Below are 191,621 nucleotides of genomic sequence, written 5' to 3' on the forward strand. Positions count from 1 at the left end.
ATGTGAGTGGTGCAGATTGCATTGTGGAACGCACTCTGGAACACATGCCCCTACTCCCCTACTCCCCTACTCCCCTACTCCCCTATAGGCCCGATCTACGCCGCTTGCTTCCGTGACGAGTTTCTCCACAAGGGCGGCGGCCAGCATTTCCCGGAGCTTCGCAACGCCCTGCCCGGCCCAAATGGGCAAGAAGTCAGCCCGCTTGCTTTCATCCTTTGCCATCGAAAGCGGCATGACCAGACTCGCCTGTAGCGGAAACGCCAGCGCAGCATCTTCCTCACCAGCCATTTCCATCACAAACCGGTTGCGCACCACGCGCGCTGGGCGGCCAGTGAAGCAGCGAGTCACCGACGTGCTCTCGTCGTTGGCCGAGCGCAATGCTACGCGATAGACTGGCTGCACATTGGCTTCAGGACAGGCCAGGAAAGCCGTGCCGATCTGCACACCAGATGCACCAAGTGCAAAGCTGGCAGCAATGCCGCGACCGTCGAAGATACCGCCGGCGGCAATTACAGGCACCCGCACGGCATCAACAATCTGCGGTACGAGCGCCATGGTGCCGGCAGTGCCGATAGCAGGGTCGCCAGTGAATGTGCCGCGATGCCCACCCGCCTCGTATCCCTGGGCGATAATGGCGTCCACCCCTCCTGCCTCAAGCTGGCGCGCTTCCGAGACAGTGGTGGCCGAACACAAGACAGTACAGCCGGCCGCCTTCAACTGCTGCACAATTGCGGTGTCCGGTAGGCCGAAGTGGAAGCTGACCACCTTGGGGCGCAGCTCGAGCACAATTTCGAGACGCTCACGATCGAAGGTGGGGAAGGGCTCGCCCGGCTCGGGTACCGGTCCGAGGCCGACCTCCTCATAGCAGCCGCGAAGGCGGTCTCGCATACTTTGGGCTGCCGCATCATCGCCTGCCGGCGCCGGGTGCGCAAAGAAGTTGACGTTGATCGGACGATTGGTGGCGTGCTGCGTCGCCATGAGCTGCTCGCGGATAGCCGCCGCAGGCAGAATGCCGCATCCGAGCGAGCCAAGCGCCCCGGCATTGCTGACTGCCGCCGCGAGTTCCGGCGTGGTGATGCCGCTCATCGGCGCCTGGATTATCGGGTGCTCAATGCCGAGGAGTTCCAGAAGATCAGTGCGCATCCACATTGGATCACCCTCCTCTTTCTCCCAGGAGAGATTACCTTAACTGACTTCCAGCTCAAGTCGGATAGGGCCTTCGAACCGCTTCACGGCCGGCCACACACCTGATGCAAGCTGGCGGAGTCCGGCGTCGATCCTAACCCAACCGCCGTCGATGCGCCGGGCTGGCGCCGTGTTTACGACGCGCCATGCCGCCGGCCTATCCGGCAGCCGCGGCCGACATTAGCGGCCGACTTCCGATCCGACATAGGCGATGCGCAGCATGTTGGTCGATCCCGGCGTCCTCAGCGGCACGCCGGCGGTGATGATGACGCGGTCGCCCGGCTTGCCGAAGCCCTCCTCGAAGGCGATGCGGCAGGCGCGGTCGACCATGTCGTCGAGGTCGCTGGCATCGGGGGAAACGACGCAATGCGTGCCCCACAACAGCGACAGCCGCCGCGCCGTGTTGAGGATCGGCGACAGCGCCACGATCGGCACTTGCGGCCGCTCGCGCGCGGCGCGCAAGCCGGTGGTGCCAGACGCGGTATAGGTGATGATCGCCGACAGCTTCAGCGTCTCGGCTATTTCGCGAGCGGCGAGCGAGATGGCGTCGGCTCCGGTCGCTTCCGGTTCCGAGCGCTGCGCGTTGATAATGCCGGCATAGGTCGGGTCGGTTTCGACCTTGGTGGCGATCCGGTTCATCATCGCCACCGCCTCGACCGGATAGGCCCCGGCGGCGGATTCCGCCGAAAGCATGATAGCGTCGGCGCCTTCAAACACCGCGATCGACACGTCCGACACCTCGGCGCGCGTCGGCACCGGCGCGGTGATCATCGATTCCAGCATCTGCGTGGCGACCACCACCGGCTTGCCGGCGCGGCGCGCGGCGCGGGTGATCTGCTTCTGGATGCCAGGCACGGCTTCGAGCGGCATCTCGACGCCGAGATCGCCGCGGGCAACCATCAGCGCATCCGAGAGCTCGATGATCTCGGCCAGCCGGGCGACGGCCTGCGGCTTTTCGATCTTGGCCATGATCAGCGCCCGGCCGCGTGCGATCTTGCGCGCTTCGGCCAGGTCCTCGGGCCGCTGCACGAAGGACAGCGCCACCCAGTCGACGCCTGTTGCCAGAACCGCGTCGAGATCCCGGCGGTCCTTTTCCGTCAGCGCGCCGACCGGCAGGTCGGTGTCGGGCAGACTGACGCCCTTTTTGTCGGAAATGGTCGTGCCGGCGACGACGGTGCAGACGATCGCCTTGCCGTTGCTGCTGACCGCCTTGAGCTCGAGCTTGCCGTCGTCGATCAGCAGGCGATGACCAGCCTCGACCGAACGCAGGATTTCGGGATGCGGCAGGTAGACCCTCGTCGAATTGCCGGGCTCGGGATTGTCGTCGAGCGTGAAGGTCTGGCCCACGGTCAGCACCTCTTTGCCGTTGGCGAACTTGCCGACGCGCAGCTTTGGCCCTTGCAGGTCGGCGAGAATGCCGATCGGCCGGCCGACTGCCTCCTCGACGGCACGAATGCGGCCGACAAGTGTGCGCATCAATTCATGGTCGGTGTGGCTCATATTGATGCGGAACACGTCGGCGCCGGCTTCGAACAGCTTCTTCAGCATCTCCTCGGACGAGGAGGCCGGACCGATGGTGGCGAGGATCTTGACCTTGCGGCTGCGTCTCATTGACTGTTTGTTCCCGGGGCGGCTGGAGCGCCATCCGTTGCGGGCTCGTCAGTCAGCTGGACCATCCAGCTTGCCTGCTCGCCCGTGTCATATTCCTGGAATCCGGCGCGCTGAAAGCCCCGGGCGACGCAATCGGTAACGCCGGCGATCTTGAACTCTTTTTCGGCCACGCACATGTTGATCGGGCCATCCCAGCGTCCGCCGCGCTCGGCGTCTTCTGCATAAAGATAGTAAAACCTTGATGACAACGGTCCCTCGATCAGCGTCTTGCAGCTCGATCCTTCGATGTGCCACCAGCCTTCGGTGATCCAGCCGGCTTTGGCGCGGTAGCCGATGCCGACACCAACCAGGTTCTGTGTGGCGTTGCAGACCCGGAAATCGGCCCGTGCCGGCGAGGCCGAAATCACCGCGAAAAGGCCCATGGCAGGTATCAGGAGCGGCATGGCCAAGGCATGGCGCACACGCAGCCTGCCAGCGAAACCCATCCCGAAACCCCTCAAGAACCACATTTGCATCTCTCAACGCCCCTTTTCGGAAAAGTCCGCACGCATGTCAACGCGCCGATCTGTCCAATTCCAATCGATTTAGAAGGCTCTGACGCGCTTGCTGTCGCCCCTGCTCAGTTTTTTGGCAGAAACCGTGGCCAAACAACGGCATTGCGCGAGCGTTCTCTTCGTGGAATGACGATACCACCCTCCCCGGAAGCCAGCGAACAGACCTTTCCCGCCAATGACCCGATCCACAGTTTTCGCGCCTTTCGATATCGTCGAACGCGATCGCAAGCGCGGCATGGTGCTTCTGGCCGATCACGCCCGCCGCGACCTGCCGGAGGAGTATGGCAGCCTTGGGCTGCCGGCGGCGGAGTTCGACCGCCACATCGCCTACGACATCGGCGTCGAGACTGTAACCCGCGAACTCGCAAGTCTGCTCGGCGTTCCGGCGGTGCTTGCCAATTTTTCGCGACTGCTGATCGACCCCAATCGCGGCGAAGACGATCCAACGCTGATCCGCCAGCTCTATGACGGCACCGTCATCCCGGGAAATTATCCCATGGCCACGGAGGAGCGCGAAAGACGGCTGGACCGTTTTTACCGCCCCTATCATGATGCCATCGGCGCCATGATCGCCTCTGTGGCGCAAGCATCCGCTCAGACACCCTTCATCTTTTCGGTGCATTCCTTCACGCCGACCATGCAAGGCTTCGTGCGGCCGTGGCACGTCGGCATACTATGGGATCTCGACGATCGCGTGGCGCAGCCGCTGATCGACATGCTCGCCGAGGACAAGAGCCTCATCGTCGGCGATAACGAACCCTATGACGGCGCATTGCGCGGCGATACCATGTTCAGGCACGCCATCGTCAACGGCTTTGCCCATGCGCTGCTCGAAATCCGCCAGGACCTGATCGCCGACCGCAAGGGTGCCCTCGCCTGGGCCGAACGGCTGGCGCCGATCGTTGACGCGATCGATCGACGTGCCGATATACACCAGGTGAAAATATTCGGCTCGCGCACCGGGCCGGTATGATGGAGGCCCAAGGGAGGCCAACAGGACATGACCGAACTCAGCGACGAACAAAGGCGCGATTTCGAAGCCGCTGCCTTCCGCCGGCTAGTCGCGCATCTGCGCGAGCGTTCCGACGTACAGAACATCGACCTGATGAACCTCGCCGGCTTCTGCCGCAACTGCCTGTCCAACTGGTACCGCGACGCGGCGCAAGCCGAGGGTGTCGAACTCGGCAAGGAACAGTCGCGCGAGATCATCTACGGCATGCCCTATGCCGAGTGGCAGGCACTGAACCAGGTCGAAGCCTCCGACGCCAAGAAGGCCGAGTTCGAGGCAAGACGCCCTACGGATCACTAGGGGAGGCCGCCGTGCCTAAGATTGACGTTGCCGACGTGCCCAGACGCAAGGGCTCATCCTATCCACCGCCGTTCGATGCACCCTGTGCCGAACGCGTGCGGCAGCGGCTGGGCAACGCCGGCGGGCTCACCGATTTCGGCATCAATCTCATGCGCCTGCCGCCGGGCAACTGGTCGAGCCAGCGCCACTGGCATTCGCACGAAGACGAATTCGTCTACGTGTTTGAAGGCGAGCTGACGCTCGTCGAAGATGCCGGCGAGATGGTGCCGCGCGCCCGGTGATTGCGCGGCCTTTCCGAAAGGATCAGGCAACGGCCATCACATGATCAATAAATCGGGCGCGATGGCGATCTATCTCGAAGTCGGTTCGCGCTGGCCCGACGATGTAACCACCTGCTCCGACATCGACATGATGAGCACCAACGCCGACGGCCGGTTTGTACACAAGGATGGCACGCCTTATCCCGAGCCCTAGGAATTTCGGAGTGGACCGTCGAGATGGTTGGCCGACGCGAGAGGACGTAGCGCCTGGTCCAAGCACTTTCGGCGAAGAGCGCTTGACTGTGAATTGAATCGATCTAATTTGCCGCGCAAAGCCATTTCCGGACCGGATTCTACCCGATGGACGCGCAGAAAATTACGCAGACCGCGATTCGTGGACGCTGGGCAGTGGCCGCCATCTTCCTCGCCAATGGCTTCCTGACCGGCAGCTGGGCGCCGCAGATCCCGGTGTTCCTGACCCGGCTGGACATCAGCAAGTTCACGCTCGGCCTGCTGATTCTGTTGTTCGGCGCCGGCGCCGTCACCGCCATGACCTGGTGCGGCCATCTGATCTCGAAGCATGGCTCCCGCATGGTGCTGCGCTGGTTCGGACTTGCCGGCAGCTTCGGCCTTTTGGTCGTGGCTCTGGCCCCCAACGTGCCGTTGGCGGCCGTCGCCATGTTCATTTTCGGCGGTTCGATCGGCGGCATGGACGTCGCCATGAATGCCAATGCAGTGGCAGTCGAACGGCGGCTGTCCCGTGCCATCATGTCGTCCTCGCACGGCTTCTGGAGCCTTGGCGGTTTCGCTGGCGGCGCTTTGGGCGGTTTCGCCATCCAGAACTACGGTCACCTCGCCCATGCGACGATGGTGACGGCTCTTGCCTTCGCCGTCATCGCCGTAGCGGTCCGCTACCTGATCGCCGAGGACAAGCACCCAATCGCCGAGCACCACAAATTCGCGCTGCCGGCCAACCCGCTGGTCTATCTAGTCGGACTTATGGCGCTGCTGACGATGATCTCCGAAGGCGCGGTGCTCGACTGGGCAGCGCTGTATCTCCGGCAGGAACTCGGCGCCGATCTTGCCATCGCAGGCCTGGCCTACGCCGCCTTTTCCGGCGTCATGGCCGTCATGCGCTTTCTTGGCGACGGCGTCCGCAACCGTTTCGGTGCCGTTACGACGTTGCGCGCCTCGGCCCTTGCCGCTGCTGCCGGCATGCTGGTGGCCGGGCTGGCTCCCTCGCCTTGGCTGGCCATTGCCGCCTTTGCCTTTTGCGGCCTCGGCATTGCCAACATGGTGCCGATCATTTTTTCGGCCGGCGGCAACCAGGAAGGCATGGCGTCCGGCACAGGCATGAGCGTCGTCACCACAATGGGTTACTCAGGCATTCTGGTGGCGCCGTCGGCGATCGGCTTCATCGCCGAGCACTCGAGCTTCGGCCCGATCTTCGTCGCTCTGTCCGGGCTGCTGGTCGTCGTGCTGTTGATGGCCGGCCTCGCTCACCGCGCCGAATTCGCTGCCGAGCCCGCACCGGCCGAATAGCGCTTGAACTCTTCGTAGAGGAAATCCGCGACGCGGCGGATGCGCACGCTGGTGCGCACGTCGCGATGCATGGCCAGCCACACCGGTAGCGTCGGCAGCGGGAGACCGGGCAGCACTGTTTCGACCAGCGCATCGCGCTCGGCCAGCGGCTGCTGGCCAAAGCCGATGCCGTTTCCCGCCCGCACCGCTTCCCAAAGCACGATCTGATTGTCGGTCCTGAAGCGGAAGGCACTGCGGGTGAGCGCGACGCCGAATTGGGCGAAGCCGCGAATGATCTCGTCGCTGCGGTCGAAGCCGACCAGATCGTGGCCGGCCAGATCGCGGGCCTCGCGCGGACGGCCGCGCCGGTCGAGATAGGATTTTGCCGCACAGGCGCGGAGCGGAATGTCGGTCACCTTGCGTGCGACCAGTTCATTCTGCGCCGGCTGGACCATGCGAATGGCGATATCGGCATCGCGGCGCAAGAGGTTTTCGACCTGGTTCGACGCGACGATCTCGACCTCGATGCCGGGCTCCTCGGTCCCAAGCCTCGCAGTCATTTCCGGCAGCACATAGGCCGCCACCACCTCGCTGGCGGCAATGCGCACCGTACCCTCTATCGCTTCGACCGATCCCAGCGCCAGCAACGAAAAGGCGCTCGCCTGCTCGCTCACCGCGCGGCCCCGTTCAAAAAGCGTGCTGCCCGCTTCCGTGAGCGCATAGCCGCGCCGCCCGCGCCGGAAGAGCGTGACGCCGAGCGCCTGTTCCAGCTCGGTGATGTGGCGACCGAGCGTCGGCTGGCTCGCGGCAAGTTTTCGCGCGGCGGCCGACAGGCTGCCGGTCTCCGCCACGGTGACGAAACTCTTGATCAGGTTCCAATCGATATCCATTCAAACTTGAATATCAGACCGCCAGCTTTAGTCAATTTTCATTCGTTTGCGAGGAGATCACATTGCGGTCGTAGCGCAAACACGGAGACGAACAATGACCAAGATCGCAATTCTCGGCGCCAATGGCCGGCTCGGCCGCACGGTGGCCAAGGCCTTCCTCGATGCCGGCTACGATGTCCGTGCCATCACCCGCAGCGGCAAGGTGCCGGCCGAGCTCAAAGGCGCCACGGCGATCGCCGGCGACGCGCTCGACCGTGCTGCGCTGATCCGCGCGACCGAAGGCGTCGATATCATTTTTAATGGCCTCAACCCGCTCTACACCGACTGGAGCAAATGCCTGCCGATGGCCGAGAATGTGATGGCTGCCTGCCGGGCGAATGGCGCGCTGCATCTCTTCCCAGGCACCGTCTACAATTACGGCTCGCCGATGCCGGCGGTGATCACTGAAGCCACGCCGTTTCGTCCGACGACGGAAAAGGGCCGCATCCGCGTCGCCATGGAGGACCTGTTTCGCCGCGAGGCCGACGCAGGTCGGGTGCGCACGATCCTGCTGCGCGCCGGTGATTTCTTCGGCGGCACCGGCAGCGGATCGTGGTTCGATCTGGTTGTTGCCGCCAAGATGACTAAGGGTATCTATACGGCACCGGGACCGGTCGATCTCGTGCATGAATGGGCCTATCTGCCCGACCTGGCCAAGGCTTTCGTCGGACTGGCTGACAATCTCGACAAGCTCGGCTTCTACGAGGCGCTGAACTTTCCCGGCCATGCGGTGGCCGATCTGGAGATCAAGGCGGCCGCGGAGAAGGCGCTCGGGCGCACGTTGAAACTGACGATGATGCCGTGGTGGGTGCTGCGCGCTGGCAGCCCGTTCGTGGCCATGTGGCGCGAGATCGTTTCGATGTCCTATCTCCGCTTCGAGCCGCACCGGCTCGTTTCAGGCAGACTGGAAAGCGTTATCGGTACGATCCCGCACACGCCGCTGGAAGATGCAGTGTCGGAAGCGCTCGAGGATATCGGCATCGCCACGCTCAAGACGATGCAAAAAGTTGCCTAACAACAAACCAAAAAAAGGCGGATGGCCAGATGGTCATCCGCCGCTGTTCGGGAGGGAGGTTGCGCTCAGATCCGGCCCATCAACAGCAGCACCAGGACAACGATCAGGATGACGCCGACGATGCCGGATGGGCCGTAACCCCAAGACCGGGAATGCGGCCACGCCGGAACCGCGCCGATCAGGATAAGAATAAGAATAATGACGAGAATGGTGCTGATCGTCATCAGAAAATCCTCGCTTTGAGGTTGCAATGACGGAACAATGCAGAAGGCCGCCCATTGTTCCAGGGCGGCCTTGCTTGATCAGGACGGCGATCCGGACTCTATTCGGCGGCCTTCGGGAAGGCGATCGCCGGTTCGGCGCCCAGATCGGCGTCCGGGCCTTTCGACGGGATGTCGGCCTTAGGACGCCCAAACAGACGACTGAACCAGCCACGACGCGCACCGGGTTTGAGCTTGGCGCGAGTGAACACCATCAGCATCGACGGCGTCACCACCAGCGTCAGCACGGTGGCGAAGGACAGCCCGAAGACGATCGCCGAGGACAGCGAAATCCACCATTGCGTCGACGGCGCGTTGATCGTCGTCTCGTGATGGAAGATTTCGAGGCCGAGGCCGAAGGCGATCGGCAGCACGCCGAGGATCGCCGACACCGCCGTCAGCACCACCGGGCGGGCACGTTCGCGGCAGGTCTGCAGAACGGCTTCGTATTTGTCCCAGCCCTCTTCGCGCAACCGGTCATAGGTGTCGATCAGCACGATGTTGTTGTTCACCACCACGCCGGCCAGCGCGATGACACCGATGCCCGACATGACGATGCCGAATGCCTCTCCCGTCAGCAGCAGCCCGAGGAACACGCCGATCGTCGCCATGACCACGCAGGACAGCACCAGCCAGACGCTGGTGAATTTGTTGAACTGCGCCAGAAGCACGATGAAGATCAGGAAGATCGCCGCACCGAAGGCTTTGCTGAGGAAGGCCCCGGCCTCCGCGCTGTCCTCATTCGAACCGGCAAGCTTCCAGCGAATGCCGCTGCCGAGGTTCATGTCTGCGACAGCTTTGGTGACCTCCTGCTGGACGGCAGCCACCTGGGCGCCGGCAGCGACGTTGGCCTGGACGACCACCGTTCGCGCACCGTCGATGCGGTTGAGGATACCGACCGTCGGCTCCGGCTTGCGCACGACGAAGTTCGAGATCGGCACCGAGCCTTGCGCTGTCTGCACCCTGAGTTCGTCGAGCGTCGACAGCGTGCGCCGATCCTCGGGCAGGCGCAGTCTGATGTCGACGGCATCATCGGCGCCGGCGGGCCGGTACTCGCTGAGTTTGAGCCCGTTGGTCACCAATTGCACCACCGTTCCGACCGCGGTCGGGCTGATGCCGTACTGCGCCGCCTTGGCGCGATCGACCTCGAGCGCCCAGTCGACGCCGGGCGGCGCCAGACCATCGGAAATATCGATGACGCCGGGCACCTTGGCAATGCGCGCGGCAACGGCGCGGGCCTTGTCGTCAAGGCCCTTCGGATCGACGGCCGAAAGCCTGATCTGGATCGGCTTGCCGGTGGGCGGGCCGGCTTCCGGCACGCGAACCTCCACGTCGACACCGGGAATGCCGGCCATCACGCCGCGCAGTTCGTCGAGGATTGAGTTCGCCGATTTACGCTCACGCCAGTCGACGAATTCGTACTGGATCACGCCGACCACGTCTTCCGGAACGTCCTGGCCGCCGCCCTGCGTCTTGCCGACACGGGTATAGACGGACTTAACGCCCGGCCAGCCGAGCAGCCGGTTTTCCGCCGTCTTGGTGGCCGCATCCATTTCGGCAAGCGAAAGATTGCCGCGGGCGTGGACATAGAGCAGGCCGTAGTCAGGCTCGACATTCGGGAAGAATTCGACGCCGGCGCCGAATTTCGAATAGGCGTAGCCGACGCCGAACAACAGCGCCACAGTGAGGACAAGCACGGTGATGGGATAATGCACCGCCTGCTTGACCACGGCCATGTACCAGCCGTCGCGATTGTCGTCGGGGTGATGGGCGGGCGCCTTGGCGAATATGGCGCCCAGCGTCGGTGCGAAGACCAGCGCATAGAGCATCGAGGCCGAGAGCGTCACGATCAGCGTGATCGGCATATATTTCATGAAGTCGCCGATGATGCCCGGCCAGAACAACAGCGGCGAGAAGGCGGCAATGCGCGTCATCGTCGCCGCGATGACCGGGCCAGCCATGCGCTTGGCGGCAAGCGCGAACGCTTGCTCCTTCGGCATGCCCTCGCTCATGCGTCGCTCGGCGAATTCGGTGACGATGATGGCGTCGTCGACCAGCATGCCGACCGCCAGGATGAGGCTGAACAGCACGATCATATTGATCGTGTAGCCCATCATTGCCAGCAACAGGATGCCCATCAGGAAGGATGAGGGGATGGCCAATCCGATCAGCAGCGAGGCACGGCCAGACAGCGCGTAGAGAATGACGATGAACACCAGGATGACGGCGATCATCACGTGGTTCTGCAGGTCGCCGAGCAACTGGTTCACGAAGACGGACTTGTCTTGCGTGTAGGTGACGTGCATGCCCTCCGGCATGGTCTTGATGAAGGCGTCGGAAACCTCTCTGACCTTGCCAATCGTATCGATCAGGTTGGAGCCGATGCGCTTCTTCACCTCGATGGCAATCGCCGGCTTGCCGTCGAGGCGGGTAACCGTCTCGGCGTCCTTGAAGGTCGAGCGGATGGTGGCGATATCCTTGGCCTGCACCACCGCATTGGGGCCGGCGACGACCGGAAGCGCCGCCACATCCTCTGGCGTCTCGATAAGCGAGGGCACCTTGACCGCGTATTTGCCCTCGGACCCTTCGATATTGCCGGCGGCGACAAGACTGTTGGAAGCGCCGACGGCACCAATCAACTGGTCGAGCTGCAGCCCGTAGGAAGACAGCTTCATCGGATCGATGACCACTTCGACGAGGTCGTCGCGCGCACCCTGCAGCGAGCCCTCAAGCACGCCAGGCACTTCCTCGATGCGGTCGCGCAGCTCGCGCGCCGCCGCCGTCAGCACGCGCTCGGGCACCTCGCCCGACAGCGTCACGACAAGGACGGGGAATTCGGAGATGTTGACCTCTGAGACCACGGGCTCCTCAGCCGCTTGCGGCAGGTCGGCCTTGCCGTCCTGCACCTTGCTGCGCGTGTCCTGCAGCGCGGTGGCGAGGTCCGTCTGCGGCTGGAATTCGACCAGCACATAACCGCCGCCCTGGAAGGCGGCCGAGCGCATCTCCTTGAGGCCCTTCAGGCTCTTCAGCTTGGCTTCCATCGGCCGCAGCAGGAGGCGCTCGGAGTCTTCCGGCGAGATGCCCTGGTAGATCAGGCTGACATACATCATCGGAATCGGAACGTCCGGTTCCGCCTCCTTTGGCGTCGACTGGTAGGCGACCGCACCGGCAAGGATGAGAAAGACCAGGACCGAAATGGTCAGCCGGGCATTGCTGATTGCAAGTTTGACGATGTCCATGATTACTGCGTCCCGGTCGTCGCTTCGCCCAACAGCTTTTGGATGGTCGCCTGGTCGGCTTCGACCGGCTTGATCACTTCGCCTTCCTTCACCAGCTCCTGGCCGGCGACGATGATGCGGGCGTCGGCCGGAATGCCGCCGAGCACCAGGCCGGTCGGCGTGTCGTCGACCAGGTCGATCGGGAAGAACACGACCTTGTCGTCCTTGTCGACGGCGCGAATGCCGAGATCCCCCTTGTCGCCGAGCGTCACCACCGATCGCGGCAGCATCACAGCGTCCGTCGGCTGGGCGCTGAGCGCGATTTCGGCCGTCATGCCGGCCGGTACGGAACCATCGGCGTTGGGGATGGCGACTTCAACCCGGAAGGTACGGGTTGCCGACGATGCATCCCGGCTGATGTAGCGGACGATGCCTTCGACATTCTGACCGCTGACCAGACGCACATTTGCCTTGTCGCCGATCTTCAGATAGCCGAGATCGCGTTCGCTGACCTCGCCGCGCGCAATCACCGGGTCGAGGCTGAGAATGGTAGCCACCTCGCCGCCCTGCATCACCGAACTGCCAAGCTCCACCGGCACCCGGTCGATAACGCCGTCGAAGGGCGCCTTTACCTCATTGCGGTCGAGCTCAGCTTGCGCGGCGTCCAGTTGCGACTTGGCCAGCGACAGGTTGGAGCGGGCCGTATCGAGCTGCAGCGTCGGCAGATTGCCGGTTTTCATCAACCGCAAGGCCGCAGCCAGTTCCGCTTCACGCTGCACGACAAGTTGTTTGGCGTTGTCGACCGCCGAGATTTTTTCCTCGGCGGCAAGCATCAGGATCAGGTCGCCGGTCTTGACGTGCTGACCCTGCTTGACCGGCAGCTTGTCGATGACGCCGGCGACGCGTGTCGCCAGGACGGCGCGCTTATCGGCTTCGGTCAGTCCGGAAATGCGGATAGCGCGTGCATAGGTGCGCCGCGGCGGGGTTATGACCGCGACCGTGCGCAACGGCGCCTTGGGCTGTTTCGCCTCGGCAGTCCCCCCCTTGGCTGCGTCGGCTGGCTTGGGCTGCCCGACCTCTCCTGTCTTGGGCTTGTTGTCGGCGGACGCGCTGCCGACGGACGAGAATTCGCCCGTCGCCATCCAGCCGGCGAACCCGATAAGCACAACAATGGCTGCAAGCTTGTGAAACCTGAATTTCGGCATCGTCATTTTTTCCAGTGCGCGGGGTTCGGCCAGGCCGCATCTTCTACTTGGGGCGCGTCGCCGATATGGGTGCGCGCGAGGCCGTATTCAAATTGCCGTGATCGGCGAAGCGCGCTTCTACCTCAAAGTTGCATCGCAATATAGTCAGAAAAGTTGATGGATTGTTGCTTTGTCCGCAAAGATGCGGCTGCAGCATCGGCTGTTGATCGCCAAAACAGCGGTATGGCAGCAAGTGTCAGGATGATTGGACGGATTGTGATGTCATCTGCTTTGCGGAGGAGCCGGAACAATTCCAGGAAAGGTGTGAAACGGTTTTCCGTCCGGAATTGCGTCAAAACAAAAAGATGGAGCGGTTCGGCGTTTCCGAAAGGATGAACCGTTCTAGGCCGGACGGCGGGCGGCCTCGGGCTGCTTGCGCGCCGCAAGAAACTCCTTGACCCGCCGGCCCGGCGCCGGCCCGCGCACCGGCTTCAAGCCGTCGTCGAGCTCGCCGGACAGATCGATCGTCGGCCGCTTGCCGACGGCGTCGTAATTTTCTTCCAGCCAGTCACTGGCTGCGGTGCGGCCGAGGTCGCGCAGATAGGCAAGAAACGCCCATTCGGCATTGACCTTGGACGATGCCGACAGATCCTTGAACGCTTCGTCGGCGTCGATGCGGTGCATGCGGATGTCGCGATATTCGCCATGCGGCAATCGGCCGGCGGCGATCAGTTCCTTGACGAAGGCGATCGAGCGGAATTCGCGCAACAGCCCGGCATTGAAGGTGATCTCGTCGATGCGGTTCTGGATTTCATTGGCGCTTTTCGGCGTCCCCTCGCGGACCACCGGATTAATCTGCACCAAGAGCACGTCCTCGGTGGCCGCGGTCTTGAAGAACGGGAACAGTGCCGGGTTGCCGCCATAGCCGCCATCCCAATAGGGCACGCCCTTGATCTCGACGGCACGGAACAATTGCGGCAGGCAGGCCGACGCCATCACCGTGTCGAGGTCGATCTCGCCGTCCGAGAAGACCCGCAACTGGCCGGTCTCGACATTGGTAGCGGAAATGAACAGTTCTATCGATTTGCAGGCGCGCACATTATCGAAATCGATCTCACGTTCGACCACGTCGCGCAGCGGATTGATGGCGAGCGGATTGGCGATATAGGGCGAAAATACCCGAGACATCGTATCGAACAGGAAATAGCCGGGCGTGTTCTCGATCGACCAATTGCCCCAGGCGACGTCCCAAGGCATGCGCTGCACCGGGCTGAAGCGCCCCTTTGCCGCCACCGCACGCCAGAAATCATCGAGCTTCCGCCGCGCGCCCTCGACGCCGCCGCGGACAAAGCCGTCGGCCAGCGCCACGGCATTCATGGCGCCGGCACTGGTGCCCGAAACCGCCGTTATGTCGAGGCGCCCGTCCTCGAGCAGCCGATCGAGCACGCCCCAGGAAAACGCCCCGTGCGAACCGCCGCCTTGCAGCGCGATGTTGATCTTCTTTGGCTCTTCCGCCTTGCCGTTTTTCGGCATGGCGTGGCCCTTGACCGCTGGATGGCTCACTGAGCGGTCCAGCCGCCATCGACAGAGATGTGCGTGCCGTTGATCTGCGCCGCCGCATCCGAGCACAGGAACACCGCGGCCGCCGCAACCTGTTTGATCGTGACGAACTCCTTGGTCGGTTGCCTTTCGAGCATGACCTCGCGGACCACCGTCTCGCGGTCCATCTTGTTGGCCTTCATCTGGTCGGGGATCTGCGCCTCGACCAGCGGCGTCAACACATAGCCCGGACAAATGGCATTGCAGGTGATCTTGTCGCGCGCCAGCTCAAGGGCGACAGTCTTGGTCAAGCCCATAATGCCATGCTTGGCTGAGACATAGGCCGACTTGAACGGCGACGCGACCAGGCCGTGGGCCGAGGCGACGTTGACGATCCGGCCGCCACCGGCCTGTTTCATCAACGGGATGGCGGCTGCGATCGTATGGAAGGCCGATGACAGGTTGATGGCGATGATCGCATCCCACTTCTCGATCGGGAAGCTTTCAACCGGCGCGACATGCTGGATGCCGGCATTGTTGACCAGGATGTCGACCGAGCCGAATGTCTCGGCCGCCTTCGCCACCAAAGCCCGGCACTCGGCCGGCTTCGACATGTCGGCCTTGATGTAGATGGTCTTCACCTTGTGGTGCTTGGCGATTGCGTCGACGATGGCGTGATCGTCGGCGGTGTCGGAAAAGGAATTGACGACGACGTTGCAGCCTTCAGCCGCGAGCGCGTGGGCAATTGCCAGGCCGATGCCCGAGGTGGAACCGGTGACGATGGCGGTTTTTCTGGCGGTCAAGGCGGCTTATTCCTTTCGAGGTGGGCTCCCGTGGAACCATGCTGCACTGCAGCATATAGGCTCTCTGCCACCCAAGAACAGCGGATGTGTGGAGCAATTACATGAAAATTTTGTCATGTAGACCTCTCTCATCTTTGACGAGAGAGGTGTCCGGCACCGGCTGTAGCGGGCCGGTTTCCGTAAAGCATTCGGGGAAAAATCCTCAGGCGACGAGGTCCGGCACCGGCCCGATATAGCGCGACTGCGGCCGGATCAGCCGTCCACTCGTCTGCTGCTCGCGCGCATGCGCGATCCAGCCGGCGACGCGCCCGGCAGCAAAGACATTGGTGAACGCCTCTGTTGGAAAGCCCGCCGCTTCCAGCAGAAGTGCTGTGAAGAACTCGACATTAGTCTGGAGCGAGCGCGACGGCTTGGCGATGCGAAGCACTTCGAGCGCCGCTTGCTCTACGCTTTCGGCAAACGCCAGCCGGTGGCCGGCTTCGCCCTTGGCGCCGAGTTGCCGCACCACCGCTTTCAGCACGTCGGCACGCGGGTCGCGCACGCGGTAGATGCGATGCCCGAAGCCCATGATGCGCTGGCCGCGCCCGATCTCGTCGCGCAGCCAGCCGGCGGCGTCGCCATGCGCCTCGATCGCATCCAGCATCTCGATTACCGGACCTGGCGCGCCGCCATGCAGCGGCCCCTTGAGCGCTCCGAGCCCGGCCAGCACCGCCGAAGCAAGCCCAGCCTGCGTCGAGGCGACCACGCGCGCGGCGAAGGTCGACGCGTTGAGGCCATGGTCGCAAACCGTCACCAGATAGGTATCGAGCGCCTTCGCCAATTTCGGCGAGGCCGCAATGCCGGTCAGCATCCGCAGAATGTCGGCGGCATGATCGGCCTTGCTGTCAGGCGCAATCGGGCTTTCGCCGCGCTGCAAGCGCAGCAAGGCCGGCGTCAGCACGGCAGGTGCCGCAACCAGCCGCAGCGCGTCCGGCAATTTGTCACCATCCGGCAGCAGGGCAATGCCGGCGCGCATCGCGCTGTAGATATCGAGGGATGCGAGAAACGGCAGCAAGGGTTCGGTCTGCTCGAACACTTCGCTGCGCGCCCGACCGATCGCGATCGCCAGCTCCCTGCCGTCGGGAAGATCGTCGAAAAAGCCGTCGAACAGCAGATGAACCACCTCGGCGTATTTCCAGCGGCCTGCCAGGTCGGGCAACGAATGGCCCCGGATGGTCAGGCGGCCACCAAGACCGTCAACATCGGAGAGCACCGTTTCCGCCGCCACCACATCATCGAGCCCATTCGCCATTGGTTTTCTCCTTGACCCTTTCCGTGCGGTAGATAAGGGTTGGCGACTGGCCCATCAATCTTGATCAATAGAATCAACATGACAAGGCTGACATGACGGAGTGGCTGACGCGGGACGAAGCCCTGGAGCGTCTCAGGGTGCGCGCCCAGACGCTCTATGCCTATGTCAGCCGCGGACGCATCGGCATGCGGCCGGATGGGGCCGATCCACGCCGCAGCCAGTATCGCGCCGACGACATCGCGGCGCTGGCGAGCCGCCGGCGCGCGGCCGAAACCCGCAGGCAATCGCCGAAAGCGCGATTGCCTGGGGTGAGCCGGCGATCGCCACCACGATCTCGACCGTTTTGCACGGCCGCCTCGTCTATCGCGGCCAGGATGCGGTCACGCTCTCCGAGACTGCCACGCTGGAGCAGACGGCAAACCTGCTTTGGGCGTCTGGCGCACCAGTGTCGTTCGGGTCGGCGAGCCGCCATAGTAACGGCGCGACTAACCGGCCGGCTGCCTTCGCGGAATTGGCCGCGTTGGCGGCCAACGGCCGGCCTTCGCTCGGCCGCCGATCGGCTTCGCTCAACCACGATGCGGCCGGCGCCATCGCCGCTCTGGCTCAGGCGCTCGGCGCGGTTCACGGAAGCGGTGCCGTGCATGAAAGGCTGGCGCGGGGATGGTCGCTCGATGCGGCCGGCGCAGACTTGATCCGCCGCTCACTGGTACTGTTGGCCGATCACGAATTGAACGCATCGACCTTCGCCGCACGGGTCGCCGCGTCCACCGGCGCACCTGTTTCGGCCTGCCTGCTTGCCGGCCTCGCCACCCTCTCCGGTCCGCGCCATGGCGGCGCCGCGGAGGCGGTCATGATGTTGGGCGAGGATGCACAGAGATTGAGGCCGGATGCGGCTGTCGGTCGCTGGCTCGGTCACGACAGGCCACTGCCCGGATTTGGCCATCCGCTTTATCCCGACGGCGATCCGCGTGCGGAACCGTTACTGGCCGCGATAGATGTCGATGATGGGCTGTCACGGCTTTGCGATGCGGCCTTTGCGGCAACGGGCATGCGCCCGAACGTCGATTTCGCCTTGGCTGCGCTCACGCGCAGTCTCCGTTTGCCGTCCGATGCCCCGTTCCGTCTGTTCGCGCTCGGCCGCAGCGTCGGCTGGGCCGCGCATGCCGTGGAGCAGGTGACAAGCAGCGGCCTGATCCGGCCGCGCGCCCGCTACCAGGGACCGCTGCCGGAGCAGCTCTAGCCGCGCTGTGTGCGAAAGTCTCAGCGGCACCTGAGGGAAGGTTCGACGCGGCGCCTCGCCCTGGCAGTCACGACATCGTGTCGAGCTTGCGCTGCATCGCGGCGATCTGCTCCTTCAGCTCCTGAAGGTCGTCGGGTTTTTCCGGTGTTTCTTTCTTGGCCGGTTCGGGTGGTGCTGCTGCCGGCGCAGAGCCCGCGGGCGGGAACGGCGTGAACAGCCGCATGGCGTTCTGGAACATTTCCATGTTGCGCCGCGTCTGCTCCTCCAGCACCTTGATCGGCGTGGCGATCTTCATCATGTCCATCGGCGACTTGCCAAGGGCATCTTTCATTTGCTCGCGAAAGCGTTCCTGCTCCTTCGAGAAGGCCAGCATCGACTGTTCGAGAAAGCTCGGCACGATCATCTGCATCTGATCGCCGTAATAGGCGATGAGCTGACGCAGGAACGGGATCGGCAACATGTTCTGCCCGTCCTTGTTCTCCAGCTCGAAGATGATCTGGGTCAGCACCGGATGCGTGATGTCGTCACCGGTCTTGGCGTCCTGGACAGTAAACTCCTCGCCTTTTTTGACCATTTCAGCGAGATCCTCGAGCGTCACATAGGTGCTGGTGCCCGTATTGTAGAGACGGCGATTGGCATATTTCTTGATAACAATAGTTTCGTCTTTTGCGGCCATCTGCATCCTCCCCGGACACCGGGCAGCTTAAGTAAGCCGCCGGTAACGATTGCGCCTTTTTAAAGGATATGCGCAAAAGCGTCATGAATCCAAGCAGTTTGTGCAGTGCGGGAACATTTTATGTTGCGCAGCACGGACGGGCCGCCGTTGCAGCGACGGGCGGCCTGCTTGCGGCAGTGGGGCGCCATGCCCATTTCGGGTTTGACTCGGGTTGTGGAAAGGGCAAGAAAAGTCCCCGACGGCACCCGAAATCGTTCCCCGAAAGCCTGGAGAAGAACATGTCCGCTTCCAACGCCATCGTTGTCGCCAGTGCAGCGCGCACGCCTGTCGGCTCCTTCAACGGCGCCTTCGCCAACACGCCAGCCCATGAATTGGGTGCGGTCGCCGTCAAGGAAGCGCTGGTCCGTGCCGGCGTCGACGGCAAGGAAGTGGACGAGGTCATTCTCGGCCAGATCCTGACCGCGGCTCAAGGGCAGAACCCAGCGCGGCAGGCGGCTATGGCCGCCGGCGTGCCGCAGGAGGCGACCTCCTGGGGCCTCAACCAGCTCTGCGGCTCCGGCTTGCGCGCCATCGCGCTCGGCATGCAACAGATCGCCCAGGGCGACGCAAGGATCATCGTTGCCGGCGGCCAGGAATCGATGTCGATGGCTCCGCATGCGCAGCATCTGCGCGGTGGCGTCAAGATGGGCGACTTCAAGCTGATCGACACCATGATCAAGGACGGCCTGACCGATGCCTTCTACGGCTATCATATGGGCAACACCGCCGAGAACGTCGCCCGCCAGTTCCAGATCACCCGCGACGACCAGGACCAGTTCGCACTGGCTTCCCAGAACAAGGCCGAGGCTGCGCAGAAAGCCGGAAAATTCAAGGACGAGATCGTTGCCTTCACAGTCAAGGGCAGGAAGGGCGACACGATAGTCGACCAGGATGAATACATCCGCCACGGCGCGACAATCGACGCCATGACCAAGCTCAAGCCGGCCTTCGACAAGGAAGGCACGGTGACAGCAGCCAATGCCTCCGGCATCAACGACGGCGCCGCAGCCGTGGTGCTGATGACCGAAGCGGAAGCCGCAAGGCGCGGCATCACACCTCTGGTGCGTATCGTTTCCTGGGCGACCGCCGGCGTCGACCCGCAGATCATGGGGACGGGACCGATCCCCTCCTCGCGCAAGGCGCTGGCCAAGGCCGGCTGGTCGGTCGGCGATCTCGATCTGGTCGAAGCCAACGAGGCCTTCGCCGCGCAGGCCTGCGCCGTCAACAAGGACATGGGCTGGGACCCGGCCATCGTCAACGTCAATGGCGGCGCCATCGCCATCGGCCATCCGGTCGGCGCCTCGGGCGCCCGCATCTTCAACACGCTGGTCTACGAGATGCGCCGCAGAAGTGCCAAGAAAGGCCTTGCCACGCTGTGCATCGGCGGCGGGATGGGTGTTGCCATGTGCGTGGAAGCATTGTGATGAGATAAGCGATACGAATAGGATGCTGGCGCAAAGCGAGTAGGGAGTAGAGGGCAAACCCCACCGCTTCAACGCTCAGTCATCTGCATTTCCCGGGAGGACACATGACAAAGGTTGCAATCGTCACAGGCGGGTCGCGCGGCATCGGCGCGGCGATATCGGTCGCCTTGAAAAGCGCCGGCTATTCGGTGGCCGCAAACTACGCCGGCAATGAGGAAGCGGCGGCAAAGTTCAAGGCCGCAACCGGCATCCCGGTCTATAAATGGTCCGTCGCCGACTACGAGGCCTGCGCCGCCGGCATCAAACAGATCGAGGCCGATCTCGGTCCCGTCTCGGTGCTGGTCAATAATGCCGGCATCACTCGCGACGCGATGTTCCACAAGATGACGCGCGAGCAATGGAAAGAGGTCCTCGACACCAACCTTTCTGGTGTCTTCAACATGACGCATCCGTTGTGGGGCGGCATGCGCGACCGCAAGTTCGGTCGCATCATCACCATCTCGTCGATCAACGGCCAGAAAGGCCAGGTAGGCCAGGTCAATTATTCGGCCTCGAAGGCCGGCGATATCGGCTTCACCAAGGCACTGGCCCAGGAAGGCGCGCGCGCCGGCATTACCGTCAACGTCATCTGCCCCGGCTATATCGCCACCGAGATGGTCAAGGCGATGGACGAGAAGGTGCTTAACGAGCGCGTCATCCCGCACATCCCGGTCGGCCGTCTCGGCGAGCCGGAGGAAATCGCGCGCTGCGTCGTCTTCCTCGCTTCCGACGATGCCGGTTTCATCACCGGCTCGACCATTTCAGCCAATGGCGGCCAGTACATTAGCTGAGGCTTGGGATGCCGCGGATGCCCCCCGTACCGGCCCGACGGCAGGTACGGGCAGATAACCGGGCTGTCACGCGGCAAGCTTCAGCACTGGGCTGGCTTCAGGCTGGGTTCGGGCAATTGCACCTGCCTCGCACGCGGGTGCCGGCAGACGGGCAAGCGGCGCCCGACTGAGGCCCGATAGCTTCAAGGCGATGCGGCGCTTCAGGAATGGTGTGAAGTTCAGCACCGATAGCATGAGGTTGCGGACGAACCGCTTCACCGGACTGCGGGTAAGCGCCATGCCGGTCATCATGCCAGCCAGGTCAAGCACCTCCTGGGCCGCCGGGCGTCGCAGTGTTTCATAGAGTTCGAGCTCCGCTTCCGGGCGCACGCCGTTCACCACGTCGCCAAGCAACTGACCAAGCACGATCGCGTCGACGATGCCGGTATTCATGCCTTGCCCTCCCGCCGGGCTGTGTACGTGCGCGGCATCGCCCATCAGGAACAACCGGTCCTTGCGGTATGACCCGACCAGGCGGTGATGCACGCGAAAACGCGAGCTCCATTTCAGGTCGAGCACCCGGCCTCGTTTGCCGGTCGGTCCGCGGCTGTCCAGCAGCGCCTGTATGTCTGCGACCGCGGGTTTTTCCGGCGCGTCGTCCATTGTCGCGACGACGCGGTACGATCCGTCTGGGAGCGGCGCCACCACCACCAGCCCGGCTGGCGCAAAGAACAGCGACACCTCGGTTGGCCCAACCGGCCAGTCGAGACGAACGTCGGCGAGAACGAACGACGCCTCGTAGGCCGCGCCGTCGAACTCGACGCTGGCCGAGCTGCGCACCAGGCTGTGCATACCGTCGCCGCCAACGACGTAGCGTGCCGATATGATCTTCTCGCAGCCGTTCTCGACCACCGTCACGCACGCACCGTCAGTGTCCTGAACCACGGCCTTGGCCTCGACCATGCGGTGGATCACGCCGCCCAGGACGGCAATCCGCTCGGCGAACACCTGCTCGGTGAGATTCTGAGGCAGCATCATCAGATAGGGATGCCTCGACGGAAGCCTTCCGAAATCGAGCTTGAGCAGTGCCCTGTTGCGGTCGCGGATGGCGAAATTCTGCAGCTTCGGGGCAAGCTCGCTCAGCCGCTGTGTGACGCCCAGCGGCTCCAGCGCTTCCAGCGTCTGTGCGTGGATGACGCCAGCCCGCGAGGTCTGAAGGCCCTCTCCAAGCCTGTCGATCAGAACATGGTCGACCCCGGCCTGGTGCAGCACGATGGACAGCGCCAAGCCGGTCGGGCCGGCGCCAATAATCAGGATTTCCGTTGTATCGGGCAACATTTTCTCTCTCCATTTGTCAACATATGTTGACTTTTTAGCCGAAGCCATTGCATTTGTCAACGACCGTTGGCATATGCATTTTCATGACCGAGAATCAGTCGAAGAAACCCAGCAAGTCGGATCGCACCCGGGCTCAGATACTTGAGGCCGCGAAGCTCCTGTTCGCCGAACGCGGCTATGACGGCGCCTCGATCCGTGACGTCGCGGCGCATGCTTCGATCGATCCGGCCATGGTGATCCGCTATTTCCGCAGCAAGGACGAGTTGTTTGCCAGGGCGGCGGTCGTCGATCTGAAATTGCCCGCACTACGGGTGATCGACCGGACCGACATCGGTAAGACACTGATCAGGCGATTTCTCGAAATCTGGGAAGATCCGGCCAACGGTACCGGCATGGTAATTCTGCTGCGTTCGGCGACGTCGAACGAATTTGCCGCCGAAAAGTTGCGCGATGTATTTGCCAACCAGGTGAGGCCACTGGTTGCGGCGGTCGCTGATCCCGCCGATGCGGGCCGGCGCGCCGGGCTCATTTCCAGCCAGTTGCTGGGACTGGCGATGTGCCGGTACCTGCTGCGGCTTCCGCCGGTCGTCGCCCTGTCTCAAGACGAAATCATCCAGAACGTTGGCCCCACATTGCAGCGATATGCCGTCGGAGCGGACGTATCCTGAACAAGCCATTCGGCATGGTTGGCCGAGTTCTGAGCCTCACGCACTAAGCGCGTCGACCCGATGGCCATGATGCCGCGTGTGCCGAACCAGTACACAAAGGTTAACGGCCGCTGCGCAGCCTGTGCAAAAACCGCCCAGCAGCCTGTGGATTCTCGGTGGAAAAGCTGTTCACAACACAACATGTTGCGGTGAACAAACCAAGAAACTTCGCCTATCTCTGATTCGTCGCCGATTCGTTCCGGCTTTGAGCGGAACGTTAACGGCGAGAGCTGAAAACACCCTCGAAATGATTAAAGCGCATTAGGAAACATCAATAATTTCATAATGTTGCGCGAAGCAGGTTGGCCGGCCACGATCATTCACCAGCAAAGGTTAACCGTGGTGCTGGCTTGGATGCCGCCTGCATGAATCGGGCCAGTTTCCGTGATTCAGCATGTGGTGAGATTCGCCGGCAGAAAGCCCAGATGTAGCCGTGAACAAAACCTGAATCAGCGCGAGTCAGTGATTCGTCGCTGATTCGTTCCAGACTCGTTCCAACTGTTAATCGGGAACAGATTTTTGGCTTTGAAGCGACCAATCGGCCCGCCCTCGGCACATTCCGCTTTCGCTTCGCGCCCGAAATCCCTATGTGTCGCCTGTCATACGCGGCCAATATGGGCGCGCTCCCGACAATGCGAGGCAGAGAGCCTTATTTCCAGGCCGATGAACATCCATCCGAAACACACTGAACCGCTGATCCTGTCGGGTCGAGACGTGACGGCCGTGCTCGGCCCGACCAACACCGGCAAGACCCATCTCGCCATCGAACGCATGGTGGCGCATGAAAGCGGCGTCATAGGCCTGCCGCTCAGGCTGCTTGCCCGCGAGGTCTATACGCGCGTCTGCGAGAAGGTCGGCGCCCATAAGGTTGCGCTCATCACCGGCGAGGAAAAGATCCAGCCGGCTGGCGCGAAATACTCGGTCTGCACCGTGGAAGCGATGCCGCGCGAGACCGACGCCGCCTTCGTGGCCATCGACGAGGTCCAGCTTGCCGGCGATCTCGAACGCGGCCACATCTTCACCGATCGCATCCTGCATCTGCGCGGCCGCCAGGAGACGCTGCTACTGGGCGCGGCCACCATGCACGGCATCCTGCAGCGCCTGCTGCGAGGCGTGTCGGTGGTGACCCGGCCGCGGCTATCGCATCTTGCCTATGCCGGCTCGAAGAAGCTGACCCGCCTGCCGCGGCGCACCGCGATCGTCGCCTTCTCCGCCGACGAGGTCTATGCCATCGCCGAGCTGATCCGCCGCCAGCAGGGCGGTGCCGCCGTCGTGCTCGGCGCACTCAGCCCGCGCACCCGCAACGCCCAGGTGGCGCTGTTCCAATCGGGCGACGTCGACTACCTCGTCGCGACCGACGCCATCGGCATGGGCCTCAACCTCGACCTCGACCACGTCGCCTTCGCCCAGAACCGTAAATTCGACGGCTACCAGTACCGCAACCTGACGGCGGCCGAGCTCGGCCAGATTGCCGGCCGCGCCGGCCGGCATCTGCGCGACGGCACCTTCGGCGTCACCGGCCAGGTCGATCCGCTGGATGAGGAACTCGTCAAGAAGATCGAGGCACATGATTTCGACCCGGTGAAAGTGTTGCAGTGGCGCACCGCGCATTTCGATTTCGCCAACCTCGATGCGCTGAAGCGCTCGATCGAGACCAACGCCCCGGTCGAAGGCCTGACGCGCGCACTGCCGGCAGTAGACGCGCAGGCGCTCGAGCATCTGTCGCGCGACGAGGATGTCCGGGCACTCACCACCGATGCCAGGCGCGTGGCGCTGCTGTGGGAAGCCTGCGCGCTGCCCGACTACAGGAAGATTGCGCCGGCCCAGCACGCCGACTTGATCGCCTCCATCTACATGGACCTTGCCAGGCACGGCCATGTCGACGAGAACTACATGGCCGAGCAGGTGCGCCGTGCCGACACCACCGAAGGCGACATCGACACGCTATCGCACAGGATTGCCCAGATCCGCACATGGACCTTCGTTTCCAACCGGCCCGGCTGGCTGGCCGATCGGGCACACTGGCAGGAAAAGACGCGCGAAATCGAAGACAGATTGTCGGATGCGCTGCATGAGCGGTTGACGAAACGTTTTGTAGACCGCAGGACTTCCGTCCTCATGCGGCGCCTTAGAGAAAACACGATGCCTGAAGCCGAAATCAGCCCAACCGGAACCGTCCTCGTCGAAGGCCATCACGTCGGCGAGTTGCAGGGTTTCCGCTTCACCGCCGACCAGAGCGCCGGCGGCGAGGATGCCAAGGCAGTGCGGGCGGCGGCGCAGAAGGCGCTTGCCGCCGAGTTCGAGGCGCGGGCCGAGCGCTTCGGCGCCTCTGCCAATGGCGACATTGCGCTGGGTTCGGATGGCACGCTGCGCTGGATCGGCGCCCCGATCGGCACGCTGGTTGCCGGCGAAGACGCTTTGAAGCCGCGTCTCGTTCTGCTCGCCGACGAGCAACTCACCGGCCCGGCCCGCGACAAGGTTGCGGCGCGCGCCGAGCGCTTCGTCAATTTCCAGATCGAATCCCTGCTGAAGCCGCTGGTTGATCTCAAGAATGCCGAGCAGATCACCGGCATCGGCCGCGGCATCGCTTTCCAGCTTGTCGAGCATTTCGGCCTCATCAACCGTCGCGACATTGCCGACGAGATGAAGTCGCTCGACCAGGAAGGCCGCGCGGCGCTTCGCCGTCTCGGCGTGCGCTTCGGCGCCTACCATGTCTTCGTGCCGGCGTTGATCAAACCGGCGCCGGCCGGGCTGATAACGCTGCTGTGGGCACTGAGGAACGACGGCAAGGACAAGCCCGGCTTCGGCGATGTCGTTCACGCACTGGCCTCCGGCCGCACCTCGGTGGTCATCGATCCCACATTCGACAAGACCTTCTACAAGCTTGCCGGCTACCGCAATCTTGGCCGGCGTGCCGTACGCGTCGATATTCTCGAACGACTGGCCGACCTGATCCGGCCGGCGACCAACTGGAAGCCGGGCCTCGGCCCTCGCCCCGACGGCGCCTATGACGGCCAATCCTTCATGGTGACGCCGCCGATGATGTCGATCCTCGGCGCCACCGCCGACGACATGGAAGAAATCCTGAAGGGACTCGGCTATCGCGCCGATGCCAAACCGGCAGCCGAGGTCAAGGCGCGGCTCGAAGCACAGGACAGTGCCGCGCGTGACGCTGCCACTGCAAAGCAGGCGGCGGAAGAGGCTGCGCGAGCCGAGCAGGCGAGGATGGCGGAAGCATCTGCCGCGGCAGAGCCGCCGGCGGAGGTTTCCGAGCCAGTGTCGGATGCGACCCCAGTTGCGGAGGCAGCAGCCGAAGCCGCGACCGAAGCGGCGGCAGAGCCTGTCGCGGAAGCTCCAGCCCCAGAAGCTGCGGCAGAAGTCACGCAAGAGGCCCGGCCCGCCGCCGAGGCGACTGCTGAAGCGCCTGCGGAACCAGCGGCTGAGCCAAGGGCGGAACTTGGGGCGGAAACTGAGGCTACGGCACCGGCAGAGCCGCCGGTTTTCGAAACTACGGAAGCATCGCCCCCCGAACCTGCAGCAACGGCGGAAGCCGTCGCCGGCGAAGCTGCTCCAGAAGCCGAGGAGCCAAAACCCATCCTGTTGTGGCGGCAGGCTCGTTTCGACCAGCGCCCACGTCATCGCCAGCATGACAACCGCCCCCGGGACAATCATCGGGACAATCGTGCGCGCAATGGTCAAGCTGCGCCGGGCGGCCGCAGCGATGCGCCGGTAGATGCCGGCGCGCAACCGACGCCGGGCGACGGGCCTGCCCGTCAGGGGCGCCACGACCAGCGCGACGGCGCCGGCAAGCCGCGCTTCGACCGCAGCAAGTTCAAGCCGAGGCCGCAAGGCGAGGCGGCAGAGCGCGCAAGCAAGCCGCAAGGCGAACGCCCCGACCGGCGCGAAAACCGGCCCGACTGGAAGGGTGGCCGACAGGACGGCAAAGGCGGCGCCCAAGGCGCAAAGCCCGCCTTCCAGCCAAAGCCGCGTGAGGAACGCCCGGTCCGCTTCGATCCGGACTCGCCCTTCGCCAAGCTCGCCGCGTTGCGCGACCAGCTGAAGAAGTAAGCTGCTCGTCCGATGGTCACTGATGCCCGCCAGCGCATCGACAAGTGGCTGTTCTTCTCGCGCGCGGTAAAGTCGCGCACGCTGGCAGCCAAGCTGGTCGTCGCCGGACGGGTCCGCATCAATCGCGACAAAGCAGCGCAGGCCTCCGATACGGTCCGGCCGGGCGACGTTTTGACCATCACGCTGGAGCGGCGGATCTTCGTCTGGAAAGTCCTTGGCACCGGCGTACGGCGTGGCCCGGCCGAAGAGGCCCGCCTGCTCTACGAGGACATGTCGCCGCCCCCCGCGCCCAAGGGCGAGGCGCTTCCCGATGCGGTGCCGCCGTTGCGCGAGGCCGGCAGCGGCCGCCCGACGAAGAAAGAACGCCGCCAGACCGACCACCTGCTCGGCGACGATTGAGCAAACTCGAACGTCCGCTTTGCCGGCCCTCTGGAATTCCATTCCGGAAACCGCGGCACCGCTGGCAAGGGCCGCCCTTGCCACCAGCGGACAAAGGCGTTACCTCACCAAAAAAGCCCAACAAAATGGGACGTCCCGGAGCCGACCAATGACCTATGTCGTGACCGACAATTGCATAAAATGCAAATACATGGACTGCATTGAGGTCTGTCCGGTCGACTGCTTCTACGAAGGTGAGAACATGCTCGTCATCCACCCGGACGAGTGCATCGATTGCGGCGTCTGCGAACCGGAATGCCCGGCCGATGCGATCAAGCCCGATACCGAGTCGGGCCTCGACAAATGGCTGCAGATCAACACCGAATATGCCGAGAAATGGCCTAACATCACCGCCAAGAAGGAGCCGCCGGCCGACGCTAAAAACTTCGATGGCGAAACTGGCAAGTTCGAGAAATATTTCTCCCCGGAGCCCGGCGAAGGCGATTGACGAGCCTGCCGGCTGCGGCGGCCTGACGCCGCGTAACAGACGTGATACATTAACTGCCTTGACAGGCGGCGACGGCGCATGGCCTTCGCGCGTGCAGCAAAACCTTGATTCTCCCGACTTTTTGTGTTATATCAAACCAAACATGCCGGTGACACAACGTCGATTTATGGCGCAAACGCCCCAAATCACTGAAAGGTGAATTTCTCAATCCGGACCAGAGCGATCTGGGGCAGGCGGTCGCAATGTTGCGATTTGCCGGTCCTGGCCTTTCCGGTGAGTTCATCGTTGTGTGGCTAAGGACCGGTCACCCCGGTCGCACGAGTTCGGGCCGGCACGATGCCGGTACCACAACAAGGAGTTCAGGGCGTAATGGCAACGATCACCCCGCAGAAGAAGTCCACCGCAGCGCGCCACGGTTTCAAGACCGGCGAGTACATCGTCTATCCGGCGCATGGTGTCGGCCAGATCGTCTCGATCGATGAGCAGGAAGTCGCGGGCCACAAGCTGGAGCTGTTCGTCATCGACTTCCAGAAGGACAAGATGCGCCTCAAGGTGCCGGTCGCCAAGGCGACCTCGATCGGCATGCGCAAGCTGTCGGAAGAGGATTATGTCGAGCGCGCGCTGAAGGTCGTGCAGGGCCGCGCCCGCGTCAAGCGCACCATGTGGTCGCGCCGCGCCCAGGAATATGATGCCAAGATCAACTCCGGCGATCTGATCTCCATCTCGGAAGTGGTGCGCGACCTCTATCGCGCCGACAACCAGCCGGAGCAGTCCTATTCCGAGCGCCAGCTCTACGAGGCGGCGCTTGACCGCATGGCCCGTGAGATCGCGGCCGTCAACCGCATGTCGGAGACCGAAGCGGTGCGCCTCATCGAGGTGAACCTCAATAAGGGTCCGAAGCGCGGCGCCAAGGCCGACAACGAGGAAGCCGAGCAGGAAGAAGCTGCCTGATTTTTTCTCGCCTTCGAATTCAGAAAGACCCGGCCTCGCGCCGGGTTTTTTGTTTTAGCTGACTTTTCTATTTGGCTGACTGGCGATGGCCGTTCTAGCTCTCGCGACCGCCCTCCCTTTCCGCCTCCTGCTTCAGCGTGGCGATAAACCGCTTGGTCCGCTGGCGTTCCGGGTTGCTGAACAGCACCGCGGCCGGGCCTTGTTCGACGATGTTGCCGGCATCGAGGAACACCACTTCCCGCGCGATCTTCGAGGCGAGCCGCAGATCATGCGTCGCCATCACCATGGTCGTGCCCTCGCTGGCGAGCTTGCCGAGCACGTCGACCACCTCCTGCGCCAGTTCCGGATCGAGCGCAGAGGTCGGCTCGTCGCAGAGCAGGACTTTCGGCGAAGGCGCCAGCGCCCGGGCAATCGCCACGCGCTGCTGCTGGCCGCCTGACAGGGTCGCCGGCCAGGCATCGGCCTTGTGCGCCATGCCGACCTTTTCGAGCAGGGCGAGCGCCCGTTGGCGCGCCCTTTCCTTGGGCCATTTCAGCACCGTCACCAGCCCCTCCATGATGTTCTCGATCGCAGTGCGATGCGGAAACAACTGGAAATTCTGGAACACCATGCCGGTCTGCAGCCGCAGCCGCTGAATATCCCTGGTCGAGACCCTGCCGCCAGGGTGGAATTCGAGTGCATCGTCGCCGATCCGCACCGTGCCTGAAGTCGGCAGCTCGAGCAGGTTGATGCAGCGCAAAAGCGTGCTTTTCCCGCCGCCCGATGGCCCGACGAGCGCCGTGACGCTGCCTTCCTCGATGGTGACGGTCACGCCCTTCAGCACGAGATTGTCGCCGAAGCGCTTTTCAATGTTGGTGAGGCCGATCATGCGCGCGCCTCCAGGAAGCCGCCATAACGGTTGAGCCGTTTTTCCAGCCGCGCCTGCAAGGCCGACAGCACGGAGCTCATGACCAGATAGAGGGCCGCTGCCTCGACATAGAGGATCAGCGGCTCATAGGTGGTAGCGACGATGCGCTGCGCTGCCTGGAACATCTCCGGCACGGTGATGGCGGCGGCGAGCGAAGTGTCCTTGACCAGCGAGATGAAGGTGTTGGACAGCGGCGGCACCGCGACGCGCCCCGCCTGTGGAAGAATGGTGCGCCGCATTGCCTGGGCCCAGGTCATGCCGATCGAATAGGCCGCTTCCCACTGGCCCTTGGGCACCGAACCGATGACGGCGCGGATGATTTCCGACGAATATGCACCGATGTTCAAGGTGAAGCCGATCAGTGCTGCCGGAAAGGCGTCGAGCAGGATGCCGGCCGATGGCAGGCCATAGAAGATAAGGAACAGTTGCACGAGAAGCGGCGTGCCGCGGAAGATCCAGACGTAGAAGCGGACCACGGCGACCAGGGGTTTGGGGCCGAACAGCCGGACAAGCGCCACGACCAGGCCGAGGACAAGACCGAACGCAAACGACAGCAGCGTCAACGGCACGGTGAAGATCAGTGCAGCCCACAGCAGCGTAGGCAGGGATTCCAGCATCAATTGCAGCCAGTGCGGCACTAAGCTCCTCCTTGCCAGATTGCCGTCGCTCATATCACGCGAAAGCGGCGGGCCGTCAAAGACAGCTCGCCGCGATACGAACGACGCGGGCCGGCGTTCGGCCCACACGAGAAAGCCGTTTTACTTCGAAACGTCCTGGCCGAAATAGGTGTCGGCGATTTTCTGGTAGGTGCCGTCGGCCTTGATGTCGGCCAGCGCCTTGTTGATGGCGGCCACCAGTTCCGGATCGCCCTTGCGCACGATGACGCCGGAATAGTCGGCGTTTTCCTCCTGCGCGGCAATCTTCACATTGGCGTCTGGCTTGTGCTTCTTGAAATCGAGGAAGGACAGGCTGTCGTTGATGGTGGCGTCGGCGCGGCCGGTGAGAAGCAGTTGGATCGACTGATCGAAGCCGTCGGTGCCGACGAGTTCGGCGCCGTTGGTTTCAGCCAGCTTGCCGAAATTCGAAGTCAGCGACTGCGCCGCCTTCTTGCCCTTGAGATCGGCGAAGCTCTTGATATCGGTGTTGTCGCCACGCACGATCAGCACTGCCTTGGAGGCGATGTAGGGATCCGAAAAGTCATATTTGGCCTTGCGCGCTTCGGTGATGCCGACCTCGTTGATGACGGCATCGTAGCGGTTGGCGTCGAGACCGGCGATCAGCCCGTCCCATTTGCCTTCGAGGAACTGGGCTTTGACGCCGAGGCGCTCGGCGATGGCCCGCGCGATCTCGACGTCGAAGCCAACCAGCGCGCCGGAAGCATCATGATAGGTGAAGGGCGCATAGGTTCCTTCCGTGCCGACCTTGAAGACGCCGGACTGCTTGATCTGGTCGAGATTGGCGCCGGCATGACCGGCGGCGATGGCCAGAACCTGCAGCGTCCCGGCGATAATGAGCGATTTGAGCCATTTCATTTTTCTGTGATCCCGTCCTTGGCCGATGTCCGGCGTCATTGCGAGTGCCGGAAAATGACATATGCGCGATGCCGGAATAAGAAACTAGATTTCAAAAATCTCGCGCCCTTGAAATCCCATTCTCAACCAGCATCTCCCGACGCCATCCGGCTGAGTCAGGGCCGGTGGCGAATCGCCTGGAACAGCGCAATCGACATGACAGTCCGGGGGAACATTCCCCCGCATGGCACGTTCTTCGCTGTTGTAGGGCGCGGCGCCGCCATTTCAACCATCGGCGCCAACTCACGATTCGATCGCACCGCAACGCCTGAAACAGGAGCGCGGCATGATGGAAGACAGTGCAGGACGGACCATGGTTCGCGCGGCGATGAAAGCCCCTTATCTGGAACGTGACGAAGAGCATCTCCTGGCGCTGCGCTGGAAGGAAAATAATGACCAGCAGGCGCTGCACCGCATCACCGTCGCGCATATGCGGCTGGTCATTTCCATGGCGTCGCGGTTTCGCCACTACGGCCTTCCGCTGGGCGACCTGATCCAGGAAGGCCATGTCGGACTGCTGGAGGCAGCGGCCCGTTTCGAGCCCGAGCGCGAGGTGCGGTTCTCGACCTATGCGACCTGGTGGATCCGGGCCTCGATGCAGGACTATATCCTGCGCAACTGGTCGATCGTGCGCGGCGGCACCAGCTCGGCGCAAAAGGCGCTGTTCTTCAACCTGCGGCGCCTGCGCGCCCGCCTGGCAAACGGCGCCGAGCAGACGTCGAATGCCACGCTCTACCGCGAAGTGTCGGCGGCTCTCGGGGTATCGGAGGCCGATGTGGCGATGATGGATTCCCGCCTTTCGGCACCCGACAGTTCGCTCAATACGCCGCTTGCCGACGACGCGGGCGCAACCGAGCGGATGGAGTTCCTGGTTTCGGATGACCCGCTGCCCGATGAGGTCGTCGGCGACACGATCGATGTCGAACGCCGCTCGGTGTGGCTGAGGACGGCACTCGGCGCGCTCAATGCGCGCGAGCTCAGGATTATCGAGGAGCGCCGGCTGAGCGACGAAGGCGCGACGCTCGAAGCACTCGGCGAAACACTCGGCATCTCCAAGGAACGCGTCCGCCAGATCGAGGCGCGCGCCATGGAAAAACTCAAGGCGGCGCTGGTAAAGCAGAATCCGGAATTTCTCGCAGCCTGAACCGCGTCGGCTGCTATTTGTCGGTGACGATCTTGACCTTGTCGCCGGCCGAAACGGCGGCACCCGGCGACAGCGCGTTGAGCACCCTGAACAGATCCAGCTTGCGGTCGACGCCGACCATCTGTGCGGCCAGCGAGCCCATCGTCTGGCCGGGCTGCACCGTGACGATGCGGATACGCAGCGGCTTCAGCGCTGCCTTCTCGGCAGCACTCAGGATGCGGAACGAGCCGCTGACCGAGCGCGCCACCGTGCTCAGCGAGGTGCTGGCCGACGGTGCAGCGGTCAGCAAGCGGTAGACCTGGCCGCCGGCGCGGATCACCGCAATGTCGAATTGCCAGCCATCGGCGCCGGCATGCGCGGTTGCGGCTTCGTTGCCGTTGATCGTCTCCTGGCGAACGCTGCTCTCGTCGAGGCCAGCGACCCAGCCGCTGCGGATGTAGTCGGTCAGCGAGCGGTCCTTGTCGATCGAAACACCGTCAAAGCGGATTGCCATGTCGCCCGGGCCTGTCGCCGTCACCGCCGCCGCCGAATTGTCGATGATAAAGCCGTTAGGCACCGAGAACGACACGCCGAGGCCAGGATGCAGGAAGGTTTCACCGCGCACATAGCCTTCCTCCGGCGTGTCGCCGTAAAGCAGCCCGTCTACGCCGGCAAGGAATGAATCGCGGTCGCGCGACCCGACACCGGGCGCGCCGAACTGGCGGGCGTGGCGCTGCGCGAGATCGATACGCTGCGGCGTGTTGGGGTGCGTCGCCAGGAAGTCGAGGCTGGCGTCGGTGGCGCCGCTGATCGAGCGGAAATCGGTATAGGCCGACATCGACTGCAGGAAGCGGCCGGCGGCGTAGGGGTCGAAACCGGCTTCGCCGATCGACTTGATGCCGATGGCGTCGGCCTCCAGCTCCTGATTACGCGAGAACTGGGCCAGCCTCAGCTTGCCGCGGATCAGCGCCGCCTTGGCCGTCGGGTTGTCGCCGAGCACGTCCGAAACGACCTTGGTCGCCAACCCCTCTTCCGCTTCCAGCTGCTGGCGCTGCAGGCCGTGGTTAGCCGTAACGTGGCCCATCTCATGCGCAATGACGGCGGCAAGCTCGGCCGAATCGTTGGCCAACGCCAGCAGGCCGCGGGTGATGTAGAGATAGCCGCCCGGCAGCGCGAAGGCATTGACGTTGGGCGAGTTGAGGATGGTGATGCGGTAGGTCTGGGTCGGGTTGGCCGACACCACGGTCAGTCTGCCCACGATCTTGGCCACCATGCGCTCGAGCTTGGGGTCAGAATACTCACCGCCATAGGTGGCAAGGATGCGCGGGTGCTGCGCCTTCGCCAGTTGGGCGAGCTTGCTGTTGGCGGCGACATTGTCGACCGTGATCGGCTTGTCGGAGGGCTGGAAGCCCGATTCCTGCACGTCGGGAGGCGTGAACATCTGGCAGCTTGCCAGCGCCAAGGCAAGACCGGCCAGCGCCAGAAAGCGAGCCAGCGGTTTCACCCTCCGATTGTCGATGCCGGTCGGCAGATCGGCTTCCTTTCAAGTCCTGGGACGTGACCGCGAAAATCGGGCGCGATTTCCGGAAAGCATCACGCGCAAAATCAAGTGCTACGGCGTCCTTCGTGCGTCCGACAGATACGAGGCAGCAAGGGCAAATCACGGTCTAAGCCGGACCAACTCCTGGCGGACCTAGCCACACTACCTCGACCATGGCAAGCAAGCGCCGCTTCGCCTTGCGCCGGTTTGACCATAAATTATGTCCGCTTCCGGGCAACATCTCGTGATCCAGCCGCAAACGGACCCGAGCCGATATAGCGTCGGAATGCCTCCGGTCCAGCCTCGACGAAAAAATCGGCGGCGGCGCCCGTCGCGGCAACCGTGCCACCATCCAGGAAAACCATGTTTTGGCCGATACGGCGCGCATCGTCCGGCTGGTGCGTGACGAACAGCACCGTCATGCGCTGCTCCGAATGGACGTCGGCCACCAGGTCGAGCATGTCGTCGCGCAGTGCCGGTCCCAGCGAAGCGAACGGCTCATCGAGCAACAGCACCGGCCGGTCGCGCACCAGGACCCGGGCGAGTGCGACCCGCTGCCGCTCGCCGCCGGAGAGTTCGCGCGGCAGCCGGCTTTCCTTGCCGGAAAGGCCGACGCGCTTCAGCGCTGCGGAGATTGCGGCGCGGTCAGCCTCGCTCAGCCTGAGCGAAGGCGAACGGCCGAGCCCGACATTCTGCTCGACGGATAGATGGGCAAACAGGTTGTTTTCCTGGAACACCATCGATACCGGCCGCGCTGAAGGCGGCGCAGTGCTGACGTCGGCGCCGCCGATCAGCACGCGGCCCGACCGCGGCGCCTCGAAACCGGCCACCAGATTGAGTAGCGTCGACTTTCCCGACCCGCTCGGCCCCATGATGGCGGTGATTTCCGACGGCGGGAAATCGACATCGAATGTAAGCGGCGTTTCACCATAGCTGAACGAGACCTTGTCGAGCCGCACGGCTGCGCCTTTTTCCACCGAAATGGACCGTTCCGGGCTGATCGGCATCATGATTTCTCCCTCCTTCCCAGCCAGTCCGCGGCCAGCACCAGCGCCAGGCAGACAAGGCCGAGCAGCAGCGCCAGCCCGGCCGCATCCTCGGTGCGGTAACTGCCCATGCGCGCCAGCAGCAGATAGGGCAAGGTCTGCACGGAATCGCTGCCGAACAGCGCAATGACGCCGAGATCGCCGAGCGACAGCGCCATGGCGAAAGCAAAGCCGGTGGCTAGCGGCCGCCGCAGCGACGGCCAGTCGACCAGCCGCAACCGGTTCCAGCCCGAGATACCAAACTGTGCACAGAGCCGTTCGTGGCGTTCGCTTGCCGCGTCATAGGCAGGGCGGATGGCGCGGATGGCGAACGGCATCGCCATCACCGCATTGACCGCAACGACCATGACGGGGGCGATCGCAAAGACATCGCTGACGGTGCGCAAGAGCAGGAACCAGCCGGCGCCGATGACAATGGGCGGCACCACCAGGACGAACCCCGCACCGGTGTCGGCCAGATGTTCGAGCAGTGTCCGCCGGCCTGTCCGCCGGGTGAGCGCCAGCGCCCGGCGCGCCATGACCAGCGACAGCGACAACGCCACAGAGAGCATCGCCGACAGGAGGGAGAGCACGCCACTGGTCGCCGTCGCTTGCCGCACCGCGCTCTCGCCGGCCAGGCGGCCGAGATCGGCGCCAAGCCCGGCTGCCAGCGTCGCCGCCATCGGCCCGGCGACAAACAGCAATGCCAGCCCGATCACCAGCGCGTTCAGCACGGTCTCGGCCGCACCGGCTGAAAAATACCGGCGCGGCGCCACCGGCAGATTGGCGTCGCCGGTCACATTGGCGCCGAGCCGCGTCAGTGCCAGCACGACCACGAAGGTCAGCGCAATTTGCAACAAGGTCAGCGTCACCGCCCGCGCCGGGTCGAAGTCGAAACGCAGCGCCTGGTAGATGGCAACCTCCAGCGTCGTCGCGCTGGGTCCGCCGCCGAGCGTAAGCACGATGGTGAAGGAGGTGATGCACAGCATGAAAACGAGCCCGGCGATGCCCGGCAGGGCCGCACGCAGCGGCGGCCATTCGATCAGCCGAAAGGCCGGCGCAGCGCCCATGCCAAGCTGGCTCGCCAGCCGCCATTGGTTGGCCGGCACGGTCTGCAATGCTTCCAGGAACAGCCGCGTTGCCAGCGGCAGGTTGAAGAAGACATGGGCAACGAGGATGCCCGACAGGCCGTAGATGCCGGGCCAGCTCTGGCCGCCTAGCGCGCCCAGCGTGCCGGCAAAATACCCGGCACGGCCGTAGAGCGCCAGGACACCGAGTGCGGCAACAATGGCCGGCAGCGCCAGCGGCAGAGCGAAAAGCTGCAGGATAAAGCCTCGCCCGAGAAACTGTGGATGCCGCGACAGGGCGCGCGCGACGAACAGCGCCGGTGCAACGGAGAGCAGGGTCGAAAGGACTGCCTGCCAGAGCGTGAAACGGGCGACGCGCAAGAGATAGGAATCGAAAGCGGAGGCGGCGCCGGACGGGTCGCGTGTGGCTTCGACGACCAGCCCGGCGAATGCCCCGCCGATCAGCAGCGCGATGGCGGCGAGCGCGACGACGCCGGCAGTGACGCGGGAGTCAGGACGGCGAGCCTGCATTTCGCGCTACCCAGCTTGACGATGGGTGCGGTTGAGGTCGGGAACGAACACCATATGGAATCCTACTTGCTCATCGCCGCAAGCCACTCATCGACCCAGGCCTTGCGGTTGGCCGCGACTTCCTCCGGGCTGAACAGCAAGGTCTTGGTCGGTTTGACAAGCTTGTCGAACGCCGGGTTGAGCGGCTTGTCGGTCTTGCCGGCCGGGAACATCCAGTTGGTTTCGGGAATGACATCCTGGAATTTCGGTCCGGTCATGAAGGCAATGAACTTTTCCGCCAGCGGGTTCTTCGCGCCCTTGGTGGTGATCCCCGCAACCTCGATCTGCAGATATTCGCCCTCCTCGAAGGACGCCGCCTGGTAGCGCTCGGTGTTTTCGGCGACCATGTGGTAGGCCGGCGAGGTGGTGTAGGACAGCACCATCGGCGCCTCACCCTTGGTGAACAGGCCGTAGGCCTCGCTCCAGCCTGGCGTCACCGTCAGCACCTTCGCCTTGAGCTTGGCCCAGGCTTCGGGCGCCTTGTCGCCATAGACCGACTTGACCCACAACAGCAGGCCAAGGCCCGGCGTCGAGGTGCGCGGATCCTGGATGACGATCTTGTCGCCGGCATCGCCCTCGACCAATTCCCTGAGGCTTTTCGGCGGGCTCTTCAGTTTTTCGGTATCGTAGACGACGGCGAAATAGCCATAGTCGAACGGCACGAAAATATCGTCGCTCCAGGCTCCCGGGACGCTGACGCCCGACACGGCGCCGTGCGGCGAAAACAGGCCGGTTGCCTTGGCGTCCGCCGTCAAATTCGTGTCGAGGCCAAGCACGATATCGGCCTTGGTCGCGGCGCCTTCCAGCTTCACACGGTTGAGCAGCGCGACGCCGTCGGCGACCGAGACGAATTCAACGACGCAGCTGCATTCGGCCTCGAAGGCCTTCTTCACAGCCGGTCCCGGACCCCAATCGGCGGTGAAGCTTTCATAGGTATAGACCGTCAGCTTATCCTGTGCCGATGCCTGCCCCGGCAGGGCGAGCGCGGATGCCGCAAACAGGACAATTGAGACAAGAGAGTGGAAAAAACTGCGCATCGGCGCCTCCTTCGTTCGCGTTGAAAGGAATTGAGGCGTCGGGCTGTCCGAAACGTCTAATCCCTCCGCCGGTACAAACCGGATCAGGTTCAGCGGGTTGGCAGTCTTGCCTCTCAGCCGGTCCGCGAAAATCGCGTCCGGCACCCCGTTAGAGCGTTGCGACACATAGGCCCGGCCGAAGTGCTGCGCAAGCGGAAGTTTGCCGGGCATCCAAAGCCCAGCCTTCCGTTTCGTCTGCCGTTTCATCTTCCGTTTCCGGGGCAGGGCTGGTAAGGGCCACGAGATATGAGCACATTCACCATCCTGCTTGGCGGCGATCTCATCCGCACGCCGCTGCTCGACCGCCAGGTCGAAGGCTCGCGCGTCATCGCTGCGGATGCCGGCATCGGCCATGCCCGCATGCTGGGCCTGAGGCCGGAACTCTGGGTCGGCGATTTCGATTCGGTGCCTGCCGATTTGCCGGAGGATCTGGCGGCCGTGCCACGGCAGGTGTTTCCCGCCGAAAAGGACAAGACCGACGGTGAACTCGCTATCGCCGCCGCACTCGAACGCGGTGCGACCAGCCTTGTGCTCGCAGGCGCCTTCGGCGGCAAACGCACCGATCACATCTTCCTGCATCTGGCGCTGAGCATCCGGCTGGCGGAAGGCGGGACGGAAGTGCTTTTGACCAGCGGCGCACAGGAAGGCATTCCGTTGCTGCCGGGAAAGGCTCGCTTCGACTATGCCGACGGCACACTGTTTTCGGTGCTCGGCTTCTCCGATCTCGCCGGCCTGAGCGTCACCGGTGCCAAATGGCCGCTCGACCATGTCGAGGTCGCGTTCGGCTCGTCGCTGACCATTTCCAACGAGGTCAGGGGCCGGCTGGAAATCGCGCTGGCCAGCGGCCGCGCGCTGCTGCTCGCGCATCCTTTTCCCCTACCTGAAAGCTGACATGGCGCCGCCGCTTCTCAATCTCGACGGGATAAAGCTGACCTTCGGCGGCACGCCGCTGCTCGACGGTGCCGCCCTGACGGCCTCTGCTGGCGACAAGATCGCCCTGGTCGGCCGCAACGGCTCGGGCAAGTCGACGCTCCTCAAGATCGCCGCCGGGCTGATCGAGCCGCAGGACGGCGAAGTCTTCCGCCAGCCTTCGGCGACCGTCCGCTACTTGCCGCAAATTCCCGACATGGAAGGTTTTGCGACCGTCCGCGCCTATGTCTCGGCAGGGCTCGGACCCGCCGACGATCCCTACCGCGCCACCTATCTGATGGAGCATCTCGGCCTGACCGGCGAGGAGCGGCCGAACGACCTCTCCGGCGGCGAGGCGCGGCGCGCCGCCCTCGCCCGCGTCATGGCGCCGGAGCCCGACATTCTCCTCCTCGATGAGCCGACCAATCATCTTGACCTTTCGGTTATCGAATGGCTGGAGGAGGAGCTTGCCCGCACCTCCTCGGCACTGGTCGTCATCTCGCATGACCGTCGTTTTCTCGAGCGCGTGTCGCGCGCCACAATCTGGCTCGACCGCGGCCAGACCCGCCGTCTCGACAAGGGCTTTGCCTTTTTCGAGGAATGGCGCGACACGGTGCTGGAGGAGGAAGAGCGCGAGCAGCACAAGCTCGGTCGCCAGATCGTGCGCGAGGAGCACTGGCTGCGCTATGGCGTGACAGCACGGCGCAAGCGCAACATGCGCCGGCTCGGTGAGTTGCAGACCATGCGCCAGCGCTTTCGTGGTCATCGCGGCGCCGAGGGTGCGGCGACGATGACAGCCAGCGACGCCGCCGAATCCGGCAAGCTGGTGATCGAAGCCAAGAACATCGAGAAGAGCTTTGGCGATCTGACTGTGGTCAAGGGATTCTCGACCCGCATCCAGCGCGGCGATCGCGTCGGCCTGGTCGGGCCGAACGGCGCCGGCAAGACGACGCTGTTGAAGATGCTGACCGGCGAATTGAAGCCGGACGCAGGCACGGTGCGGCTCGGAACCAATCTGGAGATCGCCACGCTCGACCAGAAGCGCGAGGCCGTCGATCCGCAGGAGACACTGGCGCAGTATCTCACCGACGGTCGCGGCGAGAACCTCGTCATCAATGGCGAGCAGCGCCACGTCGTCTCTTACATGAAGGACTTCCTGTTCAAGCCGGAACAGGCGCGCACGCCGGTGCGCGAGCTTTCGGGCGGCGAGCGGGCACGGCTGATCCTCGCCCGCGTCTTGGCGCGGCCGGCAAACCTGCTTGTGCTCGACGAGCCGACCAACGACCTCGACATGGAGACGCTGGAACTGCTGCAGGAATTGGTCGCCGGCTTTGCCGGCACGGTGATCCTGGTCAGCCACGATCGCGATTTCCTCGACCGCACCGTGACCAGCATCATCGCGCCGGATGGCGACGGCCGCTGGATCGAATATGCCGGCGGCTATTCCGACATGCTGGCGCAGCGCGGCGGCACCAGGCTGGATGACCGCAAGGCGCGGCCGAAGGTAGAGACCAGCGAGGCGATGGCTGCAAGCAGGACCAACGCGGCCGCTCCCAAGGGCCCGGCCAAGAAACTGTCGTTCAAGCAGAAATTCGCGCTGGAAACCTTACCCAAAAAGATCGAAGCGGTGTCGGCCTCGATCTCGCGGCTGGAGAACAACATCGCCGATCCGGCCTATTACGAGCGCGACCCGGCCTCGTTCCAGAAGACGATTGCCGCGCTCGACAAGGAGCGCGTCACACTGGCAGCGCTCGAGGAGGAATGGCTGGAACTCGAGATGCTAAGGGAAGAGATGGAGGGATGACAGGTTGCATGCACGCTGATATGCGCCTACATTATGCGCATAAATGGGAGCGGCTCCATGCTTCAATCGAATCCAAAAACCCAGAGAAAGTCGGTTAATACATCGATCGACTCCCGATTGATCGAGGATGCCAAGGCGTTGGGCATCAATATATCCCGCGCTGCTGAAGAGGGCATCGCCAAGGCGATTTCGGCCGAAAAAGGCCGCCGGTGGCAGGAGGAAAACAAGGGAGCGATCGACAGTTCCAATGACTATGTCAGGCGCAACGGCTTGCCTTTGGCCAAGCACCGGCTGTTTTGATGGCGCGTTATGATTTCTATCAGAGTGCCGAAGACGACGGTTACCTTCTCGATGTCCAATCCGACCTTCTGGGACGGCTCGACACCAAGGTCGTCGTCCCGCTGATGCCCGCCAACAAGGCGCCAGTGCCGGGCCGCCGCTTAAACCCTATCTTCACAATCAACGGTAAGGACCATGTCATGGTCACTCAATTCATGTCAGCCTTGATGAGCGCCGAATTGCCCGTTGCCGAAGGAAATCTTTCTCGCCATCACGACGAGATCGTGAGCGCGCTCGACATGCTGTTCCAAGGCTTCTGAGCCAAAGAGGCGTTGGGCTGGCGAGCCGGCCTCACCCCGCCGTCTTTGTCTGCCAGGCCTTCAGCGCCTCATCGAACACCTTCTCGCCGGGAATGCCCTTTTCCATGGTGAGCAGCGCCCGCCGCCCGGTCTTGTAGACGACCGGCACGTCGATCCAGTCCTGGCCCCTGAGCAAGGTCAGATTGGCGTCTTCATCCGCCTTGGTATCGTTGAGCGCAACCAGGAAGAACCCGTCGGCGATCTTGGCCGGGATGCCGATCAGCGGACTGCCGGCATCCTGCTCGGACCCCTTCATGGCGACACGCAGGATGTTGTCGACGCCGCCGCCCTCGAAGCCTTCAGGCGTCAGGAAGATCATCTCGATAATATGGCTGGCCGGCAGCGTCTGGTCGGTGTTGCGACGGATCGTCATGCGCAACTGGATATCCTTGCCCGGAATGGTCGCTTCGGCCCTGATCGCCGGCTCGGGTGGCAAGTCGCCGCCGGGCGATTCCTGCACCAGTGACCAGACGATGTTGCCGGGCTCGGCCGAGCCTTGAGCGGTGCTGGTGCGCTCCTCGTAGAAGATCGCCTTCTGGCCGACGGCCAACGCGGCTTGCGGCGGAACTGCCGTTGGTGCCGCTGCCGGCGCGGGCGGCGGGGCAGCCGCTGTCGGGGGCGCCGCAGCATCGGCCGGCGCTGCTGCCCCATTGGCGGGCGGCGTTGCGGGAGTTGGTGCAGCGGAGCCATCGACCGCTGGAGCATTGGCCGTGGCTTGCGTATCGGCAGGTGCGGCCGGTGTCGGCGCGGCGGGTGCCGGGGTGGTCGGCGCTTGGGCGGCCGACGGCGGCGTGGTCAGTGCGGCGACGGATTCGCCTTCGCCGATGCCCGCCTGCCCGGCCGCGGGGCCAGGATCGACTTCGTGGCCCTCGGGCGTCAGGCGCTGCGTGAACTTCGCGCCTTCGCCGGCTTCCGTCGGCGGCGCGGCGGCCGGTACGGCCGCATCGGCCACCGGCTTGGCCGGGGCTGGTTTTACCAGCGGTTCGGTGGCGACGGCTTTGGTCTCGTCGAGGCCGAGCATGCTGCCGAACGCATCCTTGTTCAGCCAGATGCCATAGCCGCCACCGGCAATGACCAGCAAGGCAATGGCGGCGACGATCACGCCGCCATAGCTGCGCCTGCGCTCGGCGGGATGGAGCCGCTGGAACCTGTCCTCCGCGGGGCCGCCGTCGTTGGAAAAGTCGTCGCCCCGAAAAACGCCGTCTTGGTCATCGGCCGTCGGAATATCCATATTGGGCGGCGGCGGACCAGCGCGCTCCTGAGAAAGAGCGACGGGCTGCGGCTTTTGCCAGTTCGGTGCCGCCTTGGCGGGCGTAGGCTGCCATGCTGGCCCAGCCTTTGCTGGCTCCGTCTTTGCCGGCTCAGTCCTTGCCGGCTGCCATGGCGGCTCGGTCTTTGCCGGCTGCCGGACATGGCTGGACTGGTTCTTGTTGCGGTCGATGGAGGAGAAGATGTCCTCCAGTTCCGCCAGCGGGTCGGGTGGCGGCGCAGGCTTGGCGAAGTCCCGCTCGACTTTGGCGATGGCGTCTTCCAGCACACGCATCTGCCGGTCGACATCGGAAGGCGTCATCGTGGCCTTCTCTGCGAGTTGTTTCGCGATTGACGAACGGGCCTTGTCATAGACCCTGGCGCGCACTTCCGCCGACGGCTCACCGAGTTTATCGAGTGCCTTTTTCAGAATAGGAACAAAATCTACCATACGTCAGTCGACCTGCATTTGTTTCTGGGCCGGCCCCCGCAAATCAGCCGCAATGCCCGGAAAGGCTGAGAAACTAGTCTTGAAACGGATCGGTCACAAGTATCGTGTCGTCCCGTTCAGGGCTGGTGGAAAGGAGTGCGACCGGCGCGCCGATCAGCTCTTCGATGTAGCGGACGTATTTCACCGCCTGGGCCGGCAGGTCGTTCCAGCTGCGCGCGCCGGCGGTGGTGCCTTTCCACCCTTCCAGCGTCTCGTAAACCGGTTCGACGCGCGCCTGCGCGCCTTGGCTGGCCGGCAGGTAATCGATCGCCTCGCCGTCGAGGCGGTAGCCGGTACAGACCTTGATCTCGTCCAGCCCATCGAGCACATCGAGCTTGGTCAGCGCAATGCCCTTGATGCCGTTGACGGCGACAGCCTGGCGGACCAGCACGGCATCGAACCAGCCGCAGCGGCGCTTACGGCCGGTGACGACGCCGAATTCATGGCCGCGCGTGCCCAGGAACTCGCCGATCTCGTTCTTCTGCTCGGTCGGAAACGGGCCTTCGCCAACACGCGTCGTATAGGCCTTGGTGATGCCGAGCACATAGCCGATGGCGCCCGGGCCGACACCGGACCCGGCAGCGGCCTGGCCGGCAACGGTGTTGGAGGAGGTGACGAACGGGTAGGTGCCATGGTCGATATCGAGCAGCGTGCCTTGCGCGCCCTCGAACAGGATTCGCTCGCCGGCGCGGCGCTTGTCGTCGAGGATTTTCCAGACGCGGTCCATATAGGGCAGGATCTCGTCGGCGACCGAGATCAGCTCGCTCATGATCGCCTCATGCGTGACCTCGGCATGGCCGAGCCCGCGCCGCAGCGCATTGTGGTGCGTCAGCAGCCTGTCGACTTTCAAGGGCAGTGTTTCCAAATCCGCCAAATCCATCACCCTGACCGCGCGCCGGCCCACCTTGTCTTCATAGGCGGGACCGATGCCGCGACGGGTCGTGCCGATCTTCGTTCCAGAATTGGAAGCGGCGTCCTCGCGGAATCCGTCCAGCTCCCGGTGCAAGGACAGGATAAGCGCGGTGTTTTCGGCTATTTTCAGGCGGTCCGGCGTCACCTCGACGCCCTGCGCTTTCAATTTCGCAACCTCCGCGACGAAAGCGTGCGGATCGAAGACAACGCCATTGCCGATGATGGACAGCTTGCCTTGCCGCACCACGCCGGACGGCAGCAGCGACAGCTTGTAGACCTTGCCGTCGACGACCAGCGTGTGGCCGGCATTGTGGCCGCCCTGGAAGCGCACGACAACATCGGCGCGCTCCGACAGCCAGTCTACGATCTTGCCTTTGCCTTCATCGCCCCATTGCGAGCCGACGACCACCACATTGGCCATATTTCTTTTCCCTTGAGACGCCGCACGAGCAGCTTGAAACAGTTCGAAACGATAGGCCTCTATCGCATCGGCCCCCAAAATCGGAATCGATTTTCGGAAAAGCACGACGCGAGGATTAGAGCCTTCCGACGCGTAGCGTCCAATTGCACGCACGTCGCTCTATAGCGTCAAGACCCGGCGAGCGCGACCATTCTTTGCCGCCGAAAACGCTCCGAGGCACAACAATTTTCGCCTTTGACATCATTTACTTGCGCGAGCTGCCGCAATAGGCCCGCAACGACCGCGCATTTCTCTCTGCCTGGCCGGAATGTCACGATGCATCGAGCCGCCTACCTATTCCTGCTGTTCACCACCTTGCTGTGGGGCGGCAACTCCGTGGCCGGAAAGCTGGCGGTCGGTCATATCTCGCCGATGACGCTCGTCTTCCTGCGTTGGCTGCTGGCGGTTCTGATCCTGCTACCGATCGGCTGGGGAACGCTACGCCAAGACTGGCCGGTGGTGCGCAGGCACTGGTTGCTGCTTGGCGGGCTCGGCGCTTGCGGCTTCGCCTTCTTCAACACGATCTTCTACACGGCGCTCAACTACACCACGGCGATCAACGTCTCGATCGAGCAGGCGGCGATCCCGATCGTCATCATCATCGCCAATTTTGTGTTCTTTCGCCTGCGCGTCAATGGCGTGCAGGTCATTGGCGTCGTGCTGACCATCGCCGGTGTCGCGGTGACGGCGAGCCATGGCGATCCACGCCAGCTTCTCAGGCTGGATCTCAATTTCGGCGACGCGATCATGCTGGTCGCCGTGCTTTGCTACTCCTTCTATTCGGTGGGGTTGCGGCTGAAGCCGGTCATCCGCTGGCAGAGCCTGATGCTGGCGCTGTCGGTTGCCGCACTCATCACATCGCTGCCTTTCTTCCTGTGGGAGATTGCCGCCGGCAAGGTCATCGTCCCCGATGCCGGCGGCTGGGCGGTCGCGTTCTATACCGCCATCGGTGCTTCGGTCATCTCGCAGATCTTCTATATCAGAGGCAACGAGCTGATCGGCGCCAACCGAGCCGGCCTGTTCATCAATCTGGTGCCGATCTTCGGTACGCTGCTGTCGGTGCTGATTGTCGGTGAGACATTCCAGCTCTATCAGGCGCTGGCTCTCGCGCTGGTGCTCGGTGGCATCAGCCTCGCCGAATACAGCGGGCGGAAGATGGCGACATCCGCTGCTGAATGAAGTCGCTCGCCGCGACGTTCCACTGCGGATCCATCAACGACCGTGGAAGCGCCCCGCGTGCTGCTGCACACGGGGCGACCGAGTTTCAGGCTACGCCGACATCGAAATGCAGCCGCTTGGCGGAGTCGATCGACTTGTGCGAGCGCACCTGCGCCAACACGTTTTCCGGGAACGGCGCATCGAGATAGAGCAATGCAATGGCATCGCCGCCCGGCCGGTTGCGGCCGAGCTGGAAGTTGGCGATGTTGACGCCGTTCTCGCCGCAGACCGTGCCGAGCAGACCGATGATGCCGGGCGCGTCGGCATTGGTCGTGTAGAGCATGTGCTGGCCAACCTCGGCGTCGAGATTAATGCCCTTGATCTGGATGAAGCGCGGCTTGCCATCCGAGAAGCAGGTGCCGGCGATCGAGCGCGTCCTGTGCTCGGTCTTGACCGTCAGCTTGATATAGCCGTCGAACACGCCCGACTTGTCGCGCTTGACCTCGGCGACGATGATGCCGCGCTCCTTCACCATGATCGGCGCCGACACCATGTTGACGTCGGAGACCTGCGGCCGGATCAGCCCGGCAAGGGTGGCGCTGATCAGCGCGCGCGTGTTCATCGTCGCGGTCGAGCCGTCGAACAGTATCTCGACCTCCTTGATCGGATCCTCGGTGACCTGTCCGACAAAGGCGCCGAGCACTTCGGCAAGCTTGACGAAAGGTTTCAGCCGCGGCGCCTCTTCGGCGGTGATCGACGGCATGTTGATGGCGTTGGAAACGGCGCCCTTGATCAGATAGTCGGACATCTGCTCGGCGACGTGCAGGGCGACATTCTCCTGCGCTTCGGTGGTCGACGCGCCGAGATGCGGCGTCGCCACGACATTTTCCATGCCGAACAGTTCATTATACTCCGCCGGTTCGACCTCGAACACGTCGATGCCGGCGCCTGCCACCTTGCCGCTTTTCAGTGCCGCGATCAGGTCGGCCTCGACGACCAGCCCGCCACGCGCGCAATTGATGATGCGCACACCGGTCTTCATTTTGGCGATCGCCGCGGCGTCGATGATGTTGCGCGTCTTGTCGGTCAGCGGTGTGTGCAGCGTGATGAAGTCGGCGCGGGCGAACAGCTCGTCGAGCTCGACCTTTTCGACACCAAGCTCCTCGGCGCGGCTGTCCGACAGGAATGGATCGAAGGCGATGACATGCATCTTCAGGCCGACGCCGCGCGTAGCGACGATCGAGCCGATATTGCCGCAGCCGATGATGCCGAGCGTCTTGCCGGTGATTTCGACACCCATGAAGCGGTTCTTTTCCCATTTGCCGGCATGGGTCGAGGCGTTGGCCTCCGGTATCTGGCGGGCCAGCGCGAAGATCATGGCGATCGCATGCTCGGCGGTGGTGATCGAATTGCCGAAGGGCGTGTTCATCACGATGATGCCCTTGCGGCTCGCCGCCGGGATGTCGATATTGTCGACGCCGATGCCGGCGCGGCCCACGACCTTCAGCCTGGTCGCGGCATTGATCAGCTTCTCCGTGACCTTGGTCGCCGAGCGGATGGCCAGCCCATCGTACTGGCCGATCACTTCGAGCAGTTTTTCCTTGTCCTTGCCGATATCCGGCAAATAGTCGACCTCGATGCCGCGATCCCTGAAGATCTGCACGGCGGTGGTGGAAAGTTTGTCTGAGACGAGAACGCGGGGCGCCATGGCGGCCTCCTTCAATTAGGATTTGATCCGTTTGGGGGTGGGCGGCCCGAGAGCCGCCACAGGAAAACTCAGGCGGCTGCCTTCAGCGACGCCTTTTGCGCGGCAAAGGCCCAGTCGAGCCAGGGCAGCAGCGCTTCGAGATCGGAGGTCTCGACTGTCGCGCCGCACCAGATGCGCAGCCCGGGCGGTGCATCGCGGTAGGCGCCGATGTCATAGGCGACGCCTTCCTTGTCGAGCGCCGAGACAATTGCCTTGGCGAACGCAGCCTGTCCGTCGGCGTCGAGTGCAGCGACTTGCCGGTCGGTAAAGGAAAGGCAGACCGATGTGTTCGAACGCGTCGCCGGATCGACGGCAAGATGGCCGAGCCAGGAAGATTTCCCGACAAAGCGATCGAGAACAGCGGCATTGGCATCCGCTCTGGTGACCAGCGCGTCGAGGCCGCCGATCGACTTCGCCCAACGCAGTGCGTCGAGATAGTCTTCGACGCACAGCATCGACGGCGTGTTGATGGTCTCGCCCTTGAAGATGCCTTCGATCAGCTTGCCGCCCGAGGTGAGGCGGAAGATCTTCGGCAGTGGCCAGGCCGGCTTGTAGCTTTCCAGACGCTCGACGGCGCGCGGGCTGAGGATCAGCATGCCGTGCGCGCCCTCACCGCCCAGCACCTTCTGCCAGGAGAAGGTGACGACGTCGAGTTTCTGAAAATCGAGCTTTTGCGCAAAGGCCGCCGAAGTGGCGTCGCAGATGGTCAGGCCCTTGCGGGCGGCCGGGATGAAATCGCCGTTCGGCACGCGCACGCCCGACGTCGTGCCGTTCCAGGTGAAGACCACGTCGCGATCAAAGTCGATTTTGGTCAGGTCGGGCAGTGCGCCGTAATCGGCCTCTAACCTGCGCACATCGGCGAGCCTCAGCTGCTTGACCACATCGGTGACCCAGCCGGAGCCGAAGCTCTCCCAGGCGACCATGTCGACGCCGCGTTCGCCGAGCAGCGACCACAGCGCCATTTCGACCGCGCCGGTATCCGAGGCCGGCACGATGCCGATGCGGTAATCCGCCGGAACCTGGAGTATTTCCCGCGTCAGCTCGATCGCTTGTTCGAGCTTGGTCTTGCCGATCTTGGCGCGGTGCGAGCGCCCGAGCGCGGCATTTTTGAGCGCCTCGACCGACCAGCCGGGGCGTTTTGCACAGGGACCTGAGGAAAAATTGGGATTTGCAGGACGGAATCCAGGCTTCGTATGCGTCGTCATCGTGGTCTATCCTTCCAGATAGTGGCCCCTCGTTGGGGAGGGGTGGCCCACGGACGGCGATATGCGTTCAGGCTTTCGGCGTCAAGGGGAAAGTTTTTGTCGCTGTCGGGATATTGCCAGCGCCCGGGGCGAAAATGCAAACGGCGGGCCTACGACCCGCCATTGTCAACGCCTCGGCTTCGATCGAGCCTACCAGAGGTCGTAGCGTAGTCCGACTTTGACTTGATGATTGTTGATTCCTTTGCGGATCGGAAAAGAAGTCAGGCTCTCGGCAGTCACATATTCGGCGTCTGGCGCGGAAAAATACTGATAGCCCAGATCGACTGAGACGTTCTTGGACACCTGGTAGGCAAGGCCGGCATTCAGCGTGTAGGCGAAGGAATATTGGGTCTTGTTGTCACGCAGGACGAAATCGTCGGCGGGGTTGGCGTTGTCGGTGAAGTAGCTCGCCGAGAGGCGACGCTTGCTCTGGACGACACCGACACCAGCGCCGAGATAAGGTGTGATTCCGACATAGGTGCCAAGGTCGACATAGCCATTGAGTATGCCTGAGAAGGCATAGTTCTTCAGGGTCGCCGATGCCACGGTCGTTCCGTCGTTATAGCCGACGTCGATCTTGTTGCCGGGAAGATAGCCGACATTGAGATCGGCGCGCAGATAGTCATTGAAATGATAGCCGAAGCCAATGCTGGCGAAGATGGGATCTTCCTTTTCGTCGAAGCTCGCGGGCGTGAAGGCGAAATGCTCATCCTTGAAGCTCTTCTGCACCAGATAGGAGACATCGCCGCGCAGATACCATCCCGAGCCAACCTCGACCGGTACATAGTCGGGCGCCTGGTCGACATAGACCGGCGGTTCGTAATCGGCGCCAAGCGCCGGCGTCAGCGGCATCAGGACGACTGCTGCAAGCGCCAGAGCTACAGGCGATTTGAATGTCATGGTCCTCGGCTCCCGAACTTGGCGCATTCGCGATCGCGCGCCGTTTCAAGGAGCATTGTTAACCATAGTGGTTAAGTGCGGGTTAAGGATAACAAGGCGTTAGCAATTGATTTGATCCGCTTTCGCCCCTCGAGCTGGACGGTGTTACAGAACAACGCAGCATCTTAGGCAGCCAAACGAAACCGCCCGGCATCAGCCGGGCGGTCGATAAATTCCTCGATTTCAGAAACAACTACTTCGTGTAGACGGGCTCGGGTTCCGGCACGTAAGGCTCCGGCGGCGCGCAGTCCGACCTGCCGAACTGGTAGCGCAGGCCGCCGCGCACTTCGTGCACATTGATGCCGCGGTCGTAGCCCGGGCCAACATTGCTATCCGAAGCGTAGTCGAACATCTTGCCGCCATTGATGTGGCTGAAGCGGTAGCCGACGTCGAGTTTGACGCGGTCGGTCAGGCAGTAGGAGGCGCCCGCCATGGCAGCATAGGCAAAACGCCAGCCTTTGCCGCCATGATGCTCGAACTCGCCGTCATCGTCGACGTTGTGGAGTGTATCCCACTTAACCCAGGCGCCGCCGATGCCGGCACCGACATAAGGCGTGACGCCATGCCAGGTGCCGATGTCGACATAGGCGTTGGCCAAGAGCAGCAGCGCTGAATAGGACGAGGTGTCGACGGATGTGCAAGGGGTTTGTAATACGCCGCAGAAGCCGTTGGTCGAGCCGCGGAATTTGGATTTGCTCATCCAGTCCAAGGTAAGATCGGTGCGGAAATGCTCGTCGATCTGGTAACCAACACCGCCGCCGGCCGAAAAAGCGCCATCCAGCTTGCCTGTATCGAACTTGCCGGGATTCTGGGGCGCTACACCGTAGGTGATGTAGTCGCCACCACGAAACTTCGACCAGTGATAGTCGATGTCGCCACGGATATACCAGCCGCCAAAGTCGGCCGGCTGCTCGTAGGCAACCGGTGGCGGCGCCTCCTCGACGACGGGCGGCTCGACGAAATCGGCGGCGAATGCCGGCCCGGCGCCGGCAAACAGCGCGGCCAGGAGAGCCATTCTTGCTGTGTTGAACATGCTTATCACCCCTGAGACCCCTCGAACGGCGAACGCGCCCGAAATGTGATTGACCTCAGTTGTGGATAATGAATCGGAAAGGTTAAAAGGCGTTTAACCGTATTGATTAACCACGAATCGCTAAAATTCGAGCATCTGGCGGCCGTTGCTGCAGGCGGTGCTGGCCGCGACCCAATCAAAAGCCCGCCGGCAAGGCGGGCTTTTGAACCGATGTTGGAGGGAGATCAGGCGGCGCTGCGCGTTTCCGAAATGACCTCGACGATGTCGTTGACCACGGACTCGACAAGCTGCGGGTCGTCGCCCTCCGCCATGACGCGGATGAGCGGCTCCGTGCCGGAAGGCCGGATGACCAGGCGTCCGGCCTTGCCGAGGCGATTGCGCGCATCTTCGATCGCCGCCTTGACCGGCGCCTCCTCCAGCGGCTTGCCGCCGGAAATATGCACATTCTTCAACAGCTGCGGCACCGGCTCGAACTTCTTCGACAGTTCGCTGACCGGCCGGTTATGCCGCTTGATGCAGGCGAGTACCTGGAGCGCCGAGACGAGGCCGTCGCCAGTGGTCGAGAAATCGGACAGCACGATGTGGCCCGACTGTTCGCCGCCGACATTGAGCCCATGGGCGCGCATGTGCTCGACGACATAGCGGTCGCCGACCTTGGTGCGATGCAACTGCAGGTTCATGTCGCCGAGGAAGCGTTCGAGGCCGAGATTGGACATCACCGTCGAGACGACGCCGCCGCCGGCCAGCCGTCCGCTCTGCTGCCAGGACTCGGCGATCAGCGCCATGATCTGGTCGCCATCGACGATCGCGCCGTTCTCGTCGACGATGACGACACGGTCGGCATCGCCGTCGAGCGCAATGCCGATATCGGCGCGCACCTCGTGCACCTTCTTTTGCAGGCCGGCCGGATGAGTCGAGCCGCATTCCTTGTTGATGTTGAAGCCGTTGGGCTCGACATTGATGGCAACGACCTCGGCGCCGAGTTCCCACAGCGCGTCGGGCGCCACCTTGTAGGCGGCGCCATTGGCGCAATCGACGACGATGCGCAGGCCCGACAGCGACATCGAGCGCGGCAGCGTGCGCTTGGCGAATTCGATATAGCGGTCATGCACGCCGTCGACGCGTTTGGCACGGCCGAGCCCATCGGAATCGGCGAGCGCCAATTCGATATCCTTGTCGAGCATCCCCTCGATACGCTCCTCGATCTCATCGGACAGCTTGTAGCCATCGGGGCCGAACAGCTTGATGCCGTTGTCGTAATAGGGGTTGTGCGAGGCAGAGATCATCACGCCGATATCGGCGCGCAGAGAGCGCACCAGCATGGCAACAGCCGGCGTCGGGATCGGGCCGAGCAGGAAGACATCCATGCCGGCGGCGCACAGGCCGGATACCATCGCGTTCTCGATCATGTAGCCGGAAAGCCTGGTATCCTTGCCGAGCACGACGCGGTGGCGGTGGCTGCCGCGCTGGAACGAGAGGCCGGCGGCCATGCCGACCCGCATGGCGACCTCCGCCGTCATTGGAAACTTGTTGGCTCGCCCACGAATGCCGTCCGTGCCGAAATAATGTCCTGCCATGTTCGCCAGCTTCCCGATGGTTCTTTCCGAGCATCTCATGCCATAAAATGGCCCAAGCCCCGTCATCACATTGTATGATTATGGACGACCAATCCTTAGAAAATTGTTGTTTTGTGTGTTTTGCGTCACGCTAGTGTGTTGATTTTCAAGTTCCGAGCCCTTGTTGCGGCAGCAGCATCAGAAACGTCAACTCAAACCTCATCTGGATCCTTTGGTCTGTGGCAGTGTGTGGCCTTGAACCCGAATCCGCATCGTGCTGCTCCAGAAAGCGGTAGGCTCAGGTTCGCCGCACCCGCCGATTTGACTGGCTGTCATGCGACGCAGTGCCCTCGCTGGGAACCAGCCATAGGCGCGCTTTCCTTGCAATGCACCCGGACGAACTTGGCTGGGAGGCAGTCCCGGCAACGAATTCATCACCTTAAAGAAAAGAATGCACTTCTAAATTTGTCTCTACGCTACTTAGCATCTGGCGCAACCAGCCGTTGAGCGCTATTGCTGCACTGGGACATATCATGAACCGCCGTAGGGAGAACAAGCATGCTCATCCATCGACTTGCCACTTTGACGGGTCTTGCCGTCGCGACCTTATTCCTGGCGGCGCCTGCCAATGCGCTGACCATGGCCGAGTGCAGCACCAAGTATAACGCGGCCAAGGATGCGGGAACGCTTGGCGGGCAGAACTGGAACCAGTTCCGCAAGGCCCAATGCGGCACCGATGCCACCGCCGCTACGACCGACACCGCGCCAGCCAAAGCCGCAGCCAAGGCCACTGACACGACCAAGGCAGCCGCCGGCGACGATGCGGCGCCGGGCCTGACGGCGAAGGAGTGCAGCACCAAGTACCAGGCGGCCAAGGCTGCCGGCACGCTCAACGGCATGAAGTGGAACGATTTCCGCAAGACCCAGTGCGCCGCCGGCGCGACGGCAGCCGCACAACCCGCCGCCACGACCAAAGCAGCGGCGGCCAGCAGCGATGACGCGGCGCCTGGGCTGACGGCCAAGGAATGCAGCACCAAGTACCAGGCCGCCAAGGCTGCCGGCACGCTCAACGGCATGAAATGGAACGACTTCCGCAAGAGTGAATGCGCCGCCGGCGCAACTGCAGCCGCACAGCCTGCCGCGGCACCTGCCAAGGCGACGACAGCCGCCGCGACCGATACCGGCAAAGGCCTCAGCATGGCGGATTGCAGCGCCAAATATCAGGCTGCCAAGGCCGGCAACACGCTGAACGGCATGAAGTGGAACGACTTCCGCAAGAGCCAATGCGGCGCCGGCGCAGCCGACGACGACACCCTGCCGGCTCCCGATGCCAAGTACACCGGCGATCCGCAACCGCCGACCATCACCGCCCCCCAGGGCGTGAAATTCCCGACGGCGATCTCCAAGAAGTATGCAACCGAGACCCCGGCCAAGGGCCGCATGCACACCTGCCTCGACCTCTATTACGCCAACAAGGACGCCAACACGCTGGGCGGCCTCAGGTGGATCCAGAAAGGCGGCGGCTTCTATAGCCTCTGCAACGCCAAGCTGAAGAGCTGACCGGCGCCACCATCCGACGACATGAGCCCGCGAGCCGCAAGGTTCGCGGGCTTTTTTGTTGCTGCCGACTCCAAGGAGAGGCCCTGCGTTGCAAAGTGGCATCGTCGATGACGCTGCCAATCTCCCCCTCGTGGGGGAGATGCCCGGCAGGGCAGAGGGGGGCGCGAAGGAAACCTTTAATTTGTTTTCTCTGATGGAGATCAGATCAGTTGTGGCGTGGCTGCGATACGTTGGCAGGTCGGCGGGACAGCGCCCCCCTCTGTCCTGCCGGACATCTCCCCCACAAGGAGGGAGATTAGCCATCATGTCGGCTTTCGCCAATCGCCAACGTTGGCGCAAGGTTGCGGACCTAATCGAAAGGTGCCTGAAACAAAAAACCCGCCTCGGCGGGCGGATCGTTGGAGCCATTTGGCACCATATCCAAATTAGTAGCATAGCTGCCGGCACAAAGCAAGAACAAAATGTGGCGCCGCCGGTAGAAACTGCGAATTTCCTTGACCGCCACGCCTCGTCGATCGTCCCGAAGTCGTCAACGATAGAAGGCCGCGTTCCTTCGCGCCCCTCTCTGTCCTGCCCTCTTTGCGACCACTTGGCATCTCCCCCAGGAGGGGAGATTGGCCGTCATCGTCACTTTCGCCAATTCAAGCGAAGGGTCGCATTCCCCCAAAAGAAAACGCCGCGGTTAGAGCCGCGGCGTTTCGAAGTCGACCTGTCCTGGGCCGGAGCCTAGCTTGACGGCTGGGGTTCCATGCCGCCTTCGGGCTCGGGGCCTTTCTTGCGGCGGCCGGACTTCGGCACGGCCGAGCCGCGGCTCGGCGGTGTGTCGTCGCCGAGGTCGCGTGCGGGCTTGTTGCCGGCGATCAGCTGCTTGATCTCCTCGCCGGACAGCGTCTCGTATTCGAGCAGGCCCTGCGCCAGCGCGATCCATTCCTTCTTTTTCTTGGTCAGGATGGACCTTGCCGTCGAATAGGCCTCGTCGATCAGCCGGCGCACTTCGGCGTCGATGATCTGCGCCGTCTCTTCCGAGATGTTCTGGGTGCGCGCCACCGAATGGCCGAGGAACACCTCCTCCTGGTTGTCGCCATAGGCGACATGGCCGAGCTTGTCGGAGAAGCCCCAGCGCGTCACCATGGCGCGCGCCAGTTTGGTCGCCTGCTCGATATCGGAGGAGGCCCCGGAGGTGATGTTCTCCTTGCCGAACTTGAACTCCTCGGCGACACGGCCGCCCATCATGATGGCGAGACGCGAGATCATGTATTTGTAGCTCATCGAATAGCGGTCGCCTTCCGGCAGCTGCATGACCATGCCGAGTGCCCGGCCGCGCGGGATGATGGTCGCCTTGTGCAGCGGATCGGCCGACGGCACGTTGAGCGCCAGGATGGCGTGGCCGGCCTCGTGATAGGCGGTCAGCTCCTTCTCGGCCTGCGTCATCGCCGACGAGCGGCGCTCGGCACCCATCATGATCTTGTCCTTGGCGTCCTCGAATTCGGCCATGGTGACGAGGCGCTTGTTGCGCCGCGCCGCCATCAGTGCGGATTCGTTGACCAGGTTCATCAGGTCGGCGCCGGAAAAGCCCGGCGTGCCGCGCGCGATCACCTTGAGGTCGACATTGGGCGCCAGCGGCACGTTGCGCACATGCACTTTCAGGATCTTCTCGCGGCCGACGATGTCGGGGTTCGGCACCACCACCTGGCGATCGAAGCGGCCCGGCCTCAGCAGCGCCGGATCGAGCACGTCGGGCCGGTTAGTAGCGGCGATCAGGATGATGCTTTCGTTGGATTCGAAGCCATCCATCTCGACCAGCAGCTGGTTCAGCGTCTGCTCGCGCTCGTCATTGCCGCCGCCGAGGCCGGCGCCGCGATGGCGGCCGACCGCGTCGATTTCGTCAATGAAGATGATGCAAGGCGCGTTCTTCTTGGCCTGGTCGAACATGTCGCGGACGCGGCTTGCGCCGACGCCGACGAACATCTCGACGAAGTCCGAGCCCGAAATGGTGAAGAACGGCACGTTGGCTTCACCGGCGACCGAGCGGGCGAGCAGCGTCTTGCCGGTTCCGGGAGGACCGACGAGCAGCACGCCGCGCGGGATCTTGCCGCCGAGCCGCTGGAATTTCTGCGGGTCGCGCAGGAACTCGACGATTTCTTCCAGATCTTCCTTGGCTTCGTCGACACCGGCGACGTCCTGGAAGGTGACGCGGCCGTGCGCTTCGGTCAAAAGCTTGGCCTTCGACTTGCCGAAGCCCATGGCGCGGCCGGAACCGGACTGCATCTGGCGCATGAAGAATATCCAGACGCCGAGGATGAGGATCATCGGCAGCCAGGAGATCAGGGTACCGAACAGCGAATTGGAGCCGTCGGATTCAGGACGCGCATTGATGGTGACGTTCTTGTCCTGCAGCCGCGAAACCAGCGACGGGTCCCCAGGCGAATAGGTCTGGAAGCCGTTGGAACTGTCCGTGTAATTGCCGGAGATACGGGCGCCGGCGATGGTCACCGACTTGATCCGTCCCGCCGCGACTTCCTGCAGGAACTGCGAATAGGGGACATCGCTCGAGGCTCCACGCGTCTGCGGCGTCTGGAAAAGGTTGAAGAGAGCGATGAGCAGGACCGCTATGATCCCCCAGAGCGCGAGGTTGCGATAATTCGGATTCATCAATTGTCCCGTTGGCGCCGCTGGGCGGACACGCGTCGTGAGAGGAAACTTGGCCCTAACATAGGGAGAGCGTCTCCCCTTGCCAAGCATAACAGCAGGTCTCGGTTAAGCTTTCGGCCGTGGTAGGTCGGCACTGTGGCCACCGAATGGCGAGGCTGGAACCGGCGCCGCGCCAAGCAAGGCGGCGACGGCATCGGCCGGCGCCAGATCGAAGGACGGCAGGAAACGGGCGAAGGGCGCGACTGCCGGATATGCGGCGACAGCCGCCGGCATCGGGCCTTCCCCGGGCAAACCCGCGCCTTCCCCAGGCAGACCAAGGCATTCGCCATCCCGCCATAGCGCCGGCTCGGCGGCCAAGGCGGCACGTACAAGGCTTGCCGGCGTGCCACGCCCTTCAATTGCCCGCTTTGCGGCAAGAGCCGTCCCGAGCGGTGCTACCAACAGCGGCGCGATCAACAATGCACCTGAACTGTCGCCCAATGTGATCCGTCTGCGGCCGTCCCAAAGGGCGTTGTCGGAAACCTCGATAGCGGGCGGCAGATCGCGCAATTCGCGATGCAGAAAGATACCGGTACGCCGGGCATCGACCACGGTCCGCGACAATGTGGCACAAAGCGGCCCGGTGCGGAGCCGGCCGAAAACGGCTTGGCTGCGGGCCTGGTCGGGAAGGAAGGCGGTGCCGCCGGTCGCCGCCAGCAGGATACGCAGCGCATAGATGGCCGCCCGGCTGTCGGCGGCCGTCGCAAAATCCCGATCGAGGCGGATGAGGCCGGCGGCCGGCCTGGAGGCCAAGCTGCGGATCAGCATGGCCGCGCGATGTCCCAGCTGCTCACGCTCGACCGCCGCCTTTGTGGCCAGCGCCATCGCTTCAGCCACGCGAGGCGCACCATCGCCTTCGGCAAGTGCTGCGCGGACGCGCGGCCGCTCGAAAGCGGTGTCGGCATTGGTCGGATCTTCGATCCAGGCAACCTGTTCACGCCGCAGGAATTCGCGCAGCTCAGCACGCCTTACGCCGAGCAGCGGCCGTACGATCCAGTGCCGCCAGTCGTAGAGCGTTGCCGGCGCCATGCCGGCAAGGCCCCGCCCTTCGTCGCGCGGCCCGTCGTCGCTCTGTCCTGCGTCACTTGGCGCCCGATCACTTGGCCACTCGTCACGCGCTTGCCGCATCAGCACGGTCTCGGCCTGGTCGTCGGCGGTGTGGCCGGTCAGGATCAGGCCAATGCCTGCCGCTTCGGCGGCCTCGGCGAGCAGCCGGTATCGCGCTTCGCGCGCGGCGGCGGGCAGGCCGGTCGATGGTTTGTGCCCCGACCAGGCGAGGATGCGATGGGCAATGCCGCGCGCCGCGCACAGCCTGGCCACGGCTTGCGCTTCCGCTGCCGCTTGCGGCCGCAATCGATGATCGATCGTCACCGCCAGCAATTTGGTTGCCGGGGCGTTGCGGTCGAGATGAGCTTTGAGGAGGAGGAGAAGGGCGGTCGAGTCGCTGCCGCCGGACACGGCCGCTACAGCGCCGTTGGAAAAGTCGATCCGCGAAAAATCCGAAAGGTCAGGTTCGGTGTCGAGCGTCATGCATGTCGCCCAAAAGTGGGCCCGGTTTTGCGGCAACGACATGCAGCGGAAAAACTAGCACGCCGCGAGTGCCCTTTCCTGCTTGACCCGCTCCTTGAGCGCGCCGGAAATATCGGGGTAGCGCTTGCCGATCTCGCTGAAAGTGGCACAGGCCACGTCGCGCTGCTTCAGCCCGACCAGTGAAACGCCGAGCTTCAGCAACATGTCGGGCGCCTTCTTGGCCTTGGGATAGTCCTTGCTGGCAGCGAGGAAAATCTCGGCCGCATCGCGGTATTTCTGCTGGCCGAGCAGCGATTCACCAAGCCAGTAATGCGCGTCCGCCGCCTTGGCGTCCCGGGGAAAACGGGCGATGTGGTCGCGGAAACCCTGTTCGGCGGTGCTGTAGTCGCCCGACAGGATGAACTGGTAGGAGTTGCGGTAAAGTTCCTCCGGGTCGTTGGTCGAGGGGAGTGCCGCGACCACCGTATCGTCGGACTTACCGGCCTTGTTGCCGGCTGCGCCGGCGCCGTTGGCTGGGGCCGTATTCTGCTCAGGCGCATTCGCCTGCGCATTGCCATCGGCTTCGACGACATTGCCGTTTTTGTCGACGGTGATGGTGCCGAACGTCTTGGGCGGTGCGCCGGGGATCAGCTTGCCGGGATCGCCGTTGGGCGATTCGATGATGACGTCCTCGACGCTTTTGCGGCCGTCTGCTGCCTTGCCCGCATCAGCCGGAGCCGGCGTCCCCGGCGCCTCCGCCACGTTATTGTCACCGTTGGGGGTGTCGTTGTTGGGGGCGGCCTCGGACTTCTTCTGCTCGGTTGGCTGCTGCGCGCCTTGACCGCCTTCCAATTGCTGGAAGCGGAATTCGTTGTCTTCCTGCTGCTTGCGGATCTGCTCCTGCATCTGCAGGACCTGGAAATTGAGTTCCTCGATCTTGCCGTTCATCTGCCGGAGCTGTTCCTCCAGCGCCGGAGTGCCGGTGCCATCCTGTTGCGCAAATTGAACCTGATCCGGCTTTTTCTTTTCGCCGAAAATGCCGGGCAGCTTGATCGTCGGCAGGTGGAAGGAAAAACCGCTTTCCGATGACTGCCCGGTGCCATTTGCCCCGTCAGCAAGTGCCGCGATACTTGATACGAGCAGCAGCGCAAGCGTGCCGCTCAAGACCGATCTGAAATGCATGTGCCTCTCGCCGTGAAAACCGTTGTTGCGCGCCTCTCAATCGAAGTAGACCAGCCAACTGGGACCAGCCAGACGCTCTCGGCTCTTAACAGGACGTGAGACTTCGGCCAAATTTTGTTTGGAGCGAGCAGATATGAAAAAGGCGGCCCTTTGGCCGCCTTTCGCACCAAGTGTTGCATTTATGCCGATCAGGAGCCGGCGCCGCCCAGCGTGGTGACGGCGCGGCGGTTCTGCGACCAGCAGGAGATGTCATCGCAAACCGCGACCGGACGCTCCTTGCCGTAGGAAATGGTCTTCAGGCGCTGCGCCGAAACGCCCTTGGCGACCAGGAAGTCGCGGGTGGCGGCAGCACGGCGGGCGCCGAGCGCCAGATTGTATTCGCGCGTGCCGCGCTCGTCGGCATGGCCTTCAATGACGATGGCATACTGCTTGTACTGGTTCAGCCACTGCGCCTGGCGCGACAGCGTCGTCTGCGCATCGGCGCGGATCGAGGATGAATCGGTGTCGAAGAAGATGCGGTCGCCGATGTTGACGGTGAAGTCCTGGGCCGACCCGGGCGTTGCCGCGCCGGCGCCGTTGAGGCCGAGATCGGCGGCGCTGTTCGGCGTCTTCTTCGAGGCGCAACCGGTAATCGCGAGCATCGCGACCAGCGCGATCATGACCGGGTTTGTGGTAAGTGCTGCGATACGGCCCATGCCGCCTCTCCTTCGCAATTCGAGTGATTTCATTGATCGTCCAGTAACCACGTTTGGGTTAACCGACGCTCAAGAAACACGGTTAAAATTTGGTTTCGGCTGCCGTCCGCAACCGTTCTGCCGAGGGCTACTCAAAGGCGACAATGAGCGCGGACCGTAGGCGGAAATGCGGCCAAAACGCGACCATCGGGTGAAAACAAGGCCGGAAACGGCGCTTTTCGGCCACCGTTGCCGGCATGCAACTGGGAGCAAAGGATGCTCGAGTTGAACATCCTCTTCCAGCCTATTCGAGCAACGGCGACCAGGCCGGATCCGAGGCGAAGTTCGCCGTCGGGATCGACTGTTCGTTGCGGCCGGTGAGATCGACCGAAACAAGTTTTGGTCCACCATTGGAATCGCGGAAGAACATCAGTACCCGGCCGTTGGGCGCCCAGGTCGGCCCTTCCTGCTGAAAGCCGGTGGACAGGATGCGCTCACCCGAACCGTCGGTGCGCATGACGCCGATCTGGAATTCGCCGCCGGTCTGCTTGGTGAAGGCGATGAGATCGCCGCGCGGCGACCACACCGGCGTCGAATAGACGCCGTCGCCGAACGAGATTCGGGTCTGGCCCGAGCCGTCGGCGCCCATCACATAGATCTGCGCGCGGCCGCCGCGGTCCGAGGTGAACACCACCTTGCTGCCGTCAGGCGAGTAGGACGGTGAGGTGTCGATGGCGGTCGAATTGGTAAGCCTGGTTGTCGAGCGGCTTCTCAGATCCATGGCGAAGATGTTGGAATTGCCGTCGTCGCGCAGCAGGCTCATGATCACCTTCTGGCCGTCCGGCGAAAAGCGCGGCGCAAACGTCATGCCGGGGAAATTGCCGACCAGCTCGCGCTGCCCCGTCTCGATCTGCAAAAGGTACACCCGCGGCTGACCGCTCTCATAGGACATGTAGGTGATTTCCTGCCGGTTCGGCGAGAAGCGCGGCGTCAGCACGATCGATTTGCCGTTCGAGAGATAGCGGACGTTGGCGCCGTCCTGGTCCATGATGGCAAGCCGTTTCTTGCGCGCATTCTTGGCGCCGGACTCGTCGATGAAGACGACGCGCGTGTCGAAATAGCCCTTCTCGCCGGTCAGCCGCTCATAGATAGCGTCGGCGATGATATGGGCGACGCGCCTGGTATTGGCGTCGTTGGCGAAGAACTGTTCGCCCGACATCTGCTGGCCGGCAAAGGTGTCCCACAGCCGGTACTGGGCGCGGACACGGCCGTCAGCCTCCTTGCCGACACTGCCGGTGACCAGCGCCTGCGCATTGATCACCTTCCAGTCTTCGAAGCGCGGTGTGGCATCCGGGTTCGAAATCTTTTCAATGAAAGCGCTTTTGTCGATCGGCGCGAACAGGCCGGAGCGTTTCAGGTCGGCACTGACGATGCCGGAAATCTCGGCACCGAGTGCATCGCCACCCTGGAAATCCGTGATAGCGATCGGCAATGGCTCGACATTGCCCTTGTTGACGTTGAGCTCAACGAGCGCCCGCGCCGGCAAGGTGGCGGCGGCAGTCATGCCCAGCGCCATCGCTACGATCATCAGGAGCGGCTTGAGGATGGATTTCATGTCTTCTCGCTTCTCTTCGCTGATTCTGTGGGCGCCGGTCCTAAAGGCCGAGCATCTCCCTGGGGTCGAAAGTGACCCGAACGTCGGACCAGATGTCTTGCTTGCCCGCCGGAACCTGCAGGCCGGCCACATCGCATTTCTGAACCGCGCGCACTGCACTTTCGTCAAACGGGCGGTTTCCGCTCGACTTTTCAACGCTCGGCCGGCCATCCAGCTTGCCGGAGGCGTCCAGATTAAACCGGACCACGACGACGAAATTCTCCGAACCCTCGAGCCCTGCCGGAAGCGTCCAACAACCGCCAAGCTGGGCCTCCAATGCCCCCTGCTCCGATTTCGAAAGCTTCTGGCCCTGATCCTTGTCGCCGCCGAGCGATGCCTGCTGGGTCGAGCGCTTGGCGCCGCCGCCGGATGGCTTGCGCTTGTCGAGCAAAGCCGAAATCTCGTCGGCGTTGAATTGCTTGTCGTCCGATTTCGGCTTGGATGAGGCCTCCTTGACCGGCTTGTCGGCGTCCTTGCGCTCCGGCGCCTTGGCGCTTTCGGCCTGGGCCGGCTGCGGCTTCGGCCGAGCCTCGGGCGCCGGGGCCGAGTCGGGAAGCTGCGCCTCCTCGGTTGGCGGTTGCTTGGCAATCGCTTCGGCGACGGCATCCGGCTTGACCTCGGGCTGCGGGTCGATCGCGGCGGTCTTGTCCTGCGGCGGCGTGGGCGTCGGCTCCTTGGCCGGCGTCGGCTTGGGTTCGGTCTGCTTGACAGGCTCGGGCTTGACCTCTTCCTTCGGCTGCGGCACCGGCGCTACCTCCGTAGCGGGAATAGGCTTCGGCTCTTCCTTCGGCTTCGGCACGTCCTCGGGCTTGGGCTTCTCGACCGGCGTCGGCGCGGGCGGCGGAGCCGCCGTCATATCGACTGGCTGGGGCTTGGGCTCCGGTGTCGGCGGCTTGTCGGTGTCGACGCTGTTATCGCCGATTTTCTGGGCGTCTGGAACGATGTCGGGACGCTGCGTCGGCAGCGGCGCCGGCTTGTCATGCATCACAGATTTCTTGTCGCCTTGCAGGACCTGCGCCGTCGCTTCCATCGGCACGATCTCGACCGACACTGATTCCGCATCGGACGCAGGCATCGCGGGCGGCGAGGACAACGTGAACAGCCCGAAGGCGATCGCCACCGTATGCAAGATCACCGATGTGGTGAGGCCGGTCCTCATCTTGCGTCTATTGATCCTGTTCCTGCAGTGAAACCAGGCCGATGTTCTTGTAGCCGGCAGCCGAGATGCGGGCCATCACGTTCATGGCCGTGCCGTAATCCGTCGCCTTGTCACCCCTGATGAAAATGCGCTCGTCATAGCCGGTCTTCGAGATCGCCTGCAGCTTTGCCACCAGCTCCTCGATCGGGATCTCGGTTTCCTGGAGGTAGATCTGACCGGCCGGGTTGATGGACACGGTTATAGGCTGCGTATCGGCGTTCATCGCTTTGGCTTGCGTATCGGGCAGGTCGATCGGCACGCCGACCGTCAGCAACGGCGCCGCGACCATGAAGATGATCAAAAGCACCAGCATCACGTCGACCATCGGCGTGACGTTGATCTCCGATATCAAGGCGTGATGGCGGCCGCGCCGCCTGTGGCCGCGCCCGCCGCGTCCTCCGCCACCTGCGCTTACGGACATTCCCATGATCGTTCCTCAGGCCTTCTGCGCGACTTTTTCATCGATTTGGCGCGAGAGTATGGCGGAGAACTCATCCGCGAAGCCTTCCATGCGCACCGCGATCTTGCTCGCGTCCGACGACAGCTTGTTGTAGGCGATAACCGCGGGGATGGCGGCGAGCAGGCCGATGGCCGTCGCCAGCAGCGCCTCGGCGATGCCGGGCGCGACCACCGACAGGCTGGTGTTCTTCGAGGCGGCGATCGCCTGGAACGAGGTCATGATGCCGATAACCGTGCCGAACAGGCCGATGAAGGGCGCCGCCGAGCCGGTGGTGGCGAGAAAGCCGAGCCGCCCTTCCAGCTTTTCCATCTCGCGGGTCAACGCCAGATCCATCGCCTTGTCGATGCGGGTCTGCAGGCCGAGCGGCGATTTCGCGCCCTTCTCGAAGCTCTTCTTCCATTCGCGCATGGCGGCGACGAAGATCGCGCTCATGCCGGTCGTCTTGCGGTCGGCGAGCGTGCGGTAAAGTTCTTCCAGCGACTGTCCCGACCAGAACACCTGTTCGAAGCGGTTGAGCGCCAGCCGCATGCGGGCATAGGCGACGAGCTTGTCGACGATGATCGCCCAGGTCCAGATCGAGGCGCAGAGCAAGCCGATCATGACCAGCTTGACCACCCAACCGGCCTGCATGAACAAGGCCCAAATCGATAAATGCGCGCCCGGGTCGGCGAGAGCGATGTTTTCCATGTTACGTCCTTAAAGATTTTCCGGGCGTGGCTGGCGGCTGGCCCATGGGCATCCCTTGTGGTCCGTTCGCGTTAAGCTTGCGGAATAACCCCAAATGCACCGTTGGCGGCCTTTTCAGGGCAAATATTGGTGAAAGGAAGGCGCTTGGATTCTTCCAATCTTAACCAATCCCTTCATGGACCGTTATGGTTAAGGATGGGTTAGGACGTACAGCGCGGCGCATTGCCGCGCCTATGTGGGTCGCCCCGGCGATCCTGGCCCGGACGGGGCTGCGGGATCGTCACCTCTGAACCCTTTATTTGCGCGTTCTGGGCATGAAGGCTGCCACCCAGTCCTTGGGAAAGCGCCGCGGCCGGCCGTTCTCGCCGATGATCGCCGCTTCGACCCGCGCCTCGACCAGCACTTCGCTACCGCGCTTCAACTGTTGCGCCATGACGATGCGGGCGCCGGAAATCTCATCGGTGCGCGTATCGATGGTCAGGATGTCGTCCATGCGGGCCGAACCGCGGAAGTCGATCTCCATGCGCCGCACCACCCAGACTATTTTCTCGCCATGCTTGCCGTCGGCAAGCTCGGTGTGGTGGACGCCGGCCAGCCGCAGATAGTCGGAACGGCCGCGCTCGAAGAATTCGAGATAGCGTGCGTGGTAGACGACGCCGGAAAAATCGGTGTCGGCATAATAGACCCGCGCCATCAATCGATGGCCGAATTCCGTCAGCGCGCCGGAAAGTCCGGCGGACAATGCCGATTCACCGTGATCGTCCATTGCGCTGTCCTTTTGGCCCGACGGGCCCTGTTTCAAGCAACACCTGTTTTGCGCATAGACCGGCGATGATCAAGACCTGGAGGGCGGGGCCGGCAACTGCCAGCACCGAAGCCGTAAGCAGCGGAACTTATGGCTCTTCCTGGAACAGGCTGATCTGCTGCTGCGCCAGGTCCTTCGGCGCGTCGAGGCCGAGATGCCGCCAGGCATTGGCCGCCAGCACGCGGCCGCGCGGGGTGCGCATGATGAAGCCTTGCTGGATCAGAAAGGGCTCGATGATGTCCTCAATGGCATCGCGTGGCTCCGAAAGCCCGGCCGCGATGGTTTCGATGCCGACCGGCCCGCCGCCGAAATTCCGGGCGATCATCTGGAGATAACGGCGGTCGAGCGCGTCGAGGCCGAGCCCGTCGACCTCCAGCCGCGTCAGCGCCTCATCGGCGATCTGGCGGTCGACATGGCCGTCGCCGGCAACGCTGGCGAAGTCGCGCACCCGGCGCAACAGCCGGCCGGCGATGCGCGGCGTGCCCCGCGCCCTCCGGGCGATCTCCAAAGCACCGTCGTCGCCGAGCGGCATGGCAAGGATGCGGGCGCCGCGCCGCACGATCTGCTCGAGTTCCTCGACGGAATAGAAATTGAGCCGCACCGGAATGCCGAAGCGGTCGCGCAGCGGGTTGGTCAACAGGCCGAGCCGGGTGGTGGCGGCGACAAGCGTGAAGCGGGCCAGGTCGATCTTGACCGAGCGCGCCGCCGGCCCCTCGCCGATGATCAGGTCGAGCTGGAAATCCTCCATCGCCGGATAGAGGATTTCCTCGACCGCCGGGTTGAGCCGATGGATCTCGTCGATGAACAGCACGTCGCGGTCTTCGAGGTTGGTGAGCAGCGCCGCCAGATCGCCGGCCTTGGCGATGACCGGACCCGAGGTCGAGCGGAAATTGACGCCGAGCTCGCGCGCCATGATCTGCGCCAGCGTCGTCTTGCCGAGGCCGGGCGGGCCGACGAACAGCACATGGTCGAGTGCTTCGCTGCGCCCCTTGGCGGCTTCGATGAACACTTTGAGATTGGCCCGCACCGCCGCCTGTCCGACGAAGTCGCCAAGCGTCTGCGGCCGCAAGGTCTGCTCGGCGTCCTCGCCGCGTTTATCGGGAGCAATGAGGCGTGGCGAAAGGCTCATTCGCATACCGCTCGAAGGAAAAAGTTCGTATCGACACGGATCAAGGTCACCCGGCACCCTCTCGTTCGGCGTCTTGCTGCTCGCCAACAACATGGCGGCCTACTGCATCTCTTACCACCGCGTCGATCTGTTCCAGCGTAACAGGCCCGTCAGGTGGATCACCTAGAAATCCAGCGAGGTCGGCAAATTTGAGATTGCGCGGCGTTCCTATCAGGAGACCATCCACGACCGTCCAGGCAACAGTATCGCCTGACTTGAGCGACAACTCGTTCCGGACTTTCTTTGGAATCGTAAGCTGCCCCCTGGAGGTCAAGCCCGCATATCCGACCATGCTCTTGTTCCTAGTCGGAATTTATTTGTCGGGCAACGTCTCACCGTGCCAGCTCCTTCAGCCCGAAGCGGATCAGCTTAGAGGCGTCCGCCTCCTCGCCTGCCGTCTTCAGCGCTGCCGCCACCGCATTGGCGGCGGTGTCGCGCGAATAGCCGAGATTGACCAGCGCCGAGACGGCGTCGGTGATCGGCGCCGGGGCAACGCCTTCGCCGAGCTCCTGCTTCAGGCCGATGGTGCCGGAGGCAGTGCCCGCATAGGCCGGCGCCTTGTTCTTCAATTCGGTGACGATGCGCTCGGCGACTTTCTTGCCGACGCCGGGCGCGCGGCTGACCATGGCGATGTCGCGCAACGCAATCGCATTGGCGAGGTCGGCCGGCGCCAGCGTCGACAGGATGGCCAGCGCCACCTTGGCGCCGACGCCCTGCACATTGTTCATCAACAGCCGGAACCACTCGCGTTCCAGCACCGACTGGAACCCATAGAGCCGCAGCATGTCCTCGCGCACATAGGTCTCGATGAACAGCACCACCGCCTCGCCGGGCGGCGGCAATGCGGCAAGCGTGCGCGCCGAGCAATAGGCGACATAGCCGACGCCATGCACGTCGACGATGCAGAAATCCTCGTCGATCTCGTCCAGCGTGCCTTTTAGCTTGCCGATCATTTGGGCTTGCCGATCATTTGAACTTTCCTGTCAAGCCTGGCCCTTCATGGGTTTCCGGCGAGATGATATTGAGGTCCGGGAAATAGCTACGATAGCGCGCGGCATCGCGCGTCAGTAGCCGATGTCCCGCAATGACGGCGTGGGCGCCGATGAAGAAATCCGGTAAGGTTCGTTCGCGAATGCCGCCGGCGCGGCGATAGCGGGAATGCGTGACACCGGCGAGGAAGGCCGCTTCCCAGGGCAGGAATTCACGCTCAATCTTGAGCATGTCGGCTGCTTGGCGAAGGGCCTGCTCCGTCGCAATCAGCGGCGCGAGTTCGGACCAGACGATTGTGTTGATGACAAGTGCACCGTCGCGCCCGCATGCGGTGATCGCCGACGCTGACCACTTCCTCTCCCGTCCGGCAGGGCCCCACACGTCGATCAGGACATTTGTGTCAATCAATGTCGAGATCTTCACGCGGCCCCCTCAGCCATTCCATATATTCGTCCGTCGTCATGCCCCCCAAATCCAGCGTACCGGCCATACGATCGAGCGTCTGGCTGAATCTGCGCGAGGCTTCCTCCTCCGACATGTTTTCGTCGACCGCAATGACAAGAGCGCCGTCCTCGGTGGGAACGAATTCCACCTCCGAGCCTGGGCCGATGCCCAGGTGATCCCGTATCTCCTTCGGGATGGTCACCTGGCCCTTAGTCGTAACGCGCATGGTAATACCTCGCCGGTATTACTTATTGCCATCCGGAGAACAAGTCAAGAACAACTTATCCGGCCAGCGCCGCCAGCCTGTAGGCGATGCTCTGCCGGTGATGCGCGTGACAGATGGCGATGGCCAGCGCATCGGCGGCATCGTCTGTGTCGAAAGTCGCCTTCGGCATCAGCACCTTGACCATCATGTGGATCTGCTTCTTGTCGCCATGGCCGACGCCGATCACCGCCTTTTTAACGGCGTTTGGCGCATATTCGGCAACGACAAGCCCGGCACGCGCCGGCACCAGCATGGCGATGCCGCGTGCCTGGCCGAGTTTCAGCGTCGCAGCGGCGTCCTTGTTGACGAAAGTCTGCTCGACCGCCGCCTCGTGCGGCATCGCGGCATGCAGGATCTCGGCGAGCCCGTCATGCAATTGGCAAAGACGCACCGCCAGCGCCGCCTTGTCGTCGGACCGCACCGTGCCGGAAGCAACGAAGCGCAGCGAATTGCCGAGGCTTTCGACGATGCCCCAACCGGTGCGCCTCAGCCCCGGATCGATGCCGATGATGCGAATCGCTTCCCCCATCCGCCAAGTTTACCTCCGACGGACAGCGATGCCAGCGAAATGTGAACAAACCAGAAACAGGCTCTGGCAGTGCCCCGAGCAACCTGTCAGCCGCGGGCGAAAGCCGTGTTCAGCAGCGTGATCTGGTCTGAGACCGGATTGACGCGACGGCTCGACAGCGGCACCTCGGCGAGGCCGCCATAGATCTCCTCGTCCATGCGGCGCACCAGCGCCTGAAGGCGCAGCGAGCGGTTGACGAGGTCGACGAAATCCGTCGGCAGCTCGGCCCAGCCGGGCGCCTCCTCGTGCGCGGAGGCGGTGTCGAGACGCACCTTGGATTTTTCGGAAGCCACCTGATCGCGGGTCATCTCGCCGGAATTCGCCGCCCGCTGCAAAAGCAGCCACGAGGCGACCTGCATCAGTCTGGTAGTCAGCCGCATCGATTCGGCCGCATAAAGCGTCGCTGTCAGCCTCGACAGCTTCTTGGCCTCGGCGCGGCCCTTGCCGTCGAGATATTCGGCCGCCTGCTCGACCAGGCCCATGCCTTCCTGATAGAGCGGCTTGAAGGATTGGGAGAAAACCCGGCGCTCCGCCAGCTTGATGGTTTTCGCGCTCGCCTTCGAAGGCTCGTTCATCGCTACGCCCCTGCACTTGCCTGACAGCCGGCCGATTCGGCTCTTGGCCGCCATATCCGGCAGCCTAAACGACTGAAGCTTGAAAATGCGCTTCGCTGCCAGCGAAGGCAAGCACATGTTTAACAAACGGTTAACGGCCGCATTTAGCCGGAAGGAAGCCCATGCCGGCGCACAAAAAAAGAGCCGCGGATAAGGCGGCTCTCAGGAGTTTAACAGGGAGGCGTCAAACAAAGTGGCTCCAACCACTCGGTAAGAATCCAGATCACTGGATGGACATAGTAAACGCCTGTAAAGCTTAACGAAGCCTTAACGCGGGGCATATTTTTCGATCAAGCGCCCAGCATCTGTGCCGTAACAGCACAGCTGACTGGCCACGGCGCCGTTCACACCACCGGCTGGACAGTGGGGCGACGCCCTTGCGCCCGGATTCCTCCAGATCGTGACCGACATACCGAAACAGATCCGCTCGCCGCGCGACATCGTTCCGAAACAGGCGCCGCGCTAAACGCCCGTTCCTCGCAACGAGGCGGAGCAAACCTTGCGCTCCGGCAATCATCAAAATCTCTCAAGGAGCGAACAATGGACTGGTACTCGGCCGTTAAATTTCTGCACATCGTCTCGGCGATCCTCTGGGTCGGCGGCGGCTTCACGCTGATGCTGCTCGCGGTACGCGCCGACCGCGCTGGAAACGTCGAAGGCATGCTGCAGGCGATGCGCGCCACCGGCGAGCTCGGCAACCGGTTCTTCGCGCCGATGTCGATGCTGACATTGCTCTTCGGCCTCATTATGTGCGGCTTCTGGGTCGGCTTTTCCGATCTGTGGGTGCTGATCGGCCTTGCCGGTTATGCGACGACCTTCTGTATCGGCATGTTCATCTTCAAGCCTACTGCCGACCGTATGGCAGGTATGATCGCCAAGGATGGCGTGACGCCGGCAGTGCTTGCCCAGGGCCAGCGCGTCCTCAATGCTGCGCGCTTCGACTATTCGGTGATGCTGGTGATCATCGCGGACATGGTGCTGAAGCCGACGCTGCACGACATCACCATTCTGGGCTGCATGGCGTTCGTGCTGGCAACCGGCGCTGCCCTGGCGCTTGGCAGGACGCGGCCGCTGCTGCCGAGTGCCGCCTGAGGTTTAAGGAATCCGGCGGCGGCCGACAGGGGCCGCCGTCTTACAGGAGGCCGGCGATGCCGTCCCACAGAAGCTTGACCGCGACGACCGCTACGGTCGCATAGGTGAAGGGGTAGAACAGCTCCGGCCGCATCCGCCGCACCAGCCAGGCGCCGGCGATTGTCGACAGCGGCGCCAGCGGCATCAGGACCGCAGACGCGGTCAAATTGGTGGTATCGAACTGGCCGAGCGCGAAATAAGGGATGAGCTTCAGCGCATTGGTGACCGCGAAAAAAATCGCCGCGGTGCCCGACAGCACCTTCGGATCAAGCCTGATCGGCAAGGCGTAGACCTGAAAAGGCGGGCCGCCGACATGGGCGACGAAGCTGGTGAACCCGGCAACGGTACCCCAGAAGCCGGCGGCGACGCGGTTGGGCTCCGCCGCGTGGCCGGCACCGTGGCGGAGTTGCAGATAGAGCCAGCGCAGCACGAAGATCAGGGCAACCGCGCCGACGATCAGCCGCACCATCTCTTCGGTTACCAGTGCCGCCGTCAGCCAACCAAGGGCGATGCCGATCACGGCGCCGGGCATCATGTCGGCCAGCATCTTGCGGTCGAAGATGCCCCACCATGTCCACACCGAGACAATGTCCATCAGGCACAGAATTGGCAGAAGGATTGCGGCAGCCTGAACCGGCGGCATGGTCAGCGCCATCAACGGCACGCCGACAAAGCCGACGGCGCCGCCGAAGCCGCCTTTCGACAGGCCGACGAGGATGACGGCCGGAATGGCCGCGGCATAGAACCAGGGATCGACGAGCAGGCCTGACATGGGGGAAGGGAAGCTGGAGAAAAAGTTGACCTCTGGAATAGACCAGAAATGACCGGACCGCGACCGCAAATATGTGGGCCACGCCACCGAACCCCGTCACATGTTTGGCATATCGAGCGGCGGCGGGCGTCTCCGGATCGGCTGCGCCTTGATGATGGCGGTGCTGGTTTCGGCCTTGTCGGCGATGCGGTCGAGAATCCCGTCGAGCTCGCCGATCGAGCGGACGAACAGCCGCGCAACGAAGCAGTCATCGCCCGTCACCTTGTCGCAATCGCCGAATTCGGGGATTTCCTCGATCAGCTTCTGGACGATGTGCAGTTTGCCCGGCAATGGCCGGATGCGAACGATCGCCTGCAAGGCGTAGCCGAGCGCCTGCGGATCGATGTCGATGGTGAACGCACGAATAACGCCGCGATCCTCAAGCCGCCGAAGCCGCTCTGAAACGCTTGGCGACGACAACCCGACCTGCAGCGCCAGTTCCTTTAGCGAAGTCCGTGAATCCTTGACCAGGATATCGAGAAGCTTTCTGTCGAGCTCGTCCAGCATTTTACAATTCCAAGAAAAAGCCGATGTTTACCTAATTAAATTAGGTTCATTCTGCATATCACCAGCTACAAGTCATGGAAAGGCCCGATCCGCCGTGGGATTATAAAATCTCAACGGGTTTCAGGAGCATCCATGGACAACACGGTACGCGGCACGATCGAAATGACGGCGGCGATGGCGATCCTCGGCACGATCGGCTGGTTCGTCGTCCTTTCCGGCCAACCCATCATGGACGTGGTGTTCTGGCGCTGCGCTTTCGGGGCGGTAACGCTGCTGATCATCTGCGCGGCCCTTGGGCTATTGCGCGGCAGGCTGTCGCTTCGCATCGTCGCGATCGCGGCTCTCGGCGGGGCTGCCATCGTCATCAACTGGCTGCTGCTGTTCAGCGCGTTTTCTCGCGCATCGATCTCGATCGCCACGGCTGTCTACAACACGCAGCCTTTCATGCTGGTGGGTTTTGGCGCGCTCTTCTTCTCCGAACGGCTGACGATGACCAAGCTGACCTGGCTCGGCATTGCCTTTGCCGGCATGCTGCTGATCGTGCAGGCCGCGCCCGATGCAGGCAACCATGGTACGGACTACTTTACGGGAATTGCGATGGCGCTGGCCGCGGCTTTCTTCTGGGCCGTTGCGGCTATCGTCACCAAGAAGCTCAAAGGCACGCCGCCGCACCTTATCGCCCTGATCCAGGTCTGCGTCGGCGTTCTCATGCTGGCACCCTTCGCCAATCTCACCCACCTTCCCGCCGATGCGCGGAGCTGGGTCATGCTGGCGACACTCGGCATCGTCCATACCGGCCTGATGTACATCCTCATGTACGGCGCCATCCAGAAACTGCCTACGCATCTGCAGGGATCGCTGTCTTTCATCTACCCCGTCGTCGCCATCCTCGTTGACGTCGTCGCTTTCGGCCATCGTCTGCAGCCGGCGCAGATCGTCGGCGCCGCCGCCATCCTGGTCGCCGCTGCCGGCATGAACCTCGGCTGGTCGCTTTGGAAATCGAAAGTGCCTGCGTAGAGCCCGCAAGCGGCCAGGCGAGGAGAATTTCGGCCAACGGCAGCCATGCTCCGAGCCCCATGGAATCGTTGACGGCAATCGTGATCCCCCTGCCGCCTGTTCAATCCCCGCACTTTGCTCTATGCCGCAATGCAACCATCTTCGCCCGGCATAGGCGATAACCCGGGATCGAACACCAATGAATAACGCAACGCCGCCCAACCGCTGCCGTATCGTGCTGATCGCGCCGCCGAACGTGCCGGCCGAGCGCATCGCCGCGGCCTTCGACGGCGGTGACGTCGCCTCGCTTATCCTGCCGGAAAACGGCATGGACGAGGCCGCCTTCCAGGCCTTTGCCGAACAGATCGTGCCGGTGGCGCAAGCGGCCGGCATTGCCGTCATCATTGCCGGCGACACCCGCATCGCCGGCCGCGTCCAGGCCGACGGCATTCATGTCGAGGTCGGCAAGGACGAGCTCGCCGAAACGATCGACCATTTCCAGGCCAGGATGATGGTCGGCACCGGCGGCGCCAAGACCCGCGACGATGCGCTGGAACTCGGCGAGGTCAGGCCTGACTACATTTTCTTCGGCCGCTTCGGCTACGACAACAAGCCTGAACCGCACCCGCGCAACCTGTCGCTCGGGCAGTGGTGGGCGGACGTGATCCAGATCCCTTGCATCGTCATGGCAGGATCCGATCTTGCCTCGGTGGAAGCGGTCGCCGCCACCGGCGCCGAATTCGTGGCGCTGTCCAGCGCCGTCTTCGCCGACGGCGTCGATCCGAAGGTGGCGGTCGCCGCCGCCAACGCGCTGCTCGACGAAACCGCGCCGCGCTTCGAGGACTGACGTGCGCTCGCGGAAAATCCTTTTCAGCGCCTTTCTTGCAACGGCCGTGACGCAGGCGATAGCGGCGGAGCCCGTTCCGCTGCCCCAGCCCAGGCCGGATTCCAGCGAACCTGCCGACAGGCCGATCGCCGCACAATTGCCGCAGCCCGCCACCACCGCCCCGCTGCCGTCGGCCGATACAATCAATCCCGACCGCTTCGGTGCAAAGCCGTCCGATGCTGCCTATGGCGCCTTTCAGCGCGGACTTTACAAGACGGCCTACAACCTTGCGCTTTCCCGTGCTCAAAACGGCGATCCGGCGGCACAGACGCTGGTGGCAGAGATACTGTCGCGCGGCCTCGGCGTGCCGGTCGACGCGGCAGGGGCGGCGAAGTGGTATGCGCTTGCCGCCGAGCAGGGCGTCCCGGAATCGCAATTCCAGTATGCGCTGATGCTGCTCGACGGCCGCTACGTCAAAAAGGACGAGAAGGAGGCCTATGCGCTGATGCAGGCCGCCGCCGAGGCCGGCAACCGCCTGGCGCAGTTCAATTTTGCACAGTTGATGGTCGAACAGGAGCCCGGCGATGCCGGTATTGCCAAAGCCGTATCCTATTACGAGCGCGCTGCCGCGACCGGGCTTGCCGACGCACAATATGCGATGGCACAGGTCTACGCCAATGGCGCCGGCGGCAAGCCGCGCGACGATGTCCGCGCCCGCGGCCTGCTGGCACAGGCCGCGCGGCAGAACTACGACACCGCACAGATCGATCTCGCCACCTGGATGATCGAGGGGCGCGGCGGCGTCCGCGACCTGAAATCCGGCTTCAACTGGATGAAACAGGCCGCAGAAGGCGGCAATGTCGCCGCCCAGAACCGTCTCGCCAAGCTCTATATGAACGGCATTGGCACCGATCCGGATCTGATCCTCGCCGGCGCCTGGTATGTTGTCGCCCGCCGCGCCGGGCTCATAGACCAGGAGATGGACGATTTCCTGCAGGGCCTGACCGACGAGCAGACGCAGCAGGCGCTGCAACGGGCCAACCGCCTGCCCTGACCGCGATCTCGCGGCCCATCGCACCCGGGCTCGTCAGGCGGGCTTATCGCGTATGATCGAGGACGACCTTGCCGAAGGGCGAGCCGTGTTCAAGGTACCGAAAGGCTTCAGCGGCCTGGCTCCACGGCACGACCCGGTCGATCACCGGTCTCAACCGGTTGACGACAATGGCGCGGTTCATCGCCTCGAAGGATTCGCGTGAGCCCACCGGGATGCCTCGGGCCCTGACCTGCCGGCGGAAGATGTCGAGCGGGTTGATGGCGCCGTCACTGCCGCCGAGATAGCCGATGACGTTGATCTGGGCGCCGCGCGCCGCTGCCCTCAGCGATTGTGCAAAACTCTGCGGTCCGCCAACCTCGATGATATGGTCGGCGCCGCGGCCATCCGTCAATCCGAGCACGGCCGATGCCCAGTCGGGGACGCTGCGATAGTTCACGCCATCCTGCGCGCCAAGTTGCTTTGCCCGCGCAAGCTTCTCGTCGCTGCTCGACGTCACGATGACGCGGGTCCCGGCAGCGGCGGCGAACTGCACCGCAAACAGTGAAACGCCGCCGGTGCCGAGGCAAAGCACGGTGTCGCCGGGTTTGACGCCGCCCTCCGTAAACAGCGCGTGCCATGCCATCACGCCGGCGCATGGCAGCGTCGCCGCCTCGAGGTCGCTCAGATTGGCTGGCGCCAGCACCGCCGCCTGTTCGTCAAGCCGGGCAAATTCGCTGAGCAGCCCGTCGATTGGGCCGCCGCGTTGATAGGAGGGCTCGGCCATGGCGAAACTGCCGCCGACCCAGCGTTGCCAGAACGTGCCGCAGACCCGGTCGCCGATCTTGAACCGGCTGACCTCGGCGCCGATGGCAACGACTTCGCCGACGCCGTCCGACAGCGGCACCAGCGGCAATGCAAACTTCGTGTGATAGCTGCCGCGGACGATCTCGGCATCGCGGTAGTTCAGCGCCGTCGCCTTCACCTTCACAATCATCTCCTGGCGCCCTGGCTCGGGCATCGGCCGCTCGACCATTCTGAGGTTCTCGAGGCCGCCCGGGCTCTGCAATTCGATCGCTTTCATCGTCGTTCCTTTCCGGCTGGGTCCTGCCGGAGGAAAATCGCTTGCCATCCATCGGATTTCAAATTCATAATGTTCAGGATAATTATGCTTCTATGACATGTTCGGGTGCGTCATGCTTGAAGAACTGAAAACACTGGCCCTCTTTGCCGAGGAGGGTTCGATTCAGAAGGTGGCGCAACGCCTGCCGTTGACGCAGCCGGCCGTCACCCGCCAGATCCAGCGGCTGGAGGAGATGCTCGGCACGGAATTGCTCGACCGCCGGCTAAAGCCGTCGCGACTGACCCCGGCCGGCTTAGAGGTGCTGGCACGCGGCAAGGACATTCTCGCCGCGGTCGACGCGCTGAGATCATTTGCCAAGGGCGACGAGCCGGAGGGCCTGCTGCGGCTCGGCCTCGCGCATGGACTTTGCGACAAAGCCGTGGCCGCCGCTATTGCTGATGCCGTGGCGCGGTTTCCGAAGGTCTCGCTGCGTCTGAAGAGCGGCTGGAGCCTTGAGCTGGCCGACCAGCACAAGCGCGGACAGCTCGACCTCGCCTTCATCCTGGATGGCGGCAATTCCAACACTGGCGACGGCGTTGTCGGAACCGAGCCCCTTGGCATCATCGCTGCGGAAAACACCGGCCGGCTGGCCGACGTTAAGACCATGCCCTGGGTCCTCAGCCCTGAACCTTGCGACGCGCGCCGGCGGCTGGCGGCTGCCCTTGCCGAGGGCGGCCACAAGTTGATAGTCGGCGCCGAGATTCAGGACAGCGCGCTGCAGATCGACTGGGTTCGTCGAGGCCAAGGCCTTGGCCTGCTGCCCAGGCGGCTGCTGCGGGAAAAGCCGCCGCAGGGCATTGCCCTGGTCGACGCTCCCGGCCTCGAGCTGTCGCTGCGAATTGTCGTGCTGCGTTCGCCGCACCTGCATCTTTTGAGAGAGGTCGCCGACGCGGTGACCGAGGCTGTCACCGCGACTGTCAGGACAGACTGAGGCCGCCACGCCGCGTTGCCGGGCCAGCCTCGCTCCCGCTTCATCGGAAGGCGCTCCTTGCCTCTGCTGGCGATTTGTGGTCTTGGAGGCGCCAAATCGCCCTTTGCGGCGATCATCTCATTTCCGGATCATCTCACCATGGCCAAGATCAATGGCAACGAAATCCGTCCCGGCAATGTCATCGAGCATGATGGCGGCCTTTGGGTGGCGGTCAGGACCAATACCGTGAAGCCCGGCAAGGGCGGCGCCTACAACCAGGTCGAGCTCAAGAACCTGATCAACGGCACCAAGCTCAACGAGCGCTTCCGTTCGGCCGAGACGGTCGAGCAGATCCGGCTCGATCTGAAGGATTTTTCCTTCCTCTACGAGCAGGGCGACGCGCTGGTATTCATGGACACCGAAAGCTACGAGCAGCTCGAATTGCAAAAGGAGTTCGTCGGCGATCGCGCGGCCTTCCTGCAGGACGGCATGATGGTGACGGTCCAGCTCTATGACGAAAGGCCGATCGGCATTTCGCTGCCCGACCAGGTGACGCTGACCATCACCGAGGCCGACCCGGTTGTGAAGGGCCAGACGGCAGCCTCGTCCTACAAGCCGGCGATACTCGAAAACGGCATTCGCGTGCTGGTGCCGCCGTTCATCGGCTCGGGCGAGCGCATCATCGTCGATACCAACGAAATCACTTACGTACGCCGCGCCGACTAGGGCGTTATCCCAAAGAGTTGCAGACTTTTTGGATAAGATCATGCGTCAAGGCAAATAGGCGCAGCGACAGGAAGAACAGCAATGGCGCGTTCCGCGATCCTCAATGTCATGGTCCAGGCCGCAATGAAGGCCGGCCGCTCGCTGTCGCGTGACTTCGGCGAAGTGCAGAACCTGCAGGTCTCGATGAAGGGGCCGGGCGACTATGTCAGCCAGGCCGACCGCAAGGCCGAAGACATCGTCTTTGCCGAACTGTCCAAGGCGCGGCCCGGCTACGCCTTCCTGATGGAGGAACGCGGCGTGATCGAGGGCGACGACGGCCAGCACCGCTGGATTGTCGACCCGCTCGACGGCACCACCAATTTCCTGCACGGAATTCCGCTCTTTGCCGTTTCGATCGCGCTGGAGCGCCAGGGCCAGATCGTCGCCGGCGTCGTCTACAATCCGGCGATGGATGAGCTCTATACCGCCGAGCGCGGCGGCGGCGCTTTCATGAACGACCGCCGGCTGCGCGTCGCCGGCCGCACCAAGCTGGTCGATGCGGTGATCGGCTGCGGCATGCCGCATCTCGGGCGTGGCCAGCACGGCAATTTCCTCATCGAATTGCGCAATGTCATGGCCGAGGTGTCCGGCGTCCGCCGTCTCGGCTCCGCCTCGCTCGATCTCGCCTACGTCGCCGCCGGCCGCATGGACGGGTTCTGGGAAACCGGCCTGTCGGCCTGGGATGTCGCCGCCGGCATTTTGCTGATCCGCGAGGCGGGCGGCTTCGTCTCCGATTTCGCCGGGGGACAGGATGTGCTGAACGCCGGTTCACTGGTTGCCGGCAACGAACTCATCCAGCGCGCGCTGTTGAAAACTATAAAAAGGCCACTCTCAGCCAGCTGATAGAGGCACGCCGCGCTGAAGCGCCGCAGTCGCAAAACCGCAACCAAAGCTTGAAATACTGTCCCGCGGCCGCCCAGATAAGGCGGCGCAGGATCATCGATGACGAACAGCCGACCCCAATCCCAGAGCGAACTCTCCCAGCTCGACATTCCCTTCATGGGGCGCTGGCATTACTCGCGCGCCGAGATCATCGCCGACGGCATCGTCCACGCCGTCGGCATCGTGCTGGCGATCGCTGCCGGCTCGATGCTGCTGGCACTGGCCGCCTATCGAACCGGCCCCGGCGAATATGTCGCCGCCGCCTTCTATGTAGTCTCGCTGCTCACCGTGCTGTCGGTTTCGCTGGCCTATAATGTCTGGCCGGTGTCGTCGCCGGCAAAATGGATATTGCGGCGCTTCGACCATGCGGCGATCTACCTGCTGATCGCTGCGACCTACACGCCGTTCCTGGCCCAGCTCGGCGGCTCGCCGCTGGCCGTTTCGATGATCGTCCTGGTCTGGACCGCCGCGGCGATCGGCATCGCCATCAAGGTCTTTCTTCCCGGCCGTTTCGACCGACTGGCGATCGTCTTCTATCTGGCTATCGGCTGGAGCGGCATCGTTCTGGTGGAGCCGCTCGTGCGGACGCTGCCGGCGACATCGATCGCGCTCATCGTTGCCGGCGGCATCGTCTACTCCTGCGGCGTGATCTTCTTCGCCTGGAAGGGCCTGCGCTTCCACAATGCGCTGTGGCATGGCTTTGTCGTCACCGGCGCCGGCCTGCATCTGGCCGCCATGGTCGACTGCCTGGTCATCAACCGGCTTTGACCTCTGGTTGCGGACAGTGGCAATATTGCCAAGCGCCATTCAATTTCGTCACAATTCCGTTTAGAGTCGCAAACACAAATTGATCGGCGGCGACGGCATCGGAAACGGGGCACGGATGACTCTTCTCAGATCCTTCGGCATGGGCAGGCGCTCCGACGTTCTGATCTACGATCCGCACAAATTGTCGAGCCCGCAGGTGTTTCTGCTGACCATGGTGATCTTTCTGTTCATCGTGGCCTTCATCGCCGCCATCCTGACCCGCCAGATCTCGACCGCCTTCGTCACCAATCCCGGCCTTAACGGCCTGATCATCGGCGTGCTGGCGGTCGGCATCCTGCTGGCCTTCGTCCAGGTCGGCCGGCTGTTCCGCGAGGTGCGCTGGGTCAACTCGTTCCGCGCCGGTTCCGAAACCACCGAACCGGTGCTGCTGGCGCCGATGAAGGCGATGATCGGCCGCTCGTCGACGATTGCCTTCTCGACCAGTTCGATGCGCACCATGCTGGATTCGATCGCCACCCGCCTCGACGAAAGCCGCGACACGTCGCGCTACCTTGTCGGACTGCTGGTGTTCCTCGGCCTGCTCGGCACCTTCTGGGGCCTGCTCAACACGATCGGCTCGATCCGCGAAACCATCGAGTCGCTCGATCCCGGCACCGGCGATGCCGCCGCCGTGCTCGAATCCCTGAAGCAGGGGCTTTCCGCTCCGTTGGCCGGCATGGGCACCGCCTTCTCGTCCTCGCTGTTCGGCCTCTCCGGCTCGCTGGTGCTCGGCTTCCTCGACCTGCAGGCCGGCCGCGCCCAGACGCGCTTCTATACCGAACTCGAGAACTGGCTGTCCTCGGTCACCGACCTCTCCTCCGACATCGTCGTTGCCGACGCAGTCAAGACCGAACCCTCCGAGGAAATCCGGCTGTTGTCGGAAAAGCTGCGCACGCTGCAGGAGAATGGCGGCAGCTCCAATCCGCGCGTCGCCACCGCCATGGCCAATCTCGCCGACGGCATTTCCGGCCTGGTCAAGAACATGCGCTCGGAACAGCAGATCATGCGCGACTGGGTCGAGGCCCAGTCGGACGAGCAGAAGGCGATGCGCAATACGCTGGAGAAGATCGCCGACGCCTTGAAGAAGCCTGGAGTGCATTGACGTGGCGTTGGCACGAGGCCGGCGCTCCGACCGCCGCATCGATTACTGGCCGGGCTTCGTCGATGCGCTGTCGACGCTGCTGTTGGCGATCATGTTCCTGCTCACGGTTTTCGTGCTGGCGCAGTTCCTGCTCGGCCGCGAGATCTCCGGCAAGGACACGGTGCTCAACCGCCTCAACTCGCAGATCAACGAGTTGACCCAGCTTCTGGCGCTGGAGCGCTCGACGACGCAGGACAAGGAAGACACCCTTGCCAATTTGCAGGCATCGCTGTCCGCATCGGAGGCGGAAAAGAGCCGGCTCGAGCAATTGCTGGCGCAAGGCGCCGGTGCCGGCGATGCCGCCAACCAGCGTGCCACCGCCCTTTCCGGCGAACTCGACAGCCAGCGCCAGATCAGCCAGCAGGCGCTGAGCCAGGTCGAGATCCTCAACCAGCAGATTTCGGCGCTGCGCAAGCAGATCGCAGCGCTCGAACAAGCGCTCGACGTGTCCGAAACGCGCGACCGCGAATCCAACACCAAGATCGCCGATCTCGGCCGCCGCCTCAACGTCGCACTGGCGCAACGCGTGCAGGAGCTGAACCGTTACCGCTCCGATTTCTTCGGCCGCTTGCGTGAAATTCTCGCCGACCGCGAGAACATCCGCATCGTCGGCGACCGCTTCGTCTTCCAGTCGGAAGTGCTTTTCCCGACCGGCTCCGAGGTGATCAACGATGCCGGCAAGGTCGAGATGAAGAAGCTCGCCGATGCCATCATCGAATTGCAAAAGGAGATCCCGGCGGAGATCAACTGGGTGCTGCGCGTCGACGGCCACACCGACAACAAGCCGCTCTCCGGCACCGGCCGCTATCGCGACAATTGGGAATTGTCGACGGCGCGCTCGACATCGGTGGTCAAGTTCCTGATCGAGAACGGCGTGCCGGCCAACCGGCTGGTCGCGGCCGGCTTCGGCGAATTCCAGCCGCTCGACCCCGCCGATACCGAAGAGGCGCGCAACAAGAACCGCCGCATCGAGTTGAAGCTGACCGAGCGGTGATCTGCAAGCCTTTGGCTTGCGCCATGCTCCGGATCGGGGCCGGCCGGAGCGGCGGGGCCATCTAGGGCACCGGCGCGGCGCCGGCAAGCCCCGAAGAAATTACCTTTTTTTGATTACAATTCGCCGCGACGCGTCACTAGCTTTTGGCAAGGGGCCGGGAACCGCCGGCGATGCCTCCCACATCGCGACGCGACGGAACCTGACGGCCCGCGGCCGGAAGGCAGGACCCTCCCAACCACCGCCTTCCCCAGTAAAGGAGACGCAATCATGCGCTTCTTCGCTCCCATGAATCTCAGGACTGCTACGCTCGCCACACTTCTCCTCGCCGTTCCGTTTGCTGGCGCTTACGCCGGCCCGCGTGCGACGGCCTTGATCAATCAGATCCAGAGCGTGGAGACGGGTATCCTGGGCGCCATCCGGGCGAACAAGCTCGAGCCGGGTGAGGCACGTGACCTGCGCACGCAGGTCGCTCAACTCGATCGGGCCGCCCAGAGGGCCGCGCGCGATGGAACGATGCCGAGCACGCAATATCAGCAGTTGCTGGCGCAGCTCGACGATGTCAGCCAAAAGCTGCGCGCTGCTACCGGCAGTGCCTTCCTCATCGGCAACGGCGCCGACGGCGGATACTATCCGAACGGCTATGGCCCAAACTATCCAGGCGGCTGAAATCGGCCGCCGTGCCCGGCGCTGTGGCTATTGATTTTGCGCATGATCCTTTCCAGCTCGGTTCAGGGATCATGCGCTAGCCCAACGCCAGCGCAATCAGCGCCAGCGCTGGCGGCAATGCATCGTTCGCGGACGGCTTTCGGGGTTGCCAACAGTTTTGCATTGGTATCTTTTCCCGCCGTCAAATCAGCGGAATCCACAATGTCCTTTCAAAAACTCGACGACCTCGGCCACAAGCTCGAAGCGCTGGAACACGCCCTCGCCATCCTCGGCGCCGACGAGGCGACCTATATGGCGGTCGGCGGCGGCGAGAAGCGCGCGGAGGCAATGTCGGCGCTTGCCGGCATGCACCATGCCCGGGCAACGGCGCCGGAGATTGCCGACTGGATCGCGGCGGCCGAGCAGGAGGCGCTGAACGAAGAGCAGCAGGCCGCGGTCAGGGAATTCCGCCGGCAATACACCAACCTGACCTGCCTGCCGGTCGAGTTCGTCGAGCGCCAGACGACCGCGCGCATGCGCTCCGAGCAGCTCTGGCGCGACCTGCGAGCCAAGAACGACTGGGCCGGCTTCCTGCCGGCGCTGGAAGGCGTCCTGGCACTGGTCCGCGAGGAGGCAGCCCTTCGCGCCGAGGTGCTCGGGCTCGAGCCTTACGACGCGCTGATGGAGCAATATGACCCGGGCAATCGCACCGCCGACATCACGCCTGTGTTTGCCGAGTTGAAGACCTTCCTGAAAGGCTTCGTACCGGAGGCACTGGCCGTGCAGGAAGAGCGGCTGGCGAAACATCCGCTGAAGCCGCTTTCCGGCAGCTACCCCCTGGACAAGCAGCGCGAGCTTGGCCTCGCCATGATGGCGGCAGTCGGGTTCGACCTCACCCACGGCTCGCTGTCGGTTTCGCACCATCCGTTCTGCGGCGGGGTGCCGAGCGACGTGCGCATCACCACGCGCTACAAGACTTCGGATTTCCTGTCGGCGCTGATGGGCGTGCTGCACGAGACCGGCCATGCGCTGTACGAGCAGAACCTGCCGAAGGCGTGGGCGCACTGGCCGCTCGGCAAAGCGCGCGGCATGGCGGTGCATGAAAGCCAGAGCCTGTTCGTCGAAAAGCAGATCGGCCGCAATCCAGAATTCTGGCGCTGGGCGCTGCCGGTGGTCGAAAGGCACCTCGGCGAGAGCTGGACAATCGACGACATCCTGCCGCATGTGCACCGGGTCGAGCGCGGCCTGATCCGCGTCGATGCCGACGAGGTCACCTATCCGCTGCATGTCATCCTGCGCTACGAGCTGGAGCAGGAGCTTGTCTCGGGTCGGCTGGAGGCAGCCGACCTGCCCGAGGCCTGGGATGCCAAGATGCGCGATTATCTCGGCCTGTCGACATCAGACAATCCGGCTGATGGTCCGATGCAGGACGTCCACTGGCCGGGTGCCGCCTTCGGCTATTTCCCCTCCTACACACTCGGCGCCATGATGGCGGCGCAGCAATGGGCGGCGCTGACCAGAGATCATCCTTCAGCCGACGAAGACCTCGCCAAGGGAGATTTCGCCGCGATCAACGACTGGCGCCGCAAAAGGATTTGGTCGCAAGGCTCGCGCTGGTCGACGCCGGAATTGCTCGAACGCGCCACCGGCGAAAAGCTCAATGCCGTGCATTTCACCGACCATCTGAAGAAGCGGTACGGGAACTGAGCCGCTTCATCTATTCCCGGTTCTTGCCGCGGTGACTGCAGAAATCCGCGAAACTGGCCTTTACTTTGGTGGGAAAGCCTCTGAAAAAGGAGTTCTTCCAAGTTGGGCGAGCGTAGATGTCTATCTGTTACAGTTTTCATAGGATGAAGTCTTTCTGGCCCCGCTTGGTATTTTTCATCTTATTGATCGGCCTGAGTTCTCCGGCCATGTCCGACGACATGGTTCTCAAGGGTCCGGCAGAAAGCTGGGTAGAGCAGCTTGATATTCCGGCTGCCGATCCCGCCCGATCGGATCAAATCAAGAATGGCGTTTCATGGCTGCTCTCGGACGACCAGATCAAGCATCGTGCCGGCGGCTACATCGAGTACTCGCGCACCGTCTATAAGATCGTCGACCGTCCCGGCCTGGATCGTGGCGCGAGCATCGATCTGCAGTTCGATCCGTCCCGGCACAAGGTCACGCTCAACCATCTTCACATCATCCGCGATGGTGCCGTTCTGGACCGGCTGGAAGGCGTCGAATTCGACATCTTCCGCAGGGAAAGAGACGCCGAGAAAGGCGTCTTCGACGGCTGGCTGACAGCACATGTCAACATCGATGACGTGCGCGCCGGCGACATCGTCGATTACGGGTCGACCTACGAAGTAACACCGCTGGTCGGCAAGGATCTTTTCTTCAAGAATTTCTCCACCGAATGGGAAGAACCGGTAGCGCTTATCCGTACAAGCATCATTTGGCCTTCGGGCCAGCCGCTCGAGATCAAGACCAGGGGGACCCGACTCAAGCCCTCAATCTCCTCGACTGGGCCAGACACCACCTATCTGTGGGAAATCTCAAACCCGAAACCGGTCAATGTCGAGGATAACCTGCCCGTGACCTATCCGGGCTGGGGCTCCATCGATGTCGCGTCTACCGCGAATTGGCAAAGTGTGGTCGATGCTGTTGCGCCCTATTACAAGCCAGCGACCGTTTTTCCCTCGGCTTTTGCCGCAAAGCTCGACGACATCGCTCTGCGGCATCCGGTGCCCGAAGACCGGATGGTCGAGGCAATGCGGTTGGTGCAGGACCAGATCCGCTATGTAAGCCTGTCGATGGGTGCCGGTTCCTACGTTCCGCGTGATCCCGCGACGGTCATCCTGAGCGGGTTCGGTGACTGCAAGGACAAGGCCCTGCTGCTGGTTTCGTCGCTTGTGCGGCTTGGCATTGCTGCCGAGGTCGCCTTGGCCGATCTCGACGAGGGACGGGCCCTGGACCAGCATCTGCCGGCGCTTCGCGATTTCGACCATGCCATCGTCAAGGCAAGGATCGGAGCAAAGACATATTGGCTGGACGCCACGAACTATCTTCAGGGTGGCAGGGCGCACAATCTCGCACAGCCGGACTACGGCTTCGCGCTGCCGCTTTCCAGCACCGGCGGGTTGGAGAAGATGCCGAGCCCTGTACTCACCAGCCCATCGATCCAGATCGCCGAGGAATTCGACTTTCCGCCGAAACCGGGCGATCCCCTCGTGCTGACCGTCTTCTCGACATATGAGGATGCCGATGCCGATTGGATGCGCGGCAATTTCGCCAGCCGGTCGCTGAGCGAGGTGTCGGACGCTTACCTGAAATATTACAACAAGCAATATCCGGGCATCCAAACCATCGCCAAGCCGGAAATCGTGGATCGCCGCGACGGCAACATAGTGAGCGTGAAGGAAAGTTATCGCTTGCCGGCGGAGGCGCTGGCGGCCAACGATCTGGCAAAGAATTTCCCGATCCGCGCGGCCGATCTCGGCAACAACTCTTTTCCAACCCCGACAATCGTCGACCGAACCGGGCCCGTCTCCCTCGGCCCCCAGCTCTACCGCCGCCACAAGGTGACCGTGCGCAACCTCAAGGCGAGATTTTCCGGCGAGTCGATGAAAAACGTCGTGACGCCCTATCTGTCTCTCAAGGCGTCCTGGTCCAACACGCCCACCGAATTTCAAGTTGAATGGAACTTTCAGACGCTGGCAACTGAAGTGCCGGCGAAGGCGATTGCCGATTATCTGAAAACCGTCGATGAGGTCGCAGACCAAATTCGCTGGCAGTACGATTTTACCTATGAAGAGCCGCCTGCCGATGTGCAGCTCAGCGATCCGGCAAGGGAGCAGCGACAGACCGTCGCCAGCATGCTTTTGTTGTCGTTGCTTGTCGGCGTTCCCCTGTTCATCGCCTATCGACGCGGCAAACGCCGAGCTTTCGGTAGCTGAAGAATCTCGGCGGCCGCGGGCAGATCATGCCGGTCTTCGGAAAAGATCACCGTCAAACAAGAAGATGAAGCCCAACCCCCGATGAGATCGGGATGGAACAGGCTTCGACTCCGTAGCGATGCTACTCCGCCGCGCCCCTGAAAGCATTCGCCCCGGTCTCAAATTGCAGCTTGGCCAGCCGCGCATAGATACCGCCCTTGGCGACCAGGCTCTGATGCGTGCCTTCCTCGACGATGCGGCCGCCATCCATGACCAGGATGCGATCGGCCTTCAGCACGGTTGCCAGCCGATGCGCGATGACGATCGTGGTGCGGCCCTTCATCAGCCGGTCCAGCGCCGTCTGCACCAGCGTCTCGCTTTCGGCATCTAGCGCCGAGGTCGCCTCATCGAGCAGCAGGATGGGCGCATCGCGCAAAATGGCGCGGGCGATCGCGACGCGCTGGCGCTGGCCGCCCGACAGCGTCACCCCGCGCTCACCGACCTGGCTATCATAGCCCTTTTCGAGTTTTAGGATGAACTCGTCGGCAAGCGCGTCCTTCGCCGCCGCCTCGATCTCGGCCTGGCTGGCGCCAGGCCGGCCAAAGCCGATATTGTCGCGCGCGCTTGCGGCAAAGATGGTGACGTCCTGCGGCACGATGGCGATGCGCGCGCGGATCGCGGCCGGATCGGCCTCGCGCAGATCGATCCCGTCGATGACGATCCTGCCGGCTTCAGGATCGTAGAAGCGTAGAAGCAGCGAAAACACGGTACTCTTGCCGGCGCCGGATGGCCCGACGATCGCCAGCGTCTCACCGGGTTTGACCTGAAAGCTCAGGCCATGGACGGCGGCGCGGTCGGGCCGGGCCGGATAGGAGAAGGAAACATCGTCGAAGCTGATCGCGCCTCTCGCCTTTGCCGGCAGCGGCTTCGGATCGGCCGGCGCCTGGATCGCGGGTTTCTCGGCCAGGATCTCGGTCAGCCGTTCGGCAGCGCCCGCTGCCTGGGACAGTTCGCCCCAGACCTCCGACAAGGCGCCGAGCGCGCCTGCGGCGAACACCGAATAGAGCAGGAATTGGCCAAGCGTGCCCGGCGACAGGGTGCCGTCGAGCACGTCGCGCGAACCGAACCACAGCACCGCCACGACCGACGAAAAGATCATGAAGATGGCGAAGAAGGTGAGAAAGGAGCGGGCAAAGATCGAGGCCCGCGCCGCTTCGAAGGCTGCTTCCACGGCGGATGAAAAATACCTGGTTACAAGCTTCTCGTTGGTGAAGGCCTGCAGCGTGCGCACCGCGCCGATCTGCTCGCTGGCATAGGCGGTGGCATTGGCCAGTGTATCCTGCGCCAGCCGTGACTTGCGCCGCACCGAGCGGCCGAAGGCGACCAGCGGCAGCACGATTAGCGGAATGGCCGCGATGACCAGGCCGGACAGTTTTGGGCTGGTGAAGACCATCATCGCCACAGCGCCGAGGCCGAGGATGACGTTGCGCAGCGCCACCGAGGCGGTGGCACCGACGGCGGATTTGACCTGTGTCGTGTCGGCAGCGAGCCGCGAGACGATCTCGCCCGACTGGGCCGTGTCGAAGAAGGAGGGCGACAGCGTGGTGACGTGGGCAAAGACATCGCGGCGGATATCGGCAACGACGCGCTCGCCGAGCGTGATGACGAAATAGTAGCGGCTGGCCGACGCCGCCGCCAGAACGGCCGCCATCACCACCAGCATGGCGAAATATTCGGCAATGAAGCTGGAATCGGAAGCGGAAAAGCCGTGGTCGATCATCCGCCGCACGGCCAGCGGCAGCGCCAGCGTCGTCGCCGCCGCGATGGCCAGCGAGACGACCGCGCCGATGACCATCTTGCGGTAATGGGTGATGTAGGGAAACAGGCGCTGCAGCGGCCTCAGCGAGCGCCTGCGCTCGTCTGCATCGCCGCTGATGTTCGCCATGACCGTTTCCTTTGGCCCTTTGAGGTTTGCGCCATCAATATGCGCTTGCCACGGCCTTGTGATTCAATTCCGGCTGATGTATAGGCTCGCCGACCGTTTTAGAAGCCGTGGCTCCTCAATAGCTGCGGCTTCGAGTTTTAAAAAGGGGCGCATCGACGCAGGCTTCAGCCCGTCGGCAGCGCCCGGCAAGCCAGGAACAGACCCATGAAGACCGACATCCATCCCGACTATCACACCATCAAGGTCGTCATGACCGACGGCACCGAATACATGACCCGTTCGACCTGGGGCAAGGAAGGCGATACGATGAACCTCGATATCGACCCGACCACCCACCCGGCCTGGACCGGCGGCCAGCAGACCCTGCTCGACCGCGGTGGCCGCCTGTCGAAGTTCAAGAAGCGCTTCGAAGGTTTCGGCCTCTAAGCCGCAGGCCTTTCGCATCAGAAAAAACCCGCCCTTGAGGCGGGTTTTTTCTTGACCTTAAATGCGCGGCGGAACGCATCCGCCAGGGAGGGCGACATGTCTATTCTCGAAGATAAGCGATGTTCCAACCTCATGGGCGGGTACAAGACCATTTATGATCCGCGACCGGCCTTGCGAGCGCTCGCCCTTCAGTACGGTAACAAGTCTATCTGGGATGAACTCTGGAATGAGTTGCATCACCAGGGAGATGTCGGAGACGCATCTTACGCAGCGGTTGTTGAAATCGCTCACATCTCCGAAGGCCACGCTCCCGCCTATTGGGGAGCCTACGGTCTGGCTGCCACCATCGAAGAGGCTCGCCTGGTCGACGGTCGAAACCCGTCAATTCCGGATTGGATCGAACCGCACTACAAAATTGCCTGGCAGACTCTTTTCCAGTTGGCTTTGCGGGATCTGGCACTTTCGGCGGATGACGAGACCATTAACTGCGCATTGGCTGTTGTCGCCCTTTATCGAGGCCTGCTCGACCTCGGCCGAATGGCGATGTGCACGGAGGATGAACGTGCGGAAATGCTGCGGGATTACTTCGGCCGCTAGCGTACAGCTTTACTCGGCCAGCAACTCCCTCAGCGCCATCCGCTTGTAGGCCGCAACCAGCCGGTCGCCTTCCTGCCGCCCGACCGAGATCGCCAGCCGCATTGCGGCCTCGCCCATCTGCCAGATGAGAAATGACGTCGTTTCCAGTGCTTCCGGATCGGCCGACGGCCGCAACCGCTTCAGCACCGCAGTAAGGAATTCGGCGTTGGCCCGGCTGTCGGCAAGCTCAAGTTCGCGCAACGCCTTGTCGGCCTGCGTGCCCGACCAGATGTCGCGCATCACCGGCTCCGCCAGGAACATTCCGTAGTAGATATCTACCAGTTCCGAAAATGCCCGGCGCAGGCCTTCGGCGTCATTGACCTCGGCCAGTGCTGCCGCAATGCAGGCCTGGCTTTCGGCGGTGTAGCGTTCGGCTAGCGCCCAGATGATCGCCCGCTTGTCCGGGAAGAACTGGTAGAGCGAGCCGATCGACACGCAGGCCCTCTCTGCAACCTCGCCCATGCGCATGGCATCGCTACCTTGCTCGGCGATCAGCGCCGAGGCGGCGGCCAACATGCGCTCGACCCGCTCGCGGCTGCGCTGCTGGCTCGGCGCCCGACGCGGCGATGCGATCTGGCCGTCCTGTGAATCCGATACGGCAGAGCCTTCCATCACTGTCTCCAGACGAACAATCAACAAATTGGCTTGACTCGCAAAATACGAGGGTTTATCACGTTTTGCAAATGTGAGGATTACTCACATTTGGAAAACGGAGGAAACCGAAATGACTGACACGACATCGAAACCAATTCTGATACTCGGCGGCACCGGAAAAACCGGCCGCCGCCTTGCCGAGCGGCTGACCGCGCATGGCACGCCGGTGCGGATCGGTTCGCGCTCCGGCAGCCCAAGCTTCGACTGGGAAATTCCGGCGACCTGGGGCCCGGCCTTGCAAGGAGTGAGTGCCGTCTACATCAGCTACTACCCCGACATTGCCGTGCCGGGCGCCGCCGAAGTCGTCGACGCCTTCGCCCGGCTCGCCTTGGCCAACGGTGTCACCCGGCTGGTGCTGCTGTCAGGCCGCGGCGAGACCGAAGCCCAGCGCGCCGAAGAGATGCTGAAAGCCTCGGGCGCTGACTGGACGATCCTGCGCTGCGCCTGGTTCTCGCAGAATTTCAGCGAAGGTTTTCTCGTCGAGTCCTTGCTGGAAGGCGAAGTGGCCTTGCCGGTCAGCAATGTCGGCGAGCCATTCGTCGATGCCGACGACATCGCCGATGCCGCCTTCGTCGCGCTGACCGAGCCAGGCCATGTCGGAGAGCTCTACGAGCTGACCGGGCCGCGGCTGCTGAGCTTCGCCGACGCGGTCGCCGAGATCGGCAGGGCCGCCGGCCGCGACATTCCCTTCAAGCAGATTTCACATGCCGAGTTCACCGTCGCCATCGCCGAGCACGGATTGCCGGCCGAGTTCGCCTGGCTGCTTAACGAGCTGTTCACCGAAGTGCTCGACGGCCGGAACGAGTCGCTGACCGACGGCGTCCAGCGCGTGCTCGGCCGCGCCCCAAAAGACTTTTCCGCCTACGCAACCGAAACTGCCGCCACGGGCATCTGGAGGAACTGACATGATCATGAAACTGCTTCCCACCCTCACCTTCGTCGCTGCCATTGGCTCAGGCGTTGTCGGCGGCGTTTTCTTCGCCTTCTCCAACTTTATCATGCCGGCGCTCGCCCGCTTGCCTGCCGGAGGCGGCATCGCCGCCATGAATTCGATCAACATCACCGTGATTACGCCGACATTCATGACCGCGCTTTTCGGCACCGGGCTGGTCTGTCTTGTCCTTGCAGCCGGCGCTCTTATCGGCTGGAGCCAACCGGGTGCATTCTGGCTCCTCGCCGGCGCCCTGATCTACCTCGTCGGCAACCCGATCGTGACGATGATGTTCAACGTACCGCTCAACAACGCCCTGGCCGCAGTCGATCCGGCAAGCGCCAACGGCGCCGCGGTATGGGCCACTTATCTCAGGGACTGGGTGATGTGGAACCATGTCCGCACCGTCACCGCTATCGTGGCGCTGGGCTGCTTCATCTTCGCATGGCGGTGAATGCAGGACGGAAGTGTAAAAGGCCGTCAGGCAGGGTCCTTCGACTTATGGCCCTTGCGGTCGGCATGGCCGAGATCGCGATCCGGATCGATGACATCGCGAACCAGTTGCTTGAGTTTTGCGGCGTCGGGAAAACCGCCGTCACGCTTGCGGTCCCAGACCAGCGTGTCATTGCAGGAAATGGTGAAGATGCCGCCGGTGCCGGGCACCAGCGTCACTTCGCCGAGATCGGTGCCGAAGGTGGACAACAGCTCCTGCGCCATCCAGCCGGCCCTGAGCAGCCATTGGCACTGGGTGCAATAGGTGATGCGGACGGTGGGCGCCTGTTCGTTCATGCCGCGCTGAGCTTCGCCAAGGTCTCCTCGTCGACCTCGAAATTGGCGTAGACGCTCTGCACGTCGTCGTCGTCTTCGAGCGTCGCGACCAGCTTCATCAGCGATTGTGCCCGCTCCTCGTCGACCGCGATATTGGTCTGCGGCTTCCAGATCGGTTTCACCGATTCAGCCTCGCCGAGTGCGCCTTCCAGCGCCTTCGACACTTCGCCGAGATTCTCGAAGGCGCAATAGATCGTGTGGCCTTCCTCGTCCGACTGGACATCGTCGGCGCCGGCCTCGATCGCTGCGTCCATCACCTTCTCGGCGCTGCCGGCCGATGCCGGATAGTAGATCTCGCCGACGCGGTCCCACATGAACGAAACCGAGCCGGTCTCGCCCATCGCCCCGCCGGCCTTGGTGAAGGCGGCACGCACATTCGACGCCGAGCGGTTGCGGTTGTCGGTCAGCGCCTCGACGATCAGCGCGACACCGCCTGGCCCGTAACCCTCGTAGCGCACGGCTTCGTAGGTCTCGGCATCGCCCATCGACGCCTTGTTGATGGCGCGTTGGATATTGTCCTTCGGCATCGACACCGCCTTGGCATTCTGCACCGCAAGGCGCAGGCGCGGGTTCATCGATGGATCGGGCGTGCCGCTCTTGGCGGCGACGGTGATTTCGCGCGCCAGCTTGGAAAACATTTTCGACCGCACCGCATCCTGGCGGCCCTTGCGGTGCATGATGTTCTTGAACTGTGAATGGCCAGCCATGGCACCCCTGTCGTCTTCTCGGCTAGAGCATCTGCCGCCTGGTGAACCACCCGGCATCTTGCAAAATGCTCGAATTCAAAATTTCAGAACGTCCTGCTGCGTCCTGACGGACGGACGGCGCTCTCTGTCGGAATGGCCGGCTTATAGATAAATCGGCTCACTTCGTCCAGCCGCGCCATTGCTGCCGGCACGCAAGGGTTTCAAGACCCGAAAATCGGCAGGCTTCGGCAACCTTTCACCCCTCAAGATCGGATTTCAGCCGGTCGAGGATGCTGATCGCGTGCGTGGCATATTGGCTGATCCAGCGGTCGTGGATGTGCTTGATCGGCAGCGCGTTGAGATGGTTCCAGCGTTCGCGGCCCTCGCGCCGCGCCACCACCAGGTCGGCCTCCTCCAGCACCTTCAGATGCAGCATGACCGTGCAGCGGTCCCTGTCTGGGAAGGCATCGCACAACATGCCGGTGGTCTGCGGCGCATCCTTCAGCTGGTCCAGCAACGCACGCCGGCGCGGATGCGCCAGCGCCTTGAAAACATTATCGTCCCGCGATTGGCTTGACATGTTATATTTCTATAACATATCGTTGACCCGTTCAAGAAAGGAGCTGTGGATATGTCTCTCGGATTCAGGGTTTCTGGCCGCATCGGCAAACCGGTCGCCGAAGTCTTCGATGCGGTCGTCAATCCGAAGAAGCTCAGCGGCTACTTCACCACGATCGGCGGCGCCAGCGCCCCTCTAGTGGCGGGCGCCGGCGTCGTCTGGTGGGGCAAGGTCCCGGTCGAGGTCGACGAGGTGAAGAAAGACAGCCGCATCGTGCTGCGCTGGGATGCCACCGGCGCCGACGGCAAGCCAGCCTACAAGACCCGCATCGAGATGAATTTCGAGCCGCTCGACGATGGCGGCACCTTCGTCACCATCGCCGAAACCGGCTGGCACGAGGACGCGGTCGGCCTGAAGAAGTCCTACCTCAATTGCGAGGGCTGGTCGCAGATGCTGGCCTGCATGAAGGCCTATGTCGAATACGGCATCAATTTGCGCGACGGCTATTACCGCAGCGAGATGAAGGGCGAGCCGGCCAACGAGAACAACATCTGAAAAGCCACCAAGATGACGGAGGCCTGCGATGAAGCAAGTGACGCCATTTCTGATGTTCGAGGGCAAGGCCGAAGAGGCAATGACCTTCTATTGCGAGACAATCCCCGACAGCAGCGTTCTTGACGTCACACGTTACGGCTCCGGCGAAGACGGCCCGGAAGGAACGGTCAAGCTGGCGCGCGTGTCCATAAGCGGTCTGGAAGTGATGGTCTACAACAGCCCCGTGCACCATGCCTTCACGTTCACGCCGTTGGTCTCGCTGTATGTGGATTGCTCCACGGAGGCAGAGCTGAACGGCATTGTCGAGGCGCTGGCCAAGGACGGCAAATTTCTGATGCCGCTGGACAATTATGGTTTCAGCCGCCGGTTTGCGTGGCTCAACGACAGGTTCGGAGTCTCCTGGCAGATCAATTTGGCATAGCAGGTTCTGGACCGAACCAGCCAATCGAACCTGAACACGGCAATGGAGCCAGCAAATGACCCCGAAGATCACCGGCGGCATTAACATCGCCATGAAAGTCCCGCCGCATCAATACCAGGCGACGATCGCCTTCTATCGCGACGTCGTCGGCCTGAAGCCATTCACGGCCAAGGCGCCGGCCGTCGGCTTCGAACTCGGTCCCAATCGGCTGTGGATCGACGAAGCACCGATGCTGAGCCAGGCCGAGATCTGGCTCGAGCTGTTCACCGATGATTTTCCGGCCGCTGCGGAGCATCTCGCCCAGGCCGGCGTCGTGCGTTGCGACGCCATCGAGGCACTGGGTGAAGGCTTCCGCGGCGGCTGGATCACCAACCCGGCCAACATCATTCACCTGGTGCGCGAGCCCGATGCCTGGTGAACAGGGCGGCGCCGTGGAAAGGAGGACGATATGGAAATCCGTGAAACACCGACCGCCGAAGCCGGCATGCTGATAAGGCGGCCGGTCGCCGACGTATTCGAAGCCTTCGTCGATCCGGCGATCACGACGAAGTTCTGGTTCACCCATGGCAGCGACAGGTTGGACAGCGGCAACGAAATCCGTTGGGAATGGCGCATGTACGGCGTCTCGACGACGGTCAATGTCAGTGAGATCGTCGAAAACAAGAAGATCGTCATGCAATGGAGCGATCCGCCGACCACGGTAGTGTGGACTTTCGCCGAAATGCCCGGCGGCATGACCTTTGTCGAGGTCCGCAATTTCGGCTTTGCCGGCAGCCCCGACGAGCAGGTCAAGCAGGCGATCGATTCGACCGGCGGTTTTGCGCTGGTGCTCGCCGGCGCCAAGGCGTGGCTGGAGCAAGGCCTGACGCTTGGCCTGATCGGCGACCGCCATCCGAAGGGCGTGCCGGCAAATTAGCTCTTCTACACGGGGAATTTGACTCCTTTGGCGAGCCTTCCAAGCGCTGCGCGGTGCCGAAGTTGTGAAATGTCGGCGGGACAGCGCCCCCTCTGCCCTACCGGGCATCTCCCCCACAAGGAGGGAGATTGGCCGTCACCTCTGCCTTCGAAGCTGCCGATCTCCCCCCTTGTGGGGGAGATGTCCGGCAGGACAGAGGGGGGCGCGAAGGATCGCCAGAGAGCGGAGCTTCCGGAATGTCGAAAGTATCGATTTCGCTGTCGGGCAATTCAGCCAGCTTGGCGAGCTGGTCGCGCTGATCCTGGCTGAGATCGTTCCTGCTCATCGAGTCATTCTATCATCAATGTGAACCATTCACATACCCTACTCAGTGCCCGCCGCCCTTTGCCTTCTTCCGCCGCCGCGCCAGCATGTTGAGCCCTTCGACCAGTGCCGAAAAGCCCATGGCGGCGTAGATGTAGCCTTTCGGCACATGGTAACCCATGCCGTCGGCGATCAGCGTCATGCCGATCATCAGCAGGAAGCCGAGGGCCAGCATGACGATGCTGGGATTCCTGGCGATGAAATCAGCCAGCGGCCCGGCCGCCAGCATCATCACGCTCACCGCCACGATCACCGCGATGTACATGATCGCGATTTCGTCGGTCATGCCGACCGCGGTGATGATCGAGTCGATCGAGAAGACGAGGTCGAGCAGCAATATCTGAAAAATGGCGCCGGCCAGCGACAGCTGCAATGTCTCGCCCATCATAGTGTCCTGGTGATCATCGAGATCGACCGTGTGGTGGATCTCCTTGGTCGCCTTCCAGACGAGGAACAGGCCGCCGGCGATCAGGATCAGGTCGCGCCATGAAAAGCCATGGCCGAAGGCGGTGAATATCGGCGTCGTCAGCTGGACGATGATCGAGATGGTGGCCAGCAGGATCAGCCGCATCACCAGCGCGGCGGAGATGCCGAGCCGCCGGGCGCGGGCTCGCTGCGCTACCGGCAATTTGTTGGTCAGGATCGAGATGAAGATCAGATTGTCGATGCCGAGCACGACCTCCAGCACGATCAGCGTCAGCAGCGCGACCCATGCCGTCGGGTCGGAGACAAAGGCGAAATGCGGCGCCAGGAATTCGACTAGCTGCATGGAGGTCGTCCCCTCTACGATCTAGAGCAGTTTCGCCGGCAATTGGGTATTGCAAGCGTCCATATCAATGTCACGACCAGAAGGATGGGGCCGTTTCCTCCAGCCGCGGGCCGCGGCGAAACGGCGCGATCCGTTCGGTCAGGCCGCTACGGTCGGAAATGTCGACGCCAACGCCGCACAATGTCGCCGGTCCGGTCGACGCCTCGAAGCGGCCTTTCGGCACCTTGGACAAGAACCGGTTGAGCGGCTCCTCCTTGTCCATGCCGAGCGAGGAATCGTAATCGCCGCACATGCCGGCATCGGAAATATAACCGGTGCCGCCATTGAGGATCTGGTGATCGCCGGTCGGTTGATGCGTATGGGTACCGACAACAAGGCTGGCACGGCCATCGACGAAATGGGCGAAGCACATTTTTTCCGAGGTCGCCTCGGCATGGAAATCGATGACGATCGCATCGGCCTGCTCGCCAAGCGGACAAGCGGCAAGTTCGCGCTCGCCGGCCTGGAACGGATCGTCGAGTTCGGGATGCATGAACACCCGGCCCATGATGTTGGCGACCAGCACGCGCGCGCCGTTCCTGGCGATGTAAACGCCTGAGCCGCGCCCCGGCGTACCCTTGGGGAAATTGGACGGACGCAGGAAGCGCTCTTCGCGCGGTGCGAAAATCAGCGCATCGCGCTGGTCCCAGACATGGTTGCCGGTGGTGACGACATCGGCGCCGGCCGAGATCGTCTCGCGAAAAATCTCCTCGGTGATGCCGAAGCCGCCGGCGGCGTTCTCGCCATTGACGATGACGAAGTCGAGTTTGAAATCCGAGATCAGGCCGGGCAGTTGTTCCCACACCGCCGTACGTCCTGTCTTGCCGACCATGTCGCCGAGGAAGAGAAGTCTCATATAAGCGTGATCCCGAACCGAAGGTCAGCGAAGCAAAAAGCTGCATGACTTTCGGAAAAGATCATGCGTCCAGGAACTTATCTACAATTTCGGCGCGAACCGGCGCAACCCGCTCTCGGTGAGTATTTCCGGAATGATCATGTCATGCGGCTCGTCCGGCACCAGGGCCACCTCCTGGCAGTCGAAGGCAATGCCGATCAGCCGCGGCTGTTGCCCCTTGTCGGCCAGCCGCGCGATCGCCCGGTCGTAATAGCCGGCGCCGTACCCGATGCGGTGGCCGCGCGAATCGAAGGCGGCAAGCGGCACCAGCATCGTTTGGGGATCGAGCACCTCGGCTTCCTCATGCGGCCCGACGGTGCCGAAGCCCATGTCGATCATCGGCGCGCCGCGTACCAGCTCGCGAAAAACGATGGTGGTCTTGTCCAGGATGGCCGGCAGGCAGAGCCTTGCCCCCTTTTCGCGCAAGGCAAACATCAGCGGCCGGACGTCGACTTCCGAGCGCATCGGCCAGAAGCCTGAGACGATCTGGCCCGGCTCGACCGTGATCCGGTCGCGCGCCGTCTCAGCCATTTCGAGTGCTGCCTCCACCCGCCAGAACGGATCGAGCGCGTCGCGGCGCCCGAGGGCTTGGTTGCGGAGATTTTTTTTCCGGTCTTTTGGGGATGTCATGCGCCGACGATAGAAAAGGTCAGATTTGGATGGAGTTTTACGAGCGACGTTTTGGAGGAGCGGCGCGAACCGCACAAAGCGGCGCGACGACAAGATCCGCCAGACATGGCCTTCAGATATGGCCTTTTCGATAGGTGACGATCCACACAACCGGTGGAGAGAGCGATCCCGGGAACCTACAAAGTAGGTGGGCGCCGTATGAGAAAACCCACGGGTCTTCCCAGGGACAGCTCCCTAGGGATCATTAAGGCCCCGGGGAAAATGTTCTCCTGCCGGGAAGCGCAGACCGTCCCCGCCAATATAGGCAGACGGCAGACCAAGCGCCAGAGAGACGACATGTTTCGGCGCTTAATTCGACGCAGAACCCCTCGACGAGGTCAGCGCCCGCAAGATCCCCGCTTCGCCAGCGGCGCCTTGCACAGCGAAGGCCGCGTCCTTAGGGTCGCGCGATGAACCCGGGAGCAAAAATGCGTTTCGAAGGCACGGCAGCCTATGTTGCCGACAAGGATCTGATGGTGGCAGTCAACGCGGCGATCGCGCTGGAGCGGCCGTTGCTGGTCAAGGGCGAGCCCGGCACCGGCAAGACCGAACTTGCCCGCCAGGTGGCGGCAGCTCTCGGCCTGGATCTGATCGAATGGCACGTCAAATCGACGACACGGGCGCAGCAGGGTCTCTATGAATATGACGCCGTCTCGCGGCTGCGCGACAGCCAGCTCGGCGATGAGCGCTTCAACGACATCCGCAATTACATCAAGCGCGGCAAATTATGGGATGCCTTTGCCGCCGGCAAGAAAGTCGTGCTTCTGATCGACGAGATCGACAAGGCCGACATCGAATTCCCCAACGATCTGTTGCAGGAACTGGATCGGATGGAGTTCTTCGTCTACGAGACCGGCGAGACCATCCGCGCCATCGTCAGGCCGATCGTCATCATCACCTCCAACAACGAGAAGGAATTGCCGGACGCCTTCCTGCGCCGCTGCTTCTTCCACTACATCCGCTTTCCCGACGTCAAGACGCTGCACAAAATCGTCGACGTGCACTATCCCGGCATTAAGCAGAATCTCGTGCGAGCAGCACTGACCCAGTTCTACGAGATCCGTGACGTGCCGGGCCTCAAGAAGAAGCCGTCGACCTCCGAGGCACTCGACTGGATCCGCCTGCTCGTCGCCGACGACATCGCGCCGGAAGACCTGCGCGCCGACCCGAAGAATGCGCTGCCGAAATTGCATGGCGCGTTGCTGAAGAACGAACAGGACGTGCATCTGTTCGAGCGCCTGGCCTTCATGGCGAGACGGCAGGGGTGAGGGGCGGGTCGGCCGGAAGCCGACCAAAGCTACCGGACAGCGCTTTCCCCGTGCTGGACCGTTGCCCTTGGCCAGGCACGGAGGCAGCTTCGGGTGGCCGAGTTCAGAGGGAAACGAAATGACCGAGATCACCGTCCGCCCGCTTGCGCAATCCGACCATGCCGACTGGCGGCGTCTGTGGACCGCCTATCTCACCTTCTACGAAACCAAGCTGCCGGAAACGGTTTACGCCGTCACCTGGAAGCGGCTGTTCACGGCGGGCGAGTTCGAGCCAAAAGGTTTCATCGCCACCCTCGACGGCAAGGCCGTCGGCCTGACGCACTATCTCTACCATCGCTCCTGCTGGTCGGAGATAAACAACTGCTACCTGCAGGACCTGTTCGCCGATCCCGATGTGCGCGGCAAGGGCGTCGGCGCCGCCCTGATCGAAGCGGTCAAGCAGGAAGCCGGCAAGATCGGCGTCAAGAACGTCTACTGGATGACGCACGAGACCAACACCACCGCGCGCAAGCTCTACGACCACGTGGCGCGGCGCACGGGCTTCATCGAATATGATTTGATGTGATGGCTGCCGACGATTGAAATAGCTACTGTTGCGCAATATATTGCGCATGATCAGGACTGCCCGTGCCGCTGATCGAGACCAACACGCGCAAGATCGTCACGAGGCTTTTACGTGACGGCTGGGTGAACGTAGGCGGCGGCAAGCATGAGAAGTATGAGCATCCGGAGAGGCCGGAGACCATGATCATCGTGCCGCGGCATCGCGAACAATCTCTGGGTGTCGCGCGGTCGATCGCCCGGCTTGCTGGATGGATTTAAGGACGATCATGACGCACTATGTCGGAATTCTCGACGGCGCAAATGACGTCTGGGGAGTGCGGGTGCCCGATCTTCCCGGATGTCACGGTGGCGGCGCAAGTCCCGAGGAGGCGATCGCTGACGCCACGTCCGCCGTGCGCGAATGGGTCGAAGCACGCACGGCGAAACGCTTGCCCTTGCCGGTCCCCCATACGGTGGCGGAGTTGCTCCAACAGGGCGAACTCGACAGTGCCGCTGGTGAATCCGCGGTGATGATCCCTGTGTTGATCGATTCCGGACGACCAGTCCGGGCCAATCTGTCGCTCGACGCAGGCCTTCTAGCGGCGATCGACGAGGAGGCTAGCCGGCGTGGGCTGACGCGTTCCGCCTTCATCGCCAGCGCCGCACGGGAGAAGATCGAAGGTCACAGATAAAGTCGTACGATGTTCATCCCCTTCTTCCTCGAATTGAAGGCAGCGCGGGTTCCAGTCTCGCTCCGCGAATATCTGTCGCTGCTGGAGGGGCTGGAAGCCGGGCTGGTCGACTATGATGTCGAGGGCTTTTACTATCTCGCCCGCGCCGCTCTGGTGAAGGACGAGCGCCACATCGACCGCTTCGACCAGGTCTTTTCGCACATCTTTAAAGGTGTCGAGGCGCTGGCCGGCGAAGACCCGGTCGATGTCGCAAACATCCCGGAGGAATGGCTGCGGAGGCTCGCCGAAAAGCACCTGACCGACGAGGAGAAGAAACTGGTCGAGGCGCTGGGCGGCTTCGAAAAGCTGATGGAGACGCTGAAGAAGCGGTTGGAGGAGCAAAAGGGCCGGCATCAGGGCGGTTCGAAATGGATCGGCACCGGCGGCACCTCGCCCTTCGGCGCCTATGGCTACAATCCCGAAGGCGTGCGCATCGGCCAGCACGAAAGCCGCAACCGCCGCGCGGTAAAAGTCTGGGACAGGCGCGAGTTCAGGAATTTCGATGACGCCGTCGAACTCGGCACCCGCAACATCAAGGTCGCGCTGAAGCGCCTGCGCCGCTGGGTGCGCGAAGGCGCCGAAGAGGAATTCGACCTGCCCGGCACCATCCACGCCACCGCCGAGCACGGTTATCTTGACGTTAAGACACAACCCGAACGTCGCAATGCCGTCAAGCTGCTGATTTTCTTCGATGTCGGCGGCTCGATGGACGACCATATCAGGAGTGTCGAAGAGCTGTTCTCGGCCGCCCGCGCCGAGTTCCGCCAGCTCGAATATTTCTACTTCCACAACTGCCTCTACGAAGGGGTGTGGAAGGACAATCGCCGCCGCCATGCCGAGGTGATTCCGACCTTCGATCTCCTCCATAAATATGGCCCCGACTACAAGGTGATCGTCGTCGGCGACGCCTCGATGAGCCCCTATGAGATTGCCCAACCCGGCGGCTCGGTCGAGCACTGGAACAAGGAGGCCGGCGCCGTCTGGCTCGGCCGGCTGCTGCAGCAATGGCCGAACGCCATTTGGCTCAACCCCGAAGCCGAGAAGAACTGGGGCTATACCCATTCGATTGCCATGATCCGCGATATCTTTGGCGGCCGCATGTTTCCGCTGACGCTCGCCGGCCTCGAAGCCGCGACGAAGCAACTTTCAAGGAAGCACTGAATGGATCCACGCAAAACAGGACGGTCGACCTGTTTCCTTTGCCTGCAATGCGGTGTCCAGTTCGCGGCGACAGCGACGTCGCCGCGACATTGCCCGATCTGCGAGGACGAGCGGCAATATGTGCGCTGGGAGGGCCAGGCCTGGACCACGCCGGAAGAGCTCGCCGCCGGGTATCGGGTCGTGATCAAGGATGATGCCGGCGCGCTCGCTTTCGGCATCGAGCCGCGCTTCGCCATCGGCCAGCGGGCGTTGCTGGCGCAAACGCCGCACGGCAATGTGCTGTGGGACTGCATCTCGATGGTCAGCGACGAGGCGGTGGCGGAGATCAACCGCCGGGGCGGCCTGGCCGCCATCGCCATTTCGCATTGCCACTATTATTCGGCAATGGTCGAATGGAGCGAGGCGTTTGGCGGCGTGCCGATTTATCTGCACGCCGATGATCGTCAATGGATCATGCGGCCGCATCCGGCGATCATCAGCTGGGAAGGCGAGACGCGCGCCATAAACCCGTCGCTGACGCTCATCCGCTGCGGCGGCCACTTTGCCGGTGGCCAGGTGCTGCACTGGAAGCGCGATACCGGCAATGCCATCCTGGCCGGCGACATACTGCAGGTGACGCCGACGCGCCGTCATGTCAGCTTCATGTACAGCTATCCGAACTATATCCCGCTCAACGCGACGAAAGTGCTCGGCATCAAGGCTGCGCTGGAGCCTTTCGCATTCGACCATATCTACGGCGCATGGTGGAACCAGAACGTCATCGGAGGTGCAAAGGCGGCATTTTCATCATCGGTTGCGCGCTATCTCGCGGCCATCGCCTGAGGAATTTTTCGCAGCAGGACTTGGAAATACGGGCAAACGCCGTAACAAATGCCTATTTCAGGCGAAGTTGGGAAGGCAACCCAAATAGCGACATAAGCTAAGAGGAAAAAATGGACAGCCACACCTACCCCGTTACCCGCACCGACGCCGAATGGCGCGCCCGGCTGACGCCCGAGCAATATGCGGTGATGCGCAACCACGGCACCGAGCGGCCGGGAAGCTGCGCGCTGCTGTACGAGAAGCGCGCCGGCACCTTCTCCTGCGTCGGCTGCGACCAGCCCTTGTTTGAATCCAAGCTGAAATTCGAGAGCGGCACCGGTTGGCCGAGCTTCAACGATCCCGTGCCGGGCTCGGTCGAGACCACCGTCGACCGCAGCTACGGCATGGTCCGCACCGAGTGCCATTGTGCCCGCTGCGGCAGCCATCTCGGCCATGTCTTCGAGGACGGCCCGCCGCCGACCGGTCTGCGCTATTGCATCAACGGCGTGGCGCTCAAATTCGAGCCGGCCGCCTGATCGTCAGGCCACGACCACCAGGATCAGCCACAATGTGGCGCCAAGCGTCATCAGCGAGGCCTTGACGCCACTCGATGTTCCGGCAGTTCGCCAAACGGCAAAGGTCAGGAAGATATTGTAGGGTACCGGCGCGAAATGCACCGCCAGGACCAGCGCAAGCGGCAGCTTCAGCCCGAGCAGAATGAGTGCCGCCACCGACGACGCAACGTTGATCGCTGTGCCGACAATGACCAGGTCGCGCCAGAACAGCCGATCGAGCGGCACGCCGCCCAGCCAGCGTGAGCGGAAGAAAGCGGCAACGCGCGACATGATCGTCATCGATCCACCGGCTCCCTCGCCCTGCTCACCAGAGCAACCCTTCCACAAGGATTGCGTCTGGAACCCTGCTTTATTCCTGACCCAGAACTTCGGCAATCGCGCGCTCGAAACGCGAGGCTTCCGTCACCAGCCAATCGGTCATCGCCGGCCAATTGTCCTCGGCAAAACAATTCACCCGCCACATCGAATTGATGCCGAGGCCGTCGCAACTTTGTTCTGGCCTGAGCTTCAGCCGGTCTTCGATGGCCGGCTGGAACGGCTTCAGCCGCGACCAGGCTTGCGTGGCACCGAATTTCTCGTTGCGGCCGAAGAAGACGCCGACATGATTGTGCGCAGGCGCGACATACATTGAAATGACCAATGCGAAATCGGGCAGCCCACGCTGCCAGAACCACGGTCCGCGCCTCGCCAGCAGAGCCCTTTCATCCGGATGCCGTTCCGCGAACAGCGTCCAGAAGCTGCGTTGGCGGAATTCAGAGGCGCGGCGGGCGCCAAAATCGAATTCGCTCATGGTTCCAACCGTCGAGGGGCGCCGCAACCGGCGCCCAAGGCTGTTACCGGCTTACACCATTCCAAGCGCGGCCTTGTACAGATCGAGAATGGATTCCTCTTCCTGCCGCTCGGCCTGGTCCTTCTTGCGCAGCCGGATAATCGACCGCATCGCCTTGGTGTCGAAGCCGGTGCCCTTGGCCTCTGCGAACACTTCCTTGATGTCGTCGGCAATCGTCTTCTTCTCTTCCTCGAGCCGCTCGATGCGTTCGATGAAGGCGCGCAGCTGGCCGGCGGCAACAGTCTGGCTGGTCTCGGTGATGTCGTCGGCCATATTCTTCTCTCCGCGTCGTTTTCTCGCCGCGACTCGGGGGGGGACCCGAGCGGCGAATTGCAGCGGTTCGATGCCCGACCGGGCGCGGCGGGTCAAGGTGCTATCGATGCGGCATGAAGGGGTTGGGCACGCCTTAAGGTGTGTAGAGATTCAGGTCAGGCCGAGCCGAAAACGATGGCTGCCGAGAACCGGAGCGGAGCGTACCTGAGTACGTGAGCACCGGAAGCGCAGGAAGCCGGCGTTTGCAGGCCGGCATCACCTGAATATCAGCACACCTTACCCGAATGCGATCAGCAGATCCTTGGCATCGATCTGGTCGCCGGCCTTGACCAGCACTTCGGCTATGGTGCCGTCGCGTTCGGCATGCAACGCCGTTTCCATCTTCATCGCTTCGATCGACAGCAGCACGTCGCCGGCCTTCACCGCCTGACCGGCAGCGACCGCAAGCGCCGAGACGACGCCAGGCATCGGCGCGCCGACATGCGCCTCGTTGCCCGGCTCCGCCTTGCGCCGCGCCTTGGCAGCGGACGCGCCATGCGCCCGGTCCGGCACCTTCACGCGGCGCGGCTGGCCGTTGAGCTCGAAGAACACGGTGACCATGCCCTTTTCGTCGACATCGCCCAGGGCAAGGCAGCGCACCACCAGCGTCTTGCCTTTTTCGATATCGACGAAAATCTCGTCTTCCGGCTTCATGCCGTAGAAATAGGTCGGCGTCGGCAGCACGCTGACCGGCCCGTAGGTCTCCTGCGCGGCGGCAAAATCCGAAAACACCTTCGGATACATCAGCCACGACGCGAACTCGAACTCGCTGAGCTTGCGCTCGAGCTTTTCCTCGACCTCCGTGCGACTGGCCTTGAGGTCCGCCGGTTTGAGCAGCGAGCCCGGCCGCACCGTGATCGGCTTTTCGCCCTTCAGCACCTTCTTCTGCAATGGCTTTGGCCAGCCGCCCGGCGACTGGCCGAGATCGCCGCGCAACATCGACACCACCGAATCCGGGAAGGCGATGTCCCTCGCCGGATTCTCGACATCGGCGACGGTCAGGTCCTGGCTCACCATCATCAGCGCCATGTCGCCGACGACCTTGGACGACGGCGTCACCTTGACGATATCGCCGAACATCAGATTGACGTCGTGATACGTCTGCGCCACTTCGTGCCAGCGTGTCTCCAACCCGAGCGAGCGCGCCTGTTCCTTGAGGTTGGTGAACTGCCCGCCCGGCATTTCGTGCAGATAGACCTCCGATGCCGGCCCCTTCAGGTCGCTTTCAAAGGCGGCGTATTGATTGCGCACCGCCTCCCAATAGAACGAGATGTTCCTGATCCATTGCGGGTCGAGGCCCGGATCGCGCTCGGTGCCTTTCAGCGCCTCGACGATCGAACCCAGGCACGGCTGCGAGGTGTTGCCCGATAGCGAATCCATCGCCGCGTCGATGGCGTCGACGCCGCTCTCCACCGCCGCCAGCACGGTTGCCGCCGACAGGCCGGATGTGTCGTGGGTGTGGAAGTGGATCGGCAGGTCCGTCGCCTCGCGCAGTGCCTTGAACAGCACGCGGGCCGCCGCCGGTTTCAAAAGCCCGGCCATATCCTTGACGGCGATGATATGGGCGCCTGCCGCCTGCAATTCCCTGGCCAGGCCGACATAGTATTTCAGATCGTATTTGGCCCGCGCCGGATCGAGTATGTCGCCGGTATAACAGATAGCCGCTTCGATCAGTCTGCCCTCGGCGCCGACCGCATCCATGGCGACGCGCATGTTGTCGACCCAATTCAGGCAATCGAAGACCCGGAACAGGTCGATGCCGCCGGCAGCGGCCTGGCGGACGAAATGCTGGACGACATTGTCGGGATAGTTGGTATAGCCAACGCCGTTGGCGCCGCGCAGGAGCATCTGCAGCAGAAGGTTGGGTGCTGCCTCGCGCACCAGCGACAGCCGCTCCCACGGGTCTTCGGTGAGAAAGCGCATGGCGACGTCGAATGTGGCGCCGCCCCAGCATTCGAGCGACAAAAGCTGCGGCAGAGCACGCGCATAGGTGCCGGCAATTCCGGCGATGTCATAGGTGCGCACACGCGTCGCGAGCAAGGATTGATGCCCGTCGCGCATTGTCGTGTCGGTGACCAGCACCTCTTTTTGTTCGCGCATCCACGCGGCGAATTTCTCCGGCCCGAGCACGTCGAGCTTCTGCTTGCTGCCGTGCGGCACATTGCCGTTGAGATATGGCACCACCGGCGGCGCCGCATCGGCCTTTGGCTGCGGCCGGCCGCGCGTCTCGGGATGACCATTGACCGAAACGTCGGCAAGATAGTTGAGCAGCTTGGTCGCGCGGTCCTGCCGTTTCACGCTGGCGAACAGTTCCGGCGTCGTGTCGATGAACTTGGTGGTGTAGGAATTGTCGGCGAAGCTCGGGTGATTGATGATCGCCTCGAGAAAGGTGAGGTTGGTCGCCACGCCGCGGATGCGGAATTCGCGCAGCGCCCGGTTCATGCGGGCGATGGTTTCGGCCGGCGTCGGCGCCCAAGCCGTTACCTTTTCCAGCAGCGGATCGTAGAAGCGGGTGATGACCGCCCCCGAATAGGCGGTGCCGCCATCAAGGCGGATACCGAAGCCGGTGGCGCCGCGATAGGCGGTGATGCGGCCGTAGTCGGGGATGAAATTATGCTCGGGATCTTCCGTGGTGATGCGGCACTGCAGGGCGTGACCGTTGAGCCTGATGTCCTTCTGCGCCGGAACGCCCGATTCCGCCGTGCCGATGGCAAAGCCGTCGAGGATATGGATCTGCGCCTTGACGATGTCGATGCCGGTCACCTGTTCGGTGACGGTGTGCTCGACCTGGATACGCGGATTGACCTCGATGAAGTAGAATTTTCCGGTGTCGGCATCCTGGAGGAACTCGACCGTGCCGGCGCCGATATAGCTGGTTTCGCGCGCGATCCTCAGCGCATAGCCGCAAAGCTCCTCGCGCTGCGGCATTTCAAGATACGGCGCCGGCGCCCGCTCGACCACTTTCTGGTTGCGGCGCTGGATCGAACAATCGCGCTCGAACAGGTGCACGGCGTTGCCATGCGTGTCGCCCAGTACCTGCACCTCGACATGGCGGGCGCGCTCGATCAGCTTTTCGAGATAGACCTCGTCCTTGCCGAAAGCCGCCTTTGCCTCACGCTTGCCTTCCATCACCTCGCGGGGGAGATCGGCCTCGGAGCGGACGGCGCGCATGCCGCGGCCGCCGCCGCCCCAGGATGCCTTGAGCATCACCGGGTAGCCGATCGTCTTGGCAAGTTCCTTTACCGCCGCCATGTCGTCCGGCAAGGGATCGGTCGCGGGAATTACCGGCACGCCGACTTCGATCGCGAGATTGCGGGCGGCGACCTTGTTGCCCAGCCGGCGCATCGTATCGGGCTTTGGTCCGATGAAGATGATGCCGGCCTTGGCACAGGCCTCGGCGAATTCCGGGCTCTCCGACAGCAGCCCGTAACCCGGATGGATGGCATCGGCGCCCGAAAGCCTGGCGACGCGGATAACCTCCTCGATCGACAGATAGCTTTCGATCGGCCCCATATCCCTGGTCAAATGCGGCCCGCGCCCGACCTGGTAGCTTTCGTCGGCCTTGAAGCGATGCAGGGAGTATTTGTCCTCCTCTGCCCAGATCGCCACGGTTTTGAGGCCGAGTTCATTGGCCGCGCGGAAGACGCGGATGGCTATTTCGGAGCGGTTGGCGACAAGGATCTTCGAGATTGCCAAGGACAGGGCTCCGGACGGGGAAGGGAACTGCCGGACATGATTAGCGCGAAAATGCTGCAGTGCAAACAAAATCGAAAAGAGGGATTAAACCGATTTAGTTCGATCGGTCACGCTGACACATTGCGTGTCGGTCCGGAGAACGCCTGGGCAGTTCCGATCCAGGCTTTCGGGAAACTCCTATAAAAAATGCCCGGCGCGAGGCGCCGGGCATTTTCATGTAGCAACGTCCGGTTATTTGCCGGGTGCGTTCTCGACATAGGTGTATTTGCCGTCGTCACCCTTCTTCCAGGTGTACATGACGTAGTCCGGACGGGTGATATCGCCCTTCGCGTCGTAGCCGATCTCGCCGATCGCGGTCTTCCAGGGGCCGGCCGACTTGATGGTCTCGGCTACCTTCTGAGCGTCATCGGCTGAACCGGTCTTGGTAATGGCGGCCGCGATGATTTCCATCGCTGCGTAGGAGTAGAGGGTGTAGGCCTCGGGCTCGAAGCCGGCCGCACGGAACTTCTCGACGAGTTCCTTGGCGTTCGGATTCTTGCGCGGATCCGGAGCGAACGTCATCAGCGTGCCCTCGACGGCGTCGCCCGCGATGGAGGCCAATTCGTTCGACACGATGCCGTCGCCGGACATGAAGGTTGCCTTGAGGCCCTGGTCGGCGAGCTGGCGTATGATCAGGCCGGCTTCGGTGTGCAGGCCGCCATAGTAGACGACCGTGACGCCCGCGTCCTTCATCTTGGCGATGAGGGCCGAGAAATCCTTGTCGCCGACATTGATGCCTTCATACATGGCCTCAGTCACGCCGTTGGCTGCGAGCGCCTTCTTGGTTTCGTCGGCGAGGCCCTGGCCATAAGGCGTCTTGTCATGGATGACAGCGATCTTGGCATCCTTGAAGTTCGCGGCGAGATAGTCGCCGGCGACCTTGCCCTGCTGATCGTCACGTCCGCAGGTGCGGAAGGTGTTCCACATGCCACGTTCGGTCAACTTCGGATTGGTCGCGGCCGGGGTGATCTCAAGGATGCCGTTCTCGGCGTAGACTTCCGAGGCCGGGATCGAGACGCCGGAGTTGAAGTGGCCATCGACGTACTTGACGCCGTCGGCGACGAACTTGTTGGCGACCGAGATGCCTTGCTTGGGATCGGAGACGTCGTCGCCGACTTCAAGCTTGAGCTGCTGGCCAAGAACGCCGCCCGCCGCATTGATATCGGCGACTGCCTGTTCGGCACCCTTCTGAAGTTGGGCACCGAACGCCGCGTTCGGACCGGTGATCGGACCGGCAACGCCGATCAGGATGTCAGCCCACGCGTTGCCGCTGAACGCGACAAGCGCGGTCAGGGCGACGGCGGACAAAAGTGACTTTTTCATTGAAACGCTCCCATTTACCGAGTGGGCGTGGATGTTGCTTTCATGCGATGCCCACTCTTGCTCGCAGAAAGAGTACTTTGCCGATTTTCAGGCACTTGTCACGCCGATTCATCCCTGAAACGCCGTTAATGATAAATGTCAACCTTTTGGTTTCCAGCTCAAAAGAGAGGCTCTTTCGTAAAGCCAATTATACTGCGTTACCATCTGGTTGGTGCGCGTGTATTGGTAGCCAATGAAGCCCAATATCATCAGCACGATGGTATCGACCACGTAGTAATGCAGCGAAAACATCGTTCCGCCGAACAGCGCATGATGGATGAATCTTACGCCGATGCCGAGCCCCAGCATATAGGCGAATAGCTGGGCGAAGCTGCGCCATGTTTGGGCACACGCCTTGCCCGTCATCCAGGCCGCCCAGCCACCGAGCAGGCAGGTGACGAAAAAGAACTGCCAGATCGAGGGTTCCTCATAGAGAATGCCCTGCATAATGCCCTGCATGATGAAGACTCCTGAAACTCAGTGATGGCCGCCCTCGAGATAGGCGGCGCGCACTTCCGGATTGGCGAGCAGTTCCTTGCCGGTGCCGCTCATCGTCACATTGCCGTTGACCATGACATAGCCGCGCGTGGCGAGCTTCAGTGCGCCGAAGGCGTTCTGCTCGACCAGGAACACGGTCAGTCCCTGCGTGCGGTTTAGCTCGCGAATGGCGTCGAAGATCTGCTTGACGATCAGCGGCGCCAGGCCTAGCGACGGCTCATCCAGCAAGAGCAGCTTCGGCCTTGCCATCAGCGCGCGGCCGATCGACAGCATCTGCTGCTCGCCGCCCGAAAGTGTGCCGCCTCGTTGGCCGACGCGTTCCTTGAGCCGCGGGAACAGCGTGAAGACCCTTTCGACGTCCTCGTCGTAATGCTTGAGACCGTCGAGGCTGGCGCCCATCTGCAGGTTTTCCATCACCGTCATGCGCGGAAAGATGCGCCGGCCCTCCGGCGACTGCGCGATACGCATGCGCGCGATCTCGTGGGTCGGCATCTGGGTGATATCGGTGCCGGCGAAAGTGATGGTGCCGGCACGAGCGCGCGGAGCACCGAAGATGGTCATCATCAGTGTCGACTTGCCGGCGCCGTTGGCGCCGATCAGCGCCACGATCTCGCCCTGTTTGACGGTGACGTCGACGCCGTTCAGCGCCCTGATGTTGCCGTAGTAGGTCTGGACGCCCTTGATATCGAGCAGCGTTGTGCCGGCCATTATTTCCGCCCTCCGCGCCGATTAGAGGTGCCGGGAGTTTTCGGCTTCGCCGGAGCCTTGCCCGGCTTTGCCGTGGAAGATTTCGTGGCCGATTTGGCTTTGGCCGATCCGGACTTTGCAGCAGCGCTCGACCTTGCATCGATCTGCCCGGCTTTCGAAGCGCCCTTTGACACGGTGACGCGTTCGCCCTCGCTATGGCCGACCGTATCGGCCACCGGTCCGGCGAGATAGGAAGACGATGTGCCCGGGCCGTGTGCATAATCCGGACCGGTATCCAGTTGCTCGATGACGTCTTCGTCACCGACCTCGGTCAGCACCGTCTCGACTTCCTCGTCTTCGACACCGAGATAGGCGGCGATGACGCGCGGGTCGGTGCGTACCGATTGCGGGTTGCCGTCGGAGATCTTGCGCCCGTATTCGAGCACGACGACATGGTCTGAAATCTGCATGACCACCGCCATGTCGTGCTCGATCAAAAGGATCGACGTGCCGGTGTTGTCCTTGATGTCCATCAGCAGCGCATTGAGTGCCGCCGATTCCTTCGGATTAAGGCCGGCAGCCGGCTCGTCGAGGCACAGAAGCTCAGGGCCGGTGCACATGGCGCGAGCAATTTCGAGCCGTCGCTGCGCGCCATATGGCAGATCGCCGGCAGGATCGTCGGCGCGGTCGACGAGATCGGCCTTCTCCAGCCAGTGCTCGGCCAGTTCAACCGATTCCGCCGAAGCCTGTCTGTATCCGCTATAGCCGAACAGGCCGAGAATAGTATAGCCGGACGCCTTCATCAGCTTGTTGTGCTGGGCGACCAGAAGGTTCTCCAGCAGCGTCATGCCCGAGAACAGGCGGATGTTCTGGAAGGTGCGCGCCACCTTGGCACGCGCCGGGATCTCATGGTTCGGCAAGCGTTCGAGCAGGAAGGTCGAGCCGTCGCGCCGGTTGAGCGTGATCATGCCTTCCGACGGCTTGTAGAAACCGGTGATGCAATTGAACACGGTGGTCTTGCCGGCGCCGTTGGGACCGATCAGCGCGGTGATCTCGCCACGTTTGGCCTGGAACGACAAATCGCCGATGGCGATGAGACCGCCGAACTTCATCGACAGATGCTCGACCTGCAGGATGGCATCGTTCACGGAGGGGCTCGCATTCATCAGCCGTGTCCCTCCTTGGTGAAGGACCCGGACACCGCCCTGCGCACCTTGAGGAAGGCTGTCGGCTCGCGGCTGCCGACGAAGCCACGCGGCTTCCACAGCATGACGATGACCATGGCCATGCCGAACAACAGCATGCGATAAAGCTCCGGCGTAAAGTCGGGGCCGAACCCGGGTATGACCTTGATGTTGCCCCAACTCAGGCCGGTCTTGAGGAAATCCAGTTCGCGCAGGATTTCGGTGCCGCCGATCATCACCATGGCGGCGACGGCAATGCCGACCAGCGAGCCCATGCCGCCAAGCACGACGATGGCAAGGATGATCGCCGATTCCAGGAAGACGAAGGATTCCGGGCTGACGAAGCCTTGCCGCGCGGCGAAGAACGAGCCGGCGAAGCCGCCGAACATCGCGCCCGTGGCAAAGGCCGTGAGCTTGGTGGTGGTGGTGTTGATGCCGAGCGAGCGGCAGGCGATCTCGTCCTCGCGCAGCGCTTCCCAGGCGCGGCCGACCGGCAGGCGCCTGAGCCTCACCGTGACGAAGGCGGTCAGCAGGCAGAGTCCAAGGATCAGGTAGTAGAGGAAGATCTTGTAGTAGGCGCCGGACTGCGCGATGCCGAGCACCTTGGCGATGTAGTTCGGGTCGGAGACGTTGAACGACATCAGGCCGAAGAAAGAGACCTTCGGGATGCCGGAAATCCCGGCCGAGCCGTTGGTCACTTCGCGCCAGTTGATGATCACCAGCCTTATGATCTCGCCGAAAGCGAGCGTCACGATCGCCAGATAGTCACCGCGCAGGCGCAGCACAGGGAAGCCCAGCATCACGCCCCAGAATGCGGCCATCAGGCCGGCGGCGGGCAGCAGGATCCAGAAGGAAAGGCCGAAATGCGTGCCGAGCAGCGCATAAGCATAGGCACCGACGGCGTAGAAGGCGACATAGCCGAGGTCGAGCAGGCCGGCCAAACCAATAACGATATTCAACCCCCAGGCCAGCATCACGTAGATCAGGATCTGGATGCCGAAATTGTCGACATACTTCAGCGAACCCTGGAAACCGACCGCCATGGACCCGGCATATAGCGCCAGCACCAACACCACGACGATCGGGTAGAGCGCCAGTGCGGTTATGCCCAATGCCGAGAAATGAGCATGAATGAAGGCCCGGAAACGATAAATCAGCCACGCCAGCGCATAGATGATTGCGAGCGCCCGCAGGAACCGCACAAAATCGGAAATTTCCGGCCCTAAGGCCTCGGTCAGGAAGCCACTGAGCGCGAGCAGAATGACGGCGACGGCGAGCGCCACGATGAACGCGGGAAGGCGGAAGAATCGCGAAGCCAGGCTGACCGGCAGCAGGCCGGTGGCGACGTCGACGATCTTCTGGTTCGCCAGGAAGGGTTGGCCATAGGCGACGTAAAGGAAGCGTCCGGCCATGGTGGCGATCACGACGCCGGCGAGCAAGCCCCAGCGCTGCACGAGGATCAGTTCGTTGGAAATGTTCTGGTCGGTCTTCAGGCCGATGAACAGGACGAACAGGCCGAGCGCGATGGCGCCGGCATAGAGCGCTTCGCGAAAAGCGCGCTGGACCGGGGTGGCGACGACGGTGCTTTCCGGAGATACGGTAACCGCCATGATCTCAGACCTTTTCGACTTCTGGCCGGCCGAGAATGCCGGAAGGCAGGAAGATCAGTACGATCGCCAGGATGGAGAAGGCGGCGACGTCCTTGTAATCGATCGAGAAATAAGCCGACCACATGCTTTCGATGAAGCCAATCATCAGCCCGCCGAGCACGGCGCCGGGCAGTGAGCCGATGCCGCCGAGCACCGCGGCAGTAAATGCCTTCACACCGGGCGTAAAGCCGTCGGAAAACACCACCACACCGTAGTACATCAGGAACAAAGTGCCGGCGACGGCGGCAAGGGCGGCGCCCATGATGAAGGTGATCGAGATGGTGCGGTCGACGTCGATGCCAAGCAGTGCGGCCATCTTGCGGTCCTGCTCGCAGGCGCGCTGCGCCCGGCCGAGCGAAGTCTTGTTGACCAGGTACCAGAACAACGCCAGCAGGACTATGGTGACCAGGACGATGATGATCTGCTTCAGCGAGACGCTGATGCCTTCGATGTTGTAGACCTTGGACACCATTGGCGGGACCGGCTTGTTGCGCGGCCCTTGCGTCACCTGGACGAAATTGGACAGCGCAATCGACATGCCGATCGCGGTGATCAGCGGCGCCAGCCGGAATGAACCGCGCAAAGGCCGGTAGGCCACCTTCTCGATCGTCCAGTTATACAGGCTGGTCAGCAGCATCGCGACGATCATCATGATCAGCAGCGCAATGACGATCGGCAGCGAATAGAACAATGCACCGAGGATAAGGAAAACGATGAGCGCGGTGAAAGCGCCGATCATAAAAATGTCGCCATGGGCGAAATTGATCATGCCGATGATGCCGTAGACCATCGTATAGCCGATCGCTATCAGCCCATAGATCGATCCCAGCGTCAGCCCATTGATAAGCTGCTGGACAAAGTACTGCATGCTGTCGTGGCTCCCCTGGAATGTCGCCCATGCAGACGCATTCCTTTTCGTATTTCCCCTAGTCGTAAAGTTTCGAGCCCGGATTGCAACGTGATTTTTCGATCATTATGCGTGTTTTCGCCGCACGCCGTCCGATTGCCCGTTTTGTTCCCGTCCGACCCCTGGACCATCGCGAACCCTACCATTGGCCTAACGCAATGTCTTTGACGATTCAATCGCAGCATGCGCTCTATTTCGAAGAAATCGGCGTCAAAATAAGTTGATGAGCGGGATCGTTGCGTGATCGATCGCAATTCGTTTGCGCTCTCTTTCTTTCCCTTGCGTCAGTAATTTCCCTATTTGACGACGAAGCCGTGCGCGAACGGGTCGCGGTCGTCGATGAAGATCGTGTTCAATCCGGTCATCCGCGCCCAGCCGCCGATCGACGGAATGATTGCCGGGTTGCCGGCGACGGTGACCTCTTTCTCCACCCTGCCCTTGAACAGCGACCCGATGATCGATTCATGGACGAAGTCCTCGCCAACCCCAAGCTTGCCCTTGGCGTGAAGCTGCGCCATGCGCGCCGAGGTGCCGGTGCCGCAGGGCGACCGGTCGATTGCCTTGTCGCCATAGAAGACGGCGTTCCGGGCATCGGCTTGCGGGTTGGTCGGCGCGCCGGTCCACAATATGTGCGACAGCTTGTTGATGCCGGGATTCTCCGGATGCACGAAGGTATATTTTTCGTTGAGCCGTTGCCGCACCACCGGGCTCCAGGCGATCAGGTCGCCGGCCGAATGCTCGGCCATGTCGCGATAGTTCTTTTGCGGTTCGACGATGGCGTAGAAATTGCCGCCATAGGCGACATCGACGCTGATTTCGCCGAGCCCGGGGCACTCGACCGTCAGTCCCTCGGCGTAGAGGAAGGACGGCACATTGGTAATGCGAACCTCCTCGACATAGTCGCCGACTTGGCTGTACTCGGCTACGACCACGCCCGCCGGCGTATCCAGCCTGAGCACGCCCGGTGTCTTCGGCTTGATCAGCCCATGCTCGACCGCAAAAGTTACCGTGCCGATGGTGCCATGGCCGCACATCGGCAGGCAGCCCGAGGTTTCGATGAACAGGATGGCGATGTCGCAATCCTCGCGCGTCGGTGGATAGAGGATCGAGCCGGACATCACGTCATGGCCGCGCGGCTCGAACATCAGGCCGGTGAGAATCCAGTCATATTCGGCCAGGAAATGCGCTCGCCGCTCCATCATCGTCGAGCCCTTGAGCAAAGGCCCACCGCCGGCGACCAGCCGCACCGGATTGCCGCAGGTGTGGCCGTCTATGCAGAAGAAGGAATTCTTGGCCATGCCGGCTCCCAACTGAATGTCTTCGAACTCAAAACCGTTGCGGGCTGAACGGGCCGAGATCGAGCGATGGACTCTGCCCGAGAACAAGTTCGCGGATCAAGCGCCCGGTCGCCGCGGCCTGGGTCAGGCCGAGGTGACCATGGCCGAAACCATACACAACCGACGGCGTTTGTTGCGACCGCCCGATCACCGGCAGCGAATCCGGCAGCGACGGTCGGAAGCCCATCCATTCGCGGCCATTGGCCGGATCCAGCCCCGGCAGGAATTTCTGCGCCTTTTCGAGCAGCGCTTTCGAGCGCGCATAATTGGGCGGCCTCTCTAGGCCGCCGAGCTCGACAGCGCCGCCAACGCGCAAGCCCGTCTCGAGCGGCGTGATGACGAAGCCATGCCCGGAAAAGATCAATTGCCGCCTTACGTCGAAGGCAGTCTTCGGCAACGTCGTGTTGTAGCCACGCTCGGTCTCCAGCGGGATGCCGTCGCCGAGATGTCTCGCCAGCAGATGCGACCAGGCCCCGGCAGCAATGACGACGTGCTTCGCCCGTCGCCTCGTGCCGTCGGCCGCGGTCAGGATCGCGCCGTCCTGTCCCGCCTCGACACGCTCGATCCGGGCCTTTTCGAACCCGGCGCCCAACCCCTCGGCATAGGCCCACAAGGCCTTTCCAAGCAGCTTGGGATCGGCGACGGTTTTCCACCCCGGCACGAACGTTCCCTTGACGAAGCGCGGCGACAGGCCGGGCTGCAGGGCTGTGAGAGCCCTACCCTCGACATGGCTGAAGCCGATGCCGAAGCGCTGCCGTGCCGCCCAGCCGGGCAGCGAAGCCTTGAACTCGGCCTCGCTTTCGTAGAGTTCGAGCGAGCCGTCCTCGTGCAGCATCGGCCGTGTGCCGGAACGGTCGAGCAAGCCCATCCATTCCGCCTCGGCGAGCTTCATCATCCCGGCCTGCGCGGCAAGGCCGGCTTCATAGCGGTCGCTTCGGCCGGCACGCCAGAAGCGGACCAGCCAGGGCAGCAGCTTCGGCAGATAGGCGGGCGGAATGCTGAGCGGGCCGAGCGGGTCGGCGAGCCATTTCGGCAACTGCCTGATCATGCCCTTGTGGGCCAGCGGCAGCACGTCGGAGAAGGCAAAGGCGGCGGCATTGCCGGAACTGGTCTCCTCGCATATCCCTGTCCGATCGAAGATCGTGACGTTTCGGCCCGCCTCGGCCAGAAAGGCGGCGGCACAGATGCCGATAATGCCGCCACCAATGATGGCGACATCGAGCGTAGCATTGTCATTCATTGCCATGCGCCGCGCTGCACATCTGCAAATGCCATCAAAGCGACTGGATCAGAATGCCGGCAGCTCTGGCCGCACCGCCAGCGCATCCCTGACGATCTTTTCGACTGTCTTGCGCCGCTCGCCCGACAATGGCTGGCGCGGCATGCGCACGCGGTCGTTGGTGTTGATCGCCAAGACTTCGGCGAGCTTGATGTTCTGCACCAGATAGGTCGAGACGTCGAGGTCGAGCAGCGGCCGGAACCAGCGGTAGATCTTCAATGCCTCCTCGCGGCGGCCCTGCCTCATCAGCTGGTAGATCGCGACGGTCTCGCGCGGGAACGCGGTGACCAGGCCCGCCACCCAGCCGATGGCGCCGACCGACAGCGCCTCGAAGGCAAGATTATCGACGCCGGTGAACAGGTCGTAGCGATCGCCGAGACGGTTGATGATCTCGGTCGAGCGGCGGATGTCGTCGGAGGACTCCTTGATGGCAACGAAGCGCTGGTCTTTCGCCAACTCCTCCATCTGGTCGACAGTGACGTCGGCGCGATAAGCAAGCCGGTTGGAGTAGATCATCACCGGCAGATCACCGGCCGCGGCGACGGCGCTGAGTGCCGCGACCGTCTCCTCGGCATTGGTATGGTAGATCGGGCTCGGCACCACCATCAAACCATTGGCGCCTTCCTTGGCGGCGCGGCGCGCGATCGCCGCCGCCTCGCGTGTACCGGCCTCGTTGACCGTCAACAGCACCGGCTTCTTGCCGGCGACCTTCTGCGCGGTCTTCAGCACCGCGATCTTCTCGTCATGCGACAGCATCGGGCCTTCGCCAAGCGAGCCGCAGACGATGATGCCGTCACAGCCGGCCTCCATCTGCAGCGCAAAGCAGCGCTCCATCTCGGCGTGGTCGAGGCTGTCGTCCTCGGTGAATTTGGTCGTAACGGCGGGGAAGACTCCGGCCCACATGTCGATCGCTCCATCTGATATATCAGTCGTATATTTCTTAAGAAGCCGGCTGTCAACATTGAATCCGCTATGATATATCAACAATATATCAGGAGATGCCGCATTGGTATATGACAGCCCGGGCTCCGAGCCGGCAACTGCGAAGGCCTACCGCAGGCTCGAGCACATGATCGTAACGCTCGAACTGGCGCCGGCGAGCTTCATCACCGAGGGGGCGCTGATCGACAGGCTCGGCCTCGGCCGCACCCCGGTTCGCGAAGCGATCCAGCGGCTGGCCTGGGAGGGGCTGCTTGAGGTCCGGCCGCGCGCCGGCATCGCCATCGCGCCGCTTCACCCCGGCGACTGGCTGCGTGTCCTCGACGCCCGCCGTGGCGTCGAGGTGGTGCTTGCCCGCTCGGCCGCCCGCTTCGTCACCCGCGAGGCCGCCGACCTGTTTCATGACGCTGCCCTTGCCATGCAAAAGGCGGTGATTTCGGAAAATGTGTTTTACTTCATCCAGGCCGACAAGGCGCTCGACGAAGCGCTGGCGCTGGCTGCCGACAACCCGTTCGCCGCGCGCCTGGCGGCGCCCTTGCAAACCCACAGCCGCCGCTTCTGGTTTCGCTACAAGGCCGACACCGGCTTGGCCGAATCCGCCGAGCACCACGTCGCGCTGATCCGCTCGATCCTCGCCGGCGACGAAGAGGCCGCGGCCAAGGACGCCAAGCGGCTGATGGCGCTGCTGCGCGGCCACGCTGAGGCAGCGGCTACGCGCTGACGCCGCCCGCTCCCTCATGAGTTTTGGCCGGGCAGGGCCTCTACGCTTTCCCAATTTTCGCCGGCTGCGACAATGCAGCTTCTGCCGGCGACGTCGGTCACGATGACCGTCCAGCTTCCGCTATCGGCGACAAAAACTTCCATGACCGCCTCCTGACCGATCAGTCCGAGAGCAAACTGTTTTTCCTGGAAATTCTCAGTCAGGTGGGCGACGAGGGCGCCATGTTCAACGCAGTATTGATATTGGGCGCTTGCGGCATTCGTACCCACCGCGAATAAGCCAGCAAAAGCTACGGTCTTCACCCATCCTAACAGCGATTTGCGTGCCATAGGGCACCTCCTTTGCCATCACGATCCGGCAAAGGGAGGTGATTGACGGCCTCATTTTGCCGGAGCGATCCAGGCCGGTTCCGGCGTCATCATCGCGTCGCTCCTTTCCGTGTTCCGGTCTGCCGTCAGCGGGAACGATTCTGGATGTTCTCGCTATGTTCGATATATGGTATCGCTAACGAAAAATAGCAAGCGATGCGCGCCTTAAGCGGGCGCGGGGAGATCCGTTTCAAGGTCGCCGAGAATAAGGCCGCTGCCCGGCTACCGTGCCGAGGCTGCGGCCAGGTGAATAGGAAAGGCCTACTTCAGGTGCCTGGCAGCGCCGCTATCGTCATCGCGCTCTCCCAGCCTTCGCCGACTGAAATCACGCAGCTTTGACCTTTTGTGTCGCTGGCGAGGATGGTCCATGTGCCTTTGTCGGAAACGAAGACTTCAAGCACCACATTCGGATTGACGACGCCGACCGCGCTAGGGTTTTCATGAAACTTCTCGCCGAGCGCCTTGACCATATCGGCGCGTGCCGCACATTGCTCGGCAGCCATTGCCGGGACGGCGGAAAGCGCCATCGCAGCGCAAGCTATAGTCGCCATGAGACGTGTCATCTGACACCTCCTTTGCGCCGGACGATATCCCCCGGAGCCGTCACCAGCGCCGTTGGTTGATCTGCCAGCGTGTCCTTCGCGGCAGGACTGCAACCTAAGAAGATTGCTGCCTTCTTGGTTCCATCACATTAGTGTTCATGCCGATGAAGACCGCGACAAAAAGGCCCGAGCTTGGTGCCCGGGCCTTGTCTGCTTTCCGCGATTTGGATCAGTTCATCGTCGGGATGACGAACTCGGCACCATCCTTCACGCCGCCCGCGCGCCCGAAGCCGAAGGCAAGGACGCACAGACAGAGAACCGTCCGGCTAATTCATCGTCGGGATGACGAACTCGGCACCATCCTTCACGCCGCCCGCGCGCCCGAAGCCGAAGGCGAGGACGCACAGACAGAGAACCGTCCGGCTAATTCATCGTCGGGATGACGAACTCGGCGCCATCCTTCACGCCGGACGGCCAGCGCGACGTTACCGTCTTTGTCTTGGTGTAGAAGCGGAACGCGTCCGGCCCGTGCTGGTTGAGGTCACCGAAGGAGGACGCCTTCCAGCCGCCAAAGGTGTAGTAGGCGATCGGCACCGGGATCGGCACATTGATGCCGACCATGCCGACCTGGACCCGTGAGGCGAAGTCGCGCGCCGCATCGCCGTCGCGGGTGAAGATGGCGACGCCATTGCCCATTTCGTGCTCGTTGGCGAGCTTGATGGCGTTCTCGTAGGTTGGCGCGCGCACCACCGACAGCACCGGCCCGAAGATCTCTTCCTTGTAGATGCGCATGTCGGCGGTCACGTTGTCGAACAGGCAGCCGCCCATGTAGTAGCCGTTCTCGTAGCCCTGCATGGAAAAGCCGCGGCCGTCGACGACCAGCTTGGCACCTTCCTTGACTCCGATATCGACATAACCCTTGACCCGCTCCAGCGCCTGCGCCGTGACCAGCGGGCCGAAATCGGCGGAAGAATCCGTCGACGGACCGACCTTCAGGCTCTCGACGCGCGGCACCAGTCTTTCCATCAGCCGGTTGGCGGTGTCGTTGCCGACCGGGACGGCCACCGAGATCGCCATGCAGCGCTCGCCGGCCGAGCCGTAGCCGGCGCCGATCAGCGCGTCGACGGTCTGGTCCATGTCGGCATCCGGCATGATGATCATGTGATTCTTGGCGCCGCCGAAGCACTGCACGCGCTTGCCGGCCGCGCAGCCGCGCGAATAGATGTACTGGGCGATCGGTGTCGAGCCGACGAATCCGATAGCCTTGATGTCGGGATCGTCGAGGATGGCGTCGACCACTTCCTTGTCGCCGTTGACGACGTTAAGGATGCCGGCAGGCAGGCCGGCCTCGATGAACAGTTCGGCAATCCGCATCGGCACGCCCGGATCGCGCTCGGACGGCTTGAGAATGAAGGCATTGCCGCAGGCGATGGCCGGCGCGATCTTCCACAGCGGGATCATCGCCGGAAAATTGAACGGCGTGATGCCGGCGACGACGCCGAGCGGCTGGCGCATCGAATAGACGTCGATGCCGGGGCCGGCGCCATCGGTGAACTCGCCCTTCATCATATGCGGCGCACCGATGCAGACCTCGACCACTTCGAGGCCGCGCTGGATGTCGCCCTTGGCGTCGGCGATGGTCTTGCCGTGTTCGCGCGCCAATATCTCGGCTAGCGCGTCATACTCCTTGGCGACCAGCTCGAGAAACCGCATCAGGACGCGTACGCGCCGCTGCGGATTGGTCGCCGTCCAGCCAGGCTGTGCCGCCTTGGCGTTTTCGACCGCCGCGCGCAATTCCGCCTGCGACGCCAACGCCACCGTGCCGCGCACTGTGCCATCCATCGGCTGCATGACGTCCTGCTTGCGGCCGCTGGTTCCGGCGACGCGCTTGCCGCCGATGAAATGACCGTATTCGATCATGATCTCTCTCCCTGGTTCGTGATGAGGCATTGTCCGCCTTTGCGGGAGCGATGGCAACGCGAGCGAAAACGCAACCGTTGTGCAGAAAATAGAGTGCGAGCGGTGCCTGTGCATTAAATCGCGCAAATGGTAGAGATGTGCGGTGTACGCCATGGGATTGAGAAATTGAGTTTCTTCGCGCCCCCCTCTGTCCTGCCGGACATCTCCCCCACTTGGGGGGAGATCGGCTGTCATATCCGCTTTCGCCAACCAGCAACGTTGCAAGAAAGTCGCCGCCGGAGCGGCCGGCCGATCTCCCCCCAAGTGGGGGAGATGCCCGGCAGGACAGAGGGGGGCGCCGTAGAGCGCTGCTGTAATCGTTATCATCCGGACCATCCCGATGAACTGGGATGATGCCCGCATCTTCCTTGCCGTGGCGCGGGCCGGCCAGATCCTGGGCGCTGCCAGGCGGCTGGAGCTTAATCACGCGACCGTCTCGCGCCGCATTGCCGCCCTCGAGGATGCGCTCAGGACAAAACTGTTTCGCCGGCTTACCACCGGCAGCGAGCTGACGCCGGCGGGCGAGCGTTTCCTCGAGATCGCCGAACGCATGGAGGGCGACATGATCGCCGCGCGCTCGACTGTTTCAGGCGAAGGCGACGACGTCTCGGGCACCGTGCGCATCGGCGCGCCGGACGGTTTTGGCGTCGCCTTCTTGGCCAGGCGCCTCGGCGCGCTGACCGCTCTACACCGTGAGCTCACCATCCAGCTCGTGCCGGTGCCACGCTCCTTCTCTTTGTCCCGGCGCGAGGCCGACATTGCCATCACCGTCGAACGGCCGACGGAAGGCCGCCTGGTGGCGGGAAAGCTGGTCGACTACACGCTCGGCCTGTTCGCGTCGCGGGCCTATGCCGACACGCATGGCCTGCCCGGAACCGCCGCCGAGCTAGGCCAGCATACGCTGATCGGCTACGTGCCGGACCTGATCGTCAGTCCCTCGCTCGACTACGCGGCCGAATTCAGCGCCGACTGGCGCACCAGCTTCGCCATTTCCTCAGCGCTCGGCCAGGCCGAAGCGGTGCGTTCCGGTGCCGGCATCGGCATACTGCACACCTTCGTTGCCCGCTCGATGCCGGAGCTGGTGCCCCTCGATATCGTCGCACCCATCCGCCGCGCCTACTGGCTGGTCTATCATGAATCGGTCAGGCCGCTGCGCCGCGTCCAGATCGTCTCGAGCTTCATCACCAAGGCCGTCGAACGGGACAGGGGTTTGTTCGCGTGAAGCCTATCGGCCGCTGGCGTCTTAGGCTGCTGGGGTCTTACTTGGCGTATCGTCCCGGCCCGAGATCGCCGACGTCGATGTCTGGCACCCGGCTGGAGATGATGTCGGCCAGAACCTTGGCCGAGCCGCAGGCCATGGTCCAGCCGAGTGTGCCATGGCCGGTATTGAGATAGAGATTGGAGAAATCTGTGCGGCCGATCAGCGGCGGCCCGTCCGGTGTCATCGGCCGCAGCCCGCACCAGAAGGTCGCCGACCGCATGTCGCCGCTGCCCGGAAACAGGTCGCCGACCGAATGTTCGAGCGTGCGCCGCCGCGATTCGTGCAGCCGCAGGTCGAAGCCGGAAATCTCCGCTGTGCCGCCGACCCGGATACGGTCGCCGAGCCGGGTGATCGCTACCTTGTAGCTCTCGTCCATCACGGTCGAGACGGGTGCGGCGGCGGCGTCCTTGATCGGCAGGGTGATCGAATAGCCCTTGACCGGATAGACCGGGATGGGCCGCTTCAGCATGCGCATGAACCACGCCGAATAGCTGCCCATCGCCATCACATAGGCATCAGCGACCATCCAGCCCTTGCTGGTGCTGATATTGGTGATGCGATCGCGCTTCTTGACGACGCGCCGTATCTCCGTGTCGTATTCGAAGGTGACGCCGCGTGCCGCGCAAAGCTCGGCAAGCCTGTCGGTGAACATCTTGCAGTCGCCGGTTTCGTCGCCCGGCAACCGCAGGCCACCGACGAATTTTTCGCGCACGCCGGCCAGCCCAGGCTCGGCCGCAATGCAGCCGTCGGGGTCGAGGACCTCGTAGGGGACGCCATAGGTCTTCAGCACCTCGACATCGCCGCCGACGCCGTCGAGCTGCTTTTGCGTTCGGAAGAGCTGCAGCGTGCCCTTGGCGCGCTCGTCGTAGGCGATGCCGGTCGCCTCGCGCAGCGCCTTCAGCGTGTCGCGACTGTACTCGGCCAGCGGCACCATGCGCGCCTTGTTCAGCGCGTAGCGTTCAGCCGTGCAATTGCGCAGCATCTTGACCAGCCATATCCACATATGCGGATCGAGGGCCGGTCGCACCACCAGTGGACCGTGCTTCATCAAAAGCCATTTGATGGCCTTCAGCGGAACGCCGGGCCCGGCCCAGGGCGAGGCATAGCCGGGCGAGATCTCGCCGGCATTGGCAAAGCTGGTTTCCAGCGCCGGGCCTTTCTGGCGATCGATCACCGTCACCTGATGGCCGGCCTCGGCAAGAAAATAGGCGGTGGTGACCCCGACCACGCCGCCGCCCAGCACGAAGATCTTCATCGTTTGGTTCTCCGCGGCGGCACCTCGTCGGGATTCGAGAGCGGGATCATCGCCGCCTTCTGTCTGCCGGATTCTGTGGCGTCAGCCAAGTGCCGATGCTTAGGGAAAAGACATGCGTGAGGACAACAAGCTTGCGTCCTAGCCATTCACATAGCGCCGGTGGGAACGGTGGCCGAGGCTGGTCAAGACCTCATAGCCGATGGTGCCGGCCTGGCCGGCTACTTGGTCCACCGTCTGCGACGACGGCCCGATGAGTTCGACGAGGTCGCCGGCCTGCAGCCTGCCGGGCGGCAGTGCGGAAATGTCGAGGATGATCGTATCCATCGAAATCCGGCCGACGAAGGGCAGCCGCACATTTTCGAACCAGGCGACAGAAGCGGCGCGTCGATGCCAGCCATCGCCATAGCCGAGCGAAATGGTCGCCGCGGCAAGCGGGGTCTTAGCATGGAAAGTGTGGCCGTAGCCGACACCGGCGCCGGCCTCCAATATCCGCGTCTGGATGACCTTGGCTTGCAATCGCACCACCGGCAGCATCGGATTGTCCTTCGCCGGCGTCGGATTGATGCCATAGAGAGCGGCACCCGGACGGACGAGGTCGTAGTGATAGCGCTGCCCGAGAAAAATGCCCGATGAATTGGCAAGCGAAGCCGGCGCCTCCGGCAGCATCCGGCGCAGCCGTTCGAATTCCAGCCGCTGCCGCTCGTTGGCCGGTTGCTCGGGTTCGTCGGCGCAGGCGAGATGGCTCATCATGAATGTCAGTTCGACACCGTCGAAGGCCTGCGGATCGTGCGCCACGGCTTTCACCTCGGACGGCGTCATGCCGAGCCGCGACATGCCGCTGTCGACCTGGACGGCGGCCGGCAACTTACGGCCCACCCGCCCGGCCATCTCGCGCCATGCCGCGAGTTGGCTGGCGCTGTTGACGACGGTGCAAAGCCCTGCCGCAACCGCTTCCGTTTCCGCACCCGGCGGAATGCCGTTCAGCACATAAATGGCCGGGTCTGAGCCGAGCGCCTTGCGCAGCAAGATGCCGCCGGCCAAATGCGCAACAAAGAAAGTATTACAGCCCTCAGCCATCAGTGCGGCGGCTACCGGCGCCGCGCCAATCCCGTAACCGTCGGCCTTGACCACTCCAGCACAGCCGACGCCGTCCAGCCGCGCCTTCAGCCGCCGGTAGTTCTCACGGACGGCGCCGAGATCGATGGTCAGGATCGCCCCCGCCGCGGCTTCGCTGATCGGTTCGCCCAGGGTGACGGTCAGCGGAAGAGATTTGCTGGAGATATCGTTCATGCCGACCTGTTTTAGCGGAAGGCCGGCGGCTACGCCACCAGGTGCCGGAACGCTGCCACCACGTCCTCGTAGACCTTGCGCTTGAACGGCACGATCAGACCCGGCAATTCCAGCATCGGCCGCCACGCCCACCGGTCGAACTCCGCATTGTGGCCACCCGGCGGCGGATTGATCTCGATCTCGCTTTCGTCGCCGTGGAAACGGAAGGCAAACCATTTCTGCGTCTGGCCGCGATATCGTCCCTTGAAGGCGACGCCGACCAGATGCGCCGGCAGATCGTAGTTGATCCAGTGCGGCGCCTCGGCCAGCAGCGACACCGAGCGCATGCCGGTCTCTTCGTAGAGCTCGCGCTCCGCCGCGGGCAGCGGCTCCTCGCCATTGTCGATGCCGCCCTGCGGCATCTGCCAGAGCTGCGTCGTTCCAGCGAATTCGCTGTCCGGCTCGGCAATGCGACGGCCGACCCAGACCAGGCCGTCGCCATTGAGGACCATCACCCCTACGCAGGGCCGGTAGGGTAGCGTCTCGGGGTCAACGAGCTTGTTCTTTGCCATCTCAGCCTTTTTCCGGATCTATCGCCACCGCCGAAACCGGCACGATCTCGATGCCGCGCTTCTTGGCCTCGGTCACCCAGGAAGACACGGTATCCACCGTCAGGTCGAAGGCCGAGCCGATGCCTACGGCAAACCCTTTCGCACGCGCTGTCGCTTCCAGCCCATCCAGTTTCTTCAATATGGCGCCACGGTCCTGCACCGCGTCGATCGCCGTATCGCCGCCGACGAACGGTACGCCGTCCTTCAGCGCCAGTTCGGGTGCCAGGCTGCGCGCCGACGAACCGTCGTCGACATAGGCCAGGCCACGCTTGCCAAGCTCGGCCATCAGCGGCCCCATCGCCGTCGCGTCGGCCGAAAAGCGGGCGCCCATATAGTTCATGACGCCGGTGTAGTTGGTCGTTCGCGACAGCGCCCAGCGTAAATTCTTCAAATTCTCGTCCGGCGTCGCAGCCACGGTCAGCGTGTTGCGGCCGGAGTCGACGTTCGGATAGTCGAACGGCTCGAGCGGCACCTGCATGATGACCTCATGGCCGCTCTGCCGCGCCACCTGCATCCAGCGGCCGATGCTGTTGCCTTGCGGCGCGAAGGCCAGCGTCACTTCCGCCGGCAGCTTGGCGATGGCTGCCTGCGTGCCGGTCTGCGACACGGCAAGACCGCCGATGACGAGCGCCACGCGTGCGCCGCGAGCCCCGGACCACGGCCGCGCATAGACATCGAATGGGCGCCGGCCGTCGGCGGCGCGGATCGGCAGCGGACCGGTCTCGCTGGCCTCGATCAGGGCCTTGTCGGGAATGTGCGCGATCCTGAGGTTCTGGCCGATCGTCGAAGGGTCGCGAATGACGATGGCCGCCTCGGGTGGACCGTCGCCCTCTTTGGTCTGGACATGGATGATCTGCGGACCGCCCGTCTTCGGCTCGCTTATATTGGCCCCACTTGCGTTGCTTGGCGCTGCCACGTCGGGCGTCGCCTTGGCCGGCGCCACGGCGGTATCCGCCGCCGCCGGCGTCTTTGGCGCCGAAACGGCTACTTCTTGCAGCCTCCGGAACGGCTTGTCGCGCAAGGCGATCGCGCTGGAAACGCCGACCACGGACAGCACGACAAGTGCGGCCGCGACCGCACCGGCGCTGATCCCGCTGCCTGAGCGCGACGGCCGGATCGCCTGTCCGAGCGGTCGTTCTATGTCCTTGCCGATATCAGCCAAGCCCGCACCCCCGGCGTGCATCCCCGAAGTAAAACCTTCTCCGGAGGCGCAAAATCCAAAATGTCGGCGCGTCCCCTTGCTTCACTGGACGCGCAACATGCCGGCCGCAGCCCCGAATCAAACTGCCGGAGCCTCGCGGCCCCGGCAGCATCGCATCGCTTCGCTCAGGCAGCCAGACCTGTTTGGCCCGGCTTGCCCGTCCTTACTGGTTCAACACGGCCTTTTGCGGATTCGGCGGGAACGCCGGATCGGTCTTCTGGCCGCGCAGCAGCTGCTCGGCAAAGATGAGCTGCAAATCGTCCTTCGGTTCCGGCGGCACATAGGCTGCCGAACCCGAACCGGTCGTGCCTTCGTCGGCGCCCTTGATGTGGCCCTTGAGGTCGGATTCGCCGCGCGTTAGGTCCCTGCCCTGCAGTTCCGCCGGCAGCGGCTGGTCGACCTTGATGTCGGGCGTGATACCCTTGCCCTGGATCGACTTGCCGGACGGCGTGTAATAGAGCGCCGTCGTCAGCCGCAGCGCCCCGTTCTCGCCAAGCGGGATGATGGTCTGCACCGAACCCTTGCCGAAGGACTGCGTGCCGACCACTGTGGCGCGGCGCAGATCCTGCAGCGCGCCGGCGACGATTTCCGAGGCACTGGCCGAGCCGCCGTTGACGAGCACGATCAGCGGCTTGCCGCCGATGTCGTCGCCGGCCCGCGCGTCGAAGCGGGTGACGTCCTTCGGATCGCGGCCGCGCGTCGAGACGATCTCGCCACGGTCGAGGAAGGCATCCGACACGCTCACCGCCTGGTCGAGCAAACCGCCCGGATTGAGGCGCAGGTCGAGCACGTAGCCCTTGAGCTTGTCGTTCGGCACCTGCTTCTTGATGGTGTCGATGGCATTCTCGAGGTCGTCATAGGTTTTTTCGGTAAAGGAGGTGATCTTCATGTAACCGATGTCGTTTTCGACCCGGAACTTGACCGCCTTGACCTTGATGATATCGCGCACGACGGTCAGTTCGATCGGCTTGTCGGCGCCCTGGCGCAGGATGGTGAGCTTGATCGGCGTATTGACCAGCCCGCGCATCTTCTCGACGGCGTCGTTGAGGGTCAGGCCGCGAACCTCCTCGCCGTCGATCTTGGCGATATAGTCGCCGGCGAGCACGCCTGCCTTGGCGGCCGGCGTATCGTCGATCGGCGTGATTACCTTGACCAGATCGTTCTCCATGGTGACCTCGATGCCGAGGCCGCCGAACTCGCCCTTGGTCTGCACGCGCATGTCCTGCGCTTCTTCGGCGTTCATGTAGGAGGAGTGCGGGTCGAGCGAGGACAGCATGCCGTTGATGGCATTTTCAACCAGCGACTTGTCGTCGGGCGGTGTCACATAATTCGCCCGCACCCGTTCGAAGATGTCGCCGAAGATCGCCAGTTGCTTATAGGTCTCGGAGCCCGCAGCCTTCGCCGTCGAGCCGGGCGCGCCATAGACCAGGCTCATCGCCGATGCACCCATTAGCGCACCGGCAAACAGAAGCGACAGTTTCCGCATCATTCACGTCCTTCCAGAAAAACGGTCCGCCCACCATGGGGCCGGATCGACGGGTTTTCCATCCTTGCGGAACTCGACATAGAGCTCCGGCGTGGCATTTCCATTCTTCGATGCCGAGGTGCTCGCCACCCGGGCCTCTCCCATCGCGCCGACCGGCTCACCTGCGAGCACCGACTGGCCAGACGCGACGCTGATTCTGCTCATCCCCGCCAGGACGACATGATAGCCGTCACCCGCATTCAGGATCAAGAGTTGACCGTAAGAGCGGAAAGGCCCCGCATAAAGCACATTTCCATCCGCCGGCGCTGTGACGATGGCTCCCGATTGTGTCGCAACCATGTCACCGAGCATCACCGCGCCGTTACCGTCGTTGGCCCCGAAGCGCCGCTTGATCCTGCCGGTGACCGGCAGCGCGATCTGCCCTTGAAGCGCGGAAAACGGCGCGGCAGCGGTGAGCCTGTTGCTCTCCGGCACCGGCAGCGAGGCCAATTCCGTCGGCGCCGCAGCCGATGCCGGGCCCTTGTCGGCGTCCGCGGTCTTTTGCTCGGCTGCCTTGGCCGCATCCGCCGCCTTGCGGGCCCTGTCGGCCTCGAGCGATGCGATCAGTTCTTTCAGGCTGCCGGCCTTGGCCGCCAGCGTCGCGGATCGCTGCTTTTCGGCGGCCAGCGCGGTTTGCGTATCGGCGGCGAGCTTCTGCTTGGCTTCGAGCAGCATGCCGAGCCGCTTTTTTTCCGCCGCCTGCTCGCCGACCGCTGCCGTCAGCCGCGCCCGCTCGGCCTCGATCGAGGCCGTCACCCGCGACTGCTCCTTGAGATCGGCCAGCAACATGTCGGTCTGCTGGCGCAGTTCCGGCACCACGGCACCGAGCAGGATGGCGCTGCGCACCGACGACAATGCGTCCTCCGGCTTGACCAGGATCGCCGGCGGCGGATTGAGCCCCATGCGCTGCAGCGCGCCGAGCACTTCGGCCAGAACGTCGCGTCTGGCGGCCAGTGAGGCGCGGATCTTCTGCTCCTGCGCCTTCAGCCCTTCCAGCTTGCCGCCAATGTCCTCGATGTCCTGGCCGAGCTTCTGCTCGGTCATCGCCGACTGGATCAGCGCCGCGGTGATCGAGGCGTGGTCCTTCTTGACCGCTGCTATGTCGGCGGCGAGCTTGGCCAGCCGCTCGGACGACAGCGTGATCTCTTTCGATACTTTTTCGTATTCGGCGCGGCTCTGGTCCGGGTCGGGCGCCAGGTCGAGCGTGTTCTCGGCCCGCGCGACGCCGAGCGAAAGCGCGATCGTCGCCACGGCGATGCCGTAGCGTACGCGCCAGGAGCCCGTTCGTGATTTCCAGTCTTCAGACATTGAAGCCTAACTCTATGCGCGGCTTCGTTAACGAACCATCAACCATGTTCGAGCCCCGGCCGCCATCCGCAAACCCCATGCGCCCAAACTGTCGATGAGCATTGGGGCAAAAATCCGGGCGGCTGGCATCAATTCGCCGACCAAGCCGACTTCATGAACGATGGTAGGGGTGGCCGGAAAGGATCGTGGCCGCCCTGTAAAGCTGCTCGCCCAGCATCACGCGGACCAGCTGATGCGGCCAGGTCAGCGCGCCGAGCGACACCGTCAGATCAGCCAGGTCGCGCAGCGACTGGTCATGGCCGTCGGCGCCGCCAATGGCAATCACCAGCGCCTTGCGCCCGCCATCGCGCAGCGAACCTATGCGGCCGGCGAAATCCTCGGAGGAAAGGTTCTTGCCGCGCTCATCCAGCAGCATCAGCGCCGTGCCCGGCTGCAAGTGCGTCTGCAGCTTCAGGCCTTCCTCGCGCCGGCGCTCATTGGCCGTCTGCGCGCGGCCTTCGGCAATCTCGACGATCCCGGCGAATTCGAGGCCTACGGCAGGACCGCTCTTGGCAAAACGCTCGAAATAGCGATCGGCCAACTGCTTCTCGGGGCCGGCTTTCATTCGGCCCACGGCATGAACGGTAATCTTCATCCTTGCCTCGAAGAGCCGCTGATGCATGTCGGACAACGACATGCATCAAGACGAATACGGCTCAGTGGAGGGTCTCCTCCTCGAGATCAGGCGCCTGCCACATCTTTTCGAGATTGTAGAAGTCGCGGACCTCGGGACGGAAGACATGGACGATGATGTCGCCCGAATCGATCAGGACCCAGTCGGCGCCAGCCAGCCCCTCGACGCGCGCCGTGCCGAGCCCGGCATCCTTGAGCGCCTTGAGGAGATGATCGGCAACAGCCGAGACATGACGGTGCGATCGACCCGATGCGACGACCATGTAGTCGCCGAGGCTCGATTTCCCCTGAATGTCGATTGAGACGATGTTTTCGGCCTTGGAGTCTTCCAGACTGGCAAGGACTGTCTTGATGGCGCGGGACACGGCGTCGTTTACGCTGATCCCGGCCGGCGAAGGCACGATGTCGGCCTTCTTCCGAAGTGCTGTTCTCAGTGTATTTCCTTTCGCAGCAAGAACAACCAAATCACCTATGAAATCAGGTGACACTGCTTAGATAGGCAGAGTTAGGTTGCAGTTTCAAGACACCGCTCGCAAGCAGGCGCCCGGCAGCGGCCGAATATCGGGCTTTCCGGGCGAGAAATTCGGAACCGCCTCGCCCCGCAGCGGTTATCGGCTCATCCACGAACCGGAATCCCGACATGCCGATCGATCCCCAGAACGCTCTCCTCACTGTTCAATCCGGCCTTGCGCAACTCAGTACGCTGATCGTCTCCTACTCGCTTTCGGCGGTCGGCGCCGTCATCCTGCTGGTCATCGGCTACATCGTCGCCGGCCTCGCCGAGCGTTCGATCTACGCCGGCCTCGGCCACGTTCACGGTTTCGACGAAACGCTCCGCCATTTCTTCTCGCAGGTCGTCCGCTACGCCATCCTGGGACTGGTCGTGATCATGGTTCTCGGCCAGTTCGGCGTGCAGACGGCTTCGATCATTGCCGCTATCGGTGCTGCCGGCCTGGCCATCGGCCTGGCGCTGCAAGGCACGCTGCAGAACATTGCCGCCGGTATCATGCTCCTGGCGCTGCGGCCGTTCCGCATCGGGGAATATGTCGAAGTCGGCGCCATATCCGGTACTGTCGAGGAGATCGGGCTGTTTGCCACTACGCTGAGAACGGTCGAGGGCGTCTACGTGCTTGCACCCAACTCGACCCTGTGGAACCAGCCGGTCCGCAATTTCACCCGCAACGGCGTGCGCCGCGGCGACATCACGCTCAGCATCGGCTCGTGGAACGACATCGATTTCGCGCAAAAGACCATGCTTGGCGTTGCCGCCGCCGACCGGCGTGTCAGGCGGCAGCCGGCGCCGATCGCCTTTGTCGCAACCGTCGGCGATAGCACCGTCACCATCACCTTGCGCTACTGGACGGCAGCCGCCGACTTCTTCGCCGCCCAGATCGACCTCACCAAGAATGTCAAGCAGGCGTTCGATGCCGAGGGCCTTTCGGTCCCGGCGCCGGCGCCGAAAGCGCCGCAGCCCGATGCCTCAGCCACACGGCAATAAAGCATTTGAAACCAGCTGGAGGGCGTTCAAAGCTCTCCGCGCCCGCGCTGACCTTCGGGCGCGAAGGCGAGATCGACGGGCAACGGCGCCTGCGCCGTCATCGGCGCGAAACTGCCGGTCTCGGTGGCGGGCACCGGCCGCACCATGACGACCCGCCAAAGAACGAACAGGCAATAGGCGGCGGCAATGATGATTGCCACATAGATGAAGGCCTGCGTGCCGTAGATGGCGGAAAGCCCGGTCACAATGCCGGGCACGACGAAGCCGGACAGCGACCAGGCAAACAAGAGCGAGCTCGACAGCGCCACCATATCGTCCTTGCCGGCGCGGTCGCCGGCATGGGCGCTGGCCAGAGAGTAGATCGATTCCGAGGCGCCGTCCCAGACGACGTAGATGACGAGCAGCGCCGCCAGCGCGCCACCGTCGAAACCGAGGGCAAACAGGCCCGCCGCGGCGGCAAGCGCCGACGCCGCGATCAGCACAAAGCGCCGGTCGGTGCGGTCGGAAATCCAGCCGAGCGGAATCTGCAGGATCAGCGTGCCGACCGGCATTGCCGAAAGCAGCAAGGCGACGTCGGCCTGGCTGTAGCCCTTGGCGGTGGCATGGATTGGCGCAAAACCCGAAATGGTCATCGACAGGCCGCCGACGGCAAGCATGCCGGCAACGCCGACCGGTGAGATCCGCCAGGCCCTGCCGAGCGCCACGGAGGCCGCTTGCGGCGCCGGCGGCTGCGCGAGCCGCGTCAGCCCGACGGGAAGGATCGACAGCGCGGTGAAGGCAATGCCGATCAGCGGCGCGTCGGCCGCGCGGATATCGATCAACGCCAGTGTCGAATAGCCGACGCCGAGCCCGGCGACATAGGCAACGTAGAAGATAGCCATGACCCGGCCGCGGATGGCGTTGGCGACGACATCGTTCAGCCAGCTTTGCGCGACGATGAACAGGCCGCATATGGCAAAGCCGTAGAGCGCCCGTGCCGCGATCCATGGCAATGGGTGGGGCCCGGCGCCCACCGCGGCATTGGACAGCACTATCAGTGCCGACAGCACCATGAACACGCGAGCATGGCCGACACGCCGCACCAGCGGCCCGGTCAGGATACAGCCGGCGAGGCCGCCAGCCGAAAGGCCGGTGACGATCAGTCCCGCCCATGTCGGATCGAAGCCCTCGGCGCCGAGCCGGACCGGGATATAAGCGAACATCAGCCCGTTGCCGACGGCGATCAGCGCCATCGACAAGAGGATGCTGGCAATGGCGATCGCCGGCGCCGGCTGCCCTAGACCGTTCTTGTCCTGGTCGCGCTCGAGAATCGTCATGACCGAGGATCGCCCATCAAGCTGGTCGAGGCAGCGGCAAAAGCGACATCAGCGGTCTTGCCCTCCGTGTTGGCTCAGCCCTTTGCCACCTTGCGGATCGCGCTGGACGACAGCGACGAACGCGGCCCGTGGATGAAGGTCCAGGCCGGCGCGTCCATGCGGGCGAGCAGTGGTGCGTCGCCCTCGTCGACGCGGGCATAGTCGAACGTCTTGGCGACCACCGACGACAGGAACGACAGCGTCGCGCCTGGCCGGTCAACCACCGCTATCGGGAACGTCATGACGATGCGGCGCCAGCGCTGCCAGCGATGGAAGTCGCGAAGCGAGTCGGCGCCCATGATCCAGACGAAATCGACGCCCGGATTTCGCGCCTTGACCAGCGCCAGCGTGTCCGCTGTGAAGCGGACGCGGTGGGCCGCCTCGAATGCGGTGACCTTGATCTTTGGGTTCTTCGCGATCTTTTCGGATAGCTGCAGCCGCTCGGCCAGCGGCGCCAGGTCTCCGGCATTCTTGAGCGGATTGCCGGGTGTCACCATCCACCACAGCTGATCGAGCGCAAGGCGTCTGAGTGCGATCTCGGCGACCAGCGCATGGCCAGCGTGCGGCGGGTTGAACGAGCCGCCGAAAAGCCCGACCGCCACGCCTTTCCCGGCATGCGGCATCTTGAGGTAGCGGGAGGATATGGCATGTTCGGACAAGGCAAGCATGCGTCAGGCACCCCCCTCTGCCCTGCCGGGCATCTCGCCCGCAAGGGGGGAGATTGTCAGCTTCATCCCCGGCGCCCTTAGTTCGACATCGAAAATTGGCGAAAGTATATGCGACATCCGATCTCCCCCCTTGCGGGGGAGATGTCCGGCAGGACAGAGGGGGGTGGCTGGGCGCACGCCTCTCAGGCTCTGACTGCGAACGGACTCAAGGCCTCACCTGTCCCGACCCGCGTACGCGGTATTTGAACGAGGTCAGTTGCTCGACGCCGACCGGCCCGCGTGCATGCATCTTGCCGGTGGCGATGCCGATCTCGGCGCCCATGCCGAACTCGCCGCCATCGGCAAACTGCGTCGAGGCGTTGTGCAGAAGGATCGCCGAATCGATCTCGTTGAGGAACCGTTCGACGGCGTTTGCATCCTCGGCGATGATCGCCTCGGTGTGATGCGAGGAAAAATTCTCGATATGCTCGATGGCGCCGCCAATGCCGTCGACCAGCTTCACAGCAATGATGGCGTCGAGGTATTCGGTCACCCAGTCTGCATCGCTCGCCGGCTGGGCATCGGCATAAAGCTTCAGCACCTCGGTATCGGCATGGATCTCGCAGCCTGCCGCCTGTAGGGCCTCGAGGATCGGCACCAGGTGCGTGGCGGCGACGGCACGGTCGACCAGCAGCGTCTCGGCAGCACCACACACCCCGGTGCGCCGCATCTTGGCATTGACCGCGATCTTGACCGCCATGTCGAGATCGGCCGATCGGTCGATATAGAGATGGCAGATGCCCTCGAGATGGGCGAACACCGGCACCCGCGCCTCGTTCTGCACACGCTCGACCAGGCTGCGGCCGCCGCGCGGAATGATGACTTCGAGATTGCCGGAAAGCCCTTTCAGCATTTCGCCGACGGCGGCGCGATCGGTGGTCGGCACCAATTGTATGGCATCCTCCGGCAGCCCGGCTGCCTTCAGCCCCTCGACCAGGCAGGCATGGATCGCGGCGGAAGAATTCGCCGAATCCGAACCGCCGCGCAGGATCACCGGATTGCCCGCCTTGAGGCAGAGCGCGCCGGCATCGGCGGTCACGTTAGGCCGGCTCTCATAGATGACGCCGACGACGCCGAGCGGCGTGCGCACCCGTTCGATATGCAACCCGTTCGGCCGGTCCCATGCCGCAATGACGTCGCCGACTGGATCGCGCAACTCGGCGATTTCATGGATACCGTCTGCCATGGCGCGGATGCGGGCCGGATCGAGCTTCAGCCGGTCCATGAAGGAGGCGGAAAGCCCGGATTCGTGACCATTCGAAACATCGATGGCGTTAGCATCGAGAATGTCCTGCTCACGGGCGATGATGGCGTCGGCCATGGCGAGGAGCGCGGCATTCTTGGCGGCAGTGTTCGCAATGGCCAGCGGTCGGGCGGCAGCGCGCGCCTTGCGGCCTATCCGTGCCATCAAACTGGCTACATCATCGCCTTGGTGTTTGTTCAGCATTTGACCGATCCAGTGACGCTGGTGGATTTACACGCGGCCAGCCTTCCCGGCAATGGCCGCAAATTTGAGGAAGCAGAATGAAGAGAGTTATAATCCTCGTTGCTCTCGGCGCGATCCTCGTACCGACAGGCCTCCGTGCCGCCGACTACTGCGACGACAAGTTTGAACCCGGAGAGAGCCCCGACGGCAAGGCCATGCTTATGGTAAGCTCGATGATGTCCCTCGCACTCGCTGAGCGCTATTGCGGCGCGCCACCGACACCGCTTTCCCAGATCGACGTCGTTGTTGAAGAGTTGCATGGATGTGGGCCGCGCGCTCGGCTTGAGGCGGAATTCAAAAAAAGGATGGAAGAGGAAAAAGGGGCAGAAGCAATGACGACTGACGCGCTCATCCGCGATCTCGTCGTCGAAGACGACAAGGATGTTCCCCAAGCCGAAGTGGATCGACGTGCCAAGGCCGGCATCGAAGCGGAGTTGGGAGGTTGCAGCGAACTTCTGAAGATATACCAGGACTTTCAGGATCGATATCGCAACCCACCCAAATGGCCGCATGAGCCTGACCAGTAGCGCGCCGTCAAAGGCGGGCTGCATCTCCGTCGGCCGCGCCGCTCACCACGAGGTCGTCGCGGTGGATCATCGCCGAACGCGCCTCGTAGCCGAGCACGGTCTCGATCTCGGTCGTCTTCAGGCCCGCGATCCTTACGGCATCGGCGGCATCATAGGCAACCAGCCCGCGCGCTATCTCGCGGCCCTCGGGCGACAGGATCGCCACCGTGTCGCCACGCGCAAAATTGCCGCTGACAAGTTTGACACCGGCCGGCAGCAGCGACTTGCCGGAGAGCAGCGCGCCGATGGCGCCGGCATCGACGGTCAGCCGTCCTGCCGGTTCGAGCTGCCCGGCGATCCAGGTCTTGTAGCCTTTGACCGGATTGGCGCTCGGCCGGAAGAACGTGGCGCGCTCGCCGCGCTCGATTGCCAGCAGCGGCGACAGCCGCGTGCCCGATGTGATGATCATGGCGGTACCGGCTGCGGTGGCGATCTTGCCGGCGTCGAGCTTGGTGCGCATGCCACCGCGCGACAATTCCGAAGCGGCGGCGCCCGCCATCGCCTCGATGTCGGGGGTGATGCGGTCGACGATCGGAATGAACCGGGCTTGCAGATCGCGCCCCGGCGGTGCCGTGTAGAGCCCGTCAATGTCGGAAAGCAGCACCAGTAGATCGGCGCCCATCATGGTGGCGACGCGCGCCGCCAGCCGGTCGTTATCGCCATAACGGATTTCGGAGGTGGCCACCGTGTCGTTCTCGTTGATGACCGGCACCGCCTTCATCTTGAGCAGCGTCGAGATCGTCGCCCGCGCGTTGAGATAACGGCGGCGCTCTTCGGTGTCGCCGAGCGTCAACAGGATCTGGCCCGATTTCAAGCCATTCTTGCCGAGCGCATCCGACCAGGCGCCGGCCAAAGCGATCTGCCCGACGGCAGCAGCGGCCTGGCTCTCCTCGAGCTTCAGCGCTCGCTTGCCGAGGTCGAGGATGGTGCGGCCAAGTGCAATCGCCCCGGAAGACACGACGAGAATTTCGGCGCCGCCATTGGCCAGCACGGCGATGTCGTTGGCAAGCGAGGCCAGCCAGTCGCGCTTCAGGCCCGCCGTGCGGTCGACAAGCAGCGCCGAGCCGATCTTGACGGCAATGCGCCGATAATTTTTCAGCGATTGCGCGGCCATGGCTATGTGTTCCAGCGCGTCTCGACCGGCGCAGCGACAGCCTCGCGCGCATCGGCCACCACAGCCATCAGCGCGCGCAACACCGCCTCGACGCCTTCGCCGGTGACCGCCGAAAGCAGCATCGGCGCGCGGCCGGCGGCGCGTTTCAGCGAGGCGGCTTTCGTCTTGCGCGCGGCGGCGTCGAGTATGTCGACTTGGGAAAGCGCGACGATCTCGACTTTGTCGGTCAGTCCGTTGCCGTAGGCGTCGAGTTCGGCGCGCACGGTCTTGTAGGCCTTGGCGGGATTTTCTTCCTGCGCCGAGACAAGATGCAGAAGGACACGCGTGCGTTCGACATGGCCGAGGAAGCGGTCGCCGATGCCGACACCTTCATGCGCGCCTTCGATCAGGCCGGGAATGTCGGCGATGACGAATTCACGCCCGTCGATGCGGGCCACGCCAAGGCCCGGATGCAGCGTGGTGAAGGGATAGTCGGCGATCTTCGGCTTGGCCGCGGTGACCGCCGCCAGGAAGGTCGACTTGCCGGCGTTGGGCAGCCCGACAAGGCCGGCATCGGCGATCAGCTTCAGCCTGAGCCAGATATTAAGCTCTTCGCCAGGCAGTCCAGGGTTGGCGCGGCGCGGCGCCTGGTTGGTCGAGGTCTTGAAATGCTGGTTGCCGAAGCCGCCATTGCCGCCCTTGGCCAAAAGAAAGCGCTGGCCGACGACCGTCAGATCGCAGATCAGTGTCTCATTGTCCTCGGCAAAGACCTGTGTTCCGGCTGGCACTTTCAGCGTCACGTCGGCACCCTTGGCGCCGGTCATGTTGCGGCCCATGCCGTGCGTCCCGGTCTTGGCCTTGAAATGCTGCTGGTAGCGATAGTCGATCAGCGTGTTCAGCCCATCGACCGCCTCGACCCAGACATCGCCGCCGCGGCCGCCATCGCCGCCGTCCGGGCCGCCGAACTCGATGAACTTTTCGCGCCGAAACGACACCGAACCGGCGCCGCCGTCGCCGGAGCGGATGTAGACCTTGGCTTGATCGAGAAATTTCATCGGATTGTATGGTTTCTGCTATTGGCTTTGCGGGATTGCTCTAAACCAAGGCGGGTCGAAGGGCGAGGGCCGTTTTTGCTACTGTAGCGTCGCGCGTAGCTCTGGACGCGTGCCATTTGGTTGACCCTTGCCGAAAATCGATCCTCGGCTTTCTAAGCGCGAGATGTCGGAATGAAGCTGGTAACTTACAATATCCACTACGGCGTCGGCCTCGATGGCCGCTATGATGTCGGCCGTATCGCCGATGCCGTGCGCGGCGCCGACTGATCGCGCTGCAGGAGGTCACCCGCGCCAACCCGAAGAATGGCGGCCGCGACATGGTGGCCGAGCTCGGCGAGGCGCTGCCCGACTATTTTGCCGTCTACGGCAGCAATTTCGAGGCCGACGCCGGCTCGCGACTGGAGAACGGCCGCGCCATCACGACCACCTTCCAGCTCGGCAACATGGTGCTGTCGAGGACGCCGATCCATCTGTCGCGCAATCTCCTTTTGCCGCGCAGCCGCAGTTTTGAGGCGATGAACTTCCAGCGCGGCGCGCTGGAGGCGCTGATCGAAACGCCGCTTGGTTCGATCCGCTTCTATTCCACCCATCTCGACCACCGCAGCCCGGTTGAACGCCTGAGCCAGATCCGCTTTCTGCGCCAGCGCCTGTTGAACTACCCGCTCGATGGCGGTGGGCTCTCCGGCGTCGCCGAGATCGGCTTGCCGGATCTGCCTTGTCCCGAAGCCTTCGTCGTTATGGGCGACTTCAACATGCTGGCCGGATCGCCGGAACACGTCGAACTCGCCGGCCAGCCTGACCATGAATTTGGCATGCCGGTGACCGCCGACCTCGCCATCGATGCCGCCACACGCCTCGGCGCTGCCTGCGCCGATCTCGTCACCTGGGTCGACCCCAAGCGGCCGGGCGATACCAGCCGCTACAAGCGCATCGACTACATCTTCACCAGCGCTTCGCTTGCCAAATCGCTGAGGCGCCTGTAGGTCGACCGGCAAGTGGCCGGTTCGGATCACTTGCCGGTCTGGCTCGAGATGGCCTGAGCCGCATCCATCAAAAATGCACCCAGTTCCGCAGGCTGGTCCAGGTCTTGCGGTCGAGGCGGTAGCGCTCGACCGGCACCTGGCCGGCAACGATCGAATTCAGCATGCCCTGGCCGGCATACTGGAAGCCGCATTTGTGGATGACCCGGCGCGAGGCCGGATTGATAACCCGCGTCGAGGCGTGCAGCACCTGGATCGTGGTTCTCTGGAAGGCAAGGTCGACCAGTGCGTGCGCCGCTTCCGTCGCGTAGCCGCGTTTCCAGTACGGCTCGCCAATCCAGTAGCCGAGCTCCAGCCCACGATCCGTAGTGTTGAGCCCGGCACAGCCGACGAAGGTCTCGGTGCCGGCCAGCGTCAACGCATAGGCGATTCCGGCCCGGCGCGACGCCGTCATGGCCAGGAAAGCGCGTGCCTCCGCCTCGCCATAGGGATGCGGCATGCGAGCCAGCATTTCCGCGACATGGCGGTTGTCGGCGAGCGCCACCAATTGCTCGATGTCGCCTTCACGCGGGGCACGCATGACCAGCCGCTCGGTCGCGAGCACCGGGCAATCTATCGTGTAACTTTCGTCGTCTGAGTCTTCCGCTTCGGCAACCATGTCAAAGTCCTCCAGGCAAGAAAAAGGGAGATGGAAACCCATCTCCCCTGATCCTTTTCCTGGCTTGGCCAGACACCGGTCCCGAGATGGGTGCCGGTGTTCTCGTGCGGAACCGGCTACTCCGCTGCCTTCGTCATCGGGTTCACCGATACGTAGGTTCGGCCATTGGCTTTTTTGTTGAAGGTGACTGCGCCAGCTTCCAGCGCAAACAGCGTGTGGTCCGTGCCAATGCCGACATTGGTGCCGGGATGCCACGTCGTGCCACGCTGACGAATGATGATGTTGCCCGGAATCACGGCTTCGCCGCCGAACTTCTTCACGCCGAGCCGCTTGGAATGGGAGTCGCGACCATTGCGCGACGATCCGCCAGCTTTCTTGTGTGCCATCTAACTACTCCGATGCGCCGCGAGGCGCCTAAACGATCTTATGAACGCGTTCGCGTTCCGTTTCAAGTCCGATCCGGCGACGATTGCGCCGTTCGTTTTACTTCTTCGCCAATTCCTTGGCCTGCTCGCGCCAGTCCTTGATCTGGTCGGCGCTGAACGGCATGTGCTCGTCGATCTTGGCGACATCCTTGTCGGACAGCTTGGCGATCTGGGCGAAGGTGGTGATGCCCTGTTCGTTGAGCTGGCCGGCGGCAACCGGGCCGATGCCCTTGATCACCGTCAGGTCATCCGGCTCGCCCTTCGGCGCCTTAAACAACGGCGCGGCGGCTTCACTTGCCTCGGCCTTGGCTTCTTTCTTCGGCGCAGCCTCTGCCTTCGCTTCGGCCTTCGGCGCGGCTTCAGCCTTCGCCTCGGTCTTGGCTGCAACCTCGGCCTTCGCTTCGGTCTTGGCGGCGGCCTTCTTCGCTGGCTTGGCGCCGCCCAGCAGGATCTCGGCGATCCTGACGGTGGTCAAAAGCTGGCGATGGCCGATCTTGCGGCGCGAATTCTGCCGACGGCGCTTCTTGAAGGCGATGACGGTGCGGTTCTTGCCCTGCTCGACGACTTCGGCGGTGACCATCGCACCATCGACGAACGGCGCGCCGAACGTGACGTTCTCGCCCTCGCCATGCGCGAGCACATTGCCGATTTCGACGATATCGCCGACATTGGCTTCGAGTTTTTCGATCTTCAGGAGATCGTTGGCGGCAACGCGATACTGCTTGCCGCCCGTTTTGATGACTGCGAACATTTTTTGCCTTTCGCTGTTCGGTCGGCCTTGATGAACCGCTTCAGGCGGTTCGGCCGTCTTTTTGTCAGTCTGCGGGTTCAAAAAACAAGCGGCGCGGAAGATTCCTCCACGCCGATTGCGCGCTGTCCCTAACCGAAGGTTCGGCTTGAGTCAAGGCAAGCGCCGCGGGCAAGAGGCGGATGAGTTGAGCCCAGTCCGCCAAATATCGAACAGCGGCTACCGGAGCCTTGAAGAAAGCACGAACGGGAACCTGCGGCGCCGGGGCAGATTGGCCCTTGTAACCTGCCTGTCCAGCCGTTATCTAGTGCGCCGCGCCGGCAACGGCGGACCATGACCGCGGAGAGGTGGCAGAGTGGTCGAATGCACCGCACTCGAAATGCGGCATGGGTGCAAGCCCATCGGGGGTTCGAATCCCTCCCTCTCCGCCAGTGATCCTAATTTCTTGATACTGCCTGCCGAACGCAGCCATAAATGCTTGTGAAGTCGCGGAGCTCAATCGCAGCCGGCGTTAGCATTAGCCCGCTACGTCGTTGTGACCAGGCAACCGAGCGGTGTTGCGGAAGGTTGTCAGTCCGCAGCGTGGTCAAGCGAGCATCAGCCGGATTGTGTATTTGGTGACCCGTCGCGAACCTACCCACGACCTCATCGATCACATGGAACGGAGCAAGAAAACCACTTCCGTGGTCGCACTGGATGGCGGCTGGGTTCTGTTGCGCGCAGTTGCGGATCAAGACGGCTATGACTTGTGTCTGCGGCGGCAAGGCCGCCAAAATCGGCGAGCGATGCACTAACTGCTGGAGTGCGCACCGCCTTCGAGGTATAAATGGCTCTATATTCCGGGAGGAAGAGCCATGAATGCAGTGCCTCAATGGCGGCTCGCAGGCGACTGGTTCGACATCTGCAGCTGCGATATCCCTTGCCCTTGCGAGTTCGCCCAGCGGCCGACCGGCAATCATTGCCAGGGTGTGCTCGCCTGGCATGTGCGCGAGGGTCAGTATGGCGACGTGAAGCTCGACGGCCTGTCGCTGGTGGCGCTCGGAGAGTTCGAAGGCAATCTATGGGCCGGCGAGGCAAAGGCCGTGATGGGCATGTACCTCGACGAGAAGGCGAACGAACGGCAACGTGAAGCCCTGCAGGCGATCTTCGGCGGGCAGGCTGGCGGCTGGCCGGCGGGTTTTGCCGCCAACATCGGCGAGATGCGTGGCATGGAGTTCGTGCCGATCACTTTCGAGGTGGCGGGGGATCTTGCCAACTGGCGGGTCGAGATTCCTGGCCTCGTCGTCGGGCATGCGGAAGCGCTTTCAGGTCCCACGACACCACCCGGCAAGCGGGTGCAGACGATCAACCCGCCGGGCTCGGAGGTCGGCCCGGGCCAGGTTGCCACCTGGGGGCGTTCGGTCGAGGTGAGCACCAAAGGCTTCGGGCTCGACTGGACGGGCACGGCGCGCTCGAGCAAACACATTCCGTTCGACTGGACCGGCCCGAACTAGGGACGTGCCGATGCCTGACGCGTTCCCCGGGAAATCGTGGCGGCTCCGGAATTTGCGTGGCATGCCGCTCGGCCTTCTCGCATCGCTTGTCGTGCTAACAGCGGCGGCGTGGGCGCTGACCCTCAGCATGGATATGCCTATGGGCATTGCGGTGCGCGGCGGGATGGAGGGCATGGAAGGCATGGCCGGCATGGCGACGGCCGGAATTGCCGCCGACGGCTGGTCGCTTGCCGGCGCCGCCGCCTTTCTTGCTGTATGGACGGTGATGATGGCTGCTATGATGCTGCCGGCGGCCGCGCCCATGATCTTTATGTTCGCAGCGGCGCAGGCCAGGCGCGAACAGCACGTCGCTATCCCGGCGTGGATATTCGTCGCGGGCTACATGCTCGTCTGGGCGGCGGCGGGCCTTCTTGTGTATGTCCTGGTCCAGCTCGGAAGCGCGTTTGCGACGAGCCTCGATCCGCCTCAGCGTTCGAAATGGGCGCCGCTCGCGCTCGGTATGACGCTTGGCGTCGCCGGACTCTACCAATTCACGACCCTCAAGCACATTTGCCTCAGCCATTGCCGTTCGCCGCTCGCTTTCGTTGCGCAGCATTGGCGCGACGGCCGGGTTGGCGCACTCGAGATGGGGCTGCGGCACGGACTCTATTGCTTTGGTTGCTGCTGGGCTCTGTTTGCCTTGCTGGTCGCGGTGGGCATCATGAGCGTCGCCTGGATGCTGCTGTTGACGCTGGTCGTCTTCGTCGAGAAGCTGCTGCAGCGCGGCCGCCGCTTCGAAGTTGCTTTGGGCATTGCGCTGATGGCCCTCGGGATCGCTGTATCGTTCGGCGCGATCGAGATGCCTTGGATGAGCGGCTAGCCCCAGCCGGTTGGTGAAATTCCGAACACATCGGTCTCATTTTCAGTCCTTAGGGGTAAGGGCGGGTCGTTCTGTTTGACGAACCGATGCTAGCAGCTGACAGTCGGGTCGGTGCTGGCTCAAGATGGCGCGCTATACAACTTTCCGCCGCAATTGGCTCACGCTCAGCCACACCGCCGAAACCAGGAAGTAGAGGGCGCCTACTGCGGCATAGCCGGCCACGTTGGCGATGGATGGCGGCATCGGCATCCGCGCCTGCGCGATGAAAAACGTGCCTGCCAGTGCTGATTGCCCTCCGCTCAGGATCATCGCCCACTGCGCACCTGAGCTCTTCCAACGGCGGACAGCGGTGCCGAGTTGAAGCAGGCCGGACAGGATCGCCCATAGGCCAAACACCCCGAGCACCCAATTCATGCTCATCTTCAGCGCAACAACGACCGCGAGCGTTGTCGCCACACTGACCACGACGTTGATGGTCTGGGTGCGATTCTGTCCCAATCCTCCGCTGCGCGATGCGTCGACAAAATTGGCCAAGGCATCCCATGCAGGATAAGCCACGAGTAAAACCGCCGCGACCACCCCGGAATGCTGTCCCACTGTAAAGGCAGCCGCCACCCAGACAGCCGAGAACGCCGTCCGAGCGAAGTAATAGAGCTTGAGCCATTGTTCCTGGCTGGCGCGGGAAAGATCGCCATCGTGAATCGTCATTGGATCATCCTTTCGACTAGTAGGTAGGTCTCTCGACGAACGTCGCAGAGCCATTACGGCTATGGTTCGTTGAGGTCTTAGGGTCGTATCTGGAGGGAACGCGGAGCGAGCCGCTCCAGGAGCGGGCCTGTCACGACGCCGAATACCTTCGGGTCGCCATAGGCCCGTGCGGAAAGCATCGCGCCGTGGACAGTCGCCATGAACGCTTCAGCCTCGGCACGAGGGGTACTCACCAGTTGAAATCGGCCGCGTCGCGCGCCGCGCTCCAGCACGGATGTAAGCCAAGCCGACAGGGAGCGGAAATGCGCCCGGACCTCAAGGCCAACTTCCTCGGGCAGAACGGGGAGCTCGCTTGCCAACAGCGCGCAGATGCAAAACGGGGCGCTGACGTCCGCAATGCAGGCTTCCCAATACCGGGCATAGATCCCCAACTGTTCGAGCGGATCGGATTCGTGAAGTTCGACATTTGCCAGCCCCGCTTCAGCTTCCTCCCGATACCGCGCAACCAGCGTTCGGACCAGATCGACCTTGCTTGGGAAATGGTGATGGATGCTCGCCTTACGGATCCCGACCACATCAGCGATGTCGGCATAACTGAAACCGTTGTAGCCGCCAGCGACGATCAGTGAACGTGCACAAGCCAGGATGTCATCAGAGGTGGTAGACAAGTTGCTCATGCCCTCTACCTACCTTCTGGTAGGATGGCAGTCAAGCCTCGTTGCGATGCGGCGAACCAAGGAGAGAGTAGCGTGAAATCGGGTGGCTATGGCGTAGACGTCATTCGATCTTCATTGTTTCTCGGCCCCCATCCATTCAAAAGCGGGGTGTTTGTCGATCGAGGTAGCCGTCCCACTTCGCAGGCGGCGACACCCTCCGGCCGACCGGATCATCGCAATCGCCGCGCGGCTCTAGGCGTTTGCACCGACTGCGCTATCTCCCCATCGTTAGCCTTGTTCTATCGCTGGTTGAGATCGGGAGGTTTCCATGGATCGGCGACTATTTTTGACAGGAATGTTTGGCATTGCGGGGGCTGCGGCCCTTGCAAGCACAGTTCGGCCAATCAACGCAGTGGCCGGCGTTCCAACTGCCAGAAGCGGCATTCTCGATGAACTCGAGGCGCCGGATGTCGAGACCTTCGACGACGACGAAACTCAAGCAGAGTTGCAACCAATCTATCATCGCCGGTGGCACCGGCCGCGTCGCCGCCGCCGGCGCGCTTGGAGAAGGGTCTGTCGCGTTTACTGGCGAAATGGCTATCGGCGTAGGCGGTGCTTCCGCAGGCGCGTCTGGGTCTGGTTTCGATTCTAGCAACTGGCCGGCATGAACCCTGGCCATCGCGGCCGGGGTTTTCGCCTCAGGCGGCCGTTTGCGCCCTTAGGGAGCTTTCCTAAGGGCGCGGAGGAGGCTGACGGTGTTTGCAGGTTTCAGAGCCACCAGCTTGGAACTAGACGATACGACCATCTTCGCAAGGGTCGGTGGCACCGGTCCGCCGCTACTGCTTCTTCACGGTTTTCCAGAGACGCATCTGATGTGGAGGGATATCGCCGAAGCCTTGGCGCCCCGCTTCACTGTGGTCGCCGCCGACCTGCGAGGCTATGGACGAAGCGGATGTCCGGTTTCCTCTGCCGATCATAGCCTATACGCCAAACGCGCCATGGCCGGCGACATGGTTCAAGTCATGAAGCAGCTGGGGTTTGAGCGGTTCATGGTTGCCGGGCATGATCGTGGCGGACGGGTTGCCCATCGCCTGCGCTCGACCATCCCGACAAAGTACTCAAGATCGCCGTCCTCGACATCATCCCCACCGCCGCAACATGGGATCGGGCGGATGCCAGACTGGCGCTCGGCTTCTGGCCATGGAGCCTTCTTGCCCAGCCGGAGCCCCTGCCGGAACGTCTGATCGGCGCGGCTCCCGATGCCGTCGTCGACGATGCGATAACGCAGTGGGGATCGTCGGCAAAAATGGTCTCCAAAGAGGTCAGGGACGCCTATGTTGATGCGCTTCGTGATCCCGCGCATATTCATGCAATCTGCGAAGAGTATCGCGCCGCTGCGACGATCGATCGTGAACATGACGCGCTGAACCAGGCAAACGGTCGTCGCATCGAGTGTCCGCTACTGGCGCTATGGAGTAGCGAAGGCGCTCTGGAGAACTGGTATGCGCAAGAAGGCGGGCCGCTGGTCATCTGGAGGAAATGGGCCGACAGAGTGGAAGGACGGGCCGTCCAAGGCGGGCACTTTTTCCCGGAAGAGCACCCCGACAAGACGGCAGCGGCTCTCTCGGAATTCTTCGAAGAAAAACAGGACGGTCAGCACGGAGTGTTGTAGAGGTCACATGCTTCAGTTACGCGGAACCTCGGGAGCCCTTCGCCGCCCGAGATCGAGAACCCTCCGAAATCCGCCCGTCCGGCATCAACGTGCTTGATAAGGGAATGAAGGCGATCTCCACGGCCACGCCTGTAATATGCAGCCTGATGTTTGTCGCAAGTTGCGCATCGCCTTTGCCGGCATCCTTTGATGCTGCGAAATACGACAAGATGAGTTGCGTCGAGCTCAACGTGGCGATAGGCGCGGTCGCCGACGAAATATCGGCAACGGCCATTGCTCGCGGCAAAGTCGTCCACACCAACATTCCGAGCTGGCTGTTGGGAGGACAGCGTGTCGCCGCGACCGTGGCTGCCCGCCAGAGTGCGAAGATCGAGCGCTTGCGGCAGCAGGAGGCAGCGATTGCAGCGGCGAGACGAAGCCGGTGCTGATTGCGCCGCTGGAGTGGGTCTTCAACCCGACAGACCGGATTGATGCGCAGCGATCGCGCCGAGGAATATCTCGCCGAAATCCTTGAGCTTGGCGGCGCCGACGCCGTTGACCGCGGCGAAGGCGTCCAGATCACGCGGGCAGCGTTCGGCCATATCGATCAGTGTACGATCCGAAAAGACCACGAAGGCCGGCACCTGGCGTTCGCGGGCAAGACGCAGCCGTACCGCCTTGAGCGCGGCCAGCAGCGCCGAATCCAGACCTTCCGTGCCTGCTGCGGTATCCTGTACGGTCCGTATCTTGCCTCGCGATAACTGGCGCGCGTCCACGCGATACCGGAACGAGGCCTCGCCCCGAGCCAGCGCACGGCCCTTCTCGGCAATGGCGAGGCCGCCATGGCCGGCTGGGTCCAATGTCAGGAACCCTCCCGCGACGAGCTGGCGGACCAGCGACAGCCACACGTTTTTCTTGTGCGCCACACCGGTGCCGAAGCTGGCAAGCCTATGGTGGTTCCTGTCCAGGACCTTCTCGGTCTCATGGCCGAGCAGAACATCGACGACATGGGCGGCGCCAAAGCGCTCGCCGGTCTGTGTGATCGCCGCCAGGATGATCCGCGCCTCCGCCTCGCCATCCGCATGCGGCGCCTGGTCGAGGCAGTTGTCGCAATTGCCGCAATGCGAAGCATTTTCGCCGAAATAGCCAAGCAGGATCTGGCGGCGGCACTGCGTCGTCTCGCAATAGCCGATCAGCGTATCGAGCCGGCCATGCGCGCGCCTTTTGTGCTCAGCCGGTGCGTCCTCGTCTTCGATGAAAAGCCGGCGCATGCGGATATCGCCGAGACCGAAGAGCATATGTGCCTCGGCCGCTCGCCCGTCGCGGCCCGCCCGCCCGATTTCCTGATAATAGGCCTCAAGACTGCCCGGCAGGTCGGTGTGGAAGACATAGGCGACATCCGGCTTGTCGATCCCCATGCCGAAGGCGATGGTCGCTACCATCACCACGCCGGACAAGGTCATGAAAGCGTTTTGATTCGCTTCGCGCGCGTCCTTGCTCATGCCGGCATGATAGGCGAGCGCGCGTACGCCGTTCCGCTCGAGGAACGCCGCCATCTCCTCGGTCTTTTTGCGTGACAGGCAATAGACGATCCCGCTGCGGCCCGCATGGCGCTGCACGAAGCCTAGCAGTTGGCGCTTGCTGTCCTGCTTGGGCTCGATGCTTAGCTTGATGTTCGGCCGGTCGAAGCCGAGCACCACGGTATCGACGCGCCCATCGAACAGTTGCGCGGCAATGTCGGTGCGCGTCGCCTCGTCCGCCGTCGCCGTCAACGCAATGATCGGCACTTTCGGGAAGACATCACGTAGTCTCGACAACTCTTCGTATTCGCGCCGGAACGCCGGTCCCCATTGCGAGATGCAATGCGCCTCGTCGATGGCCATCAGCCGGACATCGAGCTTGGTCAACGCCTCGAGCATTCGCACCGTCATTAGCCGCTCCGGTGCAAGATAGAGCAGGCGTGTCTGGCCTGCCGCGACGCGGCGCCATGCAGCGACATTGGCGTCGCGGTCGAGCGAGGAATTGATCGTATCGGCCGCCACGCCGGCAAGGCGCAATGCGGCGACCTGATCCTGCATCAGCGCCACCAGCGGCGAAACGACAATGGTGAGCCCGCCCAGCACCAGCGCCGGGACCTGGTAGCAGAGCGATTTGCCGGCGCCGGTCGGCATGACAGCCAGCACATGGCGCCCGGCCAGCAGCGCCTCCATAACGGGCGCCTGGCCGAGACGAAAGTCATCGAAGCCGAAGACATCCTTCAGGACGCGCCGCTTGGAATCCTCCGCCGGGATGCTCGCTGCTGCCTGCATTACAGAACTTTCGGAGGCACGACCTGCCGAAATTTCCCGGCGAATCGCCAAGTGATTGCCTGGACAGCAGATTCGAACATTTATCGACCCCTCCGGTCCTCCTCGGCACCGCCTGAAGCGAACCTCTCTCTCATTGGCCGATATCAGACCGTCGTTCCAGCCCCTATTCGCTTTGGCTGTGAATATCGCGCCGCCTCGGAGCGGTTAATCCTATCTTCACCATCATTCGGCAGGTTCAGGTTCTGCGGTGATGTTTTGAGTACCGCGGCGCCACAAGCGCCCAGGCAACACGCCCGCGTCTCTCCGGAGGCGCGGGTTTTTCGTTCCGAGAACCGGCTGCCTGATCTTCGCGCCAGCGGCTCAGTCGAGGAAATCGGCGCGGTGCGGCGTGAAGCTGTCGACCAGTCGTCCCGCCTCCAGCGCCTTGACGCCATGGACAAGGTTGGACCGGACGATGAAGCTGCTTCCGGTCTCCAGGATCTCGGTCCTGCCGTCGATGGTGACTTCGAAGCGGCCTTCGGCGACGTAGCTCGCCTGGACGTGCGGGTGCGAATGCAGCGCGCCGACGCCGCCCTTGTCGAATCCGAACTCAACCATCATCAGCTCATCGGTGTGCAGGAGCACGCGCCGGCAGTTGCCGTCGGGCGTCGGCGTCCACGCACCCTCGCCGGCATGCGAGAAGATTTTGATTCCGGTCATCGTCAAACTCTCATTGTCGCTGTTCATCGCGCCAGCCAGCCGCCGTCCACCGGCACCACCGCGCCATGCATATAGTTCGACGCCGGCGCCAGCAGGAAGACGGCTGCGTCGCCGATGTCCTCCGCCGCGCCCCAGCGCCCGGCCGGAATGCGCGCCAGGATCGACGCGCTGCGGTCGGGATCGGCGCGCAGCGCCTCGGTGTTGTTGGTCTCGATATAGCCGGGCGCAATGCCGTTGACGTTGATGCCCTTTGCCGCCCATTCGCACGCCAGCAGCCGTGTAATGCCGAGTACGCCATGTTTGGAGGCGGTGTAGGAGGCGACGCGGATGCCGCCCTGAAAACTCAGCACCGAAGCGATGTTGACGATCTTGCCGCGCCGCGCCGGATCGGCGAGCACGCGCCTGGCAAAGCGCTGGCTGAGGAAGAATACCGTCTTCAGATTGACACCGATGACGTCGTCCCAGTCGGCTTCGGTCAGTTCGACCGCATCGGCACGCCGGATAATGCCGGCATTGTTGACCAGGCCGTCGAGCGGCCCGGTGTCGTCCCAGACGCGGTCAAGCATCGCCTGGGCGGCTGCATCATCGCCAAGATCGCAGCGGACAGCCTCGAAGCGGCCGCCGGCTGCTGCAATCTTCTCCGCGGTCTCGTCCATCGCCGAGCGGCCGACGCCGACGACCGCGCCGCCGGCACGCGCGACCGACACGGCGATGCCCTGGCCGATGCCGGTATTGGCGCCGGTGACGAGAATGCGCTTACCGGCAAGGCTGAAGGCCGAGAGGTCGCTCACTTGAGCTCTTCCATCGTTACCAGGTCGACATCGGTATAGTCGGCATTGTCGCCGGCCATCGCCCAGATGAAGGCGTAGTTCGAGGTGCCGGCGCCCGAATGGATCGACCATCCCGGCGACAGCACCGCCTCCTCGTTACGCATGACGAGATGGCGCGTTTCGTCCGGCTCGCCCATGAAGTGAAACACCCGGGCTGCCTCCGGCAGGTCGAAATAGAGATAGGCCTCCATGCGCCGGTCATGCACATGGCATGGCATGGTGTTCCAGACCGAACCGGAGGCAAGCTGCGTCATGCCGACGACAAGCTGACAGGTCTTTACGCCATCGGCATGGATGAACTGGAAGATCGAGCGCTCGTTGGAGGTTGCCTGGCTGCCTAGATCGAGCCGCTTGGCATCGCCGATGCGGATCAGCCGGTTGGGATGGCTCTGATGCGCCGGCGCGCTGAGCAGGTAGAATTTTGCCGGCTCAGCCGGGTTGGTCGCAGCGAACGATACCTCATTCGTGCCCATGCCGAGATAAAGCATGTCGCGCGCCTGCAACTCGAAGGATTGACCGCCGGCTTTCACGATGCCCGCGCCGGCGACGTTGACAATGATCATCTCACGGCGGTCGAGAAAATTCTTGGTCCCGGTCGGCTTGATTGCCTGCAGCGTCAGGGGTGTACCGGCGGGCATGGCGCCGCCGACGATCATACGGTCGTAATGGGTGTACGTCAGGCTGATGCGGCCGGGCTGAAACAAGTCCTCGATCAGGAAATTGTGTCGCAGCTCGTCCGTTCCCATGGCTGCGGCAGAAACAGGATCGATGGCGAAGCGGGAGGTGAAATCGGTATGATTGTCGGTGTGATTCATTGCTGTCCCATGGGGCTGCCTCAATTGCTTATTCGGTTGCCGCGGCCTTGACCGAGTCGGCATAAAAAACCTGGCGCGCGTGCAGGCGCTCGCGATAGCGCTGCTGGCTGGCACCGAGATGCGCGCGCATCGCCTCCCGGGCCCCCTCGGCATCGCCTGCCGAGATGGCATTGAGGATCACCAGATGCTCTCGTTGCAGGCCGCGCTGATAGGCGTCCGATTGGGCGATCTCGGTCGACCAGGGCGAGGTCACGTCGCAAGGAATGGCGCGGCGGCCGAGCACGTCGAGCATCTCGACATAGAACGGATTGTTGGTGGCGCTGGCGATAGCGCGGTGGAAGGCAAGGTCGGCCGGTCCCGTCGGCTCGCTGTTGAGGAGCAGCCGTTCGAATTCGAAAAAAGCTTCCTGGATCGCCGCTTCCTGCGCGGCGTTGCGGCGGATGGCAGCGAGCCCGGCGGATTCGATCTCGATCGCCAACCTGACTTCGAGCACGTTGAGGGCGATCGAGTCCTTGCTGCCCATCTCCGCTGCCAGCGCACCGAACGCAGTCGAGATATGCTCGGTGACGAAGACGCCGGCGCCTTGGCGCGGCTCGACCAGGCCGTCTGCGGCAAGCTTGGCCAGCGCCTCGCGTATCACGGTGCGGCTGACCCCGAAGGTTTCAGTCAACTGACCCTCGGTCGGCAGCTTTTGCCCGGGCTGGATCTCACCCGCCTGCAGCTGTTTGCGGATCGCCGCGACGACGGTTTCCGAAAGCTTCGGTCTTCGTTCGACGCGGAGATCGACTGCGGTATCCGAGGCCATGTCGCACCCCCTATTTGAAGACACTCGGCAGCCATAGCGAAATGGCCGGAATGTAAGTGACGAGCGCAAGCACCACGAGGCCTGCCGCATAGAACGGCCAGATCGAGCGCATCGATTCCCAGACGGATATCTTGCCCACGGCACACGCCACGAACTGCACTGCGCCCACCGGCGGCGTGTTCAGTCCGATGCCGAAATTGAGGATCATGATGACGCCGAAATGCACCGGATCGACGCCGTAGGCCTGCGCCACGGGCAGGAAGATCGGCGTGCAAATGATGATCGTCGGCCCCATGTCCATGAACGTGCCGAGGAACAGCATCAAGAGGTTGAGCAGGAGAAGCACGACCAGCGGATCGTCCGAGATCGCGTTCATGGAGGCTATCAACGCTGCCGGCACTTTCAGGAAGGCCATCAGCCACGAGAACGCCGCCGCCATGCCGATGATGAGCAGCACCATGGCCGTGGTGCGCACGGCGCCATGGGTGGCATGAACGAACCCTTCCCAGGTCATCTGCCGGTAAACGAAGACGGTCACGAGCAGCGCATAGATGACGGCGATACAGGAACTCTCGGTGGCGGTGAAGACGCCCGATCGCACGCCGCCGAAGATGATCGCGATCAGCAGCAGGCCGGGCACCGCAACGGCGAAAAGATGCGCGACGGCGGTGAAGCCCGGAAACGCCTCGGTCGGATAGCCGCGCGAGCGCGCCACGATATAGGCGGTGACCATCAGCGACAGGGCCAGTAGCAGGCCCGGGATGATACCGGCCGTGAACAGATCGGCGATGGAGATCTTTCCGCCTGCCGAGATCGAGTAGATGATCATGTTGTGCGACGGCGGCAGCAGCAGCGCAATCAGCGCCGCCATCGACGTGACGTTGACGGCGTAGTCCGCCCCATATCCACGCGCTTTCATCTGCGGGATCATCAGGCCGCCTACCGCCGCTGCCTCCGCAACCGCCGAGCCGGAAATGCCGCCGAAGAGTGTGGCGGTGGCGATGTTGACCTGGCCGAGGCCGCCGCGCAAATGGCCGACGAGCGAGCCGGCGAAGGCAACGATCTTGCTGGCGATGCCGCCGCGCACCATCAAGTCGCCGGCGTAGATGAAAAACGGAATGGCCAGCAGCGAAAAGACGCTCATGCCGGAATTCAGGCGCTGGAACACGATGAGCGGCGGCAGGCCCATATAAAGGACGGTGGCAAGGCTTGCGACGCCCAGGCAAAAAGCGATCGGCGTGCCGATGAGCATCAGCAGAGTGAAGACGCCGAAGAGAATCCACAGTTCCATGGCGTCAGACCTTCACCTTGGCGGTATCGAGTTCGGCCGCGACTTCAGCCGGCGGCAGTTCATCGAGGGCATCGTCGATCGGTGCGCCGGAGAGACGAAGCACGATGCGCTCCAGCGTGAAAAGCACGATGAGCGCGCCTCCCGCGACAAGCGGGACATAGTCCCAGCCTCCCGATATGCCGAGTGACGGCAAGACGGAGCCCCAGGTCAATGCGACCAGCTGGCTGCCATACCAGATCATGCCGATGCCGAAGGCGAGCGCGACAATATCCGAAATCATCCGCAGCCAGCGCTTGCCGCCTTTCGGCAGCACGTAGAGCAGGACGTCGAAGCCAAGATGATAGTTCTCGCGCACACCGACGGCAGCGCCGAGGAAAATGAACCAGCTCATCAGCATCACCGAGCCGGGCTCGGTCCAGCTCGGCGAGCGGTTCAGGACGTAGCGGCCGAACACCTGCCAGGCGACGAACGCGGTCATCAGCACCAGCCCGATGCCGGCGATCGACAGCGCCGCCGTGCTGACGCGCGACATCACTTGCGCGACGCCCGACAGGAGCGGTGTTGGTTTTGGGCTGGAAGTCACCGGTTTTCTCCCCAGGAGGATGGCGGCGCGGAATGTCCGCGCCGCCGCTTGATCACTGCACGGCCTTGATGGCTTCGACCATGGCCTTCAGCTTGTCGTCCTTGACATGCTTCTCATAGACCGGCCCCATCGCGTCGATGAAGGGCTGCTTGTCCGGCGTCGTGATCTGCGAACCGGCCGCCTCGACCTTGGCGCGCGATTCCTTGACCTTGGCAGTCCACAGCTCGCGCTGCTTGGCGACGCTTTCCTTGGCGGCCGCCTTGAAGATCGCCTGGTCTTCCGGCGTCAGCTTGTCCCAGCTCGACTTCGCCATGACGAAGGCTTCCGGCACCATCGTGTGCTCGTCGAGCGAATAGTACTTGGCGACTTCCGCATGCTTGGCAGTGTCGTAGCTCGGAAAATTGTTTTCCGCGCCGTCGATGACCCCGGTCTCGATCGCCGAATATACTTCGCCATACGGCATCGGCGTCGCGTTGGCGCCGAGTGCCGCCACCATGTCGACGAAGATGTCGGACTGGATGACGCGGAACTTCATCCCGGCCATATCGGCGACGGTGTTGATCGGCTTCTTCGAATTGTAGAAGGAGCGCGAGCCGCCGTCGTAAAAGGCAAGCAGCACCAGCCCGACCTGGTCGAACGCCGCCGCGATCTGGTCGCCGATCGCCCCGTCCATGACCTTGTGCATGTGCTCTTCCGAACGGAAGATGTAGGGCAGCGAGGGCACGGTGGTCTCCGGGATGAGCCCGTTGAACGGCGCCATCGAGACGCGGTTGAGATCGATCACGCCGGTGCGCACCTGCTCGATCGTGTCCTTTTCCTCGCCGAGTTGCGCGGAAGGATAGATCTCGACCACGTAGCGGCCGGCCGTGCGCTCTTTCACGAGCTCGCCGAAATATTTGACCGCCTCGACCGTCGGATAACCGTCCGGGTGCGTGTCGGAGGAGCGCAGGACCGTCTGGGCGCTTGCCGTTCCGGCCAGCAGTGCGGCGGCAAGTAGCGTAGCTCCCGCCAATCTCGAAAAATGCAGCATTGGTTTCCTCCCGTTTTGAACGATGGCGGCAAGCGCCGTTAGAGCCGGTACGCCTTTTTCGCGAGCGTATAGGCAAGTTCCTGCGCCAGCTCGTGCGCCTCGTCTTCGCCGAGCCGATGCTCGGCGACGAGACGCGCCAGATATGCGCAATCGACCCGGCGCGCCACATCATGGCGGGCCGGTATGGATGGAAAGGCGCGGGTGTCGTCGTTGAAACCGACGGTGTTGTAGAAACCGGCCGTTTCGGTGGTCATCTCACGGAACCGGCGCATGCCTTCGGGGCTGTCGTGGAACCACCAGGCCGGCCCGAGCTTCAATGCCGGGTAGACGCCGGCGAGCGGCGCCAGCTCGCGCGCATAGCTCGTCTCGTCGAGGGTGAAGAGGATGATGGTGAGGTCGCGCTCCAGCCCGACACAGTCGAGCAACGGCTTCAGCGCCGTCACATAATCGGTGCGGGTCGGGATATCGAAGCCTTTGTCCCTGCCGAACTTGTGAAAAATAGCCGGCGAATGATTGCGCCAGGAGCCGGGATGGATCTGCAGCACCAGCCCGTCGTCGCGGCTCATCTTGGCCATCTCGGTCAGCATCTGGGCGCGAAACAGTTTTCGCTCCCGCTCGTCGTCCGAGCCCCGGCGGATGCGGTTGAACAACTCCTGCGCGGCGGCATCCGAGAGATTGGCGGTTTCGGCCGTTGGATGGCCGTGATCGGAGGAAGTCGCACCGAAACTTTTGAAGAAGGCCCGCCGCTGGCGATGTGCATCGAGATAGCCGGCCCAGTTGCCGGTATCGCACCCGGTGATCTCGCCAAGCCGGTCGAGATTGGCCGAGAACCCTTCGAAATCGGGATCGACGACCGCGTCCGGCCGATAGGCGGTGACGACGCGGCCCTCCCAGCCGCTGTCGCGGATCATCTGGTGCCATCTGAGATCGTCGAGCGCGCCTTCGGTCGTCGCGATGACCTCAATGTTGAAGCGCTCGAACAGCGCTCGGGGGCGAAAATTCTCCCACTGCAGCAGCATCGCGATCGTGTCGTAATGGCGGTCGGCCGTCTTGGCATTCAGCGGCTCGTCGATGCCGAACAGGTGGGCAAGAACATGGTCGAACCACAGCCGGGTCGGCGTGCCGCGGAACAGGTAGTAATGCTCGGCGAAGCGCCGCCAGATCGTCCTGCCGTCGGTCTCCACCGGCGAGCCGTCAAGAGTCGGCACGCCAAGCTCCTCAAGGCGAACGCCCTGGCTGAACAGCATACGGAAAATGTAGTGGTCCGGCACGATCAGCAATTGCGCCGGATCCGGAAACGCCTCGTTGAGCGCATACCAGCGCGGGTCGGTGTGGCCGTGCGGGCTGACGATCGGCAGGTCCTTGACCGCAGCATAGAGATCGCGGGCCAGCGAAAGCGGGCGCGCCTCGGCGGGAAACAGCAAATCCGGATCCGTCAATGCGGCCACGTAATCCTCCCAATCTGGACATCGGTAGGGTTGGAAAGAAATAATGTCAACATACAAAAACTGGGTTGTTGTATGATGACTTTTCGTCGGTCATCGCCCATTGTGCGTGACGGCATCGGGTGTTACGCCGCCTGCCAGCAGTGACCCAACAATCTCGATCAGACACGTGGCGCAATGACCAATAGACGCCTTTCCAACAGCACCCTGAAGGCACTGCCGGCTTCGGTCGCGGTTCCGCGCTACGACCGCGGCGGCATCGCACCGGGCATCGTCCATCTCGGCGTCGGCGCGTTCCACCGCGCCCACCAGGCGGCCTCTGTCGACGACTGCATGGCGTCGGGAGAGACGGACTGGGGCATTGTCGGCGTGTCCTTGCGCAGTCCAGACACGCGCGACGCACTGGCGCCGCAGGATGGCCTCTACACGCTGGCGATCAGAAGCAGCATCGGCGAAGAGCTGCGCGTCATCGGTTCGATCCTGTCGCTGCTGGTCGCGCCGGAAGATCCGGTTGCGGTGCTCGCCGCTCTGACCGATCAGCGCACCCGCATCGTCACGCTGACGATCACCGAAAAGGCCTATCTGAGAGCAGCCGGCGGCGGACTGGACAATACCCACCCCGACATCGTCCATGATCTGGCTAACCCGCAAATGCCACGGACGGCGCATGGTTTCCTCACCGAAGCGCTGTCGCGCCGCCGTGCCGCCGGCATCCAGCCTTTCACCGTGCTCTGCTGCGACAACCTTCCGGCGAATGGCGCCACGCTGCACCGCCTGCTCGTCGAATTCGCCGCACTGCGCGATTCCAGGCTCGCCACTTCAGGCGATGCCAGGCTCGCCGCACACATCGCTGACGGCGTCGCGTTTCCGTCGAGCATGGTCGACCGTATCGTGCCGGCGACCACCGACGCCGACCGGGCGCGTATCGCCGTCGAGCTCGGCGTCGAGGATGCCTGGCCGGTGATGACCGAGCCGTTCTGCCAATGGGTGGTCGAGGACGATTTCCCGGCGGGCAGGCCGGCCTGGGAAAAGTTCGGCGTCACCATGGTCGGCGACGTCGGGCCGTTCGAGGACATGAAGCTGCGGTTGCTCAACGGCTCGCATTCGGCAATTGCCTATCTCGGCCTGCTCAGCGGCTACGACACGGTCGACCGCGCCTTTGCCGATCCGGCGATCCGGCAATTCGTCGACGGACTATGGGCCGAGGCCATCCCGACGCTGCCGCAGGACGCCGGACTCGATACGGCCGGCTACACGGCCCAGCTCGCCGAACGCTATTCGAACACCGCGCTCGCCCATCGCACGGCGCAGATCGCCAATGACGGCAGCCAGAAGCTGCCGCAGCGCATCGTCGCCTCTGCCCTCGATCGGCTGGGTGCCGGTGACCCGCCCGCGCATCTCATGCTGGTGGTGGCCGCCTGGATCGCCGCTTGCGAGGCGCGCGGCAAAACCTTGCCGGAAGCCCATTTTACCGACCCGATCGACACTCGGCTTACGCTCGGCAGCCGGCCGGCTGTCGAAACGGTGACAGCAATGTTCGATCTCGCCGGCTTCGCCAAGGACCATTCCCACCGCATGACACTGATCGATCTGACGGCAGCCCATCTTGAGCGCCTGCGGCGGGGCGGACCTGCCGCTGCCTTCGCGGCGCTTGGCATAGGGAGTGAGAAGCCATGAGACAAACCTGGCGCTGGTTCGGGCCAGACGATCCGGTGACGCTTGCCCATGTCCGTCAAGCCGGCGCCGTCGGCATCGTCAGCGCGCTGCACCATCTCAATGACGGCCGCGCCTGGCCGGCGGACGAGATCGCCAGGCGCAAGGCCGAGATCGAGGCAGCAGGCCTGACCTGGGATGTGGTCGAGAGCATCGTCGTCCACGAGGACATCAAGACCCGCAACGGCAACTGGCGCAGCCTGATCGACAATTACAAGGCCTCGATCCGCGCCGTCGCCGCCGCCGGGATCAATACCGTCTGCTATAATTTCATGGCGATCACCGACTGGACGCGCACCGACCTCGATTATCCCATGCCGCATGGCGGCACGGCGCTGCGCTTCGATGTCGTTGAGCTCTGCGCCTATGACGTCTTCATCCTCGAGCGAGAAGGGGCGGAGGCCGATCACCCACCGGCCCGTATCGAGGCCGCGCGTGCGCGGCTGCAAGGGATGAGCGACAGCGACAAGGCAAGGCTGGAGCGCAACCTGATCGGCTGGGTGCCGGCGCGCGAATTCATCTTCGATCGGGCAAGCTTCCGCCGCGCCCTCGACCTCTACAAGGACGTCTCCACCGAAGGCCTGCGCGAAAACCTGTTTGCCTTCCTGCGCGAGATCGTGCCGGTGGCCGAAGAGGCCGGCGTCAAGATGGCGATCCACCCCGACGATCCACCTTTTTCGCTGTTCGGCCTGCCGCGCATCGTTTCCAACGCCAATGATGCCCGCGCGCTGCTCGACGCCGTCGCTTCGCCGGCTAACGGGCTGACACTGTGCACCGGCTCCTACGGCGCGGGCGCGCAGAACGACCTGCCGGCAATGGCCAGGGCCTTCGCCGAAAACATCCATTTCGCCCATCTGCGCAATGTCACCAAGGAGTCCGACGGCTCCTTCCACGAAGCCGAGCACCTCGACGGCGACACCGACATGGTGGCGGTCGTGTCGGCGCTGATTGGCGAAGAGCGGCGGCGCAAGGCGGCAGGCCGCGCGGACTGGCAGATCCCGATGCGCCCCGATCATGGCCATGCCATCGTCGACGACATCGGCAAGAAGGTGAACCCCGGCTATTCCTGCATCGGCCGGCTGAAGGGCCTCGCCGAACTGCGCGGCGTCATGCGCGCAGTGGAGGCACTGACGACCTGAGGCTACTTGCTGGCCTGGCCGTTCAGCGTCTGTCGCGATGAATAATCGGTGCCCTTGGAATTCCAGAACAACCGCACAGCCTTGCCGACCAGATTTTCGTAGGGAACAAAGCCGACAGTGAATCGGCTGTCGGAGGCATTGTCGCGGTTGTCGCCAAGGACGAAATAATGGCCTTCGGGCACCTCAAACACGCGCGTATTGTCACCAATCGAGTTGTCGGTGAGGTCGAGGACGGAATGGGTGACGCCCCCCGGCAGAGTTTCGCGTTGAAGTTTGGCTTTCGAGAACTCTTCAGACGAAAAAGTGCCGATATCGTCGAGTCCCACCGCGACATCGTTGATGTGAAGCACCCCATCGATGATCTGGATCCTTTCGCCCGGAAAGCCGACGATCCGCTGGATGTAGTCCACGCTCGGATCGGGCGGGAACTTGAAGACAACCACATCTCCCCGTTTGGGCTCCGCGCCGAACAGCCGCCCGTCAAATGAAAGAACGTTGAAGGGCACGCTGTAGCGACTGTAACCGTACGCGGATTTGGAAACGAAGAGATAGTCGCCCTCCTGCAACGTCGGCACCATGCTGCCGGAGGGAATCGAAAACGGCTGGAATAGGAACGCGCGTATTGCAAATGCGGCCGGATACGTGGTCAGAAAGACGAGCACCAGCACCCAGAGCCCGTGCGCATACCATCTGTCCGGCTTGAATCGGCGCGCGAACGGCACGACAAGCGCTGCCCACAGGATCATCAAGCCGATACTTGAAAGATCGGCCGGCCAGGCAAGATCGACGCCAGGCAATACCGGAAATCCGATATAGACAAGCGCGAAAACGAGGGCGCCGATCACTAGCATGCTGGCAACCGCCAGTCTGCCGCTGCCGATCCAGAGGAACCCGCCGAACGGTCCGCCAAAGGCTGACACCAGGGCCGTCGACCACAGGGATCGCGAGGCAGTTTCTCGTTGCGCTGTTTCTTCCGTCACGGCCACCCCTCAATGCCCAGGCAGCCAGACTGTCCACCAAACAAAAAAGCGGGGCAACCCGCTTTTTCAGTCGATCATTTGAGCGAACCTCAAGCCGGCAGGATGGCACCTTCTAGCGTGGTGAGTTGGCTAAGGAACTGCTCGGCCTTGCTGCGGGTCTGGTCGTCCTTGGCGTCGGCGGCGTCTTCCCTCGCTTCCTGGATGCGGCGGGCAAGGTCGGCGCGGTCGATGTCGCCGACGGCCACAGCCGATTCCGCCAGCAGCGTGCAGCCGGCCGGAACGATGTCGGCAAAGCCGCCGAACACCACATAGCGCTCTTCCTTGCCTTGCGCGGTCCTCAGTGTGACGACGCCCGGCTTGATTGTGGTCATGACCGGCGCGTGATGCGCCATGACGGTCATCTCGCCTTCGGCGCCCGGGATGACGACGGATTCGACCTGCTCGGAAACCAAGAGGCGCTCCGGCGAGACCAGTTCGAATTTGAAAGCTTCAGGCATGATCAGTTTAGCGACTGGTGAATGGTGAATGGTGAATGGTCAAAAAGAATGACCTTCACTCAGCCCCGATTTCCTATCCGCTACTCCCCATTCACAATTCGCTATTGACCATTCACCATCAGGCCGCTTCAGCGGCCAGGCGCTGCGCCTTCTCGACCGCTTCCTCGATGCCGCCGACCATGTAGAAGGCGGCCTCCGGCAGATGGTCGTAGTCGCCGTTGCAAAGGCCCTTGAAGCCCTTGATGGTATCGGCGAGGTCGACCAGCTTGCCCGGCGCGCCGGTGAACACTTCGGCGACGAAGAAGGGCTGCGACAGGAAGCGCTCGATCTTGCGGGCGCGGGCAACCGTCTGCTTATCCTCTTCCGACAGCTCGTCCATGCCCAGGATGGCGATGATATCCTGCAGCGACTTGTAGCGCTGAAGGATCGACTGCACCTGGCGGGCGACCTGGTAGTGCTCTTCGCCGACGACCATCGGGTCGAGCATGCGCGAAGTCGAATCGAGCGGATCGACGGCCGGATAGATGCCCTTCTCCGAAATCGCGCGGTTGAGCACGGTCGTCGCGTCGAGGTGGGCGAACGAGGTCGCCGGTGCCGGGTCGGTCAGATCGTCGGCCGGCACGTAGATCGCCTGCACCGAGGTGATCGAGCCCTTGGTCGTCGTGGTGATACGCTCCTGCAGCGCGCCCATGTCGGTGGCCAGCGTCGGCTGGTAGCCGACGGCCGAAGGAATGCGGCCGAGCAGCGCCGACACTTCCGAACCCGCCTGCGTGAAGCGGAAGATGTTGTCGACGAAGAACAACACGTCCTGGCCCTGGTCGCGGAAATATTCGGCAACCGTCAAGCCGGTCAGGCCGACGCGGGCGCGCGCGCCCGGCGGTTCGTTCATCTGGCCATAGACGAGCGCGGCCTTGGAGCCTTCGCCGCCGCCCTTCTTGTTGACGCCGGACTCGATGAACTCGTGATAGAGGTCGTTGCCTTCGCGGGTGCGCTCGCCGACGCCGGCGAACACCGAGAAGCCGCCATGCGCCTTGGCGACGTTGTTGATCAGTTCCTGGATCAGCACCGTCTTGCCGACGCCGGCGCCGCCGAACAGGCCGATCTTGCCGCCGCGGGCATAGGGTGCCAGCAGGTCGAGCACCTTGATGCCGGTGACCAGGATCTGCGCTTCCGTCGACTGCTCGACATAGGTCGGTGCCGGTTGATGGATCGAGCGCATCTCGATGCCGTCGACCGGGCCTGCCTCGTCGACCGGCTCACCGATGACGTTGATGATGCGGCCGAGCATGCCCGGGCCGACCGGCACGGTAATCGGTGCACCGGTGTCATAGACGTCCTGGCCGCGGACCAGACCTTCGGTCGAGTCCATAGCGATGCAGCGCACGGTGTTTTCGCCCAGATGCTGGGCCACCTCTAGCACCAGGCGATTGCCGACGTTGATCGTCTCGAGCGCGTTCAGGATCGCCGGCAGATGTTCGCCGAACTGGACGTCGACAACGGCGCCGATGACCTGGCGAACCTTGCCTGCCAGGCCGGTTTTCTTGATGGTGGCGGCCGGCGTATTCACAGCGGCGGCCCTGGTTGGTGCCGCCTTCTTGGCCGGAGCGGCCTTTGCAGCTGCCGGAGCCTTTGCTGGTGCCGCGGCCTTAGGGGCTGCCGTCTTCGGGGTCGCTGCTTTCGCCATCGTCTTTACCCTTTTCGTCTCTTTGTTTCTCACACGCCTGAGGTCGATGACCTCCTTGTGAGCGTGCCTAGAGCGCCTCGGCGCCCGAAATGATTTCGATCAATTCCTTGGTGATCTGCGCCTGCCGCTGGCGGTTGTAGGTGATCGACAATTTGTTGATCATGTCGCCGGCGTTGCGCGTCGCATTGTCCATGGCGCTCATCTTGGCGCCCATCTCGCCGGCAGCATTCTCGAGCAGCGCGCGAAAAACCTGCACGGAAATGTTGCGCGGGATGAGATCGGAGAGGATTTCGCCCGGCTCCGGCTCGTATTCGTAGACGGCGCTGCCGCCATCCTTCACTTCCGCGGCAGCCGAAGCGACGCCCGCCGGGATAATTTGCTGCGCTGTCGGGATCTGGCTGATCACCGACTTGAACTGCGAATAGAACAGCGTGCAGATGTCGAAGCCGCCTTCGTTGAACAGGTGGATCACCTTCTTGGCGATGGCATCGGCATTGACGAAGCCCAGCGTCTTGACCTCGCGCAGGTCGACACGCTCGATGATCAGCGCCCCGTAGTCGCGGCGCAATATGTCGAATCCCTTCTTGCCGACGCAGATGATCTTGACCTGCTTGCCGTCGGCCAGAAGCTTGCGGATGTGGTCGCGGGCAAAGCGGGCGATCTGCGAATTGAAACCGCCGCACAGACCGCGTTCGGCCGTGCAGACGACAAGCAGATGTACGTCGTCCTTGCCGGTGCCGGTCATCAGCGCCGGGGCATCCCCGCCGCCACCGATCGCCTGGGTGATGTTGGCCAGCACCGCGCCCATGCGCTCCGAATAGGGACGTGCCGCTTCCGCCGCTTCCTGCGCACGACGCAGCTTCGCCGCGGCGACCATCTGCATCGCCTTGGTGATCTTCTGCGTCGCCTTGACCGAGGCGATACGGTTACGAAGGTCTTTTAACGAAGGCATGCTTCAAACCTGATCCCGTCCGTCCTGCTCAAGCAAAGGTCTTGGCGAAGGCGTCGATTTCTGCCTTCAGCCTGGCGCGCAGATCGTCGGACAGCGCCTTCTCCTTGCGGATGCCGTCGAGCACGTCCTTGCCGGCCGAGCGCATATGCGACAACAGACCATGCTCGAACTTGCCGACCTGGTTGATCGCCAGCTTGTCGAGATAGCCGTTGACGCCGGCGAAGATCACCGCGACCTGCTCCTCGACCTTAAGCGGCGAGAATTGCGGCTGCTTCAAAAGCTCGGTCAGGCGCGAGCCGCGGTTGAGCAGGCGTTGCGTGGCGGCGTCGAGATCGGAGCCGAACTGCGCGAAAGCAGCCATTTCGCGGTACTGCGCGAGCTCGCCCTTGATCGACCCGGCAACCTGCTTCATCGCCTTGATCTGCGCCGAGGAGCCGACGCGCGACACCGACAGGCCGACATTGACCGCCGGACGGACGCCCTGGAAGAACAGATTGGTCTCAAGGAAGATCTGGCCGTCGGTGATCGAGATGACGTTGGTCGGGATGTAGGCCGAAACGTCGTTGGCCTGCGTCTCGATGATCGGCAGCGCCGTCAGAGACCCGCCGCCGTTTTCGTCATTGAGCTTGGCGGCGCGCTCGAGCAGGCGCGAGTGGAGGTAGAAAACGTCGCCGGGATAGGCTTCGCGGCCCGGCGGGCGGCGCAGCAGCAGCGACATCTGGCGGTAAGCGACGGCCTGCTTCGATAGATCGTCGTAGCTGATCAGCGCGTGCATGCCGTTGTCGCGGAAATATTCGCCCATGGTGCAGGCGGTGAACGGCGCCAGGAACTGCATTGGCGCCGGATCGGAGGCGGTCGCGGCGATGATGATCGAATAGTCGAGCGCGCCGCGCTCTTCCAGGACCTTGACGAACTGCGCCACGGTCGAGCGCTTCTGGCCGACGGCGACATAGACGCAGTACAGCTTTTCCTTCTCAGGGCCGTTGTCGTGCACCGATTTCTGGTTGAGCATGGTGTCGAGGATGATCGCGGTCTTGCCGGTCTGGCGGTCGCCGATGACCAGCTCGCGCTGGCCGCGGCCGACCGGGATCAGCGCGTCGATGGCCTTGAGGCCGGTCGACATCGGCTCGTTCACCGATTTGCGCGGAATGATACCAGGCGCCTTGACGTCGACGCGCTTGCGTTCGGTGGCCTGGATCGGGCCTTTGCCGTCGATCGGGTTGCCGAGCGCGTCGACGACGCGGCCGAGCAAGCCCATGCCGACGGGCGCGTCGACGATGGCGCCGGTGCGCTTGACGGTGTCGCCTTCCTTGATGTCGCGGTCGGCGCCGAAGATGACGACGCCGACATTGTCGGCTTCCAGGTTGAGCGCCATGCCGCGGATGCCGCCGGGGAACTCGACCATCTCGCCGGCCTGGACATTGTCGAGGCCGTAGACGCGGGCGATACCGTCACCGACGGACAGCACCTGGCCGACTTCGGAGACCTCGGCCTCCTTGCCGAAATTCTTGATCTGGTCTTTCAGAATTGCGGAAATTTCCGCGGCGCGGATGTCCATCAGCCGACCTCTTTCAGTGCAAGCTTGAGCGAATTGAGTTTGGTTTTGAGCGACGTATCGATCTGGCGCGAGCCGATCTTGACCACCAGTCCGCCGAGCAGCGACGGATCGACGGTGACCGTGATCGCCACATCCTTGCCGGCGACGCTTTTCAGCGCTGCTTTCAGCTCGGTTTCCTGGGCAGGCGTCAGCGCATGCGCCGAGGTGACCTCGGCAGCGGTCTCGCCGCGGTGTTCGGCTGCGATCTGGCGGAAGGCCTTGATCATGCCGGGCACGGCGAACAGCCGGCGATTCTGGGCAACGACGCGCAGGAAATTGCCGGTGAGGCCGGTAATCCCTGCTTTGTCGGCGATCGCGGCGATCGCCTTGGCCTGGTCCTCGCTGGAGAAGACAGGGCTCCTGATCAGCCGCGAAAGGTCAGCGCTACCTTCGAGCATGGCGTCGAAACTATTGAGGTCGGCCTCGACGCTGGCGACCGAATTGGCCTGCAGCGCGAGCTCGAACAGCGAACCCGCATAGCGTTCTGCGACACCTGAGATTGGCGATGACGATTGGGCCACGGACCGTCTTTTCTCTTGTCTGACAGGCCGCAGATTGTTGGCGCGAGCAAAAACTCTGGCTAAATCTTTGACCTTACTGCATTTTTCCAAGCACGGAGGCGCGGCTTCCGCTATCCCCGGTCGAAAGTCGATTGCCGTCTAGCACAGGCATTTTCAGACCGCAATGCGTCGTCCGGCATGGTTTTCAGGCACTATTGTCGCATCCGCTGGCCGAGTTCAGCAACCAACCCCGGATTGATCCCTGATTCAGGGCAAAAAGCCAAAGGCGAAGGCAAGCGGCAGCGCCGCCAGCACCAGCTCGACGACGATCGATGCCCAGTTGAACGGCGTGTTGGCGCCGTCCGACATCATCGAGAGCAGCCGGCCGAAGGCGGTGAACAGCCAGGAGAAGCCGAGCGCCATGTAGAGCAGCGGCTGCGCCAGGAGGATGCAGCACAGGCTGACGCCGAGATAGAACCCCGACATCCGGCCGCGCCCCTCGGCGATCGCCGCCGCCTTCTCGGGCTTGACCTGCAGCCTGAGAATCCGGAAGGCCAGCCCTGGCGCGAGGAACAGCAGCAGGCCGAACAGCAGGGTCACCACGGCGCTCGACCATGCCAGCCACTCGCCCTGGCTCATCGGCCACGGAAACGCAAATTCCATCTTGTCCCCTCGTAAATGGATATTCAAAATTTCGGGCATTCTAGCGAAGCAAGAGACATACGCCAGATGGGCCGTCGGCAATTTGCAGGGCGCGTCAGCCCAACGCGGGCGCGACCGTTTTCTCGACCGGGCTAACAGGACGTTACACAACGGGCTGTTTTTTTCTGCACAATTCCTATATTGTGACTACATGAGACCACAAGGGGTTCCGCGCATGAAGACGATGCAACTACGAGAGGCAAAGGCCAGCCTTTCCGCGCTCGTGGAGGCTGCTGAGAACGGTGAGCCCACGGTTATCACCAAGCACGGCAAGCCCGCAGTCATGGTGGTGCCGATCGGTGAGGGACGGAAACTTTATCCGCAGAACAGCCAAAAAGACTTCGTGGATTTCCTGCTTCAGTATCCAGGCGGCATCGAGCTTGAGCGAAACGAATCGCCGTCGCGGGAAGTGGAGTTTTGACCGGTTATCTGCTTGATACGTCTTTTCTCTCGGCATTTGCACCTGGTCGGCCTCTGCTTCCGTCACACGTGCAGACCTGGGTTGCCGAACAAGGAGAACGCGGCTCTTGGCAGCTCTCGTCGATCGTCATCTTGGAGATGGAACGAGGAATCGCGAAACTGAAGCGGGCGGGCGGGCATATGAAGGCAGAGCGCATCAATGAGTGGTTCGAAAGGTTGCTTCTAGAGTTCAACCAGCGCATCCTTCCCATCGATTTAGCAATCGCACGAGAAGCCGGAAAACTGGAAGACGCCACTATCGCCAGAGGCGCCAATCCGGGTCTGGCGGACGTCCTGATCGCAGCTACTGCCCGTTTACACGGCCTGTCAGTTTTGACGGCCAACACCCGGCATTTTGCGATTCTCGACGTGCCTTACCTGAACCCATTCGCCGAACGCGTCACGAAAGGGTAATTCGACACCTTACAAAAAGCTCTGCGGGTCGATGTCGACCTGGACTCGCACCGAGCCCCTTATCTTCGGCCCCTCGGCCAGCATGGTGCGAATGAACCCTTGCATGTCGGCGCGCCGTTCGCCCTGGATCAGCAGGCGAAAGCGATGGCGGCCGCCGATCAATGACAGCGGCGCCTCGGCCGGGCCGAGCACGAACAGATCGGTGGCTTGCGGCGCGGCGCGACGCAGGCCACGGGCGTGCCCTTCGGCTTCGGCCCGTGTCGCCGCGCTGACGATGACGCCGGCGAGCCTGCCGAAGGGCGGCAGCCCCGCCCGCTCACGCTCGGCGATCTCGCGCTCGTAGAAGGCCTCGGCATCGCCGGAGACGATCGCGCGCATCACCGGGTGGTCTGGCTGGAAGGTCTGCAGCAGGCCGAGGCTCTTCTTGCCGGTGCGGCCGGCGCGGCCGGTCACCTGGCTGAGCAGTTGGAAGGTGCGCTCGGCGGCCCGCGGGTCGCCATTGGCAAGGCCGAGATCGGCATCGACCACACCGACCAGCGTCATGTTAGGGAAATTATGGCCCTTGGCGACGAGTTGCGTGCCGATGACGATGTCGGCCTCGCCATTGGCGATGGCTTCAAGCTCGAGCCGCAGCCGCCGCACGCCGCCCATCAGGTCCGACGACAGCACGATGGTGCGGGCATCGGGGAAATGCGCGACGACCTCCTCGGCGATGCGCTCGACACCCGGCCCGCAGGCGACGAGATGATCGAGCGTGCCGCATTCCGGACAGGCCTCTGGCCGGCGTTCATTGTGCCCGCAATGATGGCAGACGAGTTGGCCGCGAAAGCGATGCTCGACCAGCCAGGCCGAGCAGACCGGACAGCCAAAGCGGTGGCCGCAGACCCGGCAGAGCGTCAGCGGCGCATAGCCGCGCCTGTTGAGGAACAGCAGCGACTGTTCCTTTCTTTCCAGCGTCTGCCCCATATGGCCGAGCAGCACCGGCGACAGGAAGCCGCCGCGTGCCGGCGGCGCGCGGCGCATGTCGACCGTCTTGAGATCGGGAAGTGCCGCCTCGGCAAAGCGCGCCGAAAGCACCGCCCTGCTGTAGCGGCCCTGGCTGGCATTGACCCGGCTTTCGACCGACGGTGTGGCCGAAGCGAGCACGACCGGAAAACCGCCGATATGGCCGCGCACCACGGCCATGTCGCGGGCATTGTAAAAGACGCGATCCTCCTGCTTGTAGGCGGGATCGTGCTCTTCGTCGACGACGATCAATCCAAGCTCCCTGAACGGCAGGAACAGCGCCGAGCGTGCGCCTGCGACGACCCGCACGCCGCCTTCCGCTACTTGCCGCCAGACCTTTTCGCGCATCCTTGGCGGCAGGTCCGAGTGCCACTCCGCCGGCTTGGCGCCGAACCGCTCCTGGAAGCGTTCGAGGAAGGCCTGGGTCAGCGCAATTTCCGGCAGCAGGATCAGCACCTGCTTGCCACGATCGAGCGCGGCCGCGACCGCCTCGAAATAGACCTCCGTCTTGCCGGATCCGGTTACACCGTCGAGCAGGGTGACGCCGAATGTACCGGTCGTGACATTGGCGCGCAGCGTCTCGGCGGCATCGCTCTGGTCGGGCATCAGTGTCGGCACGGCGTAGCCGGGATCGGGTGCTGCGACCACCGGCCGCGGCGGGATCATCACCGTCTCGAATACGCCCTGCGCCCGGAGCCCGTCCACCACCGTCGACGACACGCCTGCCGCATGCGCCAGGCCCGATCGCGTCCAGGCCAGTCCGCCTTCGGCCGTCTCCAGCACGCGCGTCCTCGCCTCCGTCATCCGGTCGGGCTTGGCGAAGGTGCGCTGTAGTCCTTCGATCCACGGCTCCGGATCGAACGCCTCCGGCGCCCTGAGCAGCATGCGCGCCACCATGCCGGGCGGCGACAGCGTGTACTGCGCTACCCAATCGACAAAACGCCGCATCGCGCGGTCGATCGGCGGGCAGTCGAAAACCTGCTCGATCGGCCGCAATTTCTTCGCGTCGACCTTTTCGACGGCGCCGTCCCAGACGATGCCGGCGACCTGGCGGGGCCCAAGCGGAACGCGCACGATCGAGCCCGGCACCACGTGCATGCCAGCCGGCACGGCATAGGTGTAGGGGCGCTCGGCGGGCATCGGCACCAGCACCGGTGCGGCCGCGACAAAGGGCGAATCTTCGATCATGAGGCGTGACCTTGCCCCGACTTTGGTCTAGATCAAAGTCCGACCCCGAATGTGCATGACGTGCACATGAAAAATCTTCAGGAGACCGCCATGAAATTTTTTGTCGACACCGCCGATGTCAAGGAAATCCGCGAGCTGAACGATTTGGGGCTGCTCGACGGCGTAACCACCAATCCGTCGCTGATCCTGAAATCCGGCGGCAAGATCGCCGACGTCACAAGAGAGATCTGCGAGATCGTCAAGGGCCCAGTCTCGGCCGAAGTCGTCGCCACCGAATACAAGGACATGATGGCGGAGGCCAAGATCCTGGCCAGGATCGCCGACAATGTCTGCATCAAGGTGCCGCTGACGCTCGACGGCCTGAGAGCCTGCAAGGACATCCGGTCGGACGGCCGCATGGTCAACGTCACGCTTTGCTTCTCGGCCACCCAGGCGCTGCTTGCCGCCAAGGCCGGCGCCTCGTTCATCTCGCCCTTCGTCGGCCGCATCGACGACAGCGGCTGGGACGGCATGGAGCTGATTGCCGATATCCGCACCATCTACGACAATTATGACTTCCAGACCGAAATCCTGACCGCTTCTGTGCGCACCGTGAACCATGTCAAGCAGGCGGCACTGATCGGCGCCGACGTCATCACCGCGCCGCCGGCGACACTCAAGGCACTGGTCAAGCACCCGCTGACCGACAAGGGCCTGGAGCTGTTCCTCGCCGACTGGGCAAAGACCGGGCAGAAGATCGGCTGAAGCGACTATCCTGCGAACAAAAAAGGCCGAGCAATCGGCCTTTTTTGCAGATTGCGCACTCTGGAAAGACCTAGCTTGCCGCCGGCTTGCCGTGCTTGATCAGATCCTGGGCGATCGACAGCCGCAGCACATCTGCCAGCTCGCGCGCCGCACGGTTCTCGGCGTCGATCTGCGCCCGGTATGACGCGAATTCCTGGCGCGGCCTGTCGTATGACGACGGAATCGAGCGCTTGCCCCTCGCTATGACCGTGCCCGTCTTGGCATCGCTGAGCACATAGTTAGCGGTCAGCGTCACAGTGCCGGCGGTCGGCTCGTCCTCGTCGGTCGTGACCTGCTCGATTGCCGCCGATTCGACGAGTTCGGAGACGCCGAGATCAAGCGAATAGACCGGCGAAGCCGGCTCGCCGGCGCCCTGGCCGAGCGCGAAGATCAAATTGTTGCGGACCTGCTGGGCGTAGCGGGTCTTGACCGGCTTGACCGAGATCGATGCCAGCTCGGCAGCAGCGCCGACCTGCGAGCCGGCGACCAGCGGCGCGCTCGAATAGAGCGGCCGCACCGTGCAGGCGGAAACCAGCGCCACCGACGCGAGCAGCCCGCAAAGCACGACACGGCGCAGCGTCAGCTCTGTCTTTCGCGGCTCAGGCAACGACATTGACGATCCTCTGTGGCACGATGATCACCTTGCGCGGCGCCTTACCTTCGAGCGCTCTCTGCACGAAGTCGAGAGCCAGAACCGCTTTTTCGACCGCACCTTGGTCCGCGTCGCGGGCAATTGTCAAATCGCCGCGCTTCTTGCCGTTGACCTGCACCGGAAGCACGATCTCGGCGTCGACGACAAGCGAGGGATCGTAGTTCGGCCAGGGCCGTTCGGCGACAAGATCGGTGCCGCCGAGCGTCTGCCAGCACTCTTCGGCCAGATGCGGCATGACCGGCGCGATCAGGTGCACCAGGATCTCAACGGCCTCGCGGCACGCCGCTTGCAGCGCCGGACCGGCCTTGCCCTCTGCCGCCTCGTTGAGCGGCACGGTCAAGGCATTGGCGAGCTCGTAGATGCGGGCGATGGCGCGGTTGAAGGCGAGCTTTTCGATATCCTCACCGACCGACTTCAGTATCTTGTGCGCGGCCTTGGATACTGTCCCGGCCTCGCCGTCCTTCGCCGCAGCTGGCCGGACTCCGGCGAGCGATTCGGCAGCCGTCGACACCAGCCGCCAGATGCGCTGGATGAAGCGATGCGCGCCGGCCGCACCCTCGTCGGTCCATTCGACATCGCGCTCGGGCGGCGAGTCCGACAGCATGAACCAGCGCGCCGTATCGGCGCCGTAGCCGTCGGTGATCTCTTCCGGACTCACCGTATTCTTCTTCGACTTCGACATTTTTTCGAGCGGACCGATCCCCGCCTCTTCGCCAGTGGCGATTTCGAAGGCGCGGCGCTTGCCGTCGGCGTCTTCCAGCCTGACCTCGCTTGGCGCAAGCCAGCGGCCGTTCGAGGCGCCGCCAACCCGATAGGTCTCGTGCACCACCATGCCTTGCGTGAACAGGCCCCTGAACGGCTCGGCGAGATCGACATGGCCGGTCTCGCGCATGGCGCGGGTGAAAAAGCGCGAATAGAGCAAATGCAGGATCGCATGCTCAATGCCGCCAATATACTGGTCGACCGGCAGCCATTCAGTCGCGGCCTTGGGATCGGTCGGATCGTTTGCCCAGGGCGCGGTGAAGCGCGCGAAATACCACGAAGAATCGACAAATGTGTCCATCGTGTCGGTTTCGCGCCGCGCATCCTTGCCGCAGCGCGGGCATTTGACGTGCCGCCATGTCGGATGGCGGTCGAGCGGATTGCCCGGCCGGTCGAACTCGATATCGTCCGGCAGCTTGACCGGCAGGTCGGCTTTCGGCACCGGCACCACGCCGCAATCCTCGCAATGGATCATCGGGATCGGGCAGCCCCAATAGCGCTGGCGCGAAATGCCCCAGTCGCGCAGGCGGAAGTTCACCTTGCGCTCGGCCATCGGCCGGTTGCCGATGGTCCTTTGTTCCAGCAGCTTCGCCACCTCGTCGAATGCCTGATCCGGCTTCATGCCGTCGAGGAAGCGCGAATTGATCATCGCGCCATCATCGACATAAGCCTCGTCGATGACCTGGAAGCTTCCTTGATTCTCGCCTTCCGGCATCACCACCGGAATGACCGGAAGGCCGTATCTGTTGGCGAAGTCGAGGTCGCGCTGGTCATGTGCCGGACAGCCGAAGATGGCGCCTGTGCCATAGTCCATCAGCACGAAATTGGCGACGTAGACAGGCAGCGTCCACCTCTCGTCGAACGGATGGACGACGCGAATGCCGGTATCGAAACCCTTCTTCTCGGCCGTCTCCAAGGCCGCCGCCGAAGTGCCCATATGGCGGACCTCGTCGATGAACTTTGCCAGCGCCGGATTGTCTTCGGCGGCCTTTTTGGCCAGCGGATGATCGGCCGCAATCGCCATGAAGGAGGCGCCGAAGATGGTGTCGGGCCTGGTCGTGTAGACTTCAAGTTCATGCTCGCCGGCGACTGGCTCGGCCAGCGGCCAGCGGATCAGCAGCCCTTCTGAACGGCCGATCCAGTTCGCCTGCATCAGCTTCACTTTTTCCGGCCAGTCGTCGAGTTGATCGAGCGAATCCAGCAGGTCCTGCGCGTAGTCGGTGATCTTGAAGAACCACTGCGTCAGCTCGCGCTGTTCCACCAGCGCGCCCGAGCGCCAGCCGCGTCCGTCGATGACCTGCTCGTTGGCAAGCACCGTCATGTCCTCCGGATCCCAGTTGACCTTGGAGGATTTGCGCGTCACCAGCCCCTTCTCGACGAAATCGAGGAACAGCATCTGCTGGCGGTGATAGTAGTCGACATCGCAGGTGGCGAACTCGCGCGCCCAATCGAGCGACAGGCCCATGACCTTGAGCTGCTCGCGCATGGCGGCAATGTTCTGATAGGTCCAGTCCTTGGGATGAACCTTGTTCTGCATCGCCGCGTTTTCGGCTGGCATGCCAAAGGCATCCCAGCCCATCGGGTGCAGCACGTTGAACCCCTTGGCCCGCTTGTAGCGTGCCACCACGTCGCCCATCGTATAGTTGCGGGTATGGCCTATATGGATGCGCCCCGACGGATAGGGGAACATCTCCAGCACGTAGTATTTCGGGCGCGGGTCGTCATTGTCGGCTTCGAACAGCTTCTTGGCGTCCCAGGCCTTCTGCCATTTGGGCTCTGACGCGCGCGGATTGTATCGTTCGGTTGCCATCGGGTGTTTTTCACTTAAAAGCATGCACGAGCCGCCGGACAATGCCCGGGCGGCTCAGGAAATGTCGTCGCGGTGTTCACCATGGATTGCCGGACCCGTCAACTGCGGCGATCCGGCGAAAAGCCAAACACAGGCAGGATATAGGCATGGCGAGCGCCGTCGAACAGCTTTTCACGGTCAAGGCAAGGATCGCTGCCGCCGAACGCGAGGCAGGACGCGAGGCCGGAGCGGTGACGCTGGTCGCGGTCTCGAAGACCTTCGATACAACCGATATCCGCCCCGTCATCGAGGTCGGCCAGCGCGTCTTCGGCGAAAACCGCGTCCAGGAAGCACAAGCCAAATGGCCGGTGCTGAAGGAGGCGTTTCCCGACATCGAGCTGCATCTGATCGGTCCGCTGCAATCGAACAAGGCAAGGGAGGCGGTGGCGCTGTTCGACGTCATCGAAACCGTCGATCGCGAAAAGATTGCCGCAGAGCTGGCCAAGGAGATCGCCAGGCAAGGCCGGTCACCAAGGTTGTATGTCCAGGTCAACACGGGCTCCGAGCCGCAAAAGGCCGGCATCGAGCCGCGCGAGGCTGTCGCCTTCGTCGCCCGCTGCCGCGATGTCCATGGCCTCGCCGTCGAGGGGCTGATGTGCATTCCGCCGGCCGACGAGAACCCCGGGCCGCATTTCGCGCTGCTGGAAAAGCTTGGGCTTGAGGCCGGCGTCGACAAGCTCTCCATGGGCATGTCCAGCGACTACGAAACCGCGATCGCCTTCGGCGCGACCAGTGTCAGGGTTGGATCGGCGATTTTCGGCGCCAGATGAGGCGCAGCCGGCCTTAGGCCACAGACTGACATTGACTAAGCCAACTTATAGAAACGGAACGTTTCGTTCCTATATGGGTCGAGTTATTCTCAACCCGTCTGGAGCCACCATGCGTTACAATCAACTTGGAAATACGGGGATGTTCGTCTCCGAACTTTGCCTCGGCACGATGACGTTCGGCGCGGGCGGCGAGAATGCCCAATGGGGCCTGATCGCCAGCCTCGACCAGAAGGGCGTCGACGAGATCGTTGCCCGCTCGCTCGTCGCCGGTGTCAATTTCTTCGACACGGCGGATGTTTATTCATTCGGCGCCTCGGAACGGCTTCTCGGCCAGTCGCTCAGGAACCTTGGCGTCAACCGGCAGGACGTGATCATCGCCACCAAGGTTCATGGCACCATGGGCGGCGGCCCGAACCAGCGCAGTTCCTCGCGCGGCCACATCATGGATTCGGTCGAAGGCAGCCTCGAACGGCTGCAGCTGGACCATATCGATCTTTACCAGCTGCACGGCACCGACACGGTGACGCCGATCGACGAGACGCTGCGGGCGCTCGACGACCTGGTTGCCGCCGGCAAGGTCCGCTATGTCGGCGTCTCGAACTGGCAGGCCTGGCGCATCGCCAAGGCGCTGGGTATTGCCGAGCGCAGAGGCTTTGCCCGCTTCGAGACCGTGCAGTCGTATTATTCGATCGCCGGCCGCGATCTCGAGCGCGAGATCGTGCCGCTGCTCAACGAGGAGAAGCTCGGGCTGATGGTCTGGTCGCCGATGGCAGGCGGCTTGCTCTCCGGCAAATACGGACCGGGTGCCCCCGGCAATGGCGAGGGCCGCCGCGCCAGCTTCAATTTCCCGCCGGTCAATGAGGACCGTGCCTGGGCAGCGGTCGCCGTCATGCGCGAGATCGCCGCCAAGCACGGCGTCAGCGTCGCCACGGTGGCGCTCGGCTATGTCCTGGCCAAGCCATTCATGATGAGCGTGATTATCGGCGCCAGCCGCATGGAGCAGCTTGAACAGAACCTTTCAGCCACCGAGTTGCAGCTCGATGCCGATGATCTTGTTCGCCTCGACGAAGTCAGTGCCCTGCCCGCCGAATACCCCGGCTGGATGCTGGAACGTCAGGCGGCCGGCCGGCGTCCGGCGCCCTTTGTGCCGAAAACGTAACTCAATCTCACCTTCGATTCGATGCTTCGGGAGCCGGCAGGCTCCCGATTTTTTTGGGCTCAGGTCAGCCGGACAGTCTCGACCAAAAAGTCCAAAAACGCCCGCACCCGCGCCGGCAGATGCTTGCCTTGGCCGACATAGACCGCGTGGGTGAGTTCCTCGTCGCCGGGGTTGAACTCTTCCAGCAGCGGCAACAGCCGGCCGGCGGCAATGTCGGCCTCCACGTGCCAGCGTGCCAGCCGGGCGATGCCCACCCCTGAGAGCGCCATCAGCCGCATCGCCTCGCCGTCGCTGACCAGCGTATTTCCGATGATCGACAGGGTGATCGGCTTGCCGGCCGCGTCGATAAAAGGCCAGCCCTCGAGGTGACGTACGAAACGGAAGCCCATCCGGTTGTGACGATCGAGATCGGCGGGCTCCTTGGGCGTGCCACGCGCTTCGAGATACGATGGCGCTGCAACGACGACCACCCGGCTCTGCCCGAGCTTGCGCGCCACCAGCCGTGATTCACCGAGCGGCCCGGCGCGGATGGCGACGTCAGCGCGCTCCTCCATCAGGTCGATGACATCGTCGGTCAACACCAGATCGACCGAGATTTCGGGGTAGCGCTCTAGGAAACGCGGCAAAAGCGGGATCAGCCGATGTTGCCCGAAAGGCACGTAGCTGTTGATCCGCAGCCGGCCACGCGGCGCGGCACCCGCCGCTGCCTCGCGCTCGGCCGCTGCCATGTCGGCCAGGATGCGCACGCCGCTGTCGAAGAACGCCGCGCCCTCTGGCGTCAGTTGCAGCTTACGCGTCGAACGGCTGACCAGCCGCGCGCCAAGCCGCGCCTCCAGCCGCGCGATCAGCTTGCTCACCGCCGACGGCGTCATCCGCAACGCACGGGCAGCGGCTGAAAAGCTGCCCGCCTCGACGACGCGGACGAACACTTCGATCTCGCCGGAGCGATTGATGTCGGGCCTAGCCATTGGTGAATCTATTTCACAGACGATGTGCCCGATGCAAGGCTGGTTCACAGCACATCGCGGCACGATCTTCGGCATCGGCGCGTGGGAGGACACGGCGCCCGTCGTCAAAATTGGTCGTCATCGAAGTGGGAACCGCCATGCCCCTTGCTCTTTACGCTCTTGCCGCCGGTGCCTTCGGTATCGGCGTCACCGAATTCGTCATCATGGGCCTGCTGCTCGACGTCAGCACCGATCTCGGCGTCTCGATCTCAGCTGCCGGCCAGCTGATTTCCGGCTATGCGCTCGGCGTTGTCATCGGCGCGCCGCTGCTGACGATCGCAACCGGCCGCTGGCCGCGCAAAATCGTGCTTCTGGCGCTGATGGCAATCTTCACGCTTGGCAATCTCGCCTGTGCGCTTGCCCCAGACTACTGGACGCTGATGGGTGCGCGCGTGCTGACCGCCTTCGCCCACGGCACCTTCTTCGGCGTTGGTTCGGTCGTGGCGACCGGGCTGGTGGCGCCCAACAAGAAAGCTTCGGCGATCGCCCTGATGTTCACCGGCCTGACCATCGCCAACATCCTCGGCGTGCCCTTCGGCACATGGCTCGGCCAGGCCTTCGGCTGGCGCGCGACCTTCTGGGCGGTGACCCTGGTCGGCATCGCCGCCTTCGCCATCATTCTCCTGCTGGTGCCGCGCAGTCGAACAGAGCCTGAGAAGAGCAATTTGCGCGCCGATCTCGCCGTGCTCGGCCGCACGCCCGTCCTGCTTGGCTTCGCCACCACCGTGCTTGGCTATGCCGGCGTCTTTGCCGTCTTCACCTACATCGCCCCGTTGCTGACCGAGATCACCGGTTTTGACGAAGCAGCGGTGTCGCCGATCCTGCTGGTCTTCGGCGGCGGCCTCATCGCCGGCAACCTCGCCGGCGGCAAGTTCGCCGACCGCTGGCTGGTACCTTCCGTTCTCGGCAGTCTCGTCGTGCTGGCGCTGGTGCTCGGCACCATGACCTTCGCCCTGCACAGCCAGGTCATGGCCGTCATCTATGTCGGTCTGCTCGGCGCTGCCGCGTTCGCCACCGTGGCGCCGCTGCAGATGTGGGTACTGGAAAAGGCACAAGGCGCCGGCCAGAGCCTAGCTTCATCCTTCAACATCGCCGCCTTCAACCTCGCCAATGCGGCCGGCGCCTGGCTCGGCGGCTTGGTCATCGCCCATGGTCCCGGCCTCGGTGCCGTCACCTGGGTCGCGGCCCTGTTGCCGCTTTCAGCGCTTGCCGTGGCAGCGTTTGCGCTACGCCTCGACCGAGATCCCGTCCTCGCCACACCGGAAATCGCGCGGTCATAGAACGGCAACCTCAACCAATCTTTGAAACAGCCATCCTTCCACAAGGAGCAAACCCATGGATTATCGAAATCTTGGCGCATCGGGCCTGAAGGTCCCGGCGCTCTCGTTCGGCGCTGGAACCTTCGGCGGTTCGGGCCCGCTGTTCGGCGCCTGGGGCAACAGCGATGCGACCGAAGCGCGGCGGCTGGTCGACATCTGTCTTGAGGCCGGCGTCAACCTGTTCGACACTGCCGATGTCTATTCGAATGGCGCTTCCGAACAAGTGCTCGGCGCTGCCATCAAGGGCCGCCGCGACGCCGTGCTGATCTCGACCAAGACCTCGCTGCCGATGGGCGACGGTCCCAACGATGCCGGCTCTTCGCGTTCACGCCTGATCAAGGCCGTCGAAGACGCGCTGAGGCGTCTTGGCACCGACTACATCGACCTGCTGCAACTGCACGCTTTCGACGCCGCAACACCGATCGAGGAGGCGCTGTCGACGCTGGACAGTCTCGTGCGCGCCGGCAAGCTGCGTTATGTCGGCGTCTCCAATTTTTCCGGCTGGCAAGTGATGAAGTCGCTCGGCCTGGCGGACAGATACGGCTATCCCCGATACGTCGCCCATCAGGTCTATTACTCGCTGGTCGGACGCGATTATGAATGGGAGTTGATGCCGCTCGGCCTCGACCAGGGTGTCGGTGCGCTGGTGTGGAGCCCGCTCGGCTGGGGCCGCCTGACCGGCAAGATCCGCCGTGGCCAGAAGCTGCCTGAGAAAAGCCGGCTGCATGACACCGCAAGCTTCGGACCGCCCGTCGAGGATGAGCATCTCTATCGGGTGATCGACGCGCTTGATGTTGTCGCCGAGGAAACCGGCAAGACCATACCGCAGATCGCCATCAATTGGCTGCTGCAGCGGCCGACCGTCGCCTCCGTCATCATCGGCGCGCGCAACGAGGAGCAGTTGCGCCAGAATCTCGGCGCCGTCGGCTGGTCCTTGACAGCCGGGCAGATGAAGAAGCTCGACACGGCAAGTGAGGTCACCGCACCCTACCCGTATTTTCCCTACCGCCGGCAGGAGGGGTTTGCCCGGCTGAGCCCGCCTGCAGTCTGACGCTCCAAAAGCTGGGGCGGCGGCTCCCAGCCTGCCACCCGCCCGGCTAATGCAGCACGAACTCGCCGTCGACCTTGCGCCATTCGTTCGGCGCGATCAGCTTCTGGTGCGTGTAGCTGACCGAATGCAGCGGGCCTTCGAGCTTGGCCTGCCAGAACTCGATGAAGCGGATCAGCACCGGAAATTTCGGGGCGATGTCGTAATCCTGCCAGATGAAGCTCTGCAGCAGATGCGGATGATCGGGAAAGTGATAAAGAATCTTGGCCGTGGTCAAGCCATAGCCCTTGAGCATCAGGTCCATTTCGGAATGGTCGCGCATTGCGGTCCCCTGGTTGATTCTCCTTCCTCCCAGCCTGAAATTGTGCACCCCATTTGCTTAATCGTCTATTGGTATTTCTGCGATCGAATCAGATTCCTCCCGCAAAAACATGTGCTTAGCAGCCACCTCACGAGAGTGCTGACACCGCCTGGCAAGGCACCTGCGGCATCCCGCCGCGCGAATCCAACGTCTAATGTTGCCGTCGCGGCCGAACTGTTAATAATGCGCGCGAATTCGCGGCCGCATCGCTGCGATCCTGCCGGCGGTCAAGCCGGCGGTTTGGTTTTGGGGAGGAAGGCGAAGAATGTCCGATGTTCATGTCCATCGCGTCCAGCCGGCGTGGAAGAAGAACGCGCTGATTGACAATGACACCTACCTGAAATGGTACGCCGACAGCGTCAAGAGCCCGGACAGGTTCTGGGGCAAGCACGGCAAGCGCATCGACTGGTTCAAGCCGTACAGCAAGGTCAAGAACACGTCCTTCGACGGCAAGGTCTCGATCAAATGGTTCGAGGATGGCCAGACCAACGTTTCCTGGAACTGCATCGACCGGCATCTGAAGAAGCGCGGCGAACAGACCGCTATCATCTGGGAAGGCGACAATCCCTACGACGATAGGAAGATCACCTATAACGAACTTCACGCGCATGTCTGCCGCCTCGCTAATGTGATGAAGAAGCACGGCGTCAAGAAGGGCGACCGCGTCACCATCTACATGCCGATGATCCCGGAGGCCGCTTATGCGATGCTCGCCTGCACGCGCATCGGCGCCATTCATTCGGTCGTCTTCGGCGGCTTTTCGCCGGACGCGCTGGCCGGACGCATCGACGACTGCAAGTCGACCTTCGTCATCACCGCCGACGAAGGCCTGCGCGGCGGCAAGTCGATCCCGTTGAAGGACAACACCGACAAGGCGATCGAGATCGCCGCCAAGGCTGGAACGAAAGTCGAAAAGGTCTTGGTAGTACGCCGCACCGGCGGCAAGACCGGCTGGGCCGCCGGGCGCGACGTCTGGTACCATGACGAGGTCGCGACGGTTAAGGCCGAATGCAAGCCCGAGAAGATGAACGCCGAGGACCCGCTGTTCATCCTCTACACATCCGGCTCGACCGGCAAGCCGAAGGGCGTGCTGCACACCACGGCCGGCTATCTCGTTTATGTCTCGATGACCCACCAATATGTCTTCGACTATCATGACGGCGATATCTACTGGTGCACCGCCGATGTCGGCTGGGTCACCGGCCACAGCTACATCGTCTACGGGCCGCTGGCCAACGGCGCAACCACGCTGATGTTCGAAGGCGTGCCGAACTACCCCTCGCAGTCGCGGTTCTGGGACGTGATCGACAAGCACAAGGTCAACATCTTCTACACCGCGCCGACGGCGCTGCGCGCGCTGATGGGTGCCGGCGATGCCCATGTCACCAAAACGTCGCGCAAGTCGCTGCGCGTGCTCGGCACCGTCGGCGAGCCGATCAATCCGGAAGCCTGGGAGTGGTATTTCAACGTCGTCGGCAACGGCAAGGTGCCGATCGTCGACACCTGGTGGCAGACCGAGACCGGCGGCATCATGATCACGCCGGTTCCGGGCGCCACCCACCTCAAGGCGGGTTCGGCGACGCGGCCCTTCTTTGGCGTCAAGCCGCAGCTGGTCGATGCCGACGGCAAGGTGCTGGAAGGCGAAGCCAGCGGCAATCTTTGTATTGCCGACTCATGGCCGGGCCAGATGCGCACCGTCTATGGCGATCACGACCGCTTCGTGCAGACCTATTTCTCGACCTACAGGGGCAGGTACTTCACCGGCGACGGCTGCCGCCGCGATGCTGACGGCTACTACTGGATCACCGGCCGCGTCGACGACGTCATCAACGTCTCCGGCCACCGCATGGGCACCGCCGAGGTCGAATCGGCGCTGGTTTCGCATGAGAAGGTCTCGGAGGCCGCCGTCGTCGGCTACCCGCACGATATCAAGGGCCAGGGCATTTACTGCTATGTCACGCTGATGGCCGGCGAGACGCCAAGCGAGGAACTGCGCCAGGAGCTCGTCGCCCATGTCCGCAAGGAGATCGGCGCCATCGCTTCGCCCGACAAGATCCAGTTCGCGGCCGGCCTGCCGAAGACGCGTTCCGGCAAGATCATGCGGCGCATCCTGCGCAAGATCGCCGAGGACGATTTTGCCACGCTCGGCGACACCTCGACGCTGGCCGATCCGGCGGTCGTCGACGACCTGATCGCCAACCGGCAGAACAAGAAGGGCTGATGCAACCCGCATTGGGCGCCGTCACCGCGCTTTGCCGCTATCCCGCGAGCTCGCTCGCCGGCGAGTTTCAGGAGGCGATCTCCGTGGACTGGCATACCGTCGAAGGCGACCGGCTGTTTGGCCTTGTCGATACCTTGACCGACGAAATCGCACGGCCCGACCGCGAAGCGAAATGGCACAAAGTGCCCCGCATCCGCACCCGGCTGTCGCAGGCCGGCAGACTGGAGGTCGCCATCCCGGACGGACGCTGGCTTTCGGCACCTGGCGCGCAAAGTGATCGCGCCATTTCCGCCTATCTCGGCTTTGCGGCTTCCATCCGGCCGTTCCGCCGGGAAAATGCGGCTCCGGATTACGCCGGCCCCCTGCTGATGGAACGCTACGTCAAAGCCCCTATTCATCTACTGACCACCGCCTCACTGGCGCGTTTGAAAGTGCTGCATCCAAAGGGCACGGCCGACCCGCGCCGCTTCCGCCCCAACATCGTCGTCGACATGGCGGCGGTCGAGGGATCGTTCCCGGAAACGGAATGGATCGGCCGCAAGCTGGCGATCGGCGATCTGCTGCTGACCATCTCCGAACCATGCCGCCGCTGCGGTTTCACCATCATCGCCCAGGACGGCTTCGACCACGATCCGGCAATCCTGCGCAGCCTGGTCCGCCACAATGCGCATAATATGGGCGTCTACTGCACCGTCGACCGACCGGCCCGCGTCGAGATCGGCGCCGCGATGCGCCTCCTGTAGCTATCGGTACAAATCCGCCCGCGTCGGCGGCAGGCCGCTCGGCCCACGCGCGCGCCTGGTGGCGACGGTCTGGAAAACCTGTGCCGATGCACGTTCGAAGGTAATCGAGCAGCCGGTGAGATAAAGTAGCCAGAGCCGCGCCTTGGCTTCGCCGACCTCGGCGATGGCTTCGTCAAAGCGTGCGTGGAGGCGCTCGGCCCACAGCCTGCAAGTGCGCGCATAGTGCTCGCGCAAGTTTTCGACGTCGTAGACGAGGAAGCCGTGCGCCTCGAGATTGCCGAGCGTCATGCCGATCGTATCGAGTTCGCCGCCCGGAAAAATGTATTTGATCAGCGCCTTGAATTCCGGCCCCTTGCGCAGCGTCTTCTTTATGTTGCCCTTGTCGCGCCGGGTGATGGCGTGGTGCAGATAGATGCCGCCGGGCTTGAGCAGGCGATGGATCCTCGAGAAATAGGCCGCATGGTTGGCAAGCCCCAGATGCTCGAACATGCCGATCGACGAGATCTTGTCGAAGGAGCCGGACAGCTCGGCATAGGACTTGATCTCGATGGTGATGCGGTCCTCCAGCCCCTCTGCGCGGATGCGCTCGCGGGCGAGCTCGGTCTGTGCCTCCGACAGCGAAACGCCGTGGCCGACGACGCCATAATTCTTCACCGCGTGGATGAGCATCGCTCCCCAGCCGCAGCCGATGTCGAGCAATCTGTCGCCGGGCTTCAGCCGAAGCTTGCGGCAGATATGGTCGAGCTTGTCTCTCTGCGCCTGATCGATATCGTTGGCAAAATCCTTGAAGTAGCCGCAGCTATAGACCATGCGCTCGTCGAGGAAGAGCCGGTAGAATGCGTTGGAAATGTCGTAGTGATGCTGGATCGCCTCCTTGCTCGAACCGCTGACGTAAGGATTGCGGCCGGAAAGATCGGTTCGCGCGGTCATCTGTTTTCGCGAAAACAGCACCGCCGGCAGGTCGCGCAGGATCGCCAGCTTCGGCAATGTCTTGAGCTTTGTCCTGAGCTTGCCGTGCGTGGGCAAGGCGTAGAAATCGAACAGCGATCCGTCTTCGACGTCGACCGCCTTGGCAATCCACATCTCGATCAGCGTCGATAAAGAAGGGCGGCGTACGATCTGCCAGACGATGTCCTGGTCATTGATAGTCAGCACCGGGCCGGTAGCCGGGCCGATCCGCTCGCCTGTCCACAGCCTCACCGCAAAACCCGGCTTAAGCGTCTCGATGACCGTCCGAACAATCCGGGCCGCTCTCTCGGCTGCCTCCATCCCCGTCCTCCCTTACCCGGCAAAATAGTGACCCGGAACAATAGCGGCTCGATCTTGCCTGCCCGATCGGCCGGCCGCAAGCTGCCTGAGTGCGCAAGCACGCTTGTTCAGGATTTTCGAGTGCCGCGCCTTGCCATTTGCCGGGTGACACCCCATCATGAGCGAGTGTTCAACAAATCGAAAGGAGGTGATCCGATGTCGAGTGATTTCGTTTTCCAGAACGTGGCCTCAGCGGATCGCACTTTCGGGAAGCAGTCTTCCCGTTAAGGCGCGAGATGCGCGGCTGGCGACCAGGGTCGCCGCCAGGAGCCGCGCCATGGACGGAAACACGGAAGGCCGCCGGCTTCGCGAGAAGCGGCGGCCTTTTCCTTTTTGGGCTGTTTGTCCTCTATTTGGTTACGGTCAACATCTCGACGTTGCGCACTATATCCTGGAAAGCCTGGTTGAGTTCCGTTCCATTGGCCGCCTGATAAAAGTGCTTGATCTTGGCGGTGTCCGGGCTCGCGCAATCCTGGAGCGTCGCCTTGGCATTCGTTTCGTTTAGGTCAAACCCAATGGTGAAGACCTCGATGCCCTTGTCGCGCATGGCAGCGCAAAGTGTCTTGGCTGCCGTGCGAGTCGGCTCCTTGCCGGCGTCATTGTAGACGTCGCTCACCGTGCTCGCATCGAAGTAGGACAGGTTGAATTCGCCATCGGTCATCAGGATCGCGATCTTGGCAACCTTCTTTGGATCCATCTTGGCCGGCCGTTCCGAGGCTTTCATCACACTGCCCCAGTTCTCCGAAAGCATGTACCAGCTCCACTGCACGCCGATATGGCCGGCAGTGCCGCCCGATGCGACAAAGGTCTTGATGACGTTCTTGAGCGCCGTGGCGTCCGCCGTCAGCGGTTTCAACGCGGCGGCAGGGCAGGCAGCCGTGCCGGTCTGCCAGGCGAAGGATGACAGCAGGTAGTCGCGATTGATCATGCTGACGTCGGGGCCCGCATCCGAATACTGATAGGTCCCCTTGCGCTCGGTGGCACAATTGTCCGGACGCACAAAGCCGGAGACATACTGCACGGCGCCATTGCCGGGCGCCTGTTTGCGTTGACTGGCGGTGGTTTCCACATAGACGCTGCTGGCGGCAATTGTACCGGCATTCACCGAATTGGCATAAGGCACGATAGCAACCCGCACACGTGGCTTGGAGGGGTCCTGGCCGCCCAGGAAGCTGTCGACAGCATTCGCTGCGGCCGTCCGCAGATCGATGATTTTCTGGCCGGCCATCGACCCGGTCACGTCGAGCATCATCGCGACTTCGACCTGCTTGTCCGAATAGAGCGCCGTCGTCGATGCGGGGACGCGTTGCATGCCACTCGTGCCGAAAAGCGGGAAATAGTAGTTGACATTGACATGGACGTCCGCCTGGACCGTGTTGGCGGTTCGGTCGACGGTCAATTTGTCGAGGACGATCTGGTCGTCCTGCAGGATACCCGCCGTGCTGTTGGCATCGAGAAAGGCCTGCACCGATTTGCTGGCGTCGGCCTCGCTGATGACGCCGGTTGTCAGGTCGCGGGCCGTCGAGGTGACCGCTGCATCGACGACGCCCTGCAAGCTCGACTTTACATTGTAGAGTTGGGACATGTTGACGGCAAAGCCGACACTCAGTGCCAGCACTGAGCCGATTATCCCAAACAGCACCGCGAAATTTCCGCTGCGATCCCCGGCAAAGTCGCCGATCGCTTGAACAAGCCTCCCGAAACGCCGCATTCCTACCGCCTCCATTCGCTACAGCCTGCAGCTGTCCGAACGCGCATTGCAGGAATCCGGCCGGATAGCGCCGCCAGGCGAGGGAAGGTAGGCGGCTACCTCTCAGGCCATTGTTTCCAAACGGTTTCGAGCGGTGACAAGGTAAACAGCTGGTAAACGAAAGCCGCGTCGGCGCGGCTTTGTTCACAAAGCGCTTACCAAGATTCGGGCTCGCAATTCGAGACGGCTGGACTGCGTCCCAATCCGGTACAGACGAGATGTATCGAACAGGATCAGTGCTACCGCGGTGGCGGCAGGTGGAAATCCGGACTTCGAATGTGTCCGAAGATCAGGCCAGCATCCGTGCGCTGACGGTCTTGTCGACGCCACGATAAGGCGGCTTGAACAGATTGCCTTCCTGCTCGTGCGTCCAGACCTTGAACAGGCTGAGCCGATGCGGGCCGAAACTGTGGAGCAGCGGCACGTCGGTGGCGTCGCGGCCGCGCGCGATGACGACGCGGCCGATCCTCGGCACATTGTGGCGAGGATCGAAAGTGTACCATCTGCCGTCGAGGAACACTTCCACCCACGCCGAGAAATCCATCGGCGCCGGATCGGCGGGCACGCCGATATCGCCGAGATAGCCGTTGACGTAGCGGGCGGGGATATTCATGCAGCGGCAGAGCGTGATCGCCAGATGGGCAAAGTCGCGGCAGACGCCGACGCGCTCCTCATGCGCTTGCGCCGCCGTGCGGGTCGAGCGCGCATAGCCGTAGCCGAAGGACAGCCGGTTATGGACATAGTCGACGATCGCCTGCACCCGCGCCCAGCCGGGCGGAAGCTGGCCGAAAAGTTGCCAGGCCAGGTCGCCGAGATGGTCGGTCTCGCAGTAACGGCTGCCGAGCAGATAGCCGAGCACATCGTCCGGCAATTCGGCGACCGGGACTTCCCTGGCCAGCGTGTTGACCTCGTCCGGCTCGCCGCTGTCCTCGACCACCGCGTCATAGAGGATGCGAAAGCTTCCGGCTGGCGCCGTGAAGCGGCGGCAGCTATTGCCGAAAAGATCGTGGTAGACCCTGGTCGGGACCGACGGCGACGTCAGTACGCGCGTCTGCCGCTTGATATCGGCCTGGCGATCCCGATGGATCTCGAGCAGCGAAACAATCGGCGTGGCTGCAGCGCATTCAATGGCAATTTCATAGCCGAGCCTGATCAGCATCGCCGTCCCCCTACGATCGTCATGGAAGATAGTGCTGGTCAACGCAGGAGAGTGTGCGGCGGTTCCTTGCGAACGTCGAAAACGACGCCTCGCGGCTTCCCATACGGACGCGGCAACGTTACGCTCGATCGACACGCGTCTTCGAAATAATCCCTCCAAGATGACCCCGGGAAAACCGATGTTTGCAGGCAGAAAATTCGCCGCCTTCCTGTTCGATATGGACGGCACGATTCTCAATTCGATTGCCGCGGCGGAAAGGGTCTGGGCAGCTTGGGCGCATCGGCAAGGTCTTGACGTCGCCGCATTCCTGCCGACCATCCACGGCGTGCGGGCGATCGAGACCATCGGCCGGCTGGCGCTCCCGGGCGTCGATCCTGCGCGTGAAGCCGAATCGCTTTTGCAGGCCGAGGCGGCCGATGTCGAGGGCATTCGCCCGATTGCCGGCGCCGCGGCCTTCCTGGCGTCGCTGCCGCCCGGAAGCTGGGCGATCGCCACTTCGGCACCGCGCGAGCTGGCCCTGCTGCGCCTGCAGGCCGCCGGTATTCCGGCTCCCGCCGTGATCGTTGCGGCGGAGGACGTATCGCGCGGCAAGCCGGCGCCCGACTGCTTCCGGCTGGCGGCCGAGCGGCTCGGCGTCGATGTGCGCGACTGCCTCGTCTTCGAGGACGCACCGGCCGGCATAGCGGCAGCCGAAGCCGCGGGCGCTGCGGTCGTGGTGATCAGCGCCACGCACCGGCATACGTTGGAGACGCCGCATGCCGCCATCACCGGCTATGACGCGATCGGCATCGCCGTCGATGCCAGCGGCTGGATAGCCATCGAAGCGGAACGGACCGCACAGCCTGCGTAGTTTGGCACCCTGCCTGGGCTAAAAGTCGCTGGTCAGGCCCTTGACCTCCCAGTCGCCGTAGCGGCCGGGCTCCTTGCCGCCGCGCCCGCCGATCTCCCTCGGCAGCGTGGCTTCCTGCTCGCGATATTTGTCCCGCCGGGCCTCGGCCTCGGCCAAGGCGCGCCTGGCTGCCGGGGTCAGCAGCTTTTGCGGCGAGCCGTTAGCATGCGTTTGGCTGGTTTTGTCGATCATGCGATCTTCCGCTAGATTGAAACAGGCCCCGATTGAAACGGGAACCGCTGTTTCCCATCATATAGCGATGGGCCCACAAGGATCGACCCCTTTGTTGGGCCAGAACGGAGCAGACGATGAACACCCTTCGCACCGCCATGCTATTGGCCGCAATGACGGCCCTGTTCATGGGTGTCGGCTATCTGGTCGGCGGATCCGGCGGCATGATAATTGCCTTGCTGATCGCCGCCGGCACCAATTTGTTCAGCTATTGGAACGCCGACAAGATGGTGCTGTCGATGCACCGTGCGATCGAGGTCGACGAACGCAACGCGCCTGAATATTACGCCATCGTGAAGGGTCTGGCGCAACGCGCCGGCCTGCCGATGCCAAGAACCTATCTCATCGACAATCCGCAGCCCAATGCCTTCGCCACCGGCCGCAATCCGCAAAATGCCGCTGTCGCCGCCAGCACCGGCCTGCTCGAGCGGCTGTCGCATGAAGAAGTCGCGGCGGTGATGGCGCACGAGCTCGCTCATGTGCAGCACCGCGATACGCTGACCATGACGATCGTCGCCACCTTCGCGGGCGCAATTTCGATGCTCGGCAATTTCGCCTTCTTTTTCGGCGGCAACCGCGAAAACAACAATTCCTTTGGCATCGTCGGCGTGCTGGTGGCGATGATCGTCGCGCCGCTGGCCGCCATGATCGTGCAGATGGCGGTGAGCCGCACCCGCGAATACGAGGCCGACCGGCGCGGTGCCGAAATCTGTGGACACCCGCTGTGGCTCGCCTCGGCACTTGACAAGATCGCGCGGGGCGCCGAACGCATCCGCAACCCCGATGCCGAGCGCAATCCGGCAACCGCCCATCTCTTCATCATCAATCCTCTTTCCGGCGAGCGCATGGACAGTTTGTTTTCCACTCACCCGAGCACAGAAAACCGCATTGCCGCATTGCAGAGGATGGCGAGCGAGATGGCCGGCGCACCCGAAGCGGCCGAGGCACCAAGGCCGGCGCCGGAAGGGACCGGGCAGCAGCCGTCGGGCCCGTGGGACAGGGCCGCGCGGCCCGAGAGGCCGGCTGAGCCGGCCAAGCCGAGGCCCAATCCCTGGGGACGCAATCCGACCGGACCCAAGGGTCCTTGGTCGTGAGCGGAGCCATGGACAGCAATTGCGAGATCTCGCTGGCGGAAATCCGCGATCTCTGTGCGAGGCACTGGAACCCCATCGGCATACCGATGGCGAACCTGGCACCATCGAGCGAGCCGCGATTCCGCCGCCCGCTGCCTGCCGACGAATATGATACCTATCTTCTCCATGTCATCCGACTTGTCGGCGATGGTGCATCTCCGAGCCAAGTCGCGGATTACCTCAGCACTGTGGAGAACGAGTACATCCAACTGACTTCTCCCCGAGGAAGCAAAGACGATTTTGTCAGCGCCGTCTTTGGACTGGCCAAACGAACATCGACACTGTGAAGCCGCTTCCAAGCCAAGTTTCAGAGGTTGTCGGCCTCCCCGCGCGCAAGGCAGCCGCGCGCCTGCTTACCGCCGTCATTGACGCGAAAACGCCGCTCGATGGGCTGACCGACCACGAGAACGGCCATCCGCAATACAAGGCGCTCGACCTGCGCGACCGCGCCCTGGTGCGCGCCATTCTGGTCACCGCCCTGCGCTACCGCATGACCATATCAGGCCTTTTGGCCCGCCGCCTGGAAAAGCCGCTGCCGCCCAATGCCACGGCGCTTTCGCATATCTTGCATGTGGCGGCAGCGCAGATCCTGTTCCTCGATGTTCCCGACAGCGCTGCCGTCGACCTCGCCGTCACGCACGCCAAGTCCGATCCGCGGACGGCGCGCTTTTCCGGCCTCGTCAACGGCGTGCTGCGCACGCTGGCGCGGGCCAAGCAGGACGAGCTCGCGGCCGCACTTGCCGCAACCGACGAGGCGCCAAAATGGTTTTCCGACCGTTTGAAAATGGTCTACGGCCTCGACAAAGCCAGGCAGATACAGCTCGCCCATCGCCATGAGGCGCCGGTCGATTTCTCGGTCAAGTCGGACCCGGCGCTGTGGGCCGAACGGCTCGGCGGCTTTGTCTTGCCGACCGGCACGGTGCGGGTGGAAAAGCTCAGCGCTTCCGTGACCGAACTGCCCGGTTTCGCGGAAGGCGCCTGGTGGGTTCAGGACGCGGCGGCCAGCCTGCCGGCCCGGCTGTTCGGCGACATCAATGGTTTGCGAATCGCCGACCTCTGTGCCGCGCCGGGCGGCAAGACCGCCCAGCTGATCCTCGCCGGCGCCCATGTCACCGCGCTCGACATGTCCAAAACGCGGCTGGCACGGTTGACGCAGAACCTTGAACGGCTCGGTCTGGCCGCCGAGATCGTCCAGGCCGATCTGCTCAAATACGAGCCGAAAGACCGCTTCGACGCCGTCCTCCTCGACGCACCTTGCTCTTCGACCGGCACGGTGCGGCGGCATCCCGACGTCCCCTGGACGAAGACGGCGGCCGACGTCGAAAAACTGGCCGACCTGCAACGCCGGCTGCTTGCCCGCGCCGTCACCCTGGTCAAGCCTGGCGGTCGCATCGTCTTTTCCAACTGTTCGCTCGATCCGCTGGAAGGCGAAGAGCTCCATCGCGACTTTCTCGCCGGCAATGCGGAGATTGTCGACGACCCACTTCGGCCGGGTGAGATCGCCGGCATCGACCCGTTCCTGACGCCGCAAGGCACGTTGCGCACCACGCCTGCCGATCTGGAGTTAGGCTCGCCGGGCCGCTCCGGGCTGGACGGCTTCTTTGCCGCCCGCATGCGCAGAGCCGGCTAAGGGCCGATCTTGAAGCGCCGTCCGGCTTCTTGGGGCGAGGAGGCATGGAAAACCGGCTGAACGGCCCCACTGCCGCGGAATTCGCCTTCGCACAAGTTCTTGAATCATATAAACTTGTGCTTGGGTGAGGACGATCAGGAGGGGTTTTGGCAATCGCTGCCGGTAACACGACGCGTCTGTGGACGCTTGTCGCGAGGGAGTTCTGGCGCAAGACGCGCCGGCGCTTGCGCGCCGGGCCACTCTATCGCTGGCGTTACTCCGGCCGCACGCCGGAGCGCGTCCTGATTGCCCCGCCGGACCTGCGCCTCGCCGATCCTCAGATCGCGCTCGAGATCTATTACGGCCGCTATCCGCTTTCGGGGCATCTGGTCGAGACCGGTGGCAAATCGCCCTTCCAGATCGACGTGCCCAATCCCGGCTGGCAAAAAACGCTGCATGGCTTTCGCTGGCTGCGCCATATGCGTGCCGCGGGTACCGAGCTCGCCGCCGCCAACGCGCGGGCGTTGGTTTCCGACTGGATTGCAATCCATGGCAGCTATATTTCCGGCGTCGCCTGGGAGCCGGGCACGACGGCCAAGCGTGTCATTGCCTGGCTGCAGCATTCCTCGATCGTGTTGCAGGGCGCCGAATTTCCGTTCTACCGCGGGTTCCTGAAGTCGCTCGCCGTCCAGATCCGCTATCTGCGCGCCATGGTGCGCGAGATGCCGGATGGCAAGGACAGGCTGCGCGCGCGCATTGCGCTGGCCTTTGCCGCTTTGTCGCTGCCGGCGCCGGCCTCGGCACTGCGCGGTGCCACACGCAATCTCGCCGAGGAGCTCGACCGCCAGATCCTGCCTGACGGCGGCCATATCTCGCGCAATCCGATGACCGTGCTTGAAATCCTCGCCGACCTTCTGCCGTTGCGCCAGACCTACGCCAATCAGGCCGAGACGCCGCCGGCCGCCCTGATCGGCGCCATCGACCGGATGCTGCCGGCACTGCGCTTCTTTCGCCATCAGGATGGCAGCCTTGCCCGCTTCAACGGCATGGGCGCCACTATTCACGACCGTATCGCCAGCATCCTGCATCACGACGACACCGCCGGCGCACCGTTGCTGCACGCGCCGCATTCGGGTTACGAGCGCCTGTCGATGGGCGGTGCCACTGTGATCGCCGATACCGGCCCGCCGCCGCCCGTCGACGTGTCCAATGCCGCTCACGCCGGATGCCTCGCCTTCGAATTGTCGTCGGGCCGCCAGCACTATATCGTCAACGCCGGAATAGACACTTACGGCGCCGCCGAGTTCCGGCCGCTTGCCCGCGCCACCGCCGCCCACTCGACCGCCACCATCAACGACACCTCATCGGCGCGCTTCAACCATTCCTTGCGCGTCAACGACCTGCTCGGCACGCCTTTGATCGGCGGGCCGCAACATGTGCCTTGCAAGCGTACCGACCAGAAGGGCAGCCAGGGCTTCATCGCCCGCCATGACGGCTATGTGGCGCGCTTCGGCTTTCTGCATGAGCGCGAGCTGAAATTATCGACCGAAGGCAATGTGCTTGCCGGCAGGGACCGCTTCCTGCGCCCGGGCGGCGCTTCTATCCGCAACAATGGCCGTGATTTCGTCACGGTGCGTTTCCATGTCCATCCCGATATTAACCTGCTCCAGGATGAGCATGACCGTCTGGTGCTGGCCGCCGACCATGCCGACACTTGGGTGTTTACCTCTACCGAAGTGGCGCCCGAGGTCGAGGAATCGATCTATTTCGCCGGACTCGGCGGCCCACGCCGCAGCCGCCAGATCGTGCTTGCCTTCAAGGCCTCGGAAATTTCCGAGGTCCACTGGCAATTGACGCGCACCATCATCGCCGGCCGTCCGGAAAAAGCTGAAGCCGGTGGCAACGGCAGACACTGGTCAAGCCTTGCGGCTTGATTTCCGGGCCTCATATGCTACGGCCCGCGGACGCTCTCCAACCAGAACTGGAAAGGCCGCCAGCCCATGGCCGTCGCCGCCAAGAACATTCCCGCGCCCGACCTTGTTCCCATCCGTCGCGCGCTGCTCTCCGTCTTCGACAAGACCGGCCTGATCGATTTCGCCAGGGCGCTGGCTTCGGCCGGCGTCGAGCTGGTTTCGACCGGCGGCACCGCAAGGGCCCTTGCCGAGGCAGGCATGGCGGTGCGCGACGTGTCCGAGCTCACCGGCTTTCCCGAGATCATGGACGGCCGCGTCAAGACGCTGCACCCGTCGGTGCACGGCGCACTACTTGGCGTGCGCGACGATCCCGAGCACGCCGCGGCGATGCGCGACCATGGCATCGAGCCGATCGATCTCGTCATTTCCAATCTTTATCCGTTCGAAGAGGTGCGTCGCTCCCGCGCCGACTACGCGGCGATCGTCGAGAACATCGACATCGGCGGCCCGGCGATGATCCGTGCCTCGGCCAAGAACCACGCCTATGTCGGCATCGTCACCGACCCCGATGACTATGCCTCGGTGCTCAACGCGCTGGAGATGAATTTCGGGTCGTTGTCGCTGGATTTCCGCAAGAAGCTGGCAGCCAAGGCCTTTGCCCGCACCGCCACCTACGATGCGGCGATCTCGGGATGGTTTGCCGAGGCGCTTGAGATCGAGCATCCGACATGGCGCGCCTTCGGCGGCAAGCTGCAATCGGTGATGCGCTACGGCGAAAACCCGCATCAGGGCGCCGGCTTCTATGTCAATGGCGACAGGCGGCCGGGCGTCGCCACGGCGCGCCAGCTTCAGGGCAAGCAGCTTTCCTACAACAACATCAACGATACCGACGCTGCCTTCGAGCTGGTCGGCGAATTCGATCCGGCCCGCTCCGCAGCAGTTGCCATCATCAAGCACGCCAACCCGTGCGGCGTCGCCGAGGACGCTTCGCTGCAGGCGGCTTATGCCAAGGCGCTGGCCTGCGACCCGGTCTCGGCCTTCGGCGGAATCGTCGCCATGAACCGCATCCTCGATGCCGGAACCGCCGAAGAGATCGTCAAAACCTTTACCGAAGTGATCATCGCACCGGAGGCGTCCGAAGAAGCAGTCCGCATCATTGCCGCCAAGAAGAATCTACGCCTGCTGGTCACCGGCGGCCTGCCCGACCCGCGCGCCGCGGGCCTCGGCTTGAAATCGGTTGCTGGCGGCTTGCTGGTCCAGGGCCGCGACAATGGGGTGGTAGATGACCTCGACCTGAAAGTGGTGACCAGGCGCGCTCCGACGCCGGCCGAATTGGCCGATCTGAAATTCGCCTTTCGCGTAGCAAAGCACGTCAAGTCGAACGCCATCGTCTATGCCAGGGACGGCGCCACGGTCGGCATCGGCGCCGGCCAGATGAGCCGGGTCGATTCCTCGCGCATCGCCGCGCGCAAGGCGCTCGACGCCGCCGAGGCTGCCGGTCTGACGGAGCCTTTGACCAAGGGATCGGTCGTCGCCTCGGATGCCTTCTTCCCGTTCGCGGATGGGCTTTTGTCGGCAATCGAAGCCGGCGCTACCGCCGTCATCCAGCCCGGCGGCTCGATGCGCGACGACGATGTCATCGCCGCCGCCGACGCTCACGGCATTGCCATGGTCTTCACCGGAGTGAGGCACTTCCGGCATTGAACTCCCTCCCTTCCCCTTGCTATCGGATTCACACATTTTGCAGATTGAGTTTGGTTCCGTACTTGATGGCGTGGAATTCGGCGAGGCCGATGCGCATGACCTTG

Annotated in this window: 181 protein-coding genes, 1 tRNA gene, 1 other RNA gene, 5 pseudogenes and 1 riboswitch; of the genes and pseudogenes, 75 read left to right on the top strand and 113 right to left on the bottom strand. The window is 63.2% G+C overall.

The features are described 5' to 3' along the window. Positions 1-66 precede the first annotated feature (66 nt). From NKG60_RS18955 to NKG60_RS18965, 3 genes are all read right to left on the bottom strand, one after another. The gene (locus tag NKG60_RS18955) at positions 67-1,149 is read right to left on the bottom strand and encodes an NAD(P)H-dependent flavin oxidoreductase (protein WP_352666236.1); all 1,083 of its coding nucleotides are present in this window, start codon (positions 1,147-1,149) and stop codon (positions 67-69) included. Between the two features lie 216 nt (positions 1,150-1,365). After that, positions 1,366-2,796, bottom strand: a complete 1,431-nt coding sequence (pyk, locus tag NKG60_RS18960) for a pyruvate kinase (protein WP_352666234.1) — start codon at positions 2,794-2,796, stop codon at positions 1,366-1,368. Then, the gene (locus tag NKG60_RS18965) at positions 2,793-3,239 is read right to left on the bottom strand and encodes a DUF1036 domain-containing protein (RefSeq protein ID WP_473505739.1); all 447 of its coding nucleotides are present in this window, start codon (positions 3,237-3,239) and stop codon (positions 2,793-2,795) included. The genes pyk and NKG60_RS18965 overlap by 4 nt, the downstream gene beginning before the upstream one ends. A gap of 286 nt (positions 3,240-3,525) precedes the next feature. Here NKG60_RS18965 and NKG60_RS18970 point away from each other — a divergent pair, with 286 nt between their 5' ends. From NKG60_RS18970 to NKG60_RS18985, 4 genes and pseudogenes are all read left to right on the top strand, one after another. Then, positions 3,526-4,323 (top strand): N-formylglutamate amidohydrolase, encoded by a 798-nt coding sequence (locus NKG60_RS18970; RefSeq protein ID WP_352975341.1) that lies wholly within the window; start codon positions 3,526-3,528, stop codon positions 4,321-4,323. Positions 4,324-4,350: 27 nt separating this feature from the next. Next, positions 4,351-4,659 carry a DUF1244 domain-containing protein gene (locus NKG60_RS18975; protein ID WP_352666230.1) on the top strand — a complete coding sequence of 103 codons (309 nt, stop codon included), beginning with the start codon at positions 4,351-4,353 and terminating at the stop codon, positions 4,657-4,659. Between the two features lie 11 nt (positions 4,660-4,670). Further along, a pseudogene (locus NKG60_RS18980) lies at positions 4,671-5,133 on the top strand (cupin domain-containing protein). Between the two features lie 146 nt (positions 5,134-5,279). After that, positions 5,280-6,461: an MFS transporter gene (locus NKG60_RS18985; RefSeq protein ID WP_352666228.1), complete on the top strand. Its 1,182-nt coding sequence runs from the start codon at positions 5,280-5,282 to the stop codon at positions 6,459-6,461. On the opposite strand, the gene NKG60_RS18990 is transcribed toward NKG60_RS18985, so the two are convergent. After that, positions 6,419-7,330: a LysR family transcriptional regulator gene (locus NKG60_RS18990; protein WP_352666226.1), complete on the bottom strand. Its 912-nt coding sequence runs from the start codon at positions 7,328-7,330 to the stop codon at positions 6,419-6,421. The two genes, NKG60_RS18985 and NKG60_RS18990, sit on opposite strands and share 43 nt — an antisense overlap. A 94-nt stretch (positions 7,331-7,424) precedes the next feature. Between NKG60_RS18990 and NKG60_RS18995 the strand changes: the two genes are divergently transcribed. Beyond that, positions 7,425-8,384 carry an SDR family oxidoreductase gene (locus NKG60_RS18995; protein ID WP_352666224.1) on the top strand — a complete coding sequence of 320 codons (960 nt, stop codon included), beginning with the start codon at positions 7,425-7,427 and terminating at the stop codon, positions 8,382-8,384. Between the two features lie 65 nt (positions 8,385-8,449). On the opposite strand, the gene NKG60_RS19000 is transcribed toward NKG60_RS18995, so the two are convergent. From NKG60_RS19000 to NKG60_RS19025, 6 genes are all read right to left on the bottom strand, one after another. Then, entirely contained in the window at positions 8,450-8,608 is a 159-nt protein-coding gene (locus NKG60_RS19000) for a DUF3309 family protein (protein ID WP_352564626.1), read from the bottom strand. Between the two features lie 98 nt (positions 8,609-8,706). Further along, entirely contained in the window at positions 8,707-11,883 is a 3,177-nt protein-coding gene (locus NKG60_RS19005) for an efflux RND transporter permease subunit (RefSeq protein ID WP_352666222.1), read from the bottom strand. 2 nt (positions 11,884-11,885) lie between these two features. Continuing rightward, entirely contained in the window at positions 11,886-13,067 is a 1,182-nt protein-coding gene (locus NKG60_RS19010; protein ID WP_352975342.1) for an efflux RND transporter periplasmic adaptor subunit, read from the bottom strand. Between the two features lie 381 nt (positions 13,068-13,448). Further along, positions 13,449-14,579 (bottom strand): patatin-like phospholipase family protein, encoded by a 1,131-nt coding sequence (locus NKG60_RS19015; RefSeq protein ID WP_352666240.1) that lies wholly within the window; start codon positions 14,577-14,579, stop codon positions 13,449-13,451. A 26-nt stretch (positions 14,580-14,605) separates the two neighbouring features. Beyond that, positions 14,606-15,388 (bottom strand): 3-hydroxybutyrate dehydrogenase, encoded by a 783-nt coding sequence (locus NKG60_RS19020; protein ID WP_352666218.1) that lies wholly within the window; start codon positions 15,386-15,388, stop codon positions 14,606-14,608. Between the two features lie 202 nt (positions 15,389-15,590). Next, the gene (locus tag NKG60_RS19025) at positions 15,591-16,679 is read right to left on the bottom strand and encodes a citrate synthase/methylcitrate synthase (RefSeq protein ID WP_352865496.1); all 1,089 of its coding nucleotides are present in this window, start codon (positions 16,677-16,679) and stop codon (positions 15,591-15,593) included. Positions 16,680-16,771: 92 nt separating this feature from the next. Here NKG60_RS19025 and NKG60_RS19030 point away from each other — a divergent pair. Then, positions 16,772-17,919: pseudogene (locus NKG60_RS19030) on the top strand (citrate/2-methylcitrate synthase). A gap of 67 nt (positions 17,920-17,986) precedes the next feature. Here NKG60_RS19030 and phaR read toward each other — a convergent pair. Then, on the bottom strand, positions 17,987-18,595 hold the full coding sequence (gene phaR / locus NKG60_RS19035; protein WP_352666214.1) for a polyhydroxyalkanoate synthesis repressor PhaR: 609 nt from the start codon (positions 18,593-18,595) through the stop codon (positions 17,987-17,989). A 278-nt stretch (positions 18,596-18,873) separates the two neighbouring features. Between phaR and NKG60_RS19040 the strand changes: the two genes are divergently transcribed. Together NKG60_RS19040 and phbB are read left to right on the top strand one after the other, a co-directional pair. Next, a complete protein-coding gene (locus NKG60_RS19040) occupies positions 18,874-20,058 on the top strand; it encodes an acetyl-CoA C-acetyltransferase (RefSeq protein WP_352666212.1) in 1,185 nt (394 codons plus the stop codon). A 104-nt stretch (positions 20,059-20,162) separates the two neighbouring features. Beyond that, positions 20,163-20,888 (top strand): acetoacetyl-CoA reductase, encoded by a 726-nt coding sequence (phbB, locus tag NKG60_RS19045; protein ID WP_352666211.1) that lies wholly within the window; start codon positions 20,163-20,165, stop codon positions 20,886-20,888. A gap of 66 nt (positions 20,889-20,954) precedes the next feature. Here the strand turns inward: phbB and NKG60_RS19050 are convergent, their stop codons facing one another. Further along, the gene (locus NKG60_RS19050) at positions 20,955-22,205 is read right to left on the bottom strand and encodes an FAD-dependent monooxygenase (RefSeq protein WP_352975345.1); all 1,251 of its coding nucleotides are present in this window, start codon (positions 22,203-22,205) and stop codon (positions 20,955-20,957) included. Positions 22,206-22,288: 83 nt separating this feature from the next. On the opposite strand from NKG60_RS19050, the gene NKG60_RS19055 reads away from it, so the two are divergent. The 5 genes from NKG60_RS19055 to NKG60_RS19075 all read left to right on the top strand — a co-directional run bounded on the left by NKG60_RS19055 (position 22,289) and on the right by NKG60_RS19075 (position 28,817). Next, positions 22,289-22,873 (top strand): TetR/AcrR family transcriptional regulator, encoded by a 585-nt coding sequence (locus NKG60_RS19055; protein WP_352666208.1) that lies wholly within the window; start codon positions 22,289-22,291, stop codon positions 22,871-22,873. Between the two features lie 702 nt (positions 22,874-23,575). After that, entirely contained in the window at positions 23,576-26,980 is a 3,405-nt protein-coding gene (locus tag NKG60_RS19060; RefSeq protein ID WP_352666207.1) for a helicase-related protein, read from the top strand. A gap of 12 nt (positions 26,981-26,992) precedes the next feature. Further along, positions 26,993-27,379: an RNA-binding S4 domain-containing protein gene (locus NKG60_RS19065; RefSeq protein WP_023680553.1), complete on the top strand. Its 387-nt coding sequence runs from the start codon at positions 26,993-26,995 to the stop codon at positions 27,377-27,379. Positions 27,380-27,527: 148 nt separating this feature from the next. Beyond that, positions 27,528-27,866 (top strand): ferredoxin FdxA, encoded by a 339-nt coding sequence (gene fdxA, locus NKG60_RS19070; RefSeq protein WP_292664799.1) that lies wholly within the window; start codon positions 27,528-27,530, stop codon positions 27,864-27,866. A 369-nt stretch (positions 27,867-28,235) separates the two neighbouring features. Further along, a complete protein-coding gene (locus NKG60_RS19075; RefSeq protein WP_006327799.1) occupies positions 28,236-28,817 on the top strand; it encodes a CarD family transcriptional regulator in 582 nt (193 codons plus the stop codon). A 94-nt stretch (positions 28,818-28,911) separates the two neighbouring features. Here the strand turns inward: NKG60_RS19075 and NKG60_RS19080 are convergent, their stop codons facing one another. The 3 genes from NKG60_RS19080 to NKG60_RS19090 all read right to left on the bottom strand — a co-directional run bounded on the left by NKG60_RS19080 (position 28,912) and on the right by NKG60_RS19090 (position 31,256). After that, positions 28,912-29,685 carry an amino acid ABC transporter ATP-binding protein gene (locus tag NKG60_RS19080; RefSeq protein ID WP_352666205.1) on the bottom strand — a complete coding sequence of 258 codons (774 nt, stop codon included), beginning with the start codon at positions 29,683-29,685 and terminating at the stop codon, positions 28,912-28,914. Then, positions 29,682-30,362, bottom strand: a complete 681-nt coding sequence (locus tag NKG60_RS19085; RefSeq protein WP_352666203.1) for an ABC transporter permease subunit — start codon at positions 30,360-30,362, stop codon at positions 29,682-29,684. Before NKG60_RS19085 ends, NKG60_RS19080 begins: the two co-directional genes overlap by 4 nt. 120 nt (positions 30,363-30,482) lie before the next feature. Next, positions 30,483-31,256 carry an amino acid ABC transporter substrate-binding protein gene (locus NKG60_RS19090; RefSeq protein ID WP_352666201.1) on the bottom strand — a complete coding sequence of 258 codons (774 nt, stop codon included), beginning with the start codon at positions 31,254-31,256 and terminating at the stop codon, positions 30,483-30,485. A gap of 325 nt (positions 31,257-31,581) precedes the next feature. On the opposite strand from NKG60_RS19090, the gene NKG60_RS19095 reads away from it, so the two are divergent. Further along, positions 31,582-32,439 carry an RNA polymerase factor sigma-32 gene (locus NKG60_RS19095; RefSeq protein WP_352666200.1) on the top strand — a complete coding sequence of 286 codons (858 nt, stop codon included), beginning with the start codon at positions 31,582-31,584 and terminating at the stop codon, positions 32,437-32,439. A 13-nt stretch (positions 32,440-32,452) separates the two neighbouring features. On the opposite strand, the gene NKG60_RS19100 is transcribed toward NKG60_RS19095, so the two are convergent. The 4 genes from NKG60_RS19100 to thiB all read right to left on the bottom strand — a co-directional run bounded on the left by NKG60_RS19100 (position 32,453) and on the right by thiB (position 37,657). After that, on the bottom strand, positions 32,453-33,922 hold the full coding sequence (locus NKG60_RS19100; RefSeq protein ID WP_352666198.1) for a M48 family metalloprotease: 1,470 nt from the start codon (positions 33,920-33,922) through the stop codon (positions 32,453-32,455). 254 nt (positions 33,923-34,176) lie between these two features. Continuing rightward, positions 34,177-34,968 carry a thiamine ABC transporter ATP-binding protein gene (gene thiQ / locus NKG60_RS19105; RefSeq protein ID WP_352666196.1) on the bottom strand — a complete coding sequence of 264 codons (792 nt, stop codon included), beginning with the start codon at positions 34,966-34,968 and terminating at the stop codon, positions 34,177-34,179. Further along, a complete protein-coding gene (gene thiP, locus NKG60_RS19110) occupies positions 34,965-36,581 on the bottom strand; it encodes a thiamine/thiamine pyrophosphate ABC transporter permease (protein WP_352865507.1) in 1,617 nt (538 codons plus the stop codon). The genes thiQ and thiP overlap by 4 nt, the downstream gene beginning before the upstream one ends. Positions 36,582-36,643: 62 nt before the next feature. Further along, positions 36,644-37,657, bottom strand: a complete 1,014-nt coding sequence (gene thiB, locus NKG60_RS19115; RefSeq protein ID WP_352865509.1) for a thiamine ABC transporter substrate binding subunit — start codon at positions 37,655-37,657, stop codon at positions 36,644-36,646. Between the two features lie 43 nt (positions 37,658-37,700). After that, positions 37,701-37,815, bottom strand: a riboswitch (TPP riboswitch). 127 nt (positions 37,816-37,942) lie between these two features. Here thiB and NKG60_RS19120 point away from each other — a divergent pair. From NKG60_RS19120 to NKG60_RS19135, 4 genes are read left to right on the top strand one after another with little or no spacing between them, the layout of a single operon-like run. After that, the gene (locus NKG60_RS19120; RefSeq protein WP_352666190.1) at positions 37,943-38,587 is read left to right on the top strand and encodes a thiamine diphosphokinase; all 645 of its coding nucleotides are present in this window, start codon (positions 37,943-37,945) and stop codon (positions 38,585-38,587) included. Position 38,588: 1 nt separating this feature from the next. Continuing rightward, positions 38,589-40,409, top strand: coding sequence for an ABC-F family ATP-binding cassette domain-containing protein (locus NKG60_RS19125; RefSeq protein WP_352666188.1), 1,821 nt, complete (start codon positions 38,589-38,591; stop codon positions 40,407-40,409). A 57-nt stretch (positions 40,410-40,466) separates the two neighbouring features. Further along, the gene (locus tag NKG60_RS19130) at positions 40,467-40,709 is read left to right on the top strand and encodes a type II toxin-antitoxin system CcdA family antitoxin (protein ID WP_352666186.1); all 243 of its coding nucleotides are present in this window, start codon (positions 40,467-40,469) and stop codon (positions 40,707-40,709) included. Then, on the top strand, positions 40,709-41,008 hold the full coding sequence (locus NKG60_RS19135; RefSeq protein ID WP_352666184.1) for a CcdB family protein: 300 nt from the start codon (positions 40,709-40,711) through the stop codon (positions 41,006-41,008). Before NKG60_RS19130 ends, NKG60_RS19135 begins: the two co-directional genes overlap by 1 nt. 31 nt (positions 41,009-41,039) lie before the next feature. Here the strand turns inward: NKG60_RS19135 and NKG60_RS19140 are convergent, their stop codons facing one another. Together NKG60_RS19140 and NKG60_RS19145 are read right to left on the bottom strand one after the other, a co-directional pair. Further along, positions 41,040-42,746, bottom strand: coding sequence for a hypothetical protein (locus tag NKG60_RS19140; RefSeq protein ID WP_352865513.1), 1,707 nt, complete (start codon positions 42,744-42,746; stop codon positions 41,040-41,042). 73 nt (positions 42,747-42,819) lie between these two features. Continuing rightward, entirely contained in the window at positions 42,820-44,118 is a 1,299-nt protein-coding gene (locus tag NKG60_RS19145; RefSeq protein ID WP_023680654.1) for an adenylosuccinate synthase, read from the bottom strand. A gap of 315 nt (positions 44,119-44,433) precedes the next feature. On the opposite strand from NKG60_RS19145, the gene NKG60_RS19150 reads away from it, so the two are divergent. Beyond that, positions 44,434-45,336 carry a DMT family transporter gene (locus tag NKG60_RS19150; protein ID WP_352666181.1) on the top strand — a complete coding sequence of 301 codons (903 nt, stop codon included), beginning with the start codon at positions 44,434-44,436 and terminating at the stop codon, positions 45,334-45,336. 85 nt (positions 45,337-45,421) lie between these two features. On the opposite strand, the gene serA is transcribed toward NKG60_RS19150, so the two are convergent. The 5 genes from serA to glmM all read right to left on the bottom strand — a co-directional run bounded on the left by serA (position 45,422) and on the right by glmM (position 51,855). Then, positions 45,422-47,023, bottom strand: coding sequence for a phosphoglycerate dehydrogenase (gene serA / locus NKG60_RS19155; protein WP_352666179.1), 1,602 nt, complete (start codon positions 47,021-47,023; stop codon positions 45,422-45,424). A gap of 68 nt (positions 47,024-47,091) precedes the next feature. Next, complete coding sequence (locus NKG60_RS19160) at positions 47,092-48,267, bottom strand: phosphoserine transaminase (RefSeq protein ID WP_352865520.1); 1,176 nt, start codon at positions 48,265-48,267, stop codon at positions 47,092-47,094. Positions 48,268-48,456: 189 nt separating this feature from the next. Then, positions 48,457-49,206 (bottom strand): outer membrane protein, encoded by a 750-nt coding sequence (locus NKG60_RS19165; protein ID WP_352975348.1) that lies wholly within the window; start codon positions 49,204-49,206, stop codon positions 48,457-48,459. Positions 49,207-49,438: 232 nt separating this feature from the next. Further along, positions 49,439-50,278 carry an outer membrane protein gene (locus NKG60_RS19170; RefSeq protein ID WP_352666173.1) on the bottom strand — a complete coding sequence of 280 codons (840 nt, stop codon included), beginning with the start codon at positions 50,276-50,278 and terminating at the stop codon, positions 49,439-49,441. 224 nt (positions 50,279-50,502) lie between these two features. After that, positions 50,503-51,855, bottom strand: a complete 1,353-nt coding sequence (gene glmM, locus NKG60_RS19175; RefSeq protein ID WP_352471193.1) for a phosphoglucosamine mutase — start codon at positions 51,853-51,855, stop codon at positions 50,503-50,505. Positions 51,856-52,392: 537 nt separating this feature from the next. On the opposite strand from glmM, the gene NKG60_RS19180 reads away from it, so the two are divergent. Beyond that, complete coding sequence (locus NKG60_RS19180; protein ID WP_352666171.1) at positions 52,393-53,394, top strand: hypothetical protein; 1,002 nt, start codon at positions 52,393-52,395, stop codon at positions 53,392-53,394. A 726-nt stretch (positions 53,395-54,120) separates the two neighbouring features. Here NKG60_RS19180 and ftsH read toward each other — a convergent pair. The 16 genes from ftsH to rcdA all read right to left on the bottom strand — a co-directional run bounded on the left by ftsH (position 54,121) and on the right by rcdA (position 68,264). Next, positions 54,121-56,046, bottom strand: a complete 1,926-nt coding sequence (ftsH, locus tag NKG60_RS19185) for an ATP-dependent zinc metalloprotease FtsH (protein WP_352975349.1) — start codon at positions 56,044-56,046, stop codon at positions 54,121-54,123. A 105-nt stretch (positions 56,047-56,151) separates the two neighbouring features. Continuing rightward, positions 56,152-57,615, bottom strand: coding sequence for a tRNA lysidine(34) synthetase TilS (tilS, locus tag NKG60_RS19190; RefSeq protein ID WP_352865526.1), 1,464 nt, complete (start codon positions 57,613-57,615; stop codon positions 56,152-56,154). A 54-nt stretch (positions 57,616-57,669) separates the two neighbouring features. Then, positions 57,670-58,776 carry a tol-pal system protein YbgF gene (ybgF, locus tag NKG60_RS19195; protein WP_352666167.1) on the bottom strand — a complete coding sequence of 369 codons (1,107 nt, stop codon included), beginning with the start codon at positions 58,774-58,776 and terminating at the stop codon, positions 57,670-57,672. A 188-nt stretch (positions 58,777-58,964) separates the two neighbouring features. Continuing rightward, positions 58,965-59,471 carry a peptidoglycan-associated lipoprotein Pal gene (gene pal / locus NKG60_RS19200; protein WP_023677992.1) on the bottom strand — a complete coding sequence of 169 codons (507 nt, stop codon included), beginning with the start codon at positions 59,469-59,471 and terminating at the stop codon, positions 58,965-58,967. Between the two features lie 283 nt (positions 59,472-59,754). Beyond that, positions 59,755-61,038 carry a Tol-Pal system beta propeller repeat protein TolB gene (gene tolB, locus NKG60_RS19205; RefSeq protein ID WP_502895839.1) on the bottom strand — a complete coding sequence of 428 codons (1,284 nt, stop codon included), beginning with the start codon at positions 61,036-61,038 and terminating at the stop codon, positions 59,755-59,757. A 67-nt stretch (positions 61,039-61,105) separates the two neighbouring features. Beyond that, entirely contained in the window at positions 61,106-62,263 is a 1,158-nt protein-coding gene (gene tolA, locus NKG60_RS19210) for a cell envelope integrity protein TolA (RefSeq protein ID WP_352666165.1), read from the bottom strand. A 7-nt stretch (positions 62,264-62,270) separates the two neighbouring features. Continuing rightward, on the bottom strand, positions 62,271-62,729 hold the full coding sequence (tolR, locus tag NKG60_RS19215) for a protein TolR (protein ID WP_352975350.1): 459 nt from the start codon (positions 62,727-62,729) through the stop codon (positions 62,271-62,273). A 9-nt stretch (positions 62,730-62,738) separates the two neighbouring features. Next, positions 62,739-63,449, bottom strand: a complete 711-nt coding sequence (gene tolQ, locus NKG60_RS19220) for a protein TolQ (protein WP_352489260.1) — start codon at positions 63,447-63,449, stop codon at positions 62,739-62,741. A gap of 295 nt (positions 63,450-63,744) precedes the next feature. Next, on the bottom strand, positions 63,745-64,215 hold the full coding sequence (ybgC, locus tag NKG60_RS19225) for a tol-pal system-associated acyl-CoA thioesterase (protein WP_352666164.1): 471 nt from the start codon (positions 64,213-64,215) through the stop codon (positions 63,745-63,747). Between the two features lie 127 nt (positions 64,216-64,342). Further along, on the bottom strand, positions 64,343-65,383 hold the full coding sequence (ruvB, locus tag NKG60_RS19230) for a Holliday junction branch migration DNA helicase RuvB (protein ID WP_352666163.1): 1,041 nt from the start codon (positions 65,381-65,383) through the stop codon (positions 64,343-64,345). A 46-nt stretch (positions 65,384-65,429) separates the two neighbouring features. Further along, on the bottom strand, positions 65,430-65,714 hold the full coding sequence (locus tag NKG60_RS19235; RefSeq protein ID WP_352666162.1) for an AbrB/MazE/SpoVT family DNA-binding domain-containing protein: 285 nt from the start codon (positions 65,712-65,714) through the stop codon (positions 65,430-65,432). Between the two features lie 40 nt (positions 65,715-65,754). After that, positions 65,755-66,375: a Holliday junction branch migration protein RuvA gene (gene ruvA, locus NKG60_RS19240; protein WP_352666160.1), complete on the bottom strand. Its 621-nt coding sequence runs from the start codon at positions 66,373-66,375 to the stop codon at positions 65,755-65,757. 13 nt (positions 66,376-66,388) lie between these two features. Continuing rightward, on the bottom strand, positions 66,389-66,835 hold the full coding sequence (locus tag NKG60_RS19245) for a type II toxin-antitoxin system VapC family toxin (protein ID WP_352666158.1): 447 nt from the start codon (positions 66,833-66,835) through the stop codon (positions 66,389-66,391). Then, positions 66,813-67,082, bottom strand: coding sequence for an AbrB/MazE/SpoVT family DNA-binding domain-containing protein (locus NKG60_RS19250; RefSeq protein WP_292664915.1), 270 nt, complete (start codon positions 67,080-67,082; stop codon positions 66,813-66,815). Before NKG60_RS19250 ends, NKG60_RS19245 begins: the two co-directional genes overlap by 23 nt. Positions 67,083-67,137: 55 nt before the next feature. Next, positions 67,138-67,650, bottom strand: coding sequence for a crossover junction endodeoxyribonuclease RuvC (gene ruvC / locus NKG60_RS19255; RefSeq protein WP_352666156.1), 513 nt, complete (start codon positions 67,648-67,650; stop codon positions 67,138-67,140). Between the two features lie 86 nt (positions 67,651-67,736). Next, a complete protein-coding gene (gene rcdA / locus NKG60_RS19260) occupies positions 67,737-68,264 on the bottom strand; it encodes a protease adaptor protein RcdA (protein WP_352465697.1) in 528 nt (175 codons plus the stop codon). Between the two features lie 579 nt (positions 68,265-68,843). Between rcdA and NKG60_RS19265 the strand changes: the two genes are divergently transcribed. Next, positions 68,844-69,395: a DUF2269 family protein gene (locus NKG60_RS19265; protein ID WP_352666154.1), complete on the top strand. Its 552-nt coding sequence runs from the start codon at positions 68,844-68,846 to the stop codon at positions 69,393-69,395. Positions 69,396-69,435: 40 nt separating this feature from the next. Here the strand turns inward: NKG60_RS19265 and NKG60_RS19270 are convergent, their stop codons facing one another. Next, complete coding sequence (locus tag NKG60_RS19270) at positions 69,436-70,206, bottom strand: sulfite exporter TauE/SafE family protein (protein WP_352450835.1); 771 nt, start codon at positions 70,204-70,206, stop codon at positions 69,436-69,438. 96 nt (positions 70,207-70,302) lie between these two features. Beyond that, the gene (locus tag NKG60_RS19275) at positions 70,303-70,752 is read right to left on the bottom strand and encodes an Lrp/AsnC family transcriptional regulator (RefSeq protein ID WP_352975351.1); all 450 of its coding nucleotides are present in this window, start codon (positions 70,750-70,752) and stop codon (positions 70,303-70,305) included. 132 nt (positions 70,753-70,884) lie between these two features. Between NKG60_RS19275 and NKG60_RS19280 the strand changes: the two genes are divergently transcribed. From NKG60_RS19280 to NKG60_RS19290, 3 genes are all read left to right on the top strand, one after another. Continuing rightward, positions 70,885-71,769, top strand: a complete 885-nt coding sequence (locus tag NKG60_RS19280) for a DMT family transporter (RefSeq protein WP_352666153.1) — start codon at positions 70,885-70,887, stop codon at positions 71,767-71,769. 178 nt (positions 71,770-71,947) lie between these two features. Then, positions 71,948-72,595 carry a thiamine phosphate synthase gene (locus NKG60_RS19285; protein WP_352666152.1) on the top strand — a complete coding sequence of 216 codons (648 nt, stop codon included), beginning with the start codon at positions 71,948-71,950 and terminating at the stop codon, positions 72,593-72,595. A gap of 1 nt (position 72,596) precedes the next feature. Then, entirely contained in the window at positions 72,597-73,628 is a 1,032-nt protein-coding gene (locus NKG60_RS19290) for a tetratricopeptide repeat protein (protein ID WP_352666150.1), read from the top strand. A gap of 43 nt (positions 73,629-73,671) precedes the next feature. Here the strand turns inward: NKG60_RS19290 and NKG60_RS19295 are convergent, their stop codons facing one another. Continuing rightward, positions 73,672-74,688, bottom strand: a complete 1,017-nt coding sequence (locus tag NKG60_RS19295; RefSeq protein WP_352975353.1) for a zinc-dependent alcohol dehydrogenase family protein — start codon at positions 74,686-74,688, stop codon at positions 73,672-73,674. Between the two features lie 112 nt (positions 74,689-74,800). Here NKG60_RS19295 and NKG60_RS19300 point away from each other — a divergent pair, with 112 nt between their 5' ends. From NKG60_RS19300 to NKG60_RS19340, 9 genes are all read left to right on the top strand, one after another. Further along, positions 74,801-75,658, top strand: a complete 858-nt coding sequence (locus tag NKG60_RS19300; RefSeq protein WP_352666147.1) for a LysR family transcriptional regulator — start codon at positions 74,801-74,803, stop codon at positions 75,656-75,658. Positions 75,659-75,796: 138 nt separating this feature from the next. Next, the gene (gene efp, locus NKG60_RS19305) at positions 75,797-76,363 is read left to right on the top strand and encodes an elongation factor P (protein ID WP_292664037.1); all 567 of its coding nucleotides are present in this window, start codon (positions 75,797-75,799) and stop codon (positions 76,361-76,363) included. Between the two features lie 81 nt (positions 76,364-76,444). After that, positions 76,445-77,245 (top strand): inositol monophosphatase family protein, encoded by an 801-nt coding sequence (locus NKG60_RS19310; RefSeq protein ID WP_352504937.1) that lies wholly within the window; start codon positions 76,445-76,447, stop codon positions 77,243-77,245. 99 nt (positions 77,246-77,344) lie between these two features. Continuing rightward, a complete protein-coding gene (trhA, locus tag NKG60_RS19315; protein WP_352666145.1) occupies positions 77,345-78,052 on the top strand; it encodes a PAQR family membrane homeostasis protein TrhA in 708 nt (235 codons plus the stop codon). 115 nt (positions 78,053-78,167) lie between these two features. Then, positions 78,168-79,193, top strand: coding sequence for a MotA/TolQ/ExbB proton channel family protein (locus NKG60_RS19320; protein WP_352489246.1), 1,026 nt, complete (start codon positions 78,168-78,170; stop codon positions 79,191-79,193). A 1-nt stretch (position 79,194) separates the two neighbouring features. Further along, a complete protein-coding gene (locus NKG60_RS19325; RefSeq protein WP_352865540.1) occupies positions 79,195-80,226 on the top strand; it encodes a peptidoglycan -binding protein in 1,032 nt (343 codons plus the stop codon). Positions 80,227-80,493: 267 nt separating this feature from the next. After that, positions 80,494-80,892 (top strand): hypothetical protein, encoded by a 399-nt coding sequence (locus NKG60_RS19330; protein WP_352666143.1) that lies wholly within the window; start codon positions 80,494-80,496, stop codon positions 80,890-80,892. Between the two features lie 201 nt (positions 80,893-81,093). After that, complete coding sequence (locus NKG60_RS19335; RefSeq protein WP_352975356.1) at positions 81,094-82,578, top strand: carboxypeptidase M32; 1,485 nt, start codon at positions 81,094-81,096, stop codon at positions 82,576-82,578. A gap of 206 nt (positions 82,579-82,784) precedes the next feature. Continuing rightward, the gene (locus tag NKG60_RS19340) at positions 82,785-84,812 is read left to right on the top strand and encodes a DUF3857 domain-containing protein (RefSeq protein WP_352666141.1); all 2,028 of its coding nucleotides are present in this window, start codon (positions 82,785-82,787) and stop codon (positions 84,810-84,812) included. Between the two features lie 121 nt (positions 84,813-84,933). Here NKG60_RS19340 and NKG60_RS19345 read toward each other — a convergent pair whose 3' ends face one another. Beyond that, complete coding sequence (locus tag NKG60_RS19345) at positions 84,934-86,736, bottom strand: ABC transporter transmembrane domain-containing protein (protein WP_352666139.1); 1,803 nt, start codon at positions 86,734-86,736, stop codon at positions 84,934-84,936. A gap of 204 nt (positions 86,737-86,940) precedes the next feature. Between NKG60_RS19345 and rpmE the strand changes: the two genes are divergently transcribed. After that, the gene (gene rpmE / locus NKG60_RS19350) at positions 86,941-87,162 is read left to right on the top strand and encodes a 50S ribosomal protein L31 (protein WP_006327661.1); all 222 of its coding nucleotides are present in this window, start codon (positions 86,941-86,943) and stop codon (positions 87,160-87,162) included. A 96-nt stretch (positions 87,163-87,258) separates the two neighbouring features. Beyond that, a complete protein-coding gene (locus NKG60_RS19355) occupies positions 87,259-87,759 on the top strand; it encodes a hypothetical protein (protein ID WP_352666137.1) in 501 nt (166 codons plus the stop codon). A gap of 9 nt (positions 87,760-87,768) precedes the next feature. Here the strand turns inward: NKG60_RS19355 and NKG60_RS19360 are convergent, their stop codons facing one another. Continuing rightward, a complete protein-coding gene (locus NKG60_RS19360; protein WP_352865546.1) occupies positions 87,769-88,410 on the bottom strand; it encodes a TetR/AcrR family transcriptional regulator in 642 nt (213 codons plus the stop codon). A 112-nt stretch (positions 88,411-88,522) separates the two neighbouring features. On the opposite strand from NKG60_RS19360, the gene NKG60_RS19365 reads away from it, so the two are divergent. Together NKG60_RS19365 and NKG60_RS19370 are read left to right on the top strand one after the other, a co-directional pair. Next, on the top strand, positions 88,523-89,356 hold the full coding sequence (locus tag NKG60_RS19365; RefSeq protein ID WP_352865549.1) for an NAD(P)H-binding protein: 834 nt from the start codon (positions 88,523-88,525) through the stop codon (positions 89,354-89,356). A 1-nt stretch (position 89,357) separates the two neighbouring features. Further along, complete coding sequence (locus NKG60_RS19370) at positions 89,358-89,837, top strand: anthrone oxygenase family protein (RefSeq protein WP_352666133.1); 480 nt, start codon at positions 89,358-89,360, stop codon at positions 89,835-89,837. Between the two features lie 26 nt (positions 89,838-89,863). On the opposite strand, the gene NKG60_RS19375 is transcribed toward NKG60_RS19370, so the two are convergent. The 3 genes from NKG60_RS19375 to NKG60_RS19385 all read right to left on the bottom strand — a co-directional run bounded on the left by NKG60_RS19375 (position 89,864) and on the right by NKG60_RS19385 (position 91,477). Next, complete coding sequence (locus NKG60_RS19375) at positions 89,864-90,172, bottom strand: Rdx family protein (protein ID WP_352666131.1); 309 nt, start codon at positions 90,170-90,172, stop codon at positions 89,864-89,866. Beyond that, positions 90,169-90,918 (bottom strand): YebC/PmpR family DNA-binding transcriptional regulator, encoded by a 750-nt coding sequence (locus tag NKG60_RS19380; RefSeq protein WP_023678028.1) that lies wholly within the window; start codon positions 90,916-90,918, stop codon positions 90,169-90,171. Before NKG60_RS19380 ends, NKG60_RS19375 begins: the two co-directional genes overlap by 4 nt. A gap of 235 nt (positions 90,919-91,153) precedes the next feature. Further along, positions 91,154-91,477: an ArsR/SmtB family transcription factor gene (locus NKG60_RS19385; RefSeq protein WP_352975357.1), complete on the bottom strand. Its 324-nt coding sequence runs from the start codon at positions 91,475-91,477 to the stop codon at positions 91,154-91,156. A 51-nt stretch (positions 91,478-91,528) separates the two neighbouring features. On the opposite strand from NKG60_RS19385, the gene NKG60_RS19390 reads away from it, so the two are divergent. Genes NKG60_RS19390 through NKG60_RS19405 form a run of 4 tightly spaced genes read left to right on the top strand, consistent with a single transcriptional unit; the run spans position 91,529 to position 93,348 of the window. Next, entirely contained in the window at positions 91,529-92,011 is a 483-nt protein-coding gene (locus NKG60_RS19390) for an SRPBCC domain-containing protein (RefSeq protein WP_352714480.1), read from the top strand. Between the two features lie 28 nt (positions 92,012-92,039). After that, a complete protein-coding gene (locus NKG60_RS19395; RefSeq protein WP_352666126.1) occupies positions 92,040-92,432 on the top strand; it encodes a VOC family protein in 393 nt (130 codons plus the stop codon). Positions 92,433-92,487: 55 nt separating this feature from the next. Then, positions 92,488-92,850 carry a VOC family protein gene (locus NKG60_RS19400; protein ID WP_352666125.1) on the top strand — a complete coding sequence of 121 codons (363 nt, stop codon included), beginning with the start codon at positions 92,488-92,490 and terminating at the stop codon, positions 92,848-92,850. Positions 92,851-92,880: 30 nt separating this feature from the next. Beyond that, positions 92,881-93,348: an SRPBCC family protein gene (locus tag NKG60_RS19405; protein ID WP_352666123.1), complete on the top strand. Its 468-nt coding sequence runs from the start codon at positions 92,881-92,883 to the stop codon at positions 93,346-93,348. 367 nt (positions 93,349-93,715) lie between these two features. On the opposite strand, the gene NKG60_RS19410 is transcribed toward NKG60_RS19405, so the two are convergent. From NKG60_RS19410 to ssrS, 4 genes are all read right to left on the bottom strand, one after another. Continuing rightward, the gene (locus tag NKG60_RS19410; protein ID WP_023678035.1) at positions 93,716-94,480 is read right to left on the bottom strand and encodes a TerC family protein; all 765 of its coding nucleotides are present in this window, start codon (positions 94,478-94,480) and stop codon (positions 93,716-93,718) included. Positions 94,481-94,550: 70 nt separating this feature from the next. After that, positions 94,551-95,375, bottom strand: a complete 825-nt coding sequence (locus NKG60_RS19415) for a TIGR00282 family metallophosphoesterase (RefSeq protein WP_023678036.1) — start codon at positions 95,373-95,375, stop codon at positions 94,551-94,553. 81 nt (positions 95,376-95,456) lie between these two features. After that, positions 95,457-96,044: a 5-formyltetrahydrofolate cyclo-ligase gene (locus NKG60_RS19420; RefSeq protein ID WP_352666122.1), complete on the bottom strand. Its 588-nt coding sequence runs from the start codon at positions 96,042-96,044 to the stop codon at positions 95,457-95,459. A 135-nt stretch (positions 96,045-96,179) separates the two neighbouring features. Further along, a non-coding RNA gene (gene ssrS / locus NKG60_RS19425) (6S RNA) lies at positions 96,180-96,335 on the bottom strand. Positions 96,336-96,511: 176 nt separating this feature from the next. On the opposite strand from ssrS, the gene NKG60_RS19430 reads away from it, so the two are divergent. From NKG60_RS19430 to msrB, 7 genes are all read left to right on the top strand, one after another. Then, positions 96,512-97,351, top strand: coding sequence for an AAA family ATPase (locus NKG60_RS19430; RefSeq protein WP_352666121.1), 840 nt, complete (start codon positions 96,512-96,514; stop codon positions 97,349-97,351). 118 nt (positions 97,352-97,469) lie between these two features. After that, positions 97,470-97,916, top strand: coding sequence for a GNAT family N-acetyltransferase (locus tag NKG60_RS19435; protein ID WP_352666120.1), 447 nt, complete (start codon positions 97,470-97,472; stop codon positions 97,914-97,916). Between the two features lie 62 nt (positions 97,917-97,978). Then, positions 97,979-98,173, top strand: a complete 195-nt coding sequence (locus NKG60_RS19440; RefSeq protein ID WP_352666118.1) for a type II toxin-antitoxin system HicA family toxin — start codon at positions 97,979-97,981, stop codon at positions 98,171-98,173. Between the two features lie 8 nt (positions 98,174-98,181). Further along, positions 98,182-98,586, top strand: coding sequence for a type II toxin-antitoxin system HicB family antitoxin (locus NKG60_RS19445; RefSeq protein ID WP_352666116.1), 405 nt, complete (start codon positions 98,182-98,184; stop codon positions 98,584-98,586). A 9-nt stretch (positions 98,587-98,595) separates the two neighbouring features. Further along, positions 98,596-99,786, top strand: coding sequence for a vWA domain-containing protein (locus NKG60_RS19450; RefSeq protein WP_352666114.1), 1,191 nt, complete (start codon positions 98,596-98,598; stop codon positions 99,784-99,786). After that, positions 99,787-100,608, top strand: a complete 822-nt coding sequence (locus tag NKG60_RS19455; RefSeq protein WP_352666112.1) for an MBL fold metallo-hydrolase — start codon at positions 99,787-99,789, stop codon at positions 100,606-100,608. Between the two features lie 110 nt (positions 100,609-100,718). Beyond that, on the top strand, positions 100,719-101,123 hold the full coding sequence (msrB, locus tag NKG60_RS19460; protein WP_287151808.1) for a peptide-methionine (R)-S-oxide reductase MsrB: 405 nt from the start codon (positions 100,719-100,721) through the stop codon (positions 101,121-101,123). A 3-nt stretch (positions 101,124-101,126) separates the two neighbouring features. Here msrB and NKG60_RS19465 read toward each other — a convergent pair whose 3' ends face one another. The 13 genes and pseudogenes from NKG60_RS19465 to NKG60_RS19525 all read right to left on the bottom strand — a co-directional run bounded on the left by NKG60_RS19465 (position 101,127) and on the right by NKG60_RS19525 (position 115,844). Further along, complete coding sequence (locus NKG60_RS19465; RefSeq protein ID WP_352666110.1) at positions 101,127-101,441, bottom strand: hypothetical protein; 315 nt, start codon at positions 101,439-101,441, stop codon at positions 101,127-101,129. A 70-nt stretch (positions 101,442-101,511) separates the two neighbouring features. Then, entirely contained in the window at positions 101,512-101,952 is a 441-nt protein-coding gene (locus NKG60_RS19470) for a hypothetical protein (RefSeq protein WP_352666109.1), read from the bottom strand. Positions 101,953-102,003: 51 nt separating this feature from the next. Next, a complete protein-coding gene (locus tag NKG60_RS19475; protein ID WP_023719653.1) occupies positions 102,004-102,264 on the bottom strand; it encodes a DUF2312 domain-containing protein in 261 nt (86 codons plus the stop codon). Between the two features lie 276 nt (positions 102,265-102,540). After that, entirely contained in the window at positions 102,541-105,999 is a 3,459-nt protein-coding gene (gene pyc, locus NKG60_RS19480; RefSeq protein ID WP_352666108.1) for a pyruvate carboxylase, read from the bottom strand. 231 nt (positions 106,000-106,230) lie between these two features. Next, a complete protein-coding gene (locus NKG60_RS19485; protein WP_352666107.1) occupies positions 106,231-107,361 on the bottom strand; it encodes a branched-chain amino acid ABC transporter substrate-binding protein in 1,131 nt (376 codons plus the stop codon). Positions 107,362-107,499: 138 nt separating this feature from the next. Next, positions 107,500-107,847 (bottom strand): DUF6867 family protein, encoded by a 348-nt coding sequence (locus NKG60_RS19490; RefSeq protein WP_254816421.1) that lies wholly within the window; start codon positions 107,845-107,847, stop codon positions 107,500-107,502. A 30-nt stretch (positions 107,848-107,877) separates the two neighbouring features. Continuing rightward, a complete protein-coding gene (locus NKG60_RS19495; RefSeq protein ID WP_254816420.1) occupies positions 107,878-108,606 on the bottom strand; it encodes an ABC transporter ATP-binding protein in 729 nt (242 codons plus the stop codon). An 8-nt stretch (positions 108,607-108,614) separates the two neighbouring features. Continuing rightward, a pseudogene (locus NKG60_RS19500) lies at positions 108,615-109,751 on the bottom strand (ABC transporter ATP-binding protein); the annotation flags it as partial. After that, positions 109,751-111,379 (bottom strand): high-affinity branched-chain amino acid ABC transporter permease LivM, encoded by a 1,629-nt coding sequence (gene livM / locus NKG60_RS19505; RefSeq protein WP_352666106.1) that lies wholly within the window; start codon positions 111,377-111,379, stop codon positions 109,751-109,753. The gene livM and the pseudogene NKG60_RS19500, both read right to left, overlap by 1 nt. A 4-nt stretch (positions 111,380-111,383) precedes the next feature. Next, entirely contained in the window at positions 111,384-112,286 is a 903-nt protein-coding gene (locus NKG60_RS19510) for a branched-chain amino acid ABC transporter permease (protein ID WP_352666105.1), read from the bottom strand. A gap of 335 nt (positions 112,287-112,621) precedes the next feature. Further along, the gene (locus tag NKG60_RS19515) at positions 112,622-113,623 is read right to left on the bottom strand and encodes a 4-hydroxyproline epimerase (protein ID WP_352865565.1); all 1,002 of its coding nucleotides are present in this window, start codon (positions 113,621-113,623) and stop codon (positions 112,622-112,624) included. 28 nt (positions 113,624-113,651) lie between these two features. Then, positions 113,652-114,902 carry an NAD(P)/FAD-dependent oxidoreductase gene (locus tag NKG60_RS19520; RefSeq protein ID WP_352666103.1) on the bottom strand — a complete coding sequence of 417 codons (1,251 nt, stop codon included), beginning with the start codon at positions 114,900-114,902 and terminating at the stop codon, positions 113,652-113,654. Positions 114,903-114,950: 48 nt separating this feature from the next. Next, entirely contained in the window at positions 114,951-115,844 is an 894-nt protein-coding gene (locus NKG60_RS19525; RefSeq protein ID WP_352975359.1) for a dihydrodipicolinate synthase family protein, read from the bottom strand. A gap of 166 nt (positions 115,845-116,010) precedes the next feature. On the opposite strand from NKG60_RS19525, the gene NKG60_RS19530 reads away from it, so the two are divergent. Then, positions 116,011-116,601, top strand: a complete 591-nt coding sequence (locus NKG60_RS19530) for a GntR family transcriptional regulator (RefSeq protein WP_502895519.1) — start codon at positions 116,011-116,013, stop codon at positions 116,599-116,601. A gap of 14 nt (positions 116,602-116,615) precedes the next feature. On the opposite strand, the gene NKG60_RS19535 is transcribed toward NKG60_RS19530, so the two are convergent. The 3 genes from NKG60_RS19535 to NKG60_RS19545 all read right to left on the bottom strand — a co-directional run bounded on the left by NKG60_RS19535 (position 116,616) and on the right by NKG60_RS19545 (position 119,431). Then, complete coding sequence (locus NKG60_RS19535) at positions 116,616-116,930, bottom strand: hypothetical protein (RefSeq protein WP_352465658.1); 315 nt, start codon at positions 116,928-116,930, stop codon at positions 116,616-116,618. A gap of 305 nt (positions 116,931-117,235) precedes the next feature. Next, positions 117,236-117,532, bottom strand: coding sequence for a hypothetical protein (locus NKG60_RS19540; protein ID WP_352450871.1), 297 nt, complete (start codon positions 117,530-117,532; stop codon positions 117,236-117,238). A gap of 402 nt (positions 117,533-117,934) precedes the next feature. Next, positions 117,935-119,431: a CoA-acylating methylmalonate-semialdehyde dehydrogenase gene (locus NKG60_RS19545; RefSeq protein ID WP_352666101.1), complete on the bottom strand. Its 1,497-nt coding sequence runs from the start codon at positions 119,429-119,431 to the stop codon at positions 117,935-117,937. 379 nt (positions 119,432-119,810) lie between these two features. Between NKG60_RS19545 and NKG60_RS19550 the strand changes: the two genes are divergently transcribed. After that, the gene (locus NKG60_RS19550) at positions 119,811-120,692 is read left to right on the top strand and encodes a LysR family transcriptional regulator (RefSeq protein WP_352666100.1); all 882 of its coding nucleotides are present in this window, start codon (positions 119,811-119,813) and stop codon (positions 120,690-120,692) included. Between the two features lie 37 nt (positions 120,693-120,729). Here the strand turns inward: NKG60_RS19550 and NKG60_RS19555 are convergent, their stop codons facing one another. From NKG60_RS19555 to rsfS, 8 genes are all read right to left on the bottom strand, one after another. After that, positions 120,730-122,058, bottom strand: coding sequence for a D-amino acid dehydrogenase (locus tag NKG60_RS19555; RefSeq protein ID WP_352666238.1), 1,329 nt, complete (start codon positions 122,056-122,058; stop codon positions 120,730-120,732). Between the two features lie 66 nt (positions 122,059-122,124). After that, positions 122,125-123,276, bottom strand: coding sequence for an alanine racemase (gene alr / locus NKG60_RS19560; protein WP_352975360.1), 1,152 nt, complete (start codon positions 123,274-123,276; stop codon positions 122,125-122,127). A 29-nt stretch (positions 123,277-123,305) separates the two neighbouring features. Beyond that, positions 123,306-123,827, bottom strand: a complete 522-nt coding sequence (locus NKG60_RS19565) for an RNA pyrophosphohydrolase (protein ID WP_352666098.1) — start codon at positions 123,825-123,827, stop codon at positions 123,306-123,308. Position 123,828: 1 nt separating this feature from the next. Continuing rightward, positions 123,829-125,028 (bottom strand): divergent polysaccharide deacetylase family protein, encoded by a 1,200-nt coding sequence (locus NKG60_RS19570; RefSeq protein WP_352975362.1) that lies wholly within the window; start codon positions 125,026-125,028, stop codon positions 123,829-123,831. Between the two features lie 202 nt (positions 125,029-125,230). Further along, positions 125,231-126,556, bottom strand: coding sequence for a S41 family peptidase (locus tag NKG60_RS19575; RefSeq protein WP_352489210.1), 1,326 nt, complete (start codon positions 126,554-126,556; stop codon positions 125,231-125,233). Then, positions 126,557-127,900 (bottom strand): murein hydrolase activator EnvC family protein, encoded by a 1,344-nt coding sequence (locus NKG60_RS19580; protein WP_352450875.1) that lies wholly within the window; start codon positions 127,898-127,900, stop codon positions 126,557-126,559. It lies immediately after the preceding gene. Between the two features lie 151 nt (positions 127,901-128,051). Continuing rightward, a complete protein-coding gene (gene rlmH / locus NKG60_RS19585; RefSeq protein ID WP_352666096.1) occupies positions 128,052-128,534 on the bottom strand; it encodes a 23S rRNA (pseudouridine(1915)-N(3))-methyltransferase RlmH in 483 nt (160 codons plus the stop codon). A 61-nt stretch (positions 128,535-128,595) separates the two neighbouring features. Then, on the bottom strand, positions 128,596-128,973 hold the full coding sequence (gene rsfS / locus NKG60_RS19590; RefSeq protein ID WP_023678068.1) for a ribosome silencing factor: 378 nt from the start codon (positions 128,971-128,973) through the stop codon (positions 128,596-128,598). A 239-nt stretch (positions 128,974-129,212) separates the two neighbouring features. On the opposite strand from rsfS, the gene NKG60_RS19595 reads away from it, so the two are divergent. After that, positions 129,213-130,070, top strand: coding sequence for a mechanosensitive ion channel family protein (locus NKG60_RS19595; protein WP_352666095.1), 858 nt, complete (start codon positions 129,213-129,215; stop codon positions 130,068-130,070). 26 nt (positions 130,071-130,096) lie between these two features. Here NKG60_RS19595 and NKG60_RS19600 read toward each other — a convergent pair whose 3' ends face one another. From NKG60_RS19600 to NKG60_RS19610, 3 genes are all read right to left on the bottom strand, one after another. Next, positions 130,097-131,386: an MFS transporter gene (locus NKG60_RS19600; RefSeq protein WP_352666094.1), complete on the bottom strand. Its 1,290-nt coding sequence runs from the start codon at positions 131,384-131,386 to the stop codon at positions 130,097-130,099. Positions 131,387-131,460: 74 nt separating this feature from the next. After that, positions 131,461-132,048 (bottom strand): nicotinate-nucleotide adenylyltransferase, encoded by a 588-nt coding sequence (locus NKG60_RS19605; RefSeq protein WP_352666237.1) that lies wholly within the window; start codon positions 132,046-132,048, stop codon positions 131,461-131,463. 250 nt (positions 132,049-132,298) lie between these two features. Then, positions 132,299-133,579, bottom strand: a complete 1,281-nt coding sequence (locus NKG60_RS19610; protein WP_352666093.1) for a glutamate-5-semialdehyde dehydrogenase — start codon at positions 133,577-133,579, stop codon at positions 132,299-132,301. Positions 133,580-133,791: 212 nt separating this feature from the next. Between NKG60_RS19610 and NKG60_RS19615 the strand changes: the two genes are divergently transcribed. Next, on the top strand, positions 133,792-134,145 hold the full coding sequence (locus NKG60_RS19615) for a hypothetical protein (RefSeq protein WP_352975364.1): 354 nt from the start codon (positions 133,792-133,794) through the stop codon (positions 134,143-134,145). Between the two features lie 7 nt (positions 134,146-134,152). Here the strand turns inward: NKG60_RS19615 and proB are convergent, their stop codons facing one another. Both proB and obgE read right to left on the bottom strand, forming a co-directional pair. After that, positions 134,153-135,298, bottom strand: coding sequence for a glutamate 5-kinase (proB, locus tag NKG60_RS19620; RefSeq protein ID WP_352666091.1), 1,146 nt, complete (start codon positions 135,296-135,298; stop codon positions 134,153-134,155). Positions 135,299-135,300: 2 nt separating this feature from the next. Then, positions 135,301-136,332, bottom strand: coding sequence for a GTPase ObgE (gene obgE / locus NKG60_RS19625; protein WP_352465645.1), 1,032 nt, complete (start codon positions 136,330-136,332; stop codon positions 135,301-135,303). A 171-nt stretch (positions 136,333-136,503) separates the two neighbouring features. On the opposite strand from obgE, the pseudogene NKG60_RS19630 reads away from it, so the two are divergent. Beyond that, positions 136,504-137,315, top strand: a pseudogene (locus NKG60_RS19630) (endonuclease/exonuclease/phosphatase family protein). 67 nt (positions 137,316-137,382) lie between these two features. Here the strand turns inward: NKG60_RS19630 and NKG60_RS19635 are convergent. The 3 genes from NKG60_RS19635 to NKG60_RS19645 all read right to left on the bottom strand — a co-directional run bounded on the left by NKG60_RS19635 (position 137,383) and on the right by NKG60_RS19645 (position 139,146). Further along, complete coding sequence (locus tag NKG60_RS19635; RefSeq protein ID WP_352666090.1) at positions 137,383-137,970, bottom strand: GNAT family N-acetyltransferase; 588 nt, start codon at positions 137,968-137,970, stop codon at positions 137,383-137,385. A gap of 116 nt (positions 137,971-138,086) precedes the next feature. Beyond that, positions 138,087-138,356, bottom strand: a complete 270-nt coding sequence (gene rpmA, locus NKG60_RS19640; protein WP_023678077.1) for a 50S ribosomal protein L27 — start codon at positions 138,354-138,356, stop codon at positions 138,087-138,089. Positions 138,357-138,453: 97 nt separating this feature from the next. Next, on the bottom strand, positions 138,454-139,146 hold the full coding sequence (locus NKG60_RS19645; RefSeq protein WP_352865584.1) for a 50S ribosomal protein L21: 693 nt from the start codon (positions 139,144-139,146) through the stop codon (positions 138,454-138,456). Between the two features lie 338 nt (positions 139,147-139,484). Between NKG60_RS19645 and NKG60_RS19650 the strand changes: the two genes are divergently transcribed. The 3 genes from NKG60_RS19650 (at position 139,485) to NKG60_RS19660 (ending at position 141,495) form a co-directional block, all read left to right on the top strand. Continuing rightward, a tRNA-Ser gene (locus NKG60_RS19650) sits at positions 139,485-139,574 on the top strand. Positions 139,575-139,997: 423 nt separating this feature from the next. Next, positions 139,998-140,636, top strand: coding sequence for a DUF1326 domain-containing protein (locus NKG60_RS19655; RefSeq protein ID WP_352666088.1), 639 nt, complete (start codon positions 139,998-140,000; stop codon positions 140,634-140,636). 61 nt (positions 140,637-140,697) lie between these two features. Then, complete coding sequence (locus NKG60_RS19660) at positions 140,698-141,495, top strand: DUF2182 domain-containing protein (RefSeq protein ID WP_352666087.1); 798 nt, start codon at positions 140,698-140,700, stop codon at positions 141,493-141,495. 132 nt (positions 141,496-141,627) lie between these two features. Here the strand turns inward: NKG60_RS19660 and NKG60_RS19665 are convergent, their stop codons facing one another. After that, positions 141,628-142,203 (bottom strand): DUF308 domain-containing protein, encoded by a 576-nt coding sequence (locus tag NKG60_RS19665; RefSeq protein ID WP_352669426.1) that lies wholly within the window; start codon positions 142,201-142,203, stop codon positions 141,628-141,630. A gap of 77 nt (positions 142,204-142,280) precedes the next feature. After that, positions 142,281-142,880 (bottom strand): TetR/AcrR family transcriptional regulator, encoded by a 600-nt coding sequence (locus NKG60_RS19670; protein WP_352669429.1) that lies wholly within the window; start codon positions 142,878-142,880, stop codon positions 142,281-142,283. Between the two features lie 734 nt (positions 142,881-143,614). Here NKG60_RS19670 and NKG60_RS19675 point away from each other — a divergent pair. Next, positions 143,615-144,531, top strand: a pseudogene (locus tag NKG60_RS19675) (alpha/beta fold hydrolase). A gap of 209 nt (positions 144,532-144,740) precedes the next feature. After that, positions 144,741-144,959: a hypothetical protein gene (locus NKG60_RS19680; RefSeq protein WP_352975366.1), complete on the top strand. Its 219-nt coding sequence runs from the start codon at positions 144,741-144,743 to the stop codon at positions 144,957-144,959. A 21-nt stretch (positions 144,960-144,980) separates the two neighbouring features. On the opposite strand, the gene recQ is transcribed toward NKG60_RS19680, so the two are convergent. The 9 genes from recQ to uxaC form a co-directional block, all read right to left on the bottom strand. Next, complete coding sequence (gene recQ / locus NKG60_RS19685; protein WP_352669437.1) at positions 144,981-146,819, bottom strand: DNA helicase RecQ; 1,839 nt, start codon at positions 146,817-146,819, stop codon at positions 144,981-144,983. A gap of 360 nt (positions 146,820-147,179) precedes the next feature. Beyond that, positions 147,180-147,518 carry a cupin domain-containing protein gene (locus NKG60_RS19690; protein ID WP_352669439.1) on the bottom strand — a complete coding sequence of 113 codons (339 nt, stop codon included), beginning with the start codon at positions 147,516-147,518 and terminating at the stop codon, positions 147,180-147,182. 23 nt (positions 147,519-147,541) lie between these two features. Continuing rightward, on the bottom strand, positions 147,542-148,309 hold the full coding sequence (kduD, locus tag NKG60_RS19695; protein ID WP_352669442.1) for a 2-dehydro-3-deoxy-D-gluconate 5-dehydrogenase KduD: 768 nt from the start codon (positions 148,307-148,309) through the stop codon (positions 147,542-147,544). Next, positions 148,306-149,163, bottom strand: coding sequence for a 5-dehydro-4-deoxy-D-glucuronate isomerase (gene kduI, locus NKG60_RS19700; protein ID WP_352669444.1), 858 nt, complete (start codon positions 149,161-149,163; stop codon positions 148,306-148,308). The genes kduD and kduI overlap by 4 nt, the downstream gene beginning before the upstream one ends. A gap of 28 nt (positions 149,164-149,191) precedes the next feature. Continuing rightward, positions 149,192-149,968, bottom strand: coding sequence for a FadR/GntR family transcriptional regulator (locus NKG60_RS19705; protein WP_352669446.1), 777 nt, complete (start codon positions 149,966-149,968; stop codon positions 149,192-149,194). A 10-nt stretch (positions 149,969-149,978) separates the two neighbouring features. Beyond that, positions 149,979-151,259: a TRAP transporter large permease gene (locus NKG60_RS19710; RefSeq protein ID WP_292656436.1), complete on the bottom strand. Its 1,281-nt coding sequence runs from the start codon at positions 151,257-151,259 to the stop codon at positions 149,979-149,981. Between the two features lie 4 nt (positions 151,260-151,263). Continuing rightward, positions 151,264-151,791, bottom strand: a complete 528-nt coding sequence (locus NKG60_RS19715; RefSeq protein WP_352669521.1) for a TRAP transporter small permease — start codon at positions 151,789-151,791, stop codon at positions 151,264-151,266. Between the two features lie 103 nt (positions 151,792-151,894). Beyond that, on the bottom strand, positions 151,895-152,872 hold the full coding sequence (locus tag NKG60_RS19720; RefSeq protein ID WP_352489188.1) for a TRAP transporter substrate-binding protein: 978 nt from the start codon (positions 152,870-152,872) through the stop codon (positions 151,895-151,897). Between the two features lie 38 nt (positions 152,873-152,910). Next, positions 152,911-154,320: a glucuronate isomerase gene (gene uxaC / locus NKG60_RS19725; protein WP_352669448.1), complete on the bottom strand. Its 1,410-nt coding sequence runs from the start codon at positions 154,318-154,320 to the stop codon at positions 152,911-152,913. Between the two features lie 174 nt (positions 154,321-154,494). Between uxaC and NKG60_RS19730 the strand changes: the two genes are divergently transcribed. Both NKG60_RS19730 and uxuA read left to right on the top strand, forming a co-directional pair. Then, on the top strand, positions 154,495-155,994 hold the full coding sequence (locus NKG60_RS19730) for a mannitol dehydrogenase family protein (protein ID WP_352669451.1): 1,500 nt from the start codon (positions 154,495-154,497) through the stop codon (positions 155,992-155,994). Then, positions 155,991-157,169, top strand: a complete 1,179-nt coding sequence (gene uxuA, locus NKG60_RS19735; protein WP_352975369.1) for a mannonate dehydratase — start codon at positions 155,991-155,993, stop codon at positions 157,167-157,169. Before NKG60_RS19730 ends, uxuA begins: the two co-directional genes overlap by 4 nt. 2 nt (positions 157,170-157,171) lie before the next feature. Here uxuA and lepB read toward each other — a convergent pair whose 3' ends face one another. The 7 genes from lepB to NKG60_RS19770 form a co-directional block, all read right to left on the bottom strand. Continuing rightward, positions 157,172-157,915, bottom strand: coding sequence for a signal peptidase I (gene lepB, locus NKG60_RS19740; RefSeq protein WP_352669523.1), 744 nt, complete (start codon positions 157,913-157,915; stop codon positions 157,172-157,174). A gap of 323 nt (positions 157,916-158,238) precedes the next feature. Beyond that, positions 158,239-158,646 (bottom strand): F0F1 ATP synthase subunit epsilon, encoded by a 408-nt coding sequence (locus tag NKG60_RS19745; protein ID WP_352669456.1) that lies wholly within the window; start codon positions 158,644-158,646, stop codon positions 158,239-158,241. A 118-nt stretch (positions 158,647-158,764) separates the two neighbouring features. Then, on the bottom strand, positions 158,765-160,330 hold the full coding sequence (atpD, locus tag NKG60_RS19750) for a F0F1 ATP synthase subunit beta (RefSeq protein ID WP_352669459.1): 1,566 nt from the start codon (positions 160,328-160,330) through the stop codon (positions 158,765-158,767). 67 nt (positions 160,331-160,397) lie between these two features. Next, positions 160,398-161,282 (bottom strand): F0F1 ATP synthase subunit gamma, encoded by an 885-nt coding sequence (locus NKG60_RS19755; protein ID WP_352669462.1) that lies wholly within the window; start codon positions 161,280-161,282, stop codon positions 160,398-160,400. Positions 161,283-161,310: 28 nt separating this feature from the next. After that, positions 161,311-162,840 (bottom strand): F0F1 ATP synthase subunit alpha, encoded by a 1,530-nt coding sequence (gene atpA / locus NKG60_RS19760; protein WP_352489181.1) that lies wholly within the window; start codon positions 162,838-162,840, stop codon positions 161,311-161,313. Beyond that, entirely contained in the window at positions 162,840-163,400 is a 561-nt protein-coding gene (locus tag NKG60_RS19765; RefSeq protein WP_352669465.1) for a F0F1 ATP synthase subunit delta, read from the bottom strand. Before NKG60_RS19765 ends, atpA begins: the two co-directional genes overlap by 1 nt. Positions 163,401-163,646: 246 nt before the next feature. Beyond that, a complete protein-coding gene (locus NKG60_RS19770; RefSeq protein ID WP_352500793.1) occupies positions 163,647-164,042 on the bottom strand; it encodes an AGROH133_08824 family phage infection protein in 396 nt (131 codons plus the stop codon). A 214-nt stretch (positions 164,043-164,256) separates the two neighbouring features. Between NKG60_RS19770 and NKG60_RS19775 the strand changes: the two genes are divergently transcribed. Then, on the top strand, positions 164,257-164,502 hold the full coding sequence (locus NKG60_RS19775) for a type II toxin-antitoxin system Phd/YefM family antitoxin (RefSeq protein ID WP_254018681.1): 246 nt from the start codon (positions 164,257-164,259) through the stop codon (positions 164,500-164,502). Further along, complete coding sequence (locus NKG60_RS19780) at positions 164,499-164,954, top strand: type II toxin-antitoxin system VapC family toxin (RefSeq protein WP_352669468.1); 456 nt, start codon at positions 164,499-164,501, stop codon at positions 164,952-164,954. Before NKG60_RS19775 ends, NKG60_RS19780 begins: the two co-directional genes overlap by 4 nt. A 9-nt stretch (positions 164,955-164,963) precedes the next feature. Here NKG60_RS19780 and NKG60_RS19785 read toward each other — a convergent pair whose 3' ends face one another. Continuing rightward, complete coding sequence (locus NKG60_RS19785) at positions 164,964-167,147, bottom strand: primosomal protein N' (protein ID WP_352975371.1); 2,184 nt, start codon at positions 167,145-167,147, stop codon at positions 164,964-164,966. A 90-nt stretch (positions 167,148-167,237) separates the two neighbouring features. Here NKG60_RS19785 and fsa point away from each other — a divergent pair, with 90 nt between their 5' ends. Beyond that, on the top strand, positions 167,238-167,891 hold the full coding sequence (gene fsa / locus NKG60_RS19790) for a fructose-6-phosphate aldolase (RefSeq protein WP_023678103.1): 654 nt from the start codon (positions 167,238-167,240) through the stop codon (positions 167,889-167,891). Between the two features lie 70 nt (positions 167,892-167,961). On the opposite strand, the gene NKG60_RS19795 is transcribed toward fsa, so the two are convergent. Both NKG60_RS19795 and leuS read right to left on the bottom strand, forming a co-directional pair. Beyond that, complete coding sequence (locus tag NKG60_RS19795; protein WP_352489176.1) at positions 167,962-168,543, bottom strand: LPS assembly lipoprotein LptE; 582 nt, start codon at positions 168,541-168,543, stop codon at positions 167,962-167,964. Next, positions 168,530-171,154, bottom strand: a complete 2,625-nt coding sequence (gene leuS / locus NKG60_RS19800) for a leucine--tRNA ligase (protein WP_352669476.1) — start codon at positions 171,152-171,154, stop codon at positions 168,530-168,532. Before leuS ends, NKG60_RS19795 begins: the two co-directional genes overlap by 14 nt. 146 nt (positions 171,155-171,300) lie before the next feature. Between leuS and NKG60_RS19805 the strand changes: the two genes are divergently transcribed. Next, complete coding sequence (locus NKG60_RS19805) at positions 171,301-171,963, top strand: YggS family pyridoxal phosphate-dependent enzyme (protein ID WP_352669478.1); 663 nt, start codon at positions 171,301-171,303, stop codon at positions 171,961-171,963. Positions 171,964-172,072: 109 nt separating this feature from the next. After that, positions 172,073-173,122 carry an aldo/keto reductase gene (locus tag NKG60_RS19810; protein ID WP_352669481.1) on the top strand — a complete coding sequence of 350 codons (1,050 nt, stop codon included), beginning with the start codon at positions 172,073-172,075 and terminating at the stop codon, positions 173,120-173,122. Between the two features lie 59 nt (positions 173,123-173,181). On the opposite strand, the gene NKG60_RS19815 is transcribed toward NKG60_RS19810, so the two are convergent. Further along, positions 173,182-174,090: a LysR family transcriptional regulator gene (locus NKG60_RS19815; protein ID WP_352669483.1), complete on the bottom strand. Its 909-nt coding sequence runs from the start codon at positions 174,088-174,090 to the stop codon at positions 173,182-173,184. Positions 174,091-174,227: 137 nt separating this feature from the next. On the opposite strand from NKG60_RS19815, the gene NKG60_RS19820 reads away from it, so the two are divergent. Further along, a complete protein-coding gene (locus tag NKG60_RS19820) occupies positions 174,228-175,409 on the top strand; it encodes an MFS transporter (RefSeq protein WP_352669486.1) in 1,182 nt (393 codons plus the stop codon). A 55-nt stretch (positions 175,410-175,464) separates the two neighbouring features. Further along, positions 175,465-176,499 (top strand): aldo/keto reductase, encoded by a 1,035-nt coding sequence (locus NKG60_RS19825; protein WP_352669489.1) that lies wholly within the window; start codon positions 175,465-175,467, stop codon positions 176,497-176,499. Between the two features lie 46 nt (positions 176,500-176,545). Here the strand turns inward: NKG60_RS19825 and NKG60_RS19830 are convergent, their stop codons facing one another. Then, the gene (locus NKG60_RS19830; protein ID WP_023719720.1) at positions 176,546-176,818 is read right to left on the bottom strand and encodes an usg protein; all 273 of its coding nucleotides are present in this window, start codon (positions 176,816-176,818) and stop codon (positions 176,546-176,548) included. Positions 176,819-177,122: 304 nt separating this feature from the next. On the opposite strand from NKG60_RS19830, the gene acs reads away from it, so the two are divergent. Together acs and NKG60_RS19840 are read left to right on the top strand one after the other, a co-directional pair. Further along, complete coding sequence (gene acs / locus NKG60_RS19835) at positions 177,123-179,078, top strand: acetate--CoA ligase (RefSeq protein WP_352669490.1); 1,956 nt, start codon at positions 177,123-177,125, stop codon at positions 179,076-179,078. Continuing rightward, entirely contained in the window at positions 179,078-179,821 is a 744-nt protein-coding gene (locus NKG60_RS19840; protein ID WP_352669492.1) for an MOSC domain-containing protein, read from the top strand. The genes acs and NKG60_RS19840 overlap by 1 nt, the downstream gene beginning before the upstream one ends. Here NKG60_RS19840 and NKG60_RS19845 read toward each other — a convergent pair whose 3' ends face one another. The 3 genes from NKG60_RS19845 to NKG60_RS19855 form a co-directional block, all read right to left on the bottom strand. Further along, complete coding sequence (locus NKG60_RS19845; RefSeq protein WP_352669495.1) at positions 179,822-181,090, bottom strand: class I SAM-dependent methyltransferase; 1,269 nt, start codon at positions 181,088-181,090, stop codon at positions 179,822-179,824. A 388-nt stretch (positions 181,091-181,478) separates the two neighbouring features. After that, positions 181,479-182,840 (bottom strand): pilus assembly protein TadG-related protein, encoded by a 1,362-nt coding sequence (locus NKG60_RS19850; protein WP_352669497.1) that lies wholly within the window; start codon positions 182,838-182,840, stop codon positions 181,479-181,481. A 328-nt stretch (positions 182,841-183,168) separates the two neighbouring features. Then, the gene (locus NKG60_RS19855) at positions 183,169-184,038 is read right to left on the bottom strand and encodes a transglutaminase-like domain-containing protein (RefSeq protein ID WP_352669500.1); all 870 of its coding nucleotides are present in this window, start codon (positions 184,036-184,038) and stop codon (positions 183,169-183,171) included. Positions 184,039-184,216: 178 nt separating this feature from the next. Between NKG60_RS19855 and NKG60_RS19860 the strand changes: the two genes are divergently transcribed. Next, on the top strand, positions 184,217-184,888 hold the full coding sequence (locus NKG60_RS19860; protein ID WP_352669502.1) for an HAD-IA family hydrolase: 672 nt from the start codon (positions 184,217-184,219) through the stop codon (positions 184,886-184,888). Positions 184,889-184,906: 18 nt separating this feature from the next. On the opposite strand, the gene NKG60_RS19865 is transcribed toward NKG60_RS19860, so the two are convergent. Continuing rightward, entirely contained in the window at positions 184,907-185,119 is a 213-nt protein-coding gene (locus NKG60_RS19865; protein WP_352669505.1) for a DUF1674 domain-containing protein, read from the bottom strand. Between the two features lie 116 nt (positions 185,120-185,235). Here NKG60_RS19865 and htpX point away from each other — a divergent pair, with 116 nt between their 5' ends. The 5 genes from htpX to purH all read left to right on the top strand — a co-directional run bounded on the left by htpX (position 185,236) and on the right by purH (position 191,517). Then, on the top strand, positions 185,236-186,252 hold the full coding sequence (htpX, locus tag NKG60_RS19870) for a zinc metalloprotease HtpX (protein WP_352669508.1): 1,017 nt from the start codon (positions 185,236-185,238) through the stop codon (positions 186,250-186,252). Between the two features lie 8 nt (positions 186,253-186,260). Next, on the top strand, positions 186,261-186,578 hold the full coding sequence (locus NKG60_RS19875) for a hypothetical protein (protein WP_352669510.1): 318 nt from the start codon (positions 186,261-186,263) through the stop codon (positions 186,576-186,578). Continuing rightward, complete coding sequence (locus NKG60_RS19880) at positions 186,575-187,921, top strand: RsmB/NOP family class I SAM-dependent RNA methyltransferase (RefSeq protein WP_352669512.1); 1,347 nt, start codon at positions 186,575-186,577, stop codon at positions 187,919-187,921. Before NKG60_RS19875 ends, NKG60_RS19880 begins: the two co-directional genes overlap by 4 nt. A 146-nt stretch (positions 187,922-188,067) precedes the next feature. Continuing rightward, positions 188,068-189,834, top strand: coding sequence for a heparinase II/III family protein (locus NKG60_RS19885; RefSeq protein ID WP_352975373.1), 1,767 nt, complete (start codon positions 188,068-188,070; stop codon positions 189,832-189,834). A gap of 66 nt (positions 189,835-189,900) precedes the next feature. Beyond that, positions 189,901-191,517 carry a bifunctional phosphoribosylaminoimidazolecarboxamide formyltransferase/IMP cyclohydrolase gene (gene purH / locus NKG60_RS19890; RefSeq protein ID WP_352865606.1) on the top strand — a complete coding sequence of 539 codons (1,617 nt, stop codon included), beginning with the start codon at positions 189,901-189,903 and terminating at the stop codon, positions 191,515-191,517. Positions 191,518-191,621 lie beyond the last annotated feature (104 nt).

The sequence above is a fragment of the Mesorhizobium sp. M1428 genome, assembly GCF_040317515.1.
In the GTDB taxonomy this organism is placed as follows: domain Bacteria; phylum Pseudomonadota; class Alphaproteobacteria; order Rhizobiales; family Rhizobiaceae; genus Mesorhizobium.

Bases quoted from the DNA above. Each gene is read 5' to 3' on its own strand.
- NKG60_RS18955 (WP_352666236.1), bottom strand. From the start codon at position 1,149: ATGTGGATGCGCACTGATCTTCTGGAACTCCTCGGCATTGAGCACCCG.
- pyk (WP_352666234.1), bottom strand. From the start codon at position 2,796: ATGAGACGCAGCCGCAAGGTCAAGATCCTCGCCACCATCGGTCCGGCC.
- NKG60_RS18965 (WP_473505739.1), bottom strand. From the start codon at position 3,239: ATGCCGCTCCTGATACCTGCCATGGGCCTTTTCGCGGTGATTTCGGCC.
- NKG60_RS18970 (WP_352975341.1), top strand. From the start codon at position 3,526: ATGACCCGATCCACAGTTTTCGCGCCTTTCGATATCGTCGAACGCGAT.
- NKG60_RS18975 (WP_352666230.1), top strand. From the start codon at position 4,351: ATGACCGAACTCAGCGACGAACAAAGGCGCGATTTCGAAGCCGCTGCC.
- NKG60_RS18985 (WP_352666228.1), top strand. From the start codon at position 5,280: ATGGACGCGCAGAAAATTACGCAGACCGCGATTCGTGGACGCTGGGCA.
- NKG60_RS18990 (WP_352666226.1), bottom strand. From the start codon at position 7,330: ATGGATATCGATTGGAACCTGATCAAGAGTTTCGTCACCGTGGCGGAG.
- NKG60_RS18995 (WP_352666224.1), top strand. From the start codon at position 7,425: ATGACCAAGATCGCAATTCTCGGCGCCAATGGCCGGCTCGGCCGCACG.
- NKG60_RS19000 (WP_352564626.1), bottom strand. From the start codon at position 8,608: ATGACGATCAGCACCATTCTCGTCATTATTCTTATTCTTATCCTGATC.
- NKG60_RS19005 (WP_352666222.1), bottom strand. From the start codon at position 11,883: ATGGACATCGTCAAACTTGCAATCAGCAATGCCCGGCTGACCATTTCG.
- NKG60_RS19010 (WP_352975342.1), bottom strand. From the start codon at position 13,067: ATGCCGAAATTCAGGTTTCACAAGCTTGCAGCCATTGTTGTGCTTATC.
- NKG60_RS19015 (WP_352666240.1), bottom strand. From the start codon at position 14,579: ATGCCGAAAAACGGCAAGGCGGAAGAGCCAAAGAAGATCAACATCGCG.
- NKG60_RS19025 (WP_352865496.1), bottom strand. From the start codon at position 16,679: ATGGCGAATGGGCTCGATGATGTGGTGGCGGCGGAAACGGTGCTCTCC.
- phaR (WP_352666214.1), bottom strand. From the start codon at position 18,595: ATGGCCGCAAAAGACGAAACTATTGTTATCAAGAAATATGCCAATCGC.
- NKG60_RS19040 (WP_352666212.1), top strand. From the start codon at position 18,874: ATGTCCGCTTCCAACGCCATCGTTGTCGCCAGTGCAGCGCGCACGCCT.
- phbB (WP_352666211.1), top strand. From the start codon at position 20,163: ATGACAAAGGTTGCAATCGTCACAGGCGGGTCGCGCGGCATCGGCGCG.
- NKG60_RS19050 (WP_352975345.1), bottom strand. From the start codon at position 22,205: ATGTTGCCCGATACAACGGAAATCCTGATTATTGGCGCCGGCCCGACC.
- NKG60_RS19055 (WP_352666208.1), top strand. From the start codon at position 22,289: ATGACCGAGAATCAGTCGAAGAAACCCAGCAAGTCGGATCGCACCCGG.
- NKG60_RS19060 (WP_352666207.1), top strand. From the start codon at position 23,576: ATGAACATCCATCCGAAACACACTGAACCGCTGATCCTGTCGGGTCGA.
- NKG60_RS19065 (WP_023680553.1), top strand. From the start codon at position 26,993: ATGGTCACTGATGCCCGCCAGCGCATCGACAAGTGGCTGTTCTTCTCG.
- fdxA (WP_292664799.1), top strand. From the start codon at position 27,528: ATGACCTATGTCGTGACCGACAATTGCATAAAATGCAAATACATGGAC.
- NKG60_RS19075 (WP_006327799.1), top strand. From the start codon at position 28,236: ATGGCAACGATCACCCCGCAGAAGAAGTCCACCGCAGCGCGCCACGGT.
- NKG60_RS19080 (WP_352666205.1), bottom strand. From the start codon at position 29,685: ATGATCGGCCTCACCAACATTGAAAAGCGCTTCGGCGACAATCTCGTG.
- NKG60_RS19090 (WP_352666201.1), bottom strand. From the start codon at position 31,256: ATGAAATGGCTCAAATCGCTCATTATCGCCGGGACGCTGCAGGTTCTG.
- NKG60_RS19095 (WP_352666200.1), top strand. From the start codon at position 31,582: ATGATGGAAGACAGTGCAGGACGGACCATGGTTCGCGCGGCGATGAAA.
- thiQ (WP_352666196.1), bottom strand. From the start codon at position 34,968: ATGATGCCGATCAGCCCGGAACGGTCCATTTCGGTGGAAAAAGGCGCA.
- thiP (WP_352865507.1), bottom strand. From the start codon at position 36,581: ATGCAGGCTCGCCGTCCTGACTCCCGCGTCACTGCCGGCGTCGTCGCG.
- thiB (WP_352865509.1), bottom strand. From the start codon at position 37,657: ATGCGCAGTTTTTTCCACTCTCTTGTCTCAATTGTCCTGTTTGCGGCA.
- NKG60_RS19120 (WP_352666190.1), top strand. From the start codon at position 37,943: ATGAGCACATTCACCATCCTGCTTGGCGGCGATCTCATCCGCACGCCG.
- NKG60_RS19125 (WP_352666188.1), top strand. From the start codon at position 38,589: ATGGCGCCGCCGCTTCTCAATCTCGACGGGATAAAGCTGACCTTCGGC.
- NKG60_RS19130 (WP_352666186.1), top strand. From the start codon at position 40,467: ATGCTTCAATCGAATCCAAAAACCCAGAGAAAGTCGGTTAATACATCG.
- NKG60_RS19135 (WP_352666184.1), top strand. From the start codon at position 40,709: ATGGCGCGTTATGATTTCTATCAGAGTGCCGAAGACGACGGTTACCTT.
- NKG60_RS19140 (WP_352865513.1), bottom strand. From the start codon at position 42,746: ATGGTAGATTTTGTTCCTATTCTGAAAAAGGCACTCGATAAACTCGGT.
- NKG60_RS19145 (WP_023680654.1), bottom strand. From the start codon at position 44,118: ATGGCCAATGTGGTGGTCGTCGGCTCGCAATGGGGCGATGAAGGCAAA.
- NKG60_RS19150 (WP_352666181.1), top strand. From the start codon at position 44,434: ATGCATCGAGCCGCCTACCTATTCCTGCTGTTCACCACCTTGCTGTGG.
- serA (WP_352666179.1), bottom strand. From the start codon at position 47,023: ATGGCGCCCCGCGTTCTCGTCTCAGACAAACTTTCCACCACCGCCGTG.
- NKG60_RS19160 (WP_352865520.1), bottom strand. From the start codon at position 48,267: ATGACGACGCATACGAAGCCTGGATTCCGTCCTGCAAATCCCAATTTT.
- NKG60_RS19165 (WP_352975348.1), bottom strand. From the start codon at position 49,206: ATGACATTCAAATCGCCTGTAGCTCTGGCGCTTGCAGCAGTCGTCCTG.
- NKG60_RS19170 (WP_352666173.1), bottom strand. From the start codon at position 50,278: ATGTTCAACACAGCAAGAATGGCTCTCCTGGCCGCGCTGTTTGCCGGC.
- glmM (WP_352471193.1), bottom strand. From the start codon at position 51,855: ATGGCAGGACATTATTTCGGCACGGACGGCATTCGTGGGCGAGCCAAC.
- NKG60_RS19180 (WP_352666171.1), top strand. From the start codon at position 52,393: ATGCTCATCCATCGACTTGCCACTTTGACGGGTCTTGCCGTCGCGACC.
- ftsH (WP_352975349.1), bottom strand. From the start codon at position 56,046: ATGAATCCGAATTATCGCAACCTCGCGCTCTGGGGGATCATAGCGGTC.
- tilS (WP_352865526.1), bottom strand. From the start codon at position 57,615: ATGACGCTCGACACCGAACCTGACCTTTCGGATTTTTCGCGGATCGAC.
- ybgF (WP_352666167.1), bottom strand. From the start codon at position 58,776: ATGCATTTCAGATCGGTCTTGAGCGGCACGCTTGCGCTGCTGCTCGTA.
- pal (WP_023677992.1), bottom strand. From the start codon at position 59,471: ATGGGCCGTATCGCAGCACTTACCACAAACCCGGTCATGATCGCGCTG.
- tolB (WP_502895839.1), bottom strand. From the start codon at position 61,038: ATGATCGTAGCGATGGCGCTGGGCATGACTGCCGCCGCCACCTTGCCG.
- tolA (WP_352666165.1), bottom strand. From the start codon at position 62,263: ATGAGGACCGGCCTCACCACATCGGTGATCTTGCATACGGTGGCGATC.
- tolR (WP_352975350.1), bottom strand. From the start codon at position 62,729: ATGGGAATGTCCGTAAGCGCAGGTGGCGGAGGACGCGGCGGGCGCGGC.
- tolQ (WP_352489260.1), bottom strand. From the start codon at position 63,449: ATGGAAAACATCGCTCTCGCCGACCCGGGCGCGCATTTATCGATTTGG.
- ybgC (WP_352666164.1), bottom strand. From the start codon at position 64,215: ATGGACGATCACGGTGAATCGGCATTGTCCGCCGGACTTTCCGGCGCG.
- ruvB (WP_352666163.1), bottom strand. From the start codon at position 65,383: ATGAGCCTTTCGCCACGCCTCATTGCTCCCGATAAACGCGGCGAGGAC.
- NKG60_RS19235 (WP_352666162.1), bottom strand. From the start codon at position 65,714: ATGGTCGGATATGCGGGCTTGACCTCCAGGGGGCAGCTTACGATTCCA.
- ruvA (WP_352666160.1), bottom strand. From the start codon at position 66,375: ATGATCGGCAAGCTAAAAGGCACGCTGGACGAGATCGACGAGGATTTC.
- NKG60_RS19250 (WP_292664915.1), bottom strand. From the start codon at position 67,082: ATGCGCGTTACGACTAAGGGCCAGGTGACCATCCCGAAGGAGATACGG.
- ruvC (WP_352666156.1), bottom strand. From the start codon at position 67,650: ATGGGGGAAGCGATTCGCATCATCGGCATCGATCCGGGGCTGAGGCGC.
- rcdA (WP_352465697.1), bottom strand. From the start codon at position 68,264: ATGAACGAGCCTTCGAAGGCGAGCGCGAAAACCATCAAGCTGGCGGAG.
- NKG60_RS19265 (WP_352666154.1), top strand. From the start codon at position 68,844: ATGGACTGGTACTCGGCCGTTAAATTTCTGCACATCGTCTCGGCGATC.
- NKG60_RS19270 (WP_352450835.1), bottom strand. From the start codon at position 70,206: ATGTCAGGCCTGCTCGTCGATCCCTGGTTCTATGCCGCGGCCATTCCG.
- NKG60_RS19275 (WP_352975351.1), bottom strand. From the start codon at position 70,752: ATGCTGGACGAGCTCGACAGAAAGCTTCTCGATATCCTGGTCAAGGAT.
- NKG60_RS19280 (WP_352666153.1), top strand. From the start codon at position 70,885: ATGGACAACACGGTACGCGGCACGATCGAAATGACGGCGGCGATGGCG.
- NKG60_RS19285 (WP_352666152.1), top strand. From the start codon at position 71,948: ATGAATAACGCAACGCCGCCCAACCGCTGCCGTATCGTGCTGATCGCG.
- NKG60_RS19295 (WP_352975353.1), bottom strand. From the start codon at position 74,688: ATGAAAGCGATCGAATTGCAGAGCCCGGGCGGCCTCGAGAACCTCAGA.
- NKG60_RS19300 (WP_352666147.1), top strand. From the start codon at position 74,801: ATGCTTGAAGAACTGAAAACACTGGCCCTCTTTGCCGAGGAGGGTTCG.
- efp (WP_292664037.1), top strand. From the start codon at position 75,797: ATGGCCAAGATCAATGGCAACGAAATCCGTCCCGGCAATGTCATCGAG.
- NKG60_RS19310 (WP_352504937.1), top strand. From the start codon at position 76,445: ATGGCGCGTTCCGCGATCCTCAATGTCATGGTCCAGGCCGCAATGAAG.
- trhA (WP_352666145.1), top strand. From the start codon at position 77,345: ATGACGAACAGCCGACCCCAATCCCAGAGCGAACTCTCCCAGCTCGAC.
- NKG60_RS19320 (WP_352489246.1), top strand. From the start codon at position 78,168: ATGACTCTTCTCAGATCCTTCGGCATGGGCAGGCGCTCCGACGTTCTG.
- NKG60_RS19330 (WP_352666143.1), top strand. From the start codon at position 80,494: ATGCGCTTCTTCGCTCCCATGAATCTCAGGACTGCTACGCTCGCCACA.
- NKG60_RS19335 (WP_352975356.1), top strand. From the start codon at position 81,094: ATGTCCTTTCAAAAACTCGACGACCTCGGCCACAAGCTCGAAGCGCTG.
- NKG60_RS19340 (WP_352666141.1), top strand. From the start codon at position 82,785: ATGTCCGACGACATGGTTCTCAAGGGTCCGGCAGAAAGCTGGGTAGAG.
- NKG60_RS19345 (WP_352666139.1), bottom strand. From the start codon at position 86,736: ATGGCGAACATCAGCGGCGATGCAGACGAGCGCAGGCGCTCGCTGAGG.
- rpmE (WP_006327661.1), top strand. From the start codon at position 86,941: ATGAAGACCGACATCCATCCCGACTATCACACCATCAAGGTCGTCATG.
- NKG60_RS19355 (WP_352666137.1), top strand. From the start codon at position 87,259: ATGTCTATTCTCGAAGATAAGCGATGTTCCAACCTCATGGGCGGGTAC.
- NKG60_RS19360 (WP_352865546.1), bottom strand. From the start codon at position 88,410: ATGGAAGGCTCTGCCGTATCGGATTCACAGGACGGCCAGATCGCATCG.
- NKG60_RS19365 (WP_352865549.1), top strand. From the start codon at position 88,523: ATGACTGACACGACATCGAAACCAATTCTGATACTCGGCGGCACCGGA.
- NKG60_RS19370 (WP_352666133.1), top strand. From the start codon at position 89,358: ATGATCATGAAACTGCTTCCCACCCTCACCTTCGTCGCTGCCATTGGC.
- NKG60_RS19375 (WP_352666131.1), bottom strand. From the start codon at position 90,172: ATGAACGAACAGGCGCCCACCGTCCGCATCACCTATTGCACCCAGTGC.
- NKG60_RS19380 (WP_023678028.1), bottom strand. From the start codon at position 90,918: ATGGCTGGCCATTCACAGTTCAAGAACATCATGCACCGCAAGGGCCGC.
- NKG60_RS19385 (WP_352975357.1), bottom strand. From the start codon at position 91,477: ATGTCAAGCCAATCGCGGGACGATAATGTTTTCAAGGCGCTGGCGCAT.
- NKG60_RS19390 (WP_352714480.1), top strand. From the start codon at position 91,529: ATGTCTCTCGGATTCAGGGTTTCTGGCCGCATCGGCAAACCGGTCGCC.
- NKG60_RS19395 (WP_352666126.1), top strand. From the start codon at position 92,040: ATGAAGCAAGTGACGCCATTTCTGATGTTCGAGGGCAAGGCCGAAGAG.
- NKG60_RS19400 (WP_352666125.1), top strand. From the start codon at position 92,488: ATGACCCCGAAGATCACCGGCGGCATTAACATCGCCATGAAAGTCCCG.
- NKG60_RS19405 (WP_352666123.1), top strand. From the start codon at position 92,881: ATGGAAATCCGTGAAACACCGACCGCCGAAGCCGGCATGCTGATAAGG.
- NKG60_RS19410 (WP_023678035.1), bottom strand. From the start codon at position 94,480: ATGCAGCTAGTCGAATTCCTGGCGCCGCATTTCGCCTTTGTCTCCGAC.
- NKG60_RS19415 (WP_023678036.1), bottom strand. From the start codon at position 95,375: ATGAGACTTCTCTTCCTCGGCGACATGGTCGGCAAGACAGGACGTACG.
- NKG60_RS19420 (WP_352666122.1), bottom strand. From the start codon at position 96,044: ATGACATCCCCAAAAGACCGGAAAAAAAATCTCCGCAACCAAGCCCTC.
- NKG60_RS19430 (WP_352666121.1), top strand. From the start codon at position 96,512: ATGCGTTTCGAAGGCACGGCAGCCTATGTTGCCGACAAGGATCTGATG.
- NKG60_RS19435 (WP_352666120.1), top strand. From the start codon at position 97,470: ATGACCGAGATCACCGTCCGCCCGCTTGCGCAATCCGACCATGCCGAC.
- NKG60_RS19445 (WP_352666116.1), top strand. From the start codon at position 98,182: ATGACGCACTATGTCGGAATTCTCGACGGCGCAAATGACGTCTGGGGA.
- NKG60_RS19450 (WP_352666114.1), top strand. From the start codon at position 98,596: ATGTTCATCCCCTTCTTCCTCGAATTGAAGGCAGCGCGGGTTCCAGTC.
- NKG60_RS19455 (WP_352666112.1), top strand. From the start codon at position 99,787: ATGGATCCACGCAAAACAGGACGGTCGACCTGTTTCCTTTGCCTGCAA.
- msrB (WP_287151808.1), top strand. From the start codon at position 100,719: ATGGACAGCCACACCTACCCCGTTACCCGCACCGACGCCGAATGGCGC.
- NKG60_RS19465 (WP_352666110.1), bottom strand. From the start codon at position 101,441: ATGACGATCATGTCGCGCGTTGCCGCTTTCTTCCGCTCACGCTGGCTG.
- NKG60_RS19470 (WP_352666109.1), bottom strand. From the start codon at position 101,952: ATGAGCGAATTCGATTTTGGCGCCCGCCGCGCCTCTGAATTCCGCCAA.
- NKG60_RS19475 (WP_023719653.1), bottom strand. From the start codon at position 102,264: ATGGCCGACGACATCACCGAGACCAGCCAGACTGTTGCCGCCGGCCAG.
- NKG60_RS19485 (WP_352666107.1), bottom strand. From the start codon at position 107,361: ATGAAAAAGTCACTTTTGTCCGCCGTCGCCCTGACCGCGCTTGTCGCG.
- NKG60_RS19490 (WP_254816421.1), bottom strand. From the start codon at position 107,847: ATGCAGGGCATTCTCTATGAGGAACCCTCGATCTGGCAGTTCTTTTTC.
- NKG60_RS19495 (WP_254816420.1), bottom strand. From the start codon at position 108,606: ATGGCCGGCACAACGCTGCTCGATATCAAGGGCGTCCAGACCTACTAC.
- livM (WP_352666106.1), bottom strand. From the start codon at position 111,379: ATGGCGGTTACCGTATCTCCGGAAAGCACCGTCGTCGCCACCCCGGTC.
- NKG60_RS19510 (WP_352666105.1), bottom strand. From the start codon at position 112,286: ATGCAGTACTTTGTCCAGCAGCTTATCAATGGGCTGACGCTGGGATCG.
- NKG60_RS19515 (WP_352865565.1), bottom strand. From the start codon at position 113,623: ATGGCCAAGAATTCCTTCTTCTGCATAGACGGCCACACCTGCGGCAAT.
- NKG60_RS19520 (WP_352666103.1), bottom strand. From the start codon at position 114,902: ATGAATGACAATGCTACGCTCGATGTCGCCATCATTGGTGGCGGCATT.
- NKG60_RS19525 (WP_352975359.1), bottom strand. From the start codon at position 115,844: ATGTGGGCCGGAGTCTTCCCCGCCGTTACGACCAAATTCACCGAGGAC.
- NKG60_RS19530 (WP_502895519.1), top strand. From the start codon at position 116,011: ATGATCGTAACGCTCGAACTGGCGCCGGCGAGCTTCATCACCGAGGGG.
- NKG60_RS19535 (WP_352465658.1), bottom strand. From the start codon at position 116,930: ATGGCACGCAAATCGCTGTTAGGATGGGTGAAGACCGTAGCTTTTGCT.
- NKG60_RS19540 (WP_352450871.1), bottom strand. From the start codon at position 117,532: ATGACACGTCTCATGGCGACTATAGCTTGCGCTGCGATGGCGCTTTCC.
- NKG60_RS19545 (WP_352666101.1), bottom strand. From the start codon at position 119,431: ATGATCGAATACGGTCATTTCATCGGCGGCAAGCGCGTCGCCGGAACC.
- NKG60_RS19550 (WP_352666100.1), top strand. From the start codon at position 119,811: ATGAACTGGGATGATGCCCGCATCTTCCTTGCCGTGGCGCGGGCCGGC.
- alr (WP_352975360.1), bottom strand. From the start codon at position 123,276: ATGAACGATATCTCCAGCAAATCTCTTCCGCTGACCGTCACCCTGGGC.
- NKG60_RS19565 (WP_352666098.1), bottom strand. From the start codon at position 123,827: ATGGCAAAGAACAAGCTCGTTGACCCCGAGACGCTACCCTACCGGCCC.
- NKG60_RS19575 (WP_352489210.1), bottom strand. From the start codon at position 126,556: ATGATGCGGAAACTGTCGCTTCTGTTTGCCGGTGCGCTAATGGGTGCA.
- NKG60_RS19580 (WP_352450875.1), bottom strand. From the start codon at position 127,900: ATGTCTGAAGACTGGAAATCACGAACGGGCTCCTGGCGCGTACGCTAC.
- rlmH (WP_352666096.1), bottom strand. From the start codon at position 128,534: ATGAAGATTACCGTTCATGCCGTGGGCCGAATGAAAGCCGGCCCCGAG.
- NKG60_RS19595 (WP_352666095.1), top strand. From the start codon at position 129,213: ATGCCGATCGATCCCCAGAACGCTCTCCTCACTGTTCAATCCGGCCTT.
- NKG60_RS19600 (WP_352666094.1), bottom strand. From the start codon at position 131,386: ATGACGATTCTCGAGCGCGACCAGGACAAGAACGGTCTAGGGCAGCCG.
- NKG60_RS19605 (WP_352666237.1), bottom strand. From the start codon at position 132,048: ATGCCGCATGCCGGGAAAGGCGTGGCGGTCGGGCTTTTCGGCGGCTCG.
- NKG60_RS19610 (WP_352666093.1), bottom strand. From the start codon at position 133,579: ATGCTGAACAAACACCAAGGCGATGATGTAGCCAGTTTGATGGCACGG.
- NKG60_RS19615 (WP_352975364.1), top strand. From the start codon at position 133,792: ATGATGTCCCTCGCACTCGCTGAGCGCTATTGCGGCGCGCCACCGACA.
- proB (WP_352666091.1), bottom strand. From the start codon at position 135,298: ATGGCCGCGCAATCGCTGAAAAATTATCGGCGCATTGCCGTCAAGATC.
- obgE (WP_352465645.1), bottom strand. From the start codon at position 136,332: ATGAAATTTCTCGATCAAGCCAAGGTCTACATCCGCTCCGGCGACGGC.
- NKG60_RS19635 (WP_352666090.1), bottom strand. From the start codon at position 137,970: ATGGTTGCCGAAGCGGAAGACTCAGACGACGAAAGTTACACGATAGAT.
- rpmA (WP_023678077.1), bottom strand. From the start codon at position 138,356: ATGGCACACAAGAAAGCTGGCGGATCGTCGCGCAATGGTCGCGACTCC.
- NKG60_RS19645 (WP_352865584.1), bottom strand. From the start codon at position 139,146: ATGTTCGCAGTCATCAAAACGGGCGGCAAGCAGTATCGCGTTGCCGCC.
- NKG60_RS19655 (WP_352666088.1), top strand. From the start codon at position 139,998: ATGAATGCAGTGCCTCAATGGCGGCTCGCAGGCGACTGGTTCGACATC.
- NKG60_RS19660 (WP_352666087.1), top strand. From the start codon at position 140,698: ATGCCGCTCGGCCTTCTCGCATCGCTTGTCGTGCTAACAGCGGCGGCG.
- NKG60_RS19665 (WP_352669426.1), bottom strand. From the start codon at position 142,203: ATGACGATTCACGATGGCGATCTTTCCCGCGCCAGCCAGGAACAATGG.
- NKG60_RS19670 (WP_352669429.1), bottom strand. From the start codon at position 142,880: ATGAGCAACTTGTCTACCACCTCTGATGACATCCTGGCTTGTGCACGT.
- NKG60_RS19680 (WP_352975366.1), top strand. From the start codon at position 144,741: ATGAGTTGCGTCGAGCTCAACGTGGCGATAGGCGCGGTCGCCGACGAA.
- recQ (WP_352669437.1), bottom strand. From the start codon at position 146,819: ATGCAGGCAGCAGCGAGCATCCCGGCGGAGGATTCCAAGCGGCGCGTC.
- NKG60_RS19690 (WP_352669439.1), bottom strand. From the start codon at position 147,518: ATGACCGGAATCAAAATCTTCTCGCATGCCGGCGAGGGTGCGTGGACG.
- kduI (WP_352669444.1), bottom strand. From the start codon at position 149,163: ATGAATCACACCGACAATCATACCGATTTCACCTCCCGCTTCGCCATC.
- NKG60_RS19705 (WP_352669446.1), bottom strand. From the start codon at position 149,968: ATGGCCTCGGATACCGCAGTCGATCTCCGCGTCGAACGAAGACCGAAG.
- NKG60_RS19710 (WP_292656436.1), bottom strand. From the start codon at position 151,259: ATGGAACTGTGGATTCTCTTCGGCGTCTTCACTCTGCTGATGCTCATC.
- NKG60_RS19715 (WP_352669521.1), bottom strand. From the start codon at position 151,791: ATGTCGCGCGTCAGCACGGCGGCGCTGTCGATCGCCGGCATCGGGCTG.
- NKG60_RS19720 (WP_352489188.1), bottom strand. From the start codon at position 152,872: ATGCTGCATTTTTCGAGATTGGCGGGAGCTACGCTACTTGCCGCCGCA.
- NKG60_RS19730 (WP_352669451.1), top strand. From the start codon at position 154,495: ATGACCAATAGACGCCTTTCCAACAGCACCCTGAAGGCACTGCCGGCT.
- uxuA (WP_352975369.1), top strand. From the start codon at position 155,991: ATGAGACAAACCTGGCGCTGGTTCGGGCCAGACGATCCGGTGACGCTT.
- lepB (WP_352669523.1), bottom strand. From the start codon at position 157,915: ATGATCCTGTGGGCAGCGCTTGTCGTGCCGTTCGCGCGCCGATTCAAG.
- NKG60_RS19745 (WP_352669456.1), bottom strand. From the start codon at position 158,646: ATGCCTGAAGCTTTCAAATTCGAACTGGTCTCGCCGGAGCGCCTCTTG.
- atpD (WP_352669459.1), bottom strand. From the start codon at position 160,330: ATGGCGAAAGCAGCGACCCCGAAGACGGCAGCCCCTAAGGCCGCGGCA.
- NKG60_RS19755 (WP_352669462.1), bottom strand. From the start codon at position 161,282: ATGCCTTCGTTAAAAGACCTTCGTAACCGTATCGCCTCGGTCAAGGCG.
- atpA (WP_352489181.1), bottom strand. From the start codon at position 162,840: ATGGACATCCGCGCCGCGGAAATTTCCGCAATTCTGAAAGACCAGATC.
- NKG60_RS19770 (WP_352500793.1), bottom strand. From the start codon at position 164,042: ATGGAATTTGCGTTTCCGTGGCCGATGAGCCAGGGCGAGTGGCTGGCA.
- NKG60_RS19775 (WP_254018681.1), top strand. From the start codon at position 164,257: ATGAAGACGATGCAACTACGAGAGGCAAAGGCCAGCCTTTCCGCGCTC.
- NKG60_RS19785 (WP_352975371.1), bottom strand. From the start codon at position 167,147: ATGATCGAAGATTCGCCCTTTGTCGCGGCCGCACCGGTGCTGGTGCCG.
- fsa (WP_023678103.1), top strand. From the start codon at position 167,238: ATGAAATTTTTTGTCGACACCGCCGATGTCAAGGAAATCCGCGAGCTG.
- NKG60_RS19795 (WP_352489176.1), bottom strand. From the start codon at position 168,543: ATGTCGTTGCCTGAGCCGCGAAAGACAGAGCTGACGCTGCGCCGTGTC.
- leuS (WP_352669476.1), bottom strand. From the start codon at position 171,154: ATGGCAACCGAACGATACAATCCGCGCGCGTCAGAGCCCAAATGGCAG.
- NKG60_RS19805 (WP_352669478.1), top strand. From the start codon at position 171,301: ATGGCGAGCGCCGTCGAACAGCTTTTCACGGTCAAGGCAAGGATCGCT.
- NKG60_RS19810 (WP_352669481.1), top strand. From the start codon at position 172,073: ATGCGTTACAATCAACTTGGAAATACGGGGATGTTCGTCTCCGAACTT.
- NKG60_RS19815 (WP_352669483.1), bottom strand. From the start codon at position 174,090: ATGGCTAGGCCCGACATCAATCGCTCCGGCGAGATCGAAGTGTTCGTC.
- NKG60_RS19820 (WP_352669486.1), top strand. From the start codon at position 174,228: ATGCCCCTTGCTCTTTACGCTCTTGCCGCCGGTGCCTTCGGTATCGGC.
- NKG60_RS19825 (WP_352669489.1), top strand. From the start codon at position 175,465: ATGGATTATCGAAATCTTGGCGCATCGGGCCTGAAGGTCCCGGCGCTC.
- NKG60_RS19830 (WP_023719720.1), bottom strand. From the start codon at position 176,818: ATGCGCGACCATTCCGAAATGGACCTGATGCTCAAGGGCTATGGCTTG.
- acs (WP_352669490.1), top strand. From the start codon at position 177,123: ATGTCCGATGTTCATGTCCATCGCGTCCAGCCGGCGTGGAAGAAGAAC.
- NKG60_RS19840 (WP_352669492.1), top strand. From the start codon at position 179,078: ATGCAACCCGCATTGGGCGCCGTCACCGCGCTTTGCCGCTATCCCGCG.
- NKG60_RS19845 (WP_352669495.1), bottom strand. From the start codon at position 181,090: ATGGAGGCAGCCGAGAGAGCGGCCCGGATTGTTCGGACGGTCATCGAG.
- NKG60_RS19850 (WP_352669497.1), bottom strand. From the start codon at position 182,840: ATGCGGCGTTTCGGGAGGCTTGTTCAAGCGATCGGCGACTTTGCCGGG.
- NKG60_RS19855 (WP_352669500.1), bottom strand. From the start codon at position 184,038: ATGCTGATCAGGCTCGGCTATGAAATTGCCATTGAATGCGCTGCAGCC.
- NKG60_RS19860 (WP_352669502.1), top strand. From the start codon at position 184,217: ATGTTTGCAGGCAGAAAATTCGCCGCCTTCCTGTTCGATATGGACGGC.
- NKG60_RS19865 (WP_352669505.1), bottom strand. From the start codon at position 185,119: ATGATCGACAAAACCAGCCAAACGCATGCTAACGGCTCGCCGCAAAAG.
- htpX (WP_352669508.1), top strand. From the start codon at position 185,236: ATGAACACCCTTCGCACCGCCATGCTATTGGCCGCAATGACGGCCCTG.
- NKG60_RS19875 (WP_352669510.1), top strand. From the start codon at position 186,261: ATGGACAGCAATTGCGAGATCTCGCTGGCGGAAATCCGCGATCTCTGT.
- purH (WP_352865606.1), top strand. From the start codon at position 189,901: ATGGCCGTCGCCGCCAAGAACATTCCCGCGCCCGACCTTGTTCCCATC.